The organism is Devosia indica, from assembly GCF_003056405.1.
Taxonomy (GTDB): Bacteria; Pseudomonadota; Alphaproteobacteria; order Rhizobiales; family Devosiaceae; genus Devosia; species Devosia indica.
In genome coordinates this window covers 114,541-338,381 of sequence record NZ_PYVZ01000001.1, presented here as the reverse complement: position 1 = coordinate 338,381, position 223,841 = coordinate 114,541, and the positions used below count along the sequence as shown (strand labels likewise).

The following is a 223,841-nucleotide window of genomic DNA, read 5'->3' as shown; positions in this document are numbered from 1 at the left end:
TATAGACCCCCCGACTTGGCGGCAGCGTGCCGCCGCTTTCATTTCATCCCGGACGGTTGGGGCGCCCTTTAGGCGCACAGTCTGCCGGTTGGACGACCCAAGAGGACCACCATGGCCAATACGCCGTCAGCCAAGAAGGCGACCCGCAAGATTGCTGCCCGCACCGCGATCAACAAGTCGCGTCGGAGCCGCGTGCGTACGTTCATTCGCAAGGTCGAGGAAGCGATCACCGCTGGCGATCATGCAACCGCCTTCGCTGCGCTCAAGGCAGCCGAGCCCGAGATCCACCGCGCTGCCGGCAAGGGTATTGTCCATGCCAATCTGGCGGCCCGCAAGGTCTCCCGCCTCAACAGCCGCGTGAAGGCCCTCAACGCCTAATTCGCGGTCGGTCAAGGCGCTTCCGCGCAAGCGACCAATGCGCTACAATCCGGGCTCCGCAAGGGGCCCTTTTTGTTGCATGGACGTCAGGCAGGTTTTTTCGCGATTGTTCTGTCACATGACTAAATGGTGACACTCTCTCGGGCGATAGAACGAAGCGTGAAGGAGCGTTTTTTCCCAGCGTTGTCAGTGGGTTCGCCCATCAATGAGGTGATGGCAGGCTCTGCGGCCAAGGGCAGAAAATCGGTGCGGTGAAAAATTATTTTACCATGCTGAAAGCCGCTAAGTGTTCGAATCTGCCTTGAGTCACAGGCCCTTGCCGGAGGTCGCTTTTGGGGACCGGCGGACCCCAAAAATACGACCTCGGAGTCAAGCCCCTTTTTCAATGATTCACGTGTTGCGGGTCCAATTTGGTGCCTCTAATGTACTTTGGCCGGCGGGGAAAAAGAGGGGTGGAACGACCCTCCTGAACCACCGGTCGGCTCCCGCCAGGGAGTCGGGTTTGGGGCAGTGCCGGCAGCGATGCCGGTCATTTCAGCCAGTGATTTTTGTGTCGGCCGCAATTGCTGTGGTCCGTCAAATTTGAGTTGGCATCGTTCATTCGACCACAGGCCGGGCAGGCCGGGTTCAAGTGAAAGGTCAATTGACAAACGGTGGTTCAGAGCCGCCGGACAATAGAATTGTGTCCGCCTGAGCGGACGCAGGGGCGAAGCCGTGTCTTGCTCAGGGCCTGCAAAGGCGAGCAGACACATCAAACAGATCAGGGGCATTTCCGGGGCTTTGCGGACCGGAGAAGCGGCAAAACAGAATGGGGCAAGACACGATGATGCGACAGGCGACCGCGGGAAGAGACGATTGGGCTGCGGCCAACTCCTCTTCTCCTTCCAATACCAGCAAAGGCGGTACTCCTGTCATGGCCATGTCCGACGTTTCATCCCAGGATCAGCGCGAACTCTGGACCCGCGTGCGGGCCCGGCTGAAAGCGAGCGTGGGCGAGGACGTCTTCACCTCATGGTTTGCCCGCCTTGAGCTGGAGGAACTGGTGGACGATCTGGTGCATTTGAGCGCGCCGACGCGGTTCCTCTGTTCCTGGGTGCAATCCAACTATGCCGATCGCATTGTCGAAGCCTTCCGCAACGATGTTCCCGAGGCGGCGCGCCTGCAGGTGACCATGCGGGTCAATGGCCAGGCCCGTCCCCGCCTCGCCCCTGTCGCCGAAGTCGTCCCCGAAGCCCCGGCCGCCCAGCAGACCGCGCCTGTCGCCACGGCGCCTGCTGCCACCCCGCGCCTGGTGCGCGACAATGCCAAGTCCGGCGACGCCCTATCGGGCAGCGCCATCGACCCGCGCATGACCTTTGACAGTTTCGTGGCCGGCTCGGCCAATGAGATGGCGCTGGGCGTTGCCAAGCAGATCGCCAATGCCGCCATCAACAATGCCGTGACCTTCAATCCGGTCTATATTCATTCCACCGTGGGCCTGGGCAAGTCGCATTTGCTCAACGCCATTGCCCATGCCGTCGGCCAGGCCGACCCGTCCAAGAACATCGTCTATCTGACCGCCGACCACTTCATGTACCATTTCATCACCGCCGTGCAGCGCCAGAGCGCGCTTGGCTTCAAGGAATGGCTGCGCCGCGTCGACCTGCTGCTGATCGACGACATGCAGTTCCTGCAGGGCAAGTCGGCGACCGAATTCGGCCACACGTTGGGCGCCCTGCTGACCGGGGCCAAGCAGGTCGTAGTGGCTGGTGACGCCCCGCCGCGCGATCTCGAAATGCTCGACGAACGTGTCCGCTCGCGCCTTTCCGGCGGGCTGGTCGTGCCGATCTCCACCTTCGATCACGAATTGCGCCGCGACATCGTCCAGCGCCGTGCCGACCAGGTCAATTCCCGCTTCGGCATGCAGTTCCCGGTTGCCGTGATCGACTACATCGCCCGCGCCGTGGTCAGCCATGGCCGCGATCTCGACGGCGCCGTCAACCGGCTGGTGGCCGCCAACCAGCTCACCGGCGAACTGATTACGGTGCCTTTGGCCGAAAAGACCCTGGCCGACCTGATCCGCGCCCGTGACGCCAAGCGCGTGCGCATCGAGGATATTCTCAAGATCGTCTCGCGCCACTACAAGGTGCCGCGCAACGAATTGCTTTCGGCCCGCCGTTCGCGCGACGTGGTGCGCCCGCGCCAGATCGCCATGTATCTGGCCAAGGCCCTGACCAGCCGCTCCCTGCCCGAAATCGGGCGGCGCTTTGGCGGTCGTGACCACACCACGGTGCTCCATTCGGTGCGCAAGGTCGAGCAGATGATCAAGGATGATCTGGAGCTGGGCCAGGAAATCGAATTGCTCAAGCGCATGCTTGAAGAATAGCCTTTATCCCGCCGGATTGGCCGGGCAAGGATCGGATATGGTTCAAATCCTTGCCCGCCTGTTTGCTCTATCCGTTCTCGCCCTGTCCTCCGCGCTGGCCCAGGATGAACTGCCGGTCCTGACGCCGGAAGACCGGGCCGCGCAGAACCTGGCCATTGCCACCTCGGTCCAGGACCAGCTTCTGGCCTGCTGGGCCCTGCCGGCGGGCTATGAGGATCGCTCCATTTCCATCCGCCTGGCCTTTCTGGGCGATGGTACGCTTGATGGGGATCCCTATATCGTGCCCGAAAGCGTGCGCACCGCCGGGCAGTATCCCGAACTGATGCGCTCGATTGCGTCCGCCATTGCCACCTGCCTGCCATTTGAAGGGCTGATCGGGCTGGGGGCGGGGCCGGGTGAACGGTTCGACATCACCGTGCATTTCAGTTCCTGAAGTCCACAGCTAGGATGCGGCCAAAAGCCCCCTCGGCCTTGCCAATTTCCCATGAAACTGTAAACGTCCCAACCCCGGCTCGCGCCGGGTTTGGCTGTCGCGTATGTCCGGGAAGAAGAACTCCATGAAAGTCACGCTCGAACGCAATCATCTGCTCAAGTCGCTGAGCCATGTGCATCGGGTGGTCGAGCGCCGCAACACCTATCCGATCCTGGCCAATGTGCTGTTCAAGGCATCGGACGATCGGGTCGAACTGCGCGCCACCGACCTTGATATCGAAGTGACCGAAAGCGTGCCGGCCATGGTCTCGACGCCGGGCACCACCACCGTGCCGGCCCATACGCTTTACGAGATTGTCCGCAAGCTTTCCGATGGCGCCGAAGTGCGGCTCGAAACCGATGGCGGGGAGAACATGGTTCTCACCTCCGGCCGCTCGCGCTTTAACCTGGCCTGCCTGTCGCCCGACAGCTTCCCCGATCTCAAATCCGGCGCCTTTGCGCATGAATTCGACATCGCCGCAGCCTCCTTGCGCGAGCTGATCGAGCGCACCCAGTTCGCCATCTCCAATGAGGAGACGCGCTATTATCTCAACGGCATCTATTTCCATGCCGTGGACAATTCCGCTGCCGGTGCGCTGTTCCGCGCCGTGGCCACCGACGGGCACCGCATGGCCCGCGCCGAGATGGCTGCCCCCAGCGGCGCCGAAGGCATGAGCGGCATCATCGTGCCGAAAAAGACCGTAGGCGAAGTCCAGAAGCTGCTCGACGGCGTCGATGGCGATGTGCATGTCGAGGTTTCCGACACCAAGATCCGCTTTACCGTTGGTCCCGTGGTGCTGCTCTCCAAGCTCATCGAAGGCACCTTCCCCGACTATGACCGGGTGACGCCCAAGAACAACGACAAGCAGATGCTGGTCGACAAATCCGGTTTTGCCATTGCCGTGGATCGCGTTTCGACCATTGCCTCGGATCGCGGCGGCAAGGCGGTCAAGCTTTCGGCCAGGGATGGCCTGCTCGAGCTGTCCGTCACCAATCCCGATCACGGCACGGCCAGCGAGGAAGTGGCGGTGGACTTCGATACCGACGGCTTCGAGATCGGCTTCAACGCCCGCTATCTGCTCGACATCATCCAGCAGATCCGCTCCGAGAGCGCCGTGTTCCTGTTCAACGACGCCAATTCCCCCACCCTGGTGAAGGAAGAAGGCGAATCCAGCGCGCTCTACGTGCTGATGCCGATGCGGGTGTGAGGCGGGCACTCCGCGCTTGCTTTGACATCGATACCCCTCACCCGTCTCGGCCTGCAGCCGATCCACCCTCTCCTACAAGGGGAGAGGGGTGAGCCGGTGGTCACCAATTGCTCGTGGCTCCCGTCTCCCCTTGTGGGAGAAGGTGCCCGAAGGGCGGATGAGGGGGACGTAGCAGCATGATCCGCCACATCTCCCGCCTGCGCCTGACCGCATTCCGTAACTATGCCTCCGCCGCGCTCGACCTCGACGGTCGCCACGTGGTGCTGACCGGCCCCAATGGCTCGGGCAAGACCAATCTGCTCGAAGCCATTTCCGTGCTCTCGCCGGGACGCGGCCTGCGCGGCGCCAGTTTTGACACGCTGCAATCGCAGGGCTCCGACCTGCCCTGGGCGGTGGCCGCGACCATCGAGACCGATGCCGGGCCTGCCGATATCGGCACGGGCGCCTTGCCCGATGGCGGGCGCCGGGTGCGCATCAATGGCGCCAATGCCCGCTCCATCGAGGCGATGAGCGACTATCTGCGCGTGCTCTGGCTGACCCCGGCCATGGATGGGCTGTTCTCCGGCCCCGCGGGAGATCGCCGCCGCTTTCTCGACCGGTTGGTGACCACGCTCATCCCGGACCATTCCGCGACCGTCTCGGACTTCGAGAAAGCCATGCGGCAACGCAACAAGTTGCTGGAAGAGGAGGGCGATCCACGCTGGCTCAGCGCCATCGAGGCGCAGATGGCCGAGCTTGGCGCCTCGATCCACCTCAACCGCACCGATAGTCTGAGCCATTTGCAGGCGCTGATTGCCCAGAGCCTGGACGACACCAGTTTCCCGGCGGCCCGGCTCTCGCTGACCCCTTTATTCGAGGACCTGGTCGAGCCGGCGACCTCGGCCGGACTCGAAACAGTGCTGGCGCAGCGCTGGCATGCGCTGCGCCCCCTTGATCGGGCGGCCGGACGCACCACATCAGGACCACACCGCGTCGATCTCGACGTCATCCATGCGCAAAAATCTATGCCCGCGGCGCTTGGCTCCACCGGCGAGCAGAAGGCGCTGCTGATCGGGCTGATCCTGGCCCATGCGCGGCTCGTGCGGTTGCGCACCGGCATCGTGCCGTTTCTGCTGCTCGACGAGATTGCCGCCCATCTCGATCCGGACCGGCGCCGGGCCCTGTTTGCGGCGCTGGACGGGCTGGAGACCCAGTGTTTCCTGACCGGCACCGACCCGGTGCTGTTCGAGGCGCTCGAGGGGCGGGCGCAGCAGATCGGGGTGCGCGAAGGGCGCTTGGCGCGCAAGGGCTGAAAATCCCCCGCAAATACGCCTCAAACGGCCAATATCCTTGGGGTTTCAGCCCCATTCGGCTAGAACAGAACTCACGTGAAATCGACTGATTCGGACCCCATGAGCGACAGCGAAAACCCGATCCCGACCGAATATGGCGCCGACAGCATCAAGGTGCTCAAGGGCCTCGATGCCGTGCGCAAGCGCCCGGGCATGTATATCGGCGATACCGATGACGGATCGGGCCTGCACCACATGGTCTATGAGGTGGTGGATAACGCCATCGACGAGGCGCTGGCCGGTCATGCCGACCTGGTCACCGTCACCCTTAATGCCGATGGTTCGGTGAGTGTGACCGACAATGGCCGTGGCATCCCGACCGGCATCCACAAGGAAGAAGGCGTTTCCGCCGCCGAGGTCATCATGACCCAGCTCCATGCCGGCGGTAAGTTCGACCAGAATTCCTACAAGGTGTCCGGTGGCCTGCACGGCGTGGGCGTCTCGGTGGTCAATGCCCTCTCGGTCTGGCTCAAGCTGCGCATTCGGCAGAAGGGGAAGATCCACGAGATGAGCTTCACCCACGGCGTTGCCGATGGGCCGCTCGAAGTCGTTGGGGACTATGAAGGGCGCTCGGGCTCCGAGATCACCTTCATGCCCAGCTCCGAAACCTTCACCATGATCGAGTTCGACTACAAGACGCTCGAACATCGCCTGCGCGAACTGGCCTTCCTCAATTCAGGCGTTCACATCCTTCTGGCCGACCATCGCCATCCCGAGCCGGTCGAAGTGGATCTGTTCTACGAGGGTGGCCTCGAGGCCTTCGTCAAATATCTCGACAAGTCCAAGGTGCCGGTGCTCGAAAACCCGATCACCATGCGTTCGGAAAAGGACGGCATCACAGTCGAAGTGGCCCTGCAGTGGAACGATAGCTACCACGAAAATGTGCTGTGTTTCACCAACAACATTCCCCAGCGCGATGGGGGCACCCATCTGGCCGGCCTGCGCGGCGCGCTGACGCGCCAGGTGACCGGCTATGCCAACAGCTCCGGCATTGCCAAGAAGGAAAAGGTCGAGCTCTCTGGCGATGACACCCGCGAGGGCCTGACCTGCGTGCTTTCGGTCAAGGTCCCGGACCCCAAGTTCTCGTCCCAGACCAAGGACAAGCTGGTCTCCTCCGAAGTTCGCCCGGTGGTCGAGAACATCGTCAATGAAAAGCTCGGCCAGTGGTTCGAGGAGCATCCCAACGAAGCCCGCACCATTGTCGGCAAGGTGGTGGAAGCCGCCGCTGCCCGCGAGGCGGCCCGCAAGGCGCGCGAGTTGACCCGCCGCAAGGGGGCGCTGGAAATCTCCTCGCTGCCCGGTAAGCTCGCCGATTGCCAGGAGCGCGATCCGGCAAAAAGCGAAATCTTCATCGTCGAGGGTGACTCGGCCGGTGGATCGGCTAAGCAGGGGCGTGACCGCTCCAATCAGGCCGTTCTGCCGCTGCGCGGCAAGATCCTCAATGTGGAACGCGCCCGCTTTGATCGCATGATCAGCTCCGACCAGGTCGGCACGCTGATCACCGCGCTGGGCACCGGCATTGGCCGTGAAGAGTTCAACGCCGACAAGCTGCGCTACCACAAGATCATCATCATGACAGACGCCGACGTCGACGGCGCCCATATCCGTACCCTGCTGCTCACCTTCTTCTATCGCCAGACGCGCGAACTGATCGAGCGCGGCCATATCTACATTGCCCAGCCGCCGCTCTACAAAGCCACGCGCGGCCGCTCCGAGCTTTATCTCAAGGATGAGCGGGCACTGGAAGACTATCTGCTCGATGGCGGCATCGAAGATGCGGTGTTCACCACCCAGGACGGCACCACCCATGCCGGCCAGGACCTGTTGGCCATTCTGCATCAATCGCGTGAAATCGTGAACGCGATCAACAATCTCAACACCCGCTACAATCGCAACCTGGTTGAGCAGGCCGCCATTGTCGGCGGGCTGGATCCCGAGGGCATCGCCAATCCCGACAGGAGCGGGGAAACGCTCAAGCGCGTCGCCAACCGGCTCGACCGCATTTCCGACGAGCTGGAACGCGGCTGGACCGGCGAAGTCACCGACGAGGAGGCCCTGGCCTTCTCCCGTACGGTGCGCGGCGTCACCGAAACCCACCACATCGACCGGGCCCTGCTGCAAAGCGCCGATGCGCGCAAGCTTCGCCAGCTCGCCGACCGGCTGGACGAGCTGTTCGGCGGCGTGCCGACGCTGACCCGCAAGGGCGAGACGATCAACATCTTTGGCCCGGCGAGCCTGTTCAAGGCCGTCACCGATGCCGGCCGCAAGGGCGTTTCCATGCAGCGCTATAAGGGCCTTGGCGAAATGAATGCCGAGCAGCTCTGGGAAACCACGCTCGACCCCAATGCCAGAACCCTGCTGCGCGTCGAAATCGACCAGACCGACGAAGCCGACCAGATTTTCACCGCCCTGATGGGCGACCTGGTGGAGCCGCGCCGCGACTTCATCCAGGACAACGCGCTCAATGTGAGCAATCTGGATGTCTGAGAGCCGTGCCGAAGGCAAAATCTCCCCAGTGGGGAGATTTTAGGCGAGCAGGCCACGAAGGCTAAGCCTGAGTGGCAGGACGTGCCGAAGGCAAAATCTCCCCAGTGGGGAGATTTTGGCGGGCTAGGCCATGAGAGCTATGCTCGAATGGCGGCACCCGGTCAGATGGCAGAGGGCCCTATGGGCAGCACTCAAGTGGGAGCAACGCCCCAAGCTGGAGGGCTCGGCGATGAGTGGCGACGAGATCGAATTGCGGGGCGGTCAGGTTAACAAGGTTGTCCGCATCGGTGATACCGTTAGGCGCACCATGGCCTGGGATCGAGCAGTCGCCCACCAATTGCTGCGTCATCTGGAAAAACACGGATTTGAGGGTGCGCCAAGGTTTCTGGGGCTGGACCCTCTTGGACGCGAAATTCTGACTTATCTGCCGACCGACCTCGATCACGATGCCGATGGCTTCTCCGACGACCAATTGACTGCCGCTGCAGCCCTGCTGCGCCGCTATCATGACGCGACCTTGGATTTCACTCCGGTGGTTAGGGCGGGCGCAGAAGTGCTCTGCCACAACGACTGGACGCCGGCCAATACGGTGTTTCGCAACGCCAACCCCTACGGCATGATTGACTTCGACACTGTTGCGCCCGGCACGAGGCTTTGGGACGTGAGCTATAGTGCCTGGACCTGGCTCGATCTCAGCGACCCGGCCTTTTCGGCCGATGAACAGTTGCGGCGGCTGGAGCTGTTTTGCATGGGCTATGATCATCCCTCTTGCACCGTCGCGCATATGGCGGGCTATATCCCCACCCGGCAGGCCGGTCGCGCGCGCTGGGCGAGGGATCGCAACATGCCTGAGGCCGAGGCCTGGGCTCTCAAATGCATGTACTGGACCGTCCAGAACCTGAGCGAGCGCGTTCATCGCACGGGTCTGCCTGAGACCTGATCGCTCTGCGCGCCGTCAGTTGTTCACCCTGACGGATCAGTCCGTTCTCACTGGCCACCTTGTGCCTACGGTCTTCACAGCCTAGCTAAGCGGGACCATTCCCTGCGCGAGGCTCCCATGAAAAAGATCGGCTTTCTCTCCTTTGGTCATTGGAGCCCCTCGCCCAATTCGGGCACCCGGACGGCGGGCGATGCGCTGCTGCAATCGATCGACCTGGCGGTGGCGGCCGAGGAACTGGGGGCCGATGGCGCCTATTTCCGCGTGCATCACTTTGCCCGCCAGCTCGCCTCGCCTTTTCCGCTGCTGGCGGCGGTGGGCGCCAAAACCGAAAAGATCGAGATCGGCACAGCCGTGATCGACATGCGATACGAAAACCCGCTCTACATGGCCGAGGATGCCGGGGCGGCGGACCTGATTTCCGAGGGGCGCCTGCAATTGGGCATTTCGCGTGGCTCGCCCGAACAGGTCATCGATGGCTGGCGCTATTTCGGCTATGAGCCGGTCGACGGGCAGACTGACGCGGACATGGCGCGGCTCAATGCGGAAATTTTCCTCAAAGCGCTGACCGGTCAGGGCTTCGCCCAGCCCAATCCGCGCCCCATGTTCCCCAACCCGCCCGGCATGCTGCGGATCGAACCCTATTCCGAGGGCCTTCTTGAGCGCATCTGGTGGGGCGCGGCCAGCGACGCAACGGCCATCTGGGCCGCCAGGATGGGCATGAACCTGCAGTCCTCGACGCTCAAATTCGACGAGAGCGGAAAACCCTTCCACATCCAGCAGGCCGAACAGATCCGCGCCTATCGCGCGGCCTGGAAAGAGGCTGGCCACACCCGCGAACCGCGCGTCTCGGTCAGCCGCTCGATCTTTGCCCTCGTCAATGACCAGGACCGCATGTATTTCGGCAGCGGCCGGCCCGAGGAAGACCAGTTCGGCTATATCGAGCCGGAAAAGCGTGCGGTGTTCGGGCGGGGCTACACCGCCGAACCGGACAAGCTGATCGAGGAATTGAAGCAGGATCAGGCCATCGCTGAAGCCGATACGCTGCTGCTGACCGTGCCTAATCAGCTTGGTGTCGACTATAACGCCCATGTCATCGAAAGCATTCTCAAGCACGTCGCGCCGGGTCTGGGCTGGCGCTAGGGCAGGCTGAAAGCCGATCCGGCGCAGCCATTGGAATGCCAATAGCGGTCCACCGGCGTAAAGCGTCCGGTGGCCAGCCGCTCCACCTCCGCAGCAAAGGCCATGGCGCGGCATTCATCCGCGCCGGCCACCACATGCACCATTTCGTGCAGGATGGTCAGGCGCCGCAAGGCCGCCGTGCCCTCCTCGGAAAACTGCCGGCAAACGACCAGCGGTACCACCCCGTCCCGTGGCGGCAAGGGGACATAGGCGGCAAAGCGGGCACAGCCCGAGCCGCTTGCGCCGGTCTCCAGCGCAACGGCCAGATTGCCGCCCCAATGCGATGAGGTGAACTGCCCCAGGGTCAGCGCGTCACGATAGGCGGCAATGTCCACCCCGAAGCGCGTCGTCCCAAGCTGCGGTTGCGCCTGTTCGAAGGCGGCAATGGCATCATTGAACGCGGTCTGCACGGCATCCGCCCGCGCCGGACTGGCAGCGAGGGACAACAGGAGGCCGGCGAGAATGGCGGTCAACAGGCGCATGGGTGCTGTCGTGCCGGGCAATTGCGGCATTGGCAAGAGCTGTGACGCGACGGCCACACTCGGGCGGGAGGGAGCCGATGGCCCATAAACCGGCCACATTTGGCGCGGACAAGCGTGCACATGTGCTGCTGGGCGGCAAAGAGCGTATGGCCGGTCACAATCCACCGATCTTAACCTCCCGCTTACCATTTGTTTCCCTTGATGAACGAACAGGGTAGAAGCAGCGTGATCCTTTTCTTCACTAGGTTTGCCTGATGGATTTCCGCATTTCGGCCGATGACCGCGTTGGCGCCCCCAAGGGCCGCCAGAACAAGACGCAGGCGCGTCCTGCAGCCGGGGGCGCGCGTGTCGAGCCGTCCATGGGCCAGACCATGGCTTTTTCCGTCGATGAAACCCGCCCCGGTGGCAATGGCGGTGGCGGCAAGCCCCCCAGGACGCCGAAAAAGCAGCCGCGCAAGGGCAAGGCCGAACCGGCCCGCAACCGCAAGAAGAAACGCGGCGGCGGCCTGCTGATGGGGCTGCTCTGGTGGGGCTTTGTCGCCTGTCTGTGGGGCGGCATCGCCGTGATCGGCGTGATTGTCTATTACGGTGCCCAACTCCCTTCGTCCGACACCTGGGCCATTCCCGAGCGCCCGCCCAATATCCGTATCCTGGCAGCCGATGGGAGCCTGATCTCCAATCGCGGCCAGACCGGCGGCGAGGCCATCACCTTCCGCGAACTGCCCCAATATGTGCCCGCGGCCTTCATCGCCTCGGAAGACAGGCGCTTCATGAGCCATTTTGGCGTCGATCCGATCGGCCTGCTCTCGGTCGGCCTTGAAATGATCGAAGCGCGCGGTGTGACCCGCGGCGCCTCCACATTGACCCAGCAGGTGGCCAAGAACCTGTTCCTGACCCCCGACCAGACCCTGGGCCGCAAGGTGCAGGAGGCGATCCTGGCCATCTGGCTTGAGCAGAACTTCACCAAGGAAGAAATCCTCGAGCTCTATATGAACCGGGTCTATTTCGGGCAGGGCGCCTATGGCATCGAGGCGGCGGCCCAGACCTATTTCGGCGTTTCGGCGCGCAATCTCTCGCTGGGCCAGGCGGCAATGCTGGTGGGACTGCTGCCGGCGCCGTCCGCCTATAATCCCAAGACCAATCCCGAGGTGGCCAAGGAACGCCAGCAGATCGTTCTCAACCTGATGGCCCGGGAAGGCTACATCACCAGTGCCGAAGCCGATGCGGCCCGCATCGACCCCAACCAGACCATCCGCACCGTGGTGGCAGGTTCGGAATCCTATGTTGCCGACTGGGTCGAAAGCCTGATGACCGCCTATATCGGCGAGATCGAGGGCGACGTGGTGGTCCAGACTACCATCGACTACAAGATGCAGAAGGATGCCGAATTCATCGTCAAGGAGGCCGTGGCCAATGAAGGCGAGAAGCGCGGCTTCTCCCAGGCCGCCCTGGTGGCCATGGATGTCGATGGCACCGTGCGCGCCATGGTCGGTGGCGTCGATTATCAGGCCAGCCAGTATAACCGCGCCGTGACGGCGCGGCGCCAGCCTGGCTCCACCTTCAAGCCCTTCGTCTACATGGCGGCCATGGAAAAGGGCTATACGCCCGAGACTTTGGCCGAGGACGCCCAGTTCGACTACAATGGATGGAGCCCGCGCAACGCCTCGGGCAAATATGCCGGCACCGTCACCTTGCGTCAGGGCCTGGCCTATTCGCTCAACACCATTGCCGCGCGCCTGGCCATCGATGTCACCCCCGAAAAGGTGATCGAAGTGGCCATGCGCATGGGCATTTCGTCCAACCTCACGCCCGTACCTTCGATCGCGCTGGGCACCCAGGAAGTGAACCTGCTCGAATTGACCAGTGCCTACGCGCCCTTCGCCAATGGCGGCATGGGGGTCATTCCCAATGTCATCACCCAGATCACCGACGTCCAGGGCAATGTGCTTTACCAGGCCTCCGATGCCGGTCCGGGCCGTGTGGTCGATCCCAATGTGCTGGCCGAGATGAACGACATGCTCAAGACCGCCGTCGAGGTGGGTACGGGCCGCGGCGCCAACCTGGGCGGCTGGGACTTTGGCGGCAAGACCGGCACCAGCCAGAACGCGCGCGACGCCCTGTTCGTTGGCTATACATCGGCCATGGTCACCGGCGTCTGGCTGGGCAATGACAATGACACCCAGACCACGCTCTCGGGTGGCAATGTGCCGGCCAATATCTGGTCTGACTTCATGACCAAGGCGCATGAGGGCCGCTCACCGGCACCCATTCCAGGCGGGTCCTATGCCGGCCAGCTCATTGCCCAGCAATTGATCGATCCCAATACCGGCATGCCTGCCATTGATCCGGCCACTGGCCAGCCCATGGTGCAATATGTCGATGGCGGCACCGGCGAGCCGGTGCAGACCACCACGGACCCGGCCACCGGGCAGGTGATTGCCATCGACCCGGCCACCGGTGCACCACTTGAGGGACTGGCGCCGGTTGACGGCCAGGTGGCCAATGCCCCGGCTTCGACCGGGCTCGGCGGGTTTGATCCCAACACCGGCCTGCCGGTCCAGCAGATCGACCCCAATACCGGCCTGCCCATCGATCAGGGCCAGATCGTGCAATATGACGCCAATGGCCAGGCCATCGACCCGGTGACTGGCTTCCCCCTGCAGCAGCAGAACAGCAATGGCTTTGGCCAGGCGCCGATTGATCCCGAAACCGGCCTGCCCATGACCCTTGTTGTTGATCCGGCCACTGGCCAGCAGGTCTGGGTGCCTTCGGCGCCAACCTCGCAGCAACCGCAGGATCTTGCTCAGCCGCAGGGCCAGATCGTGCCTCCTGGCCAGGTGCAGCAGCAGCCGGTCTACCAGGAAGAGCGCTCCCAGCGCACCCTGATGGATCTGATCTTCGGCAATTAGGTTCGCTGACCTGAACAGAAAAAAAGCCCCGGGCGTGACCTGGGGCTTTTTTTGTGTCGGCAGGTGTGCGCAGCAAGCGGCCCGGGGCTACACCACCACGATCGGTGCGCCATTGGGCACGCGCTCATAAAGATCCATGACATCCTGGAACAACAGGCGCACGCAGCCGGACGAGACCGCCTTGCCGATCGAGGCCACGTCCATGGTGCCGTGAATGCGATAGAGCGTGTCGCGATTTCCCTGATGAATATAGAGCGCACGGGCGCCCAGCGCATTGAGCAGGCCGGGGGGCTGGCCGTTGCGGTAGATTTCAAGCTCGGGCTGCCGCTCGATCATTTCAGCCGGCGGGGTCCAGACCGGCCATTTGCGCTTATAGGCAATGTGACCCTCGCCGCTCCATTCAAACCCGGCGCGCCCCAGGCCCACGCCATAGCGCATGGCCCGGCCCTCGGGCATGGTGAAATAGAGAAAGTAATTGGCCGTATCGACCACCACGCGCCCGGCGGGCTCGCCGGTCGGGTTGGCCACTTCCTGGCGCCAATAGGCCGGGTTCATCAGCGAAATATCGGCTGCCGGAACCGGGTGTTCTTCCTCCGGCCGGGCGGCATACATGGCCAGAATGTCCAGCGGGATCGTGGGGCGAACGGGCGTTGCGGCGGCAGTGGCCAGCCGGGTGGTGCCGCTGGTCGAGCAGCCGGCAAGGGTCAGGGCGCCAAGGCCGGCAAGACCAGCCAGTACGGCGCGGCGCGACGGGGTCGCGTCGGAAACATAAGACATGAAACTATCCTTGGCCTGCATAAGCAGGCGCTGAGCGTGAATGAGGGGTTCAACGAAGCGCTCAGGCGGATATGGGGGGACGGAGCGGCAGGATGGCCGGCCAGTCCGGCGCTGTCCGATCAGGCGCCTCCAGGGGCCCTTCGGCCTCAAGACCAGAAGGCAATTGGGGTCCGCAAGCCTCGATTGCGTGATGCGAGCCGCAGGGCAGCATGAGACCTGCACCCAGGTCGATCTGTCCGCGCTGGACCTGCACCACCACCGGGATCGGTCTGTTGTCGGCGTCGACATGGTTGAGCACCACGATCGGGGTGGCGACATAGCGATGCGCATTGGCCGTCGTGGCGCCCAGAACGGAGGCCAGAGCCAGGAGAACCGCGATGAAGACCACGAAATGACGCATGAGACGCTGATAGGGAGCAGATTGCGGCAGCATCGGGGCAGGCGCCCGATTATTGCCTGGTGGCGGGCGCTTGCCAGGCCATCAGTTCGCGACCGTGTGCTTTTAGCCACGCCCGGCCCCGGTCCATATCGGGCAAGGTCCGCGCAACGGTGGCCCAGAAGGCGGGGGAGTGGTTCATCTCCACCAGATGGGCCACCTCATGGGCCGCCACATAGTCCAGCACATGTGGCGGGGCCAGGATCAGCCGCCAATTATAGTTGATTGTGCCGCTTGAAGAGCATGACCCCCAGCGGCTCGACTGGCTGCGCAGCCGCACCTGCTTGACCTCGACGCCCAGCCGCCCGGCATGGAAAGCGCTTTGTGCCGTCAGATCAGCCAGCGCCTCGGATTTGAGCCAGTCATACAGCCGGCGCGGCTGATGGGCCGTGTCGCCGGGCACGCGCAGCACCGGTTCGGCATCGCTGCCGCCGGTCTCGACCCGGCCGCGCAGGGCCCCGGTGGCGACCACCAGATGCGGCACGCCGCGCAGGGGCAGGCGCGCGCCAGCCTCCAGCCTTTGCGCCAGCGCCGTGCGGGGCAGGCGCGCCGCCAGCCAGTGGCGATGCCGGTATAGAAACGCCTCGGCATCGGCCCAGCGTGCCCCTTCGGGCAGGGTCAGCAGAGGGCCGGCGGCCGGCAGGGACAGGCGGAAGCTCCGCGCCCGCTTGGACACCTTGACGGCAATGCTCACCTCGACGCCGTCAAGCGTGAGTTGGGTGGTCCGTGGCGGCGGGGTGCGTTGGCGCAGAAAGGAGAACATGGTGACCGGATCGGCATCAGCTCCGGCCAGTGTAACCGGATTCGCGCGGCGAAAGAGGGTGGCAACACCAAAAAAGGCGCCCCTTGCGGGGCGCCAGTTGTCATTGGAGGACAGGGAAGTCGGAAAGCACAACGGCTTACTGGCCGTTATTGTTGCTCCAATTATTGTTATTCTGGTCGTTCTCGCCATAGCCCTGGCGCTGGCCGCGATGTTCGCCCATGAAGCGGTCGAATTCCTCGCGGTCCTTGGCCTTGCGCAGATTGGCCATATATTCGTGGAACGCGTCGATCTCGGCATCGAGCCGGGCGCGCTCTTCCTCGAGGCGCTTGAGTTGCTCGGCACGGTATTCATCGAAGGCGGCATTGCCCGACGAGCTGAACTCGTTGCGGCCAAAGCCGTGATGCTTGTGATTGTTGCGCATATAGCCACACCCCTTGTTCCAGTAAGCCTGGGCCTTTTCGGCAGAGCCGCCGAATTTTTCGCCCCAGATGATATAGGCCAGCATCGCCAGGCCGAGCGGCCAGAAGATGATGAAGCCAAGGACCATGAGGCCGATGGTCAGCGGGGACCATTGCGGTTTGATGATTGCAGTGTTCATATTCGTTCGTCTCCCAGTCACGATGAGTCTCAAATGGCCCGTCATGGGTCAGGATCAAGCATGTGCCTGTCGATTTTTGCGCTTGAAATCGGCGGATTCGCTCCCTATGCGCCACAATTGAAAGCCTTGGAGTGAGCAGCATGACGGACCAGACCCTGCCCCAACTGCCACTGCCCTCGAGCTGGCGCCCCCTGCGCCTGCAGACCCTGGTGATCCTGCGCTGGCTGGCGGTGATCGGGCAGACCATCGGCGTACTTTTCGTCAATTGGGGCCTGGGCTTTCCGCTGCCGCTGTTCGAATGCCTGGCGCTGATCGGGCTCTCCGCCGCGTTCAATATCGGCCTCACCTTTCGCCTCGGGCCGCATTATCGGCTCTCCTCGCGCATCGCTGCGCTGCAACTGGCGTTCGATCTCTGCCAGCTCGGCGGGCTCTTGGCCCTGACCGGCGGGCTGGAGAACCCCTTCGCGCTGCTGCTTTTGGCGCCGGTCTCGGTTTCCGCCACCTCGCTACCGAAACGCCAGGCCTTTCTGGTGGCGCTGCTGGCCGCCGTGATCGCCTCGGTGCTGGCGATTCTTCACCTGCCGCTGCCCTGGGAGCCGGACCAGCACATCGTTTTCAACCGCATCTATGTGATCGGCATCTGGGTTTCGATCATTTGCGGCGTGGTGTTCATCTCCGCCTATACCAATCGCGTCGCCCATGATTCCCGGCAGATCGCCGATGCGCTGGCGGCCACAGAACTGGCCCTGTCGCGGCGCGAGCAGCTTTCCGCGCTTGATGGGCTGGCGGCGGCCGCCGCGCATGAACTGGGCACGCCGCTCTCCACCATTGCGCTGGCCGCCAAGGAAATGCGCGCCGAGGTCGACAAGGACAGCCAACTGGCCGAGGACGTGGAGCTGATCATTGCCCAGGCGGCGCGTTGCCGGGCGATTCTCGCCAAGCTGCGCAATCTGGGCAGCGAACCGGCCGATCTCTTCGCCGAGGCGCCGCTGCCCGATATTCTCGATGAGGTCGCCCGGCCCCATGAAGGACGCGGCAAGGTCATCCTGTTCGATGCCGCCGAGACGGCAGGGCCGCCACCGGTGTTTCCCCGCAGCGTGGGCCTGCTCTATGGCCTGGGCAATCTGATCGAAAACGCCACCGACTTTGCCGCCCAGACCGTGCGGATCGAAAGCGGCTGGGACCAGCATGCCATCACCGTCTCGATCATCGATGATGGCAAGGGCTTCGCCCCCGAACTGATTGCCCGGCTGGGCGAACCCTATCTCACCAGCCGCCCGCGCGACCCGGCAGGCAGCGACGCACATCAGCCCGGCGGGTTGGGCCTGGGCATTTTTATTGCCAAGACCCTGCTTGAGCGAACCGGGGCCCGGCTCACCTTCGATAATGCAAAGCCCAGCGGGCATGCCCGGGTGCGCATCACCTGGTCCCGAAGCGCAATCGAGTGATCGGAACACTTCGTTTTGACGTAGGGTGAGCAAAGGAATATTGGAAAAGCCATGGACACGATTGAAGACCTTCTGGCTGCCGATCCGAGCCTTTTGCTCGTTGATGATGATGCAGCCTTTTTGAGCCGCCTCGAACGCGCGATGACGCGCCGGGGCTTTGAGGTGCGCATTGCCGGCACGGTCGCCGCCGGGCTGGCCGCCGTCACCGAACGTCCGCCCGCCTATGCCGTGGTCGATCTTCGCCTCGAGGACGGCAATGGCCTGGATGTGGTGTCGGCCCTGCACCAGAAGCGCGCCGATGCCCGCGCCGTGGTGCTGACCGGCTATGGCAATATCGCCACCGCCGTGACGGCGGTGAAGCTCGGGGCGATGGACTATCTTTCCAAGCCCGCCGATGCCGATGACGTCATCAACGCGCTGCTGGCGACCGGCGAGGACAAGCCCGAGCCGCCGGAAAACCCGATGTCGGCCGACCGGGTGCGCTGGGAGCATATCCAGCGGGTCTATGAACTGTGCGATCGCAATGTTTCCGAGACCGCGCGCCGGCTCAACATGCATCGGCGCACCTTGCAGCGTATCCTGGCCAAGCGCGCGCCGAGATAGGTCCCTCTGCTCCTCCCCCTGTCAGGGGGAGGCCGGGTGGGGTTGCCGTCACTTCGCAAACAGCGTCTCGAAACCCCCAAAGATCATCCGCTTGCCATCGAATGGCATTTCGCCGAACTGCTGCATGGCCTCGGGCGCCATCATCTTCCGCATCGCCGCGTCACGGGTCGCCTTGTCGGGATATTCGATCCAGGAGAAGACGACGACTTCGTCGTCCTTGGCCTGCACCGCGCCATAGAAATCGTTGAGCTCGCCCCTGGGGACATCGTCGCCCCAATTCTCCACCACGCGGGTGGCGCCCCATTCTTTGAGTATTTCCGCCGCCCGGGCGGCATGCGCGACATAGGCTTGCTTGTTCGCCTTGGGAACGGCGGTCACCATGCCATCGATATAGGCCATTTCGGGTCTCCTCTTGCTGGGCGGCAAATGCCGCGATTGGCGCATGCGGTTGCTGCGCCTGCCTCGACTCCGACGAATGGGACAGGCTAACCTCGACACGCATCGGCGAAAAATGAGGAGCCTGGCCATGACTGTCACCCTTCACTTTCATGGCGCGGCGGGCACGGTCACCGGCTCGTGCTATCGCGTGGTGCATCCGGGCGGGCAGTTTCTGGTCGATTGCGGCCTGTTTCAGGGCAACAAGAGCGTGCGCGAGCTCAATCTCAAGCCGACCCCCTTCGACCCCAAGGCCATCGACTTCCTGCTGTTGACCCACGCCCATATCGATCATGCCGGGCTCCTGCCCAAGCTCTATGGCGAGGGCTGGCGCGGGCCGATGTGGATGACCGGGCCGACCGCTGGCCTTTTGGAGTATCTCCTGCCCGATGGGGCCGGGATCCAGGAGAGCGAAGCGGAACGGGAAACGCGCAAGCGCTCGCGCCGTGGCGAAGAACCGGTCAAGCCGCTCTACACCATGGCCGATGCCGAGGAGGCCCTCGCCCACCGCGAGATCTGCGCCTATGACGAATGGATCGAGCCCGGCCCCGGCGTGCGGGCGCGGTACTGGAATGCCGGCCATATCATCGGCTCGGCTTCGATCGAGGTAGAGGTTCAGGACAGTGACGGCAAGCCGGTGCGGCTGATGTTTTCGGGCGATATCGGGCCGGACGAAAAGGTGTTCTACACCGAGCCCGAAGGCCCCTCGGGGTTCGACTATATTCTGTGCGAAAGCACCTATGGCGGCCGCGACCGCGCTGAATATACGCTTGAGGAGCGCCGCGAAACGCTCAAGACCGAGATTCAGCAAGCGCTCGGGCGCGGCGGTAATCTGATCATTCCCACCTTTGCCGTCGAGCGCAGCCAGGAATTGCTGCACGATATCGGCACGCTGATCAAAATGGGCGAGATCGATCCGCAATTGGTGGCGCTGGACAGTCCTCTGGCCAGCAAGGTCACCGGGGTCTATCGGAAATACGCAAAAATGTTCGAGGACACCGAGCTCAGCGCCGATGAGCTGTTCAACGACAAACGCTTCCGCATCATCGAGGCGGTCGAGGATTCCAAGGGCCTCAACGCCATCAAGGGCGGCGCCATCATCATGTCGGCCTCCGGCATGGCCGATGCCGGGCGCATCAAGCATCATTTGCGCAACAATCTGATCCGCGCCAATGCCACGGTGCTGTTTGTCGGCTATCAGGCGCCCGGCACGCTGGGCCAGATCATTCTTTCGGGGGCCAGGGAAGTACGCATCCATGGCTCGGTGATCCCGGTGCGGGCCACCATAAGGTCGATGGGCAACTATTCTGCCCATGCCGATCACTCCGAGCTGATGGACTGGATCCAGAGCCGCTTGCCCGCCCATGGCGCGCTGTTCCTGACCCATGGCGAGGATGAAGAGCGCAATGCGCTGCGCGACGCCCTGATTGCCGCGGGCAAACTGGGCGGCGACCAGGTGGTCTTGCCCCAGCTCGACGATTTCTTCGAGCTGACGGCGGCCGGCATTCGTGCGGCCAGGGCACCGGCAGAGCGGCGGGTCGATCTCAAGCAGATGCCGTCGGACTGGCACAATGCTTTCTCCGATTTCACCATTCGCCTCAGCCAGCGCCTGCATGCCTTGCCCGATGCGGACAAGCTCGCCTTGATGCAGGCGCTGCAGGCCGAACTCTCCGCGCAGGGCGCGGACCCCAGCCCCAGGGGACGGCCCACGCCGATCACCCCGGTCGAGACGGCGGGGCATGACGCTTGAGGGGCGGCCACCCTTCTTCCTTCTCCCCTTGAGGGAGAAGGTGCCCCGAAGGGCGGATGAGGGGTTGATGCCTCTCATGGCCCCGGATGTTGTTGATCGGGCGGACCCCCTCACCCGTCTCCCTCAAGGGGAGAGGGGAGCATCCCGCCCTTTCCCGCCTTCCAATTCCTCCACCCTGGCTGCCAGCTCCTGCACGGCCCGCACCAGCGGGGCGATGAACTGGTCGTAGCGCAGGGCTTGCTGGCTCTGCGGGTCGCTCGGATTGGCCAGAACGTGGCCGCCAAAATCGGTGTCGAGACCCGCCGCGACTTCGGCCACCTGCTGGGCGATGAGCCCATAATGACTGCGCCCGTCGCCGCCTTTCCATTCGAACCGCACCGGAGCGAGCAGGCGAATGAAGTCAAGCCCCAGATCGGTGGGGGTGATGGCGGTCTTGTGCCGCGCGTCCGAGGTCTGGATCGTGCCGCTCGCCGACCATATTGCGGCCCAGCGCGCGCCGCTGTCCCCCAGGGTCTGCGTGTTGTCGCCCACCGGGTTCAGCGCCCCGGCGACGCGCAGCTCGGCGGTGTTGGCTGCAATGGTGATCGCATCGGTCCAGGTTGCGCCATCGGGGCTGACCTTGATGCGCCAGTCATTGTCCCCCATCAGCCCCATTTCGGCCCGGCCCGACCAGTTGGCCTGGAACAGCAGGCTCGCCGTATCGGTGCCGGCGGCCTTGTTGAGCTTGAGCTGGTGCCCGGCCCCGTCATGGGTCAGCAATGTCGCCGCCGAAGCCACGGCCAGCCGGTTGGTGAGATCGGCGCTGGTGTTGACGCCCAGTTGCGGCAGGCCTGCGCCGGTGGCAGCCACGGCCACCCAATCGGTTCCGGCAAAGACCAGCAGGGTGCCGCTGGCCCGGTCGAACACCTGCCAGCCCTCGGCCGGGTCATGAAACATCCAGGCGCCGGCCTGCCAGGCGGCGATTTCGTTGCTGTGACCGGCCCAGGCGCCGGTCGCGCCCGATGGCACGATCCAGGCTTCGCCGGGTAGCGGCGAGACGGGCGGCGCGGTGACCTGTGTGGATTCCACGACCGGCTGCACCAGGGCGTCGAGCCGGTTGAGGGCGTCATTATGGGTAATGTGCTTGAGCGCCTGCCCCGACATGATGAAGGGCAGGGCAAGGCGGGATGTTTGATCCATGAGAAAAGACTCCAGTCGTGAACTGGAGCCTAATGTGCGACCGGTGGCGCCCGCGGGGATAACTCGACGATCAGACCGTTGCCACCCGGCGCCTTTGCGTGGCGATGAAGGCCAGGATGAAGCAGATACTCATCAACAGGACGATGGTCGGCGCCGGGGCGCTGTCGAGAAAGAAACTGGCATAAACGCCCACCAGGCTGCAGCCCACCGAAACGCCCATGGCCACCAGCAGCATCACCCCGAAGCGGCGGGTGATGAGAAAGGCGATGGCGCCCGGGGCAATCAAGAGGGCAATGACCAGGATCATCCCCACTGCCTGGAGGGCGCCCACAATGGTCAGCGAGATCATCGCCAGGAGCCCATAATGGAGCAGGCGCGTGTTGAGCCCGATGGCGCCGGCCTGCTGCGCATCGAAGATGAACAGCATCAGATCGCGCCATTTGGCGCCGATCACCAGGACCACGGCCAGGGCGATGATGACGGCCAGCAGAATGTCGGCCCCGTTCACCCCGAGCATATTGCCGAACAGGATATGATCGAGATGCACATCGGTGGTGATGGCGGTGTAGAGCACGATGCCCAGGCCAAACAGGCCCGCAAACACCACGCCCATCACCGTGTCTTCCTTGATCCGGCTATGCTCCTTGAGAAAGCCCACCGAAAGCGCGCAGACCATGCCGGCGATAAAGGCGCCAATGCCGATCGGCAGGCCCACCACATAGGCCAGCACCACGCCGGGCAGCACGGCATGGGAAATGGCATCGCCCATCAGCGACCAGCCCTTGAGCACCAGAAAGCAGGAGAGCAGGGCCGTGGGCACCGCCACCAGCACGGCGATCACCATGGCCTGCACCATGAAGGACAATTGGAATGGCCAGAGCGCCATTTCATACCAGGCCATCAGCGCGTCTCCTCGGCCAGGCGCCGTCGCGCGGCCAGCCAGCCATGCTTGGGCGCAAAGACAAAGGCGGTGAGGAAGACCAGGGTCTGCAGCACCACGATGATGCCGCCGGTGGCCCCATCAAGGAAATAGCTCAGATACGCACCGATGGACGAGGACAAGACGCCCACTGCAATCGCGATCAGGATGAGGCGGGGAAACCGGTCCGACAGCAGATAGGCCGTGGCGCCCGGCGTCACCACCATGGCGATGACAAGAAAGGCCCCGACCGTCTGCATGGCGGCAACCGTGGCGGCGCTCAGAAGGGTGAAGAAAATCGCCTTGAGCCATGTGGTCCGGAGCCCGATGGAGCGCGCATGGCTCTCGTCGAAAAAGGTGACCATCAGATCCTTCCAGATCACCAGCATCACCGCCAGTGTCACCACTGAAATCAGCACCAGTTGCAGCGTGTCTTCCGGCGTGATGGCCAGGATATTGCCCAGGACGATCGATTGCACGTCGACCGAAGTGGGCGAGACCGACACCATGAACAGGCCCAGCCCGAAAAAACCGGTAAAGATCAGCCCGATGACGGCGTCTTCGCGCAATTTGGTCCGCTGGCTGAGGAACAGCATGGCGCCGGCGGCAAGGCCGCCCGAGAGGAAGGCGCCAAGCGAAAAGGGCAGGCCCAGCATATAGGCCCCGGCCACGCCCGGCACGATCGAGTGCGACAGCGCGTCGCCGATCAGCGACCAGCCCTTGAGCATCAGATAGGCCGACAAGAAAGCGCAGACGCCGCCGACCAGGGCGGACACCCACATGGCATTGACCATGTAATTGTAGGAAAACGGCTCAAGCAGCGTGGCGATCATTTCTCGCGGCTCGACTGCTGGTGCTCTTCCTTGCCCTTTTCGCCATAAAAGACCAGCGGGCGTTCATCATCGGTCAGCACCGAGAGATGGCGCGGATCGTCATCGGCATGCAGGCCCTGGCCGGAGAGCACGAAATGGCGCAACACGCCGCCAAAGGCTTCTTCGAGCTTGTCACGGGTGAATACTTCCGATGTCGGGCCATAGGCCAGTACCGTGCCCTTTACCATCACGGTGCGGTCGCAGAACTCGGGCACCGAGCCCAGATTATGGGTGGAGACCAGGATCACCTTGCCCTCGTCGCGCAGATCGCGCAGCAGGGCGATGATGGCGTCCTCGGTCTGGACGTCGACCCCGGTGAAAGGTTCGTCGAGCAGGATGACATCGCCTTCCTGCGCCAGCGCCCGGGCGAGGAACACGCGCTTTTTCTGCCCGCCGGACAATTCGCCGATCTGGCGCTTGGCATATTGGGTCATGTTGACCCGGCCAAGGGCCGCAGCGACCTTTTCGCGGTCGATGGCGCGGGGAATGCGCAGCATGTTCATGTGGCCGAACCGCCCCATCATCACTACGTCTTCCACCAGCACCGGAAAATTCCAGTCCACATCCTCGGACTGGGGCACATAGGCCACCCTGTTCTGGCGCTGGGCCTGCCGCCCCGCCTGTCCGAGAATGGAGATCGTGCCGCTGACCACCGGCACAAAACCCATAATGGCCTTGAAAATGGTCGACTTGCCTGCGCCATTGACGCCAACCAGCGCGGTGATCGACCCGCGCGGGCTGGTGAAGCTGGCATGCCTCAGGGCTGTGGTGCCGTTGCGATAGGCAACGGTGATGTCGTTGATCGCAATGCCGGGGCCTGCATTGTCTTTCACTGGGTCAATCCTGCAGCAATGGTTTGCGTGGTCACTTTGAGCAGATCGAGATAGGTGGGAACCGGCCCGTCCGCCTCGGACAGGGAGTCAACATAGAGCACGCCGCCATATGTCGCGCCAGTCTCGCGCGCCACCTGCTCTGCCGGCTTGGACGAAATCGTGCTCTCCGAGAAGACCACCGGAATATCGTTTTCACGCACCGCGTCAATGACATCGCGCACCTGTCGCGGTGTGCCTTGCTGGTCGGCATTGATCGGCCAGAGGTAAAGCTCCTTCAGGCCAAAATCGCGCGCCAGATAGGAAAAGGCGCCTTCCGAGGTGACCAGCCAGCGCTGCTCCTCGGGAATGGCCGCCAGGGCCTGGCGGATCGGCTCGACCGTGGCGGTGATCTCGGCGGCATAGGCTGCTGCATTGGCATTATATGTTTCGGCATTGGCCGGATCGGCCTCGGCGAAGGCGGCGCGGATATTGTCGACATAGACCAGGGCGTCGGTCGGCGACATCCAGGCGTGCGGATTGGGCTTGCCCTCATAGGGCCCCTCGCCAATGCCGATCGGCTCAATGCCTTCGGTCAGCACGACGCTGGGCACATCGGGCAGATTGTCGAGGAACTGGGTGAACCATTGCTCGAGGTTAAGCCCGTTCCAGAGCACCAGATCGGCATCCTGTGCCCCCACCAGGTCACCCGGCGTGGGCTGGTAATTATGGATCTCGGCGCCCGGCTTGGTGATCGAGACCACATCGGCCGCATCCCCGGCAACATTCTGGGCCATGTCGGCCAGAATGGTGAAGGTCGTGACGGCCTTGAGCCGCTCCTGCGCCATTGCGGGCAGGGTCATGGCAGGTAAGGTCATGGCCAGGGGGGCGGCGAGCAAAAGGGCAGACAGCAGGCGGCGGCGCATGGGCAACTCCAGATACGAACGGCCTTACAGATAATGCAATTGCAAATCATTCGCAAGTAGTGCATTGCGAATTGATCTCGACGCGCTTACGGCCAGCTTGCGGCTGCCGATCACTTGCCGGTTGACGAGGCGTCACGGAAATGGAAAAGCGAGCCGATCCGGCCCCGGGGGGCATGACTGAGCGGAGCGGGACCCGATAGATGAGCATGCATATCGCCCTGACCTTTGACGACAATTTCTGGGCGCCGGCCTTTGCCACCATGCGCTCGGTATGCCTGTTCACCCCGAAGCGCGAAGAGCTGGTGTTTCACCTCTGCCACCGCACGATGACCCCGGAACACAAGGCCGACCTTGAGGCGATCCGGGATGAGTTTCCGGTGACCCTGGTCTGGCACGCGCTCGACCAGATGGATATGTTCACCGACATTGCCGCGCGTATGCCCGAGAGCGAACGCTTCCCCAGCATTGTCTATGCCCGCCTGCTGATCGACCGGCTGGTGGGCGACGGCGTTGACCGCGTGCTTTATCTCGATTGCGACACCATGGTCCGGGACGATGTGAAACGGCTTTTCGACCTGGATCTGGAAGGCAACGCCATCGCTGCGGTGCGCGACATCTCGGGGGCGTATATCACCAGTGGCCGGGACATGCGCAAAAACCGCGATATCTTCGATCCGGCTGACTACTATTTCAATTCCGGAGTGATGCTGATCGACGTCAGGCGCTGGCGCGAAGCGCGCATCATCGAGAAGATGGAAGAGCTGCACCAGGCCGGGATCATGCAGCGCATCTACTATGACCAGGACCTGTTGAACCTGACCTTCAAGGGGCAATGGCTGAGCCTGTCATGGCGCTGGAACACCATCGATTCCGTGCCTGCCCATGAAAGCCTGAACCCAGCCATCATTCACTATACCGGCGACAACAGCCCCTGGCATCTGCTCTCCACGATGATGCCCAGCGTGGCCTTTGCCCGGCTCTACCGCCACACCATGACCAATGCCTTGTACTACCGCTTCGCCCGGCACCGCTGGAAGCGCTGGTGGCTGAAAAAGCTGCGGCTGGCGCGTTAGGCCACCGCGGCCGGATCGAGCCCTTCTTCGGCGCAGAGCGCGGCCAGGGCACTGCCCTTGGCCGGCAGGGGCAGGCCGGCGCGGCCGCGATCGGTCAACTGGCTGCGCCAGAGGTGAATACCTAGCGTTTCGGGGGTGATGGCTGCGTCCAGGCTGGAGCCGGCCTGCATTAGGGCCGGAATGCCCTCATAGGGCACGGGATAGAAGGTCGCCGCCGACCGCACCGTGTCGGTCAGGCCGTGCCGGGCGACATAATGGGTCAGCGCCATCGGGCCGGTGGCACCATATTGCATATGCTCGGGCGAAACCCGGTCCCCGACCAGGCGACGGAACGCCACTTCGAGGCGCCGCATTGGTGGCAGATGCGGCTCGAAAAGCGGGCGCTTCCTGGCTTCGAAAATGCTCAGCAGATCGGCCAGCAGCGGCGCATCCGCCGGTATATGCAGCACCGCGCCATTGACCGAGCCGGGCCGCTCCCAGGCGAACAGATAATCCGGCGGCCCTTCAATGGGCCGCACGCAATAGATGTCGAGATCGGCATAGACCCCCAGCCCGGCGCGCATCACCGCATAGCGGAAATGGTCCGAGAACACCCCCGGCGTGCCCTTGCCCTTGTAGAACACCAGCTTCTCGCGCGGCAGCAATGCGGCCGCATCGCGCCATTCGGCCCCGGCCGGCAGGTTCTCTATGGTGTCATAGGAATGCACCAGCACGCGATGGCCGCGCCGGACAAAGGCGGTGATGCACAACACCTCCAGCCAGCTCAGCGGGCCATGCCAGAAGCTGATGATCGGGGGCAGGGTCATGCGGCCTCAAGTCCTTCGGGTCGCGCGCATCTAGCATGACGCCGCACAAGAGAAAACCGCCGCCTCCTTTGCGGAGCGCGGCGGCCAAGGTTTTGCATGGGATCGTCTTCTTGACGGACTTTAGTTGGCGGCCGCCCGGCGGCGATATTCGGAGGCGACATAGAGCGCGACCAGGGCGAACCCGATGCCGATACCGACCTGCAGCCAGTCGAATTTCTGCAGGAAATCCGTCACGAACAGCGTGGCATCGAACGGCTCCTGACCCTCGAAGACCCGGTCGAGATGGTCGGTGGATACCGGCAATTGCGAGCGGTAGTCGAGATAGGCCCAGGTGCGGGTGGCAAAGGGATGCAGCCCCCCCAGGGTCACCCATTCCAGCGCGGAAACCACGGTGGGCAGCAGCAGCGAAAGCGGAATGGCCCAGCGGCCCACGACGCTGCCCAGGGCGCCGACCAGCGCCATATAGGGCAGATACCACAAGAGACCGCAGACCAGCAGCACGAGGAACACCAGCGCCATCTGGCCGTAAATCCCCACAATGGCGCCGAACAGCCCAGCATTGCCGAGGCCCGCGATCATGGTGGTGACATAGGCCACGCCAAACATCAGCATGATGCTGACCAGCGCCACCGCAAAGACGGCGCCGGGCAGGATGGTCAGCGCGGCGGTAATCTTGCTGAGCAGGACCTTGAAGTCGGTGACTGGCATCGACTTCCAGAACAGCATGGCATTGTTGCGCTTGTCGGCGGCAAAGCCATCGGCGCAATAAAAGAACAGCACGAACCCCAGATAGGCCAGCCAGGCGCCCGAGAGACCGGCAAAGCCGGCCTCGAACACCCAGGTGGGCACCACGGTCAGCAATTGACCGGAAAAGCGCGTGTCGAGCCGGTCAACACTGAACGCCAGCAGGGTCAGGGCAAAGACCACCCCTACCAGCACCAGCGGCGCGATGAAAAAGGCCCCGCGATGCTCGATGAACTCGCGGTGGATCAGGGCGAAGAAGGCCTTCATCGGGCGGTCTCCGGATTGGCTGTGGGCCGCTGCATCAACGCCACGAAGAGGTCCGAAATGGTGGGCGTCGAGATGCGGCCCAGCGGTTCGAGTTTTTCGCGTTCGACGCCGTCGAAGATGAACACGGTCTGGCCGAAGCGCGTTTCTTCATAGACCGGGCCATGTGCGCGGGCCTGGGCCTGCGCCTCGGCGCTATCGGCGACCAGCTGGGTGAATTTTTCGCTCACCGTTTCCATCTGCATGTGCAGGATCATTTCCCCATCGCGGATGAACATGATGTCGGAGAGCATGAATTCGATCTCGTCCACCTGGTGGGTGGTGATGATCAGCGTGCGCTCCTCGGTCATGTAGTCTTCCAGCAGCCGCCGGTAGAAGCGCTTGCGATAGGTGATGTCGAGCCCGAGCGTGGGTTCGTCCAGTACCAGCAGCTTGGCATCGATCGCCATCACCACCGCCAGGTGAAGCTGGGCGATCATGCCCTTGGAGAGGGTGCGGATCTTCATTTCGGGCCGGATATCGGTGCCCTCGAGGAATTGCCGCGCCTTATCCGGCGAAAAATTGGGATGGATATTGGTAAGCAGCGCAAACAGCTCACGCACCCGCAGGAAGCGCGGCAGGCTTGCCACATCGGAGATGAAGGCAACGTTTTCCATCAGCTTGGCACGGCGGGCAAACGGATCTTCACCCAGCACCCTGATGGTGCCCTCATAGGAGGTCAGGCCCAGCATGGCGTTGAGCGTGGTGGTCTTGCCCGCGCCATTATGCCCGATCAGCCCATAGATGCGGCCGGCCGGAATGTCGAAATCCAGATCGTGCAGGATTTTCTTGCGGCCAAAGGATTTGGAAAGCCCGCGAGCGGACACGATGGGTTCGGCGGAAATGGAAAGCTCAGTCATTTGCTCTGCCCTTCGAGCTTGGTGTCTGTGGCGATCAGATCCTTGAGATCGAGATCGAGCGCCTTGATCTGTGCCGCAATGCGCGGCCAGTCTTCCTTGAGGAATTTCTCGCGTTCATGAGCGAGCAATTGCGCTCGCGCGCCGCTGGTAACGAACATGCCCAGTCCCCTGCGTTTCTCCACCACCCCGATATCGACCAGAGCCTCGAAGGCCTTGGTGACCGTAAGCGGATTGACCGAAAGATCACCGGCAATCTGGCGCACCGAGGGCAAAGCATCGCCCTCCGCAACCTGTTGCCGGAGGATCATCTCGATCAGCCGCTGCCGGATCTGTACGAAGATCGGCTGGCTGGCGTGAAAATCATCCATGTGTCTTGCCTATCTAGTGTGCTAGATATGTAGCACACTAAGCACAGGAGTCAACAACTTTGCTCTGCTGGGCCGAGCCAAAAACGAAAACGTATGAAAATAGAGGGCTTTAGGCCGGAACAGCCTCGGTCACGCGCGCGCCCGGCGCGATGGTCGGCGGGGCCGCATTGAGCTGTTCGATAGCAAAACCCGCTGCCGCCTTGTAGCGCGCCATGAACTCGGCGCGTTCTTGTGCGGGAATGACCGCATCGATGTCGTCGAACACCCCGCCGCAGCGTTCATCCACCATGTTGAGCAGGCCAAACGGGCCGGCGCCGCGATTGCGCAGGATCAGTTCCGAGATCGGGCCGCAAAGCTTTTCGTCATAGGCTGCCAGCGCGTCGGCACTAACCCCATGCCTCAGCACCATCGCGCCCAGGATGCGGGCATCGATAATAGCCTGGCTGGCCCCGTTCGAGCCGGTGGGATACATGGCATGGGCGGCATCGCCCATCAGCGCCACCGGGCCATCCTGCCAGGTGGAAACCGGATCGCGGTCGATCATCGGGTTTTCGTAAGCGATGTCGGCCCGTGCCAGCATGTCCGGCACATCGAGCCAGTCATAGCGCCAGTCGGCGAAGTGGTGGGCAAACTCGGCAATCTGGACCCGCCGGAACCAGCCCGCGTTTTTCCAGCCTTCCGAATTGTCCAGCGTCACCTCGGCAATCCAGTTGGTGACGGCCAGGCCCGTTTCGGGATCGGCCGGGCCGATCGGATAAAAGACGATGCGGTGGCGATGGCTGCCCAGCCCCACAAAGGACGAGCCGCTGCGAATGGGTTTGGCCAGCGTGGTGCCGCGCCACATCACTGCGCCGCCCCAGTGAATTGGCGGTTGGTCGGGATGCATGGTGGCGCGCACGTTTGAATGAATGCCATCGGCGCCGATCAGCAACCGGCCGGAGGCATGCGTTACCTCCCCGCCGGCGCGGCGGATTTGCGCCGTCACCGAGCCGTCGCCGTTCCGGGCATAGCCGATCACCTCATGGCCAAGCTGGACGCAATCCGTCCCGGCCCGCGCCACCAGCGTGCGATAGAGCAGCATATGCAATTGCCCGCGATGCACCGAATATTGCGGCCAGTCATACCCGGCCTCCAGCCCGCGCGGCTCTGAATAGATCTCATTGCCATTGCGCCCGAGCAGCGCCCATTCGCGCGAAGCCACGCCGATGCCGTCGAGGTCGCTCTGGTTCAGGCCAAGATCGAACAGTTCGCGCACCGCATTGGGCTGGATATTGATGCCGACGCCGAGCGGGGCCAGTTGGCGCACCGATTCATAGACCGTGAACGGGACCCCGATCTGGTGCAGCGTCAGGGCCAGGGCCAGCCCGCCAATACCGCCGCCCGCAATCAGCACCCGATCCTGCGTCATATGGATGTCCCCCAGCCGAGCCCTTTTCGGGCGCATTGCCGGGTGGTTTATTCAATCAGTCCGGGCTTGTCCAATGCCCGGCGTCAGCCGACGGCGTAAAGCTCGATCTGCACCGCGCTCTGGAGGCGCGCGCCGGTGCCCACGAACATGGTCCGGTTGATCCAGTCATATTTAGGATGCCCTGTGCTCAGGCGTGCCGCGGTGCGCATGTAATAGCTCTCGGGCGGGCAGACCTCCCCGGCGGCCAGTTTGGCCAGAATTTCGGGTGGCCCGTGGCGAAAGCCGAAATTCTCGATTTCGATCAGCGCCCCATCATCGGTCTCGAAAGCATAGCGCGCATCGAGCGCAGCCACCCCATTGTCGAACACGCGCTGCCAGTCGGCGCCGAAATCGAGAATGGTGCCGGAAATGCCCGGCCCCGAAACCGTGCCGCCGCGAATGGGAATGACCCTCTTGCTGGCCCCGTGCACATCGCCGATCACCATCGGCTTGGACAGCGCCACCTCCAGCGTACAGAAATGCGTGAGCGTCGGCGCGGGCAACAGGGGCACGTTTCTTGTCCTTGGTCGGCATGGCAAATCGCGGCCCAAGATGTGTCATGCCAGAACGCCGATGCCAAGCCGCCCGGGCGCATCAGGAGAAACGGCGCTGGACGCGCACCTTGCCGCATATCAGGCATGCGCCAGGCACATGCCTGATATGCCTTGCACGCCCGGCCCATCTAGGGCATTCACATAACGTCGTCGGACCCGCGCCTGCGGGTGGCTTCTCCGGGCGCCTATCCCCCGGTCACCTACCAGATCGTTTGAACATCGATGCAACGGAGCGCCTGAAGCGTTCGGCTGCCGGTCAGACTGCCTCGGGCATGGTCTTTGATTTCCATGCCATTTCACGCGCAGACGACCGCGTTTCGTAGGGCCCGCAACGGGCATTGCCGCCGCCGGCCACGCTTTCTTCAGGACATCCCTGTGTCGCGACAGCCGCCAGAAGCCTTCTGACAGCGGCACTCCACAGATGGACCCCAGATGCAAGATTTTCTTCCCCGCATGCGCGCCGAATGGTTCGGCAATATCCGCGCCGACATCCTCGCCGGACTCGTCGTTGCCCTCGCGCTGATCCCTGAAGCCATTGCCTTTTCCATTATCGCCGGCGTCGACCCCAAGGTGGGGCTCTACGCCTCCTTCTCGATCGCCGTGCTGATCGCCTTTGTCGGCGGCCGCCCCGGCATGATCTCGGCGGCGACGGCAGCAACCGCTGTGCTGATGGTCACCCTGGTCAGGGATCACGGCCTTGAATACCTTCTTGCCGCGACGGTGCTGGCTGGTTTGCTGCAGATTGGCGCGGGCTTTCTCAAGCTCGGCTATGTCATGCGCTTCGTCTCGAAATCGGTGATGACCGGCTTCGTCAACGCTTTGGCCATTCTCATCTTCATGGCCCAGCTTCCCGAGCTGACCAATGTCACCTGGCTGACCTATGTGATGGTCGCTGGCGGCCTTGCCATTATCTATCTCTTCCCGCGCATCACCAAGGTCATCCCCTCGCCGCTGGTCTGCATCGTGGTGTTGACCGCCTTGTCGCTGGCGCTGGGCCTTGATGTCCGCACGGTGGGCGACATGGGCGCGCTGCCCGATACGCTGCCAGTGTTCCTCATCCCGCAGATCCCGCTCAATTTCGAAACCCTGATGATCATCCTGCCCTATTCGGCCGCAGTGGCCGTGGTGGGGCTGCTCGAGTCGCTGATGACGGCGCAGATCGTGGACGAGTTGACCGACACCAAGAGCGACCGCAACCAGGAATGTATCGGCCAGGGCATCGCCAATACCGCCACCGGCTTCATCGGCGGCATGGCTGGCTGCGCCATGATCGGCCAGTCGATCATCAATGTGAAATCGGGCGGCCGCGGAAGGCTTTCGACCTTCTGTGCCGGGATCTTCCTGCTGTTCCTGATCCTGGTGCTGGGCGATCTGGTCAGCCGGATTCCCATGCCCGCCTTGGTCGCCATCATGATCATGGTCTCGATCGGCACCTTCTCCTGGAGCTCGATCAAGAACCTGGCCATTCATCCGCGCAGCTCCTCGATCGTGATGATCGCCACGGTGGTGACGGTGATTTACACCCACAACCTGGCCATCGGCGTGCTGATCGGCGTCCTGCTCTCGGGCATCTTCTTTGCCTGGAAGATATCGCAGATCTTCCGCATCACCTCGGAACTTTCGGCCGACGGGCGCGAGCGGACCTATACGGTCGAGGGCCAGGTGTTCTTCGCTTCGGTGGAGGATTTCAACGCCGCTTTCGACTTCAAGGAGAGCCTCGAAAAGGTCACCATCGATGTCACCCACGCCCATATCTGGGACATCTCCAGCGTGCAGGCGCTCGACATGATCGTCCTCAAATTCCGCCGCGAGGGGGCCGAGGTCAATCTGGTGGGCATGAACGAGGCCAGCGAGACCATTGTCGACAGGCTGGGTATTCACGATAAGCCCGGGGCGCTCGAACGCCTCATGGGGCACTAGGAGGAGAACGACAACATGGCAAAACTCATCGCCTTCATCGACGGCTCGACCTATGCCCAGAGCGTGCTCGACCACGCCGCCTGGGTGGCCACCACCATTGGCGCCAGCGTGGACGTCGTGCACGTCATCGGCCGCCGCGACCTCTCGAGCACACCGGCCGATCTTTCGGGCAGCCTGGAACTGGGCGCCCGCACGAGCCTGCTCAACGAACTGGCCGAACACGATGCCCAGCGCGCCAAGCTGGCCCAGCAGCGCGGGCGGCTGATCGTCGATGCCGGCGTCAGCCGTCTGCTTGAGGCAGGTGTCGAGAGCGCGGTTGGCAAGTTGCGCAATGGTGACGTGGTTGAGGCCGTCCAGGAACTCGAAAAGGACGCCGACCTGATCCTGATCGGCAAGCGCGGCGAAGCGGCCGATTTTGCCAAGCTGCATCTGGGGTCGAACCTCGAACGCGTGGTGCGGACCAGCACCAAGCCGGTGCTGGTGGCGTCGCGCGCCTTCCAGCCGGTCAAGCGCTTCCTTGTCGCCTTCGATGGCGGCCCGAGCGTGATGAAGGCGATCAACCACATCGCCACCGGCAAGCTGTTCCCGGGCCTTGAGGGCCACATGGTGACGGTTGGCAAGGATACCCCGGAAAGCCGCGGCAAGCTCGAGACGGCTGCCAATGTGCTGCGCAGCGCCGGCTACACCATCCATACCCATATCGAGGAAGGCGAGCCGGAAAAGATCATCGCCAGCCATGCCGAGGCCGACCATATCGACCTGCTGGTGATGGGCGCCTATGGCCATTCGCGCATCCGCAGCTTCATCATCGGCAGCACCACAGCCGAAATGGTCCGCTCGGTAAAGCGCCCGGTGATGCTGTTCCGCTGACAGGACTGGCCGGCCGCCGCACATTTTGCGTACGGCGGCCGCCAAGCTAAGCCCCGTGCCAAAGTTGTTCCGTCGCCAGGGGAACCGCATGCCCAGTCAGTTCGAGCAGAAGGATGCGCCGCGTTTCAAGGCTCTTATCCGCGACGAACTCGCGGAGCTGGAGCGCCTTGCCGAGGGCACCGCATCCGATCGGGCGCCCGTGCAACTTGACCAGCAGAGTGTTGGTCGCCTGTCCCGCATGGACGCCATGCAGGGCCAGGCGTTGGCGCAGGCCTCCAGTCAGCGGCGCCAGGCCAGGAGGGTCGCGCTGGAAATGGCGCTGCGGCGCCTGGAAACCGGCGAGTTCGGCGACTGCCTTGATTGCGGCGAACCCATTGCGCTCAAGCGTCTCGACATCGACCCGGCCGCCACACTCTGCATTGCCTGTGCGCAAAGGAATGCTGGGTAGCCCCGCCGGTCGGTGCTAGGCTGGTCCAACCCGCCTCGGGCCGAAGTCTCGGCCGCCTTTCCATATCAATCTGTTCATGCCGGCGCTCTGCCGCGAAAGTCATATCGTGTCCGTCATTGCCCCGCCAAAGTCTCCGCCCCTCTCCGAGCTGACGGGCCGCCAGTGGCAGTGGATCGCCGGTGGCGCCATGATGACGCTGGCCACAATGCCTGGGCAGACCAATTTTATCGCCCAGTTCAACACGGCGCTGCGAACCGAATTCGGGCTGACCCATGGCCAGTTCGGCGGCTTCTACACGCTGGCCACGCTGGCCAGTGCCAGCGTACTGGTCTTTGCGGGGATACTGGCCGACAAGTTTCCGGCCCGGCGCCTTGCCATCATCTGCATGCTCGGCCTTGCTGCCACGGCCCTGATCATGGCCGGCGCGGGCCATGTCGCCATTCTGGTGCTGGCGCTGGCAATGTTGCGCTTTTTCGGCCAGGGCATGCTGAGCCACGTCGCCATGACCACCATGTCACGCTGGTTCAACCGCTTCCGGGGCCGGGCCCTGTCCTTTGCCGGATTGGGCTTTACCCTGGGCGATGCGGTCCTGCCCTTTGTCCTGACCGTTTCGATCCTGGCCTTTGGATGGCGCAATGTCTGGGCCGGCGCAGCAGCCATGCTGGTCGGGCTTGTTATACCGGCCATCTGGTTCCTGTTGCGTGATCCGCCCGAAGGCCGCAAAGGGCGCCCGGTCATCGCCAATCCCGACGGCGCGGGCATGCTGAAGCCGACCGGGCTGCAATGGACCCGGTCGCGCGTGCTGCGCGATCCCCTGTTCTATCTCCTGCTGCCCGGAATTATGGCGCCCCCGGCGGTCGGGACGCTCTATGTCTTCCACCAGGCGCACCTGACTGAGGTAAAAGGCTGGGACCTGACGGTCTTTACCGCAATGTTCCCCTTCCTGTCGCTGTCTGTGGCGATATCCTCGATCTTCGCCGGCTTCCTCGTCGACCGGCTCGGCGCCTGGCGGCTGATGCCCTTCGTGCTCCTGCCCCTGGCCGTCGCAAGCCTGATCCTGGGCACTTTGGCGCCAATATGGTCCATGCCGATCGCCTTTATCTGCATCGGCCTGACGCAGGGGATGACCAACCCGGTGGTCGGCGCCTTGTGGGCCGAAATCTACGGCACGGCGCATATCGGAGCTGTCCGTTCGCTGGTGACGGCGGCCCTGGTCGCCGCGTCCGCGCTCGGCCCTGGCATTGCCGGCTTTCTGATTGACACAGGTGCCCCCATCACGGTCCAGACCTTCGGTTATGCAGCCTATTGCGTCCTCGGCTCGCTGCTCTATCTGGGCCTGCAAGCTGCCATGTCTCGCCGGGTGGCGACCATTTCCTGAAGATCTGCGGGCTGCAGAGGCCGATGAGGTGACGTGGCGGCGTGGTCGACCCGCCTGAAACTGTCGATTGCGATAACCGCCCTTCAGATGTCCCCCCGTCACCTCGGTTCGCCCGACGATATTGTCGCCCCCAGACCAGCCGCCCTGCGGGGTTGCGGCAGCAATCCAGTGCATCCAGCCAAGATTAGGTCAGAGAAGGCGATAATGGGGATTGCGCCCGCAAGCGCCCTACTCGGTAGGTGAGCCAGAGACTGAGTGCCATGAACGCAAAGAGCGGCGCGCGGTTCACGCCGGTGACCGGGTTCTCAAGCCCGAAAACGGCGACGAAAACGAGGTTCAAAACGATGTAGCCGACAGCCCCGGCCCAGAGCGCCATTCTCCAGGTCTGGCCGAGGAACACGCCCAGGCAGACGCCGATCACGAGCACGGCGTTCGACATGATCCGCAGCATTTCCACCTCGTTTATTGCGATGTGCAGTCCTGCATCCACGGCCTGAACAGCGATGACGGCGCCAAGCATCACCAGCGTCTTTTTCTGAAGTTCCATTTGTTTCCCTTTTCAGTCTTGAAAGTTTGAAGGTCGATGAGCCGGCGGTGGCCGCGTCCAGTTCCGGGTTCAACCCGCTTGATGGATAGGATCGGGCCCCGCCTGCTCATCATCTCATCGCCTGCGCATGCTGCGTCCCGCTCGTTTGGCCCGGTGGTTGGCTTGACCGGCGCCGTGACAGATGGGCCGGGTTGCGCTGCGTTCGATTGATCTGCCTAACCCTGCGCCTGCTAGACCATCGCCTGCAGCTCCGCCCCTGTCAGAAGGCCGTCACCGTTGGCGTCGATATGCGCAAAGGCCCTTGCCTGATTACCGGTCCGGGCAATCAATGCGGCGCGTCCAAGATTGTCTGCCGCATTGAGATCGATAAGCATCACGAATTCGCTCTGGTTCAGGGCGCCGTCCGAATTGGCGTCGGCTTGGCTCAGGTTCTCGGCCATGAGCTGGCGCGCGGCTTCCGAAGGACCCTGGGCATACGCCCCGGCAGCAGGCAGCATGACTGCTGCGGCAAGGGCGAGACGCCCGAGATTGGTGTGTTTCATGGTCATTGGCCTTTCTTGTCTGGGGACTTTCCCGGTGTTTTCCGCGTCAGGGACACTCAACCATCGCCCCGCTGGCATCGATGCAGGTCACGATCCGCGAGCCACCGCTTCCGATTTCGTAAGTGCCCTCCACAGTCGCCGATTGACCGTCGGCACCGGAATACACCGCTCCGCGCGAGTAGGTGCCATCGTTGAAGCTGGCGCTCCCGTTATAGCTGCCATTCTGGCCAGACGCCTCGACCGCGCTGCTGCCGCTCCAGCTTCCGTCCGGGTCTCGATCAAGGGTGCGATTGCCGCTGAAGAAGCCATTGTCACCAGCGATCTCGGTTCCTGCCACGCCGCTGAAGCTGCCATCTGCTGACCAGGTCGCCGCCCGGCCGCTGCACCCGGCGGCGTTGATGTTTGCTGCGCAAATCCCGGACCACGCAGTCCCGTTGCCCTGGCCGTCGCCGACCGCGAAATTACGCCTGACGGCGCCGCCACCCTGGCCGTTGGACATGACGCTGCGCGAGCCCGCAATGGTACCGTTCTCGCCGGAGACAGCTCCGGCGCGGACACCGAACCCCTGCGCTTCGGCGGGAACGGGCTGGAGGACTACCAAGGCGATCGCGCCGGCCACCAGGGCGATTGCTGGGCTCGCCGCTAAGGCATGGCGCGTCTTCTGGAAATGGGTCTGCATGAGTTTACTCCTGCTTGCGTTGGAATGGCCTTGCCGACTGGCATAAGCGTCTGAACAGGAGGGAAGATTGCAGGGGTTCTTTTCCTCCGGATTTCAGGGTTGTTTCAAACTCCAAGGAGGGCGCTGTTTCTTGTTGCAGCATGTTGCAACCTGAAATGCCTGAGAAATACAGTTGCGCTACGATTGACCAGGGTTGCATGCACCTGCCGCAACCCGGTCGGCACCAGCGAGTCCACGAACAGATCCCAAGGCATGCCAGAACCCACGCGTCCCGTCGCAGAAACGCCTATCCGCATCGCTGTCGTCGAGGACGACCATGAAATCCGTGATCTGGTCGTTGCCTATCTCGAACGCGAGGGATTCGCGCCGCGCGGCTTTGTCGACGGGCGCGCTTTCGACGCAGGCAGGAGCGCTTTCGAGCCCGAGCTTGTGGTGTTGGACCTGATGATGCCGGGCGAGGATGGACTGTCGATCTGTCGGCGGATCGCGCCAAGCCTTCCTGTGCTCGTGCTATCGGCCAAGGGTGAGGACATTGACCGGATCATCGGGCTGGAGATCGGCGCCGACGACTATCTGGCGAAACCCTTCAATCCGCGCGAGCTCGTCGCGCGCATTCGCGCCATTCTACGAAGGCGTGCACTTGGCTCGGCAGATGCCGTGCTCCCGGTTTCGATCGCGCCATCGCCTGACCCCGAGCCGCGCGAGGTGCTGGCGTTCGAGGGGTGGGTTCTTGACGTTGATGGTCGCCGCCTCGCGGCGCCCTCCGGAACCCAGACCCCGCTTTCCGCCGGAGAATTCGCGCTCCTGACCGAATTCGCCCGGCGCCCGCGTCGCGTGCTGACACGCGACCAGCTTCTGGACCTGACCAGGGGGCGTGACACCGAGGCATTTGATCGTGCCATCGATGTCCAGCTTTCGCGCTTGCGCAGGAAGTTGGCGGCGCATGGCGGCGCAGACCTCATCACAACAATCCGCAACGAAGGCTACCTTTTTTCCGCTCTGGTCACGCGGATGCGCGCTGGAGGGCAATGACATGAAGCTCGGTTTCCATCCTCCGCGAACATGGACCGCAATCTTCAGCGCGGTGAGCAGGTTGGGCTTGCGAACGCTCGTTCTGACGATCTTCACGCTCGCCTTGGTCAATATCACCTTCGCCATCGCGATGAGCTGGTCGGCGCCGGATTTCGACAACAGCCTCACAGGGCCCCCTATGGTCCGCCAGGCTGCCGCTGCCGCCCGCCTGATGGATGAGCTGGGCGCAGAGACGCGTCCCTTTGCGCTGGCAGCCCTCAACTCACCATTGCTGCAATTCTCGTTGCGCGAACGTTTCGATGACACGCCGCCGGTGGAGAATCCCGCTCCGGTCTTTGTCCCGGTAATTTCCATGTATCAGGCCGTCTTGGGCGACAGGCCCTTCAGTGTCTACCAGCGGAGTGAGGGGCGCCCAGGCCTCCTGCGCCGCGCAAAACTATCGGACGACATCATCATCGTGATGCGGCTGGCTGACGGGACAGGGCTCACCATCTCCAGTGGCGAAGATTACCGGCGTCTCGTCGGATCGTACAGCGTGACCCTTTTCGTCGGAATACTGAGTGTCATCCTGATCGGGCTGATGACCTGGGCGAGCCTGTCCTATGCCCGCCCGCTCGAACATCTCGCCCGTGCCTCCCGGACCTTCGTGGAGAGTGCAAACAATGCTGCCCGTCTCGAACCGCTGCCGGAAACCGGACCAAGGCCGGTGCGAGAGCTGGCATCGGCTCTCAATCTCGCGGTGACCAGGATCGCGCGCGCGATAACCGAGCAGACCACGACACTGGCCGCGATTGCGCATGACCTGAGGACCTATCTGACCCGACTGAGGATGCGGAGCGAATTCATCGGGGATGCGGTGCAGCGAGAAAAGATCGCCAAGGACATCGAAGATATGTCGCGGCTGATCGACGATACGCTGTTGCTCGGCGAAGCAGCCCACAGGACGCTCGCCTTCACCCGTGTCGACTTGACCCAATGGCTCGACGAGTTCGTGGCTGGTCGCGCGGAAGTGGGCGACGCCGTCCACGCCGAAACTCCGCTGACCGCAATCACCGCCGAAATCGCTGCGCCGGAACTCACACGCGTGCTGAACAATCTCGTCGACAATGCGCTTCGCTATGCCGGGTCGGCATCCATCGCTGTGTCCCTTCTCGACCCCGAAACCGTCGCTATTGATGTCGTCGACAAAGGTCCAGGCGTCCCGGCCGATTTCGTCGCCGAGATGACCAGTCCCTTCACCCGGATCGAGGGTTCGCGGTCGCGGGATACCGGCGGCGCGGGCCTCGGCCTCGCCATCGCAAAGGCCCTTCTGCAGCAGGTCGGTGGCGGGCTGAGCCTTTCCAACCGCGATGACGGTGGGTTTCGGGCCCGTGTCACGCTTTCGGTCTCTCCACCGGACGAGCCGCTCGGCGATGCATAAACGGCGGTTCTGGCCGTTCCGAGACCCGTTCCGCGTCAGGCCGCGGGGCTCCGAAGGGCGGATGGTGCAGCCGACGCCCTTTGAATCAAAAAAGAAAAGGGCCCCCGATTGGGGCCCATGACATAGTCATAAACTCAAAATGGCTGACAGAACGGGATTCGAACCCGTTTTCCGTCTAAGTCATTATCCTGTCTGAAAAAGTTGAGGGCTCAGGTCGCCAGTGTGACGGTGCGCTGTAACAGGACCCTTGGCATATTTGCAGGTGCCGAGCTCTGGTCAAGGTCGCAATTCGGTCGCGTCGGTGGTCCCCTTGTCTGTAACTGCGCGGCAGAATTGGAGCCGAAGCCGGAATGGCCAGCTTTGGCCCCTGAATAGCCCCGCGTTCTGTAGACCCCTTCGGGGTTAGGTTTGGTGTCGCCGTTCGAACTCGACGGGTGAGAGCATACACCATTTCCCAGCTCCGATTGTCGGTCAGACCTGGGATGATGGTGCAGTTGCACCCTGTCCGCTTAGGCTTCGATGAAGCGCAGCAGATCGGCGTTGATCAGGTCGGGGTGGGTGGCAAATAGACCATGCGAAAGGCCTGCATAGGTTTTGAGCGAGCCGTTGCGCAGAAGCTTGATCGCCTTGTGGGCGGAGTTTTCGATCGGCACGACCTGGTCATCTTCGCCATGCAGCAAAAGCACTGGAATGCTCAAAGCCTTGAGATCTTCGGTGAAGTCGGTCTCCGAGAAGGCGGTGATGCAGTCGTAGTGAGCCTTGGCTCCGCCCATCATGCCCTGGCGCCACCAATTCTCAATCAGCCCTTGGCTGACGGTCGCGCCCTCACGATTGAATCCATAGAAGGGGCCGGCGGGAACATCGCGGAAGAACTGGGCCCGGTTTGCCTGTAGTGCCGCCCGGAAACCGTCGAATACCGCCATGGGCAGCCCGTCGGGATTGGCAGCCGTCTGCAGCATGATCGGTGGCACAGCCCCGATCAGCACAGCCTTGCCCACACGTCCGGGCTCGGCACGAGCCGCATAGCGAGCCACTTCGCCGCCGCCCGTCGAGTGTCCGATATGAACGGCGTTCCGCAGGTCGAGCGCTCGGGCCAGTTCGGCGACGTCGGCGGCATAGGTATCCATCTCATTGCCCGTATCGGTCTGATCGGAACGGCCATGGCCGCGGCGGTCGTGAGCGATAACCCGGTAGCCCTTGAGGCGGAAGAACAACATCTGGTTGTCCCAGTCGTCCGAGCTGAGGGGCCAGCCATGGTGGAAGACGATGGGTTGCGCGTCCTTGGGGCCGAGGTCCTTGTAGTAAATCGAGGTGCCGTCGCTGGTGGTGATCGTGCTCATTGCGATATCCCTTCGCTGCTGGGGCAGCCCGTCGCCGCCCTCTGATATGGACACAATGGCGGCCAACACGGCATCATGCGCTTGGCGAAAATGACATTCATCGAGGCAAAACGGACAAATGAACAAGGACACTGGAGTTGTTGCCGAGGTGGGGTTGCTCATCTATCCCGGTGCCCAGCTTGCGGCTGTCTATGGCCTGACCGATTTGTTCCGCATTGCCGGCGAGTGGGCGGCGCCGATGGATGGCGGGCTGAAGCCGGCGATCCGCGTGACCCATTGGAGCGGCGAAGCGAGCGACGTCATCGACTGCACCTGGGACAGTCATCCCGGGACGCCGCGTCACCTCTCGCATATCATCGCCCCGCCCAGCATCATCATGCCCGACAAGATGGCGTCGATGCAGCGACCCTCGGCCTGGCTCTTGGAACAGCACCGCGCCGGCGCAACGATTTGCTCGATCTGCGCCGGTGCCTTCGTGGTGGCGGAAACCGGGCTGATGAACGGGCGGCGTGCCACTACCCACTGGGCCTTTGCCAACGCCCTGGCCGATCGTTTTCCTCAAGTCGAGGTGGCCGTCGAACGAATGGTCATCGACGATGGGGATCTGATGACAGCGGGCGGCATTCTCGCCTGGGCCGATCTTGGCCTGACGCTCGTGGACAAGCTGATGGGGCCCGCCACCATGCTGGCGACTGCCCGCTTTCTGCTCATCGATCCACCCGGGCGGGTGCAAAGCGCCTTCGCCCAGTTCAATCCGCGCTTCGATCATGGCGATCAAGCGGTGCTTCGGGCACAGCACCATCTCCACGCCACTGGGGCCCAGGCCCATGATCTGGCGGACCTGCTCGCCATCAGTGGACTTGAGCAAAGGACATTTTTGCGCCGGTTTCGAAAGGCTACGACCTTGCGGCCAACCGAATACGCCCAGCAGGTGCGGATCGCCAGGGCGCGCGAGCAGTTGGAAGCAACCAAGCAGCCGGTCGAGCAGATTGCCTGGCAGGTCGGCTATTCTGACCCGGCGGCCTTTCGCAAGGTGTTCCAGCGCATTACGGGTATCGGTCCCAGTGCCTACCGGGACCGGTTCGGCATCGCCTGAGCCGACCTCGGACGGGGTACCGACGCGGGAGAGTTCATCCACTGACTTTGTTTTTTGGCAAGCCATCGTAGTTGGCAATGCCTGCGCTCTGGTCGCCATCGACCGCCAGTTCGGCGCCAGTGACAAAGAGCGCGTCATCAGACGCGAAAAACAGAACGGCGTTTGCAATGTCCTCGGGCTGCCCGACCCGCCCGAGGGCCACCGCGCTGGTGTCGAAGGTGACATCGGCTGTCATCGGCGTCTGGGTCTGGCCGGGATGAACCGCATTGACGCGAATATTGGCGACCCCCAGTTCCAGCGCCACGGTTTTCGTCAGGCCACGCGCCCCCCCCATTTGGCGACAACATAGCCCGACATCATCGGCACGCCCTGCAAGGCGCCGACGGATCCGATATTGATGATCGACCCGCCACCGGCGCGCTTCATGGCCGGAACGACAGCCTGGATGCCGTTGAAAACCCCGATTGGGTTCACATCCAGGATATGTTGCAGGCGCTGGGTGTCCCAGTTCTTCAGCGGGGCCGGATCGGCAATCCCGGCATTGTTGACCAGGATATCGAGCGCGCCGAAGGTGTTTTCCGATGCCCGAACCGCCTCTGCCCATTGCTTAGGCGAACGCACGTCCAGAACGACGGCCATGGCATTGCGGCCAAGCTCAGCGGCCAGCGCGTCAGCCTCAGCGCGCCTGACATCGGCAATCACGACCTGTGCGCCTTCTGCAATGAACCGCCGCGCCGTGGTCATATCGGCTGCAACAAACATGTCCTCAGGCAATGCGCCGGCGTTGGTTCGGGCGGTCGTCAGGACGCGCGCACCCAGTTCGCGAAACAGCGCCACCGTGGCGGCACCCGCGCCCCGCGTGCCTGATGTGATGAGCACGCGTTTGTCGGTGAGGTTGAGAAAATCGGCCATAAGCGGGGACTCCGTCAACATATGGATTAGCCGCGTGTGCAAGGTCGCTGGCATTGTCTGGTCCGTCCCATATGAGGGCGGGGCCATGCCGGGATAAGTAAGAAAAATCGGCATGCGCTGTTGCAGGGATCGGGACAAGACCCTGCCGGCGACAGGTCAAACTATTGCCAAGCCAACTGTTATTGCGGTAAAATTCGGAAAAAGGTTGCAAAATGTCCGAAACTCTTCCGCCGTCCCTCAGTGCTCATCTCTGCTTTGCCATTTACTCTGCCAATATGGCGGTGCAACGCACCTACAAGCCCGTTCTGGACGAGCTAGGTCTTACCTATCCGCAATATCTGGTGATGATCACGCTCTGGTCCCAGGATGGGATGAGCGTAGGCGCTATCGCCGACACGCTGTCGCTCGAATCGAGCACGCTGACGCCCTTGCTGCAGCGCCTCGAACAGGCTGGCTTTCTGAAGCGGCAACGCGATCCGAAAAGTGAGCGGCGCGTAATCATATCCTTGACCGATCAGGGCAGGGCCCTGCGTGCCGAAGCCCATCGGGTCACCGATCGCCTGGTCTCGGCGTCTGGATGGGAAATCCGCGAACTCGACCGCATCAATGAGGATATTCGGCGGCTGCGCTCTGCCCTATCCCAGGAACGGCCAGCGGCCACTTGACCCGCCGCACAAAGATGGGCGGGGACGTCCCGCCCATCTTCGGCCCCGGTCGCTGACCGGCGTGATGGTCACTGCGCAGGGGAAAGTGCAGCCTCCCGCGCTGCAGCATCAATGGTGTCAGCGACCGTCTCCGACTGGGAGATATAGACAGCGTGGCTGCCGGCCACCGTGGTGATCTTTGCCCCGGCGCGTTCGGCCATGTGGAGCAGCATAGCCTGGTCGAAGGCATTGTCTTCGGTCGCGATCACCGCCCAGCTTGGCTTGGTGCGCCAGGCGGCGTTGGTCAGCGGCGTGCCAAAGACCGACATGTTGATGGGCACCTGCGAATCCCGCAGCAGGGCTGCCTGTTCGTCGCTCAAGTCGTCGGCAAAGCCGATCTTGAATTTATCGGGATTGAGATAGCCAAAGCCGTCGTCCTGAACGTCGATGACGAAGTTGGGCGTGGCGGCAAAGCCTTCATATTGCTGGCTCGTGGTCTCGCCCGCATCCGGGGCAAGAGCGGCGACATAGACCAGGCCCGCTACATTGTCGTGGTTGCCAGCTTCGGTGATGACAGTGCCGCCCCAGGAGTGGCCGACCAGGATTGTAGGGCCATCCTGGCGATCGAGGGCACGGGTCGTGGCGGCAACGTCATCGGCGAGCGAGGTCAGCGGGTTCTGCACGATCGTGACCGAATAGCCCCGGTCAGTGAGGATTTCGTAGACCTCGCGCCAGCCCGACCCATCGGCGAAGGCGCCATGGACGAGGACGACGTTGCGGATAGCCTGATCCTGCGGGATCAGTTCGGCGGCACGGGCCAGCGAGTTGACAGAAGCCCCCGCGATCAATGCGGCAGCGGCGACGAAGAATTTGGCAGTGGTATTCATAGTCTTTCCTTTCGAAGGCATGCGTTCAGGCTCGGCGTCAGGCACGGAGGTCTGGGCGCCGTCGGGACAGTTGCGTGTTGGGTAGGGTGGATGGGCCTGGCAGGCAGGCGACAGCCGCTATGCGCGGTCGTGGACCGCTTCGTGAGCGGCGGTGTCGATGGTGTCCGCCACCGTTTTGGCCTGGGAAACATAGACGGCATGGCTGCCAGCCACCGTGGTGATTTTTGCCATGGCGCGTTCAGCCATGTGGAACAGCATGGCCTGGTCGAAGGCGTTGTCTTCCGTCGCGATCACTGCCCAACTTGGTTTGGTGCGCCAGGCCGCATTGGTCACCGTGGCTCCGAAGGCGGACATGTTGATCGGAACCTGCGCATCGCGCAGGAACGCGGCGTCGTCATCGCTGAGATCGGCGGCAAAGCCGATCTTGAACTTTTCGGGGTTGAGAGCACCAAACCCGTCATCGGCAATATCGATCACGAAGTCCGGGGTCGGGGCGAAGCCGGCATATTGTTCACTGGTGGTCTGGCCAGCATCCGGTATCAGAGCCGCGACATAGACGAGCCCTGCGACATTGGGGTGACTGCCCGCCTCGGTGATAACGGTGCCGCCCCAGGAGTGGCCGACCAGAATTGCGGGGCCATCCTGACGATTGAGCGCTCGGGTGGTTGCGGCCACGTCGTCGGCCAGCGAGGTCAGTGGATTTTGCACGATGGTAACGGCATAGCCACGCTTGATCAGGTCATCGTAAACCTTGCGCCAGCCGGAACCGTCGGCGAAAGCGCCATGGACCAGGACAACATTGCGAATTGGTGCGGTCATTTTCTTCTCCAGCAGTGCAAGCCCAGGGGATTGCATTAATATTGTGGCATAATGTTTATCGCGATATGTATTAAGCTAGCCGGGCACTCTTGCTCTGTCAACAATAATTATCGCGATATGTAATTAATGTGCAGGCGACAGTGCGCGATGGCCCGAGCCACGTCGGCCGCCCGCGGCTCAGGCGCCGATTTTCAGATCGGCAATCTTGTCGTCGGCGAGAACGAAGACAAAGGTCAACGGGGCGGGGCTGCCTGGAAAGTCGCCGGTCACCAGAGCGCGGACCTCGGTGACGCCATCGTTCTGGCGCATGTTCAAAGGCTCGGCTGTGTGGCTGTATTTCCGCTTAGCTGCGCGCCACCAGTTACCAATGGCTGTATGGCCGACATGGGTCTGGCCTTCATCGGTGACAGTGGCGTCAGTGGAAAAGGCGCTGACAGGTGCGTCGCCATCCAGGTTTCTGTCGGCTTCAAAGAAGGTAGTGATCGGTAGGGGGAGGTTCATCCTGTTTCTCCGGTATCAATGTTGCCCGCTGAATATGCGCCTGGACAGCTATGCCGATAAGCGGGATAAAGAGGCATGTTGAATGTGAGAAATCGGGACAATGTATCGACCCGGGCTCAGCGACCTCGAAGCGGTGATTGCCATCAGTCGCCGGGCATCGTTCCGGGCGGCGGCGCTCGATCTGGGCATGTCTGCCACCGCGCTGAGCAGCGCCATCGGCAAGCTTGAGGCCGATTTGGGCGTTCGCCTGTTCAACCGCACTACGCGCAGTGTTTCCCTCAGCGATGCGGGGCGGCAGTTCGTCGAGACCGTTGCCCCGGCGCTGGACAGCATAAACGGCGCCATGGACGCAGTCCGGTCGCGCCAGGACGTTCCCTCCGGGACACTGCGGATCAATGCCTTTGCCGAAGCGGCGCGAGAAATCCTGTCGCCCCTGGTCTTGGAGTATTTGCGGCGCTACCCGAAGGTGCATATCGATCTGGTGACCGAGGGACGGCTGGTCGACATTGTTGCCGACGGCTTCGATATCGGCGTGCGGGTCGCTGATCTGGTGCCGAGTGACATGATCGCGATATCGCTGGGTCGTCCGAGGCGCTTCGCTGTTGTCGGCTCGCCCGACTATTTCACCAGACACCCCAAGCCGATCGCTCCTCCGGACGTGTTGGCGCACCAGTGCATCAGAGTACGTCTCCCCAATGGTGCACTGTTCAAATGGCAGTTCGAGAAGACCGGACAGCCCGTCCAGGTTGATGTCGCAGGGCCCATAACGCTGGATGAGGCCAATCTGGCGCGCACTGCGGTTCTGGAGGGATTTGGTCTGGGCTTTTTCATGGAGCAGACCATCCAGGACGATGTCGCGACAGGCAGTCTGATACGCGTCCTTGATGATTGGACACCAGCCTATCCCGGTCTCTGTATCTACTATCCCGGACGCCGCAATGCCTCGGCAGCGCTACGCGCCTTCGTCAACTTGGCGCGTGAGTCAAGGTTCGCCCACAAGCCGGAGAGCGGTTGAAACGGCCGCCTCCAATCATTCTCTGCGCCCCCAAATTCTACCTCAGGCGCAAGCCTTGGCCTCGGCTCCGAAAACGGGATTGCCGCTCAAATGGGCACCCGCAACACATGCTGGACAGGGCGACCTGCGGCGTGACACTGCCATTCACTAGTCTGGAAAGGTCCAAGGCTTTCACCAGTCCGTATAGGACATCAGTTGACCGAACCAAGACAGTGATCGCTTAAAGGACCAAGCAGTTGAGCACTCCACCCCCGATCATGCCGGACAACGGGCAGGAGAGCGTCTGGGACTATCCACGTCCGCCGCGCCTCGAACACGTTGGCAAGCGTATCGAAATCGTCTTTGCGGGCGAGCGCATCGTTGACGCACCCCAATGCTTCAGGGTTCTCGAAACCAGTCATCCGCCCGTCTATTACATCTCGCCCGCCTTCATAGCCCCTGGCGTTCTGCGATCAGCCGCGGGGTCAAGCATATGCGAATGGAAAGGCCGCGCGGGCTATTGGGATGTGACCGCAAACGGCAGAATTGCAGCACGTGCAGCCTGGCACTATCAAACGCCCACATCTGCCTTTGCGGCGATAGCTGGCTACTTTGCCTTCTACGCCGGTCTCATGGACCGTTGCACGGTGGACGAAGAGATCGTGACGCCGCAGCCGGGCGGCTTTTATGGCGGTTGGATCACATCCGGGATTGTTGGTCTGTTCAAGGGCGAACCTGGCTCCATGGGCTGGTGAGCGACACTGTGTAGGGCTGGGGCCCAGGGCAATGGTAAAGCGTGTCGAAAAGCGGGATCTGCCCGTCAAGACCTGTGCAAGCTGCAAACGGCCATTCGCCTGGCGCAAGAAATGGTCCAAGGTTTGGGATGAGGTCAAATATTGCTCAGATGCGTGTCGGAAAAAGGTCAGGCAAAGCCATGGCCAGCGGTAATCCGCCAATCCCTGGACCGTAGAATGGATTCCATGAATGACTGAGGATCAATCGCGGCTGGTGCGCTATCTCGCCTATGCCGGCGTCTTGCCGCCATGGCTGTGTCTGGCACTGCACCTAACCGTCGCGCCAGCTTTGGCAGCGTTTGCTTCCATCTCCTATGGGGCAGTCATTGCCAGCTTCGTTTGCGGGATGCATTGGGGCATCTATATGCGCCCGGCTGCACAGGTTCCCGTCAATTTGCTTCTGACCAGCAATGCAGGGGCTCTTGCTGCCTGGGCCATGGTGCTGGTGTCTGTGTGGTCTGTTGCTTTCGCCGGCCTCGGCCTGGCACTCGTTCTGGCCCTGTTGTTGGTTATCGACCGCCGTCTATGGACCGCAGGGTTGCTGCAGCCCTGGTTCTGGCCCGTTCGGCGCAATGCCAGCATTGGGCTCGGAGCAGGCCTTATCTTGTGGAGCATATTGGCATGAAGCGCATCGCTGTCATCGGCGCAGGGATCGGCGGTATTGCGCTGGCCTCCAACCATGACGTAGTGGTCTTCGAAAAGGGTCGCGGTGTTGGTGGTCGTATGGCTTCGCGCTATGCCCATGCCTTCAGTTTCGACCACGGGGCGCAGTATTTCACCGTACGCGATCCCGCGTTTGCCGCGCTTCTGGCGCCGGCTTTGGCTGCAGGCGCGGTCGCCCCCTGGACTGGCTCCATCGCCCGCATCGCTGACGGCATTATGACCGATCTAGCGGAACCGCGTGACCGACACCTGGTTGGCGTTCCCAACATGAACAGTGCCGTCAAAGCACTGGCAGACGGCCTCGATGTGCGGTTGGGTGTCGAGATTGCCCCACTCCGAGGTCACACGAGACAGGGCAGGCATCTCACCAGTACTGATGGAGTCGATCATGGCCTCTTCGACTGGGTCGTATCGACCACGACCGCGCATCAGACCATGGCACTGTTTGCCAACAACGCTCCAAACGAGGGCGCGCTATGCGCAACGAAGATGGCGCCATGCTACGCTCTGATGCTTGGCTTCGCCGAGCCGATCGAACTGCCTTGGATCGCCGCGAGGGTCTCAGGATCGCCTATCGACTGGATCGGGATCAATTCGACCAAGCCAGGGCGTGACACGTCCTGCACAACGCTGGTCATTCACTCTACCAGCCACTGGGCACAAGCACGCCTCGGCCAGGATATTGAGTTGCTTGGGGTCGAGTTGGCGCAAGCCCTCCATCAAGCCACTGGCATCGATCCCGACTTGGCGGTTTTCCGGGCCATCCATCGGTGGGCCTCAGCCCGTCGGTTACCACAGCCGAACAGCAGGCCCTATATCGATCCCTTGCGGCAGCTGGCAGCAACTGGCGACTGGACCAGTGGCAGCCGCGTCGAGGACACGGTGCTCAGCGCACTTGATCTGGCTGACAGCATCGAACGGGAATAGCCAGCCGCAGCATTCGGAGCGTTCCGCCCTTCCGCTGTTAATTGGCGAATTCATCCAGCAGGGCATGGATGTCGATAACGGCGCCCAGCCTGCTGGCGAGAAGGTAAATTCCACCAATCTTGCGATGAATGAACAGGGCGTCGATCGGCGGTATGGACCAAAGGTCCGCGGCAAATCCCTCAGCCAGCGCGCGATCGCTGGCGCGGCGCGGCAAGTCAGCGGCCGCAAAATCAAACTGGCTGCCAGCCAGCACATCGTCCATTCCCATGGCCAAAAGATCAATGGCAAGCGCCGCCAGCCGATGCTGCTGCGGCGTGAAGTAGCCAATCTCGATAATGGACTGTCGCTGTGCGGCCTTGTCCCTGCTCAGGGCTGCTCGTAGCAGCTGCCGCAGCTGTGCGGTCAGCGCCGCAGGGATTGTGCGACTTGCTCCAAAGTCCAGCAGTACGATGCGACCAGATTTGGGTTGGTAGCGGAAGTTGGCAAAGTTCGGATCTGTCTGGATCAAGCCGAACTCAAACACTTCCTGCAGCGTCAGGCGGATGAGGCGTTCGGCGACGCGGTTTCGTTCAGCCTGCGGCCGATTGGCCAGCCAGTCGATGGGCTCGCTTTCGACATAACTCATAGCCAACACTGCGCCGCCCGTTAGCGCAACTTCCACCTCCGGCACCAGAAGTGTTGGATCATCAGCGATAAGGCCGCCATATGCCGTCATCTGTGCAGCCTCGTGCAGATAGTCCGCCTCCTCGTGCAACTGCCGCCGCGCTTCTGCCTTGAGCGCCTCAAGAGGCACATCGGCCGGGATCATGCGTGACGTGCGGAGCAGTGAGACCAGGTTGTCAAGATCGCTATCAATGCTCGCCGCCACACCGGGATACTGCACCTTGACGGCAAGATCGCGGCCAGTGCGCGTCCTGGCCCGATGCACCTGGCCAATGGATGCCGCAGCGATCGGAACCATGGCGAAATGTTCAAACTGGTCGCGCCAGCGCGGGCCCCAGTGTTGGACCAGTTGACGTTCAAGTTGGAAAACCGGCATCGGGGAGGCATCCGCCTGCAGCCGCGCCAGGACAAGTGACCATTCTACAGGCAGGATCTGTCCAGCATCCATGGACAGCAACTGCCCCATTTTCATGACGGCCCCCCGCATATGCGAGAGTTTATCTGCCACTTTCACTGCGTTGGCAGGGGCAAGCAGCAATTCGGCAAGGTTTGGCGGCGTTCCACTCAATAGCTGGCGCGCGCCATTCAGCGCCACGCTGGCCCCAATCGAACCGGCCATTGCACCAATGCCGAGCAGTCGCTCCAGTCTCCCGGCCGGTACCGCACGAACTTTTCGATCGCCTGCCACAACTTTTTACCTCTGGTTGCAATACGGCAGGTATCGGGCGCTGGATCGATTGTCGGCCGTCCTGTGAATCATCAAAGTCATGTTGGGACATGCTGATGCATGCCATATGCCTGTGGAACTGGTCTGCCCATGCATCTACAGCCCCGGTCTCCGGCGCGCACGGTCAGAGCTTGATGCTGTTCGGTGACCATCCGGCCCCCGGCTGGAACGAGTGGAGATGCGGCAGCCTGAGTGAATGGCCACCAGCCTGTGTCGGATGATCTTGAGAAACGTCCCCCTTCCTTAGCCAAGTCCGCATCGCCCCAACAGGCGCCACTGGAACAACTGCTGTGCCAATAAAGCTGAGGCTGCTGAGATGTCTGAAATGAGGGGTTTGCTGCCTTGGCGGATCGTGGAGGCTCCCCGCCCCTTCAGCCGGACTCTCAGGCAACGCGTGAGGGGCCGAGAGCGGTCTGGCAGCTATTGGCCTTCAATATTCAGTAGCCGCAATTGGCTAGCCTGTTTCTTCGGGTCATTTGCCTTGCGTATTGGGCCATGTTTCAACCGAGGCGTGGTAGAAGCGGTCAGCGCCGGCGGCCATTGACATAAGGATTATGGCCGCTGCCAACCGAGCCGGCAAAGAAGCTGGCAAAGACCGGAAGGCTGGCCGCTCCCAACGCCCCGGTCTGTGGTCCCAGCTTGGACGCCTGAATGGGAGCCACGGGCAGTCCGCGCGAGGGCCCGACTAGGTCGAGGTGCTGAATGCGTTCGACCAGATCCGCGTTCATGTCGCTCGGTAGCCGACCGCCAATGACAATCAGTTCCGGGTCGACAAAGGCTGTGGCGACTCGGGCCACTCTTCCTGATCTACCTGGTGCCAGTGGCATTGACGATTGCGTTCTCATTTGCCCCCAGCCGATCCATCTCGATGGATGTGCTTCCGACCAGCTTTACACTCGACAATTACGCGTCCGTCCTGCTTGACGGCGAGGCGCTAGCGCCGCTGGTCAATTCAGCCCTCATGTCAATCATGGCCGTGGGCAGCGTATTGGTCCTTGCCCTGTTCGCCAGCAACCTCATCACAACACGCCGCAACTGGGCCGCAAGCGTGCTCGAATTCTCGCTCTTCATCCCTTGGGTCCTTCCCTCATCGCTGGTGGCAATCGGCATGATCACGGCCTTCGATGCACCAAACCCGCTGATCTTTGGCGGCGTGCTGCTGGGCTCGTATCAGATCCTGCCCATCGCATATGGCATCCTGATCATTCCGATGATGGTCCGACTGATCGGCTCGGCAATGGTCGGCCTCGATCCAAACCTCGGCGAAGCGGCGCGGGCACTGGGCGCGGGACCTTTGTACAGCTTCCTGCGCATTTCCCTGCCGCTGCTGGCACCTGTGCTCATCCTTGTCTCGGCAATGGCCTTCAACGACCTTGTCAACGAGTACACCGTCTCGGCCTTTCTCTATAACGCCAACAACACCCCCCTGGGCATTGCCATTGCCTCCGGAGCGTCCAGCAATGACCCGGAGATCACCGCCAAGACGCTGGTCTATGCGACGCTGGTGATGAGCCTTTCCTTCGTCATCATCATGCTGGCAGACCGTGTGGGGCTGGGCCGTACGCGCCTTGCCCCCGTCTGAGGCCCTTCCCCGTGAAACAAGAGGACTGGAATAATGGATACCTGCATCACTGTCTGGTACTGGCCGACGCACGAACGCTGGTTCGACGAAGGCATGCGCCGAACGCTCCGCTGGGTCAAAGAGGCTGGCTTTACCCACATCAACTGGAATCCGGACGCCGGCTACTCCTACATCTATGCCCCCGCAGAGATCGACCACATTGGGCAAATGATCGATGGGGCCGGGCTAAAGGCCTGGTCGGTCCATGGGTCCAATGGCCGCAACGCCGTCTCTGAAGTCGGCCTGCCCTGCCGTGAAACCCGCAAGCATTTTCTGGCGCCGGTTGAGTGGCAGCGTCAGGCTGGCCTCGATCTGGTTCGCAACCGTATTGCGCTGGCCGAGCGCATCGGTTCGCCCAACGTGGTGATGCATTTCGAACTCGATAACGAGGTGTTGGACGATCCAGACAGCAAGGCGGCCTACTACGATACGCTGCACCGTTCGCTCGAAGATCTGCGCCCTGATTGTGAGCGCAGCGGGGTCCGCATTGCCATCGAAAACCTGCCCGGCGCGTCATTGGAGCGGACCGTGGAGCAACTGGAGCGGGTTTTCGAACGTCACCCTGAGAGCGTAATCGGCCTTTGTTACGATTCAGGACATGCCGAACTTGTCGAAAAAGGGGGGGTCACCATTCTCGAGACGTTCCGCTCGCGCCTGATCACCACCCATCTGCATGACAACCTCTCAGTGCGGGACGATCATCTGCTTCCCTGGGATGGTCACCTCGATTGGGAGCGTCTCACGGCGTTGATTGCGGACTCTCCGTGTGCGTTGCCGCTCAATTTCGAGACGCCCTACAGGCACCACGGCATGGGCTATTCAACGACTGAGCCGGCCTTTTATGCGCGCGCGTTTCCGCTGATCCACAAGGTCACCGGCATGGTTGCCAAGGCGCGTCAGGACCATTCGTGACCCACCAGGAAACGCAAAAAACATCTCCCCTGCCAGGCGACGACCCGGGGGAGCTTGCAGCTGATCTTGCTGCACTTGCAGCCCTGGAGGATATTCTGCACATCTCCGCGCGACTGGCGCTGGACCTGTTCGCACGCCGTGACACCATGACGGTCGAGGCCAAGAGCGCCGATCAATGGGTGAGCGAAGCAGACCTCGCCATCGAGCGGGCGCTGCGACGCGAGCTAGGGCACAAGTTTGGCGATATTGCCGTCCTGGGCGAGGAACTTGGGGGGTCCGACGGACGGAATGGATGGGTCCTCGATCCGATCGATGGCACCTCCAATTTCCTGCGCGGTTTGCCCTTCTGGGGAATTTCGGTCGCTTTGATGCGCGCCGGACAGCCCATACTGGGCGGTATTGCCATTCCAACGCTCGGAATATGCGCGACGGCCGCCAAGGGGCGCGGCCTGCGGCTCAACGGCCAAGCCATCCCGCGTCCGGCTCCTGCATCTGTCGCCAGAACGGTTGCTATTGGCGAGAACGGGTACTGGAACGGGGACGAGCGGGAAGAAGAGGCCGACCGGCTCCGCCAGGCGGGGTACGACGTGGTCCGCTATCGCAGCGCTTGCGTCGCGCTCGCTCTTTGTGCCCTCGGGCACCTTGACGGTTATTCCGAGTTTGGCCTCAAGATCTGGGATATTGCCGCTGGCTGGCTATTGTGCACCGAAGCGGGCTTGGCTGTTGTCACGGATTCGCTCGGCGACCATCGCGTGACCATACAGGCAACACGTGAGGACAATCAGGGGTAATCTCGATCAACCTTGCGTTTCAGCATCGACCAGATTGAAGATATCCGCGGGCGGCCAGACAGCACTTTGCAGCGAAGACGAATAGCTGTTTTCGGGTGTGCCAAAATTAGTGCGGAACGGCCGGAATGGCGCGCGCAGCGGCCCTGGCGATGGTGGTGTCGCCAATCAGGGTGATGAGGCACGGGCACCCAATTTCAAATGGCACTGATGGCTTTGTGCCGCCCTTAGACCTTGATCGCGGTGTGTCCAATAAGCCTAATTTCATCCTGCAGATTTCCCGCAAGCTCATGACCGCACACGATGGTTTCTGCCTCCCAGAGCTTACCGTATGCGTGCGGGGCGGGACGCCCGATCTTGGATTGGTCTGCGACCAGGATGCGGTGGCGGGCGCACTCAAAAATGGCGCGTCTGGCGCGAACCTCCGCCATGTTGAAGTCCAGCATGTCTCCCGCAGGCGAAAGCCCTCCGACGCTGAAGACCGCATAGTCGAGACGGAGACCGGCAAAGAATTCCACGCTTTCAGAGCCGATGAAGTCGAGATCCCGCAGTCTCACATTGCCACCGGCCAGTGACACCGAAACCTTTGGCGCCAGATGGAGCGCCAGGACCGCATGGATGCTGTTGGTGAAGACCGTTAGTCCCTCGTGGCGCGCGATAGCCCGGGCGCAGGCCTCAACCGTCGTGCCCGTGCCCAGGGCAATGGTTGCTCCTGGCGGAACAATGTTGGCAATTGCGGCCCCGATTCTCGACTTTTCGTCGCGCGAGACTTCCAGTCGAGGCTCATAACCGATGTTGTCGCTCGGTGTCAGCAGATGCGCGGCGCCATGACGGCGCCGAACGGCCCCTTCTTCATCCAGCATGCGCAGATCGCTGCGGATTGTCTGTACTGAAACCGAAAGCAGATCGGCCAGCGCCGATGCCGAAAGCGACGCATGGCTGGCCAATAGGCTCAGAATGCGATCATGGCGACGAGCAATATCTGAATTTTTCATTTTCGTTCGAAATTGGTTGCTCTCCAAACATAGTTCGCCACGCCGCAGCATCCAAGCACTAAAATTTCCACAATCAGTCTGCAGACGTCACCGCATCGTCATGTGCCGCGGATATTAGGCTCGGCCAACGGCAGCACGATGCTTTCGTTCGAAAACAATTCTCTCGGAGATGACGATGTCCCGCCTTACCCTTGCGCTGATGCTTTCGCTCTCGTTGCCAGCAATGGCTTCGGCCGAAACGCTCAAGCTCTACACCTCGCAGCCCAACGAGGATGCCCAGAAGACCGTCGATGCGTTCGAGGCAGCCAATCCTGACATCACCGTGGAATGGGTGCGCGATGGCACCACGCAATTGATGACCCGCATGGCCGCGGAAATGGAAGCCGGCGCCGGTCAGCCGGACGTGCTGCTGATCGCCGATACCGTGACACTCGAAGGCCTGGCGCAGGAAGGCAAGCTCACCGCATATGTCTCTCCCGAGGCAGAAGGCTATGACCCGGCCCTCTACAGCGCCGAAGGCTACTATTACTCGACCAAGCTGATCACCACCGGCATCGTCTACAATACCGGTGCGGCCGAAGTGCCAACCTCCTGGGCCGACCTCGAAAAGCCTGAATACAAGGGCATGATCGCTTCGCCGTCGCCGCTCTATTCCGGCGCCGCACTGATCCACCTCGCCGCCGTGACGAATGATCCGACCCTTGGCTGGGAGCATTATGAAGCGCTGGCCGCCAACGAGACTGTCGCCCAGGGCGGCAATGGCGGCGTGTTCACCGCCGTGGCCGCTGGCGAGAAGCCCTATGGTGTGCTGGTCGACTTCATGGCCCTTCGCGCCAAGGCCGAAGGCTCGCCGGTCGACTTCGTCTTCCCCTCCGAAGGCGTCACCTATGTGACCGAGCCGGTGGCCATCATGGAAGGCGCCGCCAATATGGAAGCCGCCCAGAAGTTCGTCGATTTCGTCCTCTCCGAAGAAGGCCAGCAGTTGGTCGTCGACATGGGCTACATCCCTGCGCGCAATGGCCTGGAAAGCCCCGAAGGCTTCCCGGCGCGCGACAGCATCAAGCTGATGGATTTCGACGCCGCCAAGGCCCTTGCTGATACCGAGGCGAACAAGGCCCGCTTCTCGGAAATCTTCGGCGTGCAATGATCGCCACGTCCGCAAACCCGATCAGCCGGTCTCCGGACCGGCTGATTTCCCTTTTATTGCTGCCGGTCGCGTTGATTGCGCTGGGGCCCATGCTGCGCCTTTTGGGCGAGGGCTTCGGCATCGGCAGCGAGCTGACGCTTGTCCATGCCACCGAGGTCCTCAGCCGCCCCAGCACGTTGACCGCACTGCAGCATTCGCTGGTCACGGCAGGTGCCGGTACGGTCCTGTCGATCGTCATCGGCTCGGTCTTTGCCTTTGTGGTGGCGCTCACCGATATCCGCGCCAAGGCGGCTCTGGTCTTCTGCCTGATGATCCCGATGATGATCCCACCACAAATCACGGCGCTGGCGTGGATGCAGGCCACCGGGCCGTCCTCAGTGCTGCTCAAGACTTTGGGAATTGCCCCGCCGCTGGGGAGCCCGCAGCCGCTTTATTCGGCCTGGGGCATCTCGCTTCTGCTGGGCATCCAGCATGCCTCGATCATCTTCCTGACTCTGCGCGCCGGCCTGCGGATGATCCCCGGAGACCTTGTGGAAGCCGCGCGTATTTCCGGGGCACGAGGCTGGCGCGTCTGGGCGCAGATCGTGCTGCCGCTCAGCCTCCCAAGCCTTGCTGCCGGTGCGGCCATGACCTTCGTCACGGCCTTGGGCAATTTTGGCATTCCGGCCATGCTGGGCATTCCCGCCCGCTATTCCACCCTGCCGACGCTGATCTACCAGCGCCTGGTCGGTATGGGACAATCCGTGCTTGCAGAGGTCGCCGTCCTGGCACTTTTGATCGGGGTAGTGGCCATTGCCGGTGTTCTGGCCGGTCGCCTGTTCCTCCGGCGTCGGGCCTATGGACTGGTCGGCCTGGCATCCCAACCGCTGTCCCTTTCGCTTGGACGCAAGCGGCCCTTTGTCGAACTCTTCCTCTGGGGCTTCATTCTCGTCACCTTGGTGGTGCCGCTGCTGGCCCTGGTCTCGACCTCGCTGATCCCCGCCTATGGCGTGCCGCTGACGCCGGACACCGCGACCCTCAAGGCCTGGGTCGAAGTGCTGTTCAACCAGCCTGTCACGCGCCGGGCCTATGCCAATTCGCTGCTGCTGGCGAGTTCGGCTGCGGTGATCCTGATGGCGGTCTGCATCCCGCTGGCCTGGCTCATGCAACGCCGCCCCACGCAATTGACACGCGTCATCGACGCGCTGGTGGACCTGCCCTATGCGCTGCCGGGCGTGGTGCTGGCGATTTCGTGCATCCTCGCCTTCATACGCCTGCCCTTCGGCATCACCCTTTACGGCACGTTGACCATCATCCTGCTCGCTTACCTCTCCCGCTTTCTGGTTGTCATGCTGCGACCAGTTCAGGCGGCCATCGGCCAGCTCGATCCGGCGATGGAGGAGGCTGCCGCCAGCGCCGGGGCGCGACTGGGGCGTCGTCTCTTCGACATCGTGCTGCCCCTTTCGGCACCGGCCGCAGCGGCCGGTGCCATTCTGGTCTTCCTGACCGCGGTAAACGAGTTGACCGTCTCGGCCCTGCTCTGGACCGGCGGCACGGAAACCCTGGGCGTGGTGATCTTCAATCTTGAAGACAGCGGCGACACCGTGATGGCTTCGGCCCTCGCGGCATCCATCGTCGCGGTGGTGATCGCCCTCATGGCCATCGTCCAGCTCTCTTCCTCCCGCTTACCGAAAGGAACCGTGCCGTGGCAGGGTTGACCTTCTGCAACGTCTCCAAACTCTATGCCGGCACGCCAGCGCTGGACGGCATCGACGCTGAAATCGCCAAAGGCGAGTTCGTCGCGCTGCTCGGTCCGTCCGGATGCGGCAAGACGACCTTGCTGCGTCTGACGGCCGGCTTTGAAGTGCCGGACAAGGGCCGCGTAGCCCTTGGCGGTCGGGTGCTCGCTGAGGGGAACACTCTGGTGCCGCCCGAGGAGCGCAATATCGGGATCGTCTTTCAGTCCTATGCGCTCTGGCCGCACAAGAGCGTGGCCGGCAACGTTGCCTATCCACTCGAAGTGAGGGGCCTTGCCGCAGCCGAGCGCAAGCGTCGGGTTGCCGAGGCGCTGGACCTGACGGGGCTTTCCGCCTTCGCCGACCGGGCTCCGGCCCAGCTTTCGGGCGGGCAGAGGCAGCGGGTTGCACTGGCGCGTTGCCTGGTTGCCGATCCGCAGGCCGTGCTGCTCGATGAGCCCCTTGCCAATCTTGATCTTGCCCTGCGGGGCGCGATGCAGGAGGCCTTTGCCGCCTTTCATCGGCGCACCGGCGCCACCATGGTCTATGTCACGCACGATCAGACCGAGGCGCTTGCCCTGGCCGACCGCGTGGCCGTCATGGAAAAGGGCCGCATTCGACAGTTCGCGGCACCCGAAGCCCTTTACGACCGGCCCCAGGACTGCTTCGTCGCCGGCTTTGTTGGCGACGGTGCGGTGGTAAGCGTGGACCGCGCCGGGTCGCCCGTGGACGGCAAGGTGGTCGTTCATGCGCTTGGTCAGGAGATCGAGGCGCGCGGTCATGGCACGACCCCCACCCATATCTGCATTCGCCCCGAGCAGGTGCGGGTCGATGCGGATGGCCCGATCACCGCGCGGGTCGCGACCTGCACCTACCAGGGCGGTCGTTTCCGGCTTTCCCTTGAAACCCCGGCGGCGACGTTGATCGCCCATGCGCCGGAGCGGGCCAGCATAGGCGAGGCCATGCGGCTTTCCCTCCACAGCCCTTGGGCATTCTGCGATCCGGCAGGCCTGCCGGCCAAGGATGACGGGCATGCTTGATAGACCGGCTCCTGACCCGGCCTTGGAAGCACGCGGCACCGCGCCCTGGATTGAAATCCTCTCGGGCCTTGGCGAGAAGGGCCCCGCTTGCATTCGCCTCTGGACCGGCCGCCAACTGTGGCTGCTGGATGTGGGTTTCGGCCCGGAGCCGACCTCACCTTTCCAACCGGAGTGGCTGGAGGGTGCGGACGCCGTGTTCATCACCCATGACCACATTGACCATATCGGGGGCGCCGAGCACGCGATCGCCGCCGGTCTGCCGATCCACATCACCGCGCAAACAGCCCGGGCCCTTCCGGGGGGAGCCGATCTGCGCCTCATCCCGGAGCGGGGGCAGGTGATGATCGATGGCATCAAGGTCACAACCGGGCGCAACGGACATGCCCTGGGCGGCGTGTGGTTGCATTTCGCCCTTGGCGAGGAGGCACTGTTCTATTCGGGCGATTGGTCAGAAGAGTCCGAGTGGTTCGCCTTGGACATGCCTCCCCCGGCGGGAACCGCCCTGATCGATGCGTCCTATCATCTCGATCCCGTGCCGCAATCGGCGCGCAAGGCCGCGCTCGATGCCGCTATCGAACAACTCGATCCGGCCGTCCAGGTGCTGCTTCCCGTACCGCCCTCCGGTCGCGCGGGCGAGCTGGCGCTGCACCTGATGAACCGGGGCAGGGTGACTTTGGATGATACCTGCCGCGCTGCGCTGCTAGACGGGCTGCAGTCCGGTGGTGTTTCGCCCGGCGCGAGCCAGATCGTTCCGCTGCTGGAACAGCCTTTCGACCCGTCAGCGCGTTTCCTGATCTGTGACACGCCCAATGCCGACGACGGCATGGCCTGGCAGATCGTCCAGGCCTGGCGTGAAAGCGGCGCTCTTGGGCGAAGCGGCGCCGTGCTCTTCACCGGTCACATGACGGCACACGCCCGTGACGTTGCCGCGCTCGGCGGCTTTTTCACGCGCTGGAACGTGCACCCTCCGCTGGGTGACCAGCAAAAGATGCTGGCGCGGCTCGGCGCCAAGCGCTTTGCGCCGCTCTTCTGCCGCGCGCCCGAAGCCTACCGTGGGCAAACCGGCTTCCCAGCCATGCTTTCAGGGAGAACCATGCTGTGATCCTGCCCCAGCGCCCATTCGCCCTCATTCGCCATGGGCAGACAGAGGCCAACCGCGACGGGTTCATTGCCGGCCGAACAGAGGCGCAACTGACCGAAAGCGGGCGCCGGGCCGCGAGAGCGCTGGCGGGCAAGGCCTTCGGCCGGCCGATCATGCTGTTCACCAGCCCACAGGCGCGCGCCCGGGACACCGCCTTGCTCGCCTTCCCTTCGTTGAGCGCCTATGTCGTGGATGATCTGCGCGAGCGCGATTGGGGCATCTACGAGGGCCGGCCCATTGCCGAGTTGCCGCCGCGGACCTCCACGCCTGAAGGCGGCGAGGCCTGGGAGGCGATGCTGGCGCGCCTTGCAGCGGCCATCTGTCAGTGCATGGCTCTTGCGGGCAGCAATCTGCCCGTCATCGTCGCCCACTCCGGCGCTATCCGTGCCGCGCGCGCCCTTACCGGGCAGGACGCAATGGGTCCTTCGGCGCCCAACACAACTCCGCTGCTCTACACGCCTGCTTCTGGCCAGTGGCGGGAACAACCCCTCCTCGCGGAAGGAACGGTTTCATGAATTGCGTAATCTTCGACGTGGACGGCACCCTGGCCACGTTTGATGCCGAACGGCTCGGTCATCTGGTTCACGGCGTTGAAAAGCATTGGGATGACTTTCACGACGCCATGGCGGATGCCCCGCCCATCGTTCCCATCGTCCGCCTGTTGCGGCACCTCAAGGCACAGGGCGAGCGCATCGTCATCTGTTCGGGCCGGCCGGTCGGCTGGCAGGCGCGCACGGAAGAGTGGCTGCACCGGGCGGAGATCCCGTTTGACGCGCTCTACCTGCGCCAGGGTGACCAAGACACGTTGCCTGATCCCGAAACCAAGGCCATTGCGCTGCAGCGCATCCGGGGCGACGGGTATGAACCCTGGTTGGTCGTGGACGACCGCTCCTCTGTTGTCGCCTTCTGGCGCGCAGCCGGCCTGACCTGCCTGCAATGCGCCCCGGGGGACTTTTGAAGTCCGGACGCCGCAATTGCGGCATTGGTCGATAGGCAGGCACCAAAGGTCCTCCGCAGCACGACAGACAGCCGCTTTCAAGAGTCGTCAGCCGGCGCTGGGACGACCGTTTGGGGACGCATGGCAGAATGTCCGCCATGCGGATTTCAGCAGGCGAACCTTGTCATGCGCTAGGGCAGTTCGAAGTACGGATCGTCCGCATTTTTGAACTCGCAGGGATTGCCGTCCGGGTCCGAGAAGATGGCGATCATACCCCATTCGAATCGCAAAACCTCTACATCGACGCCAAGCCCTGCAATTCGCTCGGCTGCGCGATCAACATCGGGTACATCAAATCGCAAGACAACGGGATTGGCCTCGGAGCCCTTGCGCTGACTCGACCCCACCCCACCTCGCTCGACCATCAGGTAGCTTTCAGCGCCGAAATGGAAACAGAGCAGATCGGGCTTCTGGTACCAAACGCCTAGCGACAGCACGTCCCGATAGAATTTTACGCATTCGGCAAAATTCTCTGTCTTGAGGATAATTCCAAATCGGGCGGGATTTGTTTCTTCCATTTTGTCCTCCTGGCGACCTCTTCACAGACGGAAAAATCAAGGTCTTTGTGGGTGAAGATCAATTGTGACCGGCGCGGCTATCTGGTGGTCGGCGCCGGATCAACTAGATATGCGCGCGACAAACCAAGATCACCCAGCCGGTGTTCCGAAAGAGCGCAGACGTCAACGGTTGCCCTGTGCTTTCGGCGGCGGTCGCCCATCACGATCCCGGACCGGCTCTGCGGCCCGCGATTGGTGATCTGCCCGGCCCAGACCGAAGCCAGAACGATACCGCCGCCGAGGATCTGCAAGGGCGTCAGGGACTGATTGAGCCACAGCCAACCCAGGGCAACAGCAATGAGCGGGCTGACCATGCCCAGCATGGAGACAGCCGCCGGTTCCAGCCGAGCCAGCCCGCGAAACCACAGGCCATATGTTGCGGCCGCCCCGATCAGACCAAGCCAGGCAAGGGCCAACCAGTTGGTGGCGGACAATGAGGGCAGTGCCGGCTCAACAAGCATGGCGACAGGCAGCAGCACCAGGCCGCCGGCGGTCAATTGCCAGGCCGTGAAGCGCAGAGCGGAGACTGGCGGAGCCCATTTCCGACTGAGCACTGTGCCCGCAGCCATTGAAGCTGCCCCCAGCACCCCGGCCAGAATGCCCACCGGATCAAGCGCAGCGGCAGGCCCCAGAAGCAGGAGCGCGACCCCGGCCACTCCAGCGACAGCAGCCACAACAGCGCCGCGCATGATAGGCGTGCCCAGCCAGGCGCGTGCCAATACGATCACCATCAGCGCCTGGACGGCGCCAAGGGTCGCCGCCACACCACCTGGCAGCCGGTCTGCGGCGATGAACAGCATGGTCCAGAACAGCCCGAAGTTCAGGACGCCGAGGACCAGGATGCGGCCCATGAGGGCTAAGGGTGGAAAACTGCGGGTGAGCGCCAGGAGCAGGAATCCCGCCGGAAGGGCCCTAAGCGCGGCCAGGGTCAGAGGGTGACCACCCGGGAGCGCTTCGGTGGTCACAATATATGTGCTGCCCCATACGGCCGGTGCCAGGGCAGTCAGGAAAATATCGGATATCCGTGCCATTTTTCGGTTCCAGTGCCGGATGGATCAGGATCGGATCAGGGCGCCTCAGGCGGCGTCCCGAGCCCAATCCTCTTGTGCGAGCCGCCCTGCAACCCGGGCAACGTGCGCGCCCTGGAAACGGGCGCCAGCGAGATCGATTTCGGTTGGATGGAGCGAGCCATCGACGCCTGCAATCGTTCCGGCGCCGTAGGGAGATCCCCCCACAACACTGTCACGATGCGTCTGCCCCGCGAAGGAATAGGGCAGTCCAACAATGACCATTCCGAAGTGCATGAGCGGCACATGCGCCGACAGGATCGTGGCCTCATGGCCACCATGCTGAGACCCGGTTGAAGCGAAGACCGCGCCAACCTTGCCCACCAGGGCATTGCGGGCCCACAGACCGCCCGCCTGATCGAGAAACTGCTTCATCTGCCCCGCCATCATGCCGAAGCGTGTCGGGGTTCCAAGGATGATGCCATCGTAGTTGGCGAGGTCGCCGGGGCTGACCAGCGGGGTTTCGTCAACAAGGTAGCCGGACGCCTCGCGAACGGCCTCAGGAACCGTTTCAGGAATACGACGCAGGTCGACGATCGTCCCTGGGACGCTCTGCGCGCCTTCGGCCTCTGCCTGCGCCAAGGCGCGAACATGGCCATAGCTGGAATAATAGGCGACAAGAATGCGGGTCATTTGGATGCCTCTGGCAAGGTTTGAAGTTGCCAGCAACATCCCTGAACTCGGGCGCCCGAGTAATCATCCCGCGCTCAAAACACTGTTCATGCCGCGTCAGGAATAGAGATCGTTGAGCGCATCCTGCAAATGGGCAACAAAGGCCCTGGCCCGAGGATCTGATCCCATATGCGAGGCGGCAACGGCGAAGATTTCGGGTGATGGCAGCTCATATTCGGGCAAGACTCGCGTGAGACGGCCATCGGACTCGGGCTCTCGCGATAGAAAGTCCGGGAGTGTCCCGATGCCGCAGCCCGCGATCAGCAGATCGCGCAGGACGACGCTGCTGCCGACCTTGATGCGCGGATGCAGCGCAAGCTTTCTTGGGCCACCCGGTCCATGCAGTTGCCACTCGCTCTGATGACCGGCCAATGTAAATCCGATCACATTGTGACCAGCAATGTCCTCGGGCCTCGCAGGCGTCCCAAAGCGCTCCAGATAAGCGGGTGAGGCAAAGATTGCCTGCTTGAGCTGTCCCAGGCGCCGAACCATCAACGACGAGTCGGGTAGGCTGGGCCGGATGCGGATGGATATGTCGAAGCCACCCTCGATCATATCGAGGATGTGATCGTCCAGTGACAAGGTGACTTCAAGGTCAGGGTAGTCCTGGAGGAAGCCCGGGAGCATGGGCGCGATGACCAACTGTCCGAAGGAATGCGGCGCATTGATCTTGAGTTGGCCGCTGAGTGAGCTGGCGCTCGCGCGGATGTCGTTCTCCAGCGCGGTTACCGCCGAGAGAATGGTCACGGCCTGATCGTAATAGGCCTGCCCAGCCTCCGTGAGTGACATGCTGCGAGTGGTTCGCGTCACGAGCGTGCAGCCCAGGCTCTTCTCAAGCAGCTTGATCTCTTTACTGAGCAGGCCGGGAGACACCCCGAGATCGTTGGCGGCACCCACAAAGCTGCCGCGCTCCACGATTCGGCGGAAGGCATTCATCACCGAGAGCTTGTCCATGTTCGGCCTGCGATCTTGTAACCTGCTTTTGCTGACGGTAGCCGAGTTTGCAGGCGGACGAAAAAGGTATTCAACGACCACGCACCGGGGGTGGCGGGAACAGAACCTGGGATGCGCTAAATGTTACCAAGTTCTTCTGCGAGGAAGTCGAACACCATGCGGACCCTCCGGGAGGTATTGAGTTCGCGATGCGTGGTCAGCCAGATCGGGAATTGAAAGGGTGTGTAGGCGCCCTCCAGGGCGCGGACGATGCCGGGCGTGGTTTCGCCGAGAAATTCGGGGACCATGCCAATACCCAGGCCGGCCTTGAGCAGTTCCCAATGGACCAGATGGCTGTCCGCCAGGATGGTCAGGTTGCTGCGGTCGACGGGCAGGCCCGCCCCCACCAGTGCAGCCAGATAGCTATCGGGCGACCAGAGGCTGATGAAGTCCGCTTCAGCGACCGTTTCCAAGCCCAGCGGCTTGGCGAAGCGTTCGAGATAGACCTCCGACACATAGAGCCGTGCAGCAACGTCCTTGATCTTGCGGGCAATCAGCTCGGGCTGGTCGGGACGGAAATTGCGGATGGCAATGTCGGCCTCACGGCGGCGCAGGTCTGCGGCGGAGTTCTTGGCAATGAGGTCCACGGTCAGGCCGGTGGCGGTGCGGCGCAGCTTCTCGATGATCGGGGGCAGCAGATAGGCCGCGTCGATCTCGCTGGCGGTGATGGCGATGTTGCCCTCGAGCGCCTGTGCCCGTCCCGATGCGCCGAGCGAGAGGCGCCCCGCCGCCTCGCCCATGGTGCGCACATGCTCGAGCAGCTCAAGGCCACTGGGGGTGAGTTCGAGACCCCGGCCGGTACGCTCAAAGAGCACCACGCCCAGTTCTTCCTGCAAGGCCTCGACCTGGCGGCCAAGCGTCGGCTGCGCCATGCCCAATGCGCGGGCAGCGGCCGACAACGAGCCCTCTTCGGCCGTGACCAGAAAGGCCCGGGCGCGGTTCCAGTCAAATCTGACAGATCGCCAATCCATGCAAATGTGCATATCGGAATACAGGAATTAGTCAATTCTGCAGAGGGCGTGTCTGCCGTACCTCTTGGCCATCGGCACCGCGATGGTGCATCCAAAAGGAGACGACAGATGAAAGCGGTCATTGCCAAGGCCTATGGCGGTCCGGACGTCCTGAGCATTCGGGAGATCGAACGGCCAGCCCCCAAGGACAATGAGGTCCTTGTAAAGATTTATGCCAGCGCCGTAACCCAGGCCGACGTGATGATGCGGACGGGCAAGCCCCTGTTCGGCAGGCTGTTCCTGGGGCTGCGCAAGCCCAAGGCCGCGGTGCCCGGCACGGCCTTTGCCGGCAAGGTTGAAGCTGTCGGGCGGGCTGTGACCCGCTTTGCGGTCGGCGACGATGTGTTCGGAGAGACAACCGTTGGATTTCACGCCCACGCCCAGTTCGTGACCGTGCCAGAAGACGGGATCATCCAGACAATTCCGATGACCATGTCTTATGAAGAGGCGGCGCCGGTGACCGATGGCGCGCTCACCGTGCACAATTTCCTGACGCGGCTGGTGACGATCCAGCCGGGACAAAAGGTGCTGATCAACGGCGCAGCGGGTGGCCTTGGCACCTCTGCGGTGCAACTGGCCAAGCATCTGGGTGCCGAAGTCACCGCGGTGGCGAGCCGGCGCAATCTGGGTTTCCTGCGCGACCTTGGTGCCGATCATGTCATCGATTATGCGGCAGAGGATTTCACCCGGCGGCGTGGCGCCTATGACGTGATCTTCGATACGGTGGGCAAGGTGCCGTTTGGCAAGGCCAAACGGGCGCTGACGGCCGATGGCGTCTATCTCTCGCCGGTTCTTGGTCTGGGTCTGTTGTTCCGCATGTTGTGGACCGGGAAATTTGGACGCAGGAAGGCCAGGTTCTCGGCCACGGGGCTCTTGCCGCATGCCGAACTCAGCAGTCGCCTGGCGGAAGTCAAAACCCTGATCGAGGACGGTGCGCTCAAGACCATCATCGACCGGCGCTATGGCCTCGACCAGATCGCCGAAGCCCATGAATACGTCCAGAGCGGCCACAAGCGCGGCAATGTCGTGCTCGAGGTTGACCACCACGACGTGGCGATCCTCGCAGCCGAGTAACTTCCTACCCTCACGGATACATCACAACGCTGGCCGCCTGAGCGGCCAGTCCATCCCCAACAGTTCAACGGAGGACACCATCATGGTCGCCCTTGACCAGGAAAACCGCTCCAACAAGAGCATCACCCGTGTCGCGGGTCTGTTCTATCTCGCCATTATCGCCCTGGGCATCTGGAGCGAAATGGCGGTTCGTGAAATGCTGATCGCGCCGGACAACGGCCCGCAAACGCTCGCCAATATCATGGCATCCAGCGGGGTCTTCTCACTCAGCCTCGCCGCCGATATCGGCATGATCCTGAGCGATATTGCAGTGGGTATCCTGCTCTACCTGCTGTTTCGCCAGGTAGCGCCGCGTGTGGCGCTGGCTGCGATGATCCTGCGCCTGACGCAGGCTATCGTGCTTGCCGCAAACCTCCTGTTTCAGGTGGCCGCTATGGTGCTGCTGCGCGGGGAGCACTTTACCGAGGCTTTCGGAGCCGAAAAACTCGCCTGGGCAGTGCAGGCATTGCTCGAATTGCAGGGGCAAGGTTATGACCTCGGCCTCATCTTCTTCGGAATCAACTGCCTGCTGACGGCCTGGTTGATCCTGCGCTCGGGCATTGCACCCCGTCTGGTCGGATTGGGAATTGCCGCATCGGGCCTGGTCTATCTTTCCGGGAGCGGGTTTACCCTGCTGACCGGCGATCAGCCGATCGTCATAACCTTTGCCTACCTCATACCCCTGATCGCCGAACTGGCGTTCGCGATTTGGCTGCTGGTTGGCGCGGGGCCGAAATCCGCTGGGCGCCGCAACTAGGCCGGTGTCCATCAACCCTCACTCGAGTCACCCAAGCACTTCACGCCGTCGGATGTTCTTCGCGACCTGACGACGTTTTGACCCAATTGCCGTCACGTGAGTTTGAATAGCCCGGCGTTCTGTAAACACCTTCGGGGTTAGATCTGGTGTCGCCGTTCGAACTCGACGGGTGAGAGCATGTCGTTGCGGACATGCTTGCGGGTCGGGTTGTAGAACATCCCGATGTAATCGAACACATCCTGGCGCGCTTCGTCCCGTGTCCGACAGGTCCGACGCCTGATCCTCTCGCGCTTGAGCAGATTGAAGAAGCGCTCGGCCACCGCAGTGTCGTGGCAGTTGCCGCGCCGATTTGCCCTGGCGATCGATCAGGTCGACTGGCACAGATTTTCGAAACCAGAAGACCGGACCTCGCCGGTGAACCAAGGATGCGACAGACCTATGCAAGGCACAAACATCCAATCGGCTGTGACAGGATGCTGTGACGGAATCCGACTGGCGACTCGCAATCGGCCCTAGCAATTTCAGTGACTTGGAAATGGCGGAGAGAAAGGGATTCGAACCCTTGAGACGGTTCCCCGCCTACACACTTTCCAGGCGTGCGCCTTCGACCACTCGGCCACCTCTCCGCATCGCTTCATGCCCGGTCTGGAAAGGCCGGGATCGCGGGTCCCCTGAGGGCCGCTGCGAGCGAGGCGCAATATACTCATCATCGTTTGCGGCGCAAGGGATCACTTTGGCGCGTCCCCGATTGTTTTTGACGGCCCGGATAACGATATTGGCAAAGCAACCGCCAGCTTGTGGCGCGCCCTTCTGCATGGCACAAGGCGTTTGTGCCCGGCAGCGGAACGAACCAGGGCCGGTTCGACTTGATCAAGTCAGGCACAGGGAATGTAGATGCGGCTTGTCTTGAGAATATTGGGCACCTGGCTGATTGGCTTGGCGCTGGTTCTTCTTGTGGTTGACGGCACCAAGTCATTGGCAGCCAATGCGCTGGTCTTTACCAGCCTGGGTGACGCCTGGACCCAGCTTCATCCGCCAAGTCTGGCCGCGGTGAGCGGGTTTTTCGAAAGCCGCTTTTTTGCCGATCTGCTTGATGCGGCCATGCAGGCGCTTCTGACTTATCCGGCCTTTGCCGTTCTTGGCCTGCCCGGTATTGTCATTGCGCTGGCCGGTCGCCGGCCGCGTCGCGAACGCTTTCTGCGCCAAGAGCAGTTTTGATGCATATCTGAGCCGGCGTAACCATTTTGCGCTCGTCACCGAATTGAGGGCTGAAAGGAGCAACTGATGTTCTTCCGTCAAAAGCCGACCACGATCCCCACACCCGCCGAGGCTCTCCCGGGCCGCGACGAGGTGATGCCCATAACACAGGGCCATTTCGTCAATGGGCAGGCGCTCAAAGGGCCTTATCCGGCCGGGGCTGAAACCATCTATTTTGGCCTGGGCTGTTTCTGGGGCGCCGAGCGCCTGTTCTGGAAACTGCCCGGTGTCCATGTCACCGCCGTGGGCTATCAGGGCGGGCATACGCCCAATCCGAGCTATGAAGAGGTCTGCTCGGGCCGCACCGGCCATACCGAGGCGGTCAAGGTGGTCTATGACCCCACTGCGATCAGCCTCGACACCCTCCTCAAGAGCTTCTGGGAAGAGCATGACCCGACCCAGGGCATGCGCCAGGGCAATGACGTGGGCACCCAATATCGCTCGGCGATCTACACGACCACGCCCGAACAGGCCGCAATCGTCGAGAACAGCCGCGCCGCCTATCAGCGGGCGCTCGACGCCCGTGGGCTGGGAAAGATCACCACCGAAATCGCCCCGGCCGGACCATTCTATTTTGCCGAGACCTATCACCAGCAATATCTGGCCAAGAACCCCAATGGCTATTGCGGCCTGGCCGGAACCGGGGTGAGCTGCCCCATCGGCACCGGCGTGGCCGCAGAATAGCGCGCCGTCTAGATCACCATCTGTCAGAGGGCGTCCCGGCTTGCCGGGGCGCCTTTTTCGCATCCGCTATGGCAGGATTGCATAGACCTTGAGCGGTCCGCCAACGGAGACCTCCTCCAGCCAGTCCGGCGGCGTGCCGGCGGCGAGCAGGCTCAAGACGGTGTTGGGCTCGCCAAGACCGGTGCCCTGCATTTCGGGCATGGCCGGGCAGGTGACCAGCAGCCCCAGGCCACGGTCGGTGGCAATCTGCCGGGCTTCGCTCACCGGCTGATTGAAGAAACGGAAAGCGTCCAGCACGCCCGCTTCATTGCGATGATAGGGCGCGGCAACCACGCCATGTGGTGTTTCAAGCAGCAGGTGCGCGCCCAGATCAATCGGCGTCATCACGCGTTCCGGCGGCAGACCGCGCAGATCGGCAAAGGCGTCACCGGCAAGGCAGGGCAACTTGCTGGCGCGGGTCGCGCTGACCAGCTGCGCCCGCCCATCGGGCAGCAGATTGACCACGCTGGACACCACGACACTGAGGATCATCCCGGAAAATACCAGCCAGGCAGCGGCAAGCGACAGGCCAGGCAGCAATTGGCGGCGGGCCAGATAGCGCTGCTGCGCCATTGCGATCAGCCAGGCCGCAGCCGGGATAGTGGGCAAAATGGCCAGCCGCGCGCCCCGGATCTGCGCCAGCATGACCACCATGGTGAGCACCAGAAACACCAGCAGCGTCAGCCAGCCCAGCCGCTTTTCCGGTGTCGCGCGAAAGGCCAGGGCCGCTGCGATCAGCCCCAGAAAAACCGGCGCGCCCAAGGTGATGGCATAGGCTGGCAGTTCGGGTAGCGAGGCATGCCAGGGCTTGGCTTCGATAATGGCGCCGATCCAGTTGTCCTGCAGCCAGGGATCGAGCGCCGCATAAGGGCCGCCCAGGCATTGCGGATAGACCAGGCTCACGAGAGCGCCTGCGGCAAGCCCGAGCCCGGCCAGCAGCCCCAGCCGCTGCCAGGCCCGGCGCGGCGCGGGCAGGCGCGCCACCAGCACAAAAACCAGCCCCACCAGCGCGCCCGCTAAGACATAGACCGGCGAGATCATGTCGCAGGCCGCCTCCAGCCAGCGTCCGGGTGGACGGGCCAGCATCAGCAGGCCCGCCAACCCGCCGCCAAGGCCCAAGCCGAACCGCATCAGATTGCCGGCGCGGGCCGGGTCGGCGACATAGCTCAGGCCAAAGGCCAGGATTGCAGCCAGCATGACCGGCACCGCTTCAAGGGCGATCGACAGCGCCAGCGCCGCACACAACCCGGCGATCCAGGCGGCGCCGGAACGGCGCAGCGCCACAAGGCTGGCCAGCAGCGTGGCCATGGTCAAAACGATGATGACATTGTGGTGGTCGACCCGGCCGGGCGAAAATTCGGCGAGAATCGCGGGGCTGAGGATCGGCAGCACAAACCCCGGCAGCAAGCCGGGCCGCCCCACCAGCTCCAGCGTCGTGCGGGCGCTGAGCCAGAGCAGCACGCCAAGCAGCAAGAGCGGCCAGGCCATGCCGGCTACCCACCCGGCCTGTCTGACATCGGTGATTTGGCGCGCCAGCCAGACCAGTCCGGCCAGCGGCAGATCGACCAGTCGTGACCAGTGGATTTCGGCGCCAAACGGGGTGTTGAGCCGATGCTGGACCAGATCGTACCAGCCCTGTCCGTCGAGAAAATCGCGCACCACCACCATGCGCATGGCGTCATCGGTGTCGAGAAACAGCGGCACACCGGCGCTGCCATTCACGCTGCGCCACAATAGGGTGGCGGCGACCAGCGCCCAGACTCCCACGAGCCACAACCAGTCCTTGCGGCCCAGTGTGCTTGTGCTCGGCTCTGGCATGATGCGTTCTCTCTGCGTCCTGGCGTCAAGCATGGCCCGGCACGCGTTAATGGCGTGTGCAGGGCCCGTTGCGGCACAAATGCGAAGCCGGTCTATACTGTGGCAGAAATCGAGGAGCATGACATGACCCTGGCGGCATTTCTGGGCCCCATCGGCCAGATCGCCCGCACCGTAAAGGACATTGCCGCGGCCAAGGCCTGGTATGGCGATGTGCTCGGCCTGCCCTTGCTGATCGAGGCCCAGGGTATGGCGTTTTTCGATGCCGGCGGCATCAGGCTCTATTTGCAGCAAAGCGAGGACGCCAGTGCCGAATCGATCCTTTATTTCCGCGTTGCCGACATCAAGGCGGCTCATGCCGATCTGGTAGCCAAGGGGGTCGCATTCCTCCAGCCGCCGCATGCTGTGCATCGGCATGCCGATGGCGCTGAGGAATGGCTGGCGTTCTTTGCCGACCCGGAAAAGCGGCCGCTGGCCCTGATGGCGCTGGTGCGGCCCGAAGCTTCAAACATGTGAAAAGACATGTCGCGCTAACCACTTGCCAACCATTACCGGGTCAGGATGGGCTTGGATGCAGGGTCTGCGCAGTGGACGCGAAAATTAACAAATTATTAACTTTGCCGGAGTCCGACCCGGCCAAGGCACTGGCGCCTATCCGGCGGCTGGTGCTTGGCGCATTTCTGGGCGCCCTGCTGGCCGGGGCCGTGCTGATCGCCTCGACACTGCATGTCATGCAGACAACCGACAGCCTATCAATGGCCGATGAGCGGGCGCGGGCCGCCCAAATTGCCGACATCCTGGTGGCCCTGCAGCCAGATCAGATCACGCCCGCCCTCGAGCGCCTGGGGCAGGTGGCCGGCCTGCGCAATCTTGCGCTGTCGCCCGCGGTTGCCATCGAGGAGTCCCAGCAATCCTTGCCGCTGCTCTCCGGCCCGCTAGGCAGTCACTTCCTCACCTGGACCGCCGAGCGGCCGGGCCTCTACCTGTTCAATACCTATGCTCCGCTGCGCGTGCCGCTCATGCTGGTGCTGATCTGCAGCGTATTGGCGTGTCTCGTGGCCATGCTGGGTCATGTGCGGCGCATCGAACATCAACGCATTGCCGCGCAACGTCAGGCCCTGCGTGATCATCTGACCGGCCTGCCCAATCGCCTGGCGCTCGAAGGGGAATTGTCCCGGCTCGCCGATGGCGACAGGAGTTTTTCCGTGTTGGCCCTGGATCTCGACCGGTTCAAGCCGGTCAACGACCTGTTCGGGCATCATGCCGGCGACCTGGCGCTGATCGAAGTGGCGCAGAGACTGGCAGCCCAATTGCTGCCGGGCGAATTTCTGGCCCGGATCGGCGGCGACGAGTTCGTCGCCATCGTGTATCGCAATCACCGCAAGGATCTTGTCCACCTGGCGCGCGATTGTATCGCCGCCATCGGTGCGCCGCTCGCCTCGGTGGGCTGGAATGTCAGCGTGGGCGTGAGCCTTGGGATTGTGCCAAACGGGCTCGGCGAGCCGGCGGCCGCGTTGCTCAAACAGGCCGACCGGGCGCTCTACGAAGCCAAGCGCCACGATGGCGGCGCGTTCTGTTTTACCGGCGAGACCAGGCCCGAACCGCGCGACAGTCTGGCGGGCGACGGTCCCCGGTCGGAACAATTGGCGCAAAGCGCCTGAATGCCGTTGCGGCGGGTCTAGGCTGATCCGTTCACGCGCGGCTTGGGCGACAGGCCGTGCATGAACAGCTGTTCGAGATAGCGCGCCGCATCCTCAAATCGCCCTTCACCATTGCGCCCCTTGCCCAGGACGGCCCGCACCTGCACGTCGAAATCGGCATAATGCTGCGTGGTCGCCCAGATCGAAAAGATCAAATGATAGGGATCGGTGCGGGCCAGCCTGCCCTGGTCCATCCAGGTCAGCAAAATCTTGGCCTTTTCGTCCACCAGAGCCTTGAGATCGATCTCGATCATTTCGGTGATGCGCGGCGCGCCCTGCAGCATTTCATTGGCGAACAGCCGGCTTTCGCGCGGAAAGTCCCGCGCCATTTCCAGCTTGCGCCTGATATAGGAGCGGATTTCGGTGAACGGGTCGCCGTTCTCGTCAAAATCGCGCAGCGGCGCCAGCCAGGTGTCGAGCAGCGCGGCGATCAGCCGGCGGTGAATTTCTTCCTTGCGCGGGAAATAATAGAGCAGGTTCGGCTTGCTCATCCCGGCCACTTCCGCAATCTGGTCGATGGTCGAGCCGCGGAAGCCGTGCATCGAAAACACGTCCAGCGCCGCTTCGAGAATGATGTCCTGCTTTTCCTTCTGGATGCGGGTCAGCGGCCGCTGGCGTGATGGCGGATGGGTCGCGGCCGCCTTGGCATCGGCCTTGTGCTGGCGCCTGGCGCTGACCGGGGGGTGCTCGACGGCCTTGAGTTTTTTTCCGGACATTTTCGCCTTGCGGGAATGTGTAGGGATGCTAACATTTTTCCAACTGGTCAAAATTTCCGGGGTTCGGACCGCCGCGTCAAGACCCAAAACGAGGCCAGGCCAAATTCAACGGGAGCGAGCGTTCGTGTCCACTTCGTCCAATGTTGCGCCAAACGATCTCAGCGCGTTCTGGATGCCCTTTACGGCAAACCGGCAGTTCAAGAAGGCACCACGCATGTTCGTGGCCGCCAGGGACATGCACTACACCACCTCCGATGGGCGCCAGGTGCTCGATGGTACGGCGGGCCTGTGGTGCGTCAATGCCGGTCATGCGCGCCCGAAAATCGTCGAGGCTATTGCCCGGCAGGCCGGTGAGCTCGATTATGCCCCCGCCTTCCAGATGGGCCATCCCAAGGCGTTCGAACTGGCCAATCGCCTGGTGGACCTCGCCCCTGACGGGCTCGACCATGTGCTGTTCACCAATTCGGGTTCCGAATCGGTGGAAACCGCGCTCAAGGTCGCGCTGGCCTATCACCGCGTCAAAGGCGAGGGCAGCCGCACCCGCCTGATCGGCCGCGAACGCGCTTATCACGGGGTCAATTTCGGCGGCATTTCGGTCGGCGGCATCGTCACCAACCGCAAGATGTTCGGCACGCTGCTCACTGGCGTCGACCACATGCCGCATACCCATGACCTTGCCAAGAACGCCTTTTCGCGCGGCGAGCCGGAGCATGGCGCCGATCTCGCCGACGAGCTCGAACGCATCGTCACCCTGCACGACGCCTCCACCATTGCCGCCGTCATTGTCGAGCCTGTGGCCGGCTCCACTGGCGTGCTGATTCCGCCCCCGGGTTATCTCAAGCGCCTGCGTGAGATCACCAGGAAGCATGGCATTCTGCTGATCTTTGACGAGGTCATCACCGGCTATGGGCGCCTGGGCACCCCCTTTGGGGCCGATTATTTCGGCGTCACGCCCGACATCATGGTGACCGCCAAGGGCCTGACCAATGGTGTCATCCCGATGGGCGCGGTCATGGTCTCGGCCGAGATCCACGACACCTTCATGCAGGGCCCCGAACATCTGATCGAGTTCTTCCACGGCTATACCTATTCGGGCAATCCGGTCGCCTCGGCCGCGGCGCTGGCCACGCTCGACACCTATAAGGAAGAAGGGTTGCTGACGCGCGGTGCGGCGCTGGCCAAGGCCTGGGAAGATGCGCTGCACTCTCTCAAGGGCCTGCCGCACGTCATCGATATCCGCAATATCGGCCTGGTTGGCGCCATCGAGCTCGAACCCATTGCCGGTTCGCCCACCAAGCGCGCCTTCTCGGCCTTCCTCAAGGCCTATGAGCAGGGCCTGCTCGTGCGCACCACCGGTGACATCATTGCGCTCTCCCCGCCGCTGATCATCTCGGAGAGCCAGATTGGCGAAATCGTCTCGACCCTGTCGGGCATCCTCAAGACGCTTGAATAGAATGGAACAAAAATTCTATACAGAAGAATATAGAATGAACGTTCCCAATCTGGAGGGGAAGCCCTGATGCACGTCATCGAAAACGCCGTCGCCGGCAAGCGCTATGTCTCGTCATCCACCCGCCGCGTCCCGGTGTACAACCCCGCCACCGGCGAGCAGAGCGCCGAATTGCCGCTCTCGACCATGGCCGAGCTCAATGCCGCGGTGGAAAGCGCGGTCAAGGCACAAGTGGCCTGGGGCAATACCCCGCCGATGAAGCGCGCCCGCGTCATGTTCAAGTTCAAGGCGCTGCTCGATCAATATGCCCATGACATCGCCCGCGAGATTTCCCGCGAACACGGCAAGGTGCATGACGATGCGCTGGGCGAAGTGGCGCGCGGCATCGACTGTGTCGATTTCGCCTGCGGCATTCCCCAGCTTTTGAAGGGCGAATTCTCCCGCAATGTCGGGCCTAGCATCGACAGCTATTCGGATCGCCAGCCGCTTGGTGTCGTGGCCGGCATCACCCCGTTCAACTTCCCGGCCATGGTGCCGATGTGGATGTATCCGGCGGCCATTGCCTGCGGCAATGCCTTCATCCTCAAGCCCTCCGAGCGCGACCCGTCCGCATCCATGCTGGCCTGGAACCTCTTCATGGAAGCCGGGCTTCCCGAAGGTATTCTCAACGTCGTGCATGGCGACAAGGAAATGGTCGATGGCATTCTCGACCATCCCGATATCAAGGCCGTCTCTTTTGTCGGTTCCACCCCGATCGCTGAATATGTCTATCAGCGCGGCACAAAGGCCGGGAAACGCATGCAGGCGCTGGGCGGGGCCAAGAACCACATGGTCATCATGCCCGATGCCGATCTGGACCAGGCCGCCGATGCGCTGATGGGCGCCGGCTATGGCTCGGCCGGCGAGCGCTGCATGGCCATTTCCGTGGCCGTGCCCGTCGGCAAGGAAACCGCCGATGCGCTGGTTGCCAAGCTCAAACCCCGCGTGGAAAGCTTGAAGATCGGCCCGGCCACCGACAAGGACGCCGAAATGGGTCCGGTGGTCACCAAGATGCACCGTGACAAGATCCTGGGCTATATCGATTCCGGCGTCGAAGAAGGCGCCAAGCTCGTCGTTGATGGCCGCGGCTTCAAGCTGCAGGGTTATGAAGAAGGCTATTATGTTGGCGGTACCCTGTTCGACAATGTCGAGCCGGACATGAAGATCTATAAGGAAGAGATCTTTGGCCCGGTGCTGTCGGTGGTCCGCCGCGACAGCTTCCAGGATGCGGTCGATCTGATCCACGGCCATGAATATGCCAATGGCACGGCCATCTTCACCCGCGACGGCGACGCCGCCCGCGAATTTGCCGACAAGATCGAAGTGGGCATGGTGGGCATCAATGTGCCCATCCCGGTGCCGGTGGCCTACCACTCCTTCGGCGGCTGGAAGCGAAGCCTGTTCGGCGACCATTCCATCTACGGGCCCGAGGGCGTGCATTTCTACACGCGGCTCAAAACCGTCACCACCCGCTGGCCTGCCGGCATCAAGGGCGGCGCCGAATTCAGCTTCCCGAGCGTAAAGTAGGAACTGATGGTCAGCGTCGCAGTCAAATCGCTGACCACCTACTCTCTCTCCGGCGCGGAGAGGGAACACAGCGCTGATACACCATCCTCCCGGCCCTGCCGTCCGCCTCTGCGCGACGGCGGGGTCATTTGTTTTGACCACCTGAACGACGAGTAAGCAGCATGACCTCTCCCGGCGAGAACCTTCGGATCAATGGCGACCGGCTCTGGGAGAGCCTGATGGAGATGGCCAAGATCGGCCCGGGCGTCGCCGGCGGCAATAACCGCCAGACCCTGACCGATGCCGACAAGGAAGGGCGCGAGCTGTTTGCCCGCTGGTGCGAGGAGGCCGGGCTGACCCTGGGCGTCGACCAGATGGGCACCATGTTCGCCCGCCGCGAAGGCACCGATCCCGATGCCCTGCCGGTCTATGTCGGCAGCCATCTCGATACCCAGCCGACGGGCGGCAAATATGACGGGGTGCTGGGCGTGCTGGGCGGGCTCGAAGTCATCCGCTCGCTCAACGATCTGGGCATCAAGACCCGCCACCCCATTGTCGTCACCAACTGGACCAATGAAGAGGGCACCCGCTTTGCCCCCGCCATGCTGGCCTCGGGCGTCTTTGCCGGCATGCACGAACTCGACTGGGCCTATGACCGCACCGATGCCAATGGCCTGCGCTTCGGCGATGAGCTCGAACGCATCGGCTGGAAGGGCGAGGAGGCCGTCGGCGCGCGCAAGATGCACGCCTTTTTCGAGCTGCATATCGAGCAAGGGCCCATCCTTGAGGCCGAGGGCAAGGATATTGGCGTCGTCACCCATGGCCAGGGCCTGTGGTGGCTCGAGGTGACCCTGACCGGCAAGGACGCCCATACCGGCTCGACCCCGATGAATATGCGCGTCAATGCGGGCCTGGGCATGGCCCGTGTGACCGAGGCGGTGCACCGCATCGCCATGGCGCATCAGCCCAATGCCGTGGGCGCTGTGGGGCAGGCCAATGTCTATCCCAATTCGCGCAATGTCATTCCGGGCAAGGCGGTGTTCACCATCGACATCCGCTCGCCAGAACTGGACAAGCTCACCTCGATGCGCGAGCAGATCGAGGCCGAGGCGGCAAAAATCGCCGAGGAGCTGGGCCTGGGGCTGTCCATCGAACCGACTGGCCATTTCGATCCGGTGACGTTCGACGAGAACTGCGTCAAGGCCGTCCGCGACGCCGCCGACCGGCTTGGCTACAGCCACCGCAACATCGTCTCGGGCGCCGGGCACGATGCTTGCTGGATCAACCGGCTCTACCCCACAGCCATGGTCATGTGCCCCTGCGTCGATGGCCTCAGCCACAACGAGGCCGAGGACATTTCCAAGGAATGGGCGACCGCAGGAGCCGACGTGCTGTTCCACGCCGTGGTCGAGACAGCGGAGATCGTGGAGTAATTTCAGGAATTTCACGCTCGCCACGACGCTCAGGAGAAGGCGCAGGCAGGGTGTGACACCAAAAGACAAGGGAACGCATTATGAGCACAGTCATCAAGAACGGCACCATCGTCACCGCCGATCTCAGCTACGAAGCCGATGTGAAGATCGAGGGCGGCACCATTGTCGAGATCGGCAAGAACCTTTCGGGCGACGAGACCCTGGACGCCACTGGCTGCCTGATCATGCCGGGGGGCATCGACCCGCATACCCATCTCGAAATGCCCTTCATGGGCACCTATTCGGCCGATGATTTCGAGAGCGGCACGCGGGCGGCGCTGGCGGGCGGCACCACCATGGTGGTCGATTTCTGCCTGCCCAATCCGGACCAGAGCCTGCTTGAGGCCCTCAAAATGTGGGACAACAAGTCGGGCAAAGCCTCAACGGATTATTCCTTCCACATGGCCATCACCTGGTGGGGCGAGCAGGTGTTCAATGAAATGGCCGAGGTGGTCGACCGCGGCATCACCTCGTTCAAGCATTTCATGGCCTATAAGGGCGCGCTGATGGTGAACGACGACGAGATGTTCGCTTCGTTCCAGCGCTGCGCCGCGCTCGGCGCGCTGCCTCTGGTCCATGCCGAGAACGGCGATGTGGTTGCCGCGATGACCGCAAAACTGCTCGCCGAAGGCAATAATGGCCCCGAAGGCCATGCCTATTCCCGCCCCCCCGAAGTCGAAGGCGAAGCCACCAATCGCGCCATCATGCTGGCCGACATGGCCGGGGTGCCGCTCTATGTGGTGCACACAAGCTGCGAACAGGCCCATGAAGCCATCCGCCGCGCCCGGCAAAAGGGCATGCGGGTCTATGGCGAGCCGCTGATCCAGCATCTGACGCTGGACGAGAGCGAATATTTCAACCCAGATTGGGACCATGCTGCCCGCCGGGTCATGTCCCCGCCCTTCCGCAACAAGCAGCATCAGGATTCGCTCTGGGCCGGGCTGCAGGCGGGCTCGCTCTCCTGCGTCGCCACCGACCACTGCGCCTTTACCACCGATCAGAAGCGTTTCGGCGTCGGTAATTTCTCGAAAATCCCCAACGGCACGGGCGGCCTCGAAGATCGCCTGCCGGTACTCTGGACGGCCGGGGTCAACACCGGGCGCCTCACGCCCAATGAATTCGTTGCCGTCACCTCGACCAATATCGCCAAGATCCTCAACCTTTACCCCAAAAAGGGTGCGGTCATGGTCGGCGCCGATGCCGATCTCGTGGTCTGGGACCCCAAGCGAAGCAAGACCATTTCGGCCGGCAACCAGCAATCGGTGATCGACTACAATGTGTTTGAAGGCTTCGAAGTGACGGGTCTGCCACGCTTCGTCTTGAGCCGCGGCAAGGTCTCCATCGTCGAAAGCGAGGTCAAGGCCGAGCCGGGTCATGGCAAGTTCGTCGCCCGCGAGGCAAAAAACCCTGTGAACCGCGCGCTCAGCCAGTGGAAGGACATCGTCGCCCCCCGCAAGGTGGAACGCACTGGCATTCCGGCGACGGGGGTTTGAGGATGGTGGCGAAGCCTTGCCTATGCGGCTGCGGAGGAGAGCCTCGGTCTGGGGACTTTCTTCCGGGCCACGATCAGAAGCTCCGCTCTGCTATCGAGAAAAGCGCTGGCGGCATTATGGCCGTCAAAGAGATCGTAGAGCGTGAGTTGGGCGTGACGATTGTCGTGAAGGACTAATATGACCACCGTCGTCTCCGCCCAGAACCTCGGCCTCACTTTCCCCACTGGCGATGGCGATATCGTTGCGCTGTCCGATGTTAATCTCACCATTGAGAAGGGCGATTTCGTCTCGTTCATCGGCCCTTCGGGCTGCGGCAAGACCACGTTTCTGCGCACCATTGCCGATCTCGAAAAGCCCACTTCGGGCAGCTTGACGGTGAACGGCCTGAGCCCCGAGGAAGCCCGCCGCAACCGGGCCTATGGCTATGTGTTCCAGGCGGCCGCGCTCTATCCCTGGCGCACCATCGAAAAGAACATCGCCCTGCCGCTCGAGATCATGGGGCATTCGGCACAGGAACAGGCCGAGCGCATCAAGCGCACCATGGAACTGGTAAACCTGTCGGGCTTCGAGAAAAAATATCCCTGGCAGCTTTCCGGCGGCATGCAGCAGCGCGCCTCCATCGCCCGCGCGCTAAGCTTTGACGCCGATCTGCTCTTGATGGACGAACCCTTCGGCGCGCTCGATGAAATCGTCCGCGATCACCTCAATTCCGAGCTCTTGAAGCTCTGGGCCCGCACGGAAAAGACCATCTGTTTCGTCACCCACTCCATCCCCGAGGCGGTCTATCTCTCCACCCGCATCGTGGTCATGTCGCCGCGCCCCGGCCGGGTCACCGACATCATTGAATCGACCCTACCCAAGGAACGCCCCCTCGACATCCGCGAAACGCCGGAATTTCTGGCCATAGCTGCACGCGTCCGCGAGGGCCTGCGGGCTGGGCATAGCTATGACGAGGGGAACCAATGAACGGCTTGCAGGTCGTTGGGTTGGTGTCCACGGTTTTGGGCGCGTTGGTGGTAGCGGTGTTCACGCTCATCGCCAGTGACAAGTCCATACATCGGCTGGCGACTGCGAGGTGGGATTTTAGCTCCGAGATTGTGAAAGATCAGGTTGCCAAGAAGTTCGACAACACGATCGGTTTTGCGTTGATTTTCTTTGGGTTTTTGGCCCAGCTTTTCGACGCTGCCGGGGCGGGCCATCTTCCGGATTACTACGTACTTCCCTTCATAGCCGCCTTGGCGTTTCTCGTTGCCGTGTACTTGGTCTGTCGGCGCTGGCTAGTAGAAACCGAGAGCACAAGAATTGTTGGGGAACGCCCGTCCGTGTTCAAGAAGCTGGCGAGCGGTCGCATCCTCCCCGTCCTCACCATTCTCCTCGCTATCCTCGCGATCTGGTATGCCGCTGCAATTTGGATGAACGCACCATGGCAGGAGCGGCTCAATGCGCGCGCGGACCTGGTCGATGTGCCCTTTACCGAGTTTGCCGCCCAGACCTGGGCGCAGGACAAGCCGGTGCTGCCCGCGCCGCATCAGGTGATTGCCGAAATCTGGAATGCCACGGTGGCGCTCGAAATCACCTCGCGCCGTTCGCTCGCCTATCACGCTTGGATCACCCTTTCGGCAACCCTGCTCGGCTTTGCTTTCGGCACGGTTCTGGGCGTGGCGCTGGCGGTGGCCATCATTCACAATGATGCGTCGGACCGCTCGCTGATGCCCTGGATCATCGCCAGCCAGACCATTCCCATTCTGGCCATCGCGCCCATGGTGGTGGTGGGCCTGGGTTCGGTCGGGCTGACCGGGCTGGTGCCCAAGGCGCTGATCTCGATGTATCTGAGCTTCTTCCCGGTCGTGGTCGGCATGGTCAAGGGGCTGCGCTCGCCCGAGGCCATCCAGCTTGATCTCATGCGCACCTATGATGCCAATGGCTGGCAGGTGTTCTGGAAATTGCGCTGGCCCGCCGCCATGCCCCTCCTCTTTGCCTCGATGAAAGTGGGCATTGCCATTTCGCTGATCGGTGCCGTCGTCGCCGAACTGTCCAATGCCTCGGGCGGGGGCTTGGGAGTGCGCCTCCTCACCGGCTCCTATAACGGCCAGACGGTGCAGATCTGGGCGGCCCTGTTCATCGCGGCGGGCCTTGCGGCAGTCCTCGTTGCCATTGTTGGCTCGGCTGAGAAATGGGTCAATACGCGCATGGGAGCACGGGCATGAACCGCACCGGCCTGACGGCCATGCAATTGGCACTGGCCCTCCTGGCCGGCGGCGCCGCGCTTCTGGGCCTGGGGTTCGGCTTTTCCAGTTTTGGCACCGCCCCGTTGCTGACCCTCTATTTTGCACTCGGCGCGGCGTCGCTGGTCCGGCTGGCGCTGCCGTTCAGCCTCTGGTTCGACGGCGCGCTTATGCTGTTCGGCGCCGTGGCGCTGATCCTGGCGCTGCCCGCCGAGGGCGCCATGCCGGCCCATTTCTGGTGGGCGCTGGTGGCGAGCTGGGCGTTTGCCTGGTTGTTTGTCGAACGCCTGTCGGCCGCCATCCGCCAGGGCCAATTGCCCGAAACCGGCACGGGTCTGGTCATCCCGATCATTTTCGGCCTTGCTTTGCTGGTCGCCTGGGAAGTCATCACCCGCGGCGCCAACGTACCGCCGGTGCTGCTGCCGCCGCCCTCGGCGATCTGGGCGCGCATGACCGCCGAAGTGCCCACGCTCTGGGCCGATTTCGTGCAGACCTTCATCAAATCGGTACTGCCCGGCTATGCCATGGGCTGTCTGGCGGGGCTCATCGTCGCCATTGCCGTCGACCGCTCGCCCTTCCTCAAGGCCGGCGTCATGCCCATCGGCAATTTCATGTCGGCGCTGCCCATTATCGGCATCGCGCCCATCATGGTCATGTGGTTCGGCTTTGACTGGCAGAGTAAGGCTGCGGTCGTGGTCGCCATGACCTTCTTCCCCATGCTGGTCAATACCGTGGCCGGGCTCAACGCCGCCTCTGCCATCGAGCGCGACCTCATGCACACCTATGCCGCCAACTATTGGCAAACCCTTATGAAGCTACGGCTCCCCGCTGCGGGCCCCTTCATATTCAACGCCCTCAAGATCAACTCGACTCTGGCCTTGATCGGCGCAATCGTAGCGGAATTCTTCGGAACGCCCATTGTGGGAATGGGCTTCCGGATTTCGACCGGGGTGGGGCGTCTCGCCATCGACCTGGTCTGGGCGGAGATCGCTGTTGCGGCGGTCGCGGGGTCCGCCTTCTACGGGGTGATCGCCCTCATCGAAAGGGGCGTCACCTTCTGGCATCCGTCTGTCCGTGGTGGACGGACGTAAAGGGAAAAGGGAACGACAACATGAAAAAGTTTATCGGAGGTCTCGTTGCAGGCGCCTTGGCGCTTTCGGCCAGCACCGCCTTCGCGCAGGACGCGCTGACCCTGCAATTGAAATGGGTCACGCAGGCCCAGTTCGCCGGCTATCTGGTCGCTGAATCCAAGGGCTTTTATGACGAAGAAAATCTCGACGTCACCATCCTGCCCGGCGGCCCCAATATCGCCCCCGAACAGGTGATCGCCGGCGGTGGCGCCGATATCATCGTCACCTGGATGGCCGCCGGCATGGCCGCCCGTGAATCGGGTGTGCCCCTGGTCAATATCGCCCAGCCCTTCAAGCGCTCGGGCCTGATGATGATCTGCCCCGAGGAAACCGGCATCACCGAAGTCGCTGATTTCCCCGGCCATACCCTGGGCGTCTGGTTCTTTGGCAATGAATATCCCTTCTTTGCCTGGATGAACAAGGAAGGCATCCCCACTGATGGCTCGGAAGGCGGCGTCACGGTGCTGCAGCAGAGCTTTGATATCCAGCCCATGATCCAGGGCCAGGCCGACTGCATCTCGGTCATGACCTATAACGAATATGGTCAGGCGCTCGATGCCGGCTACGGCCCGGATAATCTGACCATCTTCAACTATACCGACATGGGCAATGACCTGCTTGAAGACGGTCTCTATGTCATGGAAGACACGCTGGAGGATCCGGCCAAGGTCGACGCCTATACACGCTTTGTGAAGGCCTCGATGAAGGGCTGGGCCTATGCCCTGGAAAACCCGGAAGAAGCCGCCGAGATCGTGGTTGAAATGGACGATACCGGTGCCGCCGAATATGAGCACCAGCTCTATATGACCGGCGAGGTTTCCAAGCTTGTCGATGCCACCGACCCGGCCCTCGACATGGACACCTATGAGCGCACGGTGCAGGCCCTGCTCGACCAGGAAATCATCACCGCAACTCCGGAAGGCGCCTACACGACCGTCGTCACCGACGCCCTGAAGTAAGCAGCGCTTACCGAGTGAATGGAGCGGGCGGGGAGCAATCCCCGCCCGCCGTCATTCTGCCCCATTCGGAACAAAACCACCCCCCTCACAGTTGTTTGACCACTCGCGTCTTTCAACAAGAGGGTTTTCCCCCATGAACTCCATCATTTATCTCGTCGGCCTTGTCGTGATTGTCATGGCTATCCTGTCCTTCATCGGCCTGGCTTGAGCCAGAACGGGAGGACACAGACATGAGCATGGACACACCGCCCGGCGTTGCCGTCGTTGAAACAGAAATCACCAGGGACCAGGCCGAACGCAGCTATGTCGATTGGCCGGCCATCTTCGCCGGGATCGTGTTGGCCTCGGCCATCTCGCTGGTGCTGATCAGCTTCGGCTCGGCCATTGGCCTCAACTTCATCGACTTCAATGCCCGTGAGGGCGCCCCGGCCATTCTGATCGGCATTGGCGCGGCAAGCTGGTTCCTCTGGGTCCAGATCTCCTCCTTCATGGCCGGCGGCTATCTCACGGGTCGCCTGCGGGCGCGCAATTTCGACGCCACCGAGGACGAAAGCGATATGCGTGACGGCGCTCATGGCCTGCTGGTCTGGGGCGGTGCCATGATCATCGGTGCCATTCTGGCCGTCGGTGGCATTGGCGCAGTGGGCAGTGCCGTGGGCACCACCATTGCCACCGCCACCACGGCCGCTTCCAATGTCTCGGAAGGTGCAGCGGACGGGCTCGACCCCAATGCCTATTTCATCGATACCCTGTTCCGCGCCGATACGCCGGTTGATCCGGGCATGGCCCGCGACGAAGCCGGCCGCATCTTTGCCCAAGCCGCTTTGGGTGACGGCACGGTTGCCGCCGAGGACCGCACCTATCTCGCCAATGTGGTGGCCGCCAATACCGGCCTGCCGCCTGCCGAGGCCGAAGCGCGTGTCGATAGCGTCATCGCCAATGTCGAAGCGGCGCGTGTCGAAGCGGTGGAAGCAGCGCGTGTTGCCCGCAACACGGCCATCCTTGCAGCATTCCTGCTGGCGGCCTCGTCGCTGGTCTCGGCCATCGGCGCCTATTGGGCTGCACAGAAGGGTGGCAATCACCGCGACAACAACACCGTCTTTGCTGACGTCTTCCGTCGGTTCTAGGCGCGCAGGAAAAGGAGACTAGCGATGTTCAAGGGACTTGCCCTCTGGCTGCTCGGTGTGCCGATCTGGCTGATCATCATCATCTTCCTGGTCTTCTGACCGGAAGGCAAAAAAAGCGGGGAGCGATCCCCGCTTTTCTTTTGCGGGTGAGGATGGTGGTCACTTCTTCAGCCCACGGATGAGCGCCTTCATCACCTTGCGATAGTCATTGATCTCGTCTGCAGGCGCCAGCGACGCCCGGTCGAACATGGCGCTGAGCAGATGCGCCAGCGGCAGGGGCGGAAGGTCCTTGATAGCGCCCGCTTCAATGGCTGTACCGACCCCCTCAACCAGCGTGCGCAGGCCATGCCGCGCATCGATCTCATCGACCGCCGCGCGCCCCAGCACGGCCGGCGCGTCCACGATCAGCAGGCGGCGGCGCCCTTCGTCCTGCATGGCGGCCAGGAACCCCTCGCCGCCCCGGATCAGCGCCTTGACCGGGCCGGGCTCGTCTTCGCCGCCCTCGGCCGCCTGGTGGATGGTCAGCGCCAGAACCGCGTGCTCCTCTTCCACCACGGCGGCAAACAGCGCCTGCTTGTCCGCAAAATGATGGTAGAGCGCGCCACGCGTCACCCCGGCTGCCTTGACGATTTCCGGCGTGCTGGTCGCCGCATAGCCCTTTTGCGCAAACAGCGTTCGAGCGGCTGCGACCAGGGCCCGGCGCGTGGCAGTCCGACGATCCTCCTGACGTCTTCTGACATCCATCTTTCATACATCCTGCATCTATCAATCAAACATGCTGCGTGTTTGTTATGATAAAGCCAATTCAGGGAGACGATCAATGTTCAACACGCTTTATCCTCTGCTCCATGTCCGGGATGTGGCCGCGACCAGCCGCTTCTATCAGGAGCATTTCGGCTTCGAGCCGGTCTTTGAGAGCGATTGGTATGTGCAATTGCGTGGTGGTGCCACGGGCAATGAGCTGGCCGTGATCGCCTTTGACCATGAGACCATCCCGCCCCAGGGACGCCATCCCACCGCCAATCTGATCCTCAGCTTCGAGGTGCAAGACGCCGCGGCAGACGCAGGGCGGCTCGAACAGGCCGGTGTTTCCATCGTCCAGCCGCTGCGCGACGAGGTGTTCGGCCAGCGCCATTTCATCGCCGCCGATCCCAATGGCATCCTGCTCGATGTCATCACGCCCATCGACCCCGACCCGGACTGGCTCGCCGCACAGGGCTGACCACCCTTGCGCCGGCGGCCCGATCACCATAGCTCTGGGGTGATCCCTTCCCAGAGCCATTGTCATGACCAAGTCCGTTGCCAATAAGACCCTTGCCGATTTTTCCGCCAATCGCCTCGACGGCACGCCGCAAGACCTCTCCGCATTTGCCGGTCAGGTGGTGCTGATCGTCAATGTGGCCAGCCAATGCGGCTTTACCCCGCAATATGAGGGCCTCGAAGCGCTCTATCAGCAGTTCAAGCATCGGGGCCTGGTCATTCTCGGCTTCCCCTGCAACCAGTTCGGCGCGCAGGAGCCGGGCAGCAGCGAGGAGATCGCGCAATTCTGTGCGCTCAATTTCGGCGTCAGCTTCCCCATGTTCGAGCGTATCGAGGTCAATGGCGACGCCGCCCATCCCCTGTTCGACTGGCTGACCGCCGCCGCCCCGGGCGTCCTGGGCATCGAAGCCATCAAGTGGAACTTCACCAAGTTCCTGCTCGACCGGGACGGCAAGGTGGTTGATCGCTTTGCCCCCACCACTGAACCGGCCGAGATCGCCCCGGCCATCGAGAAGCTGCTGTAACCGATCGGCCACACACCTCATCACATTCCTATCCACGCGGAACGCATCCAGGGCGCCCCCGTTTGTTGGGCAAGGGGCGGAAATGAGCCAGCCTTCCCCAGGCAGCTCCCCTTGAAAGAGGCGGTCCTTGGACCGCCGCACGAAAGGAATGACAAAAATGAAAAAGACCCTTCTGGCCTCCGTGGCCGTGATTTCGCTTGGCCTGTCGCTGCCCGCCATGGCGCAGGATGCCGGTGTTGTCGATGCTGAAGCCGGCGCTACCATCGGCGCAACCGGCGGCGCTGCCGGTGGCGCAACGCTGGGCTTTCTGGCTGGTGGCCCCATCGGCGCGGTGGTCGGCGGCTTTGCCGGCGCGGTGATCGGTGCCGAAGCCGGCATCGAAACCTCCACCATCGAATATGCCGGCACCAACCCGGTTGAGCCGGTAGTGATCGAAGGTTCGCTTGATGTCGGCACCACCGTGCCCGCCGGCGTGACCATCTATCCGGTTGAGGGTGATCCGGATCATGGCTATTTCTATGCCAATGGCCGCGTCTGGATCGTTGACCTCAACACCAACACGCTGGTGCAGTCGCCCGGCTATGTGGTGAACCAGTCGGCCGCCGATTTCGCCATTGCCAACCCGGTCGAGCCGGTCAATGCCGAAGGCGACGTGGTGGTGGGCTATGTCCTGCCCGACACGGCAACCATCACCCCCGTGCCCGAAGACCCCTATTATGGCTATGTCTATGTCGATGGCCGCCCGGCCCTTGTCGACAGCAGCTCGCGCACCATTGTGTGGATCCAGTAAGTCCATCTACCGCAAGTCACTGGCCGCCCGGACATCTGTTCGGGCGGCTTTGCTTTGTCCGGCCAATGCTTTAGATTTCGCCACGACTGACCAACCGGACGGCGGGGTCCGGCAGACATTGGAGGCGGGGCCAATGGCCGATATTCTCGACTATTGCAGTGAACTTGCAGAAATCCGGTTCAAGTCCGGCCAGATCATGCTGCCCGAAGGCGAACGGCTGGGCAAACTGCTGGTGCTCATCGATGGGCAGGTTGAGGTCATCCGCGAGCGCACCCAGGTCACCCATGTCGACGAGCCCGGCTCGATCTTCGGGGAAATGGCGGTCCTGCTCGACATGCCGCACTCCGCCACGGTCAAGGCCCTCTCCGAGGTGCGGGCTTATGAAATTCCCGATGCACTGACCTTTCTCGAGGCCCACCCGGAAATGAGCCTGCATATCGCCACCATGCTGGCGCGGCGGCTCTATTACACCACCTCCTATCTCGTGGACCTGCAACAGCAGGCGGCCGGCAAGCGGCAGGATCTCGATCTGGTCGATCAGATTCTTTCCACCCTGGTCGATCCGGCCGAGGCCGGCAAAAGCGGTAAATGAGCAGCGGCCCGGCCATCACCATTGCCTATTGCACCCAGTGCAACTGGCTGTTGCGGTCCGGCTGGTTGGCCCAGGAACTGCTCTCCACCTTCGGCACCGAGCTTGGCCAGGTCGCGCTTGTTCCTGGCACTGGCGGCATTTTCGAGATCCATCTCGATGGTGAGCTGATCTGGGAGCGCAAGCGCGATGGCGGCTTCCCCGATAGCCGGGTCCTCAAGCAGATGGTGCGCGACCGCATCGATCCGGGCCGCGATCTGGGCCATCTCGATCGGGCGGGTCTGAAAGACTAAGAGGCTTTCCAATTCCTCTCAGTAGGTTAGTCTCTGCCCATCACTGCCAGCTTGGGAGGCCTGCGTCATGGCACATAAGTTCAACATCACTTCTGCCGCCAACGATCAGTTCAAGTTCGACTTTTCCTACAATTCCGAAAAGATCTTCTGGTCGGAGAACTACAAGCAGAAGGCCAGCGCCCAGAACGGTATCGACTCGCTCAAGAAGAACGCGCCCGATGCCATCACGGTCGACCTGTCCAAGGGTGAAGAGGGCTCTGGCTATCGCTTCGAGATCGTTGAATCCAAGGACGGCCAGCATTTCGTGCGCTTCGTCGCCGCCAATGGCGAGACCATGGCCCGCACCGAAACCTACGCCTCCAAGGCCTCGGCCAAGAACGCCATTGAATCGCTCAAGACCAACGGTCCCGGCGCCGAGGTCAACGACCAGGCCTGACGCCCATTCCCAAAGCCGGGCCGCTTGCATTAGTCTCCCGGCGAAACCTGTCCGGGAGATGCCAACACTATGCGTATCACTTCACTTCTGATGGCCGGCGCCGCGCTGGCTGCCTTCGCCCTGCCGGCCGCCGCCCAGGACCTCCCCGATCTTGAGGGCCGGGTCATCCAGGCGGTCACCGAAAACGCCTATTATCCGCTCAACTTCGCCGGTCCTGACGGAGAGGGCATCGGGCTGGAATATGATGTCATCAACGAGGTCGCCAGGCGCCTGAATGCAACGGTCGAATGGGATCTGACGGCCTGGGACGTGATGATCGAAAGCGTGCGCACCGGCCAGTTCGACATCGGTGCCGACGGCATCACCATCACCGCGGAGCGTGAAGAACAGATCGACTTCACCGATCCCTTCATCACCGTCGAGCAATATTTCCTCGTCCGCGCCGATGAAGAGCGCATTACAGGGCCGCAAAGCTTTGCCGAAAACACCGATCTCCTGTTCGGTGCCCAGGCCGGCACCTCGTCGTTCTACACCGCCATCTATGATGTGCTCGATGGCGACGAAGCCAATCCGCGGGTCAAGACCTTCGACAGCTTCGGCGCCGCCGTACAGGCCGTCAAATCGGGCGACGTCGATGCGGTGATCGCCGACCAGGCCGCCTCGGCCGGCTATATCGGCGCCGATCCGGGTTCGTTCAAGCAGGCGGGCGAAGCCATCAAGTCCGACCCCTTCGGCTTCATCCTCACCCCCGGCTCGGACCTGGTCGAACCCGTCAACGCGGCCCTCGCCCAGCTTCGCGACGAAGGCTGGCTCGACGAACGCATCAATTACTGGTTCTTCGAATACGCAGCGGAATAGGACGCGTTACCGACATATCCCCATGCTGGCGGCTCCTCCGCACCCTCAATCCTTCCGCATTGAGGGGAGGGAGGCGCAGGCCTGGGTTCCGTGTTCATCGTCTCCCTCCCCCTTGTGGGGAGGGATCAAGGGTGGGGTTCAGGACCACCCACCGCCTCTGGCGCCAAAAGTCCAGTACACCCCATGACCTACCAGCCCCGCCGCCCCTCCATCCTTTCGCGCATGCCCTGGTGGCTTTTGGCCATCGGCCTGCTTTTCGTGCTGGGCCTGTGGGCCATCACCACCAACGGCACCTATGCTTCGATCTTCCGCACCCTCTCGGGCGGTGTGCTGACAACGCTCTGGGTCACCATCCTGGCCTTTGTCGCCGCCACCGCGCTGGGCCTGCTGATCGCCCTGGCACGCACTTCGGGCAATCGGGTGCTGCGCGAGGTCGCGACATTCTATGTCGAGATCATTCGCGGCATCCCCATTCTGGTGTTTCTGTTCTACGTTGCCTTTGTCGCGGCGCCTGCCATGGTGGCCGGCTTCAACTGGGTCTTCGCCCCGCTGATCGATTGGGGTCTTCTGGCCCCGGCCACGGTACGCGGCTTCGACTTTGTCTGGCGTGCCATCTTCGCGCTGACCGTGTGCTATTCCGCCTTCATCGCCGAAATCTTCCGCGCCGGCATCGAGGCGGTGGGGCGCGGTCAGATCGAGGCGGCCCGCTCATTGGGGTTGAGCCGCTGGCATTGCTTCCGCCATATCATCTTCCCCCAGGCCCTGCGCACTATTCTGCCCCCGCTGGGCAATGATTTCGTCTCCATGGTCAAGGACAGCGCCCTTGTCTCGGCGCTCGGCGTGCAGGACATCACCCAATTGGGCAAGCTCTCGGCCAGTTCGAGCTTCCTGTTCTTCGAGACCTACAATGTCGTCGCCTTTCTCTACCTCACCATGACCATATCGCTTTCCCTGCTGGTGCGCTGGCTGGAAAAGGTGATGGACGGACGGGTGGCGCGATAGCAATTGCTCGGTCATCTTGCGCGGGACATTGCGACCCACCATCTTGATCTGGTCTCACGGAGGACCTCCATGCATTCCATCGCCCGCCTTGCCATCGTCGCCGTCGCGGCCATCTCCCTTGCCGCCTGTGGCAATCGCAACGAAGTGGGCAATGTCGGGGTCGACTGGACTGGCAATGACATTTCGATCGAGGCGCTGGCCGATCCCGATATCGAAGGCGTGGTGTGCCACCTCTCCTTCTTCAATCGCTCCTTCATCGATCGGCTGAGCCAGGGCAACTGGTTCGAGGACCCCTCCTATTCGGCACTCGATTGCTCGGCGGTCGGCCCGATCACGGTGGGCGACATTGCTACCCGCGGCGCCGGCGAAGAGATTTTCCGCGAAGGCCGCTCGCTGATCTGGAAGTCGCTGCGCGTCACCCGCATCTATGATGCGGCCAACAACGCGCTGGTCTATCTGGCTCATGCCCGCCAGATCCAGCAGGGCTCGGGCAAGATGAGCCTGTCGGTGGTGCCGCTCAACGGGCTTGATGTGACCTGGGAAAATGGCGCGCCCACGCCACAGCCGGCGGTCGAGGGTTCGGTCCTGGTGCAATAGCACTCGATACGATTTGAATTAAAACACCATCAAACCCGCCATGACCGCGCAATGAGTCGGTGCCAGCCTTCTCGGGCAGTCGATGTCCCGGGAGGGGTTCATGTCGGGTTTGCTCGCCTATCTGGCCGATAATGCGGCCGATCTGCTGCTCAATGCCACCTTTGGCCTGTCGGTCTACATGATCGCCAGGCTGCTCAAGGCCAGCCCGTCTGCGGCCATAGTCTTCGCCGCCATCCCCTTTGGCGCGATCCTGCTGCTGCAAAATCCGGCCGTGCCGAACCGCCTCATGGCGCTGTTGGGCTGACCAGCCTCATTTCGATCCACAGATCGCAACGGCAACGGCTTGCCTGAATGGGCCTGAACAAGGCAAAACCATTCCGCTTGCCTCCGCTTCAATCGGGGGGCATCAGCACGATATTCTAGCCATCACAACAGACAGCAGACCTGCGACAGCGCGGGCAGAGGAAGACGACCATGGCAATCCTGATTGGCGATACCGCCCCGGACTTCACTCTCGAATCCACCGAGGGCACCATCCACTTCCACGATTTCATCGAAGGATCCTGGGCGGTGCTGTTCAGCCACCCCAAGAACTTCACCCCGGTCTGCACCACCGAACTGGGCTACACCGCCAAGCTCAAGGACGAATTCGCCAAGCGCGGCGTCAAGGTGCTGGGCCTGTCCGTCGACAAGCTCGAAGATCACGCCGGCTGGGCCAAGGACATCGAGGAAACCCAGGGCTCGGCCCTCAACTTCCCGCTCCTGGCCGATACCCAGGGTGAGGTCGCGCGCAAATACGACATGATCCACCCCAATGCCGACAACACGCTGACCGTGCGTTCGCTTTTCGTCATCGGGCCGGACAAGAAGGTCAAGCTCAAGATCGAATATCCCGCCTCAACGGGCCGCAATTTCGATGAGATCCTGCGCGTCATCGATAGCCTGCAACTGACCGCCAAGCATCAGGTCGCCACCCCGGTGAACTGGAAGAATGGCGAAGACGTCATCATCGTCCCGGCTGTCTCCAATGAAGCGGCCAAGGACAAGTTCCCCGGCGGCTGGAAAGAGCTCAAGCCCTATCTCCGCATTGTGCCTCAGCCCCAGGGCTGAGCGCACCACATTCTTCGTTTCTCTCCCTGACCAACTGGGCGATGACTTCCGGCCATCGCCTTTTTCTTTGCCCGAAGTCTACCCCGCCAGCCACATTGATGCCCCATTCTGGCCGGGGCGAGGGGCAATCGGGCCCAAATGCCTGCTATGGCCGCCATCAAATCGGGCCCTGATGTCTGGTTTGCCGGAACCGTTGCCGCATGGACACACCTCGCAATCCGGTTCCCCAATCACCCCGATTTGGGCCGCGACATGACGCGATGCGTGCAAATCCGTGGATTCAGTTTCTAAGGTTTACGCAATCTTGCGCCGCGCCGCCTGCTGCAAGGCTTTGGAAACCTGCGGCAGAGCGGCCACAAACTGGGGCGGGACGTCGCAGGCGGCCCAAACGGCCCAGATTCGGGCGGGCACTGCCTCTATTGAAGCGGCATCGAAAACTTCAGTGAGCCTCCAGACCATTGACTAAGCGTATCGCAATCGCCGCCGTATCGGCCGCAACCCTCCTCGCCTTCTCCGCTTCGGCCGCCTATGCCCAGTGTGGCGGCGCCTCCTGGTATGGCCCGGGCTTTCACGGCAAGACGGCCGCCTCCGGCCAGATCTTCGACCAGAACGCCATGACCGCCGCACATCGCACCTTGCCCTTCGGCACCAAGGTCGAGGTGACCGACCAGTCCACCGGCAAATCCGTGGAAGTCACCATCAACGATCGCGGCCCCTTCGTGGGCAAGCGCATCATCGACCTCTCCAAGGGGGCCGCCGCAGCTCTGGGTTTCCAGAACAAGGGCGTCACCTCTGTCTGCATCGCGCAGCGCTAAGATATTCACCCGTCTTCCGGGATGAAAAGGGCCGCCTTCGGGGCGGCCCTTTTTTGTCTCAGCGCAGGCCCAGCGCCTCGATGGCGGCGACCTGTTCGGTTTCCAGCGGGCCCAGGGTCTCGGCCGCCACCGCCTCATCGAGTTCGGCCCGGTTCTTCACCCCCAGCACCAGCGTATCGACCCCGGCAATGCCCAGTGCATAGCGATGCGCGATCAGCGCCGGCGACGCGCCCCATTGCCGGCACAGCGCGCGGTAAGGTTCGGCGCGGGCAAAGTCACGGCTGGTGGGCGAATTGTCATCGCGGTCCAGCGCGTCGGCCAGCGCCCCGGCCTGCACCGCCCTTACCCCCATCACGCCCACGCCAGCCGCCTGGGCGGCGGCGATCACTTCGCGCGGCCGCGGATCGAGCCCCGTGCCATTCATTTCGCCCGGACTGTCGAGCAGATTGGCAATTGCCTGCACGGCGGCGGGCAGGGGGCCATCGGACAATGCCGCGATGGTGGCCGCCGCGTGGTTGATCCCGGTAATCCCCCAATCGCCAATCAGTCCGTCACGGACCAGTTGCGCAAAGGCCGGTCGCACCGCTTCACGATAAAAGGTCAGCGCGGTCGAGCGCTCATCCTTGGGCGGCTGGCCCGGCGGATACTCGAAATCATCGGGCCGGATTTCCGAATGCAGCAGCATCATGTCGACCCGCTCGAGCCGCATGGCGGCAAGGCTCTGTTCAAGCGATGCCCTGAGCCGCGCATAGGCCTGGTCCGGCGCCACCGTGCCCAGGCCATATTTGGTGGTCACCCGGACGCGGTCTGGCAGTTTGCCTTCAAAGGCCCGCCCGATCATCGCTTCACAGATCTTGTAGCCCGGCGCCGCATCGAGCAGCGTGATCCCGGCATCGACCGCCGCCCGCAAGGTGGCCACGGCCTCGTCCTCGGAGGTCGGCCCCCACACCTGCCCGATCCCGCCGCCGCCCAATGTCAGCCGGCTCACCGCGCCGAAGCGTCCCAATCGCGCGCTCTTCATTGCCAGGCCTCCGTCATCTCTGCATGCACAATTGCATCAATTTCCGCCATCACCGCGGCGGGCAGCGGGCCTTTTTCCAAAGCGCCGAGATTGTCGCGCACCTGGGCTTCGGTCTTGAAGCCGGGAATGGGGAAGGTGTGGGGCGAACGGGCCAGGATCCAGCCCAGCGCGCCCTGCGTCGGCGTGCGGCCGCCGCTGGTCAAAAGGTCACGCAGCGCCTCGATCCGGGCCAGTGCTTCCGGTGTCGGCGTGCCATCCTTGAAATGCTTGACCCATGAATGGCCGGCGCCGCGCACATCGCTGCCCGGCAGGCGGCTCGCGGCCGAGAACTTGCCCGAGAGCAGGCCCATGGCCAGCGGCGAACGATTAAGGCTCGCCAACCCCGCTTCGGCGCAGAGGGCGAGCATGTCCGGCCCGTCATGCAGCACGTTGAGTTCCTGCTGCACCGCCGCGAAATGCGGATAATCCAGCATCCGCCGCGCGGCCTGGGCATTGTCGGTGCTCCAGCCCCAGGCCTTGATCCGCCCGGCCTCGGCCAGTTTCTCCAGCGCCTCGGCGGCCGCGTCGGCCTGATCCTCGGTCAGCTCGCCCGGATGGATCTGGTAGAGATCGATCTGCTCGACCCCCAACCGCTTGAGCGATTGCGCATTGGCCCACTCGATGTAACTGGGGCTCACATCGATCGAGAGCAGGGCGCGGTTGGCCTCGTCATAGGTAAAGCCGAATTTGGTGGCGATGATGGCCTCGTCCCGGCGGCTCTTGAGCGCGGCGCCCAGCACCCGCTCGCTATGGCCGGTGCCATAAGCATCGGCGCTGTCGAACAGATTGGCGCCCAGATCAAGCGCGATCTGCAAGGCGCGGATCGATTGGGCGTCATCCACATCGCCCCAGCCATCATTGCGCCCATCCAGCGTAAAATGCCCGCCAATCGCCCAGCAGCCCAGGCCAATGGCACCGGCCATGCGGCCGGTGCGCCCCAATTGTCGTTGCCACATCATTTGCGGTCTCCCTCAATGTCAATGCGGGCGACCACGTCATCGATCTGGTCGCGCTCAATGCCCAGATCGGCCAATATCCGGCTATCCAGCATGGCGAGCCGGCGGCGGGTATAATTGCGCATATGCCAGGCATAGAGCCGGCGTCTGACGGGTTCGAACATCGTCTCGTCTCCTCGAAATGGCCATGCAGCCACCAGCCGCCAGACCCGGCGAGTCGGCGTTTCATTCCTGGTGCTACAGGCAATTGACTTCGCCTCGTCCTGTGAGGCGGCGAGACAAATATTGCGCAAATGCGGTCCTCTGCGCTACGATTGAAGTCGAAAGGCGCATTGCAGGAATGAAAAATGGATTTCTCCTGGGACGATTTGCGGCTCTTCCTCGATGTCGCCCGGCTCGGTGGCCTCAGCGCCGCCACCAGGACCACGGGCCTCTCCGCCGCCACGCTGGGCCGCCGCGTCACCGCCCTTGAGCATCAGATCGGCGAGCCCTTGTTTGTGCGCAGCCAGACCGGCTACGCCTTGACCCCGGCGGGTGAGGAATTGCTGTTGCGCGCCGAGGAGGTCGAGGCGGCCATGCTCTCGCTCCGGCGCTGGAAGGACGGATCGATCGGCGAACGCGTGGTGCGGGTCTCGGCCGGGCCCTGGACCTCGGCCTTCATCGCCCGCCATATCGGCCAGGTCTGGACTGCGGCGGACCGCTTCGGCGTCGAGCTGGTCACCGCCAGCCACAAGGTCGATATCGGCCGCCGCCACGCCGATATCGGCATTCGCAATCAGCGGCCGACCGAGCAATGGCTGGCCGGGCGGCTGGTCGGCAAGGTGGCCTATGGCCTCTATGCCCGCCCCGAACTGATCAGTGGCGTTGCTGCCGGTTACTTCGTCGGCGTGGCAGGAGACAGCAGCCAGACCCATTCGGCCCGCTGGCTGCATGCCCGCCATGGCGACCGCATCGCCACCCGCGGCAATGACGCCATGAGCGTGCTCGAACTGGTCGCGGCGGGGGCCGGCATGTCAGTCTTTCCCTGCTTTGTCGGCGATGCCGATCCGCGCCTGTCGCGCATGGCCGGCACCATCCCCGAGCTCGAAACCGAGCAATGGCTGGTCTGCCACCATGAAGAGCGCCATACCCCGGCGGTGCGCACCGTCACCGAGCGCATCGCCGCCCTGATGCGCGAGCACGGCTCCCTGTTTCGCGGTGAGCGCATTGCTGGCTAAAGCATTGAGAAAATATCGCGCATTAGCGGTGTGTTAGCAGCTTTGTCTTAGTATTCGCGCCGGACGCAGGAAATATTTGAGAGCGATGCCATGCGCGCATACGCCTATGTTGTCGGACCTGAAAATGGTCCGGGTACGGCCCTTCTCGATCTGGCGCGGGGGCTGGGCTTTGCCGGGGTCAGCCCGTTTTCGACCATGGCCCAGGCCGAACAGCAGACCCAGACCACGCCGATCTGCTTTTTTCTGTTCGCCGCCACCGAACATCTCGAAAGCCTGCGCGGCATCGCGGAGGCGGTGCGCTTCAGCACCACGAGGCGCCTGCGCTTTTCCCCGCTGATCTATTTTTCCGAAAGTCCCTCGGTCGAGGCCATCAGCGGCCGCATCAATATGGGTTTTGACGACGTCATCACCATGCCCTTCACCCGCAAGCGGGTGCTCGAGCGGATCACGCGGCAGGTCGGGCAGAACCTGGTCTACTACGAAACGCCCCGCTATTTTGGTCCCGACCGGCGCGGCCGTCCCGGCATCGAACAGGGGCACGGCAACAGCCGCGGCTCGGGTCAGTTCCGCCGCCTCGAAATCGTCCGCAACCTGGTCAGCGGCATCAATGTGGTACGCGACGATCATTTCGCGCCCGAGCCGGTGTGACCGGAATGCAAACGTTGCAATAAACCACTCCAGCGCTCTTCCCGCCCTATTCTCACCTGCCGGGAAATGGCCTAGCGTGCCGGCCATCGACCTTCCTTGAGCACTTTATCAAAATGCGATTCGGCCTTGTCTTGCCGCCCCAGATCAAGGTCTTCGGGGCCTTCTTCATTTATTCGTTCTGCATGGGCGCCATGTTTCCGCGCCTGCCCGAAATCCAGGAAGCCATGGGCGTGGGCGAAGGCCAGCTTGGCCTTGCACTGATCGGCTCGGCTGTCGGCACGCTGATTTCGCTGACCTTTGCCGGACGCTTCATCGAGGCCCTGGGCTATCGGCGCATTCTGCTCGTCGCCATCCCGCTGCTCTCGGTGCTGTTTGCCGCCGCCGTCTGGGCTGCCAATCCGCTGGCCTTCTTTTTGCTGCTGGTGCCGGTGGGGCTGACCATTGGCTGCATCGAAATCATCATCAATATCGAGGCCGACCGGGTCGAACACGCCATTGGCCGCCGCATCATGAGCCGCGCCCATGCCTTTTGGAGCCTGGGCTTCTTTTCGGCCGGCATCGTAGGGTCCTTCATCGCCCGCACCGGCCTGGCGCCGCAATGGCATCTGATGATCATGATCCCCGTGGTGCTGCTGGCCACGCTCGTCGTGCTGGGCCAGTTCCAGCCCGCCGCGCATCGCACGGGCTCGAGCACCGATGAAACCCCGCGCCTGGCCCGGCCCACCGCCACCATCATGGCGCTGGTGGCTGTCTGTCTCTCCGCCATGCTGATGGAAGGCGCCGGCATCGACTGGTCGGCCATCTATATGCGCAACATCTTTGACGCCACTCCGTTCTGGGCCGGCATCGCCGTTGCCGTGGTGGCCGGCTCCCAGGCCTTTGCCCGCTTCTTTGCCGATGGCTTTGTCGATCGTTTCGGCCCGGTGACCGTGGCACGGGTCCTGCTGACCATTCTGGGCGGCGGCGTGGTGCTGGCCTTTCTGGCCCCCTCGGCTTTCCTCGCCTATTGCGGCTTCGCCATGATCGGCTTCGGCTCGAGCGCCCTGTTCCCGCTGGCCATGTCGGCCGCCGCCCAGCAGACGGACCGCCCCGCCGCCATCAATGTCGCCGCCCTGGCCCAGTTCTCCTTCACTGCCTTCCTGCTCGGCCCGCCGCTTCTGGGCTTCATCGCCGAGCATTTCGGCATCCAATGGACCTTCGGCGTCGGCTTCCCGCTGGTCCTGCTGGGCCTGTTCACCGCCCATGTGCTGGCGCCGCGCCCGGTCATCAAGACGGTGACGCCGTGACCATTGCTCCCCAGCACCGCATCTATGCCTGCTTTTTCTTCTTCGCCGTCGCCACCGGCGCGCTGATGTCCCGCCTGCCCGAACTGCAGACCCATCTCGGTGTCAGTGAGGGGCAGTTGGGCCTGACCATGATCGGCATGGCCATCGGCTCGTTGATCTCCCTGACGGCCGGCGCCCCGCTTGTCGAAAAGCTGGGTTTCCGTACCACCGCGTTTTTCACCACGCTGGGCCCGGCCATTCTGTTTGCCATCATCCCCTGGTTGCCCACCGCGCCGGCAGTTTTTGTGGTTCTGCTCGTGGTCGGCTTGCTGGCCGGTGCGCTCGAGATCAACCTCAATGTGGAAATCGACCGGCTCGAGACGTTGACCGGCAAGCGCTACATGAACCGCGCACATGGCTTCTGGAGTGTCGGCTTCTTCTTCACCGCCCTGTTCGGCGCCGTGATCCGCCAGTCGGGCCTGTCGGCGGGGCTGCATCTGGCGCTCGTCGCAACCATTATCGTGCTGGTCGGCGGCTATCTGATCTACGGCGCCACCAATACGCCCAAAACGGCCCGCAGCCAGACCGAAGCGGCCGGACATCGGTTTGCCTTTCCCAATCTGGGCCTGCTGCCGCTCTGCCTGATCGGCTTTGCCGCTTTTCTGGTGGAAGGGGCCGGCATCGACTGGTCGGCCATCTATATGCGCGATGTCTTTGCCGTCGAACCCATTGTCGGGGGCATGAGCCTGACCCTGTTCGCTTTCTTCATGGCCCTGCTGCGATTGACTGCCGATCCATTTGTGACCCGCTTCGGGCCGCGCAATGTCGCCATGATCATGCTCGGCTCCGCCAGCCTCGGTGCCCTGCTGGTCGGCATCGCGCCGGGGCCCGAACTGGCGCTGGCCGGTTTCGCGCTGATGGGCGCGGGTTGCTCGGCTGTCTATCCATTGGCCGTCTCGGCCGCGGCGCAGCGCACGGATCGACCGGCCGCCGTCAATGTCGCGGCCATCGGCCAGGTCAGCGTGGTGGTGTTTTTCCTGGCCCCGCCCCTTCTCGGCTTCGTGGCCGAGCTGATCAATATCCGCGCCTCTTATCTGGTCTGCCTGCCCTTGCTGCTGGCCGGGCTTTGGGCCTCCAGCTTTGCGCTGGGCTCCAAAAAGGTGGAAACTCCCCTGGGCATGCCGCCCGAACCGCTCGGACCCAATGGCTGATCTGCCACCAATCGTTGACCTGCGCCAATCGGCCACCGCGCTGCGCGTCCAGCGCGGGGTCATGCGCATGCTGCGCGAGCGGCACGACATGGCCTGTTATGCCGAAGTGCCGTTGGCCAATGGCCGCCGCGCCGATGTGCTGGCCGTCGGGCCCAAGGGAGAGATCTGGATCATCGAGATCAAGTCGAGCCTCATCGACTTCCAGGTCGATCGCAAATGGCCTGAATATCGCGAATTTTCCGACCGCTTCTTTTTCGCCAAGCCGCCCGAGCTGGACGGCGAGATATTTCCTCAAACGGAAGGGCTGATCGTCGCCGATGGCCATGATGGCGCCATCCTGCGCGACAGTCCCGACACCCCGCTTGCTCCCGCCCGCCGCAAGGCGCTCATGCTCAAACTCGCCCGCATGGGAGCCGACCGCATTCACGCCCTGATGGACCCCGGGCCAATCGCCTGAGCCTTCCCTTCGGAGCAATTCCAAAGTATTGACGCATAATGCTTTTCACCCATTGGCGCATTGTCGCGCTGTTTTTCACCCATGCCCTGGCCGCCGGCGCCATTCACACCCGCATTCCGGACCTGCAGGAGCTGATCGGGCTCACCGAAGGCCAGCTCGGCCTGGTGCTGATCGGCCAGCCGCTGGGTGCGCTTTCGATGTTTCTGTTTTCCAGCGTCATCGTCGAGCGCTTCGGGCCGCGCCGCATGATCCTCTGGCTGCTGCCAAGCGTGGTCATCACCGCCGCCCTGGCCACGGTACTGCTCAACCCGATTGCCCTGTTCGTGCTGCTCGCGCTCAACGGCGTCGGCTTTTCGCTCACCAATATCGCCATGAATGTCGAGGCCGATCGGGTCGAGGCGGCCACCTCGGCCCGGGTGATGAATACCTGTCATGGCGCCTGGAGCGTCGGCTTCCTGCTCACCTCCCTGCTTGGCGCCGCGCTGCGCGGCCTGCATGTCACGCCGGCCATTCATCTCTGGGCGCTGGTGCCGCTGCTGATCGGGTTGATCTGGTTCGTCGTTCTGCCCATGCCCGACATGCCGCCCCGTCCTCACGCCGGCGGCGCGGTGAAAAAGCTGGCCTGGCCAAGCTGGGCCACCATGGGGCTGGTGGCCTTCGGCCTGGGTGCCGGGCTGACCGAAGGGGCCTCGCGCGCCTGGTCGATCATCTATCTGCGCGACAGCTTCAATGTCGCCCCCTTTGTGCAGTCATTGGCCCTTCCCGCCCTGCTCTTTGCCATGGCAGGGGGGCGCCTGGTCGCCGATCGCGTCATTGATCGTTTCGGCCCGGTGCGGGTGGCGCGCAGTCTGTCCGCTCTGGCCGTGCTGGGCATGCTGGCCATTGTCCTGGCCCCCAATGCCTATGCGGCACTGGCCGGCTTCCTGGCCGTGGGCATCGGCATCTGCGTGCTCTTTCCGCTCACACTGTCCGCGGCCGCGCGGCTGGGGGATCGTCCGGCCAGTCAGAACGTGGCGGCAACCACATTGATCTTCCAGCTGGTCAATCTGGGCGCCCCGGTCCTGATCGGCAGCGTGGCCGAAGGCTTCGGCGTGCGCATGGCCTTTGCCATGCTCATCCCGCTGCTCGTGCTGACCTTTGCCATGGCCGGGCGGCTACGCCCTAAAGATTGAACACCCGGCCGGGCTTGAACTGGCCGAATTCCACATGGCCGGTGGCCAGCACCTTGCCCTTGAAGCTCACCCAGCACTCGTCCATCGACACCGGGGCATTGGCCCCGGTCAACAGCACCGGATTGCCATGCCCCACCGCCTTGGCCTGGCCGGCATCAAGCCGGATTTCCGCGATATACTCAAGGCCGGCCGAAACCGGCAGCAGCAGGCCATCGCGCGCATCCCCGGCTTCGGCGGCCTCGAGTTCTTCAATGCTCACCGCGTCCTCATCGGTGAACGGACCGACCGCGGCGCGGTGCAGCTTGGTCACATGCCCCACCGTGCCCAGCGCCTCGGCAATATCGCGCGCCAGCGCCCGCACATAGGTACCCTTGCCACAGGTCACCTCCAGCACGGTTTCCTCGGGCCCATGCGAAACCAGTTCGATCGCGTCGATATCGATCGGCCGTTCGGCCAGTTCCACTTTTTCGCCGGCCCGGGCCAGATCATAGGCACGCTCGCCATCCACCTTGATCGCCGAAAAGGCCGGCGGCCGCTGCAGAATAGTGCCAATAAAGCGCGGCAGCACCGCCTCGAGCGCGGCCTGTTCGGGTCGCACATCGGAGGTGGCGATCACCTCGCCCTCGGTATCGTCAGTGCTGGTGGCTTTGCCCCAGCCGATGGTAAAACGATAAATCTTGATCCCATCCTGCACCTGCGGCACCGCCTTGGTGGCTTCGCCCAGGGCGATGGGCAAGATGCCGGTGGCCAGCGGGTCGAGCGTGCCGGCATGGCCCGCCTTGGCGGCGTTCAGCAGCCAGCGCACCTTGCCCACCGCCTGGGTGGAGGTGAAGTCATATGGCTTGTTGAGCACGACCCATCCGGAGATGGCGCGCTTCTTGGACTTTGGCTGGTTCAAACTCAGTCTTCTTGGCTGTCGTCGCTATCGTCGTCGAGGTCGCGCTTGACCCGGTCCGAGCGCAGCAGCGCATCGATCCGGCCGGCTTCCTCGAAGGTATCGTCCACGAAGAAACGGATTTCCGGGGCATATTTGAGGTCGATCTGCGGCGCCACCCGGCCACGGATGAACTTGCGGTGCCGGTTGAGCGCCGCCACGATCTCCTCGGCATGCGTGCCGCCCAGCGGCATCACATAGGCATTGGCGATCTTGAGGTCCGGCGTCATGCGCACTTCGGGCACGGTCACCACCGCGCCGGCAAGGGCCTCGTCCTCGATGTCGCCGCGGGCAAACAGCCCGGCCAGGGCATGGCGCACCAGTTCCCCGACGCGCAGCATGCGCTGGCTCGGGCCAGCGGGTTTGTGGTCTTTTTTCATGGGCAAGCGGCTTAGGCTCTCCCAGGGGCGCCGTCAATCCAGAAGCGTCAGCGAGACTTCGGACTTGAACTGGGCCATGCGCGCTTCCACCGTCTCGGCGGGCACCGGCCAGCTTGCCGGCGCGCTGGCATCGAACGCTTCGCCACGCCATTCCTGAAACACCAGGCCCAGCCCCGCCTCGGATTTGTAGAACCCCATCACCATCACTTCGCCCTGGCCGGCAAAATCGGTGAAGGCATCGAGATAGGCGCCGCACACATAGCCCAGCGGCGGCAGCGCATCCTCTGCATCGGGCTCGAGCTGGAACAGCGCCACCGTGTCCGGATCGCACGATTGCGCATAGATATTGACCACCCGCGACCGGAACTCGGCGAGATCCATGTCGGTGTCAGTGCTGATACGGGCGCCATAGAGGCTGGTCCAGAAGGCCTCGCCCTCGCCACGTTTATAGATCGTGAGTTGAGCCTGTCCGCCATCTTCGAAAAACCGGGTCGAAACCCGCTCGGAAATGGCCGCCAGATCAGCGTCCGACCCCACCCAGTCCGGCGGCGGCAGGGTCAGGCGCTGCCCCAGCACATCGAGCACCAGGCGTCCCTCGTCCTGCGTGAAGGGCAGCGCACTCTGCGCCAGCACCGGGGCAGGAAGCATCATCAGGCCAGCCGCCAGAATTGCCGCTTTATTGGTCCAAGGCACGGGCCACTCCTGACACCCGGAAAAACGCACGTCGCCCGGACGCGCCCCACGCCCCCGACAATGTGACGATTAGGGGGCAGGGCGCCGCCACGCAAGCGGGTGGCTGGGTCGCGGCCCAGTTGGTCGGCCGATTGGGGAAATGCTGCAACACTTAAGCGCGCGCGGCGCGGGGCAGGGGGCCGTCGGGCAGCAGCCGGTGCGGCGGCTGGTGCCCGTCCATGAAGGTGCGGATATTGACAATCACCGCTTCCCCCATCTCCACCCGCGCTTCCAGCGTGGCCGACGCCATATGGGCGGTCAGCACCACCCGGTTGGTCTCGGCCAGCGCCAAGAGGCGCGGATTGATGTCGGGGCGGTTCTCGAACACATCGAGCGCCGCGCCAGCCAGGTGCCCGCTCTCCAGCCGCTCGATCAGAGCGGTCTCGTCAAGCAGTTCGGGGCGGCTGACATTGATCAGATGAGCGCCCGGCTTCATCCGGTCGAGCCGGTCCGCAGACAGGATATGATGCGTGTCGCGGGTCAGTGGAGTATGCAGCGAGACGATATCCACTTCGGCCAGCATGGCGTCCAGATCGTCCCAATAGCGCGCCTCGAGCGGTTGTTCGATGGCCGGCGGACGGCGATTGCGCGAGTAGTAATGGATATTGAGGCCAAAGGCCCGGGCGCGGCTCGCCACTGCCGTCCCGATCCGGCCCATGCCCACAATGCCAAGCGCCTTGCCGCGCAGCCGGTGTCCCAGCATCGAGGTGGGCGACCATCCCGCCCAGGCCCGGTCGCGCAACAGCATCTGCGTGCCCTCCACCAGCCGGCGCGGCAGCGCCAGCATCAGCGCCGTGGCCATGTCGGCGGTGTCCTCGGTCAACACCGAAGGCGTGTTGGTCACGGTCAGCCCGGCGGCCCAGGCCGCGTCGAGGTCGATATTGTCAACCCCATTGCCGAACTGGGCAATCAGCCGCACGCTGGGCGGCAGCCGGCCGATCAGCCCCGCATCGATATGGTCGGTAATGGTCGAGACCAGCACATCCTTGCCCGCGAGTCCGGCCAGGATGTCGTCTCCGCTCAGGGCCAGATCGGCGTCATTGACATCGGTTTCGAACAGGGTCGCCATGCGCGCTTCAATGCTTGCGGGCAGCCGTCTGGTCACCAGGATCTTGGGTTTGCTCGATGTCATGCGCACCAATGAGGGGCCGGTTGGTCACCGGCGCAAGTGTCGCCTTCAGCGACCATTAAGGATATCGCGCTAGTGATAGGGCAAATCAAACCCGTCTGCAAAGTGATGTTGTTCTTGCCAGCTCTGCCGGCCCGCCTGCGCACTGTATTCGCCATTCTCGTGGCCCTGTGCGCCGCTGCCATCGCCACGCCTGCCACGCAGGCGCAGGACAATCCCAGCGGCCTGCCGCTGCCCCGTTTCGTCACGACCCGCTCGCACCCGATCAATGTCCGTGTCGGCCCCGGCACGCGCTATGAAATCGCCTGGAACTACACCGTCTCCGGCGTTCCGGTGGAGATTATCCAGGAATTTGATACCTGGCGTAAGATCCGCGATGTCGAAGGCGACGAGGGCTGGGTGCATCAGAGCCTGCTGTCCGGCAATCGCGCCGGCTACGCCACGCCTCTGCTGGCCAATGGCGAGGTGCAGATGCATACCGGCCAATCCGCCGATGCAGCGGTGCGGGCCCGTCTCGCACCCGGCGTCCGGGTCTCGATCAGCGAATGCGATGGCACCTGGTGCAATGTTTCGGCCGGCCAACCGGGCGAGCGTCAGGCCTATTCGGGCTGGGTGCAGCAGGCCGAGCTCTGGGGTGTCTATGCCGACGAGACGTTCGACTGAGCCTGAACCTCAAGCTCAGCCATGATATTGGTACGCTCGCGATTGCGCCGCTCATCATCACTCAGCCTGGGGCAGGAGGCGCAGTAGCGCTCGGGAAAGGCCAGATAGTCGAGGCAACAGCCCTTGCGCGCCATGATGGCAACCTGCTGCCCATTGGGCAGGTCGAGCGTTTCCAGCCCGCCCTGTCCCTCCAGCCCCATCGCCGAGAGCCACAGATCGCAATAGCGATACTGCTCTGCCATGCTGATCTCGGGCCGGAAGTGTTTCAGCCGCACCATCAGCCCCAGCATCCGGTCGGCCAATAGGCGCAGCGCCGGGGTCTGCTTGAGCTTGGTCACCGCATTGATTTCGGCCAGCACGCGATCGCCCATGGCGCGCAGATCGCGCCCCGCCCTGGCGATCAATTCTTCCGTGCTGCCCTCCATCTGCGGTCCCGGGGCCAGGCGATAGCCATTGACGCCAAGGTTTTGCCGCGCCTGCGCCAGCGTCGTCACTGCCGGCAGCGCGCCATGCAGATGCACCGCAATGACCGAAAGGTAAGCCGGCTGCCACATCAGATTGGTCCACAGCCGCACCGCGTGAAACGGTTGCCCGGCTTCCGGATAGCTCACTGCCAGCCGTTCATACAGCTCCTCCAGGAACGCCCTGTTGTCCTGGCCCGGACTGTGCCACCCCGGCAAGGGCCCGCCCGGCGCCCCCTTGAGAAAGCCCGTCGCCGACCCCGCCAGGGCGATGAACCGCGTCAACGCAACATCGTCTGCAGTCTGGGCGAAAAGGTAATTGCGGCTGGTCAAGTGCGGCATCCTGAAATCGGTTCTCTCCTAGCCGGTTCATTCGGACAAGGAAAGTCACCTACTCGACCCGCAATTCTACCAATACCGCGCTTTACCGCTCCCTGTGTCGGTCCGGTCCATGCTGTCGCCAACCCGCTCATTCGCCTTGGGAGGCATGAATGCGAAGGCCCGGCGCAAGTCTGCTCAATGATCGGCGCGGCACGGCCGCCATCGAATTCGCCATACTCACGCCCGTATTCCTGCTGCTGCTCACCGGCATGCTGGCCTATGGCATCTATTTCGGCGCCGCCCATTCCGTTCAGCAATTGGCCGCCGATGCAGCGCGCACCGCCATTGCCGGCCTCAACCAGGCCGAGCGCAACAGCCTGGTTGCCACCTATCTGGCGCAGAATGCGGGCGATTATCCGCTGCTCAATCCGGCCCGCCTCACCCACACCATCGGCGACAGTCCTGCCGACCCGGCGCAATATGTCGTGCGCCTGAGCTATGATGCGACCGATCTGCCGATCTGGAATCTCTATCCACCCCTGCCGCTGCCGGGCAAGACCATTGCCCATGGCGCGACCATCCGGCGGGGTGGCTTGTGAGCGGGTCCCGGTTCCGCCGTGATGAGCGTGGCAATATGGCCGTGCTCTTCGCCTTCGGTTTTGCTGTTTCCGCCATGGTGTCGGCCTTGGCGGTGGATGCGGCCGCGCTCTATCACGAGCGTCGCGTCCTGCAGGCCGCAGTCGATCTGGCGGCCATCTCGGCGGCGGCCGATCCCTCCCGCGCCACCGAGATCGCCCAATCCGTGCTGGCGGAGGCGCAGCTCCTTGCCCCCGCCAGCACGGATGGGCTGACTGTCCTTGCCGGTCGCTATGACCCGACCGAACCGGACATTGCCGACCGCTTCAGGCCCGGACAGGCCCCGCACAATGCCGTTTCGGTCACCCTCAACCGGCCCGGCAGGCTTTATTTCGCTGCCAGCTTTGCCGCCGTGCCGACCCTCCAGGCATCGGGCATTGCGGCGGTAACCCCCGAGGTGTCCTTCTCGGTCGGCTCGCGCCTGGCCAGCCTCAATGGTGGCTTGGCCAATGCCATTCTGTCGGGCCTGCTCGGCACCACACTGTCCCTGTCGGTGCTCGACTACACCGCGCTCGCCGCGGCCCAGATCGATGCACTGGGATTTCTCGACGCCCTGGCCACCCAATTGGGCGTGACCGCCGGCAGTTACGACGATCTGCTCACCACTAAGGCCGGGGCAGGGGATATTGCCGCCGCGCTGGCATCGCTCACCAACGGCACTGCACAATCCGCCTTGATGCTGCTCGCCACCGCCGGCACCGGCGCCGATGTGGAGCTGGGCAAGCTGATCGACCTGGGCCGGCTGGGAGGGCTGGAGCTTGGCAGCGCCGGGGCAGCCGACCTGTCCCTGTCCGCGCTCGAACTGCTTTCGGCCGCCGCCGTGCTCAGCGATGGCGACAGCCAGGTCTCGCTCAATCTCGGGGCTGCGGTGCCGGGGCTGGTGTCGCTGCAACTTGATCTGGCCATTGGCGAGCCTCCGCAGGGCGGCGGCTGGTTTGCCCTTGGGCCCCTGGGCACCATCATCCGCACCGCGCAGACCCGCTTGCGCCTCAGGGCCGGATTGCTGGGCGGACCGGCCCTGCTCGGCGCCGGCGTCAAGCTCCCGCTCTGGCTCGATCTGGCCCCCGCCGAGGCGCGCGCCGAAGCGGCCACCTGTCCCACCATCGGCGCGCCACATGGCAGCGCCACCATCGCCACGCGCCCCGGCGTGCTGCGCTTGAGCATCGGGGAGATGAGCGATGCGAGCCTTGCCGATTTCGGCGTGCCCCCTTCGGCCGCCCCGGTGCGCCTGATCGATATCCTGCTGCTGCGCGTCACCGGCGCGGCCATGGTCGAGCTGGCCCAGACCAGCCCGGTCCGGCTCGAATTTTCCTCAGCCGACATCGCCGCGGGCACCATGCGGACGGCGCGCACCGAAACGCTGGTGGCGTCCCTTGCGGATGCGCTGCTCGCCCGCCTCGACCTCACGGTCAATGTGCTGGGCCTTGGTCTCTCGCCGCCCCATCTCATCGCCCAGGCGGTGCGCAGCCTGCTCGTGCCGCTGGCGCCCCTGCTCGACAACACGATCAACGCCACGCTCTCCGCCCTGGGGCTGGGTCTGGGCGAGGCCGATGTGCGCGTCTATGGCGTGCGCTGCGATCGCTCTGTGCTGGTGGGGTAGCATTGCCTGAGGACCCGCGCAGAAGAAAAATCACACAATTTCGCGGCCCCCACTTCCCGACTCCGCCCTGCCCGGTCTAGGCTGATGCACGTACATCCGGAGCGCTTTCGGCATGGTTGAATGGCCAGAATGCGCGACAAATCAACAATGGGAAGCAGGCGCGGCGTTTCCTTGAAACGCTGACTTGCTTTGGGAGGAATGCGCAGATGAGCGCCAGGCGCCTGGGTATCGGCTTTATCGGTACCGGCAATATTTCTTCGGCCTATTTGAAGGCCATTCTGGGCAAGGACGGTTTGCCGGGCTTCGGCGTGCTCGACGTCAAGGCGCTCTCGGACATGCGGCCCGAAGCCGCCCAGGCCCGCGCCGATGAATTCGGCCTCAAGGCGATGAGCGTCGAAGACATGCTCGCCGATCCCGGCATTGATCTGGTGGTCAACCTGACCATTCCGCGGGCCCATGTCGAAGTCGGCCTCAAATGCCTGGCCGCTGGCAAGCATGTCTATTCCGAAAAGCCGCTCGGCATCACCTTCGCCGAAGGCCGGAAGCTGCTCGACGCCGCCAATGCGGCGGGCCTCCGCATCGGCTCGGCACCCGATACGTTCCTCGGCGGCGCCCATCAGCAGGCCCGCGCCGTGGTCGATAGCGGCGTACTGGGGCAATTGGTTGGCGGCACCGCCTTCATGCAGAGCCCCGGCCACGAAAGCTGGCATCCCGACCCGGCCTTCTACTATGACCTGGGCGGTGGCCCCATGCTCGACATGGGCCCCTATTACATCACCGACCTGGTCAATCTGCTTGGGCCCGTGGCAAAGGTCTCGGCCATGTCCTCGCGCCTGCGGACCGAACGCACCATCACCTCCGAGCCCAAAAAGGGCCAGACCATGCCGGTGCATATCGACACCCATGTCACCGGCGCGCTCGGCTTTGCCAATGGCGCCATCGTACAGATCGCCATGAGCTTCGATGTCGCCGCCCACAAGCACGTCCCGCTCGAGCTCTATGGCACCGAGCAGACCCTGATCGTGCCCGATCCGAACCACTTCGGTGGCACGGTGGAGCTGCGCAGGCGCGGTCGCGACGAGGACTGGGCCGAAGTCAAGCTTGAGGCCCCCTTTGCGGACGGCAATTACCGCTCGCTCGGGGTCGCCGACATGGCCGCCGCCATTCTTGACAACCGGCCGCACCGCGCCAATGGCGATCTGGCCCTGCATGTGCTCGAGGTGATGGAAGCCTTCGAGATCGCCGCGCGCGACGGCCGCACTGTCGATATCAAGACACCCGTCGAACGGCCCGCCCCGCTTGCCGAAAGCCTCAAGGACGGAGCCCTATAGGCGCCGCGCCAGCAGGCACCCGACCCCCATTCCCTCCCCCTTGTGGGGAGGGTCGCAAAGCTGGACGCACCGCGTCCTGGCGCAGCTAAGGTGGGGGGCGGACGTCTTGCCTACCAATACCAGCCCAGCTCACCGGCTGCGTCGGCATCAAAATACAGCGTCACCAGCGCATCATCGGCGGGGTTGGTTTCCCCGTCGATATACTGGCGTTGCAGCAAGGTTACCGTCTCTGCGGCCTTGTCCTGATGCTGATAGAGATAGTCGAAACAGTCATCGTCATCCCCCACGCTGACGATGCTGTAGATCTCCTCCTTCAGCGCTGCCAGCGCGCGACCTTCAATGGCCGTGCCATCGGTCCGCTCGTAACCGCGGACTGTGGGCACCCAGTCATTGCCGGTCTCGCAGATATAGCGATCCTCTTTGAACACGCCGCGGTCGACAAAGGAGATGTCGACCTCTTCGCTCCAGGGGTTGGAAATCTCATAGATTGCCTCGGTTTCGCTCACCGCCAGATAGATATCGGACCAGGCGCAATTGCCGTCCTGCAGCCGGTAGCACCAGCGCTCCGCGCCCATCATCAGCACGGCCACATCGCTGATCGGTATCAGCTTGCCCGCCTTCATGCGGTCGATAACCGCCTGGCTGCCCGCGTCCTGTGCCGCTGCCGGGCCGGTTAGGCCGGCGCACAGGGCGATGAGTAAAGCTGCAGGGCGCATGGCGATCCTCCCAAGATCAAGGTCTTCACTCTAAGCTGGCAAGCGGGGCAAAGATAACCCCCCTTGACAGGCGCTCTATATGTAACAATAAAAGTTACATGAAACGATCAAGCCGTCTTTCCATCGCCTTGCACGCCCTGGTGCACCTCCACGCCCAGCCCGGCAAGCAGCTCAGCTCGGCCGCATTGGCCACTTGCCTGATGACCAATCCCGTCGTCGTGCGCCGCATTCTGGGCGAATTGCGCGAGGCGGCCATAGTCGATGCCAGCAAGGGGCCCAATGGCGGCTGGACGCTCAGCCGTCCGGCCACCGAAATCACCCTGCGCGATGTCTATGCCGCTCTTGGTGAGCGGATGCTGGTGCGCACCGAAAGCGATCCGGGCGACGTCACCTGCGCCATCGTGCGGTCGGTCGATCGGGTCATGCACGATTTTCTTGATGATGCCGAGGCCCTGCTGGCCGCCCGCCTGCAACGGGTGCGTTTGAGCGACCTGGCCACCGACGCGCTTCATGCGGGGTTCCCCCGCCTGGACTGACATTACCAACCCCAGAGCGGGCCTCAGGCGCTGCCAGGCTGTGGCAGCGGGTGGTTCTGCTCGCCCAGAAAAGGACCTGAAACATGCAGGATGTCATCATCATCGGCGGCAGCTTTGCCGGCCTCACCGCCGCCATGCAACTGGGCCGTGCCCGCCGCAAGGTCACCGTGCTCGACACCGGCCTAAACCGCAATCGCTATGCCGAACACGCCCATAATATCTTCGGCCATGACGGCATCCCGCCGGGCGAATTGCTCGCCACAGCCCGCCACCAGGTCCAGCACTATCCAACGGTGCAACTGGTCGGCGCCAGGGCCCAGCTCGTCACTGGCGAGCCCGATGATTTCCGCGTCACCACCGCCGATGGTGAAACCATTGCCGGCCGCCGCCTGATCCTGAGTTATGGCATTGTCGATGAAATGCCCGACATTCCCGGTTTTGCCCAATGCTGGGGCAAAACGGTCATCCACTGCCCCTTCTGCCACGGCTATGAAGTGGCCGGAAAACGCTGGGGCCTGCTCTATTCCTCGCCCATGTCGCTGCATGGTCCCACGCTCTACGCTAACTGGACCGACGACATCACCCTGATCCTGGACGGTCACGACATCCCCGAGGAGGAGCGCCACAAGCTCGAAAAGCGCGGCGTCAGGATCGCAAATGGCAAGCTCACCAGCATCACCCATGACCAGGGCCAAGTGCGCGGGGTCACGCTTGAAGACGGCACCGAAATCGGTCTCGATGCGCTTTATGCCCATCCGCGCAATCGCCCCTCGGCCGATCTGCATGCCCAGCTTGGCCTCGACATGAAAGACACCCCGACCGGCACCATGATCGCCATTGGCGACATGCAGACCGCCTCCCGCCCCGGCATCTTCGCCGCCGGCGACCTCGTCACCGGCATGCACTCGGTCACCTTCGCCAGCAACACCGGCTCGCTGGCGGCCATGGGCGCACTGCAGTCGATGATGGTGTGAGGGCGCCGACGCACCCCCACGCGGCCCCCCTGAAGAAGGGGGAGGAGCGCATCGAGTTCATCCTCGGTCTGGCGGCGATCACCGGCAGACCCCTCCCCCTTCTTCAGGGGGAGGTTGGGTGGGGGTGCGAACCCTTACCGCAACCAGCCCTGCGGTCGCGGATGCAGCTCCATCTGCCCGCCGCCGGTGGCCTCGTCGATCGCCGCAATCTCCTCATCGTTGAGATCGAGATTGTTCAGCACGCCCAGATTGTCTTTGAGCTGTTCGAGCGTCCTGACCCCAATCAGCGCCGAGGTCATCTCCTTGCGCCGCAGCACCCAGCTCAGCGCCAGTTGCACCATGGACTGGCCGCGCGCCTTGGCAATTTCGCCCACCTTGTCGACCGCCTCGAGCACACGCGGCTCGATATGGCTGGCGCGCAAGGTGCCGTTTGGATTGTCGCCCCGCGCGCCCTCGGTTTGCCCGCGATTATACTTGCCCGAAAGCACCCCCTGCGCCAGCGGCGAAAAGGCAATGACGCCGATTCCCAACTCGCCACAGGCATCGATCGTGTGATCGTTCTCGATCCAGCGATTGATCATTGAATAGCTCGGCTGGTGGATAGTGGTCGCCACCCCCATTTCTTTCAGGATCCGATGCGCTTCGCGCGTCTGCTGTTCCGGGTAGGACGAGATGCCGACATAAAGCGCCTTGCCTGATTTGACCGCATGGGCCAGCGCGCCCATGGTTTCTTCGAGCGGCGTGTCGGGATCGAAGCGGTGCGAATAGAAAATGTCGACATAGTCGAGCCCCATGCGCTTGAGCGATTGGTCGAGGCTTGCCAGCAGGTACTTGCGGCTCCCCCATTCGCCATAGGGTCCCGGCCACATATTGTAGCCTGCCTTGGTCGAAATGATCATCTCGTCGCGATAGGGCCGGAAGTCGCGGGCCATCACCTGCCCGAACAGCTCTTCGGACGATCCTGCCGGCGGCCCGTAATTATTGGCCAGGTCAAAATGGGTCACGCCCTGGTCGAAGGCATAGCCCAGGATTTCCATGGCGCTGGGATAGTCCCGCGTGCCGCCGAAATTCTGCCATAGCCCCAGGCTCACCACCGGCAGCGTCAGCCCCGATTTGCCCGAGCGGCGGTATTGCATGGTGTCATAGCGCGCCGGATCGGCCCGATAGGTCATGGTGTCTCTCCCAATTTTGTGGCAGCGGCCGCCCCGTGACGCCGGGCGCGGCCGGTGGTATGAGCGGCGCCATGAACGCGCCCGGCTCGAAATCCATGTCCAGTTTGCCCCAGACCCATCATCCATACAAGGTGATGGCCATCTATAAATTCGCGGCGCTGCCCGATGCCGAAGCGCTGAAAGGCCCATTGGCCGAATTCTGCTGTGGCCGCAATATCAAGGGCACGCTGATCCTCGCCCCCGAAGGCATCAACGGCACCGTCGCCGGCACGCCTGAGGCCATCGACGCGCTGGCCGGTTATCTCTTCGCCTCCGGTCCCTTCGGCACCCGGCTTGCCGGCGCCGAGGTGAAATATTCATTTGCCGACACTGCGCCCTTTCTGCGCATGAAAGTGCGTCTGAAGCCCGAGATCGTCACCCTGCGCGCGCCCCAGGTCGATCCCAACCGTCAGGTCGGTACCTATGTCGAACCCGAGGACTGGAACGCGCTGATCGAGCGCAATGACGTCGTGCTGGTCGATACCCGCAATGACTATGAAGTGGGTCTGGGGACCTTTCAGCGCGCCCTCGATCCGCACACTTCGAGCTTTGTCGAATTCAAGGACTATGTCGAAAAGCACCTCGATCCGAAAAAGGACAAGAAGGTCGCCATGTTCTGCACCGGCGGCATCCGCTGCGAAAAAGCCTCGTCATACTTGTTGAGCCAGGGCTTTGAGGAGGTCTTTCATCTCAAGGGCGGGATTCTGAAATATCTTGAAGTGGTGCCCGAGGAGCAAAGCCGGTTTTCCGGCGAATGCTTCGTGTTCGACGAGCGTGTCTCGGTTGGCCACGGGCTCGAACTGGGCAATGCCACCCTCTGCCGCGCCTGCCGCCATCCATTGACCGAGGCTGACCGGCGCCACGCCGATTTCCACGAAGGCATCTCCTGCCCCTATTGCGCCGGTGACACCGCCAAGCATCAGGCCGCCGCCGAGCGCCAGCGCCAGATGGACCTGGCCCGGCAACGCGGTCTCTCGCATATGGGCGACGCCGCCCTCACCGACGCCGAACGCCGCCGCCAGCAGAAAAAAGCGCAGGCCGAACGCGCGCGGCAAATCAATAAGGACTAAGCTGCCCGCGGTGCGATAGCTTGCAAGTCCGCGCCGATTTCGCGCCGTTTCTTCATCAGGTCAAACTCTGCCTGCAGTGACAGGAAAAATCCTTCCGACAGGCCGAAGTACCGCGCGAGCCGAAGATCTGTGTCCGCACTGACACTGCGCTCACCCAAGACGATTTCGTTTATACGCCGGGGAGGTACGTGGATGGCGCGGGCCAAAGCATTCTGGCTCAACCCCATCGGCTTCAAGAAGTCCTCGAGCAGGATTTCTCCCGGATGCGGATTGGGCAGCACCTCTTCAATGGTAGTCGACAATTGCGACATCGCGCGGTCCTCCTTCTTCCCCAGCAAAACAGATCCGCCATTGGTCATTGATGCGAACGCTCCATTGTCCAGCGCGTTTGCCTTTGAGACTCTCCAACCGATTTCCCGGCGGCACGCGAAGATCGCTTATGGTCCGGGCCGCATGCAGCAGACGCAGTTTGCGCAGGGCGATGGCCTGAATATCACCGGGCAGTTTGCGGCTGTGCCGCCCCTGCCAGATACGCTCCGTTTCGCCATCTGAAAAGCTTTGGATCACGGGCTGAATATAACGCCCTGCGTTACATAACGCAATGCGTTATGAGCAAATCGACGCATCGACATTGTCTATCTGAGCAGCGATGTTCAGTGCAGAAGTTCAATTCGCATAAGCCTTTCCAATGGATCTCGATCAGCTTCGCACCTTCGACCGCATCGTCCGTGACCGGTCCTTCACCCGGGCAGCGGCCTATCTCAACATCACCCAGGCCACCGCCTCCATGCGCATCCGCGCCCTGGAGAACCTGCTTGGCGTGTCGCTTTTTGTCCGTGGCCGCACCGTCACGCTGACCGATCAGGGCATGACCTTTCTGCCCTTTGCCCGTCGCATCATCGGCACGGCCCAGGAAGGGCACGAGGCGCTGCGCCGGGTCGAGCGTGGCCGGGTCTCGATCGGCTCGCTGCGCACCCTGGTCTCGCCCCTGATCACCGAAAGCCTCATCCGCTTTCAGGCGCAATACCCGTCCGTCGACGTGGTGGTGCGCGAAGGTCGTCAGGCCCAGATCGCTGCCATGCTGCATGAGCGCGAGGTTGAGATGGGGATTCTGTGCTGGCCCAATATCGATCCGCTGGTGGTCGATCTTGAGCCGCTCATCATCATGCGCGAGCGCGTGCCGCTGGTGGTTTCCCCCGAAGTGGCGGCCAGGCTCTCGGGCCAGCCCACCATCGACGAGGTGCTGACGCTGGTGCCCCGCGTCATTGCCCTGCGCTGGTGGCAGGCTGATCCGGAGCGTGCCGCGGCCCTGGTCCGGCTGGCCCGGACCAGCGTCGAATTGCCCACCGGTCCCGCACGGCGTCTGGCAATGAAAGGCGAGGGGCTGGGTTTCTTCGTCAATTCAGCCGTGGAAGAGGATGTGCGCGCCGGTCGCCTGGTGGAAATCTCACCGCTCGAGTTCGAGCCGCTGCACCGCGACACCGCCATGGTGGTGCGCAATCCTGCTGTGCTTGACCGCCCCATGCTGGCCGACTTTGTCCGCGAAATCGCCCAGGAATGCGCTCGCGTCGGCGAAATCATCGATGACCGGCTGCACCTGTTTCAGACCGGAAAGCCCGCTGCCCGCACGGCGGCGAGGTAGGTCCGGCTCACCGGCACGATGCTGCCATCGTCCAGCTCCAGCGCCGGCCGGCCATTCTGGCGCGTGCTGCGCCTGACCGCGTCGAGCGCCACCCAATGGCTGCGATGCACCTGCAATCCGGCGACCGGTGCGGTTTCCCTGATGGCGTCGGAGAGCCGCATCAGGATCAGGCTGCTGCCCTTGTCGGTCGTTACCTCGACATAGTGATCTGCAACCGAAATGCGTCTTATTGGACCTCGTTGCGGACGCGGCAACCGCTCCAACAGGGCTGGTGGGACATGTGCCGGGTCCGTTCGGGCGGGCCGCTCCAGCACCGCGCTGACCAGCGTCACCGCTGCCGATATCAGCGCGCAATAGATGCCCAGCGTGACAAGGTCGAAGCCGGTCCCGCCCGGCCCGAACACGACAATGTTGACCAGCGCCACGATGGCCGCCAGCAATGGTCCGGGCAAGGCTCCGGCCAGCAGCGCCGCAGCATATTTATTGAGCCGCGGCCGCAGCAGCCGTTCGACGAAGCCGACCAGCAATGTTCCGGCAAAGGCGGTGCTCAAGACGATCACGCCCCAATAGGCCAGGCGCGGGGCGACATCGAGCCGCTGATATGTGCCGAACGGTCCCACCAGTCCCACGATCAGCGCGATCGCGGCCAGCACAGTCCAGAACCGGGCATCGCGCGACAACCCCTGCAGTTCACGAAGCGTGGATTGCCATGGGCTGTTATTCACGAATGAGACCTGCGATTGGGGCACTTGCTGTTGTCGCGGCCAATCTAGCCAAGCATCGAGGTGAGGCAAAGTCTTTACCCTCACCAATATGGCGCTGTTCGATGTCTCTTTCGCCCCTGCTGCAATCTGACCTTGTCATCCAGATCCATGCCTTCGCCGCCATCGCGGCCACCCTGCTCGGCGCCCTCGTCCTCTGGCGCCGCAAGGGCACCGCCCTGCACAAGGCGATGGGGCGGGTCTGGGTGCTGCTGATGTTCATCACCGCCACCTCGGCCCTGTTTATCCACGACATAAGGCTGATCGGGCCGTTCAGCCCCATCCACCTGTTTTCGCTGTTCACCTATTACACGCTCTATGTTGGCCTCAAGGCCATCATCGTCGAGCGCAATGTGGCGCGCCACCGCGCCGAAATGCAGGGGCTCTATATCGGCGCGCTTGTCCTGGCTGGCGCCTTCACCTTCCTGCCCGGCCGGCGCATGCACGCGGTGCTGTTTGGCCCCGATGCCGGCTGGACCCACTCGCTGCTGGTCATCGTTCCGGTCCTCGTCGTTTCAGGCCTGGCCTGGTTGCGGATGCGGCGGCGGGCGCAGCGCGCCGTCTAGGCATTGCCGATCAGGATCCCCGCCGCGAATACCAGCGAGCCACCCAGCACCACCTGCATCACCGCCCGCCAGAACGGGGTCTGCATATAGCGGTTCTGGATATAGGCGATGGCCCAGAGCTCGATCAGCACCACGGCAATGGCAACGGCTGTGGCGGTGAAGAAATCTGCGATCAGATAGGGCAGGGCATGCCCCAGCCCGCCCACCGCTGTCATGATGCCCGCCGCCAGCCCGCGCTTGATCGGCGAGCCGCGCCCGGTCAGCTTGCCATCATCGGAAGCGGCCTCGGTGAAGCCCATGGAAATACCCGCGCCCACCGCTGCAGCCAGGCCCACCAGAAACGTCTGGTGCGTGTCCCCGGTGGCAAAGGCCGCGGCGAACACCGGTGCCAGCGTCGACACCGATCCATCCATCAGCCCGGCCAGCCCAGGCTGCACATAGGTCAAGAGGAACTGCCGGTGCTGTTCCTGGCTTTCGCTCTCGCGCCCTTCTGCCCCCAGCACACTGTCATCGATCTGGTCGGCGCGCTTGGCATGGCCCTTTTCGGCCGCCGCCAGATCGCCCAGCAGCTTGCGGATCCCCGCGTCACTCACCTGGTCGGCCGCAGCCAGATAGAACCGATAGGCCCCTTCCTCCATTTCCCACACCTGCTGGCGTGCCTGCTCCAGGGTCAGCGTCTTTTGCAGCCACACCGGCTTGCGGCTCAGGAAGCCGCGCACATGCTCGCGCCGGATCGGCACCAGCCGCGTCCCGAAGCGTTCGACATAAAGATCGAGCAGGCGCCGCCGGTGCTCGTCCTCTTCGGCCGCCATGCCTTCGAACAGCGCCGCGCTGCCCGGATAGGTCTCGCCCAGCCGCGTGGCATACTCCGAATAGATGCGTCCATCCTCTTCCTCGGCCGCTACGGCCAGGGAGAGAATTTCGCGCTCTGACAGCGAGGCGAAGTCACGGCGGTTATCGGGCCAGAGACGCAGCATGGCGCCCTCCATAGTTTAGAACCATTCCAGACTATGTTTAGAATGTTTCTAAACTAGAGGCAACTGCCATTTGCGCTGCGACAATGTGCAGGGCCCGCTCCCCGCCATTGCTCTTGAGCAGGCCGGAGGCACGGGCTATCGAGTGAGCCGTGAACAGCAGGACCCAAAGCTCAGCGCAGATCATGCTCCGCGAAACCGGCATCGCCGTCGCGGTGCTGGCCATCTATGTGCTCACGCTGCTGCTGCCGCTGCATCAGGCCGCCGGCCTGCAGCGCGATCTCAACGCCATCGGTTTCTCAACCCTGGATTCCTGGTCGGTCTGTCAGCCATTGGCGCAGGACGGCAATGGCGACCCGCATGAGGCCGCTGCGCTCAATTGCCCGGCCACCGGTGTCGCCAAGCACCAGCTCGCCACCTTGCCGCCGCCGGCACCGGCCCTTGCGCCCCCGGCCGGGGCCGAGATCATTCGCTTCGCAGAGGCCCCCAGTCCACACCGATCCCTGCTGCCCGACCATGTCGGGCAATCCCGCGCGCCGCCTGTCACGGTCTGATTTCAAGCCTTCCCGGCAGGTCTCCTGCCGGTATCAGACCGTTTTTTGACTGGAGATCACGATGATCCGTTCTATTTTTGCCGCGCTGACCCTTGTTGCGCTGTCCGCTGCCCCTGCCATGGCCCACGACATCACCTTTGGCCCCCTCGAACTCAACGCGCCCTTTGCCCGCGCCACTCTGCCCAACGCTCCGGTGGCCGGTGGTTTTCTCACAATCGTCAACACTGGCGATACCGATGATCGCCTCCTCCGGGCCGAGGTGACATTCGCCAGCGACGCCCAGATCCATGAAATGGCCATGGAAGGCGATGTCATGAAAATGCGTCAACTGGAGGATGGTCTGGCCATTCCCGCCGGCGAAACTGTGGTGCTCGAACCCGGCGGATACCACCTCATGTTCATGGGCCTCAGCCAGGCTCTGGTCGAAGGCGAAACCGTTCCGGTTGTGCTGACCTTCGAGCAGGCCGGCACGGTCACCGTGGATCTCCATATCGGCGCCCCGGCCGCCGACGCCTCGGCAGAAGACCATTCTGCCCATATGGGGCACTGACCCATGGCCCTGTCCCATATCCGCACCGTGCTCTGGACCCTGGTGGCCGTCGCTGCCCTGGGGGCCACCGGGCTTTATGTTTACACCACCATGACGCGTCCGGCCCAGGCGGTTGCCCTGGGGCAGGGCGACTATGAACTGGTGACCGCGACCGGCGCGGCGTTCAATCGCGACAGCCTCAAGGGCAGCCCATCCATGCTGTTTTTCGGCTTCACCCATTGCCCCGAGGTCTGCCCCACCTCGCTGGCCGAAATGGCCAGTTGGTACGAGGCATTGGGCGACGAGGCAGACGATCTCAACGCCTTTTTCGTCACCGTCGATCCCGAGCGGGATACGGCGGAAGTCATTGGCGACTATGTGAGCTGGACCGGCCGTGTCACCGGCGTCACCGGATCCCCGGACGAGATCGCCAAGGCGGCCCAGTCCTGGGCCGTCTATGCCGAAAAAGTGCCGCTTGAAGGCGGCGACTACACCATGGACCACACCGCCTCGGTGTTCCTGGTCAATGCTGAGGGCGAGTTCGAGGGCACCATTGCCTATCGCGAAGACAGCGACACCGCCCTCGCCAAGCTCCGGCGCCTGCTCGAGGGCTGAGCCACGCGGGGCAGATCGGCATCGTGCCGGTCTGCCCGGTCGTGAGCGCTCAGGCGGATCAGCCCCCCATGAACCGCGCCATGCGGAACGGGTGAATATCGATCGCGGTCTCTTCCCCGGTCATCGCCTGCGCCAGCAATTCGCCGGTGGCCGGTCCCAGCGTAAAGCCGTGATGGGCGTGACCGATACCCACGAACAAACCCTGGTGCCTGGGGGCCTTCGAAATGATCGGCATCATGTCCGGCGTGCAGGGGCGGGCCCCCTTCCAGGGCTGCGGGTCGAGCCGCTCGCCCAGCGGGAACAATTCCCGCGCCGCGGCCTCTGCCTTGCCAAGCTGGATCGGGGTTGGCGCGGCGTCGCGCTCGGCAAATTCGGCCCCGGTGGTAATGCGGATACCCTTGGCCATCGGCGCCATGGCATAGCCGACTTCCGGGTCGAGCAGCAAATGGTTGAGCGCTGCGCCTTCGGCAGTACCATAATGCATGTGATAGCCGCGCTTGACGAACAGCGGCAGCCGATAGCCCAGCCTGTCCAGCACATCGGGCGCCCACGGGCCCAGGGCAATCACCGCCTGCTTGGCAGATAGCTGTCGGCCCGCAATCTCGGCCTGCCAGCCCTCGGAAACCTGGTTCAGACCTGTTGCTGCACCGCGGACAAACGTGCCCCCCAGTTTCTCGAACAGGTTGAAATAGGCGGTCACCAAGGCCCCCGGATCACGCACCGTCCACGGATCGGTCCAGTGAATGGCGCCGGCCAGGCCGCCGGTCAGGCCGGGCTCGGCCTTTTGCAGCGCCGGCCAGTCCAGCACCTCAAAGCCGATCCCGAACTGGTCATGGTCGCCCTGCGCCTTGCGTGCTTCCTTCTCCAGTTTTTCCGGACTGCGGAAAGCCAGATGCCAGCCATAGCGCGAAATCAGGCTCTCGGCCTCCGGGCCGCAGGCGTCGATCAGGTCAGCATGGGTGATGATCGAACGCCCGATCAGCGGCGCATAGCTTTGCACCACCTTGCGATAATGCTCGGGCGAGGATTCCCACCAATAGCGCAACAGCGGCGGCGCCAGCCGGGGCAGCGCTAGCGGCTCATAGCGGGCCGCAGTCGAAAGATGCAGCCCCACCTGCAGCAGGGTTTGCAGGTCGCGCGGAAACGGATGCGGCCGCACCCCCTCGCGCTGGATGATCCCCGCATTGCCAAAGCTGGTCTCGTGCCCCGGCTCACTTCTGTCGACCAGGGTCACGCTGCGCCCGCGCCGCAGCAGGTGAATGCCGGTGGCAATGCCGACAATGCCGGCGCCAAGAATGAGTACGTCGTCCATCGCTGCGCGACCCCTTTGCGCCGTTCCTGCCTGCCAATCTATCAAAACATCACTGCAATAAGCCGTCCATCTTTCGCTCGATCTAGACTCGGAACTGTAATTTATTGCGCAACAGTCGGGTCTGGCGCGATAAAGTAGCGATCATCGCGCCAGTCCGATGCAATTTAGGCGCCGCCTAGTGTTCAATCTTGCCAAAACGCAGCATCAGCAGCCCGTCATTGAAGGGTATGGCTTCGATCAGGTTCAATTGGGTGGAGACGCCGTCCGGAAACAGACGCTTGCCCCGCCCCAGCAGGCGCGGATAGAGCAGCAGGTTCATTTCATCCACCAGACCAGCCTTGAACAGCTCATGGCAGACGCTGGCACTGCCGAAGATGAGGATGGCGCCGCTCACCTCGTCCTTCAATTGCGCAACGGAGGCGGTCAGGTCTGGCCCGAGCCAGGTCGTGCCTTGCCAGCCGGGCGCCGTCACCGTCCGCGACGCCAGATATTTTGGCATTTCATTGATGTGCCGGGCATAGTCGGACTCCACGGTCGGCCACACGGCGGCAAAGCCGTCATAAGTCTTGCGTCCCAGGATTAGGGCGTCGGCCTTGAGCAGCTCCTGTTCCTTGAAAGCATCGCCACGCGGACCACGGCTATAGGCACCGATCCAGTCGCCCAAGCCTGAATTTTCCATGCCCACCGGGTCTTCGATCACCCCGTCCAACGACATGTATTGGGAAACGACAATCTTCGCGCTCATCGATCATCTCCTTGCGTTTGCGCTTCGACAAGGAGGAGCATATTGTTTCTGAAATCAGCCGATAGAAGCTGCTTTCGAAAGTCATAATTGTAAAATCTGGAATTATCATGGATCGTCTTGATGAGCTTCAGGTTCTCATCGCAGTGGTGGAAACAGGCAGCCTGCGTCAGGCGGCCCTGCGCCTGCGCCGTTCACCACCCGCCATCACCCGCGCGCTGGCCCAGCTCGAAGATCGCCTGTCGCGCCAGCTTGTCGAGCGGACCACACGCAAGCTCTCCATCACCGAAGCCGGGCGAGATGCCTATGAACAGGCGCTGGCGCTGACTAGGCAATGGCAGGACTTGGCCGCCCAACCTCTGGCGGCTCCTGTGCGCGGTGTCGTGCGGATCACCGCGCCACCCGTTTTCGGGCAGCTTTTTCTGGGTGCCGCCATAGACGGTTTTCTGGCGCGATGGCCCGATGCCCAGGCGGAAATCCTGCTCGAAGACCGCTATCTCGATTTCATCGAATATGGCCTGGATGCAGCTGTGCGGCTTGGGAGGCTGCCCGATTCGGGGCTTCGGACCCGCAAGGTCGGCGAAGTGCGCTGGATCGTCGTGGCCAGTCCTTCCTATCTGCTCGCACGCGGCCGGCCCGGGCGCCCCGACGACGTTTTCGCTCATCAGATCATCGCCGAGTCCGGTCGCAGCGGCGCCCCCACCTGGGATTTTCGCGACACTGAGCCAATGCCCTTGCAACCCCATTGGATGAGCAATGATATCGAAATGCAGCGTCAGGCTGCCCGCGCTGGTCACGGCCTGGCCCGGTTTCTCAACTATCAGGTGGGCGAGGATCTCCGCGACGGACGACTGCTGCGTGTCCTGCAGGACTACGAACCCGCTCCACTCCCTGTACAGATCGTAACCTCGGGAGCACGGCACGCCGATGGCAAGGTCCAGGCCATCGCCACCCATCTCGCCGATCATTTGCGCCCGATTCTCGCCAGGACGAGCTAGATCCGGGCGAGGTCCATGTTTTGGTGCACATAGCCCAACACGCTCGCGGGCACTTCCGTGGCCAGCCAGTCACGGAAAAAGCCCAGCTTCTTCGGCTCCCGCCGCCCCTTGGCCGTTGCCAGGAAATAGCCGCGCTTGCCCGTTGCCGGCAGATCAAACGGCCGGATCAGCCGCCCATCGCTCACCGCATCGGCGGTCATCATGTCGGCGGCCAGCAAGATGCCCTGCCCGGAAATCGCCGCATCAAAGGCCAGCGAGGCATCCGAATAGACCGGGCCACTAAGCGGCATGGCCGGGTCCAGCCCCACTGTTTTCAGCCAGGCCGGCCAGTCGAGCATGCTGGTCTGGTCGGCAATCACCGGCACATGCGCCAGGTCCGCCGGGTTTTTCACCCGGTCGCGGATCAGGGGCGAACAGACCGGCTGGTATTCCTGTCCGCCGATCAGGCTCACATTGACCCCCGGCCAGGTTCCGTCGCCATAGCGGATGCCGCAATCGATATCGGGCCGGCTCAGGTCCAGCATTGCCCCGGTCACTGTCAGCCGCACTTCCAGGCCCGGATAGAGCGCGGAGAATTTGTTGACCCGCCAGATCAGCCAGCGCGAGGCAAACACGCTCCCCACCGTCACGTTGAGCACGCCCTCATGCGCGCCCGTCAGGCTCGCCAGGCCATCCTGCAATTGGGTGAAGCCGCCAGTTAGTTGCGGCAAGACCTGCATGAGGGCTGGCAGCGGTTTGATGCCCTGCGGCGTGCGCGCGAACAATTCCATGCCCAGCCGGTCCTCGGCCCGGCGCAGATGCTGGCTGACTGCGCCAATGGTCACGCCCAGCTCCTCCGCCGCCGGCGCCAGCGCCCCGCGACGGGCGACAATTTCGATGGCGCGCAGTGCATTGAGCGGTATGGGGAAGGGGTTTGTCATATAGATTTTCTATATCGGCGTGCAGGCCTTGTCCATTGCAGGTGCAGCTCTGCGGGCGCATTATGAGCTCATAGCAAATCCCTCATCACTTCCGGAGACAGAAAATGTCACTCCTGACCCGCCTTCTGGCGTGGTTCGGCAAGTTCGTGCCGTCACGCCCCCGCACACCCCATCCCGACAGCATGCCCCTGCATGACTGGGCCGATCTGCCGCCGCATCATCCCAACTGCGATCCGTGCTGATCACTCGCAGATCTGCGCTGTGCAGCTCTGTCCGTGGCACCCCAGGTCCAGGTGGAAATGATCTGCATGCTCGGCATTGGCCTCGGGGCCGAGCACGGTGGTGAACCGTCCGCAAGCCGCTCCATGCGCCTGCCGCAACAGCAGCCCCGCCGGTGCAGCGGCCGGCAACCAGTCCGCCTCCACGGCAATGCTCTGGCCATTTTCCAGCGTGAACCCCACCACGTCGAGCGCATTGGCAAAGCCGTGTTCGGAGACGAACCCGTCCGCCGCGCCATAGCGGTTGCGGCACATCAATGACGTGCCGGTCGTCACCGCGGCGATAGGACTGTCGAGCGCGGCGTTGGCATAAAGATCCACCGCGCCCACCCAGTCGGCAATCGCCCCCGCCATCTGGCAATTGGTGGTGACGGGCGCGGTGAACCCGATCTCCCGGCCATTGACCCGCACCCCTGTCACCGACAGCGGCGAGCGCACCCCGCAAATCCCTTCGGCCACCGGATCGAGCATCTCCCCGATCACCCGGCCCTCCAGCAGCGCCGGACAGGCCGTCTGGTACACCCGATCCGGCTCCGCGCGGTTAACGGGCACAGCGCTTTCCACCTCGGCCTCATCCACCTCTGGCGCGGAATCTTCCTCTACCGCAGTCTGCCCTGCCGGTCGCGGGCGGGGCATCGGTGGCGCGTCATCCGCCTCGCCGTCTTCCTCCGCTGCGGGCCGTTCATCGCGCGGCGTCGGGGTCACCGGCGCGACCGGCTCAATCGGCGCCTCCCGAACAGTGGCCGGCGCCGTCCGCTCGGGCAGCACATCCTCCACGAAACGCTCGAAATCCTGCAACAAATCCTGCCCCGCAGCCGGGGTGGTCGCGATAAGCAGGGCGGCGATGGCAGTCTGGGTGAACCTGTGCATGGCTCTCCAACGCGCCATCCGCCCTCGCGTTGCCGCAAAACCCCGGTTAACCCCCGCTAAACCATCTTTCTCGGCTCCCGCGCTTCTGCTACAGCCACGGCTATGACCACGCCGCTCAAGAACATTCGCAATTTCTCCATCGTCGCACATATCGACCATGGCAAATCCACCCTGGCCGATCGCCTGATCCAGATGACGGGCGGGCTCGACCTGCGCGAGATGAAGGCTCAGGTGCTCGATTCGATGGATATCGAGCGCGAGCGCGGCATCACCATCAAGGCGCAGACGGTGCGTCTGAAATACAAGGCCGAAGATGGCGAGGATTACATCCTCAACCTCATCGACACCCCCGGCCATGTCGACTTCGCCTATGAAGTCTCTCGCTCGATGGCCGCCGTCGAAGGCTCCCTGCTCGTGGTCGATGCCAGCCAGGGCGTCGAGGCGCAGACCCTGGCCAATGTCTATCACGCCATCGACGCCAATCACGAAATCGTCCCGGTCCTGAACAAGGTCGATCTGCCCGCCGCCGATGTCGAGCGCGTCAAGACCCAGATCGAGGACGTCATCGGCATCGACGCGTCCGAGGCGCTGGAAATCTCGGCCAAGACAGGCCTGGGCATGGAAAGCGTGCTCGAAGCCATCGTCAAGCGCCTCCCCGCCCCCAAGGGCGAGCTCAACGCGCCCCTGAAGGCCCTCTTGGTCGATAGCTGGTACGACACCTATCTCGGCGTGGTTGTCCTCGTCCGCATCATTGATGGGGTGATGAAAAAGGGCCAGAAGATCCGCATGATGGCCTCCGGCGCCGTCTATGAGCTGGACCGCGTCGCCGTCACCACCCCCAAGCTGGTCGAGGTCAAGGAGCTGACCCCGGGCGAGCTGGGCGTCTTCACCGCCTCGATCAAGGAAGTGGCCGATACCAATGTCGGCGACACCATCACCGAGGACAAGAAACCCACCGACAAGGCGCTGCCGGGCTTTAGACCGGCACAACCCGTCGTGTTCTGCGGCCTCTTCCCGGTCGATGCTTCGGATTTTGACGAGCTGCGCGCCGCCATGGGCAAGCTGCGCCTGAATGACGCCAGCTTCTCTTTCGAGATGGAAACCAGCGCCGCGCTGGGCTTCGGCTTCCGCTGCGGCTTTTTGGGCCTCTTGCACCTCGAAATCATCCAGGAGCGCCTCTCCCGCGAGTTCGATCTGGACCTGATCGCCACCGCCCCCTCGGTGGTCTACGAGGTCGAAATGACCAATGGCGAGACGCAATATCTGCACAATCCCGCCGATCTGCCCGATGTGATGAAGATCGCCGAAATCCGCGAACCCTGGATCAAGGCGACCATTCTCACCCCCGACGAATATCTTGGCGCGATCCTCAAGCTCTGCCAGGACCGCCGCGGCATCCAGACCAATCTGAGCTATGTCGGCCAGCGCGCCATGGTCGAATATGAATTGCCGCTCAACGAGGTGGTGTTCGATTTCTATGATCGCCTGAAGTCGATCTCCAAGGGCTATGCCAGCTTTGACTATCAACTGGCCGAACATCGCGCCGGCGACCTGGTCAAGCTCTCGATCCTGGTCAATGCCGAGCCGGTCGATGCGCTTTCCATGCTGGTGCACCGCACTGTCGCTGAGTCACGTGGCCGCGTCATGTGCGAAAAGCTCAAGGAGCTGATCCCCCCGCATCTGTTCGTCATCCCGATCCAGGCCGCCATCGGCGGCAAGATCATCGCCCGCGAAACCGTCCGCGCCATGCGCAAGGACGTGACGGCCAAGTGCTACGGCGGCGACGCCACGCGCAAACGCAAGCTGCTGGAGAAACAGAAAGCCGGCAAGAAGCGCATGCGCCAGTTCGGGTCTGTGGAGATTCCGCAGGAGGCGTTTATCAAGGCGCTGAAGATGGGTGATGACTAGTTTATAGAGCAGCCGTTGGAAGAAAAGGTGAAACGACCTTTCCGCGTCGTGTGTGACAGTAAACTGCTCTGAGCCGCTTCACTTAAAGGGTAATTTGCCCCGATCGCTAAAGCTTCCAGTAGACCTTCGACCGAAGCCGAGGTGTAGCATCAAGGTCGTTTCCTTGGCGTTGTAGCGCGCTAATATGCTTGATTCAATTCGCGTCGTGTTATTTCTCGCAACAAGTCAATTCTATCCCAACGAGTAAACCACGGGTTTGCCTCAAAGTCCGCCACCACAGCGTCACGCCTAGCCCGATTGATCGGGTCCATCTTCAGCGCAACTCGCCCAAGTTGCACCAGTTCTTGGCGAATGCCGTGAGACAAGTATGGGCAGCTAATCAAGTCAAAAAGCTTTAGAAAATCCTCAGCTTTGCGGTCGGGCCGCAGCTCCCCACCCAGCGCAGCGCGTACTCGACTCTCGAGTAACCCTGCCATGGAGGGAAGCAGCCCTCCCCGGCCTGCGACGAATATGACATTGATTAGACTAAAATAATCGTCTGTCCGTTCTAGTATTTTTCTTACAATTGGCGTAAATGATTTTAAGTATTCATGTGGAAGCTCTGTCAGGCAGACCATAATATTGATTTTCTCAATAGGAACAACGCCAATATCTTCAGCCCAGTCATACGTGGCTGAGGTCAAGAATCCTTCGCACTGTCGAACAATGTGCTCGCTAAACTGGGGAAGCATGTCCTGAAAATTCCCCCTGACAAACCTTATCGCGAGTACAGTGCTACGTCCAAGTTTGTATGATGCGGTTACTGAAGGTCTTATACCGTAGAGGAAGTAAGATACTTCCAGGAGCGCCATCATTAGCCGAACTTGGTATGGTAAATGGTCTTTTGGAACTGCCTTCCTGTCATAGCTATCAACCAATCGTTGAATTCTTACATCAATTGCAGCAGAAAGTACGGAAGCTATGCTGCCGTAGTCCGATCCATTATTATAACAAACTGTCTTAATCGAGCGAATTAGGCTTTTGGCTAGAAGGCCGTAGTTCTTGACCGGCGCTGCATAGGATAGCGTTAGCTCCTCTCGTTCGACGGAGACGGTATTTTGCTGCCAAAAGCCATCAAGAACTTCGAGCGCGGCCGCTGCAATGGAGGATGTCCGCGTCTGAAACGGACGCTCCATGAACTCGGTCTTCGCGTCGTTAAGATGCAAATTCATGTCGGACAGGTGGCTGGAGAGCGCTATCCTGACGTGGTTAGTGATATCCTTGTTTGATGCAAATATAATATAATCGTCCACGTACCTTCTAACGACATAGTCTTTCCCTTCCGACAGGCCAGCCTGCGAAAGAGTAGATTTTACCTTTTCGTCTACGGACTGCAGTATTATCTCAGCAAAAATTCGACTAAATTCTGGACCGACAGGGATACCGTTAGTTTCGTTGTAGTTCATTCGCTGCATTGCTCGGTCCAATTCATTGCCGAAAGACACTGCGCGAGTGTTGTTTTTCCCGAACTCAATATCCTTAACTGACCAACTTATGGTATGAGTATATATACTGTGAAAGCACGTGCTTACATCAACTCTCAGCATACTGGAGAAATTTTTCTCCATCTCGTAAAATTCATCGGATTGAAAGTATTTATAATATTTGTTTATTCCGCCATAAACAAAGAAAGCAGACGGATGCTTATACATTCCGTCTCTGTCTGATTCGGTGATGCTGGAGTCTCTGTATTTCTTCAGATCCGCGAGAGGATTCTTTCTATAGAAACTACTTGAAATCTTTACTGGGTGCCGAATAGAGTAGCTGCTTCTTCCGCAGTAATACGTTATTAGGTCGGAGTAGTCTGAGTATATTTGGCATACACGCAACTGAGAACTCGGGTGCGGCAGAGTCATCGTTCGGAACGCGTTTTCGCCGTTGGAGATCCGATATCGCAGGGGCTGGGTGAAATTGTCTTCGAGCTGAAGAAGCGCCTTGCTGATGAACTGGGAGGTGTCTGTTCCAAGTTTGTGCAAGGCGATGAGATTGTTTCGCAGTCCGTAATTGGAAAAAGTAATAGGTACATCATCAGGTGACGTGTCTGTTATGAGGGGGAGATTGGGGTCGTTTCGGTCAAACGTATAGCGCTGACCTTTTTTTCTAGGCATATACCCAGCACTCCCTGATCTCTCGCAGACGCGCAGCGTTAAAGTGGTAGAAGCGCCGGGCTTTGAAGCTCGTTGCGAAACTATAAGTTACTAGGCGTGCCTTTTGGGCAGGAGTCAAAGCGGCCTCGAGCCTGGCTGACAGTGCGCCCCCGTATCCAAGCACCCAAGCGTGATAAAATTTGTCCATCGCCGGAAGAGAGCTAGAGGTTTCAGCGTCAACCAACCTGTAGTTGCAATATAGGCCGACGTTTATTCGTCGCTTCCATCTGCTTTCTACGATATTATAGTTTCCAGAAAGAAATTTTATTCTGTCTTCGAAATCAGTGAATTTTCCGTCTGTCAACAATTGAAGCGTGGCCTTCGCTAGCCGTGTCTTTAGGCGAGCTATTTTCTTTAGCGCAATGTCCAGCCTCACTGACCGATAAAGTCGATCATCGGTAGCTCTCCTGATTTCTGACACAGAGATGCTATATCCAAGAAAATCAAAATTTGATTCGACTTGAGGTGAACTCTTTTTGTAAGGCTTAAGGTCGACATTTTGCGATTTCAATGGATGAAATCTCAAACCCGGTGGTAGTAAATCACTAATCTGTTTCTTAAGGTCTGATATTAACTCAGTGCCAGGGGTTACTAGCAGAATGTCATCTACGTATCGAGCGTAAAAGTATGTGCATGGCAGGCTTCTCAACTGTGCGTCGAACTGTCTGAGCGTCATCTCAGCTAGCACCGCACTTACAGCGAGGCCGCGCGGAGCCCCAGAAATGTCTTTGTCTCCACAGAAATCCACGAATGAGCGAAGCAGTCGGGACGTTTGGCGATCAGTCGTAGGAAGATTGTCAATGTAGTCCCACGTATGGTGGAGGTCGATTGACTCATAAAAGGACTGAACATCAAATTTATAGACTCGGTGCGCAGCTCCCTCTGCGAGAAGCCTCGCTATGCGCCTAATGGTCGTTGTTCTGTCGGTTTGCTTTACACCTGCAGTCATCCGAAGTATTTTAGAGACGCGATTTAGTATTATTCGAGTCGAAAGATCTTCAATCCTGAAGATTGATTTGCCCTTATAAGGTAGTTCTTTCATCTCGACTGGGAGGAAGCCAGTATCTGCGATGGCCGTCGCTTGGTTCAGGATCCGCGTGACCTCCGACGAGTCGGGCATCGGAAGCCTGCGCTTGCGCAGTTCATGGACCAGCTCTTGATAAAGTTCTTCTTTTGAATAACTGATAAAATTCATAGTCGGCTTGGACGTGCTCGTGGTTGCTTGGCGTCTAGTCGATCCCTGATATTGGTATCGAGCTATGGGTGTTGTCGAGAACTATTCGCAAAACTTCTCCCCGCCCCTCCACCCCCGCTTACCCTCTCCTGTCACCCACCCCTTTCCGACAGGAGTAAGCCGTGTTCAAAAATCCCCCCATCGCCTCCGCCCCGGCCAAGCCCGCGCAAACATCCCCCGCCGCGCGCCGGAACGGCCCACCCCCCTCGTTGAGCCTTGCCAGCCGCCACGAAACCCTCGTCATTCGCCTCACCGCGCTGCACAAGGATGTGACGACGCTGGCCACGCGGCGCGGGCGGCAGGACTTGTCCGACACCGTGCGCGTCCTGGCCGAAGGGCTGATGGCCGATTGCGCGCCGTTTCGTGAGCCCCGCGACCGGCTGCCCGTGGCGGCGCCCGATCTGGCCGGGCTTTGCGTGCAGCTAGGCCAGGTGCTGGCGCAGTTGGAAAATTACGAGCGCTGCCACACTTTCTGGAATGCGGGCGAAAACTGCTGGTGCTGGCGGCTCGATGGGGCCACCGCGCCGGTCAAGCGGTTGAAGCCGCAATTGACGCAGACAAGCGCGGCGGCGCAGGGCAATTCCGGCCTGCGTGACAAATTCACCCGCATGATTCTGGTCAATCGCAACCAGGCCTATGAGCGTGGCTTTGAGGCCGGGCGCGCCGCGCGCATCGGCCCGCCCGTGCCCCCGGGCATGGCCGAGCCCGACGCCTCGGCAGAAAATAATCCCCGCCTGGCAGACCTGGATTAAGCTCTCCCCATCACCCCGCACGGGCAGTCAGCATGCGACTGAAGCAAGGGGTGAGCCGGTCGCGGGTGTGCGCATCACCCGCGGGTTGGATGCGCGCCACCCTGCGACGAGCGATCAATGGGGACGACAAATCCAATAGAAATCCGGCTCCGGAGACAGGTTTCGTCTCATAAAAAATATCCGAGACGCAATCTGTCTCCGGATCTGCCCTCTTCGCGGGCGGTTTGCGAAGCAAATGCGCGGCTCCAGTGGAGCCGGGCAAGCCAAGAAGGCCATGAGAGCTATGCTTGAATGGCTTGGCCGCTCGAAGAGCAAATTCTCCCCGGTGGGGAGAATTTAGGCGAGAAGGCCACGAGACCTATGGTCGAGTGGCAGGGGCGCTCGAAGCGCTCGGCCGTACAAGAAGGCCCACCCCCTCAGGCATTCCCTGCCTGCGGCCATCTCCGCACGCCCCCACATTTCTTCCCCGTTCATTGCATCCATCCCCGCCACGCCTGCGTATCTCCTTACAGGCACAAGACAGGAGCCCAACGCAGTGGCGAGCAACGAAAAAATCTGGATCATCGGCGGGTCGAGCGGCATTGGCGAGGCCATGGCCAAGGCCTATGCGGCGCGCGGCGCCCAGCTGGTCATCTCCGGCCGCAACCGCGATGCGCTCGATGCCGCGCTTGCGCGCATCGGCCCCGGCCATCAGGCCGTCGTCGCCGACGCCATCGACCGGGACAGCCTGGTTGAGGCCGCCGGCCAGCATGGCCCGTTCGACCGCATCGTCTCCACCGCCGCCATCTACAATCCCGGCGCGCTCTCCAAGGCCGATCCGGACCAGGCGGCAAAAGTGTTCGCGGTCAATCTGACCGGCACCTTCAACATCGCCCAGATTGGTGCGCAGCATATCCGCTATGGCGGGCAATTGGTGCTGTTCGGCTCAGCCGCCGCCATTTTCGGCCTGCCCAACGGCCAGGTCTATTCGGCCACCAAGGCCGGCATCGTCAACCTGGCCCAGTCGCTGCGCAGCGAGCTTTGGCCGCAGGTCGATGTGCGCCTGGTCACCCCCGGCTTTGTCCGCACCCCGCTCACTGACAAGAATGATTTCGCCATGCCGGGCCTGATGGAGCCGGAACAGGCCGCCGACCGCATCCTCAAGGGGCTCGACGGCAAGGGGTTTGAAACCGCCTTCCCCCGCCGCCTGATCTGGCCGCTCAAACTCCTCGGCGTGTTGCCGCACTGGCTGGCGTTTGCGATTACCGCGCGGATGCGGGGCTAAGTCGTGAGTTTCGCGACCCAATATCCGGCCAGGGCCGAAATGCCCGACAGGAACCCGCCCCAGGCCAGGTCGATCAGGCTGATTTGCAGGCTCCAGCCCTTGAGGGTCGAGAGGTTCGTCATGTCATAGGTGCCATAGGCCAACAGCCCCAGCGCCACCCCGGCCAGCAGCGCCCAGACCCAGCTTCCGGCATTGAGTGCGGGCAGAATGGCAAAGCCGACAAGCCCGGCGACATAAAACAGGTAGAACAGCGCCGCCGGCAACAGGTTCGGCTGCTCGAGCAGCAGATCGCCGATCTCGGCCCGGTAAAAGCCGATGCCCAATACGGTGAGCCAGAGGAAATCGATCCCGAAGAACACCAGCGCCGTACCGCCATAGGCCGCCAGCACCGTCAGCAGTGAAAAGCCGAACATATCCCCTCCTCAGATTCCCAGAATAGGCTGCACCAAGCGCACAAGACGGCTGGAGAATTTCAGCGGTGCATCGGTAATGGCCAGGCAGATGCAATCCTGGTCCTTGTCCGCCACCGGTTGATGGGTCAGCGAGCCATCGGCATCCTCGATATCGCCGGGACCGAAGCGGTCGACCTCGTCGTGAAAGCTGCCCTTGAGCACCACGGTCAGCTCGCGCCCGCCATGACTGTGCTCCGGCACCGGCTTGCCAGCGGCAATGCACAGCAGCCGGGCTTGCGTGGTCGGGTCGCCGGTTTTGATCAGCACCTGCTTGGCATTGCCCAGATTGCGCCATTTGATGGTGTCGAGATCACCGCCCAGATAGCTGCGCAGCGGCTCGGGGATAGTAGCGCTGGCGGGCCGCGCAACCGGTGCCGCCTTGTCCTGTGGCGCTGCAGCCAGCCGGGTCTTCAAGGCCTCCCAGCTATCGGCAGGCCCCTCGACTGGCGCGAGCTCTTCAAGCAGCGCGCCGCCAGTGGCTTCGGCCAGCGCCAGTTGGTCGCGGCATTGCGGGCACATGGCCAGGTGGCAGGCAACGGCAAGCGACCACCCTTCGGAAAGTGTGCCAGCGGCATAGTCGAGAAGCAGGTCGTCGTTGAGATGGTGATGAATGGTCATTTCAATTCCTCCAGCGCCGCGCGAAGGCGTCCGAAGGCCAGTCTGATGCGTGATTTCACGGTTCCGATCGGAAGCCCGGTGCGGGCGGCGATGGTGCTGTGCGAGTCTTCGTCGAAAAAGGAGAGGCGGATCAGCTCCACCTGTTCTTGCGGCAGGGTCTTGAGCGCCTCATGCAGCGCCGCGCCACTCTGCTTTCGTTCCAGCAGGTCCGGCGCGCCGGGTTCGGCCGGCGGCACTAGTGCCGGATCGTCTGGATCAAAGGCCGGTCGTTTCTGCTTGCGCCAGGCATCGATCCAGATATTGCGGGCGATGGTGAAGATCCAGGCCGAAGCCTGGCCGCGTTCCGGATCGAATTGCCCAGCCTTGCGCCAGATCGCCAGCATGGTCTCCTGCATCAGGTCCTCGGCGGCTTGGCCGTCGCGGGTCAGCTTGAGCAGATAGGCGCGTACGCGCGGGCTGAAATCCTTGAACAATGCTTCGAAAGCCGCCATGTCCGCGCGGGCAGCGATCGCCACGATTTGTGCGCCGGTCTCGGTTGGTGGTGCGGCGGCGTCTGTCCGGTGCGTCATGCGATTCTGGCCCTGTTCTGGCGCGGGCACGGCAAGGCGGCGGCGCTGTGGTCTGACAGCATCCTCGCATGGTCCGGTAAGTGGGTAAATCGCAAGTGACATGACCGAAATACGCCGGCCTGCGTCGGATGGATCATGGTGCGATACAAAAAAACGTTCATAGCCCCCTTACGAAAAAAATCGCCACGTGGTTGATCCATGCTCGCGGCGCAGACGTATAAAAATCAAACACTCAGGACATAAAGCATGTATCACGCTGCCACAGGATTTTCAGGCTCGCCCGCCACGCGTCAGCGTATCGCAGTTGTTGGCAGCGGCGTTTCTGGCCTGTCAGCGGCGTGGTTGCTATCCAAAAGCCATGATGTTGTCCTCTATGAGGCCGATGATCGCCCTGGCGGTCATGCCAACACAATCGACGTGCCCGGCACCGGTCCGGTCGATACGGGCTTTATCGTTTACAACGACAAGAACTACCCCAACTTCCAGGCCATGTTGGCCCATCTTGGTGTCGGCAGCATTCCCACCGAAATGTCTTTTGCCGCTTCGCTTGACCGCGGAACGTTCGAATATTGCGGAGAGGGGCTTTCGGGCATGTTGGCGCAGCGCCGCAATGCCTTCCGTCCGCGCTTCTGGAGCCTGTTTCGCGATCTGCTGCGCTTTTATCGTGAAGCACCCAAGGCGCTGCTTCAGCCCGACATGCGCGGCCTGACGCTGGATGAGTATCTGCGGGCTCAACGCTATTCACGCTCCTTCGTGGAGGGACATCTGCTGCCCATGGCGGCGGCGATCTGGTCGTCCAAGGCAGAAGATATTCGTGCCTATCCCCTGTTTGCTTTTGTCCGCTTCTTTGAAAGCCACGGGCTGCTGCAATTGTGGGAACGCCCAAATTGGCGCACCGTCGCTGGAGGTAGCCTGGCCTATGTGGGGGCTCTGCTGCAGGACTTTGCCGGTCAGCTTCGACTTGCCACGCCCGTCGCCAAGGTGGTCCGTGACGCCGCCGGTGTCACTATCACCGCCCGCACCGGCCAAGTGGATCAATTCGATGCTATTTTGATCGCCACTCATGCCGATCAGGCTTTGTCCATGCTCGATGCGCCCAGTGCACGGGAACGCGAGTTGCTCGGGGCCTTCTCCTATACCACGAACACGGCCGTGTTGCACGCCGATGCGACCTATATGCCGCGCCGCCGCAAGGTTTGGTGTTGCTGGAACTACATCTCGACCGATCACATTTCGTCCGAGAATCAGCTTTGCGTGAGTTACTGGATGAACCGTCTGCAGAGCCTTGAGGGACGCGATCTGTTCGTCACGCTCAATCCGCCGGCCGACCCGCAGCAGGAAATTGCGCGCTTCGAATATACCCACCCCCTGTTCGACAGTGCGGCGATACATGCCCAGGACAATCTCTGGCAGATCCAGGGGCAGAACCGTACCTTTTTTGCAGGCGCCCACTTCGGTCGCGGCTTTCACGAGGATGGATTGCAGTCCGGCCTCGCCGCTGCCGAGGCCATGGGGTCTCTGCCGCGCCCCTGGACCGTGCCCAATCCCTCGGGGCGGATCACGCTTGCCCCTGCCGAGGCGGCGCTGGTGGCATGAACCTGAACTCGGCCATCTATGTGGGCCACGTGGTGCATCAGCGGCACCGCCCGAAAAAGCACTATCTGCGCTACCGGGTCTTTTCGTTCCTCATTGATCTCGATGAATTGCCTGCGCTGAACCGGTTGAAATGGTTCGGCCACAACCGCCGGGCCTTGTTCTCGTTCCGCGACGCCGACCATGGGGGCGACTTGCCCTTGCGCGACTGGGTCAACCAGAAACTGGCAGGCGAGGGGCTGGGCCCGGCGAGCCGGGTGCGCCTGCTGTGCTATCCGCGCATTCTGGGCTATGTGTTCAATCCGCTCACCGTCTGGTTCTGCGACGACGCATCGGGCCGGCCTCTGGCCACAATTTACGAAGTGCACAACACCTTCCGTGAGCGTCATAGCTATGTGCTGCCCGCCAGTGCCGCGCAGGCGGCAGACAAGGCGTTCTATGTGTCGCCTTTCATCGACATGGATTGCCGCTACGAATTCCACCTGACCCCGCCGGGCGACAAGGTGCGTATCGCGATCAACGAGACCCAGGACGATCAGCCCCTGCTTTATGCCGCCTTCACAGGGGACCGTCAGGAACTGACCGACGCCAAGCTGATGCGCCTTTTCGTGACCCACCCGCTGATGACCTTCAAGGTCACGGCGAGCATTCATTTCGAAGCGCTGCGCCTGATCGCCAAGGGTATCCGGATCCGCTGGTACACCAACCGCAAGACGCGGCAGCAACCCCGCCCTGCCCGGATCACCGAGCCGCAGGATTAGAGCGTTCTCGGAAAAAGCCACAACGGTTTGCGGTGCGGAAACGCGACAACACGTGGACTTGGGACGGTATTTGGCGTTTCAACGAAACGACAAGACCGCTCTAGTGCCTACCACTCAAAGTCAGGGCCATTCTCGCGGGCACCAAGGAAGAACACGTCGCTCATCAGCTTGAGCGGAGCAGCGTCGACATCAGATGCGCGGGCGTCGAGCAGATCTGCGAAGCGATCATAAATGCCGGCATATTCTTCGTCGCCATGTTCGAGCACCACCTCGCCATTGATGCGCAAGGTGCGGCCACCGCGTTCGAGCTTGAGATCGTCGCCGGTGCCTGTGGTGACCTGAATGGTCCAGATTTCTCCGTTTTCCTCCAGCCAGTTGAACCCCGATGACATGTCGGGGCGGTGCGCCTGGCCAGACTTGAACTGGACCTCCACATCCACCGGTGTCTGCCGGTTGGCGGGGAAGATCAGCCGCGCGCTTTCGACAAAAACCGGGAACGGCATGATCTTGGTGAAGATCGAATAGGCGTTGATACCGGGGTCGCACACGCCGAAACCGCCGGGCTCCCAGACCCAGTCCTGGCCCGGATGCCACTTGCGCACGCTTTCGCGCCAATCAATGCGCACCTTGCTGACGCCCTGTTCGAACAGGATCGCCTTGGCGCGATCCACCGCGGCATTGTACTGGCTGTGCCAGGTCTGGAACAGTACGCGGTCGAGCCGTGCGGCATGTGCTATGATGTCGTCCAGCTCCGAAATCGTGGTGGTCGGCGGCTTTTCCATCATCACGTCCTTGCCGGCATCAAGCGCCTCGCGCACCAGCGCATGGCGCACGCCGGGGGGCGTGCAGATCGACACCAGACCAACTTCCGGCATGGACGAATAGAGTTCGGCTGGCGTGCGAAACACCGGCAGGTCGCCATGCGCCACGCCACGCGAGGAGACGGTCGCGGCCAGCTCGAAATCCTCGGAGGCCTCGATCACCGGTATGTGCTGGTCCACCGCGATCTTGCCCACGCCGATAATGGCGATCTTGCGCTTGGCCATGCCAGAACTCCCCCTGCAGCAAAAACGCGGCTATAGAGCAGGTCTTGCCAGCACCTGCCAAGACCTCAAAGTGATAAAAGTATGATTTTTATGCGGTGGGTGCCGGTGGGGGCGGCTCCCACAGCTCGATGGGATTGCCCTCGGGGTCGTGAATCCGGGCAAACCGCCCGGTTTCGTCACTGTCCCATTCATCCGGCCGTGTTTCGATGGCAATGCCTGCCGCCTTGAGTTGCGCTATCATCCCGTCCAGATCATCGACGCGCAGATTGATCATCCACTGTTTGTCAGAGGGGAAATAGTCGCTGCTTTGCTGGAAGGGCGAAAAGACGGTGAAGCCCGCCTGCTGGGTCCAGAACTCAGCGATCCCCAGATGGGTCTCGTACCATTGCCCCAGCGCCTTGGTGTCGCGGGACCGAAAGAAGATGCCGCCAATGCCGGTTACACGTGCCATGCCTGCCTCCCTCAATTCGATGACAGCATGGCACGCCAAGGCGACGGTCAAAAGGCAGATTCAACGAATGAGAATGGCGCGGAAGTCATTCACATTGGTTCCGGTCGGGCCGGTGACGAAGAGGTCGCCGATGGCCCCGAAGGCTGTATAGGCATCATTACTGGCCAGCGCCGCCTGCGGGTCGATACCAGCTTCGCGCATGCGCCGCGCTGTCGTGCCGTCGACAAAGGCGCCGGCATTGTCTTCCGAACCGTCAATGCCGTCGGTATCGCCGGCCAATGCCGAAATCCCGTCGACCCCGTCCAGCGCAATGGCGAGCGAAAGCATGAATTCGCCATTGCGGCCGCCGCGCCCCTTGCCGCGCAGCGTCACGGTCGTTTCGCCGCCTGACAGCAACAGCACGGGCTTGGCAAACGGGCGGTCACGTGCCGCAATTTCCCTGCCCAGCGCCGCATGCACCTGCGCGACATCACGCGCTTCACCCTCAATGGAATCGGACAGGATGGCCGCTTGGATACCGGCTTGCCGCGCCATATCGGCGGCAGCCTCCAGCGACAAGGCCGCTGAGGCAATGGTGGCGACGCTGTTGCCGGAAAAGCCTGGGTCGCTTGGTTCAGGCGGCAGATTGTCTTCACTCTCCAGCAGGCGCCGTGCCGCTTCGGGCAGATCGAGACGGTAGAGCGCTGCCAGCCGGCGCGCCTCGGCCCGTCCCCCGGACAGCGGCAGCGTGGGACCGGAGGCCACCAGCGCCGGATCATCGCCCGGCACATCGGACACCACCAGCGTTGCCACCCGCGCCGGCGCTGCGGCTGCGGCGAGGCGCCCGCCCTTGATTGTCGAAAACTGGTTGCGGATCAGGTTCATCACCCCGATCGGCGCTCCCGAAGCCAGCAGCGCCCGATTGATCGCCTGTTCATCTTCGAGGTCCAGGCCCGGTGCGGGGGCGGGCAGCAGGGAAGAGCCACCGCCCGAAATCAGGGCCACTACCAGATCATTTGCAGTCAGCCCGGAAACCAGTTCAAGCAGTCTGCGCGCTGCCATCTGCCCGGCGTGATCGGGAACCGGATGGGCAGCCTCAACAATCTCGATGCGTTCACAGGCCTCTGCATAGCCATAGCGCGTGACCACCAGGCCGGAGATGTCGCCGGACCAGGCCGACTCGAATGCTTTTGCCATCTGCGCCGAAGCCTTGCCGGCCCCGACCACCACGGTGCGGCCCTTGGGTGGCGCTGGCAAATGCCGTTCGACCGCCAAGGCCGGCTGCGCCTGTGCAACGGCTTGGCGAAACAGGCGTTCGAGCAGGGAGCGGTCCATGGGATTGCTGTCTTCTGGGTTGCCGGATGGCACCTTGTCGCCACCGGAAACGCGTTTGTCCAGTCCCGCGACTTGTCAAACGCCCGCCATATAGGTCCATTAGCTCCGCGTTCAGGAGGTCCCATGTCGCAGAGATTCGCAATTTACTACGCCCCCGCGGTGACCGACCTTCTCTGGGAGCGCGCTGCGCTCTGGCTTGGCCGCGACCCTGCCTCCGGGGTGTCCTATGATGGCGCCGTTGCCGGAATGGAGCGGACCCGCCTGCTCAATCTCACCCAGTCTGCCGGCCGCTATGGTTTCCACGCTACGCTCAAGCCGCCAATGGCGCTTGCGTCGGGGCGGAGTGAAGAGAGCCTGCGCGCCGCGATGAAGGAAGCGGCAGGCGAGTTGCCGACCGTGCCCCTGGGTAAGCTGCGGATCGCTTCGCTCGACGGCTTTCTGGCCTTGATGCCTGAAGAGGCGAACAATACGCAACTGCAGGATTTCGCTGCCACCGTGGTGGAGCGTTTCGACCCTTTCCGGGCGCCGCTCAAGCCGCGTGACCGCGCCGAACGGGCGGCCCGGGGCCTGACGCCACGCCAGGAAGAACTGCTGGACGCCTATGGCTATCCCTATGTCTTTGATCAGTTCCGTTTCCACATGACCCTGACCGACCGCCTTTCACCGGCTGAGCACGATGAAGTGTTGCAGGCCGCGCAAACCTGGTTCGGGCCGATTCTCAACGATCCGGTCACGCTCGATCGGCTGACCCTGTTCCATGAGAAAGAGAACAAGTTGCCCTTCGACCGCATCGCCGATTTTCCTTTGCGAGGCTGAGGCCAGTGTCCGAAACGGTCTTTTCCAATGCGCAGATTGTCCTGCCCGACGAAGTAATCCGGGGTTGCCTGGTGGTGCGCGATGGCAGGATTGCCGAGATCGACGCCGGGTCCAGTCGTGTGGGCGACGATATCGAGGGCGACTTTCTCATTCCCGGACTGGTCGAATTGCACACCGACCATCTGGAGAACCATTATCGGCCGCGCCCGGGCGTCTTCTGGGATCCGCTGGCCGCGCTCCATGCCCATGATGCACAGATCGCCGGCTCGGGTATCACCACTGTATTTGACGCTGTGCGTATCGGCTCGGATATAGACCTGCCTGACATGCTTTCGCATGCCCGGCATCTGGTTGATGCCGTCAGGGCCGGTGGCGCCGGCGGCTGGCTAAGGGCCGAGCATTTCATTCATCTGCGCTGCGAATTGCCCAGCCACGATGTGGTCGATCACTTCGACGCGCTGGCAAACCATCCGACGACGCGGCTTGCCTCGGTCATGGACCACACGCCGGGCCAGCGCCAATTCCGTTCGCTTGATGCCTATAAGCGTTTCTATGCCAAGCAGATGGGCCGTAGCCCCGAGGAATTGCAATCTTACCTTGATGCGCGCCTGGCCGAACACAAGCGTTATTCTGCCCCCAATCGGCAGGCGATCGTGTCACGTGCACGCGCCATGGGGATTGCCCTGGCCAGCCATGACGATGCGACCCTGGCCCATGTTGAGGAGGCCGAGGCGGACGGGGTGGCCATCGCCGAATTCCCTACCACGCTCGAAGCGGCGTCCGCCGCGCATGAAGCGGGGCTGGCGATTTTGATGGGCGCCCCCAATGTGGTACGCGGCAAATCCCATTCGGGCAATATTTCGGCCACCGATCTGGTAGAAGCAGGCCTGCTGGACATTCTCAGCTCCGACTATGTACCCTTTGCCCTGTTGCAGGCCGTCTTCCTGCTGCCGCAGCGCATTGAAGGTCTTGCCTTGCCGGCCGCACTAGCGACTGTAACGGTCAATCCGGCGCGCGCGGCCGGGCTCGATGATCGGGGAGAAATCATGACGGGCAAGCGGGCCGATCTGGTGCGGGTTGCAGCGCAGGCGCCTCTGCCCGTGGTGCGGGGCGTCTGGCGTGAAGGACTGCGTGTGAGTTGAGCGAACGTCCTCCTGGAGTGCTGGTGCTGGTTATCGGTCCTTCCGGGGTCGGCAAGGACACGCTGATCGGCGGCGCCCGCCAAGCGCTTGACGGCGACAAGCGCTTCAGCTTCGTGCGACGGCTGGTGACCAGGCCCGCCGATATTGATCTAGAGGACCATATCAGCCTTGAGCGCGATGACTTCGTCCGGGCCAGGAAAGCCGGCCGGTTCGCCCTGACCTGGCAGGCCCACGGGCTGGACTATGCTCTGCCCATTGGTGTCGATACCGATCTGGCGCTGGGCCGCGTGGTCATTGCCAATATCTCGCGCCATGCGGTGCCCGAGGCGATTGCCAAATATCCGCTTTGCCGGGTCATCCAGATTTCCGCTGAGATTTCCCTTCGCGCCGCGCGCCTGTCCAAGCGGGGGCGCGAAAACCGCGACCAGATCGTCGCGCGCCTTGCACGCGAAGGGGCAGCTCTGCCCGCCGATGTCGAGCCTGTGGTGATCGATAATTCGAGTTCTGTCGGCATCGGTGTCACTGCTTTTGTCATGGCGCTGCGCCGCATTGCAGAGGATTGAACCGTTTAGGGACCTTATGCGTTGAGCCAAGTCTATTCAAGCGTCAGGAGATACCCTTGTCCCGCAACAGCCTCTACGGCGTGATCGCCATTCTGGTTATCGCATTGGTCGCCTTTGGCATCTATACCTATCAGCAGCAACAGGCCCAGCCGGGCATAGAGGTGCGGGTTGATGAGCAGGGGATTTCGATTGATGGGAATGGCTAGGGATAGCGCAGAACTGCGGCATCAGGCAATCATCACGGCCCTGGCATCCGAACTGGAACGACAGGCAGCTTCCGGCGCTTCACGGGTAGATGTCGATGCGCTGGCCTCGGCGGTAGAGGCCGCCCTCGATCCGGAATTACCAATGGCAGAAGGGCGTCGGCCTTCGGAGTTGAACGCAACCAATGACGATTGAGGGCTAAGCTTTCGGTCCGGAAACGAAAAAGCCGGTGGTCGTGCCACCGGCTTTGTTATGCGGCCTCGCCGTCCGCTACGGCGCGACTGATCGCCAGATGGGCGGTCTCGACAGAGGGGAAGTGCCTGCCGTCCATGGCAAAGGCCGGCAACTTGACCGCCACGAACCTGTAGCCTTCAGCATCCGGTACAACCACGCCCTGCGGTTCTCCGGCAACTTCAATCACAATGGGCCTGAGCTTTTCGGCCCTGTTCAGATTATTTTCCTGCATGGGTGGAAACTCCACTTGCGCGTCCGTCCAACACGGATTCCTTCATTTTGAAGGTGATCCGGGGACTGGCAGCGCGGGGTCTATCGGTTTTGTGAGACGAGGATGTGACGGATCAGATCACATTCGTTTTGCGCGACAGGACCCTTGCCAGCGTTTGGAAATTCGCATGCAGGTTACTACGGTCGAACACATGGCATGGATCGTGAAGGTCTTCGATGTCGTCATCGTCATTCCTCTCCTTGCGGGTGTTGGACGCTTGATTGGCACGCCATTGCGGCGGCGCAATGGCAAAATAGGGAACGCGGTCGGGTTTTGCCAGTGCACCTTTATGCGTATTTGCCGATAATCGCGCAAAACCCTGCCCGAAAAGCCTCGACCCATAAAATTCTGATAACAGCGCTCATATTAAAACACAAGTGTATGCGTCTTGCTTCGAACCCCGCAATCTGATGTTCTTTGCCGATTAGGCGTCCCCGCCGGTTTCCGGCGGGTCTGAGGGGAACATTGGTGTCGCAGGAAGAAGTACCGCCCGCCTCGCGCGGCAAGCGGGGCGCAAAGCCATCGGGCAAGCCCACGCTCAAGACCATCGCACAAATGACGGGGTTGGCGGTCACAACCATTTCTCGCGCCCTGAATAATGCACCCGAATTAGCTCAGGAAACGCGTGACCGCGTCCAGAAGATCGCTGCTGAGATCGGCTATATGCCGGATCGGGCGGCCCTGCGCCTCAAGACCGGCCGCACCAATGTCATCTCGCTCATCCTCGAGCCAGACGAACAGATCTATGGCTTCGGCACCAGCCTTGTGACCGGCATTACCGAGGCGCTGCGCAACACCAGCTATCACCTGGTCATAACGCCACTATTCCGCAATGTGGAACCCATTGAGCCGATCCAGCACATCGTGCGTAACCGCATGGCCGATGGCGTGATCTTTTCCAAGGCCGAGGCCTTCGACGAGCGCATCCGCTTCCTGCTCGACAATGACTTTCCGTTTGTCAGTCATGGCCGCAGCCGGTGGCCGGAGGCGCACCCCTTTGCCGATTACGACAATGAGGCCTATGCCTACGGCGCGACGCTGCGCCTGGCCGCGAAAGGCTGCCGCAAGGTCTCGATCATCCTGCCCGAAAGCGCGCTCACCTATACCGAGCATTTGAAAGCCGGCATGGAACGGGCTGCCCGCGAGGCCGGTATCACCTTCGAGTTTGCCGCGGACGTCAATCTGGGCAGCCCGACCGATGCCATCCGCAACTATGTCATCAAGCGCGCCAAGCGGCCCGACGGGCCTGATGGTTATGTCTGCGCTTCGGAAGTTTCGGCCCTGGCGGTAACTGGCGGATTGACAGATGCGGGGCTAGTGGTGGGCAAGACCGCCCATGTCGTGACCAAGCAATCCTCCTCGATGTTCGCCCAGTTCCAGCCGGGAGCTGAAACCGTGCCGGAAGATTTTGTCGCTGCGGGCCGCAATCTGGGTAGCCTGCTGCTTCGCCGTATTGCCGGGGAAACCGAAGGTCTGCAGTTCATGGCTCAGCCGGTTTTTGACTGGCAGGACTGAGGCGAGTCAGGAGCCCTCTAGTTCCTCGCGCAGCATTTCTAGCTCCAGCCACTGTTCCTCAGCCTTCGCCTTTCGGGCGACGGCGGCTTCCAGCGCTTTGGACTTGGCCGCGAAGCCAGCGGGGTCACGGGTGTAGAAATTGGCCTCCGCCAGCGCCGTGTTGAGCGCGTCAATCTCGCTATCGAGTTTCTCGATGTCCTTGGGCAGGGTTTCGAGAGCGTGCTTTTCCTTGAAACTCAGTTTGCGCTTGGGAGCGGCTGCCGAGGTCGCCAGTGATGTCTGGGTCAGGCTGGTCTTGCCCGCGCGATGCGCCTTGAGGGCCGGTTCGCGGGCGGTGACGCCCTCGCCGCGCTGGATCACCATGTCGGAATAGCCGCCGGCATATTCGGTCCAGACCCCTTCCCCCTCGGCGATGATCACCGAAGTGGCAACGCGGTCTAGGAAGTCGCGGTCATGGCTGACCACGATGACCGTTCCGGCATAGTCCGAAACCATTTCCTCGAGCAGGTCGAGGGTTTCGAGGTCGAGATCGTTGGTCGGCTCGTCCAACACCAGGAAATTGGAGGGCAAGGCCAGCGCCCGGGCCAGCGCCACGCGGGCGCGCTCGCCACCCGACAGTTTGCCGATCGGGGTGTTGGCCTGCTCGGGGCCGAACAGGAAGTCCTTCATGTAGCCAACGACATGCTTGGGCTGGCCGTTGATCTGCAAGGTATCCGAGCCACCCCCGGTCAGCGCTTCCTTGAGGCGCGTTTCGGGATGCAACTTCGCGCGACCCTGATCGAGCATCGCCAGTTCTAGCGCCGAGCCCAGTTTGATCTTGCCGCTGTCCGGCTTGTCGAGGCCGGTCAGCATCTTGATCAGCGTGGTCTTGCCGGCACCATTGGGGCCGACAATACCAATCCGGTCGCCGCGCAGAACGCGCGTCGAAAAATCCCCGACGATGACGCGCGGCCCGTAGGACTTGGAAATATTCTCCGCCTCGACCACCAGCGCGCCCGAGGTGCGTCCCTCGCTCACCTGCATGTTGACCGAACCTGTCACGCGTCTTTGCTCGCGCCGGTCCTGCCGCAAACCGGCCAGCCTTTCGAGCCGGCCGACATTGCGCTTGCGCCGCGCGGTGACGCCATAGCGCAGCCAATGCTCCTCGCGCACGATCTGGCGGTCGAGCTTGTGGCGGTCGCGTTCCTCTTCTTCCAGCACTTGGTCGCGCCAGCCCTCGAAATGAGAAAACCCCTTGTCGAGGCGGCGCGTCACGCCTCGGTCCAGCCAGACGGTGGCGCGCGTCAAGTCGCTGAGGAAGCGCCGGTCGTGGCTGATCAGCACCAGGGCCGAACGCAGCGAATCCAGCTCGGCCTGCAGCCACTCGATAGCGGGAAGGTCGAGATGGTTGGTCGGCTCGTCGAGCAGCAGAACATCGGGCTTGGGCGCCAGCACGCGGGCCAGCGCCGCGCGGCGGCCTTCCCCGCCCGACAGCTTTTTGGGGTCTTCCGCGCCGGTGAGTCCCAGCGAGCTCAATAGGTACTGCGCGCGATATTCGTCATCGCCTGGCCCGAGGCCCGCCTCGACATAGGCCAGCGTCGTTGCATAGGCCGAAAGGTCCGGTTCCTGCGGCAGGTAGCGCAGCGTGGCACTGGGCTCGACGAAGCGTGCGCCCTTGTCAGGGGTAACCTCACCCGACGCGATCTTGAGCAGCGTCGACTTGCCAGACCCATTGCGACCGACCAGTGCGATGCGTTGGCCGGGTGAAACGATCAGCTCTGCCGCTTCAAGCAGCCGCGTGCCGCCAAAGGTGAGCTGGATATTCTGTAGAGAAAGTAGGGGAGGCTGGGCCATGTTGTGTCCGGAAGCATTCGGCCCCGGATAGAGCACAGGGGCGGACGCAGATCAATCAAGGGAAGGCAAAGAGGCCGGCCAGGACGTTGAGGATCCTAGCCGGCCCGGGGAGACGGTAGCAGCAAGCCCCGTCATGTTCTGGCGCTCAGACCCACAGGCCCCAAGGGGTCACAGCGCCATGGACGCAATCAACCATGCTAAAACATGATTGTCAAACTCATATTTGAGTTTTGTTATCAGATTTTCGGTCAGGCCGCGTTGACGGCCTCGTCTGCCGTCAGACCGAGCCTTTCGCGGATCGAGCGCTTCTTGCTGGCCAGATCAGCAATGGTGTGCCGGTTCAGCACCTCGAAAAACGCGCCCAGCGCTTCGCGCAGCGCCCCATTGAGATCGCATTCGCCGATCAAGGGGCAGTCCGAGCCGTCCTCGAAGCATTCCGCCAGCGCGAAATTCTCTTCGGTCAGCCGGATGGTTTCAAGCAGGGTAATATCCTGGGCGGGCTTGCCCAGCTTGATGCCGCCATGCCGCCCGCGCACGGTTTGCAGCAGCCCGTTTTCCACCAGCGGCTTGATCAGCTTGAATAGAAACAATTCCGAAATGCCATACGCGCGCGCGATTTCGGCCACCCGGCTCAAACCCGGCTCGTTGACAGCGCAATAGACCAGCGTACGGATGGCATAGTTGGATTGGCGGGTCAGTCTCACTGGAAGCCTTTCTGCTGCGTCGCGCGAGCACTTTTGGGCTGATGGCCCTCATGAACGTTGCCGCTAGCTTATAACCATTCTAAAAAATGTCAATTTATCCTGAAGCGCAGGATCATGTTTTTTGTGATCGCGTGCGGCACTGGACAGCCGTTTATCTTCCTCCTATGAATTTAATGGGGCGAGGAGGTTTGGAGTGGATAAAACAGTCACCCGAGCCATGTTAGGGGAAAGCGTCGCCGACGCGACGGGCCTGTCGCGTCACGATGCTGTCCAGATCGGCGAACGCATGTTCGAGTTGATCGGTGATGCCCTAAAACGTGGCGAGTCAGTCAAGCTAAGTGGGTTTGGAACGCTGGATGTGCGTTCCCGCGCCGAGCGGATTGGTCGCAATCCCCGCACTGGCGAGGAGCACCGCATTGCGCCGCATCATACGGTCGTACTGATCCCCAGCGCCCGGCTGCGTGATGCGCTGGAACCGGCACGGGCCGCAACCAAGGTTCAAAAGTAGCGCCTGTAGAGCGGCAATTCTGCAGCGCCAATGGCAGGAGACAGCTTGCCATGCTGGCCATTGACAACGCGGGGCTGCTTGAAGCCGCGTGTCGCGAACCGGCCCATTTCGACTTGCAGGCGCTCCGCCAACTTGGCCCCAATCCCAGCGCCCAGCTCGGTATCAAGGACCACCAGCGGCTGCTCAAGGATCATGCTGGCATTGTGGACCACCTGCGCCAAGGCTTGTGCCGCCTCCCCAACCCATGCCTCGACATGGGGCGCCATTGCGACTAGGTCCCAGTTCGCCACCGGCCCTTCAGCCTCTGTAAAGCCCGCGGCGGCGAGCCGGGCGCGCAGGGCGAAGAGCGAGGCGACCTGGTGCGCCAATTGCGGCGCTCTGCCGTTCACGTGGACGAGTCCAGAGCCCAGATCGACGGCGTGGCCGGTCGCGCCTTCCCACAGCATCCCATCGCTCACCATGCCGGCCAGCAGCAATTGCGAAACCATCAGAAAGACGACATTGGCCGGTCGCGGCGGCGCTAGCGCAATCAGTTCGGCCCAGCATCCGGCATTGCCGTCATTGATCTGGGTGATCTCAAGTCCGCTGCGCCCCGCTAGCTCGGCGACAGGGTCGATCTCGCGCCACCGCTTCACCTGCTCGGGCGGCGCATTGAAAAGGTCCAGATCAGTGGTCAGCGAACCGGGTATGGCCAGGCCGATATCGAGCAGCCGCGACCGATGGTGCTGCGGCAAGGTACGGCGGAACGTCTCGACAACGCTGCCGATACGGTCGAACAGCGAGGTGGCGTCGGGATAGGCGTGGTCTTCATGGTGGTGCTGCAGGATGTCGGCATGCATATTGATCAGCACGACATCAAGATGCCGCCAGCCGATCTCCACGCCGATTGCAAAGCCCCCATTCTCATGCAGAAGAATCGGTGTGGCGGGTTGTCCGCGCCTACCCCGCAAAACCGGCCCACGTACAATCAGTCCCTCCCGCTCAAGATCGATCAGAATGGCGGATACCGTCTGCGGCGCCAGGCCTGATAAGCGCGAGATCTCGGCATTCGAGGCGCCCGAATTAAAGGCGACGACCGTGAGCACGGTCTTTTCATTGGCACGCCGCACGCCCGTGTGGCGAACGCCGCGCCGGCCGGCAACAAACACGTCGCGCGTCGGCTCCAAATCTGAAGACATCTTGACAGGACTCCTGCCGGGACAAGACGAGCCTGCGGCCAATAGATAGTGTATTCTGGTTCAGGACCGGCCCGGCTGAGTATCGCTCCGCAGCTTTGCGACAACTTCACCTCGCAATGCCAGTAATCGCGATCTGTCGTCAAGTCTGAGGCGCTGTTCAATTTTTTAGGGCTCAATCTGTAGCGCTTTTGCTGTTTTGCGCCGTGCGGCCCATTTGCCGTTCACCGCCCGCTATCGTTCAGCAGTTTTTCTGCTTCTGCGCTTAGCTTGAGGCGCACCCCGCGCGCCAAGCTCTCGACCTGTTCGACCGAGGTGGCTGAGGCAATCGGTGCGCTCACACCGGGTTGAGCCACCAGCCAGGCCAGGGCCACCTCGGCAGGCGTTGCGTCCGTTTCGGCGGCAACCTGATCGAGCGCGCCCAGAATGCTCAGGCCCTTGGCGTTGAGGTATTGTCCGGCCCCGCTGCCTCGCGCCGACTGTCCCAGATCATCCTGACTGCGATACTTGCCTGTCAGAAAGCCCGAGGCGAGACTGTAATAGACAATCGAGCCGACCTCGTTCTCGATGAGATAGGGGCGGAGCGCATCGAATTCGGCGCGGTCGTAGAGATTGTAGCGCGGCTGGGTCACCTCGTAACGTTGCAGCGATTTGACGATCGCGGTCTGTTGCGCTTCCCGCATCATGTCGGCGCTGTAGTTCGAGGCGCCAATGACCCGCACCTTGCCCGCCCGGATCAAGGTGTCATAGGTCTCCAGCGTCTCCTCGTGGCTGGAGTCGGCGTCAGGCCAGTGGCTGAAATAGAGATCGACATTGTCGGTCTGCAGCCTTTTGAGAGACGCTTCGATGCCTGCCTTGATCGCGTCGGGCTTCAGCCCGCCCTGCTTCCTGCCCGAATTGACCTTGGTGAAAATATGCACCTTGTCCCGATTGCCCCGTGCCTTCAGCCACTTCCCGATGATCGTCTCGCTCATGCCAGGCGGGTTGCCCGGCACCCAGTTGGGGTAACCTTCGGCGGTGTCAATCGCGGAAAACCCTGAGCCGACATAGGCATCGAGAACGTCGAAGCCCCGTGCTTCATCGACCGTCCAGCCAAACACATTACCACCCAGCACCAAGGGTTCGATCACCAGTTCGCTGCGGCCAAGGGGGCGACGATTCATTGTGCTTCTCCATTGTTCTCTGGTGGGTCAACGTCTGCCGACCCGAATTGTTCGGCTGTTGGCACGCGTGGCGCACACCAATGCAAGGCCTCTACGATCGATCGGAAGGATCCGGACAGGTCGATAAAGGCGAACGCCCCATCCATATCGGCTTTGTGGCGCAGATAAACAAACGTGCCTTGACGCAATCCATCCAAAAGCCAGCCATCCAGGTCATCCATACGCGCGCCATAGGGCGAGGAGCCGGCAATGGCATCAAGCTGCCTTGTTTCCCGATCCAGAGTCATTTCCCAAGTGCCGCGGTCACCTGAGGGGCGGCTCGTATGGACATGCACGCCGACCGCGTAGTCATCCTCGCAGCGGACGACAAGGCAGGCAAAATTATCCGCATTGCTCTCGCGCGCACAGCCCATGCTGGCCCGGTCGCCTTCTCCGGGCAAGGGGGAATGGTGCCAGCCGGGCTGTTGTCCGGCGGCCGGGCTCACGCAGAACAGAGCCAGGCCAATCAACGCTGCGGTTCGATGAGGTCCCATTTGTTCCCGTAAAGATCAACAAAGACGGCGACCGTGCCATAGGCCTCGCGCCGTGGCTCTTCGAGAAAACGCACACCATTGGCCTGCATGCGGGCGTGGTCGCGGTCAAAATCGTCGGTTTGCAGAAACAGCATGACCCGTCCCCCGGTCTGCTTGCCGATTACCGCCTCCTGGTCTGGACCATCGGCCTTTGCCAGCAACAGGCGCGCACCGTCTCCGCCCGGTGGCGCCAACACCACCCAGCGCTTGCCAGGTGCCAGCGGCGTATCTTCGAGCAGCGTGAAACCGACCGTATCGCGGTAGAATGCAATGGCCTCCTCGTAGTCGGCGACGACCAGGGCGATGGTGGCGATGGACTGTATCATGCACGCAGATGAGGCCGCGCCGGGGCAGGGGTCAAGAGCCTGCAGAGCCAGCCGAACGGATCAGTCAGGAACCGTCCATTTCTGTGGATTGCCAATTTACCGGCGATAGCATTGACCAAACGGTCAACGATTCCCGTTGCGCTCCTGTTAAATCTACGCTTTGGTGTCGCCCAAGCCACCTTTGGGCAACCATTGAGATGGCGTTTTCAAGGAACGGGAGACTATTCATGCACACTTCACTGACCCGCATCGCGGCGGTCCTGATCGCCTCGACGATGCTCGCCGGTGTTGCCCAGGCCGAGACGGTCCGCTGGGCGCGTTCGTCCGATTCGCTCACGCTGGATCCGCATTCGCAGAACCAGGGCGTCACGCATACTTTCGCCCATCACATCTATGAAACCCTGATGTGGCGCGATACCGAAGGCACGCTGATCCCGCGCCTGGCAACCGAATGGTATGTCAAGGACGGTGATCCGACCGTCTGGGTGTTCAAGCTGCGCGAAGGCGTCAAGTTCCACGACGGCGCTGACTTCACCGCCGAGGACGTGGTGTTTTCGCTCGACCGCGCCCGCTCGGAAGGCTCCAATCTCAAGCAGCTTCATGCCGAAGTGGCAGAAGTGCGCGCCGTGGACGACTACACCGTCGAGGTGCAGATGGTCGGCCCGAGCCCGCTTTACCCGAACAACGTCACCAACACCTTCATCATGGACAAGACCTGGTCCGAAACCAACAACGTCCAGGAAGTCCAGGATTTTGCCGCCGGCGAATCCAACTATGCCGTTCTCAACACTAACGGCACCGGCCCCTATATGCTGACCTCGCGCGAGGTCGACGTGCGCTCCGTGCTCTCCGTCTTCGACGGCTGGTGGGGCGAGGCGCCTGAGGTAACCGAGATCGTCTATTTGCCGATCGCCGACAATGCCACCCGCATTGCTGCCCTTCTTTCGGGCGACGTCGATATCGTTCAGGACGTCCCGGTTCAGGATATTGAGCGCCTGCAGAATTCGCCCGGCTTCAAGGTCGAAACCGGTCCGGAAAACCGCGTGATCTATTTCGGCTATCGCTTCGGTGACGAGCCGCTGCGCTCCTCCAACATCACCGACAGCAACCCGTTCGACAATCCGCTGGTGCGCGAAGCCATGGAACTGGCGCTTGATCGCGATGCCATCCAGCAGGTGGTGATGCGCGGCAACTCCATCCCGACCGGCGTGGCAACCCCGCCCTTCGTCAATGGCTGGACCGAGGAACTCGACCAGTATCCCGCTCCCGATGTGGAACGCGCCAAGGAACTGCTGGCTGAAGCCGGCTACCCCGATGGGTTCTCTGTGACCCTGGACACACCGAACAACCGCTACGTCAATGACGAAGCCATCTCCACAGCCTATGTCGGTATGTTGGGTCAGATCGGTATCGATGTGACGCTGGCCTCGCGCCCGATTGCTGAGCACAGCCCGATCATCCTGGGCGATGAGACCGACTTCTACCTGCTTGGCTGGGGCGTTCCGACCTTCGACAGCGCCTATATCTTCAACGATCTGGTGCACACCAAGAACGAAACGCACGGCACATATAATGTCGGCGGCTACTCGAACCCGGAACTGGATGAGAAGATCATCTCGCTGGGCACCGAAACCGACCTCGAAGCACGCAATGCGACCATTGCGGAGATCTGGGAAGTGGTGAAGGCCGACCGCGTGCTCCTGCCGGTGCATAACCAGACGCTGGCCTATGCCATGCGCGAGGATATCACCCTGCCGGTGCACCCGGAAAACCAGCCCAACATGACCACTGTCGTGTTCGCCGAGTAAGCGTCCTGCAATCCTGAACCGCCGCGCGGAGTCGAACCCCGCGCGGCGGTTCTCAGTTATGGGGGGCCCAGTATGCTGGCCTTCATTGCGCGACGGCTGTTTCAGTCCGTTATCGTCATGCTTGCGGTGGCTTTCATCGCCTTCATGGTCTTCCGTTATGTTGGCGATCCGGTCAGCTCCATGCTGGGCCAGGATTCGACGCTGGCCGACCATGCGGCGCTGCGCGAGCGCCTGGGGCTCAACGAGCCCTTCTACATCCAGTTCTTCAGCTTTGTCGGCAATGCTCTGCAGGGCCAGTTCGGCATCTCCTATCGGCTGCAGCAGCCGGTGAGCCAGCTCATCATGGAGCGCCTGCCGGCCACCATCGAACTGGCCTTCGCCTCGGCCAGCATCGCCCTGGTGCTCGGCGTTGTTCTGGGTATCTACACTGCCCTCCGGCCCCGCGCCTTTTCCACGGGCGTCATCATGACCGCCTCGCTGATCGGGGTGTCATTACCCACCTTCCTGATCGGCATTGGCCTGATCTATGTCTTTGCGGTCGAACTCAAGGTCCTGCCTTCCTTCGGGCGCGGCGAGGTGGTGGATCTGGGCTGGTGGCGCACCGGTTTCCTCACCGAATCCGGGTTGCGCTCGATCATCCTTCCGGCCATTACCCTCTCGCTGTTCCAGCTAACGCTGATCATGCGGCTGGTGCGCGCCGAAATGCTCGAGGTGCTGCGCACGGACTATATCCGCTTTGCCAAGGCCCGTGGCTTGAGCCAGCGGGCGATCAATTTCGGCCATGCCCTCAAGAACACCATGGTCCCGGTCATCACCATCACCGGCCTGCAACTGGGTTCGGTCATCGCCTTTGCCATCATCACCGAAACTGTCTTCCAGTGGCCTGGCGTGGGCTCGCTCTTCGTCAACTCCGTTGCCGTCGTCGACGTCCCGGTCATGGCCGCCTACCTCGTCTTTGTGGCGCTGGTTTTCGTGGTCATCAACCTCATCGTTGATATTCTCTATTTCATCGTCGATCCGCGCCTGCGCGACGGCGCCAAATCCGGGAGGTAGTCGGTGACCGATCTGCCCCATTCCCCCGAGCAGCCCGTCGTGGCGGCCAAGACGTCGCGCTGGCGGACCTTTCTCAAGTCCGACATCGTCTGGTCCTACCGGCATTCGCCGGTCACCATCGTCGCCTCGATCGTAGCGCTGGTGCTGATCCTGATGGCGGTGCTCGCCCCCTGGATTGCCCCCTACAACCCGTTCAATCCGGCCACGTTGAACCTGATGGACGGCTTCACCCCGCCCAATTCGAATTCCTTTGCCGGGCGCTACTTCATTCTGGGCACCGACAATCAGGGCCGCGATGTGCTCTCGACCATCATGTATGGCTCGCGCGTCTCGCTCTTTGTCGGCTTCTCGGCCACGCTGTTCGCCATGGTCATGGGGGTCGGCCTTGGTCTGGTCGCCGGCTATCTGGGTGGTATCTGGGATGCCGTCATCATGCGCGTCGCCGATGTGCAGCTGAGCTTTCCGGCCATCCTGATTGCGTTGCTGATCTTCGGCGTCGCCCGCGGCCTGATTCCGCCCAACCAGCAGGAGGGCGCGGCCATCTGGGTGCTGATCCTGGCCATCGGCCTGGCCAACTGGGCGCAGTTCGCCCGCACCGTGCGCGGCGCCACCATGGTCGAGCGGCAGAAGGATTATGTATCCGCCGCCCGCATCCTGGGGGTGAACCCGTTCATCATCCTGCTGCGCCACGTGCTGCCCAATGTGATGGGCCCGGTGCTGGTCATCGGCACCATCGGGCTGGCGCTGGCCATTATCGAGGAAGCCACGCTCTCCTATCTCGGTGTCGGCGTGCCGCCCACCCAGCCCTCGCTCGGGACGCTGATCCGTATCGGTCAGCAATTCCTGTTCTCCGGCGAATGGTGGATCCTGCTCTTCCCTGCGGTCACCCTTGTTCTGCTCGCCCTGTCGGTCAACCTTCTGGGTGACTGGCTGCGTGACGCCCTCAACCCGAAGTTGCGCTGATGACCGAGCCAGTACTCTCCATCAAGGACCTTGTGGTCGAATTCCCCTTCCGCAACGACGTCTTCCGCGCGGTCAGCGGGGTCAGCTTCGACATCATGCCCGGCGAAGTGGTCGGCGTGGTGGGCGAGTCGGGAGCCGGCAAATCCATGACCGGCTCGGCCGTCATTGGCCTGATCGAGCCGCCCGGCCATATCGCATCCGGCGAAATCCGCCTCAAGGGCGAGCGGATCGACAATCTGCCCGAAGAAGCCAAGGCCAAACTGCGCGGCAGGCGCATCGGCATGGTCTTCCAGGACCCGCTCACCAGCCTCAACCCGCTCTACACCATCGGCGAGCAACTGATCGAAACCATCCGCACGCATCTGCCGCTCAATGAGGCCGAAGCACGCCAGAAGGCGATCGATCTGCTCACCGAAGCCGGCATCCCCAAGGCGGCCGAGCGCATGGAGAGCTATCCGCACCAGTTCTCGGGCGGCATGCGCCAGCGCGTCGTCATCGCACTGGCCATCGCGGCAGAACCGGAACTGATCATTGCCGACGAGCCGACCTCGGCGCTCGACGTGTCGGTGCAAGCCCAGATCATCAAGGTGCTCAAGAAACTCTGCGCCAATCACGGTGCGGCGGTGATGCTGATCACCCACGATATGGGTGTCATTGCCCAGACGGCCGACCGCATGGTGGTGATGCATCAGGGCACGGTGGTCGAAACCGGCACGGTGGGCGACATCATTCGCCGCCCGCAGGAGCCCTATACGATCAAGCTGATCAACTCGATCCCGACCATCCAGCGCCAGGCCGGTGATGTGGCCCCTGAAGCGGCCGCCAATGACGACGGCGCCTATGTGCAGGTCAAGCACCTGGTGCGCGACTTCGAGATCGGCGGCGGTGGCTTCCTCAAGCTCCTGCCCGGCAAGGTCGAGATGTTCCGCGCCGTCAACGATGTCAGTTTCGCCATCGAAAAAGGCAAGACCTTCGGCCTTGTGGGTGAAAGCGGATCGGGCAAATCCACCTGCGCCAAGATGATTGTCGGTCTGCTGCGTCCTTCCTCGGGGCAAATCACGGTCGATGGCCATGATATCTGGGCTGGAGGGGCCGGGCATAAGGAGCGGCGCAAGCGGGTGCAGATGATCTTCCAGGACCCCTATGCCAGCCTCAATCCTCGCTGGCGGGTGGCCGACATCATCGCCGAACCGATGCGGACCCTGGGCCTTGCCCGCAACCGCACCGAGGTCGACCACCGCGTGGCCGAACTGCTGACCCGGGTGCGGCTGGACCCCTCGGTCATGCGCAAGTTCCCGCATGAATTTTCCGGCGGCCAGCGCCAGCGCATCGCCATCGCCCGGGCCCTGTCCAGCCAGCCCGAATTCATTGTCTGCGACGAGCCCACCTCGGCGCTCGACGTTTCGGTGCAGGCCCAGGTGCTCGACCTGATGCAGGAATTGCAGGACGAATTCGGCCTGACCTATCTGCTCATCAGCCACAACCTGGCAGTGGTGCGGCAGATGTCGAGCGCGGTCGGGGTGCTGCATAATGGTGTGCTGGTTGAAAAGGGCCCAACCGACGCCATCTTCGACAATCCGCAGGCCGACTACACCAAAATGCTGCTCGACGCCGTGCCCGATATTTCCCGGGTGGCCTGACGACACTGGCGGCCTCGCTTCGTGCCGACCTCTCCCCTAAGGGGAGAGGTGTGCGTCCGCGGCCACCGCTATTTCAAGCTATACCTCCACCCTTTTCCCTTCCTTCCCCGAGCGGATCAGGGCGTCGATGAGCCGGTGCACGTTGAGCGCCGTGTGACCTGTCGAGACCGGCTGGCGGCCCTGCTGCACGGCATCGGCGAACTCGGCGATCTGGGCCATATGCCAGTCGAATGGGAACGCCATCGGGTCGGCGCCGCCGCCGGACGAACTGGCTTCACCCACGGTCTCAGTCTGCCCGTCAAACCGGTTCAGCGTCAGATTGCCCCCGGTCAGCGTGGCGCTGGCCTTGCTGAAATTGAGCGTCAGGCTTTCGGGCCCACCCGGAAAATTGGCGGTGGTGGCCATCAGCGCGCCAACCGCGCCATTGATAAATTCCATGCCCCCGGCCACGAAATCCTCAGTTTCCATCTGGTGCAGTCCGGTCGTGGCGGACAGGGCCGTCACCGCCTTGACCGGGCCGGTGAGGCTGAGCATGAGGTCGAGCGAATGGATCGCCTGGGTGATCAGCACGCCGCCGCCATCCTGGGCGAATGTGCCGCGACCCGGCTTGTCGTAATATCCTTCTTGCGGGCGCCACCAAGGCACGACCAGATGCACGGCCTGCAAATCGCCCAAAGCGCCGCTCGCCACTTTTTCGGCCAGGGCCTTTGAGGCGGCGCGGAACCGGTGCTGGAAAATAATGCCCAGCGTCACACCGGCCTTGCCGCAGGCGGCAACGATGCGCCCGGCCGCTTCAGTGGAGCGCTCCACTGGCTTTTCCATCAGCACATGCTTGCCTGCCTTGGCGGCGGCAGCCACGATTTCTTCGCGGGCATTGGGCGGGGTGAGCACCAGAATGGCGTCCACCGCCGGGTCGGCCAGCAGGGCCTCGTAGCTCTGGGCCGCGGGGAGGTCATATTCGGCGCAGAACTGGTCAAGCTCGGCCCTGTTGCGTCGCCACACGCCGCGCACGGCGACCTGGTCCTTGAGCGCGTTGAGCGCCAGGGCGTGCGGTTTTGCCGCCATGCCGGCGCCCACCACGCCCAGCCCGAAAATCCTGTGTTCATGCGCCATTCAGCCAGCTCCTCCTATGCCATTGTCGCGCCATGATCGCGGCGCTCAACTCCCCGCCAGGGGATATTCGCGGAGGGACTAGCATGAAAATCGTCGCAATTGTTGCCGCAGTTTTTCTGGCGGCCGGCATGGCGCTGGCCGGCTGGTTTGTCGGTACTTCGCTGGTAGAAAGCCGCCAGCCGCTGCGCGTGGTCACGGTCAAGGGGCTTTCCGAACGCGCCGTCGAGGCCAATCTGGGCTTCTGGCCCATTCGCTTCGTGGCCACCGGCCCGACCCTGCAAGCGGCGCGGGCGAGCCTTGAAGCCTCCGAGGCCTCGGTGCGCGAATTCCTGTCCGAACGCGGCTTTGCCGAAACCGAAATCCAGGTCCAGAACGTGCTCGTTGAAGACCGGGCGGCGGGCTACAACGCCAACGCCATGAACGACGAATACCGCTTCGTGCTGACCGAGGATTTGCTGGTCACCACCGACCGGGTGCAGGATCTGGCCGAGGCGAGCCGTTCGGTCGCCGATCTCTTGCGCCAGGGCGTGGTGTTCTCCTCCGACGCCTATAGCGCCGGGGCCAGCTTCGTGTTCACCGGCATCAACGACCTCAAGGGTGAAATGCTGACCGAAGCCACCCAGCGCGCCAAGGAAACCGCCGAACAGTTCGCCGCCGAATCCGGGGCGCAGGTCGGCGATATCCAGACCGCCAATCAGGGCGTGTTCGAAATCCTGCCCGCCGTTGAGATCCCCAATGACCGGCCGGAAAAGCAGATCGACAAGAAGGTGCGCGTGGTCACCACCATCACCTATTTCCTGGTCGACTGACATTGCCAAGACCCTTTGCCGCCCGACGCGTGCGCCTGCGGTTGTGACGAATAGAGCGTATCCCGAGGCGCGTGCGTCTCAGTAAAACTAAGTAATAGAGACGTCGCCGCCTCGGGATACCGGGTTTCTCCTGCTGTCGTGGCCCCTATTGATCGCTCGTCGCAAGGTGGCCCAACGAGCAGGCGAGCCCTGGAGCGAATCCAGTCTCACCGGCTCCTCCCGCAACTGTTCGCTGCAGTCCGCCCTTTCGCGGGAGAGATGGGTGAAAGGATAAGCGAGGTCTTGGACGCGGGGATAAAAAAGTTGACCGGCCTGGCGATGGCCGCCCTCGTCCTTCGCGGCCTTGCCACGCAAGGCGTCTCAGGATGAGGACCAATGAGGGACCGGCGCGTCAACCCACCAGCTTGTGGTGTCCCTTGAGCAGGAATTTTTCCAACGCGTCGCGGCTCATTGGCCGGGCCAGGGCATAGCCCTGCAGCACTTCGCAGCCCAGGCCGCGCAGGATTTCGGCGTGTTCCATGGTTTCCACGCCCTCGGCGACGATCTCGATATCCATGGATTTTCCGATATCGACAATCGAGGCCACGAGCTGGCGCTGGGCCGGTTCATGCAGGATCGGGTTGATCAGTTGGCGATCGATCTTGAGGCGGCGCGGATGCAGTTTCTGCAGGGAAACGATCGAGGCATAGCCGGTCCCGAAATCATCGATCTCGACATCAATGCCCAACTCCTTGATCTGGTCGATATTCCAGGCGACCACCCCGTCGCTTTCATCAAGATAGATCGACTCGACCAGTTCAAAGGCCACGCGCCCCGGTTGCAGCGGCAGGGCGCGCAGGCTTTCCACCAGCCCTTCGTCATGCAGGCGCCGGAGCGAAACATTGACCGAGACGCGCGGGACGTTGAAGCCTTTTTCGTCCCAGCGGGCCAGATCGGCCAGCGCCTGATCCAGGATCAGCTTGTCGATCTGGGAAACGACATTGAGCTCCTCGGCCACGTCCATGAAATGGTCGGGCGTCTTGATCGTGCCATCGGCATGGTTCCAGCGGGCCAAGGCCTCGACGCCGATCAGCTGCAGCGTCTGGGCGTCGAACTGGGGCTGGTAGAAGGCGAAGAAGGCGTCATTGTCCAGGCCGATGAGAATTTCGTCGGCCACACGCTTGGTGCGAACCACCTCGGCTTGTAGCGCTTCGGTGAAGAACTCATGGCGGTTGCGGCCCAGCGCCTTGGCGCGATAGAGCGCAATATCGGCATTGACCAGCAATTGGTTGACATTGATGTCCGCCGTGCGGGACACCGCCACCCCGATGCTGACCCCGAAGCGCACTTCATGGCCGTCATGCTGGGCGGGGCGCCGCATTTCACGCACGATACGGTCGGCCATCAGATGCAGATGCGCGTCGCTTGGCCCCGCGCTCGAGACGATGACGAATTCGTCCCCGCCGATGCGGGCAACGAAATCGGTCTCGCGGCAATTGGCACGCAGCACCTTGCTGGCATGGATCAGCATGGCGTCGCCCGCTGCATGGCCCAGCGTGTCATTGATCTGCTTGAACCGATCCAGATCGATGTGGAGCAGGGCAATCGAGCCGCAGCCATGGAACCCGTCGGCCGCGTGCTGCTTGAGGATCTCGTCGAGATAGCGCCGGTTCGGCAGGCCGGTCAGGCTGTCATGCAGCGCATTGTGCTCGATGCGGATGCGGGCCGCTTCCAGATCATTGCTGCGCGTCTCGGCCTGCTGCTTGGCGCGCCGCAGATCATCGTTAAGCCTGACATCCTCGGTAACGTCCCAATTGACCCCGATGACCTTGTCCGGCTGACCCGGTTCGCGGTGCAGCGCGCCCACGGAACGCACATAGCGCAGCGTGCCATCGGAATGGAGCACCCGGTAATCGGTTTCATAATAGCCTGAGGCGATCTGGGCCCGGAAGGTCGCTTCGGCCTGCTCGCGATCATCGGGATGAACTGCCTGCCGCCAGTGCTCATGGTGGCGCGGCGCGCCATCGGTGGGCAGGCCGTAGATTTCGTTGTTGCGCTCGTCCCAGGTTTCCGCGTTGGTGGACATGTCCAGCTCCCACACCCCGACCTTGGAGACGGCAAGGGCCAGATTGAGGCGCCGGGTCAGGCGCGCCAGCTCGCTCTCGCGCACGCCCAGTTCATGAATATGCTCATGGCGCTCTCGGATCATGCGGCCGGTCACCACGATGGGGAACAGGATCAGGGCTCCGGCGGCCAGGATCAGGCCACGCAGCGACCAGGTGGAGACAGGGTCAGCGCCCCAGCCCTGCTTGGGCGCGGCCGCGATCTCCCAGCTTCCTGATGGCAGCACGACGCTGGCGGTGACCGGGTCGGCCTCGCTGAGGTCCGGCCCGAAAAAGCGCTTGCCGGTGCGTCCGGTGCCGTCATGCCCAGTAATCGAGATGTCGAGCCCCAGTTCGGGATCGAGCAGGCCACTGTCGGCATAGAGCTTTTGCACATCCACTACGGCGGAGACCAGGCCCCAGAACTGCCGATTGTCCTCAGGACCGGTAAACACCGGGAAGCGGCCGACAAAGCCCTGTCCGCCCTGCACCAGATCAACCGGCCCCGCAATATTGAGGCTGCCGGTTTCCAGCACCTCGCGCACGGCCGGCCATTGCGCCGGCACCTGGCGGTAGTTGAGCCCGATGGCGGCTTCATTGCCGGCCAGAGGATGGGTCATGGTAATGATCAGGTCGGGCGCCGCGGCGACCGAACGCAACTGGCTGCCTTCCTCGAAAATATTGCTGACCAGGGCATCATAGCGCGCCTGGTCCATGTCCGGTTCGGTGGAGATGACCGCGACCAGTCCCTTGATGAGCTGGATATTGCCCGCAATATGGCCTTCGAGCTTGGCGCGGATCACCGAAATCTGGTTGAGCGCATCCGAGCGCAGATTGCTCTCGGCAATCTGCTGGTTCTGCCGGTCGACCAGGATGGCCGCCACCAGCATGGCGGCAAGCGCGAGCAGGACCGGTATGGCCATGGTACGGCGCCAGTCGCCACGATGCTCGGCTTGTCGTTCCTCGTTCATCCCGCTGCCCAAATGCCTGCGACACGTTCTGTGTCAGGAAAAGACCTTAGGCAGGGGATGCTTGACGAGGTGCTTACCGCGCCAGCGAGTTGCTGGCGTGGTAAACCAAGAGCAAACGCGGGCGGATCAGGGCACGATGGTCTTGATGATCGAGGCGTCGAGCGCCTCATAATCATGCAGGCCGATCACGTCATAGAGCTCCTGGCGGGTCTGCATCTGGTCGAGCATGGCCTTGGTGCCGCCATCGCGCAGAATAGTCGCATAGAGTTTTTCCTGCGCCTTGTTGGCGACACGGAGAGAGGAGACCGGCCAAATCACCATGGCGTAGCCCAGGGCTTCGAACTCGGCGGCCGTCTGGTAGGGCGTGCGGCCAAATTCGGTCATATTGGCCAAGAGCTTGACGCCCGGCATCGCCTTGGCGAAATCGCGGAACATGTCGATGCTGGTCAGCGCTTCGGGGAAAATCGCATCGGCGCCGGCCTCGATATAGAGCTTGGCGCGGGCCACGGCGCCGTCCAGCCCTTCGCTGGCCGCCGCATCGGTGCGGGCGATGATCACCATGTCGCGGCGGGCCCTGGCGGCAGCGGCGACCTTGGCGGCCATGTCATGCGCATCGGCCAGCTTCTTGTCATTGAGGTGGCCGCATTTCTTGGGCAGCAACTGGTCTTCCAGATGCACTGCGCCGGCGCCGGCTTCCTCGAAGGTGCGCACCATGTGCATGACATTGAGCGCCTCGCCATAGCCGGTGTCGCCGTCCACCAGAAGCGGCAGCCCGGCGGCGCGGGCGATCTGGCGGATGAAGAAGGCGACTTCGTCGACCGTGATGACGCCCAGATCGGGCAGGCCCATCGAGGCGGTCATGGCGGCGCCGGAGAGATAGAGGCCCTCAAAGCCGGCATTTTTCGCCTGAATGGCGGCATGGCCATTATGCGCGCCGGGCAATTGCAGGATCTGCGGGCGGTTCAGCAAAGCGCGAAAACGGCTGCCGGCGCTGGTCGCGGGCAGGTCGGCGGAAACGAGATAGGGCATGGGCCTTAAGCCTCCTTGCGATCCTTGAGCGGCACGAAGGCTAGGTCTTCGGGCCCGGTGTAATTGGCCGATGGGCGGATGATCTTGCCATCCTGGCGCTGCTCGATCACATGCGCCGACCAGCCCGCGGTGCGGGCGATGACAAAGAGCGGGGTGAACATGGCGGTGGGCACGCCCATCAGATTGTAGGAGACGGCGCTGAACCAATCCAGGTTCGGAAACATCTTCTTGGCGTCCATCATCACGCTTTCGATGCGCTCGGCAATTGCATATTGGCGGCCTGCCCCTGCCTTGTCGGCAAGGCTCCTGGCGACGCGCTTGATGACCACATTGCGCGGATCGGAGACGGTATAGACCGGGTGGCCGAAGCCGATGATGACTTCCTTCTTCTCCACCCGCGCACGGATATCGGCCTCTGCCTCGTCGGGCGAGGCATAGCGCTCCTGGATCTGGAAGGCCACTTCATTGGCGCCGCCATGCTTGGGGCCGCGCAGGGCGCCGATGGCGCCGGCAATGGCCGAATACATGTCCGAGCCCGTGCCGGCGATGACGCGGGCCGCGAAGGTCGAGGCGTTGAACTCATGCTCGGCATAAAGGATGAGCGAGGTGTGCATGGCGCGCACCCAGTCCGCGTCCGGTGTCTTGCCATGCAGCACGGTCAGGAAATGCCCGCCGATGGAGTCATCATCGGTTTCGACTTCGATGCGGCGGCCATTATGGGCGAAATGGTACCAGTAGAGCAGCATGGACCCGAGCGAGGCCATCAGCCGGTCGGCAATGGCGCGGGCGTCGGGCGCGTTGTGGTCGTGGCTCTCGGGCAGGGTGCAGCCCAGTACCGAAACGCCGGTGCGCATCACATCCATCGGATGGGCGGCGGCGGGCAGCGCCTCGAGCGCAGCGCGCACCGCCTGGGGCAGGCCGCGCAAGGATTTGAGCCGCGCCTTATAGGCGATCAACTGTGCCTGCGTGGGCAGGGTGCCATGAACGAGCAGGTGGGCGACCTCCTCGAACTCGCTGGTTTCGGCCAGGTCGAGAATGTCATAGCCGCGATAATGCAGATCATTGCCGGTGCGCCCCACGGTGCAGAGCGCCGTATTGCCGGCGGTGACGCCCGACAGGGCCACGGATTTCTTGGGCTTAAAGCCTGGTGCGTCGGTCATTTTCGCCTCCTTTAGAAGATCCCTGCGGGGGCTTCCGGGCCAAGCTGGTCCGGCGTCACCACGAAATTGAGCGCCTTGACCTCTGCGGCACTGAGGGTGGGCAGGCGTTCGACCAGATCGAGGAACCGGTCCTGTTCTTGCCTTGAGACAATGCCCTCGCAAAGGGTGCGGAACTTTTCGATGTAGTTGGCGCGCCTGAACGGGCGGGCGCCATTGGGATGGGCATCGGCCACGCCCAGCTCGTCGGAAATCACCGAGCCATCGTCCATGGTGACGATCACCTGGCCGCCATAGGCCATGTCCTCGCCCTTGGCGTGGTAGCGCTGGGTCCAGATCGGGTCTTCCTCGGTGGTGATCTTGTGCCAGAGCGCAACGGTTTCGGGGCGCTGGGCGCGCTCGGGGGCATAGCTCTTGACGTGGTGCCAGCCACCATCTTCCAGGGCCACCGCGAAGATATACATGATCGAGTGATCCAGCGTCTCGCGGCTGGCCTTGGGGTCCATCTTCTGCGGGTCATTGGCGCCGGTGCCGATTACATAATGGGTGTGATGGCTGGTCTTGATCAGGATCGACTTGATCTTGGAGAGGTCGCCGATCTTTGGGCCCATGCGGCGGGCCAGGTCGATCAGCGCCTGGCTCTGATATTCGGCCGAATATTCCTTGGTATAGGTATCGAGAATGGCGCGCTTGGGCTCACCCTGTTCCGGCAGGGGCACATGGTAGAGTGCCTTGGGACCGGACAGCAGCCAGGCGATGAAGCCGTCCTCGCCCTCATAGGCCGGCGAGGGCGCGCCTTCCCCGCGCATGGCACGGTCGACCGCCTCGATGGCCATCTTGCCGGCAAAGGCCGGTGCATAGGCCTTCCAGGTCGAAATCTCGCCCTTGCGGGACTGGCGCGTGGTGGTCGTGGTGTGCAGTGCCTGCTGGATCGCCTGATAGGTGATTTCGGTGGAGAGACCGAGCAGGGCACCAATGCCACCGGCCGCCGAGGGGCCGAGATGGGCGATATGGTCGATCTTGTGTTCGTGCAGGCAAATGCCTTTCACCAGATCGACCTGGATTTCATAGCCGGCGGCCAGGCCCCGCACGAGAGCTGCGCCATCGAGACCCTTGGTCTGCGCCACAGCCAGGATCGGCGGAATATTGTCGCCCGGATGGCTGTAATCGGCGGCCAGGAACGTGTCGTGGAAATCCAGCTCGCGCACCGCCACGCCATTGGCCCAGGCGGCCCATTCCGGCGACACCAGCGTATCATTGGCAAGGCCGAAGATCGGGGCGCCACGATCCGATTTGTGACCCAGTGCCTGTGCACGGGCCGAGCGGATCGGGCCGCGGGCGATGGAGGCGGCGGCAACGGCAGCATTGTCAATGATGCGGTTGCCGATCATCTCGACGACATCGTCCTCCACCGGCACCGGATCGGTCGCGACAGCGGCCAGCTTCCAGGCGAGCTGGTTCTCGCGCGGCAGGGGCTCGGCGGACTTGTAGGTGCGCACGTCGTGGATTTTCATGGCTGCTCTCCGTTCGGCAATTTTGCGCCGGACCATATAGGCAGAATGGGTCTGACCCAAGACAGGAAAAGGCAAGCCTGCTACAATCACACAAAGCAAAGTTTGCAATATTGTGGAGTTGTGAAGATTGGCCCCGAAAAAGGTGTTTGCCGGCGCCCGTTTGCGGGCCCTGCGCGCCCAGCATCGCCTGACCCAGGCCGAGCTGGCGACGCGACTCGACATCTCGGCGTCCTATGTCAACCAGCTCGAATCCAACCAGCGGCCGCTGACCGCCTCGGTGATGGTGGCGCTGGCCGAAAGCTTCAATCTCGATCTCTCAAGCCTGACCTCGGATGCTTCGGATCGACTGGTGGTCGATCTGCGCGAAGCACTGGCCGATCCGGTGTTCGGTGATGCCGTGCCCAATTTGCAGGAGCTCAAGACCGTCGCCACCAGCGCGCCGGACATGGCGCGCGCCGTGCTCGCGCTTTATGGCGCCTATCGCAAGACCAATGAAACGCTGGCCGGCATGGATGCGGCGCTGGCGCGCGATCCGCAATCCAATGTGCAGACCGCCTATGAGGAAGTGCGCGACTTCTTCCACTATGCCGACAACTACATCGACCCCCTCGACCGCGCCGCCGAAACCCTGGCCGAGGCGCTGGGCGAGATTGGCCCTGACCGGCTGCGCCGGCTGATCCAGCATTGCGCCGAGATGCACAATATCCGCGTCACCTTGGCGGCCCCGGCGCATGGCGACCGCATGACCGAGTTCGACCGCAATAGCCGCGAGCTCTGGGTCAACGCCCATCTTGAACCGTCCAGCCAGTTCTTCCAGATCGCCACGGTGCTGTGCGGGCTGGAACAGGCGGGCCTGCTTGAGAGCCTCCTGGATGCGGCAGCCTTCCAGGCCCCGGAGGCCCGGCCCATTGCCCGCATGGGGCTGGCCAATTATTTCGCCGGCGCGGTGCAGATGCCCTATCGTGCCTTTCTCGACGCTGCAGCCGAATACCGCTTCGATATCGAGGAACTGGCGCGCGTTTTCGGGGCAAGCCTTGAACAGGTGGCCCATCGCCTCTCGACCATGCAACGGCCGCGCGAGCGCGGCGTGCCGTTCTTTTTCGCGCGGGTCGATGCGGCGGGCACCATTACCAAGCGCCATTCTGCCACCGCCCTCCAATTTGCCCGCTTCGGCGGCGCCTGCCCCTTGTGGAACGTGCATCGCGCCTTTGAGGCGCATGGCCAGATCATAAGGCAATTGGCCGAAACCCCGGACGGCAAGCAATATCTCTGTCTCGCCTGGAGCCACGAAAAGCGGCTGGGCGGCTATCGCGGGGTAACGCGGTGCTATGCCTATGCGCTGGGCTGCGAAATCACCCATGCCGGAAAACTGATCTATGCCGACGATCTGGACCTAGCCAGGGCCCCGTTCGATCCGATCGGCGTTTCCTGCCGCATTTGCGAGCGCCGCAACTGCCCGCAACGCTCGGTGCCGCCCATGGCGGCGGGCATTTCGGTTCCGGTCGATCGACGGAGCGTGGTGCCTTATGAGATTGGGTGAGGACTGTTTGAGCAAGGTCACCCCACCCTCACTCCCTCCCCTTGAGGGGGAGGGAAGCGCAGCCGGGAGCGAAGCAGATCTGGCAATGACCGACTATGGATCGATCCCATAGCCGGCCCGCATCTGGGCGATCTCGTCCAGTGCCGTCTCGAACAGGTTCCAGTCATCGCTATCCGCAATCGGCGCCCAAATCGCCTCCACCTCATCGATCAGCATGGTGCGTGGGGTCTCGCGTGCAAAATAGGGGTGGTCCAGATTGGCGTCGCCGGCCGGGCCATAGGCTTCCATCAGATCCGCCACAGGGCGGAAGGCTTCGCTGGCATAATGATCGGCCGAAGGGCTTTGCGCTGCCCGCGCCGTGCTGAGGGCCCCGCCGCGCCAGTCGAAGAAGAACTGCTCATAGGGCGCCTTGCTGGCCGAGAGGAAGCCGAACAGGGCGGTGACAAAGGCGCCGTCCTGTTCCACCGCGCGCGGTTGCAAGCCGAGCCGCCGCAGGATCTGGCGCGGCAGCTCCTCCCGAAACACCGGCCAGACCGTATTGAGCGCCGGTTCCAGATTTTCGATGGAGGAGAGCGGCAAGAGGCATTCGGCCAGCCGGGTCAGGTTCCAGGCCAGGGTGTCGGGCTGGCGGCCAAAGGCATAAAGCCCGGTCTCGTCGAAATAGGCGGCGGTGAAATCCGGATCATAGGCCGGCAGGAAGCGCCAGGGGCCATAGTCAAAACTCTCGCCGGTGAGGTTGATATTGTCGGTGTTGAGCACGCCATGCACGAAGCCGGCGGCGATCCACTGTGCGCCAAGCCGGGCCACTTGCGCCACCACCGCCTCGAGCAGGGCGACGGCCTTGTCCGGGGCGCCAGCCAGGTCAGGATAGTAATGGGCGATGCAGTGATCGACCAGCCGCGTGAGGTTTTGCGTGTCTTCCAGGTAGGCCAGGCGCTGGAAGGTGCCGATGCGGATATGGCTGTGGCTCAGCCGCGTCAGCACCGCCGAGCGGGTGGGGGAGGGCTCGTCGCCGCGCCAGAGCTGCTCGCCGGTCTCGACCAGGGAGAAGCTCTTGGAGGTATAGACACCCAGCGCTTCGAGCATTTCGCTGGCCAGCACTTCGCGCACCCCGCCCTTGAGCGTCAGCCGCCCGTCACCGCCGCGTGACCAGGGGGTCTTGCCCGTGCCCTTGGTGCCGAAGTCGAGCAGGCGCCGGTCGACCGGATCGATGCATTGGGCAAACAGAAATCCGCGCCCGTCACCCAGTTCGGGATTGTAGGAGCGGAATTGATGGCCGTGATAGCGCAGCGCCAGCGGTTCGGGAAACGAACCGGGCAGGGGCTCGAAGCGGCCGAAATGCTTAAGCCATGCGGCTTCGTCCAGAGCGCCAAGACCGATGCGGCCGGCCCAGCGCTGGTCGCGATGGCGCAACACGGTCTGCGGAAAATCGGCCGGCGCGACGGCATCGAAAAAATCATCGCCCAGCGCGTGATGGGCTTTGGATGGGATAAACTGGGTCATGTCCGGCCAACGCTAGCAGAGCGCGTTTGTTTCGTCGCCCATGCAACCCCGATCTGCGCCGGCCCGTCTGGCGATCCGGACCAAATCGGCCTATAGAAGACAAAATGAACACTGCATCTCTCGCGACCCCCGCCGTCATCCGCCTTGCGCCGTTCGAAGCCGCCATTTTCGACATGGATGGCACCCTGCTCGACACCGAAGCGGTGTTCCGCGACATCGTCTTTGATGTCTGCACCGAGCTGGGTTTTGAAATGACCCATGACGTGCACAGCGCCATGGTGGGGTCGAGCCATGAACGCACCAACCAGCTTCTGGTCGAAGCCTATGGTGTGGCCTTTCCTTATGCCATGTTCGACGAAAAGTGCCGCCTGAGCATGCGTGAGCGCAGCCATGCCGGTGTGCCGGTCAAGCCCGGCGCCAAGGCGTTTATCTCCGAGCTGCGCGCCCGCGGCATCCCCACGGCGGTCGCCACCTCCTCGCGCAATCCCCATGCCGAACATCATTTGAGCGCAGCCGGCCTGCTCGATCTGTTCGAGACCGTGGTGACGCGGGATGACGTGGTCAATCCCAAGCCGCATCCCGAACCCTATCTGATCGCCGCCGAGCGTCTGGGCGTCGATCCGACCCGGTGCCTGGCGCTGGAAGACAGCCATTCCGGCGTGCACGCCGCTCATGCCGCAGGCATGCAGACGGTGATGGTGCCCGACCTGGTTGGCCCCAATGACGCCATCCACGCCCTGGGCATTTCCATCATGGAAAGCCTTGTGCACGTGCACATGGCCGCTTTCGAGCGCGACAGAGCGGCAACACTGCTGAACAAAAATTAACCATTCGCGTAAATCGATAAAGCTTTATCCAATGGGGTAAGGCCGCATTCAGCACGCCGAAAACTACCAAAAATCAGGGGTTTCCCTGAGTTTGCGGGGGCGTTAACTCTGCCTTAAGTCGCTAATGGCTATGGTTAACCAGCCGTAAATTTCGACTTCCATCCCGTGGCCAGCTTGTCTAGTGTGCCGCCCGGGAAGTGCAGGGACCTTGTAGGGGTCCCGGATCTAGAAGGCCTGCCGGAAGTACCGGACGGGCCCAGGGGTAAGGACCGGGCATGCAGTTTGGCTGGCAGCAGAAAATAGCGCGTGCCGTGTCGCCCATGCTGGCGATTGGTGCTGCTGCACTGGTTCTGTTCGTCACCCTCTCGCCTGCCCAGGCCGAGACAGATATTTTCCCCCAGGCGATGCCCGAAGAGATCAGCGCCCTGCGTGAGCAGGCGGCGCTGGGCGCGACCGCCGTGCCGCTGGCGCCGGGCCAGCAGAAGCTGACGCCGGCCCTGCTCGCCAATTACGTCAAGCGCCAGCAGCAATTGCGCTCGGTCGATGTGACGCTGGGCGGACCGCAGCCTGCACTCACCGACGACCTGCTGATGGGCTATATCAGCCGGGGCGCGCTGGGCGGCGGCAATACCGCGCTCTCGGCCATTGCCAGCTTTACCGAACCGCTGCCCCGTTCAGCCCCCTCGGTGTCCGCCGACCTGCTCTCGGACTATGTCCAGAATGGCTATCAGCCGACCGCCAAGCGCGTCGAAAATGCCAATAAGGAACGCGAGTGCCTGGCCCAGGCCATCTATCACGAGGCGCGCGGTGAGACGGTGACCGGCCAGACCGCGGTCGCCAATGTCATCGTCAATCGCGCCCGGTCCGCGAAATTCCCCGGCTCGCTCTGCGGCGTTATTTATCAGAATGCCGACAAGGGCCGTTATCGCTGCCAGTTCACCTTTGCCTGCGATGGCCGCGACGACACGCCGGGCGAGCGCCGCGCCTGGGCGCGCTCGCTGGAGCTGGCCAACAAGGTCTATGCCGAATTCGCCCTGGGCGAGGAGATCGGCGCGGTGCCCGGCTCGACGCTTTATTATCACACCACGGCCGTCTATCCGTCCTGGGCCAATACCTTCGCCCGCGTTGCCGTGGTCGACAGCCACATCTTCTACGCCCCCTGACCGGACTGCATCGGGACGGGCATGAAAAAGGGCGCCAGCGGCGCCCTTTCTGTTTTGGAGCCGCCTATTCGGCGGCCATTTGCAGCCTTGGCCCGGCCTCCGCATTGGCCTCGGGCCCGAACTTCTCGAAGTTCTTGCGGAACAACGCCACCAGCTTGGTGGCCTGGGCGTCATAGGCATCGCCATCGGCCCAGCACTGGCGCGGATCAAGCAGGCGTTCTTCAACGCCCGGCACGCTCATCGGCACCTCGAAACCGAACAGCGGGTCGAACCGCATCTCGACGGAAGCGAGTTCGCCATCCAGCGCCGCGCTGAGCAAGCGCCGGGTCGAGGCGATGTCGATGCGCTTGCCCACCCCATAGGCGCCGCCGATCCAGCCGGTGTTGAGCAACCAGGCCTGCGCGCCGCTTTTGCGAAGCCGTTCGGCCAGCATCTGGCCATAGACCGTGGGATGCAGCGGCATGAAGGGGGCACCGAAACAGGCCGAGAAAGTCGCCTGCGGTTCGGTGACGCCACGCTCGGTGCCCGCGACCTTGGCGGTATAGCCCGAAAGGAAATGATAGACCGCCTGGTCGGGCGAGAGCCGCGCCAATGGCGGCAGGACGCCGAAGGCATCGGCGGTGAGGAACACCACTGTTTTCGGCGTGCCACCCACGCTGCCCCGGGCAAGCGAGGGCAGCACGTCGATCGGATAGGCGGCGCGGGTGTTCTCGGTCAGCGAGACATCCTCGAACCGGGGTACGTTGGCGTCGTCGAGCACGACATTTTCCAGCACCGTGCCGAAGCGGCGCGTGGCGGCAAAGATTTCCGGCTCGGCCTTGGCCGAGAGATTGACCGTCTTGGCGTAGCACCCGCCTTCGAGATTGAAGACGCCATTATCGCTCCAACCATGCTCGTCATCGCCGATCAGCGGGCGCTTGGGATCGTTGGACAGGGTGGTCTTGCCGGTACCCGAAAGCCCGAAGAACAGCGCCGCCTCGCCCTCGGGGCCGAGATTGGCCGAGCAATGCATGGGCAGGACCCCCTGGCTGGGGGCATGGAAATTGAACAGCGAGAAGACGCTCTTCTTGATCTCGCCGGCATAGCGGGTGCCCGCGATCAGAACGATATTGCGGCTCATGTCGAGCGCGATCACCGTCTCGGTGCGGCAACCATGGCGCGCCGGGTCCGCCTGGAACAGGGGCGCGTGAATGATGGTTACGGGGACCGCCTCGGTCGACCGGGCGATATCCTCGCCGGGCCGGATCAGCAGATTGCGGATGAACAGCGCATGCCAGGTGCTGGGGGTCAGGACGGTCACGTCAAATTGGTGCGCGGGGTCGGCTCCGGCCAGCAGGTCCTGGCGGCAGAGGGCCTGCCCGGCCAGGTGCGCGGTGATGTCCTCGAGCAGCACATCGAACTGGTCCGGGCCGATGGCGCCCGAATTGTCCCACCAGACGCGATCTTTCGTCAGGTGATCGCGCACGATGAACTTGTCCTTTGGCGAGCGGCCGGTGAAGGCGCCGGTTTCTACAACCAGGGCGCCGTCCCTGGTCAGGCGCGCCCCACCTTGCCCAATGGCTGCGGCAACCAGTGCCGGGGCTATAGCGTTATCGCTAAGCGCACTTGCCGCTGCGGCAAGGCTATTCCGCAGGTGGGTATGATCGAAGCCGGGCATAATGTCTTACTCTCCACGCGGCCGCCCAATGCGTCTGGCGGCGTCTGGAGAGCAAAATAGGAGGGTGGCGCGGCAGCCAACATCCCGAAATCGGTCGTACGACGGAAGTTGGATGATGCCGAAACATGCAGCCAAGACTGGCGCAATGCAGGCGCGCGCCTTATTTAATACGTAATTGTCGCCTGCAAAGTCGCTCAACCGGCCCGTCCGCAATGGGATGGTGCTGTTCAAAAGAGCCTGCGTCACGAGAAGAAAGGCAGCTTATGCCAAAGATCGCCCTGGTGGACGATGACCGCAATATCCTCACCTCCGTGTCCCTGACCCTGGAAGCGGAGGGGTATCAGGTCGCCACCTATACCGACGGCGCCTCGGGCCTGGAGGGATTGACCACCGACAAGCCCGACCTTGCCATTCTCGATATCAAGATGCCGCGCATGGACGGCATGGAATTGCTGCGCCGCCTGCGGCAGAAATCCGATGTGCCGGTGATCTTCCTCACCTCCAAGGATGAGGAAATCGACGAGTTGTTCGGCCTCAAGATGGGTGCCGACGACTTCATCACCAAGCCTTTCAGCCAGCGGCTGCTGGTCGAGCGCGTCAAGGCCATCCTGCGCCGGTCGGCGCCGCGCGATCCCTCTGCAACCGGCGCGAGCGGCGCTGAGGCCTCGCCCAGCAAGGCCCTGATCGAGCGCGGTGCGCTGGTGATGGACGAAGAACGCCATACCTGCACCTGGAAAGGCCAGCGCGTGACCCTGACGGTCACCGAATTCCTGATCCTGCAGGCCCTGGCGCTGCGGCCGGGTGTCGTCAAGTCGCGCAATGCGCTGATGGATGCTGCCTATGACGATCAGGTCTATGTCGATGACCGGACCATTGACAGCCACATCAAGCGCCTGCGCAAGAAATTCAAGGCGACCGATGACGACTTCGAGATGATCGAAACGCTCTATGGCGTCGGTTATCGCTTCAAGGAGCAGTAAGGACCTTCGTGGCCACGCTCGATCCGCATGCTGGCGAAACGGGGTCCCATCGGGTCCCCGCTTCGGACGAGAGCGCACAGCGTTCCGGCCGGCGGAAATGGCGCGTTCTGCTCCTGCCGCTGTTCAAACTGATGGACGCGGTGCGCCGCTTTGTCGACTTCACCATTTTCTCCAGCCTCACCCGGCGCATCGTCGTGCTCAACATGGCCGGGCTTCTGGTGCTGGTGGTGGGCATTTTGTATCTCAACCAATGGCGCGCCGGGCTGATCGATGCGCGGGTGCAATCGCTCCGGGTGCAGGGCGAGATCATTTCGGCCGCCATCGCTGCCTCGGCCACGGTCGATAGCGACATCATCTCGATCGACCCCGATCGCCTGCTCGATGCGCAGGCGGGCAATATTTCGCCTTTCTCCTATTTCGACCCGACCCTGGAATTTCCGATCAATCCCGAACGGGTCGCGCCGCTCCTGCGCAATCTGATTACCCCCACCCGGACCCGCGCCCGCATCTATGATGGGCAGGGCCTGCTTATTCTGGACAGCGAAAACATCTATGCGCGCGGCGAGGTGCTGCGGCAGGCCATCGACACCTCCGGCTCGGGCAGTTTCTTTTTGCTGGACTGGTGGAACGCGCTGATTTCCTGGTCGCCGGGCGGCAATTACCCGACCTATCAGGAATACCAGGCCGACGAAGGCACCCGCTATCCCGAGGTCGCCTCGGCCCTCAACGGGGCCCCGGCCGACTTCGTGCGGGTCGACGCCCAGAACCAGCTCGTGGTTTCCGTGGCCGTGCCGGTGCAGCGCCTGCGCGCCATTGTGGGGGCCATCCTGCTCTCCACCGAGCCGGGCGACATCGACTCGGTCGTTGCCCAGGAACGCAGCAGCATCCTGCGCATTGCCGGCATCGCTGCCGGGGTGCAGATCGTGCTGTCACTGTTGATGGCGGGCACCATTGCCGGGCCGATGCGCCGCCTGTCGGCGGCCGCCGAACGGGTGCAGACCGCCGGTAATGCCCGCGCTGAAATTCCCGACCTGACAGATCGGCCCGACGAAATCGGCCATCTTTCCGATGCGCTGCGGCGCATGACCGACGCGCTTTACAACCGCATCGAAGCGATTGAGCGCTTTGCCGCCGATGTCGCCCATGAGCTCAAGAACCCGCTGACCTCGCTGCGTTCGGCGGTCGAGACCCTGCCGCTGGCCAAAAAGCCCGAGGACCGTGAGCGGCTGACCAATATCATCCAGCATGACGTGCGGCGCCTCGACCGCCTGATCACCGACATTTCCAGCGCCAGCCGGCTCGATGCCGAACTGGCGCGGGAAAGCGCGGAACGGGTCGATGTCGAAAAGCTCGCCGAGGCCATGGTAGCGATCCAGAAGGATGTCGCCGCGGGCCGCAATGTGGATGTGGTGCTGGGCAAGCGCGCCGGCCGCGGCACGACTTTGGTCAATGGCCATGAGACCAGGCTCGCGCAGGTCTTTGCCAATCTGGTGGACAATGCGGTGTCCTTTTCCCCACCCGGCGGCACTGTGACGGTGGCCATCTCGACCGAGGGCGAGACCATCAAGGTCAGCGTGACCGACGAGGGGCCCGGCATTACCGGCGATGTCACCCGCATCTTCCAGCGATTCTATACTGACCGGCCCGAAACCGAGAGTTTCGGCAATCATTCCGGCCTGGGCCTCTCCATTTCCAAGCAGATCATCGAGGCCCACAAGGGCAGTATCAGGGCCGAAAACCGCACCGATCGATCCGGCGCGATTTTTACAATTGTGCTACCGCGGGCCCGCAAATAGACTCTGCGGCATGAACAAGCCAGTCAACGTGCATGGGACGGGTCTCGTCCTGGGGGAATTGGGCGTTTTGCTGCGCGGGCCGTCCGGCGCCGGCAAATCGGTGCTGTCCATGGCGCTGCTCGACCGCTGGGAGGGGCGCGGGCAACCCGCTTTCCTGGTGGCCGACGACCGCGTCGATATTGCCGATGAAGGCAGCCGCCTTGTCATGCTGGCGCCACCGCAATTGGCGGGCCTGATCGAATTGCGCGGCCGGGGCATTGTTTCGCGCCCGCACCGCGAATGGGCGCAACTGCACCTGGTGATTGATCTGGTGCCTGAGTTGACGCGCATGGTCGAGGAAGAAGACCTTCAGACCGAGATGTTCGGCCACACCCTGCCGCGCGCCCCGGTGCCCCAGGCTGGCGTGGTGGGTCTAGGCCATCAGATGCTGCTGGTGGCCGAAGCGGTGGCACAAGCTGTTCAACAAGCCACACCGTGACAAATTATCCCTTGCAACCATTTGGGATGGGGACAAGACTGTGCCCCGTTTGCGGGGTGGCACCAGGCGTCCCGGAAAATGGGGGGCTCAAGAGCTGTCGCGGTGATTTTCTGCGGCGGCCGTTTGGGGAAAGTGCATGATTGGATTGGTTCTGGTGACCCACGGCGCGCTGGCCGATGAGTTCAAGCTGGCGATGGAGCATGTGGTCGGTCCACAAGAACAGGTGGAAACCATCGCCATTGGCCCCGAAGACAATGCCGAAAGCCGGCGCGACGACATCCTCAAGGCGCTCGATCGCGCCGATAGCGGCGATGGCGTCATCATCCTCACCGACATGTTCGGCGGCACGCCGTCCAACCTCGCCATTTCGGTCATGCAGAACCGCAAGGTGGAAGTAATCGCCGGCGTCAACCTGCCCATGCTGGTCAAGCTGGGGCGCATTCGCGCCGAAATGACCATGGAAGAAGCGGTTGCCATGGCGCAGGAAGCGGGCAAGAAATACATCACCGTCGCCAATTCCATCCTGGGTAGCTGATCCATGGACGCCGGCAGGGCGCTCGCCCAGCAATTGACTATCGTGAACACCAAGGGCCTGCACGCCCGCGCCTCGGCGCGCTTCGTGCGCACCGCCGAATGCTTCGACGCCACCATTGCCGTGGTCAAGGACGGCACGTCCGTGGCCGGCAATTCCATCATGGGCCTGATGATGCTGGGCGCCGGTCCCGGCTCCACCATTCTCGTCCAGGCCACCGGCAAGCAGGCCCGCGAAGCCCTCGAAGCCATCGTCGAACTGGTCAATAACGGCTTTGACGAGGATGTGGACGGGGCCGAGGTTTGAGCGAGGCCATTCGAGTGTTTGCGGATTGTTGCCCCTGACTTGTTTCTGCCTTTTCCAGACGCCAGACTGAATGGGCAGGCATGAGGGGGCAGATGTGCTCAGACGATTGATCGCCGGTATTGGCGGCCTGGCCCTGGCCACCACGCTCAGCCAGTTTCCCGAATATGCCCAGCAATATACCCAGCGCCTTGGCGGCGCGGTGGACGAGTTGCGCGTCATTACCGAGGAGTTTGACCGCGCCGCCGAGGCGGGCGGGCTCGACCGGCAAGCGGCGCTGGCGCGCTACAATGCGTCCAATGACGATTTTCTGGCCGGGCGCGGCCATTCGATGACGGCGACCTTCCAGCGCTATGACATGTTGTCCGTCACCCTGGCCCGCATCGAAGGCGCGGGGCCGGTGGAGCGGCTGCAATCCCTGCCGGCCTATCTCGATACCGATATCGGCCGCCGCACGCTTGAAAACTACAAGCCCGCCATCCCCGTCACCATGGAGGGCGTGCTCTATGCCGGCGGCGGTTTCATCCTGGGTTATCTTATCCTGTCGGGCCTGGCCCGGCTCCTCGGCATGCCCTTCCGGCGACGGGGGCGCGGGCGGATCAGGGTAACGCGGACCTGATCGCGCGCATTCAAGCCTTGCCGCAAGGAGATATAAACAAATCTTTATGTCCGTCATTGATCGGTAACACCCCCTCCCGTATAGGAGGGGCAAGACATTGATCCATTCTGGAGCCGACCCATGACCAAGAGCCCGACCGATTACGCGGTCCGAGACATTTCCCTGGCCGATTACGGCCGCAAGGAAATCAGCATCGCCGAAATCGAAATGCCGGGCCTGATGGCCATTCGCGAGGAATATGCCGCCGCACAGCCCTTGAAGGGCGCGCGCATTGCCGGCTCGCTGCACATGACCATCCAGACTGCCGTCCTGATCGAGACGCTGGTCGCGCTGGGCGCTGATGTGCGCTGGGTCTCGTGCAATATCTTCTCGACACAGGATCACGCCGCTGCGGCCATTGCCGCCGCCGGCATCCCGGTCTTTGCCCATAAGGGGGAGAGCCTGGAAGAATACTGGGCCTTCACCGACCGCATGATGGAATGGGGCGATGGCGGCACGCCCAACCTCATTCTCGATGATGGCGGCGACGCCACCATGCTAGTGCTTACCGGCGCCAAGGCCGAGACCGATCCGTCCATTCTCGACAAGCCGGGCAATGAGGAAGAGGAAATCTTCTTCGCTACCATCAGGAAGCGCCTGGCCACGCACCCCAATTTCTATTCGACCATCCGCGCCAATATTCGCGGTGTCTCCGAAGAAACCACCACGGGCGTGATGCGCCTCTATCAGCTCCACGCAAGGGGCGAGCTGCCCTTCCCGGCCATCAACGTCAATGACTCGGTGACCAAGTCGAAATTCGACAACAAATACGGCACCCGTGAATCGCTGGTCGACGCCATCCGCCGCGGCACCGACGTGATGCTGGCCGGCAAGGTCGCCATCGTCTGTGGCTATGGCGATGTGGGCAAGGGCTCGGCCGAAAGCCTGCGTGGCGCCGGTGCCCGCGTGCTGGTGACCGAGGTCGATCCGATCTGCGCCCTGCAGGCGGCGATGGAAGGCTTTGAGGTGGTTACGCTCGAGGAAGCCGCCCCGCGCGCCGATATCGTGGTGACCGCCACCGGCAATCGCGACGTGCTGATGGTCGACGACATGCGCAAGCTCAAGGACATGGCCATTGTCTGCAATATCGGCCATTTCGACAATGAGATCGACGTGCTGGGTCTGCGCAATTTCAAGTGGACCAATGTGAAGCCGCAGGTCGACATGATCGAGCAGCCCAATGGCAACCGCCTGATTCTGCTGTCCGAGGGGCGCTTGGTGAATTTGGGCAATGCCACCGGCCACCCCAGCTTTGTCATGTCCGCCTCGTTCTCCAACCAGACCCTGGCCCAGATCGAGCTTTGGACCAATGGCGACAAGATCGAAAAGAAGGTGCATGTGCTGCCCAAGCATCTCGACGAAAAGGTCGCTGAGCTGCATCTGGCCAAGCTTGGCGCCAAGCTGACCAAGCTGACCAAGACCCAGGCCGACTATATCGGCGTGCCGGTCGAGGGCCCGTTCAAGTCCGGCGAGTACCGCTACTAGGCGTCGCGCGCGCCGCTGGGCAGATCGCTCCACCGGCGCGATTGGGGCGATGCAGCCCGGACGCCGGCTGTCAGTGACACCAAGTGTTAACAATTGACCGAAAAAAGCCCGGGCATTGTCCTGGGCTTTTACTTTTTTGAAAGGTTTCTGTTTCGTTCACGGGTCAAGCCCTTTCCTTGCGCTTTGCCCGCAACGCACAGCCATCAAGACTCTTTTGCACGATTCCACGGGCCGGTATGGTCTTAGTGATTCGGGTTGCGGGGGGACACGCAAGCCGGTCCTGGGGGCAGCTTGAGCCGGTTTTGGCTCTGCGTCAGCGGCCTGATTAGAGTTGAGGCGTACCGGCCGTTCTGGCCGGGTTGGCATCGCAATCAAAGCGAAAGAGGGCTGGTATGACGCCGGATCATTTCCGGAAACAATTGGGATTCGCAGGCCTGTGTGCCGCGCCCCTCACTCTGGTCACGGCAGTTCCCGCCCTGGCGCAGGGTCTTGTTCCGGCAAGTCTGGGCGGCATCGCCCCTTTTGCAGTTGCCATCGGCGCAGGGAGTTTTGCCCTGTTGTCCATGGTCCTGGTCCGCACCCTTTTGACCGATAGCCGCGCGGCACGCCGCCGCGCCGCCGAGCAGATTGCCGATCTGCGCGCACTGGTCGATGAATATGAAAACCTGATCGCCGGCACCCGCGAGCTGACCGTGCTCTGGCAGGGGCATGAGCCGCCGCGCGTGCTGGGCCAGACCGGTGCCGTGCTGCCATCGGGGCGGCAGCCGCAAAGCGTGCTCAATTTCCACTCCTGGCTGGGGCCGGCCGAAACCAACCGACTGACCAGCCTGGTCGAAGATCTGCGCCTGCACGGCCATGCCTTTGTCACCAGCCTTGATACCCGCGACGGCCGCCTGATCCGCGCCAATGGCTGGGTGATGGGTGGGGCTGTAGCCCTGCGGCTGCGCCCGGCCTTCAGTCAACCCGATGAACATGCGGCTCTGACTGCCGAGGCCCAGGGCGGCGACCGCGAAAGCGCCCGCGCCATTCTTGCCCTTCTGTCCAAGCCGGCCTTTTTGCGCGATGAGGCTGATCGTCTGGTCTATGCCAATCCCGCCTATCTCAAGCTGGCGGCCGATCTGGGGCGAAGCTCTTCGGATGCGACCCCGCCTGAATTGCTCGATGCCACTCAATTGGCGCTGCACCTCAAATCCTGCCATGCTGACGCCACGCCGGTGAACCTGCCGCTCGACTTCGGCCAGCACGGCCGGTTCGAGCTGGTTGACTTTCCGGTGCCCGGCGGTCGGGCCGGCTATTTGCGGCCTGACGAGAAAATCACTGCACAGCCCACCTCCGGCGAGCAGGGCGCGACCCATATTGGCGGCATCATCGATGCGCTGGGCACCCCGATCGCCATTTTCAACGCCAGGCGTGAGCTGACCCAGTTCAATGCCGCCTATGCCAATCTGTGGAACCTTGACCGCAAGTTTCTGACGCTTGGCCTCGACGAACGCGCCATTCTCGACAAATTGCGCACCGAGGGCATGTTGCCCAGCCAGGTCGACTATCACACCTGGCGCGCCAAGCATTTGGAAAGCTACGCCCGCAAGGAACCGCATGAGGCCGACCCCTGGCACCTGCCTGATGGACGAACCATCAAGGTGATTTCGGCGCCGGCGGGCCCGGATGGCGGTGTCATCTATGTGTTCGAGGACCTGACCGAGCGGCTGGAGCTGGAAAGCACCAACAAGGCGTTCACCAATGTGCTGCGCGAAACCATCATGGCACTCAACGAAGCCGTGGCGGTGTTCGGCACCAATGGCCGGCTGACCCTGTCCAATCCCCAGCTTTCCAAGCTCTGGAAGCTGCCGATGAACGAATTGGGCAATAACCCCCATATCGACCGGCTGGCCGAAGCCAGCGGCCGGGCGATCCCCGAGGACGGCGCCTCGATCTGGCGCGACCTCAAGCGCACCATTATCGATCTCAACCCCACCCGCACCGACCGACAGGGGCGGATCAACCGGTCCGACGGGCGACTGATCGACTATGCCATCACCCGCCTGCCCAATGGGCAGACCATGATGACCTTCCTCGATGTCACCGAAAGTGCGGGCTACTCCAAGGTGCTCAAGGAGCGCAATGACGCGCTGGTGGCGGCCGACCGGCTCAAGGACGCCTTTGTCGAGAACGTCTCTTATGAACTGCGCTCGCCCCTGACCAATATCATCGGCTTTGCCGACCTCTTGGCCGGGACCGAAGGCGGGAGCCTCAATGAACGCCAGCGCGAATATATCGACTACATCCGCGCCTCCTCGGTGACGCTGGGCGTCCTGATCGACAATATCCTCGATCTCGCCTCGGTCGATGCCGGCATTGCCGAACTCAACCCCGAACCGCTCGATGTGGCCGCCCTCGTCGACAAGGCCCGCGCCGGGATGAGCGCCAGCTTTCCCGAGGTCTCGGGCGAAGCGCCGCGCGTGGTGGTCGATATCGCGCCGGACCTGCCCGTCTTCATCGCCGATGGCACGCGGCTGGTGCAGGTGCTCTACAATCTCCTCTCCAACGCGGCCCGCTTCTCGCCACCGGGCGGGGAAATCCGGCTGGCCGTCAGCCAGCGCGGCGATCGCATGCTGTTCGTCATCGAGGACGAGGGCCCTGGCCTGACCGACGAGATGAAATCGGCCATCCTGACCCGGCTCGACAATCCGGCCTCGGGCGGCCGGCAGCGCGGCGCGGGGCTGGGCCTGTCCATCGTGCGCACCTTCGTCAACCTGCATGGCGGCACCATTTCGGCCGAACGGCGCGAGCCCAGGGGCAGCCGCATCATCGTCAACCTGCCCCTCGACAGCGCCCTGGCAGGCGTGGCGGAGTAACTTCGAGCCGTCCCGTAGGGCCAATCATGCCGGTGGCATGATTGGAGGCGAGAAGGCCATGAGAGCTATGCTCGAATGGCCGTCGAATTCCGGCTGCCGTTGACTCATAGCCTGTTTCAGTTCACCCCACCCTCATTCTCTCTCCCTCAAGGGGAGTGAGGCGCAGGAGTCGATAGCGTTGATGTCCCAAACCTTCCTCCCCGATGATGCTGCCACGGCCCGGTTCGGAGCCCAGCTTGCCACGGGCCTGAAGCCCGGGGATATCGTCAGCCTCGAGGGCGATCTGGGGGCGGGCAAGACGGCCATGGCAAGGGCCATATTGCGGGCGCTGGCCAATGATCCGGCGCTTGAAGTGCCATCACCGACCTTTGCCATCATCCAGCCCTATGACACGCCCATCGGGCCGGTGCTGCATGCCGATCTCTACCGGCTGGCCGATGCCTCGGAGGCCGACGAGCTGGGCCTGCTCGATGATCCCGAGGCCATCGTGCTGGTCGAATGGGCGGAACGCGCGCCGCAGGTGGCCGAGGCGGTGAGCCTGGTCGTGCATCTGGACATTCCGCCCGGTGGCGAGGGGCGCACGGTGCGGCTGACCAGACGCGATCAGCTCACATAGCTGGCGCGAATGCCGTGCTGCGGATCGCGGACGACCTGGATGCGCCGATGCTCGGTGCCGCCCGGCACGCGCCGCGGATCGCCGCGGCTGACCCGCTCCAGCCGACGCCGGTCCGGGCCGAAATATTGCGGGGATTCGATATAGAGCAGCTCGCGCCCCAATTGGGCGGTCAGTGCCTTGCCGATCTCTGCGATCGGGTCGCTGAGAAACAGCACCTCGTCAAACCCCATTTCGACCTGTGGCACCATCTGGTGCCGCGGCCCCTGGGGGATCAGACAGATGATCGGCGCATATTTGCGGCGCAGCTCATCGGTCGAGCGCAGGCCGCGCAACAGGCGCTGCTTGAGGTGATCGGCAATGCCATTGTGGATCAGGAAAAACGGCAGGGTTCGGGGCGGCACGGCGTTGAGCCTGGTGTAGTCGAGCACATGGCCGAACCCCAGGTTCCGGGCCAGCGTGGTCATCTGGTCAAAACAGTGCCCGTCCGGGGCGAATATCAGTGCGGCGCAATCGGCTAGAGTAATGGTATCAATAGAAGGCATGGTCTGCTTCCTTGACGCGATGAAGTTGCTCGCAAGATTGCGCTTAGAAGTATAACGAAATATAACTGCCGCGAATATTTATGACGACGCGGTTTTTCTCTGCCTCCGTATCAATGCATAGCCTTGAAAAGCCCGCTCAGGTGCCCAGCAGGGCCACGGTCCGCGCATCCTCATGGCCATTGTTGAAGGCGCTGAGCGCGGCGCGGAAAAGGCGCTGTTCGGGCTGCGCGCGGGCAAACAGGGTCATCGAGGAAATGAACTTGACGTCGTCGGGTGCGCCGAAAATGGTGCTTAAATCACGCGGCGCCACGCCCTCGGGGGCATGAAGCAACACCGCCTCGGTGCATTCGACCAGCCGCGCGCCCAGGATCGGGTGTTCGGCATAAGCGGCGGCCTCATCAAGCCCGGTCAGCGCATAGCGCCGGGCCATGTCGCTGGTGCCCAGCCCCGCCATCTGGGGGAAGATGAACCACATCCAATGCGTCCGCTTTCGCCCGGCGCGCAATTCATGCAGCGCCTCGGGATAGACCTGGTCCTGCGCGACCAGGAACTTGGCGATCATAGCACCGTGTGTGTCACTCATGGCCGATCCCTCCCTGAACCCGATTTTACGCCAAAGCGCCGCCGAACCCAAATGGCGGGCACGACGATGCGCCGCCCCGGCTTTGCTGCCCTGCGGTTTGCATTGGACGTGTCCCGAGGCGCGTGCGTCTCAGTAAAACTAAGTAATAGAGACGTCGCCGCCTCTCGCCATTCGAGCGTAGCTCTCATGGCCTTCTCACTTCAAATCTCTCCGCCGGAGAGATTTGCCCTGTCGGGACAGATCGAAGCGGGTTTCTCCTGCTGTCGTGGCCCCTATTGATCGCTCGTCGCAAGGTGGCCCGACGAGCAGGCGAGCCCTGGAGCGAATCCAGTCTCACCGGCTCCTCCCGCAACTGTTCGCTGCAGTCCGCCCATCGCGGGAGAGATGGGAAGAGGATAGCGGAGGTTCTGGGCACGGGGATAAGAATTTTTTGCGCTTCAGCGGTTGGCGGGATCCTGATCCGGCCGGCGCGTCAACACCCAGTTGAAATCGAGCGTTCCCAGCGCACCCCAGACGCGCAGCCACATGGGCAGCATCATTTCCTGGGCGCGGGCACTGTCGATGCCGCCCAGGTCGATGATTTGCCGCCAGCCGAAGGCCTCCAGCATGGCGCGGGTCTGGGCCTTGGCATCGGCATCGTCACCGGAGAGGAAAATGACATGCTCGCCCGGCAGGCGTGCCGGATCGACCATGACATTGGCGTTGACGGTGCAGAGCGTCTTGACCACGCGGCTCCCCGGAAAAGCGCGCTGCACGGTTTCGCCCAGGCTATCGGTGTTGACGACGGAAAGAACCGGCGGCTTGACCGAAAAATCCAGCGGATTGGAAATATCCACCAGCACCTTGCCGGTGAGGTTTTCCGCCCCGGCCTGGTGCAGTGCATCGAGGGCATGGGCGCCGCTCGTGGCATTGATGACCATGTCGCCAAACCCGGCGGCAGCGGCAAAATCCATCGCCAGCCCGCCCGTTTCGGCGGCAAAGCCGGCAGCCTTTTCATTGTCCGGCGCCCGCGCACCCATCGCCACCTCATGGCCCAGCGCACGCAGCTTTCGCGCCAGCGCCTGCCCCACCATGCCCGTCCCCAGAACCGCATATCGCATCGTCAAGACCTCCCGCCGTCGTGAGGACAATGTGGGGTGGTGGAGAGGGAGTGGCAAGGGCGGGGGAGGTAAGGGGAGGGGAATGCCTGACCGCGCCCACCCACATCCACGAACTGTCATCCCGGCGACAGCCGGCGCCTGTCTTGAGGTCTCACGGTGAACCACTTATTCGGCCGGGAGACGGTGGAGCGCAGTGCGCTGGCAAGCGCGGAGCGGCTGCATCTGGCTGCGAAGGTGAAGCGGGGGCAGGATCCCTAGTAAGCGCTAACAAGATGAAAAGCCCGGAACGTATCCGGGCCTTTCAGTATTGCATACACACTAGCGGCTCCAGTGCCCGAGCACCCACTCCCATGCTCGCCGGTCATAGTCATATCGCCAATGCGCCTTCACCCATTTTGTCATCCCCAGCGGTCTGATCGTCCGCATGTTTTGCATGCGGTCAATTGGCTTGATCGGGCGGATCGGGCGAAACGGTTTGAAGCTCATCTTGTCACCGGACGATTTTGCGAGTGAACCGAGCTATAGCGGCAGGGTTGCCCTGTATGATCAAGTTCCCATTTGAGGCCCGTGTTGTTCGTGCCCCTGATGATGATGCGGCATTTCGAACAGCGCGCTCGACCGCAGTATTGATATCACGCTGCACCGCGTTGGCGAGCGATTGGCCGGAACTGAAGGTTCGGCCCTTGTACTTCATCGGCATGGTTATGCTCCTTAGCCTTTGGGTGGAAATGGATCGTTTCCATAACTGTTGCTATCGCGAATGCGTCCGTCTGGGCGGTGAATGACCACCTCTACTCCTGTTCGGATTGCCTGCTCACGAGCCTGCTCGAAGGCTGCTTTCTGAGTTGGGTGCAGGGAGCCAGCGCGACTGGAACCTTCAGTTTTGGTCTGCCAGCCACCGTTAGGATGCGGGGTCACATGGATGTCTTTCTTCGGCATATTCTATGTCTCCGTGTCGCAGGTCAGGAGGAGGACGGATCGCGAGTGCGACACGATAGTATCGCGATCACTACACTAGTGCTAGTATAGCGATTGAGATACTGTCAACCCCTGTGATTTGTTCCGTAGAGGTTTGATGTCCGAGGTATTTGGTGAAAAGCTGCGCAAGCGCCGGATAGAGAAAGCTCTTACATTAGAGGGGCTTGCTGATAAGATTGGCTCAACGAAGGCCTACGTTTGGCAGCTCGAGAATAAAAGGCCGGCGCGACCTTCAGGTGAACTGCTCCTCAAGATTGCCAGTGTTTTGGAGGTTTCTCCCTCCTACTTGATCGACGATTCCTCGGTAGAGCCGAATCGCAGCCAGGTTGTCGATGCGCTCGCAAGGGGACTTGAAGGTCGCAAAGTATCAGCATCTGATGTCGACAAGTTGCTAAGACTCGCGGACATGATTCTGGATGACAAAGCTAATAAAGGAAGCAAATAGGATAATTACCCTATGGAGAAGTCATGGGCCTGGTACGCCAAGAATAGATATCAATGTAGCGCTCAACGAGATCGTAATTCCGTCTTCTGGCGGAGACACTGTCAGTATAGTGGAGGCTGATTTTGAGAGCTTTGAGGGGCTGATGTATCGTCCCTCGCCGCAGAAGCGGTCATGGCTTATTGGCGTCAACAGGAAGATAACATACACGCCACGAAGGAATTTCACCCTGGCTCACGAGGTTGGTCATTTTGTCGGCCATCGGACTTTGAGGGAAAGATTCGAATGCGGACCAGAGGCGCTTAACGACTTCGATGTGGAACCATTGGAGGCAGAAGCTAACGATTTCGCCGCTCACTTGTTGATGCCGCCAGACTTAGTCCGATCATATGACGATCGTCGGTTCTGCGTAGAATCTGTAACCGAGCTAGCTGATGAATTTGGAGTTTCAAAGCTAGCTGCGGCCTATCGCTGGATAAATTTGAGCCGACGACACATTGGCTTCTGCCAGAGTAGAGATGGCTACGTCATAAACGGACGAGCAAGCAAATCCGCTTTCTCGAAAGGGCTGTTCTTCCGGGGGCAGGATGAGTTGCCGCCGCAGTCAAGAACTGCCCTTGCCATAGAAGACTTGAGCAACCCCGAACTTGTGTCTGAGGGGGTGTGGTGTAGATTCTATCCCGCCTATGAATCGGCGTATGCAACCGGTGAAGGAGACTACATCTATACCTTTGTTGACCTCCTTGGTTAGCTCTTTCCTCTAATGAGCCTCATCCCAATTCTTCGCCGCATGCGCATCCACCTGAATCGGCACGGTTAGCCGTACGGCCGGCTCCGCCGCGCCTTCCATGACCTTCTTAATGACTGGGATCGCCTGATCCTCGGTCCCTTCCGGCACCTCGAAGATCAACTCGTCATGCACCTGCAGCAGCATGTCGGCCTCAACGCCCGCCTTTTTCAATTCCGGCTCCATGCGGATCATGGCGCGGCGGATGATGTCGGCGGCTGAGCCCTGGATGGGGGCGTTGATCGAGGCGCGTTCGACAAAGGCGCGTTCGCTTGGATTGCCCGAATTGGCATTGGGGAACTGGATCTTGCGGCCGAAAATGGTCATCACATGCCCGTCGGCTTTCACCTTCACCTTCTGGGCGTCCATATAGTCCTTGATGCCCGGGAAGCGCTCGAAATAGGTCTTGATGTAGTCCCCGGCGACGCCGCGCTCGATGCCGAGCTGGTTGGCGAGGCCAAAGGCGGAAATGCCGTAGATGATGCCGAAATTGATCGCCTTGGCGCGGCGGCGCACATCGGACGGCATGCCCTCGACCGGCACGTTGAACATTTCGCTCGCCGTCATGGCGTGAATGTCCAGCCCCTCCTCGAAGGCGTCCTTGAGCGCCTGGATATCGGCGATATGGGCGAGGACGCGCAACTCGATCTGCGAATAGTCGGCACTGATGAGAACCTTGCCCGGCGGGGCGACAAAGGCCGAACGGATCTTGCGGCCATCCTCGGTACGCACCGGAATGTTCTGCAAATTCGGATCGTTTGAACTGAGGCGCCCGGTGAGGACGGATGCCTGCGAATAGGAGGTGTGCACCCGCCCGGTGCGCGGATTGATGTAATTGGGCAGGGCATCGGTATAGGTGCCCTTCAATTTGGTGAGCTGGCGCCAGTCGACAATGGTGCGGGCGAGCGGGATGCCCTTGGCGGCCAGGCCCTCGAGCACATCGGCGCCGGTGGCCCAGGCGCCGGTCTTGGTCTTGGTGCCGCCCTCAAGGCCCATCTTGTCAAAGAGGATTTCGCCAAGCTGCTTGGGCGAGCCCAGGTTGAACGTCGCGCCGGCCAGTTCATGCGCCTCGGCTTCGAAGGCGGCGGCGCGCTGGGCGAATTCGCCCGACAGGCGGGCGAGGATCTGCCGGTCGACAGTGATGCCGCGCGCTTCCATGCGGGCCAGCACCGGGGCCAGCGGGCGCTCGATGGTTTCGTAAAGCGTGGTGACGTTTTCTGCCACGAGGCGCGGTTTCAGCACATGCCAGAGGCGCAAGGTGATGTCGGCATCCTCGGCGGCATAGCGGGCCGCTTCGGCGATTTCGAGCTGGTCGAAGGTCTTCTGGTTCTTGCCGGTGCCGGCAAGTTCGGAATAGGTGATGGTCTTGTGGTTCAGCCAATGCTCGGCCAAGACATCCATGCCGTTGTAGCGCGGGCCATCCAGCGCATAGGAAATGAGCATGGTGTCGTCGATCGGCGCCAGGGTGATGCCGTAGCGCTCGAGCACTTCCATGTCATATTTGACGTTCTGGCCGATCTTGAGGATGGCCTTGTCCTGCAGTACGGGCCTGAGGGTGTCGAGCACGTCGCGGATGGGCAGTTGCCCCTCGACCAGCCCCTCGCCGCCCTCGAACATGTCGCCGCTCTTGCGGTGGCCGACCGGAATATAGCAGCCCTCGCCGATCTCGGTGGAAAGGCAGATGCCGACCAGGTCCGCCTGCTGCGGATCGAGCCCGGTGGTCTCGGTGTCGACCGCGACCAGGCCCTTGTCGATGATCTTTTTCACCCAGGCGTCGAGCGCCTCGGGCGTGGTGACGGTTTCATAGGCCTCGTAATTGACCGGGATCGCCTTGACGCGCGCATGTTCCTCGGCGGCATGGCGGGCGGGGCCGGAGCCGGGCACCATATTGGCGGCCAGCTTGGCCTTGGCGACCGAGAGCGAGGTGGATTTCTGCGGCGCGCCGGGGACGGGCGTGTCCGCATTGGCCGCCAGTTCCGGATCGGGGTCGAAATCATCGGGACTGGCCTCGAGCAGGGTGGCGAGGCGCTTGGTGATGGTGTTGAACTCCATCGCCTTGAGGAACGGAAACAGCGCCGAAGGGCTGATCGGCTGGCGGATGAGGCCATCGAGGTCGATTTCGACCGGCACCTGCTGCTCCAGCGTGACCAGCCGCTTGGAAATCCGCGCCAGTTCGGCATTTTCGACCAGCTTCTGCCGGCGCGCGGGCTGCTTGATCTCCTCGGCGCGCGACAGCAGGGTTTCGAGATCCCCATATTCGGTGATGAGCTGGGCGGCGGTCTTGACGCCGATGCCGGGCACGCCGGGGACATTGTCGACGCTGTCGCCGCACAGTGCCTGCACGTCGATCACCTTGTCGGGTGTGACGCCGAACTTGGTGAACACCTCATCGGGCCCGATCCAGCGCAAAGGCGGCTGGCCGGGGCGGGGAATGGTATCGAGCAGGCGGATCGAGCCATCGGGTTCGACGAGCTGCATCAGGTCCTTGTCCGAGGAGGCAATGGTGACCTTGAAGCCGGCATCGCGCGCCATGCAGGCATAGGTGGCCATGATGTCGTCGGCCTCCCAGCCCTCCATTTCGATGGAGGGAATGGAAAAGGCGCGCGTGGCCGAGCGGGTCAGCGGGAATTGCGGCACCAGCTCTTCGGGCGCGGGCGGGCGCTGGGCCTTGTATTGGGGATAGATATCGTCGCGGAAGGTCTTGCCCTTGGCGTCGAAGATGACGGCCATATGGGTGGGCGCGTCATCGCCATCCATGTCCTGGGTGAGCTTGAACAGCATGTTGCAGAACCCCTGCACACAGCCGACCGGCAGCCCGTCGGACTTGCGGTTGAGCGGGGGCAGGGCGTGGAAGGCGCGGAAAATATAGCCCGAGCCATCGACGAGCAGCAGATGCATGTTGGCGATTCCCTTTGGTCAGTCGGCGGCAACTCTATCGCCTCGCGGGTCAGGATGGCACCCATTTCTGACCAGTTCTGTCAGCAGGCCTGACCGTAACAATTCCCCATGGACCAACCTTCGCCACTTTCATAAGCTAGGCAGAAGGGAACCGGAAAGGCAGGTTGTCTGCCTTTCGAGCCGGCCATTGTGGGGCCGAAAGGATATCTCGTGCAAACCAGCCCGGCCAAGGGCTCCGGCGCCACCATTCTGGTGGTGGACGACGATGCCTTGATTACATTGAACACGGTCGACGTGCTGACCGATATGGGCCACACGGCGCTTGAGGCCTTTTCCGGCGCGCAGGCGCTGGCGCTGATGCAGTCCCGCACCGATATTGCGGCCATCATCACCGACTATGCCATGCCCGGCATGACCGGGATCGAGCTGGCCCATGCCGCGCGCCAATTGCGCCCTGGCCTGCCCATATTGCTGGCCACCGGCTATGACGAAGTGCCCGACGCCGCCGGGCACGACTTCGTCCAGCTCAAAAAACCGTTCCGCGAGGCAGAGCTGAGCGGCCGCCTGGCCGAAGTGCTGGCCCCGGCGGCGGGCTGAACGCCTCAGCGCAGGCCGCTTTTCTCGAGCAGGCCCAGGCGCTTGGCGTCGTAATAATAGCCGCGGGCGTAAAATTGCACGGCGCGGTCGTCATTGTGCCCGGCGGTCATATAGGCGCCGGCCAGATAGCGCACGGCATAGCGCAGATTGGTTTCCGCATCGAGCAGGCCCGCGGGCTCGCCGCGATATCCCATGCCGCGCGCCGTGGCGTGAGAAATCTGCATCAGGCCGTAATAGGGGCCGTTGCGGGCCGCCGGATTGTAATTGCTTTCGCGGACGATGACCCGCCGCACCAGGTGTTCGGGCACATCATACTGGGTGGCATAATGGGCGATCAGCCCGTCGAGGGTGCCGCGCTCGGACCCGGCATAGCCAAGCAGCATGGTGCTGGGGGCCGGGGGCACGGCGGCAGCCTTGGGCACGTGGCCGGCCGGGGTGGCGGCGACGGGGGCAAAGGAGGCAATGGCGGTGGTGGCGGACTTGTTGCCAGGCAGCGGCTTGATGCCGGCCATGGAACAGCCGGCCAGCACCAGCGCCATGGCCAGGGAACCTGCAATGGGGAGCGGCCGCGCCGTCATGGGCATACCTCTTTGCGCCAGATTTTTCCCTCGCTCTGCCCGCTACGCGGCAAACACGGCGGCTTGATGGCGGAAATACGACCGGTGGGCAAGGGGGATCGCCGCTATGCCCCATCAGCCGGGGCTTTGCGCGCCCGGGTTTACATCTGAGCCTGAGGCCCTACACTTGGGGTTCGCCGTCGCGCGTTTTTTGCGGCCCTTGTGGTGCCGCCTGACCTGCCGCTCCGCCGCCGATTGGCCGAGTGGCCCTTTGCGCGACTGACCCCGAGAGTCCTCCCCAAAGAGTGGAGGGCGAGACAAAATTTCCGAAAGGCTCGTCCCATGACAACTGCCGCACCCGGCGATACCGTACGCATTCACTATTCCGGCCGCCTGACCGATGGCACCCAGTTCGACAGCTCCGAAGGCAAGGCGCCGCTGGAGTTCAAGCTGGGCGAAGGCCAGGTTATCAAGGGGCTCGAGCAGCACGTTGCCGGCATGGAAACCGGCGCCAAGAGCACCGTGACCATTCCGGTCGCCGAGGCCTATGGCCCGCGCCGCGATGACGCCATCCAGCAGCTCGACCGCGAAAAAGTGCCCTCCGGCATCGAACTGGAAGTGGGCACCCAGCTCCAGGCCCGCACCGCCGATGGCGGCATGCTGCCCATCACCGTGGTCGGCGTGGACGAGCAGAGCGTGACCGTGGACGCCAACCACCCGCTCGCCGGCAAGGATTTGGTGTTCGACGTCGAGCTGGTTGAGGTCGTCAAGGCTGCGTAAGCGTTCCGCGTCGCGGATGAAAGGCTCCAGTGGAGCCTTTCAAGCTGAAGCAGGCCACGAGACCTATGGTCGAGTGGCGGGTTAGCCGAAGAAAGACGGAAGGCTCCGGTGGAGCCTTCCGAGGCAAGCAAGCCATGAGAGCTATGCTCGAATGGCGGGTAACAGCTTTCGCCATTCTCGCAAAACACACAGACTGTCACCCCGACCTTCGCCGGGGTGACAGCCATTTATGGTTGCAGCACCGATCCCCGCCCAGCGGGGATTTTTTGTTTGGAATCTTCGTTCGTCGGCTGGAATGGGGTAGGTAGCGGACTGTCGGCTTTTGACTGACTACCCTCAGATGCAGTCTCGGCAAACGGGCTACGGCAAATCCGAGTATCTGCGGTACTCATGGGCTAAGGCATTTTGAGAAAGTCAGGGCCTACCCTACGCCGTGAGGGAGAACTCGACCTTGAGTGAAATATTGATTCTCGTATTCTTTTTGGGTGTGGCGGCCAGTATTACCGCAATCTATCGTGTGGCCAGGCGGTCAGGCGTTGGATTTGACAACCCAATTGAGGTATGTAGGTCGTCAAAGGAGCAGAGGGCCGACAACAGAGCCAAATTCTGGCGAGAATTGTTTGATCCGAAGCAAAAGCTAGACCTGTTTTTGCTGGCCTCTGGCTTCATATCATGCCTTTCCGTGATGATTATCTTGCACTTTTTGGTGTAGCTTAACTCCAAATCGTATTGGTGAGGGCATGGCGCATCCATCGTACCGGCAGGCTCTGGACACTATCCTCGAATCCGGGTTTGACCGATATGGGGTCGGTAGCGAAACGCTACGCGTGTTCTTGCAACCTCCAATACTGACCGGCAAATATTCACTCCAAACGCCGTTGGCGCCGGATCGCAGGAAATGAGCAGTGACCGAGCCCTTTGACGATCCTCGTCTTCCTCACTTTTCGATCATTATGGACGACGGACGGCTGGCGTGGCCGGTGGCTAAATCCAACGGCGTCACGATTGAGGTCTTCTACCATAGGCTCAGTATCCGCTGGTCGGCCCAAATAGCTGCAACACATCCAGCGCCACCTCGCCAAAGGAAATCGCCGCCACAACGTCCGTCGCTCAAGCTTTCGACCTACCTTGCTGATGGTCGATTGGCGTGGCCGGTTGCGGCATCAAGAGGCGTGAGTGAGACGTTATTCTACTCCCGGCTCAAGCAAGGTATGACGCCTGATCAAGTGGTGTTTACGCCGGTGCTGCCACGAGGGTGGCCGAGCCGCCGAATGTCCTAGCGAGAATTGTCTAAGCTTGTGATGGAAGCTTTCAGGCAATCCGAATCCCGGTACGAACGGCATGATTGGGGTCGATTTCAGACTGACCGCAGCAGCGGGGTCGCAATCGGCCACCAAGAGAAGCTCTCGACTCATTTTGGTTCGCTTCGTGCAAGGTGGAGGCACAGCACAACCAACCAGACTAGGAAAAGTGCAAATCCAATCGGTAAGCTGTACCAAAAGAAGCCAAAGAACCCCATATAAGCCCAGTCTAGCTGACCACCCACAATGCCAAGCAAAAAGAGGGCAGCTGGCCCAAACGTGATGACTGCGATAAGCCCTAGCGCGAACCAGTACCTATTCCACGGATAGCTGGCTTTGCTCATGCCGCCCCCGGCGCCAGGTTGATGAATAACATCTGTCGCTCCTGCACCCAGTAAACGGTGCCCTCAAGCCTATTGTCGTAACACCCTGGAAATAGCTTTCTAGTGACATGCAAACGCATGCTTAATGGCCTTTCATAGTTGGGCAGCCATGCAGGAACCGGCCGTGAGCGGCACCGATCGCAATGGCAGGTTTCGGGCAACCGCGTCGTTGTTGCGAACGACCTTTATGGGGTCGAAAGCGGCCCCAGTGCTCCGCACAAAAAGCCGCCTCACACCGGCACCACGAACCCCTCGCGCAGTTCCGTTGCTTTCGCCCGGCTGATACACCCCTCCGCGTGGTCGTTGACCAGGCCCATGGCCTGCATGAAGGCAAAGATCGTGGTGGGGCCGACAAATTTCCAGCCGCGCTTCTTGAGCGCCTTGGACAGAGCGATCGATTCGGGCGAGGTGGTCTGGCTTTGCGGCGGGGCGGGGGCTTTCGCTTCGTAGCGCCAGACAAAGGCGGCGATGGAGCCGGCTTCGGCGATCAATTCCTGCGCACGGGCGGCATTGTTGATGACTGCCTCGATCTTGCCCCTGTGGCGCACAATGGCCTTGTCGGCCAGCAGCCGGTCGATATCGGTTTCGTCAAAGCGGGCGACCGTGTCGATATCGAAACCGGCAAAGCCGGCGCGGAAGGCCTCGCGCTTATTGAGGATCGTGCGCCAGCTCAGCCCGGACTGAAACCCTTCAAGGCTGAGTTTTTCGAACAGGCGCGTGTCATCGCTGACCGGAAAGCCCCATTCATTGTCGTGATAGGGTACGAATTCGGGCGCCCCGCCGCACCATTGGCAGCGCGGCAATCCGTCTTCGGCGTGAAACAGGCTCATCATGTCTCCAGACGATCGGGTCGAGCGGGCAGCCGAACGGGTGCGCCTGTCATCTTGTGTCAGCAGGCCTTGCAGGCGCCAGCCGATTTTTGCGTTTTCAAGGGGGCAGGCCGCCAAAACTCGATCAGGAGCCGGCACCGCGGCGCAGGACGGCGGAGAAAAATTCGGCATAGCTGCCCTGCCGGGTGCGGCCGATCAGGTCGGACAGATCGGCTATCGGGTCCGTCGACCAGTCGACACGCAGATCGACCTCGGGATAGGCCTGGTTGCGCACCACCTTGAGCGCTGCGGAGGTGATGGTGCGCCTGTCGCCCCCGGCAAGATTGCCAGCCTGGAGCGCGGCAAACAGGCGCTCGGCCAGATCGCCCGGCCCCCTGAAGGCACCAAGCATCGCATCCAGCACGGCGCGGCCCGCAATGATGTTTCCGGCCACCGCGACATTCTCGTCCATGGCGTGGCCGGCATAATCTTCGCAGCGGGTGCCGGTCCAGGCGCCAATGCGGCCCTGCGCGTCGATGACGATAGCCTGCCGGCGATCGCTTTCCGGATCCCGGGCCAGCGCCCCCTGCAAGGCGTGCTCGGCATCGGCAGCGGGAATGGCGGCAAGGGTGTCGACGGCCAGATAGGGATTGGTCATCGCCTGCGTCGCCATGGCAGCCCGGCCGGCGCGCACATGGGGCACCAGCGCGCCGACGGCCGGCCCGGCGGTGGCCGTGGCGACGCCCAGCTCGCCGGTTTGTGAATCTCGCGCAACGATGGAAAAGGTCATGCTGGCAAAATCCTCCTCTCGATATTTATCAGCATAAATTGACGGCAGGCGATATTTATGATGATAAATTACCCATGCCTTGTCTCACGCTCAGAGCCGGGAGGCAATGGTTGAGGGAACGCAAGGAGGTTTCAATGACATCCAAATGGTACGGACTGGCGCCGCTGCTCGCCGCCACCGCATTGGCGCTGGTATCGCCAGCCGCCGCCCAGACGCCACCCAATGTGCTGGTGGTCGGGCAAATTGCCGAACCGGCTTCACTGGACCCGCATGTGTCCACGGCAGCCAATGATTTCCGCATCGCCGTCAACCTCTATGACGGCCTGGTGCGCAACAAGTCGGGCACGCTCGAGATCGAGCCGGCGCTGGCGACAGACTGGACCATCTCGGACGATGGCCTGGAATATACCTTCAACCTGCGTGAAGGGGTCAGCTTCCATGATGGCACCCCGTTCAATGCCGATGCGGTCAAGTTCAATTTCGACCGCATGCTCGATGAAACCCATCCCTATGCGGATACGGGACCGTTTCCGCTGTCCTTCTTCTTTTCCGCGGTCGAGACCGTTGAGGTGATCGATGACCTGACGGTCAAGTTCACGCTCAACGAGGCCTTCGCCCCGTTCATGTCCAACCTCGCCTCGGCCACCGGGCTGATCGTGTCTCCGGCCGCCGTAGAGCAATATGGCGCCGACTATGGCCGCAACCCCGTCGGCACGGGCCCCTACAAGTTCGAGGAATGGCAGTCCAATACCAGCGTTGTCGCCTCGCGCAATGATGACTACTGGGATGGTGCCCCCGAGCTTGAAGCGGTCATCTTCCGGCCTATCACCGATGCCAATACCCGCGTGGCGGAAATGCTGTCCGGCGGCATCGACGTGCTGCTTGAAACCCCGCCCGACAATGTCGCCCAGTTCCGCGACGACCCCAACTACCAGGTCGTTGAAGCCGTTGGCCCCCATGTCTGGTACGTCATGCTCAACGCCAAGGAAGGCCCGTTCACCGATGTGCGGGTGCGCCAGGCGGTGAACTATGCGGTCAACAAGGAGAGCCTGGTCAACGACGTGCTGCAGGGCACGGCCGAGGTCTCTGCCGGGCCCATCCCGCCGGCCTTCAACTGGGCCTATAATGAAGAGGTCGACCCCTATCCCTATGATCCGGAAATGGCCCGTCAGCTCCTCGCCGAAGCCGGTGCGGAAGGCGCGTCGCTGACGTTCCTGGTGACCGAGGGCGGCTCGGGCATGCTCGATCCGGTGCCCATGGGTACCGCGATCCAGGCCGATCTCGCGGCGGTCGGGCTCGATGTCGAAATCCAGACCTATGAGTGGAACACCTTCCTTTCGGAAGTGAATCCGGGTCTCGAGGGCAAGGCCGACATGGCCGAAATGGCCTGGATGACCTCTGACCCCGACACGCTGCCCTTCCTTACCCTGCGCACGGCGGCCTGGCCGGAAGAAGGCGGGTTCAACTCGTCCTATTATTCCAATCCGGAAGTGGACGCCCTGCTCGATCAGGCCCGCATCTCGACAGATCCGGACGAGCGCGCTGAGCTTTACAAGCAGGTCCAGGCCCTCACCAATGAAGATGCGCCCTGGCTCTTCGTGGCCAACTGGAAGCAGAATGCCGTGGTGACCAGCGCCGTGGAGGACTTCGAACTGCAGCCGGACTTCGGCCTGGTGCTGCGCGACGTTAGCAAGCCATAAATCCGAGCCGGGTGGGGGCATACCCCTCACCCGGCCCTTCGGGCACCTTCTCCCCGAGGGGAGAAGAATGGGCCCAGCGCATGGTCGCTTCTTCCTCTTCCCCTCGGGGAGAGGTGACCGGAGTGCAGCGCAGGTCGGTGAGGGGGATGCCAAGGCGAAAGCCCCCAGGATTGCAGGAGGAGCAGAGATGACCGCCTATATCGGCAAGCGCCTGTTGGCCGCGATCCCGGTGATCCTGGGATTGTCGATTATCGTCTTCCTGGTGATGAAGCTCATCCCCGGCGATCCGGCACAGGCGCTGCTCGGCTCCTATGCCACGCCGGACAATGTCGAGCGGATCAATCGGGCCCTGGGTCTCGACCGCTCCTGGCCCGAGCAATATGTGATCTGGATCGGCAATCTTTTGCAGGGTGATTTCGGCCGTTCCTATATTCTCAATCGCCCGGTTATCGATGAAGTGCTGGACCGCTTCAGCGCCACGCTCATTCTTGCCGGGGCCTCGCTGCTCATCTGTTCGGTGCTCGGCATTCTCGCCGGCATCGTCTCCGCGGTGCGCCAGTTTGGCTGGACCGACCGCATCGTCACCTTTTTCGTGCTCATCGGCATTTCCATGCCGGCCTTTTTCCTCGGGCTGGTGCTGATCCTGCTGTTTGCCGTGCAATGGCGGCTGCTGCCCGCCTCGGGCATGTATGCCGTCTATGGCGGCGGCGACCTGCCCGATCTGCTGCGCCATCTCATCCTGCCCGCCGGCACACTGGCCATTGTCGCCACCGGCGTCGTGGCGCGCCTCACCCGCGCGGCGATGCTCGAAGTGCTGCGCCAGGACTTCATCCGCACCGCCCGCGCCAAGGGGTTGAGCGAAAACGCGGTGATCTACCGCCACGCCTTCCGCGCTGCGCTGGTCTCGATCATTCCGGTGATCGGCATTCAGACCGGCTTCGTGCTCGGTGGCGCCGTCTATATCGAAACCGTGTTCCAGTGGCCGGGGCTGGGGCAGATGCTGGTCAAGGCCGTCTCCACCCGTGACCTGCTGCTGGTGCAGGGCGGCGTGCTGGTTGCCGCCACCCTTTACGTCCTCGTCAACCTTTTGGCCGATGTCGCCCAGGCCATGCTCGATCCGAGGCTCAAGGCATGACCGATATGACCCTGTCCGCGCCCGAACCCCGCAAGCGCCGCAGCAATTGGCAATTGCTGATGGCCAATCGCCTCGCGGCGGCGGGCCTGTTCCTGTTCGGCTTCATCGTCATTCTGGCCGTGCTGGCGCCGGTGCTGCCGCTGCCCAATCCCGACATTACCGACCAGCCCAATCGCCTGCTGCCGCCCTTTGCCGATGGGCATCTGCTCGGCACCGACCATCTGGGCCGCGATATCCTCTCGCGGCTGATCTGGGGCACCCAGGTGTCGCTGATCGTGGGGGTCAGCGCCACCGCGCTTGCGGCCATTTTCGGTTCGTTGATCGGGCTGGTGGCCGGCTATGCACGCGGTGCGACCGACAGCGTGCTGATGCGCTTTGTCGATATGCTCATGGCTTTCCCCTATATCCTGCTCGCCATTGCCATCGTGGCAGCGCTCGGGCCGGGCCTGCTCAATGCGCTCTACGCCATTGCCATCGTCAATATCCCCTTCTTCGCCCGCAATATCCGGGGTGTGACGGTTTCCATCCGCAATCGCGAATTCGTCGATGCGGCGCGCCTCTCCGGCAAGAGCCATCCGGCAATTCTGTTCACCGAGGTGCTGCCCAATGTGCTGCCGGTGATCGTCATTACCATGTCCACCACCGTGGGCTGGATGATCCTTGAAACCGCGGGCCTTTCCTTCCTCGGTCTGGGCGCCCAGCCGCCAACGTCAGACCTCGGCTCCATGCTCGGCCAGGCCCGCGCGCAGCTCTTCACCGCGCCCCATGCCTCGATCATTCCGGGCATCATGATCTTCGTGCTGGTGATGTGCATCAACCTGCTCGGTGACGGCATTCGCGACGTGCTTGACCCCCGCCTGCGCTCCGGGGCGCTGGATCGGCCTATGCCGATCACCAAGATTGACCGCAAGACCAAGCCCGCCGCAACGCTTGAAGACGCGCCGGCGCTGGTCGTCGACAATCTCTCGACCGGCTTTGATGACGGCAAGGCCATCACGCCCGCCGTGCGCGATATCAGCTTCCGCCTCGGCAAGGGCGAATGTCTCGGCCTGATCGGGGAAAGCGGCTCGGGCAAGTCGGTGACGGCGCTCTCCCTCATGGGGCTGGTGGCCTCGCCCCCCGGCGTCATCACCGCTGGCGGCGTCTATGTCGGGGGCAGGGAAGTGCTCTCCCTGCGCGAACAGGAACTGATCGGCCTGCGCGGCGGCCGTGTCGCCTATGTCTTTCAGGACCCGCTGACCACGCTCCATCCCCTGTTCCGCGTTGGCGAACAGATCGCCGAAGCCATTCTGGTGCATGAAAGCGTCGGCAAGTCCGAAGCGCATCGCCGCGCAGTTGAACTGATGGAAACCGTGGGCATTCGCGACGCCCGGAGCCGGGCCAGTGCCTATCCGCATGAACTCTCGGGCGGCCAGCGCCAGCGCATCGGCATTGCCATGGCGCTCGCCAACGACCCCGACATCATCATTGCCGACGAACCTACCACCGCGCTCGATGTCACGGTCCAGGCCCGCATTCTCGAATTGCTGCAGAACCTGCGCCGGGAACGGGGCCTGGCGCTCCTGCTCATCACCCACGATTTCGGCGTCGTCGCCCAGGTCTGCGACCGCGTCGCGGTGATGAAGAATGGCGAGATCGTCGAACAGGGCGAGACCGGCGCCGTGCTGCGCGATCCGCAACATGACTACACCAAGCGCCTGATCGCCTGCGTCCCGGAACTGGGCGAGGGGCAGGCCTTTCTCGACCGCGTGCGCCCGCTGTTTGTGGAGGCCCGGACATGAGCGACAACGCTGTCGAAATGCGCGACCTGGTCAAGACCTTCGGCGGCGGGCGCAGCCTGTTCGGGCGCAGGGCCAGCGAGGTGCATGCCGTCAAGGGGATTTCCCTGGACCTGCAACGCGGCGAGACCCTGGGCATTGTCGGGGAAAGCGGCTCGGGCAAGTCCACCCTTGCCCGCATGCTGGTGGGGCTGGAAGCCCCCACCTCGGGCACCATGCAGATCGATGGCAAGCCCTGGGCGGAGCTGGCCGCAACCGGCTCCCGCGCCTTTGGCCGCACCATTCAATATGTGTTTCAGGACCCGGTGGCCTCGCTCAACCCGCGCAAGACCATTGGCGAAATTCTCGACGTGCCGTTGCGCCTGCTCTGCGGCTATGACGCCGGCAAGCGCGCCAGCCGCAAGAAGGAACTCGTCGACGCGGTGCAGATGCCGCTCGACACGCTCGAGCGCTTCCCGCACGAGTTTTCCGGCGGCCAGGCCCAGCGTATTGCCATTGCCCGGGCCCTCGCGGCCGAGGCGCGGATCCTGGTGCTGGACGAACCGGTCAGCGCCCTCGATGTGTCGGTGCAGGCCCAGGTTCTGCTCCTGCTCCAGCAATTGCGCGACGATCTGGGGCTGTCCTATCTGTTCATCAGCCACGACCTGGCGGTGGTCGAATCGATTTCCGATCGTGTCGCGGTCATGTATCTGGGAGAGGTGGTGGAGATTGGCCCGGCTGCCCGCCTCTTTGCCGCCCCGCAACATGATTATACCAAGGCGCTCATCGCCAGCGCACCGCGCCTGACTTCACCGGATATTGCATGAACGAGATCGACCCGGCGCTGACCGACCTGCCCCGCCGCAAGCGGACCGACGAGATTGTCGATGCCATCAAGCGCATGATTGTCGAGCACGGCCTGGCCCCAGGTGACCGTCTGCCGCAGGAACGCGACCTCATCACCCAGTTCGCCGCCAGCAAGGGCACGGTGCGCGAAGCGCTCAAGGCGCTCGAGGTGCAGGGGCTGATCTCGGTGCGCACGGGCCCCGGTGGCGGCGCTTTCATCGAGCGGATGTCGGAAGGGCGGGCGATGAGCCTGCTGTCCAATTTCCTGTTCGCCAAGAACCTCTCGATTGCCAATATCTACGAGATGCGCAAGGCGCTTGAGCCGCTGGTGGCCGCCAGCGCCACCCCGCATATCGACGAAGCCGGATTGAACCGGCTCGAAGCCATTATCTCGGTCTATGACCATGAACCCGCCGACGCCACCGAGCGCTGGAACCAGCGCATGGCCGAGCTCGATTTCCATGGCGTAGTTGCCGAATATGCCGACAATCCCATCCTCGCCTTCACCTGCCGGTTCCTGCAGCGCCTGCTCAAGGACCTGGCCATTGCCCAGGATATCTATGTCCAGCCCGAACCGGTGCTGCGCCAGTCCGGCATCGAGCATCAGCGCGACCTGATCGCCGCCATGCGCCGCCGCGATGCCGATGCCGCCGCAGCGATCCTGGCCGAACACATGGCCGAAGCCGAACAGCATATGCTGGGCCTGCAGGCCAGGCTGATGGATCGGTTCCTGAGCGAAGATGCCACCCCGCGCCGGGCCAGAAGGCGCCGCGCCCCATGATCGATACCGATTATCTGCGCGATTGCCTGCTCGAACTGGTGCAGACCCCCAGCCCCGTCGGCATGACCGTCCGGGCCGTGGCGCTGGTCGATGGCTGGCTGCGCGATCTGGGGTTCGAACCGAAATATACCCGCCGCGGCGTGCTCTATGTCGAGATTGGCGACGGCGCCCCGCGCCGGGCGCTGGCTGCCCATCTCGACACGCTCGGGGCCATGGTTACCGAACTCAAGCCCAATGGCCGGCTGGCCCTGCGCAATACCGGCACCTGGGCGGCCCGCTTTGCCGAAGGGGCGCGGGTCACGGTGTTCTCCGACCACGCAACCCATCGCGGCACTATTCTGCCGCTCAAGGCCTCGGGCCATCGTTTCAATACCGCAGTCGACACCCAGCCGGCCGATTGGGACAATCTCGAAATCCGCATCGATGCCGTTTTGCCTGACAGGGCCGCACTTGTCGCGGCAGGGTTCAATGTCGGCGACATGGTCGCCATCGATGCCCAGCCCGAGATCGTTGACGGCTTCATCGTCTCGCGCCATCTCGACGACAAGGCGGGCTGCGCCACGCTGCTCGCCGTGCTCAAATCCATTGCCGATGGCCACACCAGGGTGGCAACGCCGTTCCAGGCCATGTTCACCATTGCCGAGGAGATCGGCATTGGCGGCACGCATGGATTTGGTCCAGAGGTGGAGGAATTGCTCGCCATAGACAATGCGGTGACTGCGCCGAACCAGGCCAGCCGCGATGATGCGGTGACCATTGCCATGCGCGACCGGCAGGGACCGTTCGATGAACGGGTGACGCGGCAGATGCTGGCGCTCTGTGCCGAGCATGACATTCCCCATGTCCGCGACACCTTCCGCCATTATCGCTCCGATAGCGCCGCGGCGGTCGAGGCGGGATGGGACATCCGGGTGGGGCTGGTGTGCTTTTCGCTCGACAGTTCGCATGGCTGGGAGCGCACCCATATGGATTCGCTTGTCGCATTGGCGCGGCTGCTCTGCGCTTATGCCGGGTCGGAGATCGCCGCGCGGCCGCAATAGCCTCAGACGCAGAGGCTTGCGAATGTCACCGGCATGAAGATCAGCACGGCGGCAAGGAGCGCGGCCCGGTTGGCCCAGAGCGCGGCAAAGTGCAATGGGCCTTCCTCCGCGCCGGCACGGGCCGGAATGGCCAGCCAAGACAGGGGCGCGAGTGCAAGCAAATATAGGCCGATCAGCACCGGCCGGTGCCAGTCGCCCCAGCCATAGGCGCAACCCAGCGCCTGGACGGCATAGAGCACGACAAAGCCAGCCGACCAGATGACAAAGCCTGCTACCAACCGGACCAGGGGCATCTCTATGATCGCCCTCATGGCGCCACCCCATTGAGACCCAGAAGCGCGACAAGGCCCAGCGCCAGGACCACCACCCCGCCGGCATAGCCGTTCCACAACCGGGCCAGCACCAGCTCGGTGCGTCGGCGCGCGGACACATAGCCTTGCGCGTGCCGCCAGAGTGCATGCGCGGCCATGATGGCGCCAAGGCCGCAATGCAGGGCGGCATAGCCGAGCGTGACAAAGGGCACGGCCTGTCGTGCATGTCCGGTCGGGTCGCCCAGTGCGCCCATGCTCAGCGCCAGCAGGGTCAGGGCAAGGACTTGCAGCGCAATGGCTGCCACAAGGCCGGCGCGAAGCGGCAGGACTGAGCCGGGCCTGCGAGCAGCCATGGCGCTTGCGCCCGCAGCCGAAAGGCTGGCGACCACGGCCAGTGCTCCGGCCCAGAGCGGCAGGGTCGGTGCGCTTGAGCCTTGCCAGTTCGGTGCCACCACCAGCAGGAACAGGCCACCAAACAGGAGCGATGCGAACAGCGTGCCATTCATCACCAGCGCCGTGCGATTGGCCAGCACGGTGACATTGTCCGGCGCTTCCACATCAGGCGGAACGGCAAGGCCGCGCCCGATATCGATCGGTCCGCGATCCGACTTTGATCCCAGGCCAATAGGCCAGCACAGGAACAGCACGAGCGTCGCCAGGGCCCCGAACGGGGCCAGCCAATAGAGCTTGAACAACAGTGCGAGGAAAAAACTGGCCGTCGCCATGGCCGTCCAGAGCGGCAGGTAGGAGCGGCGCGGCAGGACGATCAACTGCTCGGCGTCGCCACTCATCATGTCGACCGCCAGGGTTTCCTGTTCGCCATTGCGGGCAAAGCCGAGATAGCCGTCACCACCCGCCAGAGTGGGACCGATGCGCGCTGGCCGCAACTGGTCTGCGCGCGTGTCCATATGCGGAATGGCGGCAAAATTATAGCTTGGTGGCGGGGTCGCCGTGGCCCATTCCAGCGTCCCGGCCTGCCAGGGATCGCGGCGGAAGCGGGCGCCGAAGCGGAACTGCAGCACCATGTCGGCGAGCACCAGCGCAAAACCCATGGTGAGGATGAAGCCGCCCACCGAGGAGAGCAGGTTGAGCCAGTCCCAGCCCCAATTGGATGGGTAGGTGGAAATGCGGCGCGGCATGCCCATCAGCCCGGTCAGGTGCATCAGGAAAAAGGTGAGGTTGAACCCGATCAGGATCAGCCAGAATGCGGGGATCGAGAGACGGTAGAGACTTTGCCGCCCCGAAATATGGGGCAGCCAATAATAGATCGCGGCCAGCATGGGGAAGACGAAGCCGCCCACCAGCACATAGTGCAGATGTGCCACCACGAAATAGCTGTCATGGGCCTGGGTGTTGAACGGCACCATGGCCAGCATCACCCCGGTCAGCCCGCCACACACGAAGACCGCGAAGAAGCCGAAGACATAGAGCATGGGAATGTCCCAGCGTGGCTTGCCCGAGGCCAGCGTGCCGATCCAGGCAAAGATCTGCACCGCGGTGGGGATGGCCACCAGGGCACTGGCAGCGGAAAAGAACGCCAGCGCCAGATGCGGAATGCCCACGGTGAACATGTGGTGCACCCAGAGCCCGAAGCTGAGAAAGGCCATGGCGACAATGGCCGCGATGATGGCGCGATAGCCCAGGATCGGACGCTGCGCGAACACCGGAATAATGGTTGAGAGCGCCCCGGCGGCTGGCAGGAAGATGATATAGACCTCCGGATGCCCGAACAGCCAGAACAGGTGCTGCCACAAGAGCGGATCGCCGCCCCGCGTCGGATCAAAGAACGGCAGGTGGAAGGCGCGCTCCATCTCGAGCAGGATCGACCCCAGGATCAGCGGCGGAAAGCCGATGATCATCATCCCGGCGGTCACCAGCATGTACCAGGCAAACAGCGGCATCCGCGTAAGGGCCATGCCAGGCGCGCGCATCTTGAGGATGGTGACGAAGAGCTCGATCGCTGCCGTCACCGCCGAGATTTCGACAAAGGTGATGCCCAGGAGCCAGACATCGGCATTGATGCCCGGCGTATAGGGTTTCGAAGAAAGCGGGGTGTACATGAACCAGCCGCCATTGGGCGCTACGCCCGCCAGCATGGCGATGATCAGGATCGAGCCGCCGAACAGATAGCACCAGAAGCCATAGGCGGTGAGCCGGGGAAAGGCGAGGTCGCGCGCGCCCAGAAGCTTGGGCAGCATGTAGATGGCAAAGCCCTCGAACATGGGAATGGCGAACAGGAACATCATCACCGTGCCATGCATGGTGAAGATCTGGTTGTAGATGTCCGGACCGAGAAAGGCGCTGTTGGGCGTCGCCAACTGCGCCCGGATCAGCATGGACAGCAGGCCGCCAATGGCGAAGAACAATAGAGCCAGCGCCATGAAGCGCTTACCCAAAATGGTGTGGTTGACGCTGGAGAGCCGGGCCAGCCCGGGGGGCGTGCGCCAGATCGCGTCGAGCTGCTTGTGCAGGCCAATGGGGGAGGGCGTCTGGCTCATTGACCGCCCTCCATCAGGGCCGTGAAGTCCTCATCCGTGTGCGCCTCGATGCGGAACCACATGCTGTCATGCCCCGGTCCGCAATATTCGGCGCATTGCCCCCAATAGGTGCCGGGTTCGTCGGCCTCAAGGCGGATGAGATTTTCATGGCCCGGTATCGCGTCGATCTTGCCCCCCAGCCTGGGCACCCAGAATGAATGGATCACATCGGCGGAGCTCACCGCGACATCGATGGGCTGCCCGGCGGGGATATGCAGCACGTCGTCGCTCATTTCGCGTCCGTCCGGATAGGTGAAATTCCATTGCCAGCGTTCGGCATGGGCGCCAAAGCGCAATGGGGCATCGCCCCTGGGCAGCAATTGCTCGCCCAGAACCAGTGCAGTGCCTGTGAGCAGGATCAGGATCGGGATGGGCAGCACCAGCCCGCCGCCAACGATCCATTGGACAGGCGTGATGCGCGCCACCCATGCGGGACGCAGATAGGCCATGGCGAACAGCGCGATGACCAGCGCGAACAGCAGGGCTGAGCCGTACAGCATCACCCACCAAAGCGTTGCCAGATTGGCCGCGCGCGGGCCGGCGGGGTCGAGCGTGGACAATGCGCCCGTGCAACCGGTCAGCAGCAGCGGCGTTGCACCAAGTGCAACGGGCTTGAACAAGGGGCGAACCAGATGACCGATATTCCGCGCGAAGACGAAGAGAGCGAAATCCGCGACGAGGAGACGCCGCCCGAAGCCCGGTCCGATCACCCCAATCCGGCCATTCGCGCCGTGGCAGGCAAGGATATCGGCTCGGCCATCGCCGTGGCCGGGCACCCCATCCATGCCATGCTGGTGCATTTCCCCATCGCCTTTGTCGTTGCCACGCTGGGCGTCGATATCTTCTATTGGTGGAATGCCGATCCGTTCTGGCTCGAGGTCGGCAAATGGGCCGCCGGCGCCGCCTTTGGTTTCGGCCTGCTCGCGGCCATTGTCGGTACGCTCGAACTGTTGGCCGTGCCCGGCATTCGTGTGCGCGTGGCGAGCTGGAACCATGCCATCGCCGCCATGGTCATGCTGGCCATTGTCGGCGCGAATGCCGGCCTGCGCATCTATCTGCCGGAGATGGTGCTCCCGAGCGGGCTGATGCTCTCGGTATTGGCGACCATGGCGGCGGGCTTCGCCGGCTGGCATGGTGGCAAGCTGGTGTTCGATCATGGCGTCGGCCTCATCATTTCGCCTCGCCAATGAGCTGCTCGAACATCTCTGACAGCGCGCCAGGTGCGAACAGGCCCGCCAGGATTGCCGGCCATTCGATATCTGGTTTCCCCAGAACCAGCACCAGGATGGCGGCGATGGCCGAAAAGGTCAGCGTCAGCACCAGCACGAAGCGCCCGAGGGGATAGACCCTGCCCGGCTCGAACAGCCTCAGGATCATCAACCCGGAAAAGATATGCACGCCGGTCAGCACCGAAACGCCCACCAGCTTGGCCGAGAACCAGTTTTCATAAGTACCCTGCAACAGGATCAGCGCCGTGCCCGAGGCAATGGCGGCAAAGGCGGTTGGCGACACCAGCGCGACATAGAGAAAACGGGTGAAGGCATGCAGCCGATGCAGCTTCTGTCCCTCCAGCCCCCGGCGCTGGCGATACAGGAACGGCAGCGCGATCAGCCCCGCAGACCAGCCGGCGATGGTTGCGACATGGATGAATTTGAGCCAGGTGACGAACAGGGCAAGGCTCATTCAGCCACCGCCTGCTCTGCGCGCAAGGCCATTGCCAGCCGCCACAGCACCAGCGCCAGGAGCGGCAGATTGGCCGGGACCCACATGATCAGCCCCGCAAGCTGCTGGTCCTCCAGCGGCGAAAGGCCGAAATTGAGGGTGCTGCCCAGATGCGGCAGATAGAGCGGGCTCGGCGCAAACACCAGCAGCGCGCCAAGCAGCCCCATCTGGATGGCGCTGCAGAGGGCCGAAATGCCTGCGGCCATCGCGGCACGGCTGCGCTGCAGGCCCAGCCACAGCCAGGTGAAACTGGCAATCAGGCTCACCTGCATGAGCCAGTAGATCGCCGGATGGGTGAATGCGGCCGTATAGAAGTCCGGCGCGTGCCAGAGCCAGAGCGCCAGGGTCGAGAGCACCAGCGGCGGCATCAGGCCGGAGCGCAGACCCCATCGCACAGGGAGGGCCAGCGCCACGAGCGGCGCCAGTATCATGGTCAGCGCCACATGGTGGCCGACGCGCACGGAGAACAGCGCCACGCTGAGCGCGCAGATGGGCGAGACAAAGAGGACCACCGCCAGCAGCCAGGCGCCGGCAAAGGCAAGCTGGCGCCTGGGTTCTGCCTGCCGCAACAGGACAAATCCGGCAAGGGCCGTGAGAACAAGGACAGAGAGCAGGCCGGGCTCGAAATTCCACCGGCCCCAGAGTGTTTCCAGGGTCGGTGGCGGTCCGCAATAGCTCATGTCGAAGGAAAAGGCTGACGCTGGGTCCATTTCCATTCCGGATGTTGGAGGGTGTCCCGGCACGGCCTTTTCTGGCGAGCGAGGCCGTGCCGGGGGTGTTCTAAGATTTAGGGCTGCACGTCGCCTTCGCTCTCGGTCGTCTCACCGTCCGGCAGCGCATAGGCGATGAAATAGTCGCCAATGGGCGTTTCCATGAAGTCATGGCCGCCGGCATTGATGACCACGATCTGCCGCCCCTGTGACTCATAGGTCATCGGGGTTGCCTGGCCACCGGCCGGGAGTTCTACCTCCCAGACCCGCTCGCCGGTTTCGATGTCGATGGCGCGGAACAGATCGTCCGTGGCCGCGCCGATGAAGAACAGGCCCGAAGCGGTGATGAAGCCGCCACCATTATTGGGCGTGCCGATATCGACCGGCAGCATGGACGGAATGCCGAAGGGGCCATTCTTGCGAGCGGTGCCGAAGGGGCGATCCCACAGCACTTCGCGGGTATTGAGATCAATCGCCGCGATCCCGCCATAGGGCGGCTCCTTGCACAGCAGGCCCGTGAACGGCACGCGCCAGCCGGCATTGACGCGAATGCCATAGGGCGCTTCGGCCTGCGGGCTGATCGAGCCATGCGAACCCGAACCGGCGGACGGCTCATAATTGGGGTCGGCGATGGAATAGACGCCCATTTCATCGACCTGTTCGCGCGGGATCAACTGGTTGTAATTGGGCATGTTGTTGTAGTTGGCGATCAGAATGCCCTTTTCCGGGTCGACGGCGATGCCGCCCCAGTCCGAGCCGCCATTATAGCCGGGGAACTGGATCCAGGGCTGGTCCACCGTGGGCGGAGTATAGACGCCATTGTATTCGGCTTGCCGGTATTGAATGCGGCACCAGAGCTGGTCGAGCGGTGTCGCGCCCCACATATCGGCCTCGGTGATCTCGGGCTTCAAGAGGTTCGGGAAGTCCGTGACATAGGGCTGGGTTGGCGAAAGGCGATCTGGCTCGACACCACCCTGCGGGGCAGGACGCTCCTCGATCGTGACCAGCGGCTCGCCGGTCTCGCGGTTGAGGATATAGAACTGCGCCTGCTTGGAGGGCATGATGATGGCCGGGACCGGGCCCTCATCGGTGGGGAAATCCACCAAGGTGCCCTGGCCGCCCAGGTCATAGTCCCAGATGTCGTAATGCACCGTCTGATAGTGCCAGGCGACCTCGCCGGTCTCGACATCCAGCGCCACGATGGCGGTGGAATAGGTGTTCTCCTGCTCGGACCGGGTGCCGCCCCAATAGTCGACGGCCGAATTGCCCATGGGCAGATAGACCATTCCCAATTCGTCATCGCCCGAGGCGATGGTCCACATATTGGGCGTGCCCGGCGAATAGATCTCGCCTTCCGGCGGCAGGCCATTTTCGCCCGGGCGGTTCATGTCCCAGGCCCATTCAAGTTCGCCCGTGACAGCGTTGTAGCCGCGGATGACGCCCGAAGGAGCAGTGCGCTGCTGGTTGTCACTGACCTGGCTGCCCACCACCAGCACATCGCGCACCAGGGTCGGGGGCGAAGTCGGGGCATAAAAGCCCGGCGCGGTGTCACCAATGCCTTCCATGAGATTGACGATGCCGGCATTGCCGAAATCGGGGCACGGTTGGCCGGTCTCGGTGTCGAGCGCGATCATGCGCGCATCATGGGTGAGGTTGACCGTGCGGGTGGCGCAGATCTCGTCGCGCTCGGCGGTCGGGTCCTCGAAATAGACCAGGCCCCGGCACGAGGCGTTATAGCCCACATTGTCGGTCGAAACGCCCGGGTCATAGGTCCAGAATTCGGCGCCGGTGGCAGCATCAAGGGCGCTGATATGATTGGTCGCCGAGCACAGATAAAGCCTGTCACCGACCTTGACCGGCGTATTCTGATTGCCGAACGGTTCGTCGCCTTCCGGCATGTCGCCGGTCCGGAATTCCCAGATCTTTTCAAGCTGGCCGACATTGTCCGGTGTGATCTGGTCGAGCGGCGAATAGCGCATGGCGCGATGCGTGCCGCCATAGGCCGGCCAGTCGACGCCGGTTTCCAGCGCAACATAGGTCGGCTCAGTCCCCTCGGGCATCACCAGTTCTTCCCCCGCCTCGAGCGGGGCGCCTTCGGCGGCGTCACCGGCATCGGCAGGAATTGCTGGCTCGACTGTCTCTGTGGGCCCTGCTAATGGCGCAGCCGGTTCAACCGGGGCAGTCTCTGGCGCCTCCGATGCAGGGGGCGCCTCGGGGGCTTCCGGCTGGGCCGCCGGTTCATCAACTTCCTGGGCAATGGTGCTTTCGATGCCGTGATTGGCAACGCCAATGGCGCCGACTGCGCCCGCAAACGTCACCATGGCCGCCACGGCAGAGGTGCCGAAGCGCCGCACCGAGCCGCGCAGCACGGGCAGCGTGGTCAAGACGAGAATGAGAACAATGGTGGGAGCCAACAGGCGCGGCACCTGCGCCCAGCCATCAACGCCCGCTTCCCATAAGGCCCAGATCAAGGTGCCCAGCCAGGTCAGCAGGTAAACCCACAGCGCGGTCATTTCGCGGCGGAACAGGAACCATGCGGTCAACACCAGGCCAATGCCCGCCGGTAGATAATACCATGAGCCGCCAAGGGTGATGAGCCAGACCCCGCCTGCCACGATAGGCAGGCCAAAGACGAGCAGGACAGCCCCGACAAACATGGTCCACCAGAAGCCCAAACCTTTGCGGTCAAGGCGCGACATGGATTGATCGGTCATGCTTTCCTCCAATGGCGTGCTTAGCCGTGCAACGCCCCAATCCGGTCACAGTTCCGAACGGATTGAGATGATTTCGGCCCAGCCCGCGTCCGCGGCAGCTAGAGCGGCTTGGAGAGGAAGCTGCGGGTCCGGCCCTTGGGAAAGTCCGGCAGGCTACCGAATACCGTGTAGCCGGCGCGCTGATAGGTCTTGAGCGCCTGGGGATTGAAGGTGTCGATATAGGCGCCGTGACAGCCCCGGCCCCTGGCTTCGGCCTCGGCCAGTTCCAGCATGCGTCCGGCCAGCTTGCGGCCGCGCTGTTCTTCGGCCACCCATAGCCATTGCACATAAAGCCAGCCCCAGGCGGTATAGCCCGACAGGCCTGCCACCACGTCACCGTCGACATCGCGCACGAAGACGGCCAGGGCCTGGCGCTCGGACGGCCCGACATCGCTCTGGTTGAACGCGGCGAGGGACGCGCCCAGGACCTCAAGGTCCTCAGCCCGCGGTGTGCCGGTGATTTCAAGCGCCAGAACCATGTTCAGGCCGCCAGCAGGCCACCGGTCAGGGCGTGGGGGGCGCCGGTCGTGGTGGGAAAGCTGATCGGCAGGCCGCGCAGCACCCGCACGGCCAGGAGCGCAAAGCATTCCGCCTCGACCGCATCGCCCCGCCAGCCCACTGCCTCGGCGGGGATAGCCTCGACTTTGGCGCGCGTCTGCAACATGGCCATGATTGCCGGATTGTGCCGGCCGCCACCGCAGACGATCAGCCGTTCCGGACGCTGCGGCAACAGATCGAGCGCCTTGCCCACCGCGCCGGTGGTAAAGGCGGTCAGCGTTGCCGCGCCGTCTTCGGCACTCAAGCCTTCGGCCATGGTGGCGAGAAAGTCGAAGCGATCGAGCGATTTTGGATAGGGCGCGGAGAGGTAAGGGTGTGTCAGCAGACGCGCCAGGCGTTCTTCGTCCACTTTGCCGCGCAAGGCGATTTCGCCATTATGGTCCATATCGCCAAGGCCCAGGCCTTTGACGAAATCATTGATCGGCGCATTGGCAGGGCCGGTGTCGAAGGCAATCAACTGCTCGGCGCCATCCCAATAGGTGATATTGGCCACCCCGCCCAGATTGAGCACGGCGGTCTTGCCATCCCTGGCATCGATCAGGCGCAGCAGCGCACGATGATAGAGCGCGGCGAGCGGCGCACCCTGGCCGCCGGCACGGACATCGGCAGAGCGGAAATCATAGGCCACTTTTATGCCGGTCAATTCGCGCATCAGCGCGCCATTGCCAAGCTGTCGCGTTGCCCCGATACGGCCCGGCTGCGGCGCGCGATGCAGCACCGACTGGCCGTGAAAGCCAATAATGCCAATGTCCTCCGGCGCAAGACCGGCCTGTTTGACCAGATCGAGCACGGCAGCGGACTGGGCGCGGGTCAGCGCCTCTTCTGCCGCGGCAAAGATCGCCGGTTCCGGCCCTTCGAAATTCCAGGCGCGAGCCTGATTGAGGGTGTCTTCGAGCGTATCACGGATCGATTGCGGATAGGGCGCCAGCGTATAGGCGCCGAAGCGCTCAATGGTGTCGCCATCGGTGCGCAGCAACGCCACATCGATATTGCCATCGAGTACGGTGCCCGTCATCAGCCCTACCGACCAGATCGGCTCTAACGAATTATCATGTGACATTGATGCAGTCTCCTACGGCGCGGCGCAGCGCAATGATGCCGCTGTCGAAATGGCGGGTGGGGTGGACACGATTTGTCAGCAGCGTCCAGGCGTGGCCGCGATCAAAGTCGATCCACAGGCCCGTGCCGGTGAACCCGGTATGGCCGATGGTCTGGGGTGAACAGTTCTCGCCGCCTGACCAGCCCTCATAGGGACGCTCCCAGCCATGCGTGCGGCGGCCCGAAACCGGGGTGCGGATCAAGGCGTCCGCACCGGCAGAAGTCAGCTTGGCGGCAGCGAAGTCGAGCACGCTCGATACCGTGCCGAAGAGCCCGGCATGACCGGCGCCCTCAAGGGCCGAGCAATTGTCGTCATGCACCTCGCCTGCCAGCACGCGATGGCGCCAGTAGCAATCCTCGGTGGCGGCGGCCTTGTCGGGATCAGCCGACCAGGCAAAGCCGGGGCCCGGGTCCAGCTCGCGAATCCATTTGCCTTCGAGCCGTTCAAGGGCAAGGCCGAGCAGAATGAAATTGATGTCCGAATAGACCGAGGGACCAGCGGCAAATTCATGTTGCAACAGGAACGTGCGCAACAGGTCCGGATCGCGCCCATAGGTATAGAGCGGAAGCACCGCCGGGAACGGCGTCTGGTGCCCCAGGCATTGCCGGAATGTGACCTTGCGCTCCCAATTGTCGAGATTGTAGTGCCGGAAATCGGGCAGCACGCTGACGAGCGGCGCATCGAGATCGATGCGTCCCGCTTCGGCCAATGCCAGAATGCGTTCGGTGGTGAACAGCACCTTGGTCAGCGAGGCCAGATCGAACCAGGTGTCTTCGGTCATCGGGCGGCTTGCCGGCACAGTCTGCGCCTGGCCAATGGCCTTGATGGCCCGGTTGCCGTTCCGGTCGACCACGCCCAGCACGCCGCCGGGAATGCGGCCGGCTTCAATGGCGGCGGCCAGTGGGGCAAAGGCGCGGTCCAGTTGTACAGCGACAGGCATCATGGTGTGTCCTCAATGCGAACGCGGTGGTCTTGTCCGGCCTCGCGCCATTGCGCGGGCGGTGGCTCAAAGCCGGGCGGGCGCACCAGGGATGGCACCTGCGTCATGTCCACGGCAAAGCGCTGCTTGCGCCGCTCAATGGCCGGCACGGCGGCGATCAGGCGCTTGGTGTAGCTGTGCTGCGGATCGGACAGCACGGCGCGCGCTTCGCCCATTTCCACGATCTGGCCGGCAAACATCACCGCAATGCGGTGGGCAATGCGTTCGACCACGGCCATGTCATGGGAGATGAACAGGTAAGCCAGCCCGAACTCCTGCTGCAGGTCGACCAGCAGTTCGAGCACCTTGGCCTGCACCGAAACATCGAGCGCCGACACCGCCTCGTCCAGCACCACCACGTCGGGATTGAGCATCAGCGCGCGGGCAATGCAGAGGCGCTGCCTTTGCCCGCCCGAAAACTGGTGCGGATAGCGGGTGAGGGCGTCCTGTGGCAGGCCGACGCGGTCCAGCAGGAAGGCCATGCGGGCGCGCAGCGTGTCATCGCGCCGCTGCCCATTGGCAATGGCGGGTTCGGCCAGCAGCGCCTCGACAGTGAGCCGCGGATTGAGCGAGGCAAACGGGTCCTGGAACACCATCTGTACCGGGCGGACACTATGGCCCGATCCGGTGACGATCTCGCCGCGCGTCTTGCTGTTGAGGCCCAACAGGGCACGCGCGGTGGTGGATTTGCCGCACCCGCTCTCTCCCACAATGGCCAGCGTTTCGCCTGGCACCAGGTCAAAGCTGACCCCATCGACGGCATGGATCGCGCCCTTGGGCTTGAACCAGGCCTTGCCGACCGGAAAGCGCACGACCAGATCATCGACCTTGACGATCGGCTCATGCGGCTCTGCCCGGCGCCCATCATTCCGCACCGCCTTGCCAGAGGTGAAATGCGGCACGGCGCGCAACAGGTGCTTGGTGTAGTCGTGTTGCGGACTGTCGAGCACGGCGTCGGCCTCGCCCTGCTCGACCGCCACCCCGTTCTGCATGACCATGATGCGGTCGGCTATGCCGGCGACGAGGCCAATATCATGGGTGATGAAGATCATCGCCATGCCGGTCTCTTCACGCAATTCGGCGAGCAAGGCCATGATCTGGGCCTGCACGGTCACGTCGAGCGCCGTGGTCGGCTCGTCCGCAATCAGCAGGCGCGGACTGGCCGCCAGCGCCATGGCGATCATGATGCGCTGCCGCATGCCACCGGAAAGCTGGTGCGGATAATAGCCGAGCCGGGACTGGGCATCGGGAATGCGGACGCGTCCCAGCACGTCCAAGGTCGCCTTGTGCGCCTGCGCGCCGGTCAGCCCCTTGGAAAGGCGGAATGCCTCCTCGATCTGCGCACCCACGGTATGAACCGGATTGAGCGAGGTCATTGGCTCCTGAAAGATCATCCCGACATCACGGCCGCGAATGCCCAGCAGGGTCTTTTCATCGGCCCTTGCGACATCGAGCTCCGTCCCATCGGAACGGGTGAGGTGTATCGCGCCATGGGTGATCCGGCCGCCGCCGAAATCGACCAGCCGGTTGATCGAGAGGGCCGAGACCGACTTGCCCGAGCCCGATTCCCCGACAATGGCCAGGATCTCGCCGGCGGCAAGATCGAAGCTGACACCCTTGACCACTTCATTGGCTCTGGGGTCCTGGCCGAAGCCGACGCGCAGGTCCTTGACGGAGAGCAGACCGGTCATGCTTCCCTCCTCTGGGTGCGCGGATCGAGAATGTCGCGCAAGGCATCGCCGGTCAGGTTGAAACCGAGAATGCCCAGCATGATGGTGACAGCCGGAAAGATCATCAGCCAGGGCGCATGCGTCATCAGATTGCGGCTTTCTGCCAGCATCAGCCCCAGCGATGGGGTGGGCGGCTGGGTACCAAGCCCGAGAAACGACAGGCCCGCTTCCGTCAGCAGCGCCCAGGCCAACGCCAGCGTCACCTGCACGGCGAGCGGCGCGACCAGGTTGAGCAGCAAATGCCGTGTCAGCACATAGCCCTGTGAACTGCCGAAGGTGCGAGCGGCATCGACAAAGTCACGCTGCTTCAAGGACAGGGCAGGACCGCGCACCACGCGGGCAAAGATCGGCGTATAGACAATGGCGATGGCGGCCACGCTGGTCATCGTTCCGGGCCCCACAATGGCGATGATCAGCAGCGCCAGCAGGATCGCGGGGAAGGCCAGCAACACGTCCATGACGCGCATGAAAATGCCGTCCCAGAGGCCGCCCCACCAGGCCGAAACCAGGCCGATGATTGTGCCGGCAATTGTGGCAATGGCCACCGAGGCAAAGGCGATCAGCATGGACTGGCGAATGCCCACCATGAGGCGGCTGAAGGCATCGCGGCCAAGCAGGTCCGTGCCGAACCAGTAGGTGCCGCTGGGCGCCTTGAGCCGGTCGATGGCAAAAAGCTTGAGCGGGTCATGCGGGGTCAGGCCCAGCGTGCCCAGAATGGCCGCGAGCAGGTAGAACCCGATAATGACCAGGCCAATGCGCCCAGATGGGTGGCGGAACAGCGATGAGAGCATTTTGCCCATCAGCGCCTCCCGATCCGGATGCGCGGGTCGAGGGCAACATAGGCGAGATCGACGAGCAGATTGACCACCAGGAAGTTGAAGGCAATGAACAGCACCGTGCCCTGCACCAGCGCATAATCGCGCTGGGTGATGGCATCGAGCACCAGCCGCCCAAGGCCGGGCAGGGCGAAGATCTGTTCAACGATGACGGCGCCACCCAGGAGATAGCCGAATTCGACGCCGGACAGCGTCACCACGGGGATAAGCGCGTTGGGCAGGGCGTGATGCCAGATTACGCTCATCGGCGTCGCGCCCTTGGAGCGGGCCGTGCGCACGTAATCATCGCTCAGCACATCGAGCATGGCCGAGCGCGAAATGCGGGTCACCGAGGCGGCAAAGGCAAAGCCCAGCGTAATGGCCGGGAAGATTAGCTGGGCGATGCTGGCCAGCGGATCGGCGAACAGCGGCGTGAAGGTGCCCATGGCCGGAACAAAGCCGAAAAACACCGAAAGTACGTAGATGATGAGAATGCCGACAACGAAATTGGGGGTCGACTGGCCCAGCATGGCCAGGACCCGCACGACGAGATCGCTGGGCCGCTCATTGCGTGAGGCGGCGAGCACGCCCAGCGGCACACCGACACTGAGCGCAATCACCATCGACATCAGCGAAAGTTGCAGGGTGAGCGGAAACCGCTCGAGGATCACGGTCAGCACCGGCTTGCCATAGATCGAGGAGATCCCGAGATCGCCCTGGAACAGGCCGGTCAGCCAGCGCAGATATTGCGCCCAGATGGGTTGGTCGATGCCGAAATAGGCGGCCAGCGCCTCGCGCTGCACCGGCGTCAGAAGGCCGGCCTCGGTGCCCAGCATGGCGGTGATGGCATCGCCCGGCACCAGCCGGATGGCGACAAAGACCAGAATGGAAACCCCGAGAAGGATCAGCGGGAAGGTCAGCAGGCGCTGAACCACATAACTCATGGGACAGGATCCGGGTTGGACCGGCCCGCAGGCCGGCCCGTTTGGCTTGAACTACTCTACCGAAACATTGACCAGGCCGAACAGCGTGCCGGTTGGCGAAGGCGTAAAGCCCGAAACACTCTCGCGCTGGGCGGTGTAGCTATAGCCGGTCGACAGCCACAGCCAGGGTGACTGCTCGGCCAGGCGGCTTTCGAAAGCCTGGAAGATTTCGACGCGCTTGGCCGGGTCCGTTTCGGCCTGCCCCTGCTTCATCAGGCTGTCCAGCTCGTCATCCGGGAAGTTGGAGACATGGGCCAGATTGCCTTCATTGGTGAAGTAGCGGTTGTACATCGGATAGGGGTCAGGACGGCCGCCATTCTGGGCCACTGCCATGTCGAAATCCCCGGCCAGCCAGGCATCGACATAGACATTGAGTTCCATCATCTCGATTTCGAGATCGATACCGATTTCGGCGAGCTGAGCCTGCAGCACCTGGGCTTCGGAGGCGGCGACCGGGGGTTCGCCGGTGGCGGCAATAACCGTGGCCGAGAAGCCGTCCACGCCCGATTCAGCCATCAGTTCCCTGGCCCGTTCCAGATCCTGCTCATAGCAGAACAGATTGGCCGGATCCTGCGCAAAGGCCGGCATGGTCAGCGGCCCGGTCACCTTGCCTTCACCAGCCAGCGCCGCGTCGATGATCTCCTGCCGGTCAATGGCGCAGCTCATGGCTTGCCGGACCAGGAGATTGTCCATTGGCGGGCGCGAGGGGTTGAGCTGGAGCACATTGTAGTTCAGCACGCCGACCCGGTTCAGCTCGAGACCGGCTTCCATCGGCACCAGCGTAGCGACCAGCGGGTCGTTGAGCAGGGCGAAATCGGTCTGCCCCGCGCGCAGCGAGGCCAGGATCGCCATTTCGTCGGGCAGCACCGAAATTGTGATGCCGTCAATGGCCAGCTCGCCGCCGGCCCAGTTCTCGTTGGCGCTCAGCACTTCACGTGCATTGGGCTCCCAGCTTTCCAGCACGAAGGGGCCCGAGCCAATCGCCTCGGTGCCCACGGTGCCCGCTTCGATTTCCGCGGCCGGCATGACGGCAGCGTTGATCGTGGCCATCGCGACCAGGATCGGCACATCGGGAGTCGAGAGGTTGAAGACGATGGTGGCATCGTCCGGTGTGTCAATGCTTTCGATCGAAAGGAAGTTCGACCGGGCCGCAGCAGAAGTGGCTTCATCGAGCAGGCGCTCGAACGATGCCTTGACGTCCGCCGAGGTCACCGAAGCGCCATCGGAGAACTTGGCATTGGTGTCGATGGTGAAGGTCAGCGTCCGGGCGTCCTCGGCGAATTCCCAGCTCGAGGCGATGGCCGGCACAACATTGAGATCGGCATCCAGCCGCACCAGCGGCTCATAGATCAGCTCAAGCAGGCGGAGCGAAGAAAAGGCGGTCTGTTTGTGCGGATCAAGGCCGGTGGCATCCTGCGACCAGGCCATGCGCAATTCGGCGGCCTGGGCCGGCAGCGCGGCCGAAACCGAGGTCAGGGCCGTGGCAACGGCGAGGCCGGCCAGTAGCGTCTTGGGTGAAAACTGGTTCATCGATATTCCCTCACTGTTGAGCCGGCCCCGCTTTTTGGGAGCCGTGCCAAGGTCGACAAGTGCCTGGCCAAGCGAGCGCGAGGGCCGGGCCAGCCGCACCAACCTCTTTGACAAACCTATGAAGTCCCGGTCCGGGCTGTCAATAATTTTCACGCTTGATGAAAGTAGTGAACTTTTGTTTCAATGGGCGGCGCAGCCAGCTTCAGCTAGGGTCGCGCCGCGTGGCCGCCCCGGACTATGGCAGGCGGGCCGAAGGGGAATTGATTTTGGGTATCCAGTCGACGATCGAAGCGTCTGTGGACAAGTTCACACCGGCCATGCAGCGCGTGGCGACGGTGATCCGCGACCAGCCCCGCATCGTGCTCGACCAGACCATTTCCGAACTGGCCGAAAGCTGCGGCACCTCGGTCGCCTCGGTGGTCCGCTTCTGCCGCACGCTGGGCTTGTCGGGCTATGCGCAATTGCGCATGAGCCTGGCCACCGAGCTGGGCAAGGAAGCTGCGCAATTCGGCACCGATCTGATGCTGGGGGCCGAGATTGCCCAGTCCGATACCTTGCAGGAAATGGCCTCGAAAGTGGCGTCGCTGGAAATCCTGGCCATCGACGAAACCGTCTCGGGCCTCGATTATGGCGTGCTCGAACGCGTCGTAGCAGCAGTCGACCAGGCCGAACGCATCCTGCTGTTCGGCATCGGTGCCAGCCAGTTCGTCGCCCAGGACCTGCATCACAAGCTGTTCCGCATTGGCCGCAACGCCTTCCTGCTGGCCGATCCGCATGAGGCCTGGACCGCGGCCTTGTTGTCGCCGGCAGGAACGGTCGCCCTGGGCTTCTCCCATTCCGGCGCCACCGCCGATACGGTCCGCTTTCTCGAAATTGCCCGCGACGCCGGGGCTTTGACCGTGGCCCTCACCGGCGCACCGGATTCGCCCCTGGCCGGAGCAGCCGACGAATGCCTGGTGGCCCGGGCCCGCGAAAGCCGGCTGCGCGCCGGCGCCATGGTCAGCCGTATCGCCCAGCTGGCCATTGTCGATTGCCTGTTTCTGGGCGTTGCCAGCCAGCGCTATGAACAGACCGTGGATGCGCTCAAGCGGACGCGGGATGTGACGCATCCGAAGTGATCCGCGCCGGACGCTCAGCCGCCCCAGAGCGGTGATGCCCCACCGGCAATTGTTCCGCCCTCATAGGCCAGTCCGTCCGGCCGGTCCTGCTCCAACAGGAGCGGACCATCAAGGTCGATCCAGCGCGCCCGCGACGCCAGCAGCCGCGCTGGAAGCATGGAAAGCGAAGTGCTGACCATGCAGCCCACCATGACGGAAAGGCCCAGTGCCTCGGCGCGCGCGGCAACCGCCAGGGCTTCGGTGAGGCCGCCTGTCTTGTCGAGTTTGACATTGATCGCCTCATAGCGCCCGACCAGGGCTTCAAGCCCGGCAAGGGCATGCACGCTTTCATCGGCACAGATCGGCACCGTGTGGTTGATCTCGGCAAGCGCCCCATCCGCGCCGGCGGGCAGCGGCTGTTCGACCAATTCGACCCGGCAATGGGCGCAGATATCGAGCAGCACCGGCAGATCATCGGGGTGCCAGCCTTCATTGGCATCGACGACCAGACGCGTGTCTGGCGCCGCCGCCCGCACAGCCCCAAGGCGCTCGGCATCACCGGGGGCGCCCAGCTTGATCTTGAGCAGCGGCAGATGCGCGGCTTTTGCAGCGGCCTCGGCCATGCCGTCGGGCGTGCCGAGGCTGATAGTGAAGGCCGTTTCGATATGCTGCGGAAGTGTCGTTCCGGCCAGCGCCGTCACCGACGTGCCGGCGCGTTTCGCTTCCAGATCCCACAAGGCACAGTCGAGCGCATTGCGTGCGGCGCCCGGTGGCAGCGCTTCCTGCAAATCGACCCGGCTCATACCTGCCGCAAATGCGGGTATTAGTGCTTCAATGGCGGCCAGCGTGCTCTGAGGGGTCTCGCCATAGCGGGCATAGGGCACGCATTCGCCGCGCCCGATATGTCCGTCCTGTTCCAGCCGGACCGCCACCACCACGGCCTCGGTCTTGCTGCCGCGCGCGATGGTGAAGTTCCCGGCAATCGGAAAGCGCTCGATGGCGGCGCTGAGGCGTATGGTCATTGTTGGCTCAGGCGGGCAGGGCGCGGAAGAAATGGTTGTCGCCGACCTGGCTGATCTGGGTCTGCGGCAGGGCGGACTGGGTGCGGATCTCATCGATCCGGCTCAGTTCATCGGCAAAGCGCACATCATCAAAGCGCCGGTCCGGGTCGGGCACCGCCGAGAGCAGCAGCCGCGTATAAGGGTGGTGCGGATCGTCGAGCACCTTGTCCACGGCCCCCCATTCCACGATCTGGCCGGCATACATCACCATGATGTCGTCGGCCACATAGCGCGCCGTGGCAATGTCATGGGTGATATAGAGCAGGGCCAGTTTCAGCTCCGCCTTCATGTCGTTGAGCAGGTTCAAAATGCCCTGCCGCACCGAAACGTCGAGCATGGAGGTGGGCTCGTCGGCAACGATCACTTGCGGGTTCACCGCTAGGGCCCGGGCAATGGAAATGCGCTGGCGCTGCCCGCCCGAGAGCTCATGGGGGAACTTGGGCATCATCTGCGCCGGGTCGAGCTTCACGCGCTCCAGCAGCTCGACAATGGCGGCTTTGCGCTGGGCGGCATCCAGGTCCGGCTGATGCAGGCGCAGCGGCCGCTCGAGATGATAGCGAATGGTATGGGTTGGGTTGAGCGCGGCAAACGGGTCCTGGAACACCATCTGCACCGCCGATCGATAGGCCTTGAGCGCCTTGGCGTCGGCCTTGCCCATGGGGGCGCCCTTGAACAGCAGGCGGCCCTCATCGGGCACATATTCGCGCATGATCAGGCGTGCTGCCGTGGTCTTGCCCGATCCGGATTCCCCGACCAGCGCCAGCGTGCGCCCCGGATGCAGCGCAAAGCTCACTGAACGCGCGGCATAGACTGGCTTGTCGGCCCGGCCGAACACCTTCGAAACATTGTCCAGCGCCAGAATGGCATTGCTCGTCATGTCGCTCATGGCGCGGCCTCCAGGCGGGTCTGTTCGCCGCGCAGCTTGGGCATCGAGGCCCAGAGCCGCTTGGTATAGGCATGCTGGGGCTGGCGATAGATGGTCTGGGCGTCATTGACCTCGACCAGTTCGCCCTCGAGCATGATGCCGATGCGGTCGCTGACCTGCACCATCAGCCCCAGATCATGGGTGATGAACAGCACCGAAAAGCCCAGCTTTTTCCGCAGCACGTCGATGCGCTGCAGGATTTCGCGCTGCACCACCACGTCCAGCGCCGTGGTTGGCTCGTCCATGATCAGGAGCTTGGGATTGAGCGCCAGGCAGATGGCGATGACGATGCGCTGCCGCATGCCGCCCGAGCACTGGTGTGGAAAGGCATCGAGCCGGTCCGGGGCGATATCGACCAGTTTGAGCAGCTCGGCTGCCCGCTCCCGCGCTGCAGCCCGGCTGATGGGTCCATGCGCCTTGAGCACATCATAGAACTGCGCCTCGATGGTCAGCACCGGATTGAGCGAATTCATCGCGCTCTGGAACACCATGGCCACCTCACGCCAGCGGAAGCGGCGCAGATCGGCATCATCGAGTTCGAGCACATTGCGGCCATTGACCGCGATCACGCTGCCTGTGCGGATCAGTGCCGGCGGCCGGTGCAGGCGGGAGATGGCAAAGGCGATGGTCGACTTGCCACAGCCGGACTCGCCGGCCAGGCCGAAGAACTCGCCCGGCGCAATGTCGAAGCTGACATTTTTGACGGCGTGGAAATCACCCTCGGCACCGACATAATCGATATTGAGATTGCGAACGGAAAGGACCGGCTGGCTCATAGCTTGCCCTCCCCGAGCCGCACCATGCGGGTCCAGCGATTGAGCATGCCCCCGGTCCGCAGGCGCGGATTGGCGATTTCGTCGATAGCAAAATTGATCAGCGCCAGCCCCAGGCCAAGGAAGGCCAGGGCGAAACACGGCGCCAGAATGTCCCACCAGGCCCCGACGGCCAGGGCCGCCGCATTCTGCGCGTTATAGAGCATGATGCCCCAGGAGACTGTGTTGGGATCGCCCAGCCCGAGGAATTCCAGCGTCGCCTCGGTGATCACCGCGAAAATCACCGAGCCGATGAAATTGATGCCGACGATGGAAATCAGGTTCGGGAAGATTTCGAACAACATGATGCGCCAGCCCGGTTCGCCCAGCATTTCGGCCGATTTGACGAAATCGCGCTGGCGGATCGAAAGCGTTTCCGAGCGGGTGACGCGCACGCCCCAGGCCCAGGAGGTCAGCCCCAGGATGATGGCAATGACCAGAGGGCTCGCCTGGCCGATAAAGGCGGCCAGCACCAGCAATAGCGGCAGGTTCGGCACCACCAGCACCATATTGGTGAAGAAGTTGATGACCTCGTCGACCACCCCGCCCTTGTAGCCGGCGATGATGCCCAGCACCGTGCCGATCAGCGTGATCAGCAGCCCCGCACCAAACCCCACGGCCAGCGACACGCGCGCCCCATGGACGAGACGCGAAAACACGTCATGCCCCAGCCGCGTGGTGCCCATCCAATGGTCCCAGCTCGGCGCCTGGTGCGGCCGGCCGACGCGCTTGACGGGGCTGTATTCGGTCAGCAGCGGGGCAAAGATCGCCACCAGGATAATGACGGTGAGGATGACGAGGCCCGTCATCGCCTTCTTGTTTTGCAGCAATTGGGCAAACAGCTTCATCGCGTCAGGCCTTCTTGAGACGCGGATCGAGCAGCACATAGCTCAGATCGACGACGAAATTGGAAATCAGCATGGCGGCGGTCATGATCAGCAGCTGACCCTGGATGACCGGATAGTCGCGGGCAATGATGGCCTGGTAGAGCGTATTGCCGAGCCCCGGATAGTTGAACACCACCTCGGTCACCAGCGACCCGCCCAGCACCGTGCCAATGGCAATGGCGAGGCTCGATACCGTGGGCAGCAGCGCATTGCGTGCCGCATACCAGAGCATGACATTATTGTCCGAGAGCCCCTTGGCTCGGGCCATCACGATATAGTCTTCGCCCAGGAGGTTGATCATGTTGTTGCGCATGGTGACTGCAAAGCCGCCCATCAGCACGAAGACCAGCGTCACCATGGGCAGGGTGCCATGATAAAGGACGCTCGAGATGTATTCCCAGTTCCAGGCCGGATCGATCAGCGGATCGGCCGCATAGCCATTGGGGAACCAGCCCAGCGTATAGCCGAACACGAACAGCATGATCAGCGACACCACCACGGCCGGCACCGAGCTTGAAAAGATGGCGGTCAGCGAAATGACCGAGTCGATCAGCCGCCCCCGGCGCCAGGCGGCGAACACGCCAAGCAGGCTGCCAAGGGTAAAGGCGATCACGGTGGCAATCCCCATCAGGCCAACGGTCCAGACCAGCGCCCGGCCGAGCAGTTCGGTCACCGGCAGGGGGAAATATTTGATCGAGCGCCCGAGATCACCGGTAAAAACGCTCTGCAGATAGGCGAAATATTGTTCGTGCAGCGGCGCATCGATAAAGCCGAAGGTCAGCTTGAGCGCGTTGAGATTTTCCAGGCTCAGTTCCGAGCCGGCACTGGCGAACATGATCTGGATCGGATCGCCCGGCATCAGCCGGGGCAGGAAGAAATTGATGGTGGCTGCGACCAGAAACGCCGCCAGGTAGAACGCCAGTCGCCGCAGCAAAAAGGCCATGGTGATGTGTCCTTCCAGGTAAGGGGAGGCGCGCCGTGGCGCACCTCCATTGGTGGGTTGGCCTTACTCGACCGGTTCGAGATCGAGCAGTTGCAGCAGGCGGGCCGGGTTGGCGTTGGAGACGACGGGCGAGTATTTGGGGTTCTCGGCGTCGGCCCAGCCAGTAAAGCGGCTCGTGTTGTACTCGTAGAAGGACGGGCTGTTATAGACCGGGATGATCGGCATGTTCTCGGCCACGATCATCTGGGCCTGGTCCATCACCGCCTTGGCTTCCGCCGGGTCCTTGATCTGGGTGTATTCGGCCAGCAGAGCGCTGAGCTCCTCATTCTCCCAATGTGGCGCGGTGAAGCGCGACTTGCCGAAATCGTTCGGATTGAACGAGCGGATATAGGGGAAGTACGGATTGGCCGCCGAGGCCAGTGCGTTGAGCGTCATCGAATACTCGCCCGCGATCAGGCCCGAGGTCCAGACGGCAGCTTCCGGCGTGCTCATCTTCACATTGAGCCCGGCTTCGCTGAGGCTTTCCATGGCGATCTGCACCGCATCGATCCAGTCGGTCCAGCCATTGGGCACCATGATGTCGATGGCGATCGGGGTGCCATCGGGATTGTCACGGAACCCGTCGCCATCGGCGTCGACATAGCCGCTCTCATCGAGCAGCGCCATGCCGGCCTCCAGGTCGAACTGGCCATACTGGCCATATTGCGCCTCGACCTCGGGATTGGCGAAGGAGGCATAGAGCTCGCCCAGCGAGGCCGGATCGTCATTGACCAGTGGATAGCCATAGCCGGCAATGTCCACGATGGTCTGGCGGTCGATCAGCATGGAGAGCGCGCGGCGGAAGTTCACATCGTTGAACGCCTTGCGGTTGTTCTCGTCCGGCGTGACCATGCTGATCTGGAACGACACCAGGCTCGATGGGGTGAACCAGTATTTGTGGTGCTCGGGATCCTTGGCGACAAAGGTGTTGTCAATGTCGGGAATGAAGCTCGTGGCCCAGTCCAGCGTGCCATCGGCAAGCGCGGCCAGCACCTGCGGATTGTCGGCAAGCTGCGGCATGCGCAGGCAGTCCACGTCGAGATTGTCCGCGTCCCAGTAATGCGGGTTGGCGCACTGCTCATAGACCTGGGGGGTGAAACGGGTGATCTCGGTCATCGGGCCGGAACCCACCGGGTTTTCATTGGCAAAGGTCACCGGATCTTCGATCTCGGCCCAGACATGCTCGGGGATGATCGGCATGCCCACAATGGTGTTGGCGATCAGCGAATTGGCTTCCTTGAGGTGGAAGGTGACGGTGCGCTCATCGACCCTTTCCACGCTTTCGAGCTGCGCGCCGATCGAGATGAAGTCGAGCGCCGGGAACTTGGCAATATAGTCGTAGGTGAAAACCACGTCGTCGGCGGTCAGCGCTTCGCCATCCGACCACTTCAGGCCCTCGCGCAGGACGAAGGTGATCGACATCAGGTCATCGGCCAGCTCGAAGCTTTCGGCCAGGCGATAGTGGGGTTCATTGCCCTTGAGGCGGTTGAACACCACCAGCGGCTCATACATGAAGTCCAGCGTGGTGTAGCGCGCCGATGTCTGGCCGAACGGGTTGAAATTGCGCACGAAAGTGGTGGTCTGCTCGGAAGCGAGCGTCAGCACATTGCCGCTGGCATCCTGCGCCTGGGCCGGTGCTGCGGCCAGCAGGGCCAGCACGGACGCGGCTGCGATCCATGAAGTTCTGGTCATTGTGAAAGTCTCTCCTTGCTACAAGGGCCCGCCCTCAGGCGAAGCCGTTCTCCCTGAAAATTCCCTCGACCT

General features: G+C 62.7%; 227 protein-coding genes, 1 tRNA gene, 3 pseudogenes and 1 other annotated feature (1 of these 232 running past the window's edge). Of the genes and pseudogenes, 124 read left to right on the top strand and 107 right to left on the bottom strand.

Translation table 11 applies throughout. The features are described from left to right. Nucleotides 1-111: 111 nt before the first annotated feature. From rpsT to DDE76_RS01635, 8 genes are all read left to right on the top strand, one after another. On the top strand, nt 112-378 hold the full coding sequence (gene rpsT, locus DDE76_RS01670; RefSeq protein WP_104892500.1) for a 30S ribosomal protein S20: 267 nt from the start codon (nt 112-114) through the stop codon (nt 376-378). Nucleotides 379-1,297: 919 nt separating this feature from the next. Continuing rightward, nucleotides 1,298-2,743, top strand: a complete 1,446-nt coding sequence (gene dnaA / locus DDE76_RS01665; protein ID WP_104894808.1) for a chromosomal replication initiator protein DnaA — start codon at nt 1,298-1,300, stop codon at nt 2,741-2,743. Between the two features lie 37 nt (nt 2,744-2,780). After that, entirely contained in the window at nt 2,781-3,176 is a 396-nt protein-coding gene (locus DDE76_RS01660; protein WP_104892499.1) for a hypothetical protein, read from the top strand. A 124-nt stretch (nt 3,177-3,300) separates the two neighbouring features. Next, the gene (gene dnaN, locus DDE76_RS01655) at nt 3,301-4,422 is read left to right on the top strand and encodes a DNA polymerase III subunit beta (protein WP_104892498.1); all 1,122 of its coding nucleotides are present in this window, start codon (nt 3,301-3,303) and stop codon (nt 4,420-4,422) included. Nucleotides 4,423-4,598: 176 nt separating this feature from the next. After that, nucleotides 4,599-5,714, top strand: coding sequence for a DNA replication/repair protein RecF (recF, locus tag DDE76_RS01650; RefSeq protein ID WP_104892497.1), 1,116 nt, complete (start codon nt 4,599-4,601; stop codon nt 5,712-5,714). A gap of 99 nt (nt 5,715-5,813) precedes the next feature. Continuing rightward, a complete protein-coding gene (gyrB, locus tag DDE76_RS01645; protein ID WP_104892496.1) occupies nt 5,814-8,240 on the top strand; it encodes a DNA topoisomerase (ATP-hydrolyzing) subunit B in 2,427 nt (808 codons plus the stop codon). A gap of 229 nt (nt 8,241-8,469) precedes the next feature. After that, entirely contained in the window at nt 8,470-9,180 is a 711-nt protein-coding gene (locus DDE76_RS01640; RefSeq protein ID WP_157955621.1) for a phosphotransferase, read from the top strand. A 117-nt stretch (nt 9,181-9,297) separates the two neighbouring features. Beyond that, on the top strand, nt 9,298-10,320 hold the full coding sequence (locus DDE76_RS01635; RefSeq protein WP_104892494.1) for an LLM class flavin-dependent oxidoreductase: 1,023 nt from the start codon (nt 9,298-9,300) through the stop codon (nt 10,318-10,320). Here the strand turns inward: DDE76_RS01635 and DDE76_RS01630 are convergent. Continuing rightward, on the bottom strand, nt 10,317-10,841 hold the full coding sequence (locus DDE76_RS01630; RefSeq protein WP_104892493.1) for a hypothetical protein: 525 nt from the start codon (nt 10,839-10,841) through the stop codon (nt 10,317-10,319). The two genes, DDE76_RS01635 and DDE76_RS01630, sit on opposite strands and share 4 nt — an antisense overlap. A gap of 254 nt (nt 10,842-11,095) precedes the next feature. Here DDE76_RS01630 and DDE76_RS01625 point away from each other — a divergent pair, with 254 nt between their 5' ends. Beyond that, nucleotides 11,096-13,750: a transglycosylase domain-containing protein gene (locus DDE76_RS01625; RefSeq protein ID WP_104892492.1), complete on the top strand. Its 2,655-nt coding sequence runs from the start codon at nt 11,096-11,098 to the stop codon at nt 13,748-13,750. Nucleotides 13,751-13,837: 87 nt separating this feature from the next. On the opposite strand, the gene DDE76_RS01620 is transcribed toward DDE76_RS01625, so the two are convergent. The 4 genes from DDE76_RS01620 to DDE76_RS01605 all read right to left on the bottom strand — a co-directional run bounded on the left by DDE76_RS01620 (nt 13,838) and on the right by DDE76_RS01605 (nt 16,324). Then, the gene (locus DDE76_RS01620; protein WP_104894807.1) at nt 13,838-14,527 is read right to left on the bottom strand and encodes a L,D-transpeptidase; all 690 of its coding nucleotides are present in this window, start codon (nt 14,525-14,527) and stop codon (nt 13,838-13,840) included. A 61-nt stretch (nt 14,528-14,588) separates the two neighbouring features. Continuing rightward, a complete protein-coding gene (locus DDE76_RS01615; RefSeq protein ID WP_104892491.1) occupies nt 14,589-14,960 on the bottom strand; it encodes a hypothetical protein in 372 nt (123 codons plus the stop codon). 16 nt (nt 14,961-14,976) lie between these two features. Then, entirely contained in the window at nt 14,977-15,726 is a 750-nt protein-coding gene (locus tag DDE76_RS01610) for a M48 family metallopeptidase (RefSeq protein ID WP_157955620.1), read from the bottom strand. 136 nt (nt 15,727-15,862) lie between these two features. Beyond that, complete coding sequence (locus DDE76_RS01605) at nt 15,863-16,324, bottom strand: DUF2852 domain-containing protein (protein ID WP_104892489.1); 462 nt, start codon at nt 16,322-16,324, stop codon at nt 15,863-15,865. A gap of 140 nt (nt 16,325-16,464) precedes the next feature. Here DDE76_RS01605 and DDE76_RS01600 point away from each other — a divergent pair, with 140 nt between their 5' ends. Both DDE76_RS01600 and DDE76_RS01595 read left to right on the top strand, forming a co-directional pair. Beyond that, the gene (locus tag DDE76_RS01600; RefSeq protein WP_104892488.1) at nt 16,465-17,772 is read left to right on the top strand and encodes an ActS/PrrB/RegB family redox-sensitive histidine kinase; all 1,308 of its coding nucleotides are present in this window, start codon (nt 16,465-16,467) and stop codon (nt 17,770-17,772) included. A gap of 51 nt (nt 17,773-17,823) precedes the next feature. Continuing rightward, nucleotides 17,824-18,375 carry an ActR/PrrA/RegA family redox response regulator transcription factor gene (locus tag DDE76_RS01595; protein WP_104892487.1) on the top strand — a complete coding sequence of 184 codons (552 nt, stop codon included), beginning with the start codon at nt 17,824-17,826 and terminating at the stop codon, nt 18,373-18,375. 48 nt (nt 18,376-18,423) lie between these two features. On the opposite strand, the gene DDE76_RS01590 is transcribed toward DDE76_RS01595, so the two are convergent. Continuing rightward, on the bottom strand, nt 18,424-18,774 hold the full coding sequence (locus DDE76_RS01590; protein WP_104892486.1) for a DUF1428 domain-containing protein: 351 nt from the start codon (nt 18,772-18,774) through the stop codon (nt 18,424-18,426). Between the two features lie 127 nt (nt 18,775-18,901). Here DDE76_RS01590 and DDE76_RS01585 point away from each other — a divergent pair, with 127 nt between their 5' ends. After that, nucleotides 18,902-20,560 carry an MBL fold metallo-hydrolase RNA specificity domain-containing protein gene (locus tag DDE76_RS01585; protein ID WP_104894806.1) on the top strand — a complete coding sequence of 553 codons (1,659 nt, stop codon included), beginning with the start codon at nt 18,902-18,904 and terminating at the stop codon, nt 20,558-20,560. A gap of 123 nt (nt 20,561-20,683) precedes the next feature. Here DDE76_RS01585 and DDE76_RS01580 read toward each other — a convergent pair whose 3' ends face one another. From DDE76_RS01580 to DDE76_RS01560, 5 genes are all read right to left on the bottom strand, one after another. After that, nucleotides 20,684-21,739 (bottom strand): DUF2793 domain-containing protein, encoded by a 1,056-nt coding sequence (locus DDE76_RS01580; protein ID WP_104892485.1) that lies wholly within the window; start codon nt 21,737-21,739, stop codon nt 20,684-20,686. 70 nt (nt 21,740-21,809) lie between these two features. Beyond that, nucleotides 21,810-22,640, bottom strand: a complete 831-nt coding sequence (locus DDE76_RS01575; protein ID WP_104892484.1) for a metal ABC transporter permease — start codon at nt 22,638-22,640, stop codon at nt 21,810-21,812. Continuing rightward, a complete protein-coding gene (locus DDE76_RS01570; RefSeq protein WP_104892483.1) occupies nt 22,640-23,491 on the bottom strand; it encodes a metal ABC transporter permease in 852 nt (283 codons plus the stop codon). The genes DDE76_RS01575 and DDE76_RS01570 overlap by 1 nt, the downstream gene beginning before the upstream one ends. Continuing rightward, nucleotides 23,488-24,372 (bottom strand): manganese/iron ABC transporter ATP-binding protein, encoded by an 885-nt coding sequence (locus DDE76_RS01565; RefSeq protein WP_104892482.1) that lies wholly within the window; start codon nt 24,370-24,372, stop codon nt 23,488-23,490. The genes DDE76_RS01570 and DDE76_RS01565 overlap by 4 nt, the downstream gene beginning before the upstream one ends. Next, complete coding sequence (locus DDE76_RS01560) at nt 24,360-25,265, bottom strand: metal ABC transporter substrate-binding protein (RefSeq protein ID WP_104892481.1); 906 nt, start codon at nt 25,263-25,265, stop codon at nt 24,360-24,362. The genes DDE76_RS01565 and DDE76_RS01560 overlap by 13 nt, the downstream gene beginning before the upstream one ends. Before the next feature lie 200 nt (nt 25,266-25,465). On the opposite strand from DDE76_RS01560, the gene DDE76_RS01555 reads away from it, so the two are divergent. After that, a complete protein-coding gene (locus DDE76_RS01555) occupies nt 25,466-26,338 on the top strand; it encodes a glycosyltransferase family 8 protein (protein WP_104892480.1) in 873 nt (290 codons plus the stop codon). Here DDE76_RS01555 and DDE76_RS01550 read toward each other — a convergent pair. The 6 genes from DDE76_RS01550 to DDE76_RS01525 form a co-directional block, all read right to left on the bottom strand. Then, nucleotides 26,335-27,144, bottom strand: a complete 810-nt coding sequence (locus tag DDE76_RS01550; RefSeq protein ID WP_104892479.1) for a glycosyltransferase family 32 protein — start codon at nt 27,142-27,144, stop codon at nt 26,335-26,337. The genes DDE76_RS01555 and DDE76_RS01550 overlap by 4 nt on opposite strands. Nucleotides 27,145-27,264: 120 nt before the next feature. After that, nucleotides 27,265-28,155, bottom strand: coding sequence for a hypothetical protein (locus tag DDE76_RS01545; RefSeq protein WP_104892478.1), 891 nt, complete (start codon nt 28,153-28,155; stop codon nt 27,265-27,267). Then, nucleotides 28,152-29,051, bottom strand: coding sequence for an ABC transporter ATP-binding protein (locus tag DDE76_RS01540; protein ID WP_104892477.1), 900 nt, complete (start codon nt 29,049-29,051; stop codon nt 28,152-28,154). The genes DDE76_RS01545 and DDE76_RS01540 overlap by 4 nt, the downstream gene beginning before the upstream one ends. After that, on the bottom strand, nt 29,048-29,419 hold the full coding sequence (locus DDE76_RS01535) for a GntR family transcriptional regulator (protein WP_104892476.1): 372 nt from the start codon (nt 29,417-29,419) through the stop codon (nt 29,048-29,050). The genes DDE76_RS01540 and DDE76_RS01535 overlap by 4 nt, the downstream gene beginning before the upstream one ends. 109 nt (nt 29,420-29,528) lie before the next feature. Continuing rightward, nucleotides 29,529-30,827: a flavin-dependent oxidoreductase gene (locus DDE76_RS01530; RefSeq protein WP_104892475.1), complete on the bottom strand. Its 1,299-nt coding sequence runs from the start codon at nt 30,825-30,827 to the stop codon at nt 29,529-29,531. 83 nt (nt 30,828-30,910) lie between these two features. Next, nucleotides 30,911-31,378, bottom strand: coding sequence for a DUF3237 domain-containing protein (locus DDE76_RS01525; RefSeq protein ID WP_245891759.1), 468 nt, complete (start codon nt 31,376-31,378; stop codon nt 30,911-30,913). 191 nt (nt 31,379-31,569) lie between these two features. Further along, nucleotides 31,570-31,622: a sequence feature (sul1 is cis-regulatory element that is thought to sense ions involved in sulfur or methionine metabolism; They are found in Alphaproteobacteria), on the top strand. Nucleotides 31,623-31,852: 230 nt separating this feature from the next. Between DDE76_RS01525 and DDE76_RS01520 the strand changes: the two genes are divergently transcribed. The 4 genes and pseudogenes from DDE76_RS01520 to DDE76_RS01505 all read left to right on the top strand — a co-directional run bounded on the left by DDE76_RS01520 (nt 31,853) and on the right by DDE76_RS01505 (nt 36,036). Further along, nucleotides 31,853-33,340: a SulP family inorganic anion transporter gene (locus DDE76_RS01520; protein ID WP_210200310.1), complete on the top strand. Its 1,488-nt coding sequence runs from the start codon at nt 31,853-31,855 to the stop codon at nt 33,338-33,340. A 15-nt stretch (nt 33,341-33,355) separates the two neighbouring features. Then, nucleotides 33,356-34,210 carry a universal stress protein gene (locus tag DDE76_RS01515; protein ID WP_104892473.1) on the top strand — a complete coding sequence of 285 codons (855 nt, stop codon included), beginning with the start codon at nt 33,356-33,358 and terminating at the stop codon, nt 34,208-34,210. A gap of 88 nt (nt 34,211-34,298) precedes the next feature. After that, nucleotides 34,299-34,601 (top strand): annotated as a pseudogene (locus DDE76_RS01510) (TraR/DksA family transcriptional regulator); the annotation flags it as partial. Nucleotides 34,602-34,764: 163 nt separating this feature from the next. Then, nucleotides 34,765-36,036 carry an MFS transporter gene (locus DDE76_RS01505; RefSeq protein ID WP_198650797.1) on the top strand — a complete coding sequence of 424 codons (1,272 nt, stop codon included), beginning with the start codon at nt 34,765-34,767 and terminating at the stop codon, nt 36,034-36,036. A gap of 184 nt (nt 36,037-36,220) precedes the next feature. Here the strand turns inward: DDE76_RS01505 and DDE76_RS01500 are convergent, their stop codons facing one another. The 3 genes from DDE76_RS01500 to DDE76_RS01490 all read right to left on the bottom strand — a co-directional run bounded on the left by DDE76_RS01500 (nt 36,221) and on the right by DDE76_RS01490 (nt 37,804). Then, nucleotides 36,221-36,583, bottom strand: coding sequence for a hypothetical protein (locus DDE76_RS01500; RefSeq protein WP_104892471.1), 363 nt, complete (start codon nt 36,581-36,583; stop codon nt 36,221-36,223). A gap of 230 nt (nt 36,584-36,813) precedes the next feature. Continuing rightward, complete coding sequence (locus DDE76_RS01495; RefSeq protein ID WP_157955618.1) at nt 36,814-37,131, bottom strand: EF-hand domain-containing protein; 318 nt, start codon at nt 37,129-37,131, stop codon at nt 36,814-36,816. 40 nt (nt 37,132-37,171) lie between these two features. After that, the gene (locus DDE76_RS01490) at nt 37,172-37,804 is read right to left on the bottom strand and encodes a hypothetical protein (RefSeq protein ID WP_104892469.1); all 633 of its coding nucleotides are present in this window, start codon (nt 37,802-37,804) and stop codon (nt 37,172-37,174) included. A 252-nt stretch (nt 37,805-38,056) separates the two neighbouring features. Between DDE76_RS01490 and DDE76_RS01485 the strand changes: the two genes are divergently transcribed. Together DDE76_RS01485 and DDE76_RS01480 are read left to right on the top strand one after the other, a co-directional pair. Further along, nucleotides 38,057-38,836 (top strand): response regulator, encoded by a 780-nt coding sequence (locus DDE76_RS01485; protein ID WP_104892468.1) that lies wholly within the window; start codon nt 38,057-38,059, stop codon nt 38,834-38,836. A 67-nt stretch (nt 38,837-38,903) separates the two neighbouring features. Then, the gene (locus DDE76_RS01480) at nt 38,904-40,256 is read left to right on the top strand and encodes an ATP-binding protein (RefSeq protein WP_157955617.1); all 1,353 of its coding nucleotides are present in this window, start codon (nt 38,904-38,906) and stop codon (nt 40,254-40,256) included. Between the two features lie 509 nt (nt 40,257-40,765). Here DDE76_RS01480 and DDE76_RS01475 read toward each other — a convergent pair. Beyond that, nucleotides 40,766-41,596 carry an alpha/beta fold hydrolase gene (locus DDE76_RS01475; protein ID WP_198650796.1) on the bottom strand — a complete coding sequence of 277 codons (831 nt, stop codon included), beginning with the start codon at nt 41,594-41,596 and terminating at the stop codon, nt 40,766-40,768. Between the two features lie 118 nt (nt 41,597-41,714). On the opposite strand from DDE76_RS01475, the gene DDE76_RS01470 reads away from it, so the two are divergent. Further along, nucleotides 41,715-42,692: a GlxA family transcriptional regulator gene (locus DDE76_RS01470; protein ID WP_104892466.1), complete on the top strand. Its 978-nt coding sequence runs from the start codon at nt 41,715-41,717 to the stop codon at nt 42,690-42,692. Between the two features lie 34 nt (nt 42,693-42,726). Here the strand turns inward: DDE76_RS01470 and DDE76_RS20005 are convergent, their stop codons facing one another. After that, nucleotides 42,727-42,996 carry an SDR family NAD(P)-dependent oxidoreductase gene (locus DDE76_RS20005; protein WP_198650795.1) on the bottom strand — a complete coding sequence of 90 codons (270 nt, stop codon included), beginning with the start codon at nt 42,994-42,996 and terminating at the stop codon, nt 42,727-42,729. Between the two features lie 8 nt (nt 42,997-43,004). After that, nucleotides 43,005-43,604 carry an SDR family NAD(P)-dependent oxidoreductase gene (locus tag DDE76_RS20000; RefSeq protein WP_198650794.1) on the bottom strand — a complete coding sequence of 200 codons (600 nt, stop codon included), beginning with the start codon at nt 43,602-43,604 and terminating at the stop codon, nt 43,005-43,007. Between the two features lie 212 nt (nt 43,605-43,816). Here DDE76_RS20000 and DDE76_RS01460 point away from each other — a divergent pair, with 212 nt between their 5' ends. Beyond that, nucleotides 43,817-44,269, top strand: coding sequence for a MarR family winged helix-turn-helix transcriptional regulator (locus tag DDE76_RS01460; RefSeq protein ID WP_104892465.1), 453 nt, complete (start codon nt 43,817-43,819; stop codon nt 44,267-44,269). 68 nt (nt 44,270-44,337) lie between these two features. On the opposite strand, the gene DDE76_RS01455 is transcribed toward DDE76_RS01460, so the two are convergent. From DDE76_RS01455 to DDE76_RS01445, 3 genes and pseudogenes are all read right to left on the bottom strand, one after another. Beyond that, complete coding sequence (locus DDE76_RS01455; protein ID WP_104892464.1) at nt 44,338-45,135, bottom strand: alpha/beta fold hydrolase; 798 nt, start codon at nt 45,133-45,135, stop codon at nt 44,338-44,340. A gap of 117 nt (nt 45,136-45,252) precedes the next feature. Continuing rightward, nucleotides 45,253-45,942: pseudogene (locus DDE76_RS01450) on the bottom strand (alpha/beta hydrolase); the annotation flags it as partial. A gap of 189 nt (nt 45,943-46,131) precedes the next feature. Then, on the bottom strand, nt 46,132-46,455 hold the full coding sequence (locus tag DDE76_RS01445) for a nuclear transport factor 2 family protein (protein WP_104892462.1): 324 nt from the start codon (nt 46,453-46,455) through the stop codon (nt 46,132-46,134). Between the two features lie 100 nt (nt 46,456-46,555). Between DDE76_RS01445 and DDE76_RS01440 the strand changes: the two genes are divergently transcribed. The 5 genes from DDE76_RS01440 (at nt 46,556) to DDE76_RS01420 (ending at nt 49,833) form a co-directional block, all read left to right on the top strand. Beyond that, complete coding sequence (locus DDE76_RS01440) at nt 46,556-47,470, top strand: LysR family transcriptional regulator (RefSeq protein WP_104892461.1); 915 nt, start codon at nt 46,556-46,558, stop codon at nt 47,468-47,470. Nucleotides 47,471-47,727: 257 nt separating this feature from the next. Beyond that, complete coding sequence (locus tag DDE76_RS01435) at nt 47,728-48,204, top strand: DUF427 domain-containing protein (protein WP_104892460.1); 477 nt, start codon at nt 47,728-47,730, stop codon at nt 48,202-48,204. A 31-nt stretch (nt 48,205-48,235) separates the two neighbouring features. Further along, nucleotides 48,236-48,397 carry a DUF2256 domain-containing protein gene (locus DDE76_RS01430; RefSeq protein ID WP_104892459.1) on the top strand — a complete coding sequence of 54 codons (162 nt, stop codon included), beginning with the start codon at nt 48,236-48,238 and terminating at the stop codon, nt 48,395-48,397. A gap of 36 nt (nt 48,398-48,433) precedes the next feature. After that, entirely contained in the window at nt 48,434-48,868 is a 435-nt protein-coding gene (locus tag DDE76_RS01425) for a DUF3429 domain-containing protein (RefSeq protein ID WP_104892458.1), read from the top strand. After that, on the top strand, nt 48,865-49,833 hold the full coding sequence (locus DDE76_RS01420) for an NAD(P)/FAD-dependent oxidoreductase (RefSeq protein WP_157955616.1): 969 nt from the start codon (nt 48,865-48,867) through the stop codon (nt 49,831-49,833). The genes DDE76_RS01425 and DDE76_RS01420 overlap by 4 nt, the downstream gene beginning before the upstream one ends. Before the next feature lie 37 nt (nt 49,834-49,870). Here the strand turns inward: DDE76_RS01420 and DDE76_RS01415 are convergent, their stop codons facing one another. Together DDE76_RS01415 and DDE76_RS01410 are read right to left on the bottom strand one after the other, a co-directional pair. Then, entirely contained in the window at nt 49,871-51,091 is a 1,221-nt protein-coding gene (locus DDE76_RS01415; protein ID WP_245891758.1) for an ABC1 kinase family protein, read from the bottom strand. Between the two features lie 656 nt (nt 51,092-51,747). Continuing rightward, nucleotides 51,748-52,020: an ROK family protein gene (locus DDE76_RS01410; protein ID WP_104892455.1), complete on the bottom strand. Its 273-nt coding sequence runs from the start codon at nt 52,018-52,020 to the stop codon at nt 51,748-51,750. Between the two features lie 71 nt (nt 52,021-52,091). Here DDE76_RS01410 and DDE76_RS01405 point away from each other — a divergent pair, with 71 nt between their 5' ends. The 3 genes from DDE76_RS01405 to DDE76_RS01395 are packed head-to-tail and all read left to right on the top strand — an operon-like array spanning nt 52,092 to nt 54,547. Next, on the top strand, nt 52,092-52,805 hold the full coding sequence (locus tag DDE76_RS01405; RefSeq protein ID WP_104892454.1) for an ABC transporter permease: 714 nt from the start codon (nt 52,092-52,094) through the stop codon (nt 52,803-52,805). A gap of 33 nt (nt 52,806-52,838) precedes the next feature. Next, nucleotides 52,839-53,756: a sugar phosphate isomerase/epimerase family protein gene (locus DDE76_RS01400; RefSeq protein ID WP_104892453.1), complete on the top strand. Its 918-nt coding sequence runs from the start codon at nt 52,839-52,841 to the stop codon at nt 53,754-53,756. After that, nucleotides 53,753-54,547, top strand: coding sequence for an inositol monophosphatase family protein (locus tag DDE76_RS01395; RefSeq protein ID WP_104892452.1), 795 nt, complete (start codon nt 53,753-53,755; stop codon nt 54,545-54,547). The genes DDE76_RS01400 and DDE76_RS01395 overlap by 4 nt, the downstream gene beginning before the upstream one ends. A gap of 224 nt (nt 54,548-54,771) precedes the next feature. Here the strand turns inward: DDE76_RS01395 and DDE76_RS01390 are convergent, their stop codons facing one another. Beyond that, nucleotides 54,772-55,590 carry a DeoR/GlpR family DNA-binding transcription regulator gene (locus tag DDE76_RS01390; protein ID WP_198650792.1) on the bottom strand — a complete coding sequence of 273 codons (819 nt, stop codon included), beginning with the start codon at nt 55,588-55,590 and terminating at the stop codon, nt 54,772-54,774. Between the two features lie 118 nt (nt 55,591-55,708). On the opposite strand from DDE76_RS01390, the gene DDE76_RS01385 reads away from it, so the two are divergent. From DDE76_RS01385 to DDE76_RS01360, 6 genes are read left to right on the top strand one after another with little or no spacing between them, the layout of a single operon-like run. Further along, nucleotides 55,709-56,686, top strand: a complete 978-nt coding sequence (locus DDE76_RS01385; protein ID WP_425430611.1) for an ABC transporter substrate-binding protein — start codon at nt 55,709-55,711, stop codon at nt 56,684-56,686. Next, nucleotides 56,683-58,383: an ABC transporter permease gene (locus tag DDE76_RS01380; RefSeq protein ID WP_104892449.1), complete on the top strand. Its 1,701-nt coding sequence runs from the start codon at nt 56,683-56,685 to the stop codon at nt 58,381-58,383. The genes DDE76_RS01385 and DDE76_RS01380 overlap by 4 nt, the downstream gene beginning before the upstream one ends. Further along, nucleotides 58,371-59,441 (top strand): ABC transporter ATP-binding protein, encoded by a 1,071-nt coding sequence (locus DDE76_RS01375; RefSeq protein ID WP_104892448.1) that lies wholly within the window; start codon nt 58,371-58,373, stop codon nt 59,439-59,441. Before DDE76_RS01380 ends, DDE76_RS01375 begins: the two co-directional genes overlap by 13 nt. Next, nucleotides 59,434-60,543: an MBL fold metallo-hydrolase gene (locus tag DDE76_RS01370; protein WP_198650791.1), complete on the top strand. Its 1,110-nt coding sequence runs from the start codon at nt 59,434-59,436 to the stop codon at nt 60,541-60,543. Before DDE76_RS01375 ends, DDE76_RS01370 begins: the two co-directional genes overlap by 8 nt. Continuing rightward, nucleotides 60,540-61,097, top strand: a complete 558-nt coding sequence (locus DDE76_RS01365) for a histidine phosphatase family protein (protein WP_104892447.1) — start codon at nt 60,540-60,542, stop codon at nt 61,095-61,097. Before DDE76_RS01370 ends, DDE76_RS01365 begins: the two co-directional genes overlap by 4 nt. After that, entirely contained in the window at nt 61,094-61,540 is a 447-nt protein-coding gene (locus DDE76_RS01360) for a phosphatase domain-containing protein (RefSeq protein ID WP_104892446.1), read from the top strand. The genes DDE76_RS01365 and DDE76_RS01360 overlap by 4 nt, the downstream gene beginning before the upstream one ends. A gap of 170 nt (nt 61,541-61,710) precedes the next feature. On the opposite strand, the gene DDE76_RS01355 is transcribed toward DDE76_RS01360, so the two are convergent. The 5 genes from DDE76_RS01355 to DDE76_RS01335 form a co-directional block, all read right to left on the bottom strand. Next, nucleotides 61,711-62,097, bottom strand: a complete 387-nt coding sequence (locus tag DDE76_RS01355) for a VOC family protein (protein ID WP_104892445.1) — start codon at nt 62,095-62,097, stop codon at nt 61,711-61,713. A 77-nt stretch (nt 62,098-62,174) separates the two neighbouring features. Beyond that, on the bottom strand, nt 62,175-63,167 hold the full coding sequence (locus DDE76_RS01350; RefSeq protein WP_104892444.1) for an EamA family transporter: 993 nt from the start codon (nt 63,165-63,167) through the stop codon (nt 62,175-62,177). 45 nt (nt 63,168-63,212) lie between these two features. Then, nucleotides 63,213-63,836, bottom strand: a complete 624-nt coding sequence (gene wrbA / locus DDE76_RS01345) for an NAD(P)H:quinone oxidoreductase (protein ID WP_104892443.1) — start codon at nt 63,834-63,836, stop codon at nt 63,213-63,215. A 96-nt stretch (nt 63,837-63,932) separates the two neighbouring features. Beyond that, on the bottom strand, nt 63,933-64,829 hold the full coding sequence (locus DDE76_RS01340) for a LysR family transcriptional regulator (RefSeq protein ID WP_104892442.1): 897 nt from the start codon (nt 64,827-64,829) through the stop codon (nt 63,933-63,935). A 116-nt stretch (nt 64,830-64,945) separates the two neighbouring features. Beyond that, nucleotides 64,946-65,839: a LysR family transcriptional regulator gene (locus DDE76_RS01335; protein ID WP_198650790.1), complete on the bottom strand. Its 894-nt coding sequence runs from the start codon at nt 65,837-65,839 to the stop codon at nt 64,946-64,948. A 108-nt stretch (nt 65,840-65,947) separates the two neighbouring features. On the opposite strand from DDE76_RS01335, the gene DDE76_RS01330 reads away from it, so the two are divergent. Then, entirely contained in the window at nt 65,948-66,952 is a 1,005-nt protein-coding gene (locus DDE76_RS01330; RefSeq protein WP_104892440.1) for an NAD(P)-dependent alcohol dehydrogenase, read from the top strand. A gap of 82 nt (nt 66,953-67,034) precedes the next feature. Further along, entirely contained in the window at nt 67,035-67,748 is a 714-nt protein-coding gene (locus tag DDE76_RS01325) for a DUF4386 domain-containing protein (RefSeq protein ID WP_157955615.1), read from the top strand. A 137-nt stretch (nt 67,749-67,885) separates the two neighbouring features. On the opposite strand, the pseudogene DDE76_RS01320 reads toward DDE76_RS01325, so the two are convergent. Together DDE76_RS01320 and DDE76_RS01315 are read right to left on the bottom strand one after the other, a co-directional pair. Further along, a pseudogene (locus DDE76_RS01320) lies at nt 67,886-68,098 on the bottom strand (IS3 family transposase); the annotation flags it as partial. Between the two features lie 186 nt (nt 68,099-68,284). Then, nucleotides 68,285-68,374 (bottom strand) — tRNA-Ser (locus DDE76_RS01315). A 268-nt stretch (nt 68,375-68,642) separates the two neighbouring features. Between DDE76_RS01315 and DDE76_RS01310 the strand changes: the two genes are divergently transcribed. Together DDE76_RS01310 and msrA are read left to right on the top strand one after the other, a co-directional pair. Beyond that, nucleotides 68,643-68,966: a hypothetical protein gene (locus DDE76_RS01310; RefSeq protein ID WP_157955614.1), complete on the top strand. Its 324-nt coding sequence runs from the start codon at nt 68,643-68,645 to the stop codon at nt 68,964-68,966. 66 nt (nt 68,967-69,032) lie between these two features. Beyond that, complete coding sequence (gene msrA / locus DDE76_RS01305; RefSeq protein ID WP_104892437.1) at nt 69,033-69,689, top strand: peptide-methionine (S)-S-oxide reductase MsrA; 657 nt, start codon at nt 69,033-69,035, stop codon at nt 69,687-69,689. 66 nt (nt 69,690-69,755) lie between these two features. Here msrA and DDE76_RS01300 read toward each other — a convergent pair whose 3' ends face one another. Then, the gene (locus DDE76_RS01300; protein ID WP_157955613.1) at nt 69,756-71,546 is read right to left on the bottom strand and encodes a hypothetical protein; all 1,791 of its coding nucleotides are present in this window, start codon (nt 71,544-71,546) and stop codon (nt 69,756-69,758) included. Nucleotides 71,547-71,669: 123 nt separating this feature from the next. On the opposite strand from DDE76_RS01300, the gene DDE76_RS01295 reads away from it, so the two are divergent. Both DDE76_RS01295 and DDE76_RS01290 read left to right on the top strand, forming a co-directional pair. Further along, nucleotides 71,670-72,059, top strand: a complete 390-nt coding sequence (locus DDE76_RS01295) for a VOC family protein (RefSeq protein ID WP_104894801.1) — start codon at nt 71,670-71,672, stop codon at nt 72,057-72,059. Between the two features lie 101 nt (nt 72,060-72,160). Further along, a complete protein-coding gene (locus DDE76_RS01290; RefSeq protein WP_245891757.1) occupies nt 72,161-73,204 on the top strand; it encodes a GGDEF domain-containing protein in 1,044 nt (347 codons plus the stop codon). A gap of 17 nt (nt 73,205-73,221) precedes the next feature. Here the strand turns inward: DDE76_RS01290 and DDE76_RS01285 are convergent, their stop codons facing one another. Then, complete coding sequence (locus DDE76_RS01285) at nt 73,222-73,959, bottom strand: TetR family transcriptional regulator C-terminal domain-containing protein (RefSeq protein ID WP_104892434.1); 738 nt, start codon at nt 73,957-73,959, stop codon at nt 73,222-73,224. A 124-nt stretch (nt 73,960-74,083) separates the two neighbouring features. Here DDE76_RS01285 and aptA point away from each other — a divergent pair, with 124 nt between their 5' ends. The 9 genes from aptA (at nt 74,084) to DDE76_RS01240 (ending at nt 85,360) form a co-directional block, all read left to right on the top strand. Further along, nucleotides 74,084-75,412 carry an omega-aminotransferase AptA gene (gene aptA, locus DDE76_RS01280; protein ID WP_461382158.1) on the top strand — a complete coding sequence of 443 codons (1,329 nt, stop codon included), beginning with the start codon at nt 74,084-74,086 and terminating at the stop codon, nt 75,410-75,412. Nucleotides 75,413-75,478: 66 nt separating this feature from the next. Further along, on the top strand, nt 75,479-76,975 hold the full coding sequence (locus DDE76_RS01275) for a CoA-acylating methylmalonate-semialdehyde dehydrogenase (protein WP_104892432.1): 1,497 nt from the start codon (nt 75,479-75,481) through the stop codon (nt 76,973-76,975). A 161-nt stretch (nt 76,976-77,136) separates the two neighbouring features. Continuing rightward, a complete protein-coding gene (locus DDE76_RS01270) occupies nt 77,137-78,387 on the top strand; it encodes a Zn-dependent hydrolase (protein ID WP_104892431.1) in 1,251 nt (416 codons plus the stop codon). Nucleotides 78,388-78,467: 80 nt separating this feature from the next. Beyond that, nucleotides 78,468-79,919 (top strand): dihydropyrimidinase, encoded by a 1,452-nt coding sequence (hydA, locus tag DDE76_RS01265; RefSeq protein WP_104892430.1) that lies wholly within the window; start codon nt 78,468-78,470, stop codon nt 79,917-79,919. A gap of 177 nt (nt 79,920-80,096) precedes the next feature. Further along, entirely contained in the window at nt 80,097-80,885 is a 789-nt protein-coding gene (locus DDE76_RS01260; RefSeq protein WP_104892429.1) for an ABC transporter ATP-binding protein, read from the top strand. A 356-nt stretch (nt 80,886-81,241) separates the two neighbouring features. Beyond that, nucleotides 81,242-82,126: an ABC transporter permease gene (locus DDE76_RS01255; RefSeq protein WP_245891756.1), complete on the top strand. Its 885-nt coding sequence runs from the start codon at nt 81,242-81,244 to the stop codon at nt 82,124-82,126. After that, nucleotides 82,123-83,235, top strand: a complete 1,113-nt coding sequence (locus DDE76_RS01250; protein WP_104892427.1) for an ABC transporter permease — start codon at nt 82,123-82,125, stop codon at nt 83,233-83,235. The genes DDE76_RS01255 and DDE76_RS01250 overlap by 4 nt, the downstream gene beginning before the upstream one ends. 20 nt (nt 83,236-83,255) lie before the next feature. Then, nucleotides 83,256-84,233 carry an ABC transporter substrate-binding protein gene (locus DDE76_RS01245; RefSeq protein WP_104892426.1) on the top strand — a complete coding sequence of 326 codons (978 nt, stop codon included), beginning with the start codon at nt 83,256-83,258 and terminating at the stop codon, nt 84,231-84,233. Between the two features lie 230 nt (nt 84,234-84,463). Then, a complete protein-coding gene (locus DDE76_RS01240) occupies nt 84,464-85,360 on the top strand; it encodes a hypothetical protein (RefSeq protein WP_157955612.1) in 897 nt (298 codons plus the stop codon). A gap of 159 nt (nt 85,361-85,519) precedes the next feature. Here the strand turns inward: DDE76_RS01240 and DDE76_RS01235 are convergent, their stop codons facing one another. After that, nucleotides 85,520-86,104: a TetR/AcrR family transcriptional regulator gene (locus DDE76_RS01235; RefSeq protein ID WP_104892424.1), complete on the bottom strand. Its 585-nt coding sequence runs from the start codon at nt 86,102-86,104 to the stop codon at nt 85,520-85,522. A gap of 76 nt (nt 86,105-86,180) precedes the next feature. On the opposite strand from DDE76_RS01235, the gene DDE76_RS01230 reads away from it, so the two are divergent. The 12 genes from DDE76_RS01230 (at nt 86,181) to DDE76_RS01175 (ending at nt 93,634) form a co-directional block, all read left to right on the top strand. After that, nucleotides 86,181-86,582 carry a VOC family protein gene (locus DDE76_RS01230; protein WP_104892423.1) on the top strand — a complete coding sequence of 134 codons (402 nt, stop codon included), beginning with the start codon at nt 86,181-86,183 and terminating at the stop codon, nt 86,580-86,582. A gap of 64 nt (nt 86,583-86,646) precedes the next feature. Continuing rightward, nucleotides 86,647-87,144 (top strand): glutathione peroxidase, encoded by a 498-nt coding sequence (locus DDE76_RS01225; RefSeq protein ID WP_104892422.1) that lies wholly within the window; start codon nt 86,647-86,649, stop codon nt 87,142-87,144. A 157-nt stretch (nt 87,145-87,301) separates the two neighbouring features. Then, complete coding sequence (locus tag DDE76_RS01220) at nt 87,302-87,934, top strand: DUF1236 domain-containing protein (protein WP_158672386.1); 633 nt, start codon at nt 87,302-87,304, stop codon at nt 87,932-87,934. 133 nt (nt 87,935-88,067) lie between these two features. After that, nucleotides 88,068-88,526 (top strand): Crp/Fnr family transcriptional regulator, encoded by a 459-nt coding sequence (locus DDE76_RS01215; protein ID WP_157955611.1) that lies wholly within the window; start codon nt 88,068-88,070, stop codon nt 88,524-88,526. Next, on the top strand, nt 88,523-88,816 hold the full coding sequence (locus DDE76_RS01210) for an Rdx family protein (protein WP_104892419.1): 294 nt from the start codon (nt 88,523-88,525) through the stop codon (nt 88,814-88,816). Before DDE76_RS01215 ends, DDE76_RS01210 begins: the two co-directional genes overlap by 4 nt. A gap of 67 nt (nt 88,817-88,883) precedes the next feature. Next, nucleotides 88,884-89,252 (top strand): YegP family protein, encoded by a 369-nt coding sequence (locus DDE76_RS20115; protein ID WP_104892418.1) that lies wholly within the window; start codon nt 88,884-88,886, stop codon nt 89,250-89,252. 69 nt (nt 89,253-89,321) lie between these two features. Continuing rightward, entirely contained in the window at nt 89,322-90,110 is a 789-nt protein-coding gene (locus DDE76_RS01200; protein WP_104892417.1) for a substrate-binding periplasmic protein, read from the top strand. A 183-nt stretch (nt 90,111-90,293) separates the two neighbouring features. Beyond that, nucleotides 90,294-91,112, top strand: a complete 819-nt coding sequence (locus tag DDE76_RS01195) for an amino acid ABC transporter permease (protein ID WP_104892416.1) — start codon at nt 90,294-90,296, stop codon at nt 91,110-91,112. A 69-nt stretch (nt 91,113-91,181) separates the two neighbouring features. After that, nucleotides 91,182-91,709, top strand: a complete 528-nt coding sequence (locus DDE76_RS01190; protein WP_104892415.1) for a CreA family protein — start codon at nt 91,182-91,184, stop codon at nt 91,707-91,709. Nucleotides 91,710-91,809: 100 nt separating this feature from the next. Then, nucleotides 91,810-92,013 (top strand): hypothetical protein, encoded by a 204-nt coding sequence (locus DDE76_RS01185; RefSeq protein WP_157955610.1) that lies wholly within the window; start codon nt 91,810-91,812, stop codon nt 92,011-92,013. Nucleotides 92,014-92,183: 170 nt separating this feature from the next. Beyond that, nucleotides 92,184-92,819: a peroxiredoxin gene (locus tag DDE76_RS01180; protein ID WP_104892413.1), complete on the top strand. Its 636-nt coding sequence runs from the start codon at nt 92,184-92,186 to the stop codon at nt 92,817-92,819. A 458-nt stretch (nt 92,820-93,277) separates the two neighbouring features. After that, nucleotides 93,278-93,634: a septal ring lytic transglycosylase RlpA family protein gene (locus tag DDE76_RS01175; RefSeq protein WP_104892412.1), complete on the top strand. Its 357-nt coding sequence runs from the start codon at nt 93,278-93,280 to the stop codon at nt 93,632-93,634. A gap of 58 nt (nt 93,635-93,692) precedes the next feature. On the opposite strand, the gene DDE76_RS01170 is transcribed toward DDE76_RS01175, so the two are convergent. From DDE76_RS01170 to DDE76_RS01160, 3 genes are read right to left on the bottom strand one after another with little or no spacing between them, the layout of a single operon-like run. Then, the gene (locus tag DDE76_RS01170; protein WP_104892411.1) at nt 93,693-94,655 is read right to left on the bottom strand and encodes an aldo/keto reductase; all 963 of its coding nucleotides are present in this window, start codon (nt 94,653-94,655) and stop codon (nt 93,693-93,695) included. Next, complete coding sequence (locus DDE76_RS01165; RefSeq protein ID WP_104892410.1) at nt 94,652-95,653, bottom strand: aldo/keto reductase; 1,002 nt, start codon at nt 95,651-95,653, stop codon at nt 94,652-94,654. The genes DDE76_RS01170 and DDE76_RS01165 overlap by 4 nt, the downstream gene beginning before the upstream one ends. After that, on the bottom strand, nt 95,650-95,814 hold the full coding sequence (locus tag DDE76_RS01160; protein ID WP_104892409.1) for a DUF1127 domain-containing protein: 165 nt from the start codon (nt 95,812-95,814) through the stop codon (nt 95,650-95,652). The genes DDE76_RS01165 and DDE76_RS01160 overlap by 4 nt, the downstream gene beginning before the upstream one ends. 183 nt (nt 95,815-95,997) lie before the next feature. On the opposite strand from DDE76_RS01160, the gene DDE76_RS01155 reads away from it, so the two are divergent. From DDE76_RS01155 to DDE76_RS01130, 6 genes are all read left to right on the top strand, one after another. After that, entirely contained in the window at nt 95,998-96,867 is an 870-nt protein-coding gene (locus tag DDE76_RS01155) for a LysR family transcriptional regulator (RefSeq protein ID WP_104892408.1), read from the top strand. A 90-nt stretch (nt 96,868-96,957) separates the two neighbouring features. Beyond that, nucleotides 96,958-97,515 carry a hypothetical protein gene (locus DDE76_RS01150; RefSeq protein WP_104892407.1) on the top strand — a complete coding sequence of 186 codons (558 nt, stop codon included), beginning with the start codon at nt 96,958-96,960 and terminating at the stop codon, nt 97,513-97,515. 113 nt (nt 97,516-97,628) lie between these two features. After that, nucleotides 97,629-98,801: an MFS transporter gene (locus tag DDE76_RS01145; protein WP_104892406.1), complete on the top strand. Its 1,173-nt coding sequence runs from the start codon at nt 97,629-97,631 to the stop codon at nt 98,799-98,801. Beyond that, entirely contained in the window at nt 98,798-99,991 is a 1,194-nt protein-coding gene (locus DDE76_RS01140; protein ID WP_104892405.1) for an MFS transporter, read from the top strand. The genes DDE76_RS01145 and DDE76_RS01140 overlap by 4 nt, the downstream gene beginning before the upstream one ends. Further along, nucleotides 99,984-100,448 (top strand): MmcB family DNA repair protein, encoded by a 465-nt coding sequence (locus DDE76_RS01135; protein ID WP_104892404.1) that lies wholly within the window; start codon nt 99,984-99,986, stop codon nt 100,446-100,448. Before DDE76_RS01140 ends, DDE76_RS01135 begins: the two co-directional genes overlap by 8 nt. A 38-nt stretch (nt 100,449-100,486) precedes the next feature. Then, nucleotides 100,487-101,620: an MFS transporter gene (locus DDE76_RS01130; RefSeq protein ID WP_104892403.1), complete on the top strand. Its 1,134-nt coding sequence runs from the start codon at nt 100,487-100,489 to the stop codon at nt 101,618-101,620. Here the strand turns inward: DDE76_RS01130 and truB are convergent. From truB to DDE76_RS01110, 4 genes are all read right to left on the bottom strand, one after another. Beyond that, the gene (gene truB, locus DDE76_RS01125; RefSeq protein WP_425430612.1) at nt 101,610-102,524 is read right to left on the bottom strand and encodes a tRNA pseudouridine(55) synthase TruB; all 915 of its coding nucleotides are present in this window, start codon (nt 102,522-102,524) and stop codon (nt 101,610-101,612) included. The two genes, DDE76_RS01130 and truB, sit on opposite strands and share 11 nt — an antisense overlap. Continuing rightward, nucleotides 102,521-102,934 (bottom strand): 30S ribosome-binding factor RbfA, encoded by a 414-nt coding sequence (gene rbfA / locus DDE76_RS01120; RefSeq protein ID WP_104892401.1) that lies wholly within the window; start codon nt 102,932-102,934, stop codon nt 102,521-102,523. The genes truB and rbfA overlap by 4 nt, the downstream gene beginning before the upstream one ends. Nucleotides 102,935-102,967: 33 nt before the next feature. Then, nucleotides 102,968-103,627, bottom strand: coding sequence for a hypothetical protein (locus tag DDE76_RS01115; protein ID WP_157955609.1), 660 nt, complete (start codon nt 103,625-103,627; stop codon nt 102,968-102,970). Nucleotides 103,628-103,778: 151 nt separating this feature from the next. Then, nucleotides 103,779-104,798 (bottom strand): 2-hydroxyacid dehydrogenase, encoded by a 1,020-nt coding sequence (locus DDE76_RS01110; protein ID WP_104892399.1) that lies wholly within the window; start codon nt 104,796-104,798, stop codon nt 103,779-103,781. 114 nt (nt 104,799-104,912) lie between these two features. Between DDE76_RS01110 and DDE76_RS01105 the strand changes: the two genes are divergently transcribed. Then, complete coding sequence (locus DDE76_RS01105) at nt 104,913-105,458, top strand: SH3 domain-containing protein (RefSeq protein WP_158672385.1); 546 nt, start codon at nt 104,913-104,915, stop codon at nt 105,456-105,458. On the opposite strand, the gene DDE76_RS01100 is transcribed toward DDE76_RS01105, so the two are convergent. Beyond that, nucleotides 105,434-106,252, bottom strand: coding sequence for a siderophore ferric iron reductase (locus tag DDE76_RS01100; protein WP_157955608.1), 819 nt, complete (start codon nt 106,250-106,252; stop codon nt 105,434-105,436). The two genes, DDE76_RS01105 and DDE76_RS01100, sit on opposite strands and share 25 nt — an antisense overlap. A gap of 158 nt (nt 106,253-106,410) precedes the next feature. Here DDE76_RS01100 and DDE76_RS01095 point away from each other — a divergent pair, with 158 nt between their 5' ends. The 3 genes from DDE76_RS01095 to DDE76_RS01085 all read left to right on the top strand — a co-directional run bounded on the left by DDE76_RS01095 (nt 106,411) and on the right by DDE76_RS01085 (nt 109,807). Next, nucleotides 106,411-106,839, top strand: a complete 429-nt coding sequence (locus DDE76_RS01095; RefSeq protein ID WP_104892396.1) for a TadE/TadG family type IV pilus assembly protein — start codon at nt 106,411-106,413, stop codon at nt 106,837-106,839. 35 nt (nt 106,840-106,874) lie between these two features. After that, nucleotides 106,875-108,476 carry a TadG family pilus assembly protein gene (locus tag DDE76_RS01090; protein ID WP_157955607.1) on the top strand — a complete coding sequence of 534 codons (1,602 nt, stop codon included), beginning with the start codon at nt 106,875-106,877 and terminating at the stop codon, nt 108,474-108,476. Between the two features lie 206 nt (nt 108,477-108,682). Further along, complete coding sequence (locus DDE76_RS01085) at nt 108,683-109,807, top strand: Gfo/Idh/MocA family protein (RefSeq protein ID WP_104894800.1); 1,125 nt, start codon at nt 108,683-108,685, stop codon at nt 109,805-109,807. Nucleotides 109,808-109,917: 110 nt separating this feature from the next. Here DDE76_RS01085 and DDE76_RS01080 read toward each other — a convergent pair whose 3' ends face one another. After that, nucleotides 109,918-110,523, bottom strand: coding sequence for a hypothetical protein (locus tag DDE76_RS01080; protein WP_104892394.1), 606 nt, complete (start codon nt 110,521-110,523; stop codon nt 109,918-109,920). 98 nt (nt 110,524-110,621) lie between these two features. On the opposite strand from DDE76_RS01080, the gene DDE76_RS01075 reads away from it, so the two are divergent. Then, nucleotides 110,622-111,059 (top strand): Rrf2 family transcriptional regulator, encoded by a 438-nt coding sequence (locus DDE76_RS01075; RefSeq protein ID WP_104892393.1) that lies wholly within the window; start codon nt 110,622-110,624, stop codon nt 111,057-111,059. A gap of 83 nt (nt 111,060-111,142) precedes the next feature. After that, nucleotides 111,143-112,033: an NAD(P)/FAD-dependent oxidoreductase gene (locus tag DDE76_RS01070; RefSeq protein ID WP_104892392.1), complete on the top strand. Its 891-nt coding sequence runs from the start codon at nt 111,143-111,145 to the stop codon at nt 112,031-112,033. A 134-nt stretch (nt 112,034-112,167) separates the two neighbouring features. Here the strand turns inward: DDE76_RS01070 and DDE76_RS01065 are convergent, their stop codons facing one another. Further along, entirely contained in the window at nt 112,168-113,205 is a 1,038-nt protein-coding gene (locus tag DDE76_RS01065; RefSeq protein WP_104892391.1) for an aldo/keto reductase, read from the bottom strand. A gap of 71 nt (nt 113,206-113,276) precedes the next feature. Here DDE76_RS01065 and trhO point away from each other — a divergent pair, with 71 nt between their 5' ends. Continuing rightward, nucleotides 113,277-114,314 (top strand): oxygen-dependent tRNA uridine(34) hydroxylase TrhO, encoded by a 1,038-nt coding sequence (gene trhO, locus DDE76_RS01060; protein ID WP_245891755.1) that lies wholly within the window; start codon nt 113,277-113,279, stop codon nt 114,312-114,314. Here the strand turns inward: trhO and DDE76_RS01055 are convergent. Beyond that, nucleotides 114,311-114,625, bottom strand: coding sequence for a HigA family addiction module antitoxin (locus DDE76_RS01055; protein WP_104892390.1), 315 nt, complete (start codon nt 114,623-114,625; stop codon nt 114,311-114,313). The two genes, trhO and DDE76_RS01055, sit on opposite strands and share 4 nt — an antisense overlap. Next, on the bottom strand, nt 114,600-114,881 hold the full coding sequence (locus DDE76_RS01050) for a type II toxin-antitoxin system RelE/ParE family toxin (protein ID WP_104892389.1): 282 nt from the start codon (nt 114,879-114,881) through the stop codon (nt 114,600-114,602). Before DDE76_RS01050 ends, DDE76_RS01055 begins: the two co-directional genes overlap by 26 nt. 121 nt (nt 114,882-115,002) lie before the next feature. Between DDE76_RS01050 and DDE76_RS01045 the strand changes: the two genes are divergently transcribed. Beyond that, nucleotides 115,003-115,956, top strand: coding sequence for a LysR family transcriptional regulator (locus tag DDE76_RS01045; RefSeq protein WP_104892388.1), 954 nt, complete (start codon nt 115,003-115,005; stop codon nt 115,954-115,956). Here the strand turns inward: DDE76_RS01045 and DDE76_RS01040 are convergent. Next, a complete protein-coding gene (locus tag DDE76_RS01040) occupies nt 115,917-116,681 on the bottom strand; it encodes a LytTR family DNA-binding domain-containing protein (protein ID WP_157955606.1) in 765 nt (254 codons plus the stop codon). The two genes, DDE76_RS01045 and DDE76_RS01040, sit on opposite strands and share 40 nt — an antisense overlap. A gap of 101 nt (nt 116,682-116,782) precedes the next feature. On the opposite strand from DDE76_RS01040, the gene DDE76_RS01035 reads away from it, so the two are divergent. Continuing rightward, the gene (locus DDE76_RS01035; RefSeq protein ID WP_104892386.1) at nt 116,783-117,283 is read left to right on the top strand and encodes a DUF2306 domain-containing protein; all 501 of its coding nucleotides are present in this window, start codon (nt 116,783-116,785) and stop codon (nt 117,281-117,283) included. Here the strand turns inward: DDE76_RS01035 and mbfA are convergent. After that, nucleotides 117,280-118,260 (bottom strand): iron exporter MbfA, encoded by a 981-nt coding sequence (gene mbfA / locus DDE76_RS01030; protein WP_104894798.1) that lies wholly within the window; start codon nt 118,258-118,260, stop codon nt 117,280-117,282. The genes DDE76_RS01035 and mbfA overlap by 4 nt on opposite strands. Nucleotides 118,261-118,409: 149 nt before the next feature. Here mbfA and DDE76_RS01025 point away from each other — a divergent pair, with 149 nt between their 5' ends. From DDE76_RS01025 to DDE76_RS01015, 3 genes are all read left to right on the top strand, one after another. Beyond that, the gene (locus DDE76_RS01025; RefSeq protein WP_157955605.1) at nt 118,410-118,811 is read left to right on the top strand and encodes a hypothetical protein; all 402 of its coding nucleotides are present in this window, start codon (nt 118,410-118,412) and stop codon (nt 118,809-118,811) included. A 61-nt stretch (nt 118,812-118,872) separates the two neighbouring features. Continuing rightward, the gene (locus DDE76_RS01020) at nt 118,873-119,361 is read left to right on the top strand and encodes a copper chaperone PCu(A)C (RefSeq protein ID WP_104892384.1); all 489 of its coding nucleotides are present in this window, start codon (nt 118,873-118,875) and stop codon (nt 119,359-119,361) included. A gap of 3 nt (nt 119,362-119,364) precedes the next feature. Continuing rightward, nucleotides 119,365-119,955 (top strand): SCO family protein, encoded by a 591-nt coding sequence (locus DDE76_RS01015; protein WP_104892383.1) that lies wholly within the window; start codon nt 119,365-119,367, stop codon nt 119,953-119,955. Between the two features lie 58 nt (nt 119,956-120,013). On the opposite strand, the gene DDE76_RS01010 is transcribed toward DDE76_RS01015, so the two are convergent. After that, entirely contained in the window at nt 120,014-121,267 is a 1,254-nt protein-coding gene (locus tag DDE76_RS01010; protein ID WP_104892382.1) for an NAD(P)/FAD-dependent oxidoreductase, read from the bottom strand. A 175-nt stretch (nt 121,268-121,442) separates the two neighbouring features. Further along, nucleotides 121,443-122,012 (bottom strand): dihydrofolate reductase family protein, encoded by a 570-nt coding sequence (locus DDE76_RS01005; protein ID WP_104892381.1) that lies wholly within the window; start codon nt 122,010-122,012, stop codon nt 121,443-121,445. A 107-nt stretch (nt 122,013-122,119) separates the two neighbouring features. Between DDE76_RS01005 and DDE76_RS01000 the strand changes: the two genes are divergently transcribed. Then, entirely contained in the window at nt 122,120-123,007 is an 888-nt protein-coding gene (locus tag DDE76_RS01000; protein WP_104892380.1) for a LysR family transcriptional regulator, read from the top strand. On the opposite strand, the gene DDE76_RS00995 is transcribed toward DDE76_RS01000, so the two are convergent. Continuing rightward, nucleotides 123,004-123,927, bottom strand: coding sequence for a LysR substrate-binding domain-containing protein (locus tag DDE76_RS00995; RefSeq protein ID WP_104892379.1), 924 nt, complete (start codon nt 123,925-123,927; stop codon nt 123,004-123,006). The genes DDE76_RS01000 and DDE76_RS00995 overlap by 4 nt on opposite strands. A gap of 104 nt (nt 123,928-124,031) precedes the next feature. On the opposite strand from DDE76_RS00995, the gene DDE76_RS19460 reads away from it, so the two are divergent. Continuing rightward, entirely contained in the window at nt 124,032-124,169 is a 138-nt protein-coding gene (locus tag DDE76_RS19460; RefSeq protein ID WP_157955604.1) for a hypothetical protein, read from the top strand. On the opposite strand, the gene DDE76_RS00990 is transcribed toward DDE76_RS19460, so the two are convergent. Continuing rightward, entirely contained in the window at nt 124,170-125,093 is a 924-nt protein-coding gene (locus DDE76_RS00990; RefSeq protein ID WP_210202704.1) for an extensin-like domain-containing protein, read from the bottom strand. A gap of 84 nt (nt 125,094-125,177) precedes the next feature. On the opposite strand from DDE76_RS00990, the gene lepA reads away from it, so the two are divergent. Beyond that, on the top strand, nt 125,178-126,983 hold the full coding sequence (gene lepA, locus DDE76_RS00985) for a translation elongation factor 4 (protein WP_104892377.1): 1,806 nt from the start codon (nt 125,178-125,180) through the stop codon (nt 126,981-126,983). 179 nt (nt 126,984-127,162) lie between these two features. On the opposite strand, the gene drt3b is transcribed toward lepA, so the two are convergent. Continuing rightward, nucleotides 127,163-129,130 (bottom strand): antiviral reverse transcriptase Drt3b, encoded by a 1,968-nt coding sequence (gene drt3b, locus DDE76_RS00980; protein WP_104892376.1) that lies wholly within the window; start codon nt 129,128-129,130, stop codon nt 127,163-127,165. Then, entirely contained in the window at nt 129,123-130,364 is a 1,242-nt protein-coding gene (drt3a, locus tag DDE76_RS00975) for an antiviral reverse transcriptase Drt3a (RefSeq protein ID WP_104892375.1), read from the bottom strand. The genes drt3b and drt3a overlap by 8 nt, the downstream gene beginning before the upstream one ends. 161 nt (nt 130,365-130,525) lie before the next feature. On the opposite strand from drt3a, the gene DDE76_RS00970 reads away from it, so the two are divergent. Then, a complete protein-coding gene (locus DDE76_RS00970; protein ID WP_157955601.1) occupies nt 130,526-131,155 on the top strand; it encodes a hypothetical protein in 630 nt (209 codons plus the stop codon). Nucleotides 131,156-131,690: 535 nt separating this feature from the next. Next, nucleotides 131,691-132,419, top strand: a complete 729-nt coding sequence (locus DDE76_RS00965) for an SDR family NAD(P)-dependent oxidoreductase (RefSeq protein WP_104892373.1) — start codon at nt 131,691-131,693, stop codon at nt 132,417-132,419. Here the strand turns inward: DDE76_RS00965 and DDE76_RS00960 are convergent. Genes DDE76_RS00960 through DDE76_RS00950 form a run of 3 tightly spaced genes read right to left on the bottom strand, consistent with a single transcriptional unit; the run spans nt 132,416 to nt 134,058 of the window. Next, on the bottom strand, nt 132,416-132,832 hold the full coding sequence (locus DDE76_RS00960; protein ID WP_198650789.1) for a DUF2177 family protein: 417 nt from the start codon (nt 132,830-132,832) through the stop codon (nt 132,416-132,418). The two genes, DDE76_RS00965 and DDE76_RS00960, sit on opposite strands and share 4 nt — an antisense overlap. Before the next feature lie 9 nt (nt 132,833-132,841). Further along, nucleotides 132,842-133,489 carry a ChrR family anti-sigma-E factor gene (locus DDE76_RS00955; protein ID WP_104892372.1) on the bottom strand — a complete coding sequence of 216 codons (648 nt, stop codon included), beginning with the start codon at nt 133,487-133,489 and terminating at the stop codon, nt 132,842-132,844. Then, entirely contained in the window at nt 133,486-134,058 is a 573-nt protein-coding gene (locus DDE76_RS00950) for a sigma-70 family RNA polymerase sigma factor (protein WP_245891754.1), read from the bottom strand. Before DDE76_RS00950 ends, DDE76_RS00955 begins: the two co-directional genes overlap by 4 nt. A 246-nt stretch (nt 134,059-134,304) precedes the next feature. On the opposite strand from DDE76_RS00950, the gene DDE76_RS00945 reads away from it, so the two are divergent. Further along, entirely contained in the window at nt 134,305-135,654 is a 1,350-nt protein-coding gene (locus DDE76_RS00945) for an NAD(P)/FAD-dependent oxidoreductase (protein WP_104892371.1), read from the top strand. Continuing rightward, nucleotides 135,651-136,412: a DUF1365 domain-containing protein gene (locus DDE76_RS00940; protein WP_104892370.1), complete on the top strand. Its 762-nt coding sequence runs from the start codon at nt 135,651-135,653 to the stop codon at nt 136,410-136,412. Before DDE76_RS00945 ends, DDE76_RS00940 begins: the two co-directional genes overlap by 4 nt. Before the next feature lie 107 nt (nt 136,413-136,519). On the opposite strand, the gene DDE76_RS00935 is transcribed toward DDE76_RS00940, so the two are convergent. The 3 genes from DDE76_RS00935 to DDE76_RS00925 all read right to left on the bottom strand — a co-directional run bounded on the left by DDE76_RS00935 (nt 136,520) and on the right by DDE76_RS00925 (nt 139,223). Beyond that, on the bottom strand, nt 136,520-137,458 hold the full coding sequence (locus DDE76_RS00935) for a Gfo/Idh/MocA family protein (protein WP_104892369.1): 939 nt from the start codon (nt 137,456-137,458) through the stop codon (nt 136,520-136,522). An 88-nt stretch (nt 137,459-137,546) separates the two neighbouring features. After that, nucleotides 137,547-137,909: a VOC family protein gene (locus tag DDE76_RS00930; RefSeq protein ID WP_104892368.1), complete on the bottom strand. Its 363-nt coding sequence runs from the start codon at nt 137,907-137,909 to the stop codon at nt 137,547-137,549. A 60-nt stretch (nt 137,910-137,969) separates the two neighbouring features. Continuing rightward, the gene (locus DDE76_RS00925) at nt 137,970-139,223 is read right to left on the bottom strand and encodes a glycerate kinase type-2 family protein (protein WP_104892367.1); all 1,254 of its coding nucleotides are present in this window, start codon (nt 139,221-139,223) and stop codon (nt 137,970-137,972) included. Nucleotides 139,224-139,346: 123 nt separating this feature from the next. Between DDE76_RS00925 and DDE76_RS00920 the strand changes: the two genes are divergently transcribed. Genes DDE76_RS00920 through DDE76_RS19810 form a run of 5 tightly spaced genes read left to right on the top strand, consistent with a single transcriptional unit; the run spans nt 139,347 to nt 142,143 of the window. Beyond that, the gene (locus DDE76_RS00920; RefSeq protein ID WP_157955600.1) at nt 139,347-140,039 is read left to right on the top strand and encodes a DUF1045 domain-containing protein; all 693 of its coding nucleotides are present in this window, start codon (nt 139,347-139,349) and stop codon (nt 140,037-140,039) included. Between the two features lie 5 nt (nt 140,040-140,044). Further along, the gene (locus tag DDE76_RS00915) at nt 140,045-141,181 is read left to right on the top strand and encodes an alpha-D-ribose 1-methylphosphonate 5-triphosphate diphosphatase (protein ID WP_104892366.1); all 1,137 of its coding nucleotides are present in this window, start codon (nt 140,045-140,047) and stop codon (nt 141,179-141,181) included. Continuing rightward, on the top strand, nt 141,178-141,744 hold the full coding sequence (gene phnN / locus DDE76_RS00910; protein ID WP_104892365.1) for a phosphonate metabolism protein/1,5-bisphosphokinase (PRPP-forming) PhnN: 567 nt from the start codon (nt 141,178-141,180) through the stop codon (nt 141,742-141,744). Before DDE76_RS00915 ends, phnN begins: the two co-directional genes overlap by 4 nt. Before the next feature lie 56 nt (nt 141,745-141,800). Then, nucleotides 141,801-141,950 (top strand): hypothetical protein, encoded by a 150-nt coding sequence (locus DDE76_RS19455; RefSeq protein WP_157291017.1) that lies wholly within the window; start codon nt 141,801-141,803, stop codon nt 141,948-141,950. Beyond that, complete coding sequence (locus DDE76_RS19810) at nt 141,943-142,143, top strand: hypothetical protein (protein WP_104892364.1); 201 nt, start codon at nt 141,943-141,945, stop codon at nt 142,141-142,143. The genes DDE76_RS19455 and DDE76_RS19810 overlap by 8 nt, the downstream gene beginning before the upstream one ends. 55 nt (nt 142,144-142,198) lie before the next feature. Here DDE76_RS19810 and DDE76_RS00900 read toward each other — a convergent pair whose 3' ends face one another. Then, complete coding sequence (locus DDE76_RS00900) at nt 142,199-142,414, bottom strand: hypothetical protein (protein WP_104892363.1); 216 nt, start codon at nt 142,412-142,414, stop codon at nt 142,199-142,201. Between the two features lie 507 nt (nt 142,415-142,921). Between DDE76_RS00900 and DDE76_RS00890 the strand changes: the two genes are divergently transcribed. Then, complete coding sequence (locus tag DDE76_RS00890; protein ID WP_245891753.1) at nt 142,922-143,968, top strand: LacI family transcriptional regulator; 1,047 nt, start codon at nt 142,922-142,924, stop codon at nt 143,966-143,968. 6 nt (nt 143,969-143,974) lie between these two features. Here DDE76_RS00890 and DDE76_RS00885 read toward each other — a convergent pair whose 3' ends face one another. Both DDE76_RS00885 and rirA read right to left on the bottom strand, forming a co-directional pair. After that, nucleotides 143,975-145,801 (bottom strand): ABC-F family ATP-binding cassette domain-containing protein, encoded by a 1,827-nt coding sequence (locus tag DDE76_RS00885; RefSeq protein WP_104892361.1) that lies wholly within the window; start codon nt 145,799-145,801, stop codon nt 143,975-143,977. Nucleotides 145,802-146,049: 248 nt separating this feature from the next. Further along, a complete protein-coding gene (gene rirA, locus DDE76_RS00880; RefSeq protein ID WP_104892360.1) occupies nt 146,050-146,505 on the bottom strand; it encodes an iron-responsive transcriptional regulator RirA in 456 nt (151 codons plus the stop codon). A gap of 193 nt (nt 146,506-146,698) precedes the next feature. On the opposite strand from rirA, the gene DDE76_RS00875 reads away from it, so the two are divergent. Next, the gene (locus DDE76_RS00875) at nt 146,699-147,013 is read left to right on the top strand and encodes an integration host factor subunit alpha (RefSeq protein ID WP_245891752.1); all 315 of its coding nucleotides are present in this window, start codon (nt 146,699-146,701) and stop codon (nt 147,011-147,013) included. Here DDE76_RS00875 and DDE76_RS00870 read toward each other — a convergent pair. The 4 genes from DDE76_RS00870 to DDE76_RS00855 all read right to left on the bottom strand — a co-directional run bounded on the left by DDE76_RS00870 (nt 147,004) and on the right by DDE76_RS00855 (nt 150,249). Beyond that, nucleotides 147,004-148,191, bottom strand: a complete 1,188-nt coding sequence (locus DDE76_RS00870; protein ID WP_104892358.1) for an ROK family transcriptional regulator — start codon at nt 148,189-148,191, stop codon at nt 147,004-147,006. The genes DDE76_RS00875 and DDE76_RS00870 overlap by 10 nt on opposite strands. A gap of 221 nt (nt 148,192-148,412) precedes the next feature. Further along, on the bottom strand, nt 148,413-149,351 hold the full coding sequence (locus DDE76_RS00865; RefSeq protein WP_104892357.1) for an aldo/keto reductase: 939 nt from the start codon (nt 149,349-149,351) through the stop codon (nt 148,413-148,415). Then, nucleotides 149,348-149,860 (bottom strand): hypothetical protein, encoded by a 513-nt coding sequence (locus tag DDE76_RS00860; RefSeq protein ID WP_104892356.1) that lies wholly within the window; start codon nt 149,858-149,860, stop codon nt 149,348-149,350. Before DDE76_RS00860 ends, DDE76_RS00865 begins: the two co-directional genes overlap by 4 nt. After that, complete coding sequence (locus tag DDE76_RS00855; protein WP_104892355.1) at nt 149,857-150,249, bottom strand: VOC family protein; 393 nt, start codon at nt 150,247-150,249, stop codon at nt 149,857-149,859. The genes DDE76_RS00860 and DDE76_RS00855 overlap by 4 nt, the downstream gene beginning before the upstream one ends. Before the next feature lie 227 nt (nt 150,250-150,476). On the opposite strand from DDE76_RS00855, the gene DDE76_RS00850 reads away from it, so the two are divergent. From DDE76_RS00850 to DDE76_RS00835, 4 genes are all read left to right on the top strand, one after another. After that, a complete protein-coding gene (locus tag DDE76_RS00850) occupies nt 150,477-152,057 on the top strand; it encodes an ABC transporter substrate-binding protein (RefSeq protein ID WP_104892354.1) in 1,581 nt (526 codons plus the stop codon). Between the two features lie 72 nt (nt 152,058-152,129). Next, nucleotides 152,130-153,110: an ABC transporter permease gene (locus tag DDE76_RS00845; RefSeq protein WP_104892353.1), complete on the top strand. Its 981-nt coding sequence runs from the start codon at nt 152,130-152,132 to the stop codon at nt 153,108-153,110. A gap of 3 nt (nt 153,111-153,113) precedes the next feature. Continuing rightward, the gene (locus tag DDE76_RS00840; RefSeq protein ID WP_198650788.1) at nt 153,114-154,073 is read left to right on the top strand and encodes an ABC transporter permease; all 960 of its coding nucleotides are present in this window, start codon (nt 153,114-153,116) and stop codon (nt 154,071-154,073) included. Next, nucleotides 154,073-155,713: an ABC transporter ATP-binding protein gene (locus tag DDE76_RS00835; protein WP_104892352.1), complete on the top strand. Its 1,641-nt coding sequence runs from the start codon at nt 154,073-154,075 to the stop codon at nt 155,711-155,713. Before DDE76_RS00840 ends, DDE76_RS00835 begins: the two co-directional genes overlap by 1 nt. Before the next feature lie 78 nt (nt 155,714-155,791). On the opposite strand, the gene DDE76_RS00830 is transcribed toward DDE76_RS00835, so the two are convergent. Continuing rightward, nucleotides 155,792-156,826: a Gfo/Idh/MocA family protein gene (locus DDE76_RS00830; protein WP_104892351.1), complete on the bottom strand. Its 1,035-nt coding sequence runs from the start codon at nt 156,824-156,826 to the stop codon at nt 155,792-155,794. Nucleotides 156,827-156,909: 83 nt separating this feature from the next. Here DDE76_RS00830 and DDE76_RS00825 point away from each other — a divergent pair, with 83 nt between their 5' ends. Next, on the top strand, nt 156,910-157,635 hold the full coding sequence (locus tag DDE76_RS00825) for an SIMPL domain-containing protein (protein WP_157955599.1): 726 nt from the start codon (nt 156,910-156,912) through the stop codon (nt 157,633-157,635). A gap of 391 nt (nt 157,636-158,026) precedes the next feature. Here DDE76_RS00825 and DDE76_RS00820 read toward each other — a convergent pair whose 3' ends face one another. From DDE76_RS00820 to DDE76_RS00805, 4 genes are all read right to left on the bottom strand, one after another. Beyond that, nucleotides 158,027-160,687 (bottom strand): bifunctional diguanylate cyclase/phosphodiesterase, encoded by a 2,661-nt coding sequence (locus DDE76_RS00820; RefSeq protein ID WP_245891751.1) that lies wholly within the window; start codon nt 160,685-160,687, stop codon nt 158,027-158,029. A gap of 126 nt (nt 160,688-160,813) precedes the next feature. After that, a complete protein-coding gene (gene prpB / locus DDE76_RS00815) occupies nt 160,814-161,716 on the bottom strand; it encodes a methylisocitrate lyase (protein WP_104892349.1) in 903 nt (300 codons plus the stop codon). A 5-nt stretch (nt 161,717-161,721) separates the two neighbouring features. Continuing rightward, a complete protein-coding gene (gene prpC, locus DDE76_RS00810; protein WP_104892348.1) occupies nt 161,722-162,876 on the bottom strand; it encodes a bifunctional 2-methylcitrate synthase/citrate synthase in 1,155 nt (384 codons plus the stop codon). Nucleotides 162,877-162,887: 11 nt separating this feature from the next. After that, complete coding sequence (locus DDE76_RS00805) at nt 162,888-164,387, bottom strand: MmgE/PrpD family protein (protein WP_104894791.1); 1,500 nt, start codon at nt 164,385-164,387, stop codon at nt 162,888-162,890. A gap of 127 nt (nt 164,388-164,514) precedes the next feature. Between DDE76_RS00805 and DDE76_RS00800 the strand changes: the two genes are divergently transcribed. Continuing rightward, complete coding sequence (locus DDE76_RS00800; RefSeq protein WP_104892347.1) at nt 164,515-165,927, top strand: helix-turn-helix domain-containing protein; 1,413 nt, start codon at nt 164,515-164,517, stop codon at nt 165,925-165,927. A gap of 93 nt (nt 165,928-166,020) precedes the next feature. On the opposite strand, the gene DDE76_RS00795 is transcribed toward DDE76_RS00800, so the two are convergent. Next, on the bottom strand, nt 166,021-167,430 hold the full coding sequence (locus DDE76_RS00795; protein WP_104892346.1) for a protein adenylyltransferase SelO: 1,410 nt from the start codon (nt 167,428-167,430) through the stop codon (nt 166,021-166,023). A 104-nt stretch (nt 167,431-167,534) separates the two neighbouring features. Here DDE76_RS00795 and DDE76_RS00790 point away from each other — a divergent pair, with 104 nt between their 5' ends. Both DDE76_RS00790 and DDE76_RS00785 read left to right on the top strand, forming a co-directional pair. Then, nucleotides 167,535-168,257 (top strand): HAD family hydrolase, encoded by a 723-nt coding sequence (locus tag DDE76_RS00790; protein WP_104892345.1) that lies wholly within the window; start codon nt 167,535-167,537, stop codon nt 168,255-168,257. 275 nt (nt 168,258-168,532) lie between these two features. Then, the gene (locus tag DDE76_RS00785) at nt 168,533-169,420 is read left to right on the top strand and encodes a cell wall hydrolase (RefSeq protein ID WP_104892344.1); all 888 of its coding nucleotides are present in this window, start codon (nt 168,533-168,535) and stop codon (nt 169,418-169,420) included. 64 nt (nt 169,421-169,484) lie between these two features. Here DDE76_RS00785 and pckA read toward each other — a convergent pair whose 3' ends face one another. Beyond that, complete coding sequence (pckA, locus tag DDE76_RS00780) at nt 169,485-171,077, bottom strand: phosphoenolpyruvate carboxykinase (ATP) (RefSeq protein ID WP_104892343.1); 1,593 nt, start codon at nt 171,075-171,077, stop codon at nt 169,485-169,487. Between the two features lie 263 nt (nt 171,078-171,340). On the opposite strand from pckA, the gene DDE76_RS00775 reads away from it, so the two are divergent. The 9 genes from DDE76_RS00775 to tsaE all read left to right on the top strand — a co-directional run bounded on the left by DDE76_RS00775 (nt 171,341) and on the right by tsaE (nt 180,780). Then, nucleotides 171,341-172,057 carry a response regulator transcription factor gene (locus DDE76_RS00775; protein WP_104892342.1) on the top strand — a complete coding sequence of 239 codons (717 nt, stop codon included), beginning with the start codon at nt 171,341-171,343 and terminating at the stop codon, nt 172,055-172,057. Nucleotides 172,058-172,065: 8 nt separating this feature from the next. Further along, on the top strand, nt 172,066-173,853 hold the full coding sequence (locus tag DDE76_RS00770) for a stimulus-sensing domain-containing protein (RefSeq protein ID WP_245891750.1): 1,788 nt from the start codon (nt 172,066-172,068) through the stop codon (nt 173,851-173,853). A gap of 10 nt (nt 173,854-173,863) precedes the next feature. After that, the gene (locus DDE76_RS00765) at nt 173,864-174,331 is read left to right on the top strand and encodes an HPr kinase/phosphorylase (RefSeq protein ID WP_104892341.1); all 468 of its coding nucleotides are present in this window, start codon (nt 173,864-173,866) and stop codon (nt 174,329-174,331) included. Nucleotides 174,332-174,467: 136 nt separating this feature from the next. Next, entirely contained in the window at nt 174,468-174,866 is a 399-nt protein-coding gene (locus tag DDE76_RS00760) for a PTS sugar transporter subunit IIA (RefSeq protein ID WP_104892340.1), read from the top strand. 3 nt (nt 174,867-174,869) lie between these two features. Further along, nucleotides 174,870-175,169 (top strand): HPr family phosphocarrier protein, encoded by a 300-nt coding sequence (locus DDE76_RS00755; RefSeq protein ID WP_104892339.1) that lies wholly within the window; start codon nt 174,870-174,872, stop codon nt 175,167-175,169. A 94-nt stretch (nt 175,170-175,263) separates the two neighbouring features. Beyond that, nucleotides 175,264-175,785 (top strand): DUF2937 family protein, encoded by a 522-nt coding sequence (locus DDE76_RS00750; RefSeq protein ID WP_157955598.1) that lies wholly within the window; start codon nt 175,264-175,266, stop codon nt 175,783-175,785. 120 nt (nt 175,786-175,905) lie between these two features. Beyond that, nucleotides 175,906-177,309 (top strand): adenosylhomocysteinase, encoded by a 1,404-nt coding sequence (ahcY, locus tag DDE76_RS00745; RefSeq protein ID WP_104892337.1) that lies wholly within the window; start codon nt 175,906-175,908, stop codon nt 177,307-177,309. A 392-nt stretch (nt 177,310-177,701) separates the two neighbouring features. Continuing rightward, nucleotides 177,702-180,164 carry a sensor histidine kinase gene (locus DDE76_RS00740; protein WP_104892336.1) on the top strand — a complete coding sequence of 821 codons (2,463 nt, stop codon included), beginning with the start codon at nt 177,702-177,704 and terminating at the stop codon, nt 180,162-180,164. A 181-nt stretch (nt 180,165-180,345) separates the two neighbouring features. After that, a complete protein-coding gene (gene tsaE, locus DDE76_RS00735) occupies nt 180,346-180,780 on the top strand; it encodes a tRNA (adenosine(37)-N6)-threonylcarbamoyltransferase complex ATPase subunit type 1 TsaE (protein ID WP_104892335.1) in 435 nt (144 codons plus the stop codon). Here tsaE and DDE76_RS00730 read toward each other — a convergent pair. The 3 genes from DDE76_RS00730 to DDE76_RS00720 form a co-directional block, all read right to left on the bottom strand. Further along, on the bottom strand, nt 180,768-181,322 hold the full coding sequence (locus tag DDE76_RS00730) for a hypothetical protein (protein ID WP_157955597.1): 555 nt from the start codon (nt 181,320-181,322) through the stop codon (nt 180,768-180,770). The two genes, tsaE and DDE76_RS00730, sit on opposite strands and share 13 nt — an antisense overlap. A 136-nt stretch (nt 181,323-181,458) precedes the next feature. Next, entirely contained in the window at nt 181,459-181,905 is a 447-nt protein-coding gene (locus tag DDE76_RS00725) for a DUF1810 domain-containing protein (protein WP_104892333.1), read from the bottom strand. A gap of 437 nt (nt 181,906-182,342) precedes the next feature. Next, nucleotides 182,343-183,005: an NADPH-dependent F420 reductase gene (locus DDE76_RS00720; protein WP_104892332.1), complete on the bottom strand. Its 663-nt coding sequence runs from the start codon at nt 183,003-183,005 to the stop codon at nt 182,343-182,345. 542 nt (nt 183,006-183,547) lie between these two features. Here DDE76_RS00720 and DDE76_RS19705 point away from each other — a divergent pair. Continuing rightward, complete coding sequence (locus DDE76_RS19705; RefSeq protein ID WP_198650807.1) at nt 183,548-183,790, top strand: hypothetical protein; 243 nt, start codon at nt 183,548-183,550, stop codon at nt 183,788-183,790. Here DDE76_RS19705 and DDE76_RS00715 read toward each other — a convergent pair. Next, on the bottom strand, nt 183,717-183,944 hold the full coding sequence (locus tag DDE76_RS00715) for a DUF2188 domain-containing protein (RefSeq protein WP_104892331.1): 228 nt from the start codon (nt 183,942-183,944) through the stop codon (nt 183,717-183,719). The genes DDE76_RS19705 and DDE76_RS00715 overlap by 74 nt on opposite strands. Nucleotides 183,945-184,080: 136 nt before the next feature. Between DDE76_RS00715 and DDE76_RS00710 the strand changes: the two genes are divergently transcribed. Together DDE76_RS00710 and DDE76_RS00705 are read left to right on the top strand one after the other, a co-directional pair. After that, nucleotides 184,081-184,428, top strand: coding sequence for a helix-turn-helix domain-containing protein (locus DDE76_RS00710; protein ID WP_104892330.1), 348 nt, complete (start codon nt 184,081-184,083; stop codon nt 184,426-184,428). Further along, nucleotides 184,400-185,176 (top strand): ImmA/IrrE family metallo-endopeptidase, encoded by a 777-nt coding sequence (locus DDE76_RS00705; RefSeq protein ID WP_104892329.1) that lies wholly within the window; start codon nt 184,400-184,402, stop codon nt 185,174-185,176. Before DDE76_RS00710 ends, DDE76_RS00705 begins: the two co-directional genes overlap by 29 nt. A gap of 9 nt (nt 185,177-185,185) precedes the next feature. On the opposite strand, the gene polA is transcribed toward DDE76_RS00705, so the two are convergent. Next, on the bottom strand, nt 185,186-188,110 hold the full coding sequence (gene polA, locus DDE76_RS00700; RefSeq protein WP_104892328.1) for a DNA polymerase I: 2,925 nt from the start codon (nt 188,108-188,110) through the stop codon (nt 185,186-185,188). A gap of 210 nt (nt 188,111-188,320) precedes the next feature. On the opposite strand from polA, the gene DDE76_RS00695 reads away from it, so the two are divergent. Next, complete coding sequence (locus tag DDE76_RS00695) at nt 188,321-188,707, top strand: response regulator (protein WP_157955596.1); 387 nt, start codon at nt 188,321-188,323, stop codon at nt 188,705-188,707. Nucleotides 188,708-188,712: 5 nt separating this feature from the next. Here the strand turns inward: DDE76_RS00695 and DDE76_RS19855 are convergent, their stop codons facing one another. Next, on the bottom strand, nt 188,713-189,285 hold the full coding sequence (locus DDE76_RS19855; protein ID WP_483863840.1) for a transglycosylase SLT domain-containing protein: 573 nt from the start codon (nt 189,283-189,285) through the stop codon (nt 188,713-188,715). Nucleotides 189,286-189,606: 321 nt separating this feature from the next. On the opposite strand from DDE76_RS19855, the gene DDE76_RS00680 reads away from it, so the two are divergent. Further along, nucleotides 189,607-190,044 (top strand): FKBP-type peptidyl-prolyl cis-trans isomerase, encoded by a 438-nt coding sequence (locus tag DDE76_RS00680; protein WP_104892324.1) that lies wholly within the window; start codon nt 189,607-189,609, stop codon nt 190,042-190,044. Nucleotides 190,045-191,958: 1,914 nt separating this feature from the next. Here DDE76_RS00680 and DDE76_RS00665 read toward each other — a convergent pair. Both DDE76_RS00665 and DDE76_RS00660 read right to left on the bottom strand, forming a co-directional pair. After that, nucleotides 191,959-192,561, bottom strand: a complete 603-nt coding sequence (locus DDE76_RS00665) for a DNA-3-methyladenine glycosylase I (protein ID WP_104892321.1) — start codon at nt 192,559-192,561, stop codon at nt 191,959-191,961. Between the two features lie 121 nt (nt 192,562-192,682). Next, a complete protein-coding gene (locus tag DDE76_RS00660) occupies nt 192,683-193,327 on the bottom strand; it encodes a DUF1028 domain-containing protein (RefSeq protein WP_104892320.1) in 645 nt (214 codons plus the stop codon). Between the two features lie 134 nt (nt 193,328-193,461). Between DDE76_RS00660 and DDE76_RS00655 the strand changes: the two genes are divergently transcribed. The 6 genes from DDE76_RS00655 to DDE76_RS00630 all read left to right on the top strand — a co-directional run bounded on the left by DDE76_RS00655 (nt 193,462) and on the right by DDE76_RS00630 (nt 200,586). Then, complete coding sequence (locus tag DDE76_RS00655; RefSeq protein ID WP_104892319.1) at nt 193,462-195,027, top strand: ABC transporter substrate-binding protein; 1,566 nt, start codon at nt 193,462-193,464, stop codon at nt 195,025-195,027. Nucleotides 195,028-195,214: 187 nt separating this feature from the next. Next, nucleotides 195,215-196,162 carry an ABC transporter permease gene (locus DDE76_RS00650; RefSeq protein ID WP_104892318.1) on the top strand — a complete coding sequence of 316 codons (948 nt, stop codon included), beginning with the start codon at nt 195,215-195,217 and terminating at the stop codon, nt 196,160-196,162. Further along, nucleotides 196,159-197,943: a dipeptide/oligopeptide/nickel ABC transporter permease/ATP-binding protein gene (locus DDE76_RS00645; protein WP_104892317.1), complete on the top strand. Its 1,785-nt coding sequence runs from the start codon at nt 196,159-196,161 to the stop codon at nt 197,941-197,943. Before DDE76_RS00650 ends, DDE76_RS00645 begins: the two co-directional genes overlap by 4 nt. Then, nucleotides 197,940-198,746 carry an ATP-binding cassette domain-containing protein gene (locus tag DDE76_RS00640; RefSeq protein ID WP_104892316.1) on the top strand — a complete coding sequence of 269 codons (807 nt, stop codon included), beginning with the start codon at nt 197,940-197,942 and terminating at the stop codon, nt 198,744-198,746. Before DDE76_RS00645 ends, DDE76_RS00640 begins: the two co-directional genes overlap by 4 nt. Further along, nucleotides 198,743-199,546, top strand: a complete 804-nt coding sequence (locus DDE76_RS00635; protein WP_104892315.1) for a FadR/GntR family transcriptional regulator — start codon at nt 198,743-198,745, stop codon at nt 199,544-199,546. Before DDE76_RS00640 ends, DDE76_RS00635 begins: the two co-directional genes overlap by 4 nt. Then, entirely contained in the window at nt 199,543-200,586 is a 1,044-nt protein-coding gene (locus DDE76_RS00630) for an osmoprotectant NAGGN system M42 family peptidase (RefSeq protein ID WP_104892314.1), read from the top strand. The genes DDE76_RS00635 and DDE76_RS00630 overlap by 4 nt, the downstream gene beginning before the upstream one ends. Nucleotides 200,587-200,588: 2 nt before the next feature. Here the strand turns inward: DDE76_RS00630 and DDE76_RS00625 are convergent, their stop codons facing one another. From DDE76_RS00625 to coxB, 3 genes are read right to left on the bottom strand one after another with little or no spacing between them, the layout of a single operon-like run. Continuing rightward, nucleotides 200,589-200,897, bottom strand: a complete 309-nt coding sequence (locus tag DDE76_RS00625) for a hypothetical protein (protein WP_104892313.1) — start codon at nt 200,895-200,897, stop codon at nt 200,589-200,591. Then, on the bottom strand, nt 200,894-203,395 hold the full coding sequence (gene ctaD, locus DDE76_RS00620) for a cytochrome c oxidase subunit I (protein WP_104892312.1): 2,502 nt from the start codon (nt 203,393-203,395) through the stop codon (nt 200,894-200,896). Before ctaD ends, DDE76_RS00625 begins: the two co-directional genes overlap by 4 nt. Continuing rightward, the gene (coxB, locus tag DDE76_RS00615) at nt 203,392-204,054 is read right to left on the bottom strand and encodes a cytochrome c oxidase subunit II (RefSeq protein ID WP_198650806.1); all 663 of its coding nucleotides are present in this window, start codon (nt 204,052-204,054) and stop codon (nt 203,392-203,394) included. The genes ctaD and coxB overlap by 4 nt, the downstream gene beginning before the upstream one ends. A gap of 12 nt (nt 204,055-204,066) precedes the next feature. Here coxB and DDE76_RS00610 point away from each other — a divergent pair, with 12 nt between their 5' ends. After that, the gene (locus DDE76_RS00610) at nt 204,067-204,624 is read left to right on the top strand and encodes a DUF2231 domain-containing protein (protein ID WP_104894788.1); all 558 of its coding nucleotides are present in this window, start codon (nt 204,067-204,069) and stop codon (nt 204,622-204,624) included. Here DDE76_RS00610 and DDE76_RS00605 read toward each other — a convergent pair. The 10 genes from DDE76_RS00605 to DDE76_RS00560 all read right to left on the bottom strand — a co-directional run bounded on the left by DDE76_RS00605 (nt 204,605) and on the right by DDE76_RS00560 (nt 216,313). Then, complete coding sequence (locus tag DDE76_RS00605; protein WP_104892311.1) at nt 204,605-205,117, bottom strand: CopD family protein; 513 nt, start codon at nt 205,115-205,117, stop codon at nt 204,605-204,607. The two genes, DDE76_RS00610 and DDE76_RS00605, sit on opposite strands and share 20 nt — an antisense overlap. Continuing rightward, on the bottom strand, nt 205,114-205,866 hold the full coding sequence (locus DDE76_RS00600) for a cytochrome c oxidase assembly protein (protein ID WP_104894787.1): 753 nt from the start codon (nt 205,864-205,866) through the stop codon (nt 205,114-205,116). The genes DDE76_RS00605 and DDE76_RS00600 overlap by 4 nt, the downstream gene beginning before the upstream one ends. 77 nt (nt 205,867-205,943) lie before the next feature. Further along, entirely contained in the window at nt 205,944-208,580 is a 2,637-nt protein-coding gene (locus DDE76_RS00595; RefSeq protein WP_245891748.1) for an outer membrane protein assembly factor BamB family protein, read from the bottom strand. Nucleotides 208,581-208,678: 98 nt separating this feature from the next. Then, entirely contained in the window at nt 208,679-209,098 is a 420-nt protein-coding gene (locus tag DDE76_RS00590; protein WP_104892310.1) for a GNAT family N-acetyltransferase, read from the bottom strand. A 2-nt stretch (nt 209,099-209,100) separates the two neighbouring features. Beyond that, entirely contained in the window at nt 209,101-210,237 is a 1,137-nt protein-coding gene (locus tag DDE76_RS00585) for an anhydro-N-acetylmuramic acid kinase (protein WP_104892309.1), read from the bottom strand. Beyond that, nucleotides 210,227-211,216 carry a serine hydrolase domain-containing protein gene (locus DDE76_RS00580; protein ID WP_425430610.1) on the bottom strand — a complete coding sequence of 330 codons (990 nt, stop codon included), beginning with the start codon at nt 211,214-211,216 and terminating at the stop codon, nt 210,227-210,229. The genes DDE76_RS00585 and DDE76_RS00580 overlap by 11 nt, the downstream gene beginning before the upstream one ends. Continuing rightward, complete coding sequence (locus DDE76_RS00575) at nt 211,216-212,946, bottom strand: ABC transporter ATP-binding protein (protein WP_104892307.1); 1,731 nt, start codon at nt 212,944-212,946, stop codon at nt 211,216-211,218. Before DDE76_RS00575 ends, DDE76_RS00580 begins: the two co-directional genes overlap by 1 nt. Next, nucleotides 212,943-213,785, bottom strand: a complete 843-nt coding sequence (locus DDE76_RS00570) for an ABC transporter permease (protein ID WP_104892306.1) — start codon at nt 213,783-213,785, stop codon at nt 212,943-212,945. Before DDE76_RS00570 ends, DDE76_RS00575 begins: the two co-directional genes overlap by 4 nt. Then, complete coding sequence (locus tag DDE76_RS00565; protein ID WP_104892305.1) at nt 213,785-214,744, bottom strand: ABC transporter permease; 960 nt, start codon at nt 214,742-214,744, stop codon at nt 213,785-213,787. The genes DDE76_RS00570 and DDE76_RS00565 overlap by 1 nt, the downstream gene beginning before the upstream one ends. 51 nt (nt 214,745-214,795) lie before the next feature. Further along, a complete protein-coding gene (locus DDE76_RS00560) occupies nt 214,796-216,313 on the bottom strand; it encodes an ABC transporter substrate-binding protein (protein WP_104894785.1) in 1,518 nt (505 codons plus the stop codon). 167 nt (nt 216,314-216,480) lie between these two features. Here DDE76_RS00560 and DDE76_RS00555 point away from each other — a divergent pair, with 167 nt between their 5' ends. Beyond that, entirely contained in the window at nt 216,481-217,431 is a 951-nt protein-coding gene (locus DDE76_RS00555; protein WP_198650786.1) for a MurR/RpiR family transcriptional regulator, read from the top strand. Nucleotides 217,432-217,445: 14 nt separating this feature from the next. Here DDE76_RS00555 and dgcA read toward each other — a convergent pair whose 3' ends face one another. The 7 genes from dgcA to DDE76_RS00520 form a co-directional block, all read right to left on the bottom strand. Next, the gene (gene dgcA, locus DDE76_RS00550) at nt 217,446-218,432 is read right to left on the bottom strand and encodes an N-acetyl-D-Glu racemase DgcA (protein WP_104892304.1); all 987 of its coding nucleotides are present in this window, start codon (nt 218,430-218,432) and stop codon (nt 217,446-217,448) included. A 7-nt stretch (nt 218,433-218,439) separates the two neighbouring features. After that, nucleotides 218,440-219,357 carry an ABC transporter ATP-binding protein gene (locus tag DDE76_RS00545; protein ID WP_245891747.1) on the bottom strand — a complete coding sequence of 306 codons (918 nt, stop codon included), beginning with the start codon at nt 219,355-219,357 and terminating at the stop codon, nt 218,440-218,442. Then, a complete protein-coding gene (locus tag DDE76_RS00540) occupies nt 219,354-220,172 on the bottom strand; it encodes an ABC transporter ATP-binding protein (RefSeq protein ID WP_104892302.1) in 819 nt (272 codons plus the stop codon). The genes DDE76_RS00545 and DDE76_RS00540 overlap by 4 nt, the downstream gene beginning before the upstream one ends. Further along, entirely contained in the window at nt 220,169-221,056 is an 888-nt protein-coding gene (locus DDE76_RS00535) for an ABC transporter permease (RefSeq protein ID WP_104892301.1), read from the bottom strand. The genes DDE76_RS00540 and DDE76_RS00535 overlap by 4 nt, the downstream gene beginning before the upstream one ends. Nucleotides 221,057-221,060: 4 nt before the next feature. Beyond that, on the bottom strand, nt 221,061-222,038 hold the full coding sequence (locus tag DDE76_RS00530) for an ABC transporter permease (RefSeq protein ID WP_104892300.1): 978 nt from the start codon (nt 222,036-222,038) through the stop codon (nt 221,061-221,063). A 63-nt stretch (nt 222,039-222,101) separates the two neighbouring features. Next, nucleotides 222,102-223,769, bottom strand: a complete 1,668-nt coding sequence (locus DDE76_RS00525) for an ABC transporter substrate-binding protein (protein ID WP_104892299.1) — start codon at nt 223,767-223,769, stop codon at nt 222,102-222,104. Nucleotides 223,770-223,803: 34 nt separating this feature from the next. Then, nucleotides 223,804-223,841 carry the 3' end of a glycoside hydrolase family 3 N-terminal domain-containing protein gene (locus DDE76_RS00520; protein ID WP_104892298.1) on the bottom strand. Its footprint extends 985 nt past the window's final position, so 38 of the gene's 1,023 nt are visible here — the last part of the coding sequence; its start codon lies off the right edge, out of view — the gene reads right to left on this strand; its stop codon occupies nt 223,804-223,806.

Bases quoted from the DNA above. Each gene is read 5' to 3' on its own strand.
- DDE76_RS01420 (WP_157955616.1), top strand. From the start codon at position 48,865: ATGAAGCGCATCGCTGTCATCGGCGCAGGGATCGGCGGTATTGCGCTG.
- DDE76_RS01355 (WP_104892445.1), bottom strand. From the start codon at position 62,097: ATGGAAGAAACAAATCCCGCCCGATTTGGAATTATCCTCAAGACAGAG.
- DDE76_RS00715 (WP_104892331.1), bottom strand. From the start codon at position 183,944: ATGCCGAAGAAAGACATCCATGTGACCCCGCATCCTAACGGTGGCTGG.
- ctaD (WP_104892312.1), bottom strand. From the start codon at position 203,395: ATGAGCCAGACGCCCTCCCCCATTGGCCTGCACAAGCAGCTCGACGCG.
- DDE76_RS00535 (WP_104892301.1), bottom strand. From the start codon at position 221,056: ATGAAGCTGTTTGCCCAATTGCTGCAAAACAAGAAGGCGATGACGGGC.
- DDE76_RS00725 (WP_104892333.1), bottom strand. From the start codon at position 181,905: ATGAGTGACACACACGGTGCTATGATCGCCAAGTTCCTGGTCGCGCAG.
- DDE76_RS01285 (WP_104892434.1), bottom strand. From the start codon at position 73,959: ATGTCCGGAAAAAAACTCAAGGCCGTCGAGCACCCCCCGGTCAGCGCC.
- DDE76_RS00610 (WP_104894788.1), top strand. From the start codon at position 204,067: ATGACCGATATTCCGCGCGAAGACGAAGAGAGCGAAATCCGCGACGAG.
- DDE76_RS00650 (WP_104892318.1), top strand. From the start codon at position 195,215: ATGACCGCCTATATCGGCAAGCGCCTGTTGGCCGCGATCCCGGTGATC.
- DDE76_RS01445 (WP_104892462.1), bottom strand. From the start codon at position 46,455: ATGAACCTCCCCCTACCGATCACTACCTTCTTTGAAGCCGACAGAAAC.
- DDE76_RS00530 (WP_104892300.1), bottom strand. From the start codon at position 222,038: ATGGCCTTTTTGCTGCGGCGACTGGCGTTCTACCTGGCGGCGTTTCTG.
- DDE76_RS01065 (WP_104892391.1), bottom strand. From the start codon at position 113,205: ATGACCTATCGGGCCGATCCGGCGCGCTATGACACCATGCAATACCGC.
- DDE76_RS01210 (WP_104892419.1), top strand. From the start codon at position 88,523: ATGAGCAGCGGCCCGGCCATCACCATTGCCTATTGCACCCAGTGCAAC.
- DDE76_RS01110 (WP_104892399.1), bottom strand. From the start codon at position 104,798: ATGACATCGAGCAAACCCAAGATCCTGGTGACCAGACGGCTGCCCGCA.
- DDE76_RS19460 (WP_157955604.1), top strand. From the start codon at position 124,032: ATGTCACTCCTGACCCGCCTTCTGGCGTGGTTCGGCAAGTTCGTGCCG.
- DDE76_RS00720 (WP_104892332.1), bottom strand. From the start codon at position 183,005: ATGCGATATGCGGTTCTGGGGACGGGCATGGTGGGGCAGGCGCTGGCG.
- DDE76_RS19855 (WP_483863840.1), bottom strand. From the start codon at position 189,285: ATGACGGCGCGGCCGCTCCCCATTGCAGGTTCCCTGGCCATGGCGCTG.
- DDE76_RS01155 (WP_104892408.1), top strand. From the start codon at position 95,998: ATGGATTTCTCCTGGGACGATTTGCGGCTCTTCCTCGATGTCGCCCGG.
- drt3b (WP_104892376.1), bottom strand. From the start codon at position 129,130: ATGCCTAGAAAAAAAGGTCAGCGCTATACGTTTGACCGAAACGACCCC.
- DDE76_RS00835 (WP_104892352.1), top strand. From the start codon at position 154,073: ATGACCGAGCCAGTACTCTCCATCAAGGACCTTGTGGTCGAATTCCCC.
- DDE76_RS01335 (WP_198650790.1), bottom strand. From the start codon at position 65,839: ATGGATTGGCGATCTGTCAGATTTGACTGGAACCGCGCCCGGGCCTTT.
- DDE76_RS01070 (WP_104892392.1), top strand. From the start codon at position 111,143: ATGCAGGATGTCATCATCATCGGCGGCAGCTTTGCCGGCCTCACCGCC.
- DDE76_RS01425 (WP_104892458.1), top strand. From the start codon at position 48,434: ATGACTGAGGATCAATCGCGGCTGGTGCGCTATCTCGCCTATGCCGGC.
- lepA (WP_104892377.1), top strand. From the start codon at position 125,178: ATGACCACGCCGCTCAAGAACATTCGCAATTTCTCCATCGTCGCACAT.
- rpsT (WP_104892500.1), top strand. From the start codon at position 112: ATGGCCAATACGCCGTCAGCCAAGAAGGCGACCCGCAAGATTGCTGCC.
- DDE76_RS01000 (WP_104892380.1), top strand. From the start codon at position 122,120: ATGGATCGTCTTGATGAGCTTCAGGTTCTCATCGCAGTGGTGGAAACA.
- mbfA (WP_104894798.1), bottom strand. From the start codon at position 118,260: ATGCTGCGTCTCTGGCCCGATAACCGCCGTGACTTCGCCTCGCTGTCA.
- dnaN (WP_104892498.1), top strand. From the start codon at position 3,301: ATGAAAGTCACGCTCGAACGCAATCATCTGCTCAAGTCGCTGAGCCAT.
- DDE76_RS01055 (WP_104892390.1), bottom strand. From the start codon at position 114,625: ATGTCGCAATTGTCGACTACCATTGAAGAGGTGCTGCCCAATCCGCAT.
- DDE76_RS00645 (WP_104892317.1), top strand. From the start codon at position 196,159: ATGACCGATATGACCCTGTCCGCGCCCGAACCCCGCAAGCGCCGCAGC.
- DDE76_RS01595 (WP_104892487.1), top strand. From the start codon at position 17,824: ATGGACACGATTGAAGACCTTCTGGCTGCCGATCCGAGCCTTTTGCTC.
- recF (WP_104892497.1), top strand. From the start codon at position 4,599: ATGATCCGCCACATCTCCCGCCTGCGCCTGACCGCATTCCGTAACTAT.
- DDE76_RS01330 (WP_104892440.1), top strand. From the start codon at position 65,948: ATGAAAGCGGTCATTGCCAAGGCCTATGGCGGTCCGGACGTCCTGAGC.
- DDE76_RS01215 (WP_157955611.1), top strand. From the start codon at position 88,068: ATGGCCGATATTCTCGACTATTGCAGTGAACTTGCAGAAATCCGGTTC.
- DDE76_RS01630 (WP_104892493.1), bottom strand. From the start codon at position 10,841: ATGCGCCTGTTGACCGCCATTCTCGCCGGCCTCCTGTTGTCCCTCGCT.
- DDE76_RS01340 (WP_104892442.1), bottom strand. From the start codon at position 64,829: ATGGACAAGCTCTCGGTGATGAATGCCTTCCGCCGAATCGTGGAGCGC.
- DDE76_RS00945 (WP_104892371.1), top strand. From the start codon at position 134,305: ATGTATCACGCTGCCACAGGATTTTCAGGCTCGCCCGCCACGCGTCAG.
- DDE76_RS01540 (WP_104892477.1), bottom strand. From the start codon at position 29,051: ATGACTGAGCTTTCCATTTCCGCCGAACCCATCGTGTCCGCTCGCGGG.
- DDE76_RS01035 (WP_104892386.1), top strand. From the start codon at position 116,783: ATGTCTCTTTCGCCCCTGCTGCAATCTGACCTTGTCATCCAGATCCAT.
- DDE76_RS00710 (WP_104892330.1), top strand. From the start codon at position 184,081: ATGTCCGAGGTATTTGGTGAAAAGCTGCGCAAGCGCCGGATAGAGAAA.
- DDE76_RS00935 (WP_104892369.1), bottom strand. From the start codon at position 137,458: ATGGCCAAGCGCAAGATCGCCATTATCGGCGTGGGCAAGATCGCGGTG.
- DDE76_RS01385 (WP_425430611.1), top strand. From the start codon at position 55,709: ATGACGATGTCCCGCCTTACCCTTGCGCTGATGCTTTCGCTCTCGTTG.
- DDE76_RS00930 (WP_104892368.1), bottom strand. From the start codon at position 137,909: ATGGCACGTGTAACCGGCATTGGCGGCATCTTCTTTCGGTCCCGCGAC.
- DDE76_RS00845 (WP_104892353.1), top strand. From the start codon at position 152,130: ATGCTGGCCTTCATTGCGCGACGGCTGTTTCAGTCCGTTATCGTCATG.
- DDE76_RS00885 (WP_104892361.1), bottom strand. From the start codon at position 145,801: ATGGCCCAGCCTCCCCTACTTTCTCTACAGAATATCCAGCTCACCTTT.
- DDE76_RS01625 (WP_104892492.1), top strand. From the start codon at position 11,096: ATGGATTTCCGCATTTCGGCCGATGACCGCGTTGGCGCCCCCAAGGGC.
- DDE76_RS01585 (WP_104894806.1), top strand. From the start codon at position 18,902: ATGACTGTCACCCTTCACTTTCATGGCGCGGCGGGCACGGTCACCGGC.
- dnaA (WP_104894808.1), top strand. From the start codon at position 1,298: ATGTCCGACGTTTCATCCCAGGATCAGCGCGAACTCTGGACCCGCGTG.
- DDE76_RS00955 (WP_104892372.1), bottom strand. From the start codon at position 133,489: ATGACCATTCATCACCATCTCAACGACGACCTGCTTCTCGACTATGCC.
- DDE76_RS01150 (WP_104892407.1), top strand. From the start codon at position 96,958: ATGCGCGCATACGCCTATGTTGTCGGACCTGAAAATGGTCCGGGTACG.
- polA (WP_104892328.1), bottom strand. From the start codon at position 188,110: ATGCATCTGCTGCTCGTCGATGGCTCGGGCTATATTTTCCGCGCCTTC.
- DDE76_RS20115 (WP_104892418.1), top strand. From the start codon at position 88,884: ATGGCACATAAGTTCAACATCACTTCTGCCGCCAACGATCAGTTCAAG.
- DDE76_RS00625 (WP_104892313.1), bottom strand. From the start codon at position 200,897: ATGAGGGCGATCATAGAGATGCCCCTGGTCCGGTTGGTAGCAGGCTTT.
- DDE76_RS01600 (WP_104892488.1), top strand. From the start codon at position 16,465: ATGACGGACCAGACCCTGCCCCAACTGCCACTGCCCTCGAGCTGGCGC.
- DDE76_RS00545 (WP_245891747.1), bottom strand. From the start codon at position 219,357: ATGAGCGACATGACGAGCAATGCCATTCTGGCGCTGGACAATGTTTCG.
- DDE76_RS19705 (WP_198650807.1), top strand. From the start codon at position 183,548: ATGATCAAGTTCCCATTTGAGGCCCGTGTTGTTCGTGCCCCTGATGAT.
- DDE76_RS00765 (WP_104892341.1), top strand. From the start codon at position 173,864: ATGAACAAGCCAGTCAACGTGCATGGGACGGGTCTCGTCCTGGGGGAA.
- DDE76_RS01230 (WP_104892423.1), top strand. From the start codon at position 86,181: ATGTTCAACACGCTTTATCCTCTGCTCCATGTCCGGGATGTGGCCGCG.
- msrA (WP_104892437.1), top strand. From the start codon at position 69,033: ATGTTCTTCCGTCAAAAGCCGACCACGATCCCCACACCCGCCGAGGCT.
- DDE76_RS00960 (WP_198650789.1), bottom strand. From the start codon at position 132,832: ATGTTCGGCTTTTCACTGCTGACGGTGCTGGCGGCCTATGGCGGTACG.
- DDE76_RS01460 (WP_104892465.1), top strand. From the start codon at position 43,817: ATGTCCGAAACTCTTCCGCCGTCCCTCAGTGCTCATCTCTGCTTTGCC.
- DDE76_RS01490 (WP_104892469.1), bottom strand. From the start codon at position 37,804: ATGCAGACCCATTTCCAGAAGACGCGCCATGCCTTAGCGGCGAGCCCA.
- DDE76_RS00785 (WP_104892344.1), top strand. From the start codon at position 168,533: ATGCAGTTTGGCTGGCAGCAGAAAATAGCGCGTGCCGTGTCGCCCATG.
- rbfA (WP_104892401.1), bottom strand. From the start codon at position 102,934: ATGAAAAAAGACCACAAACCCGCTGGCCCGAGCCAGCGCATGCTGCGC.
- DDE76_RS01325 (WP_157955615.1), top strand. From the start codon at position 67,035: ATGGTCGCCCTTGACCAGGAAAACCGCTCCAACAAGAGCATCACCCGT.
- DDE76_RS19810 (WP_104892364.1), top strand. From the start codon at position 141,943: ATGGCTAGGGATAGCGCAGAACTGCGGCATCAGGCAATCATCACGGCC.
- DDE76_RS00995 (WP_104892379.1), bottom strand. From the start codon at position 123,927: ATGACAAACCCCTTCCCCATACCGCTCAATGCACTGCGCGCCATCGAA.
- DDE76_RS00790 (WP_104892345.1), top strand. From the start codon at position 167,535: ATGAACACTGCATCTCTCGCGACCCCCGCCGTCATCCGCCTTGCGCCG.
- DDE76_RS00755 (WP_104892339.1), top strand. From the start codon at position 174,870: ATGGACGCCGGCAGGGCGCTCGCCCAGCAATTGACTATCGTGAACACC.
- DDE76_RS01235 (WP_104892424.1), bottom strand. From the start codon at position 86,104: ATGGATGTCAGAAGACGTCAGGAGGATCGTCGGACTGCCACGCGCCGG.
- DDE76_RS00805 (WP_104894791.1), bottom strand. From the start codon at position 164,387: ATGAAAATCCACGACGTGCGCACCTACAAGTCCGCCGAGCCCCTGCCG.
- DDE76_RS01440 (WP_104892461.1), top strand. From the start codon at position 46,556: ATGTATCGACCCGGGCTCAGCGACCTCGAAGCGGTGATTGCCATCAGT.
- DDE76_RS01620 (WP_104894807.1), bottom strand. From the start codon at position 14,527: ATGTCTTATGTTTCCGACGCGACCCCGTCGCGCCGCGCCGTACTGGCT.
- DDE76_RS00585 (WP_104892309.1), bottom strand. From the start codon at position 210,237: ATGTCACATGATAATTCGTTAGAGCCGATCTGGTCGGTAGGGCTGATG.
- DDE76_RS01135 (WP_104892404.1), top strand. From the start codon at position 99,984: ATGGCTGATCTGCCACCAATCGTTGACCTGCGCCAATCGGCCACCGCG.
- DDE76_RS00680 (WP_104892324.1), top strand. From the start codon at position 189,607: ATGACAACTGCCGCACCCGGCGATACCGTACGCATTCACTATTCCGGC.
- DDE76_RS00540 (WP_104892302.1), bottom strand. From the start codon at position 220,172: ATGAGCCAGCCGGTCCTTTCCGTTCGCAATCTCAATATCGATTATGTC.
- DDE76_RS00580 (WP_425430610.1), bottom strand. From the start codon at position 211,216: ATGCCTGTCGCTGTACAACTGGACCGCGCCTTTGCCCCACTGGCCGCC.
- DDE76_RS01370 (WP_198650791.1), top strand. From the start codon at position 59,434: ATGCTTGATAGACCGGCTCCTGACCCGGCCTTGGAAGCACGCGGCACC.
- DDE76_RS01045 (WP_104892388.1), top strand. From the start codon at position 115,003: ATGGATCTCGATCAGCTTCGCACCTTCGACCGCATCGTCCGTGACCGG.
- DDE76_RS01545 (WP_104892478.1), bottom strand. From the start codon at position 28,155: ATGAAGGCCTTCTTCGCCCTGATCCACCGCGAGTTCATCGAGCATCGC.
- DDE76_RS01240 (WP_157955612.1), top strand. From the start codon at position 84,464: ATGAGCATGGACACACCGCCCGGCGTTGCCGTCGTTGAAACAGAAATC.
- DDE76_RS00855 (WP_104892355.1), bottom strand. From the start codon at position 150,249: ATGATACAGTCCATCGCCACCATCGCCCTGGTCGTCGCCGACTACGAG.
- DDE76_RS00575 (WP_104892307.1), bottom strand. From the start codon at position 212,946: ATGACCGGTCTGCTCTCCGTCAAGGACCTGCGCGTCGGCTTCGGCCAG.
- DDE76_RS01455 (WP_104892464.1), bottom strand. From the start codon at position 45,135: ATGAATACCACTGCCAAATTCTTCGTCGCCGCTGCCGCATTGATCGCG.
- DDE76_RS01090 (WP_157955607.1), top strand. From the start codon at position 106,875: ATGGCCGTGCTCTTCGCCTTCGGTTTTGCTGTTTCCGCCATGGTGTCG.
- DDE76_RS00655 (WP_104892319.1), top strand. From the start codon at position 193,462: ATGACATCCAAATGGTACGGACTGGCGCCGCTGCTCGCCGCCACCGCA.
- DDE76_RS00660 (WP_104892320.1), bottom strand. From the start codon at position 193,327: ATGACCTTTTCCATCGTTGCGCGAGATTCACAAACCGGCGAGCTGGGC.
- DDE76_RS01575 (WP_104892484.1), bottom strand. From the start codon at position 22,640: ATGGCCTGGTATGAAATGGCGCTCTGGCCATTCCAATTGTCCTTCATG.
- DDE76_RS00730 (WP_157955597.1), bottom strand. From the start codon at position 181,322: ATGCCTTCTATTGATACCATTACTCTAGCCGATTGCGCCGCACTGATA.
- DDE76_RS01470 (WP_104892466.1), top strand. From the start codon at position 41,715: ATGAACAAGGACACTGGAGTTGTTGCCGAGGTGGGGTTGCTCATCTAT.
- prpC (WP_104892348.1), bottom strand. From the start codon at position 162,876: ATGACCGACGCACCAGGCTTTAAGCCCAAGAAATCCGTGGCCCTGTCG.
- DDE76_RS01610 (WP_157955620.1), bottom strand. From the start codon at position 15,726: ATGTTCTCCTTTCTGCGCCAACGCACCCCGCCGCCACGGACCACCCAA.
- DDE76_RS01220 (WP_158672386.1), top strand. From the start codon at position 87,302: ATGAAAAAGACCCTTCTGGCCTCCGTGGCCGTGATTTCGCTTGGCCTG.
- DDE76_RS01260 (WP_104892429.1), top strand. From the start codon at position 80,097: ATGACCACCGTCGTCTCCGCCCAGAACCTCGGCCTCACTTTCCCCACT.
- DDE76_RS01270 (WP_104892431.1), top strand. From the start codon at position 77,137: ATGACCTCTCCCGGCGAGAACCTTCGGATCAATGGCGACCGGCTCTGG.
- DDE76_RS01495 (WP_157955618.1), bottom strand. From the start codon at position 37,131: ATGACCATGAAACACACCAATCTCGGGCGTCTCGCCCTTGCCGCAGCA.
- DDE76_RS01300 (WP_157955613.1), bottom strand. From the start codon at position 71,546: ATGCCAGAGCCGAGCACAAGCACACTGGGCCGCAAGGACTGGTTGTGG.
- hydA (WP_104892430.1), top strand. From the start codon at position 78,468: ATGAGCACAGTCATCAAGAACGGCACCATCGTCACCGCCGATCTCAGC.
- DDE76_RS01535 (WP_104892476.1), bottom strand. From the start codon at position 29,419: ATGGATGATTTTCACGCCAGCCAGCCGATCTTCGTACAGATCCGGCAG.
- DDE76_RS01380 (WP_104892449.1), top strand. From the start codon at position 56,683: ATGATCGCCACGTCCGCAAACCCGATCAGCCGGTCTCCGGACCGGCTG.
- wrbA (WP_104892443.1), bottom strand. From the start codon at position 63,836: ATGACCCGCATTCTTGTCGCCTATTATTCCAGCTATGGCCATGTTCGC.
- DDE76_RS01500 (WP_104892471.1), bottom strand. From the start codon at position 36,583: ATGGAACTTCAGAAAAAGACGCTGGTGATGCTTGGCGCCGTCATCGCT.
- DDE76_RS01635 (WP_104892494.1), top strand. From the start codon at position 9,298: ATGAAAAAGATCGGCTTTCTCTCCTTTGGTCATTGGAGCCCCTCGCCC.
- DDE76_RS01145 (WP_104892406.1), top strand. From the start codon at position 97,629: ATGCGATTCGGCCTTGTCTTGCCGCCCCAGATCAAGGTCTTCGGGGCC.
- DDE76_RS01160 (WP_104892409.1), bottom strand. From the start codon at position 95,814: ATGTTCGAACCCGTCAGACGCCGGCTCTATGCCTGGCATATGCGCAAT.
- DDE76_RS01275 (WP_104892432.1), top strand. From the start codon at position 75,479: ATGCACGTCATCGAAAACGCCGTCGCCGGCAAGCGCTATGTCTCGTCA.
- DDE76_RS00830 (WP_104892351.1), bottom strand. From the start codon at position 156,826: ATGGCGCATGAACACAGGATTTTCGGGCTGGGCGTGGTGGGCGCCGGC.
- DDE76_RS01520 (WP_210200310.1), top strand. From the start codon at position 31,853: ATGCAAGATTTTCTTCCCCGCATGCGCGCCGAATGGTTCGGCAATATC.
- ahcY (WP_104892337.1), top strand. From the start codon at position 175,906: ATGACCAAGAGCCCGACCGATTACGCGGTCCGAGACATTTCCCTGGCC.
- tsaE (WP_104892335.1), top strand. From the start codon at position 180,346: ATGTCCCAAACCTTCCTCCCCGATGATGCTGCCACGGCCCGGTTCGGA.
- DDE76_RS01165 (WP_104892410.1), bottom strand. From the start codon at position 95,653: ATGATGTGGCAACGACAATTGGGGCGCACCGGCCGCATGGCCGGTGCC.
- DDE76_RS01590 (WP_104892486.1), bottom strand. From the start codon at position 18,774: ATGGCCTATATCGATGGCATGGTGACCGCCGTTCCCAAGGCGAACAAG.
- DDE76_RS01170 (WP_104892411.1), bottom strand. From the start codon at position 94,655: ATGAAGAGCGCGCGATTGGGACGCTTCGGCGCGGTGAGCCGGCTGACA.
- DDE76_RS01485 (WP_104892468.1), top strand. From the start codon at position 38,057: ATGCCAGAACCCACGCGTCCCGTCGCAGAAACGCCTATCCGCATCGCT.
- DDE76_RS01515 (WP_104892473.1), top strand. From the start codon at position 33,356: ATGGCAAAACTCATCGCCTTCATCGACGGCTCGACCTATGCCCAGAGC.
- DDE76_RS01085 (WP_104894800.1), top strand. From the start codon at position 108,683: ATGAGCGCCAGGCGCCTGGGTATCGGCTTTATCGGTACCGGCAATATT.
- DDE76_RS01015 (WP_104892383.1), top strand. From the start codon at position 119,365: ATGGCCCTGTCCCATATCCGCACCGTGCTCTGGACCCTGGTGGCCGTC.
- prpB (WP_104892349.1), bottom strand. From the start codon at position 161,716: ATGCCCTATCTCGTTTCCGCCGACCTGCCCGCGACCAGCGCCGGCAGC.
- pckA (WP_104892343.1), bottom strand. From the start codon at position 171,077: ATGCCCGGCTTCGATCATACCCACCTGCGGAATAGCCTTGCCGCAGCG.
- DDE76_RS01010 (WP_104892382.1), bottom strand. From the start codon at position 121,267: ATGGACGACGTACTCATTCTTGGCGCCGGCATTGTCGGCATTGCCACC.
- DDE76_RS00825 (WP_157955599.1), top strand. From the start codon at position 156,910: ATGAAAATCGTCGCAATTGTTGCCGCAGTTTTTCTGGCGGCCGGCATG.
- DDE76_RS01225 (WP_104892422.1), top strand. From the start codon at position 86,647: ATGACCAAGTCCGTTGCCAATAAGACCCTTGCCGATTTTTCCGCCAAT.
- DDE76_RS01475 (WP_198650796.1), bottom strand. From the start codon at position 41,596: ATGAGCACGATCACCACCAGCGACGGCACCTCGATTTACTACAAGGAC.
- DDE76_RS01095 (WP_104892396.1), top strand. From the start codon at position 106,411: ATGCGAAGGCCCGGCGCAAGTCTGCTCAATGATCGGCGCGGCACGGCC.
- DDE76_RS01180 (WP_104892413.1), top strand. From the start codon at position 92,184: ATGGCAATCCTGATTGGCGATACCGCCCCGGACTTCACTCTCGAATCC.
- drt3a (WP_104892375.1), bottom strand. From the start codon at position 130,364: ATGAATTTTATCAGTTATTCAAAAGAAGAACTTTATCAAGAGCTGGTC.
- DDE76_RS01555 (WP_104892480.1), top strand. From the start codon at position 25,466: ATGAGCATGCATATCGCCCTGACCTTTGACGACAATTTCTGGGCGCCG.
- DDE76_RS00705 (WP_104892329.1), top strand. From the start codon at position 184,400: ATGACAAAGCTAATAAAGGAAGCAAATAGGATAATTACCCTATGGAGA.
- DDE76_RS01640 (WP_157955621.1), top strand. From the start codon at position 8,470: ATGAGTGGCGACGAGATCGAATTGCGGGGCGGTCAGGTTAACAAGGTT.
- DDE76_RS01130 (WP_104892403.1), top strand. From the start codon at position 100,487: ATGCTTTTCACCCATTGGCGCATTGTCGCGCTGTTTTTCACCCATGCC.
- DDE76_RS01080 (WP_104892394.1), bottom strand. From the start codon at position 110,523: ATGCGCCCTGCAGCTTTACTCATCGCCCTGTGCGCCGGCCTAACCGGC.
- DDE76_RS01560 (WP_104892481.1), bottom strand. From the start codon at position 25,265: ATGCGCCGCCGCCTGCTGTCTGCCCTTTTGCTCGCCGCCCCCCTGGCC.
- DDE76_RS00820 (WP_245891751.1), bottom strand. From the start codon at position 160,687: ATGAACGAGGAACGACAAGCCGAGCATCGTGGCGACTGGCGCCGTACC.
- DDE76_RS00990 (WP_210202704.1), bottom strand. From the start codon at position 125,093: ATGGCGCGTTGGAGAGCCATGCACAGGTTCACCCAGACTGCCATCGCC.
- DDE76_RS00940 (WP_104892370.1), top strand. From the start codon at position 135,651: ATGAACCTGAACTCGGCCATCTATGTGGGCCACGTGGTGCATCAGCGG.
- DDE76_RS01195 (WP_104892416.1), top strand. From the start codon at position 90,294: ATGACCTACCAGCCCCGCCGCCCCTCCATCCTTTCGCGCATGCCCTGG.
- DDE76_RS00630 (WP_104892314.1), top strand. From the start codon at position 199,543: ATGATCGATACCGATTATCTGCGCGATTGCCTGCTCGAACTGGTGCAG.
- DDE76_RS00795 (WP_104892346.1), bottom strand. From the start codon at position 167,430: ATGACCCAGTTTATCCCATCCAAAGCCCATCACGCGCTGGGCGATGAT.
- DDE76_RS01185 (WP_157955610.1), top strand. From the start codon at position 91,810: ATGTCGGGTTTGCTCGCCTATCTGGCCGATAATGCGGCCGATCTGCTG.
- DDE76_RS00950 (WP_245891754.1), bottom strand. From the start codon at position 134,058: ATGACGCACCGGACAGACGCCGCCGCACCACCAACCGAGACCGGCGCA.
- DDE76_RS00600 (WP_104894787.1), bottom strand. From the start codon at position 205,866: ATGGACCCAGCGTCAGCCTTTTCCTTCGACATGAGCTATTGCGGACCG.
- DDE76_RS00565 (WP_104892305.1), bottom strand. From the start codon at position 214,744: ATGAGTTATGTGGTTCAGCGCCTGCTGACCTTCCCGCTGATCCTTCTC.
- DDE76_RS01570 (WP_104892483.1), bottom strand. From the start codon at position 23,491: ATGATCGCCACGCTGCTTGAGCCGTTTTCCTACAATTACATGGTCAAT.
- DDE76_RS00605 (WP_104892311.1), bottom strand. From the start codon at position 205,117: ATGAGCCTTGCCCTGTTCGTCACCTGGCTCAAATTCATCCATGTCGCA.
- DDE76_RS01550 (WP_104892479.1), bottom strand. From the start codon at position 27,144: ATGACCCTGCCCCCGATCATCAGCTTCTGGCATGGCCCGCTGAGCTGG.
- DDE76_RS00560 (WP_104894785.1), bottom strand. From the start codon at position 216,313: ATGAACCAGTTTTCACCCAAGACGCTACTGGCCGGCCTCGCCGTTGCC.
- DDE76_RS00775 (WP_104892342.1), top strand. From the start codon at position 171,341: ATGCCAAAGATCGCCCTGGTGGACGATGACCGCAATATCCTCACCTCC.
- DDE76_RS00850 (WP_104892354.1), top strand. From the start codon at position 150,477: ATGCACACTTCACTGACCCGCATCGCGGCGGTCCTGATCGCCTCGACG.
- DDE76_RS01295 (WP_104894801.1), top strand. From the start codon at position 71,670: ATGACCCTGGCGGCATTTCTGGGCCCCATCGGCCAGATCGCCCGCACC.
- DDE76_RS01435 (WP_104892460.1), top strand. From the start codon at position 47,728: ATGCCGGACAACGGGCAGGAGAGCGTCTGGGACTATCCACGTCCGCCG.
- DDE76_RS01350 (WP_104892444.1), bottom strand. From the start codon at position 63,167: ATGGCACGGATATCCGATATTTTCCTGACTGCCCTGGCACCGGCCGTA.
- DDE76_RS01005 (WP_104892381.1), bottom strand. From the start codon at position 122,012: ATGAGCGCGAAGATTGTCGTTTCCCAATACATGTCGTTGGACGGGGTG.
- DDE76_RS01605 (WP_104892489.1), bottom strand. From the start codon at position 16,324: ATGAACACTGCAATCATCAAACCGCAATGGTCCCCGCTGACCATCGGC.
- DDE76_RS00590 (WP_104892310.1), bottom strand. From the start codon at position 209,098: ATGGTTCTGGCGCTTGAAATCACCGGCACACCGCGGGCTGAGGACCTT.
- DDE76_RS00570 (WP_104892306.1), bottom strand. From the start codon at position 213,785: ATGGGCAAAATGCTCTCATCGCTGTTCCGCCACCCATCTGGGCGCATT.
- DDE76_RS01615 (WP_104892491.1), bottom strand. From the start codon at position 14,960: ATGCTGCCGCAATCTGCTCCCTATCAGCGTCTCATGCGTCATTTCGTG.
- DDE76_RS20000 (WP_198650794.1), bottom strand. From the start codon at position 43,604: ATGGCCGATTTTCTCAACCTCACCGACAAACGCGTGCTCATCACATCA.
- DDE76_RS00925 (WP_104892367.1), bottom strand. From the start codon at position 139,223: ATGGACCGCTCCCTGCTCGAACGCCTGTTTCGCCAAGCCGTTGCACAG.
- DDE76_RS01660 (WP_104892499.1), top strand. From the start codon at position 2,781: ATGGTTCAAATCCTTGCCCGCCTGTTTGCTCTATCCGTTCTCGCCCTG.
- DDE76_RS01390 (WP_198650792.1), bottom strand. From the start codon at position 55,590: ATGCTGCGGCGTGGCGAACTATGTTTGGAGAGCAACCAATTTCGAACG.
- DDE76_RS00525 (WP_104892299.1), bottom strand. From the start codon at position 223,769: ATGACCAGAACTTCATGGATCGCAGCCGCGTCCGTGCTGGCCCTGCTG.
- DDE76_RS01200 (WP_104892417.1), top strand. From the start codon at position 89,322: ATGCGTATCACTTCACTTCTGATGGCCGGCGCCGCGCTGGCTGCCTTC.
- DDE76_RS00640 (WP_104892316.1), top strand. From the start codon at position 197,940: ATGAGCGACAACGCTGTCGAAATGCGCGACCTGGTCAAGACCTTCGGC.
- DDE76_RS01405 (WP_104892454.1), top strand. From the start codon at position 52,092: ATGGATGTGCTTCCGACCAGCTTTACACTCGACAATTACGCGTCCGTC.
- dgcA (WP_104892304.1), bottom strand. From the start codon at position 218,432: ATGACCATACGCCTCAGCGCCGCCATCGAGCGCTTTCCGATTGCCGGG.
- DDE76_RS00740 (WP_104892336.1), top strand. From the start codon at position 177,702: ATGACGCCGGATCATTTCCGGAAACAATTGGGATTCGCAGGCCTGTGT.
- DDE76_RS00665 (WP_104892321.1), bottom strand. From the start codon at position 192,561: ATGATGAGCCTGTTTCACGCCGAAGACGGATTGCCGCGCTGCCAATGG.
- DDE76_RS00595 (WP_245891748.1), bottom strand. From the start codon at position 208,580: ATGACCGATCAATCCATGTCGCGCCTTGACCGCAAAGGTTTGGGCTTC.
- DDE76_RS01075 (WP_104892393.1), top strand. From the start codon at position 110,622: ATGAAACGATCAAGCCGTCTTTCCATCGCCTTGCACGCCCTGGTGCAC.
- DDE76_RS00635 (WP_104892315.1), top strand. From the start codon at position 198,743: ATGAACGAGATCGACCCGGCGCTGACCGACCTGCCCCGCCGCAAGCGG.
- DDE76_RS00865 (WP_104892357.1), bottom strand. From the start codon at position 149,351: ATGAATCGTCGCCCCCTTGGCCGCAGCGAACTGGTGATCGAACCCTTG.
- DDE76_RS01530 (WP_104892475.1), bottom strand. From the start codon at position 30,827: ATGACGCAGGATCGGGTGCTGATTGCGGGCGGCGGTATTGGCGGGCTG.
- DDE76_RS01310 (WP_157955614.1), top strand. From the start codon at position 68,643: ATGCGGCTTGTCTTGAGAATATTGGGCACCTGGCTGATTGGCTTGGCG.
- DDE76_RS00900 (WP_104892363.1), bottom strand. From the start codon at position 142,414: ATGCAGGAAAATAATCTGAACAGGGCCGAAAAGCTCAGGCCCATTGTG.
- DDE76_RS00870 (WP_104892358.1), bottom strand. From the start codon at position 148,191: ATGTCTTCAGATTTGGAGCCGACGCGCGACGTGTTTGTTGCCGGCCGG.
- DDE76_RS01190 (WP_104892415.1), top strand. From the start codon at position 91,182: ATGCATTCCATCGCCCGCCTTGCCATCGTCGCCGTCGCGGCCATCTCC.
- DDE76_RS00920 (WP_157955600.1), top strand. From the start codon at position 139,347: ATGTCGCAGAGATTCGCAATTTACTACGCCCCCGCGGTGACCGACCTT.
- DDE76_RS00760 (WP_104892340.1), top strand. From the start codon at position 174,468: ATGATTGGATTGGTTCTGGTGACCCACGGCGCGCTGGCCGATGAGTTC.
- trhO (WP_245891755.1), top strand. From the start codon at position 113,277: ATGAACGCGCCCGGCTCGAAATCCATGTCCAGTTTGCCCCAGACCCAT.
- DDE76_RS01360 (WP_104892446.1), top strand. From the start codon at position 61,094: ATGAATTGCGTAATCTTCGACGTGGACGGCACCCTGGCCACGTTTGAT.
- DDE76_RS01580 (WP_104892485.1), bottom strand. From the start codon at position 21,739: ATGGATCAAACATCCCGCCTTGCCCTGCCCTTCATCATGTCGGGGCAG.
- DDE76_RS01250 (WP_104892427.1), top strand. From the start codon at position 82,123: ATGAACCGCACCGGCCTGACGGCCATGCAATTGGCACTGGCCCTCCTG.
- DDE76_RS01430 (WP_104892459.1), top strand. From the start codon at position 48,236: ATGGTAAAGCGTGTCGAAAAGCGGGATCTGCCCGTCAAGACCTGTGCA.
- DDE76_RS01400 (WP_104892453.1), top strand. From the start codon at position 52,839: ATGGATACCTGCATCACTGTCTGGTACTGGCCGACGCACGAACGCTGG.
- gyrB (WP_104892496.1), top strand. From the start codon at position 5,814: ATGAGCGACAGCGAAAACCCGATCCCGACCGAATATGGCGCCGACAGC.
- DDE76_RS01020 (WP_104892384.1), top strand. From the start codon at position 118,873: ATGATCCGTTCTATTTTTGCCGCGCTGACCCTTGTTGCGCTGTCCGCT.
- DDE76_RS01245 (WP_104892426.1), top strand. From the start codon at position 83,256: ATGAAAAAGTTTATCGGAGGTCTCGTTGCAGGCGCCTTGGCGCTTTCG.